Source organism: Ramlibacter sp. (assembly GCF_035655895.1).
Taxonomy (GTDB): domain Bacteria; phylum Pseudomonadota; class Gammaproteobacteria; order Burkholderiales; family Burkholderiaceae_C; genus Ramlibacter.
This window is the reverse complement of record NZ_DASRTN010000006.1, coordinates 1,061,466-1,234,627: the sequence shown is the minus strand read 5'-3', so window position 1 is coordinate 1,234,627 and position 173,162 is coordinate 1,061,466. Positions and strand designations below refer to the sequence as shown.

Sequence of the window (173,162 nt, the reverse complement as noted above, 5' to 3'; positions counted from 1 at the left end):
GAGACCATGAAGGGCATCAACGACTCCAGCCGCAAGATCGCCGACATCATCTCGGTGATCGATGGCATCGCCTTCCAGACCAACATCCTGGCGCTCAACGCCGCGGTGGAGGCGGCCCGTGCCGGCGAACAGGGCCGCGGCTTCGCGGTGGTGGCCGGCGAGGTGCGCACGCTGGCGCAGCGCAGTGCCGACGCGGCCAAGGAGATCAAGGGCCTGATCACCGCCAGCGTCGAGCGCGTCGAGCAGGGCAGCGCCCTGGTGGACCAGGCCGGCGCCACGATGGACGAGGTCGTGGCCTCGATCCGCCGCGTCACCGACCTGATGGGCGAGATCAGTGCGGCCAGCCGCGAGCAGAGCGCCGGCGTGGCGCAGATCGACGATGCGGTCAACCAGATGGACCAGGCCACGCAGCAGAACGCCGCCCTGGTCGAGGAAAGTGCCGCCGCCGCCGACAGCCTGAAAACGCAGGCGCAGCAGCTGGTGGGTGCCGTCGCCGTGTTCAAGGTCGGCGGCCACGAGGCCTCCAACGCGCCCGCCCTGGGCCTGGCGCCGATGGCCGCACGCACCGCCGTGCGCCCCACCCTGCCGCGCAAGCCCCTGGGCGCCACGGGCAAGCCGGCCAGCGCGCCGACCGCCGAGCTGCCCCGCCGCACCGGCACCGACGACGACTGGCAGACCTTCTGAGGCGCGACGCCGGCCAGTGCCGGCTAGTGGTTGCCGAGGCGCCCCGCGGGGCGCCTTGTCGTTGGCGCGGAGCCCTCGTGCCGGTGCCGCCACGCGGCGCTGCCGGGGACATAGAGACGGTCCGACCAGGTGGCCACCCACCCGGGCTGCAGCAGGACCAGCAGCGCGATCGCCATCCCCGTGAACATGCCATCAAGCAGCCCGGCCAGCGCGAACACGGCCGGTGCGGCGTCGCCCAGCGCCTCGTGGCGTCCGGCCAGCGCGTGGGCCAGGCAGGCCACGCCGAAGGTGGCCGCCATCGGCAGCAGGAACGCGCGGCCGACCAGGTACAGGAAGGGTTGCGGACCGGCCGCGCGCCGCAGCGCAGCGCCGGCCACGAGGCCCGCCGTCGCCGGCACGATGCCCTGCCAGAGCGCGGCGCCGAGGGCGCCCGGCCACGAGACGTCGCCCAGCACCGCGCCGGCGACGCCGGCGGCCAGGAACACCAGCACGGCCAGGGGCCAGCCGAGCGCCAGCAGCACGAACTGCGCCCCCAGCAGCCCGAGCGCCAGGGACAGGGGCGCGCGCCACCCCCACCACAGCACGGGCACGAGCACGAGCGAGGCGACCAGGGGCACGAGGAGGCCGCGACCGGTCCCCTGCAGCATGCGCCAGGGCCGCACCGCGCAGGCGGCGGCCAGCGCGGCGATCAGCAGGCAGGATTCGAGAAAGCCGGGCAGCAGGAGCATGGGAGCACCGTGCGCGAGAGGCGCAACGGCTGCTGCATCGTGCCCTGCGGCCGATGCGCGCCCCTGTAGGAGAAGTCGGAAAACGGCGGCCGGACGGCCGCCCTGCTCAGGCCTGTTCGCAGGCGCCGCTGCGCCAGGCCGACGCGGCGAAGCCGCCGCCCGCGCCGTAGGTGCCGCGCTGCTGGTGCTCCTGCAGCCCGCCATGCAGGCGGCCCAGCGCCTCGAGCGAGCGCTGGACGTCCAGGCTGCGGCGGGTGGCCACGGTCCGTGCGGCCCCGGCCTGCGCGGCGAGCGTCGCCAGGCGCGGCCGCAGCGCCGCCGGGAGCTCGCCCTGCCCGGCATGCCGGGCGAGAACGGCCAGCGACGGCCGCATCGCGGCCGCCAGGGAGGCCAGCGTGTCGGCGTCACCGTCACGCACGGCCTGGTACTGCGCCTGCTGCAGCGGCTCCAGGGCCGCCACGGCTGCCGCCAGATCGGCGGGGATCACGCGCTGCGCGGGCCGAGCAGCGCCGTCGCGTCGGCGATCAGCTGGTCGGCGATGCGCTCCGGGTTGACCGTGAAGCGGCCTTCCTGGATGGCGGTGCGGATGGCGTCCACCTTGGCGCTGTCGAAGTCGCCGCCCAGCTGGCCGAGCTGGGCGCCGGCCGCCGACACCTCCACCTGGTCGGTGCTGGCGGCGGCGGGCGCCACGGGCGCGGCGCCAGGGGCGGTGCGCCCGGTGCGCAACGCCGCGTCGGCGGCATGCGTGTCGAGGGTCGATCCGATCTTCATGGGGTTCTCCGGCGGGCCGCCAGAGCAGCCCGTGCAGCATTATTCGGCCCGCCCGGCGGGAACTGAAGGGCGGAAAAGCAAGTTTTTTCGTGCCCTGTTCGCATCGCCGGTCTCAGAGGGCCACGTCCACCAGCCGGCCCTCGCGGGCGATGCCCGTCAGGACCCGGCCCAGTTCGGTGCGCACCCGCAGTGGCTGCCCTTCCGCGGCCGCGGTCAGGGCCTGGCCGCTGGCGGTCACGGAAAAGCCGGTGCCGGCGATGCGCAGCCGGACCGGATCGCCGGCCTGGACGACCGGCACGGCCCGGAGCATGTCCGGGCGCAGCGGCTGCCCGGCGCCCACGGGACGGGTCAGGCCCCGGCCCTGGAGCGCGGCGACCTCGCGCAGCACGGCGGCCGGCTCGCGCGTGAGCTCCACCTCCTGCTCGCGCACGTCCTGGGCCGTCGGCACCGTGCCGGCGGCCAGCGGCGCGGCGGCCACCAGCGCGATGCCCCAGGCGCGCACCGTGACCGGCACCATCAGGGTCCAGGCCGCGCCCTCGACGCAGCGCACGCCGACGGCCAGCCGCCCCCAGGGGCGGGCGCCGGCCGGCAGGAAGGGTTCGGTGCGGGCGCAGGCGGCGAGATCCGCCCGGGGCGTCACGCTGGCGAACTGCACGTCGAACCGGGTGAGCTGCGGCGCGGCGGTCGCGACCTGCTGCGACACGAAGGCACGCAGCACGTTCTCGTCCAGCGGCGGCGCCAGCTGGGCGCGCGCGCCGCCGGCCAGCGCACCGGCCAGCAGGAAGAGGAATGGAACAAGGCGCATGGCGGCGGCTCCCGCGGATGTGGAGGCTGGACTGTAGGAGCGCGCGGGCAGCGGCACGGGTGCCAAAAGGCGCGCAAACCGCCGCCTTATCGTCGCTTCAGTTTTCCGGGCCGGATCCGATACTGCGCCGCACACCGGGACTTCCCCCTGGTGGAGGACCCACCCCGCCATGAGCCTCCTCACCGCCAAGCTCGACGGCCACGCCCGTGCCCTGGACCTGCTGGCCCAGCGCCAGAAGGTGCTGGCCGGCAACATCGCCAACGCCGACACCCCTGGCTTCAAGGCGCGCGACTTCGATTTCGCGCAGGCGCTGGCGCAGGCGCGCGGCGGCAGCGGCGGCACGGCCACCACCAATCCGCGCCACCTGCAGGCATCGGGCGCCCCGGCCGGCGCCGGCGCCTCGCCCGAGACGCTGTTCCGCGCGTCGGACCAGCCGGCGCTGGACGGCAACACGGTGGACCTGGACCGCGAGCGCGCGCACTTCGCCGACAACTCGCTGCGCTACGAGTCCACCCTGCGCTTCATCAACCACGACGTGCGGACGCTGCTGTCCGCCATCACCGGCCAGTAAAGGACGGCGCGATGTCCCTGTTCAACCTGTTCAACATCTCCGGCAGCGCCGTCTCGGCCCAGAGCAAGCGGCTCAACGTCGTGGCCAGCAACCTGGCCAATGCCGACAGCGTGGCCGGCCCGGACGGCCAGCCGTACAAGGCACGGCAGATCAGCTTCCAGGCCGAACTCGCGGCCAACGGCGACACCGCCGGCGTGCGCGTCGGCGGCATCACCGAGACCGCCGCGCCCGGCCGCCGCGTGCACGAGCCCGCGCACCCGATGGCCGATGCCGACGGCTACGTGACCCACTCGAACGTGAACGTGGTCGACGAGATGGTCAACATGATCTCGGCCTCGCGCGCCTACCAGAACAACGTCGAGGTGATGAACACCGCACGCCAGCTGCTGGCCAAGACCCTGCAGATGGGCCAGTGAGGACCGCCGCATGACCACGCCCATCACCAGCACCGGCACCCCCAACGCCGCCGCCAATGCGGCCGCCTCCGCCTCGTCGCTGACCAGCGCCGCCGACCAGCAGGACCGCTTCATGAAGCTGCTGGTCGCGCAGATGAAGAACCAGGATCCGCTCAATCCGATGGACAACGCGCAGATGACCAGCCAGGTCGCGCAGATCAACACGGTGGGCGGCATCGAGAAACTCAACACGACGGTCAACTCGCTGCTGGCCGCCTTCGGCAACCTGCAGGCGCAGACGGCCACCCAGCTGGCCGGCCGGGGCGTGCTGATCGAGGGCAACCAGCTGCAGCTCACGGGGGACTACGCGGTGGGCGGCGTGCAGCTGGGCGCCGCCGCCGACACGGTGACGGTCGAGATCGTGGACGCCGCCGGCGTGGTGGGCCGCCGCATCCCGGTCGGCGCCTCGCCGGCCGGCTCGCGGTCCTTCGTGTGGGACGGCAAGCTCGCCGACGGCAGCCAGGCCGCCGACGGCACCTGGAAGTTCCGCGTCGTCGCCACCTCGGCCGGCAAGGACGTGGCCGCCACGCCGCTGGTGGGCGCCCAGGTCCTGTCCGTCTCCCATGCCGCCGACGGCACCGTCCAGCTCGACCTCGGCGCCAAGGGCGTCAAGCCGATGGACGCCGTCCGCTCCTACTTCTGACCCCCGCAACACCGGAGAACCCTCCATGAGCTTCCAGCAAGGCATCAGCGGCCTGAACGCCGCGGCCCGCAACCTCGAGGTGATCGGCAACAACATCGCCAACGCCAACACCGTGGGCGCCAAGCAGTCCCGCGTGGAGTTCGCCGACGTGTACGCCAACGCGACGCTGCACCAGACCAGCGCCGCCCCCGGCATGGGCGTGCAGGTCGCCGCCGTCACGCAGCAGTTCGGGCAGGGCGCGCTGCGCACCACCGAGAACCCCATGGACCTGGCGATCAACGGCCCCGGCTTCTTCGTCGTGGCGCGCGCCGGATCGGTGGGCGATTCGTCCTTCACCCGCAACGGCCAGTTCCAGCTCGACAACCAGGGCTACATGGTCACCAACACGGGCATGCGCCTGCAGGGCTACAACGTGGATCCGGCCACCGGCCGCTCGGTCGGCGTGCTGGGCGACATCCGCCTGCCGGCCGACGGCATCGCGCCCAAGGTGACGACCAGCGCCAGCCTGGGCCTGAACCTGGACTCGCGCACCGCCGCGCCGCCCGCGTCCATGCCGGCGTTCAACCTGACCGACCCGACCTCCTACACCTCGTCGACCTCGATGACGGTGTACGACCAGCAGGGCAACCAGCACGTGCTCAGCACCTACTACCGCCGCACCGCCACCGACAACCAGTGGGAGGTCTTTGCGGCCATGGACGGCACGGCGGTTCCGCCGGTCGCCGGCGGCGCCCAGCCGCCCGCCGGGCGCCTGACCTTCCTGCCGAACGGCTCGCTCGACGCCGCCAACTCCGGCACCCTGAACGCGGGCGTGCTGACGCCCGGCGACCTGACGCTCGACCTGCCCTACCCCACCTCGACGCTTCCGGTCCCGCCCGGGTCGTCCACCACCTCGGCGCCCGTGCAGCTGTCGTTCTCCGGCGCGACGCAGTACGGCAACGCGTTCGGCGTGATGGCGGTGAGCCAGGACGGCTATGCACCCGGCCAGCTCACCGGCTTCGCCGTCGATGGCAGCGGCATCGTCCAGGCCCGCTACTCCAATGGCCGGACCCAGGCCGCCGCCCAGGTCGGGCTGGCCGACTTCCGCAATGCCCAGGGCCTGGCCTCGGTGGGCAACAACCTGTGGCGCGCGACGCCCACCTCCGGCCAGCCGGCCATCAGCACCCCCGGCACCGCCAACCTCGGCGTGCTGCAGGGCGGCGCGCTGGAGGAGTCGAACATCGACCTGACCGCGCAGCTGGTCGACATGATCGGCGCGCAGCGGGCCTACCAGGCCAACGCCCAGACCATCAAGACGCAGGACCAGATGCTCTCGACGCTGGTCAACCTGCGCTGACCCCACGGGCCGCTGATCCATGGACCGCCTGATCTACACCGCCGCTGCCGGCGCCCGTGCGCTGGTGCAGCGCCAGGACGGCATCGCCAACAACCTGGCCAACGCCAACACCACCGGCTACCGCGCCGACCAGGTGGCGTTCCGCGCCGTGCCGGTGCGCGGCGACGGCGCTCCCACCCGGGTGGTGTCGCTGGAGGCATCGGCCGGCTTCGACGAGCGTTCCGGCCCGATCGAGCAGACCGGGCGCAACCTGGACGTCGCGGTGCTCGGCAAGGGCTACCTGGCGGTGCAGGCGGGCGACGGCGGCGAGGCCTACACCCGCGGCGGCGCGCTGCAGGTCAACGACCAGGGCGTCCTCGTCACCTCCGCCGGCCAGCCGGTGGCCGGCGAAGGCGGCCCCTTGAACATCCCGGTCGGCAGCACGGTGACCATCGGCCACGACGGCACCGTGTCGGCCCAGCCCGCGCGCGGCCCGGCGCAGACCGTCGGCCGCCTGAAGCTGGTGAACCCCGAGCCGGGCGAACTGCGCAAGGGCGACGACGGGCTGCTGCGCATGCGCAGCGGCGAGGACGCGCCGGCCGACGAGACCGTGCGCGTGGCCGCCGGCGCGCTCGAGGGCAGCAACGTGAACGTGGTCGAGGCCATGGTCGGCATGATCGCCGCCTCCCGCCAGTTCGAGACCCAGATGAAGCTCCTGCAGACCGCGGAGCAGAACGACCAGCGGGCCGCCCAGTTGCTGGCGCCCGCCCGCTAACAGGAGACCGCCATGCTGCGTTCGCTCGACATCGCCAAGACCGGACTGGAAGCCCAGCAGACCCAGCTGGATGCCATCACCCACAACCTCGCCAACGTCGGCACCAACGGCTACAAGCGCAGCCGCGCGGTGTTCGAGGACCTGCTGTACCAGAACATCCGCCAGGCCGGCGCGCCCGATGCGGCCGAGACCCAGCTGCCCACCGGCCTGCAGCTGGGCAGCGGCGTGCGCACCGTCGCCACCTCCCGCAACTTCTCGCAGGGCGCGCTGACCCAGACCGGCAACCAGCTGGACATGGCGATCAACGGCCACGGCTTCTTCCAGGTGCAGATGCCCGACGGCACCACCGCCTACACCCGCGACGGCTCGTTCCAGGTCGACGCGCAGGGCCAGATGGTCACCTCCAGCGGCTATCTGCTGAACCCGCAGATCACCGTGCCGCCGAACGCCCAGACCATCACGGTCGGCCGCGACGGCATCGTGTCGGCACAGCTGCCGGGCAATGCCACGCCGCAGCAGATCGGCCAGCTGCAGCTGGCCAGCTTCATGAACCCGGCCGGCCTCGACCCGCGCGGCGGCAACCTCTTCGCCGAGACCGCGGCCTCGGGCACGCCGCAGACCGGCAACCCGGGCAGCAACGGCCTGGGCGTCCTCAACCAGGGTGCCGTCGAAAGCTCGAACGTCAACGTGGTCGAGGAGCTGGTCGCGATGATCCAGACCCAGCGCGCCTACGAGATCAATTCCAAGGCGATCCAGACGTCCGACCAGATGCTCGGCCGCCTGTCGCAGCTGTGAGGCACCGCCGGATCGCGATGACCGCCATGAACACCCTCCTGCGCCTGGGCACCCTCGGCTGCGCCGCCCTCCTGGCTGCCTGCAGCGTCCTCACCACCCCGCCGGTCGACATGCACGCCGCGTCCGCCGCGCCCCTGGTGGCCGCGCCGGTTCCGGCGCCCACCCACGGCGCGATCTTCCAGGCAGCCACGCACCGGCCGCTGTTCGAGGACCGCCGCGCCCGCCTGGCCGGCGACACGCTGACGATCCAGATCGAGGAGACGCTCACCGCCAGCCAGCAGTCCACCACCAAGCTGGACCGCAGCGGCAACGTCTCGTCCAGCATCTCCGCCGCGCCCTTCGGCACGGCCAAGTACCTGGGCAAGCTCGGGGTGGGTGCCGAGTCCAGCGCCTCCGGCAACGGCGACGGCAAGACCAACAGCACCAACACCTTCACCGGCGTGATCACGGTCACCGTGCTGCAGGTGCTCCCCAGCGGCAACCTGCTGGTCGGGGGCGAGAAGCAGATCGGCGTCAACCAGAACGTCGACGTGCTGCGCTTTTCCGGCGTCGTCAACCCGGTGACCATCCGCGCCGGCAACGTCGTCAGCTCCACCCAGGTGGCCGATGCCCGCCTCGAGCAGCGCGGCCGCGGCGATGTCGGCCGCGTGCAGGGCCTGGGCTGGCTCTCCCGCTTCTTCCTCTCCGTGGCGCCGGTCTGACCGTCATGCGGCTTCCTGCGTCCTCCCGCCCCGCCTTCTTCGTCGGCCCTGCCCTCTTCTTCGGCCGGCGGCCGGCGAACTTGAGGGCGATGTTCGCCGCCGGCGTCGCCGCCGCCGCGATGGCGCTCCTGGCCCACGCGCCGGCCCGCGCGGCCTCCGGCGGCTCCGAGCGCATCCGCGACCTGGCCAGCATCTCGGGCGTGCGCGTCAACCAGCTGATCGGCTACGGCGTCGTGGTCGGCCTGGATGGCAGCGGCGACGCCACCAACCAGGTGCAGTTCACCGGCCAGAGCGTGCAGTCGCTGCTGTCGCAGTTCGGCGTGACGCTGCCGCCGGGCGTGACCCCGCAGATGAAGAACGTGGCCGCCGTGATGGTCACGGCGGCCCTGCCCGCCTTCGCCCAGCCCGGCCAGCAGATCGACATCACGGTGTCGTCCCTCGGCAATGCGCGCAGCCTGCGCGGCGGCACGCTGCTGCTCACGCCGCTGCGCGGGGCCGACAGCCAGATCTACGCGATGGCCCAGGGCAACCTGGTGATCGGCGGCGCGGGTGCCGCCGCGGGCGGCAGCAAGGTCGCGATCAACCACCTGCTGGCCGGCCGCGTGCCCGGCGGCGCCACCGTCGAACGCGCGGTGGCCAATCCGGCGCTGGCTGCCGACGTGATCCACCTGGAGCTGAACCAGACCGACTTCAGCACCGCCCGCATGGTGGCGGAGGCGGTGAACCGCCACCTGGGCGCCGAGGCCGCCGAGCCGGTCGACGCCCGCGTGGTGCAGGTGCGGCTGCCGGCGCAAGGCAGCCGCGTGCGCTTCATCGCCGAGATCGAGAACCTGGAGGTCGCGCTGGCCGCGCCCGCCGCCAAGGTGATCGTCAACGCGCGCACCGGCTCGGTGGTGATCAACCAGTCGGTGCGGCTGGGCGCCTGCGCCGTCGCGCACGGCAGCCTGTCCGTCACGGTGTCCACCACCCCGGTGGTGAGCCAGCCCGCACCGCTGTCCGCCGGCCAGACCGTGGTCGCCGAGAAGTCCGACATCCGCATCCAGCAGGGCGCCGGCACGCTGTTCAACGTCCCCGCCAGCGCCGACCTGGCCGAGATCGTCAAGTCGCTCAACGCGCTGGGTGCCACCGCGCAGGACCTGATCGGGATCCTGCAGGCGATCAAGGCCGCCGGCGCGCTCAAGGCGGAACTGGAGATCATCTGATGCGCACCGACCCGAACGCCGTCAGCCTGGATGCCCGCTCGCTGGATGCGCTGCGCAACCAGGCCGCCGCCAATCCGAAGGCCGCCGCCCACCAGGCGGCCGTGCAGTTCGAGTCGCTGTTCATGCAGATGGTGGTCAAGAGCATGCGCGACGCCAGCCCCAAGGCCGATCCGGCCGCCGGCGGCGGCGCCGACACCTTCACCGGCATGCTGGACGCGCAGTTCTCGCGCCAGTTCGCCGGCCGCCCGGGCGGCCTGGCCGACATGCTGGAAAAGCAGCTGACCCGCCACATGCAGAACCTGCCGGCCGCCTCGGCGGACAGCCAGGCGCAGGAGATGCCCCCGGGCGTGCAGCCCGCGGCGGCCGGCGCGCCCTCGCCATCCAACGTGCCGACACAGCATGCCGGACCGCAGCGCGCCGTGCCGGCTGCGTCGGCCGCCGGCGCTCCGGTCACCCCGGCCGCGGCCCGTGCTGCCCAGGCGTCCCAGGCCGCCACGGTCGCACGCGCAGCGGGTGGCACGGCGCCGGCACAGGGCCTGGGCTCGCGCGCAGCCGCGTTCATCCGCGACATGCTGCCGCACGCCAAGGAGGCCGAGCGCCAGACCGGCGTGCCCGCCTCCTTCATCCTCGGCCAGGCCGCGCTCGAATCGGGCTGGGGCAAGGGCGAGATCCGCAACGCGGACGGCACCCCCTCGTTCAACCTCTTCGGGATCAAGGCCACCAGCGGCTGGAAGGGCGCGGCGACCCGCGTCATGACGACCGAGTACGAGGCCGGCCAGGCGACGCGCCAGCGCGCGGCCTTCCGCAGCTACGGCTCGTACGCCGAGGCCTTCACCGACTACGCACGCATGCTGTCCTCCAGCCCGCGCTACGGCAACGTGGTGCGCGGCGCGGGCACGGCCGAGGCCTTCGCCGGCGGCATGCAGCGCGCCGGCTACGCGACCGATCCGCAGTACGCGACCAAGCTGGCGCGCACCATCAACCACACCCTGGCGCTGCAGCGCGCGCTGGGCTGAAAGGCATCGAATGGCCGTCTCGCTCCTGAACATCGGCAGCCGCGCCCTGGTCGCGGCCCAGGGCGCGATCAACACCGTCTCGCACAACATCACCAACGCCAACACCGCCGGCTACTCGCGCCAGGAAGCGGTGCTGGCGACGGCCGGCGGCCTGTACAGCGGCTCCGGCTTCTTCGGCCGCGGCGTCGAGCTGGAGACGGTGCGCCGCCACTACGACCAGTTCCTGACCACCAACGTGCAGTCGGCCACGGCGATCAGCGCCGCCGACAGCGCCCGCGCCACCGGCCTGAAGGCGCTGGACACGGTGTTCTCGGACAACGAGATGGGCATCGGCGCGAGCCTCGACGCGTTCTTCGCGGCCGCCGGCGACCTGGCCAACCGGCCGGCGGACCTGTCGAGCCGCCAGGTGTTCCTGGCCCGGGCCGGCCAGCTGGCCGACCGCATCGACAGCATCGGCAAGCAGCTGCAGACGCTGATCGCAGGAGCCGACAGCCAGCTCGGGCATGACGCCAGCGCCGTCAACACGCGGCTGGACGAGATCAAGCAGCTCAACACGCAGATCGCGCGCCTGAAGGGCACCGGCCAGCCGCCCAACGACCTGCTGGACCAGCGCGATGCCGCCCTGCAGGCGCTCAACGGCCTGCTGGCCGTGACCGCCGTGGCCCAGGACGACGGCACGCTGGCGCTGTTCACCGCCTCCGGCGCGCCGCTGCTGGTGGGCGACCAGCAGGCCCGGCTCGCGGCCGTGAACGATCCGGCCGACGCTTCGCGCCACCGCCTGCAGCTCACCGTGGCGGGCACCAGCCAGTGGCTGGACCGCGACGCGCTCGGCGGCGGCAGCCTGGCGGGCACGCTGCAGCTGCGCGACGTCGACTATCCGGCCACGCTCAACCAGGTGGGACGCATCGCCACCGTCGTCGCCAGCGCCTTCAATGCCCAGCAGGCGCTCGGCGTCGACGCCAACGGCACCAGCGGCGCCGCCCTGTTCACCGTTCCCGCCCCGGCCAGCCTGGCCAACGCCGGCAACACCAGCGCGGCCAAGGTCGGCGTGACCGTCGCCGACCCGGCCGCGCTGCAGCCGAGCGACTACGACGTGCGCTGGGACGGCAGCAACTACACGATCTCGCGCCGGTCCGACGGCGTCACGACCACCTCGGCCGCGTTGCCGGCCACCGTGGACGGCCTGCGCTTCACCGGCAGCGGCGCGCCCGCCGCGGGCGACAGCTGGCGCGTGCAGCCGTTCGCCGGCGCCGCCACCGGGCTGGCGACGCGCCCGCTCACGCCGCGCGACGTCGCCACCGCGTTCGCCTCGACCATCGCGGCGGCCGCCGCCAACCAGGGCGGCGCCAGCGCCGCGGGGTTCACGGTGGTGCGCGCGAGCGCCGACAACCGCCTGCCCGTGACCATCACGTTCAACAACCCGCCCACCACGTTCAACGTGACCGGGCTGGCCGGCGGCGACCTGGCGAACGTGCCCTACGCGCCGGGCCAGCGCGTGCCGGCGGCGCCGGCCGACTACAACGGCTGGACCGTGACGCTGGACGGCGCACCGGCTGCGGGCGACAGCTTCCTCGTGCGGCCGGTGACCGCGCCAGCCAGCGACAACCGCAACGCCCTGGCGCTGGGCCGGCTTGCCAAGCTCGGCCTGGTGGAAGGCAGCACCCTCAACGAGGCCTATGCCTCGCTGCTGGGCGACGTCGGCAACCGCGTGCAGTCCGGCCAGGCTGCCGCCGACGTGTCGGGCCAGCTGCAGGCCGAAGCGGTCGCGCGCCAGCAGAACGTCTCCGGCGTCAACCTCGACGAGGAAGCCGCCAACCTGCTGCGCTACCAGCAGGCCTACCAGGCCTGCGCCAAGATCATCCAGACCAGCCAGTCCCTCTTCGAGTCCCTGCTCGCGGCCACCGGCCGCTGACGCCCCGGAAGCCCACCATGCGCGTTCCCACCCTCCAGACCTCCCGCCAGACGCTCGACGCCATCTCCACCCGGCAAGCCGAGCAGGCGCGCCTGCAGAACCGCATCGCCAGCGGGCTGCGGGTGCAGTCGCCCGGCGACGATCCGGCCGCCGCGGCGCAGGCGGAGCTGGCGCGCTCGCGGCTGGCGCACATCGCGCAGGACCAGCGCGCCACCCAGCTGGCGGCCAGCGTGCTGACCACCGCCGACGGCGCCCTGGCGCAGGGCACCGACCTGCTGCAGGCCGCGCGCGAGACGCTGGTGGCGGCCGGCAACGGCGGCTACAACCTGGTCGACCGGCAGGCGCTCGCGCTCCAGCTGCGCAACACGCGCGAGCAGTTGCTCAAGCTGGCCAACAGCGGCGACGGCGCCGGCGGCTACGTCTTCGGCGGCCAGGGCAGCCCGGTCGCGCCGCTGACCGGCACCATGACCCCGACCTACGACCCGGCCGCGGGCACGCAGCGGGTGGGCGAGAACGCGGACTACGAAGCCACGGTGGACGGCGAGGCCGTCTTCATGAACATCCCCCAGGGGAACGGCGTGTTCGCCACCTCCTCCGCCCCGGCCAACACCGGCACCGGCTGGATCGGCGCCGGCAGCGTCGTGGACGCCGCCCGCCTGACCGGCCACGACTACGCCGTGACCATCGGCGGGACCGCGGCCGCTCCCACCTACACGGTCACCGACACGACGGCCGGCACCGCCGTGGCGAGCAACGTCACCTTCAGCGATGGCGCGGTCATCGAGATCGACGGGCAGCGCGTGCAGATCCACGGCAAGCCGGCCCCGGGCGACAGCTTCGGGCTGGCCCCGGCCGGGCGCCAGAGCGTGTTCGCGACGCTCGACCAGGCCATCGCACTGCTCGAAGGCAACCCGACCAACGCGGCCTACAACCAGGGCCTGGAGCGGGTCCACGCCAGCCTCGACCGGGCGCTGGACGGCGTGGTACTGGCGCGCGCGCACGTCGGCGAGGCGCTGCGCGGCGTCGATGCCGGCAGCGCCTCCAACCAGCAGGAGACGCTGTCCGTGACCACCCGCCGCAGCGGCCTGGAGGACCTGGACCTGGCCGAGGCGATCTCGCAGCTGCAGAACAGCCAGGTCGCCACCGAGGCGGCGCTTCGCACCTACGCCAGCACCGCCCGCAAGTCGCTGTTCGACCTGCTGGGGTGAGCCCGCCGGCCGGTCAGGCCCGTCCGCGCCGCGCGGGGACGGCACGCGCGCCGGCAAGCCGCCTAGAGCACACCCCGCACCAGCGACGCGACGCCATCGGGTCCCAGGTTCAGCAGCCGGCCCGCCTCCCGCAGGTCGTCGGCGATCGCGGGGTGGTGCCAGCCCTTGTCCAGGTGGCGCGCGATGCGCACGGCGTACCGCACGGTCTGCGCCGCAGGGCCGTCCTCGTCCAGGGCCCGGGCGGCCTCGCGCACGACCGCGGCCAGGCCCCAGTGCTCCAGCAGTTCGCGCGAGATCCAGGTCAGGTCGCACCCGAGCAGCGCGCGCTGCGCGTCGGCCGAGCGCAACCGCTCGTCCTCGCGCTGGCGCCGCCGGATGTCCAGCGCCACCCCGGGCGCCTCCCACCAGAGCAGCAGGCCGGCGAAGTCGTGCAGCAGCGCGGCCTGGTGCAGCAGTTCCGCGTCGTCGTCCTGGCGGTAGACCGCGAATGCCGCGGCGATCCGGGCCGCGCAATGCGCGCGCTTGATCGTCTCGAGGGCGCCGGCCAGCGCCTTGGGCTGGTCGGCCAACCGGTCCTCCAGCGCCGTGAGCTGGCTGAAGTTGCGGAAGAACGGCTCGATGCCGGTGAGCACCAGGGCGGCGGTGACGGTCTGCACGGGGTTGGCCAGCCGGCGCCCGATCGAGGCCGACACGTGCTGCAGGGTGCGCAGGCACATCAGCGGATCGCGCAGGACCATGTCGGCCAGGCGGCTGGCATCGACGTCGTCGAGCCGGCCCGCCCAATGCGCCATCGCGTCACGCGTGACCCGCAGCACCGGCAGTTCGTCGGGCTCCAGCCGCAGCAGGCGCTGGGCGATCGGGTGGATGGCGGAGGGTTCCATCCCGGGGATATCGGCCGGCCCCGTTCTTCCTGTAGCCTGCAGCCCCCGGCGCCCCGATGGGCAGTTAGGCAATCCACTTACCGGGGCGGGCTTGAACCGCCCTGGCCCCCGCCGAAAGCATCACCATGAACATCCTCATCGTGGACGACGACGAGATCGCCCGCATGTCCCTCGTGAACATCCTGCGGGGCCTGGGCCGGATGGCCGAGGCCGCCGACGGGGAGGAGGCGTGGCGGCTGCTGCAGGACGGCCTGCGCCCCGCCGTCTGCTGCTGCGACATCATGATGCCGCGCCTGGACGGGCTCGGGCTGCTGCAGCGCACCCGTGCCCACCCCGTGCTCAAGGCCCTGCCCTTCGTGCTGATCTCCTCGGCCGCGGACCGCCAGACGGTGCAGAACGCGATCAACCGCGGCGCGGCCGGCTACATCCTCAAGCCCTTCCTGGGCGTGCAGACCCGGGCGACCGTCGAGCGCGTGCTGCGGGAGCGCCGGGTGGCCCAGGCGGAGCATTTCCTGGCCACGCGCCGCCGCCTCGGCCTGCAGCCGGGCGAGCTGGAGAAGGCACTGCACGAACTGCGCGGCGACAGCGACGACTGCGCCCGGCTGCTGCAACAGCCCGAGGCCAGCCGTGCCGCGCAGGTCGGCTCCCTGCAGCGCCTGCATTCGGTGAGCCTGCACCTGGGGCTCTGGCGCTGCGCGGCCGTCCTCGACGAGACGCTGCAGCCGCGCACGGCGATGGAGCAGCGGGTGCTGCTGGTGCAGGAGGTCGCCCGGCTGGTCGACGAGCAGCTGCTCGAGCTGTCCGAACTCACGCCGCCCGTGCAGCCGGCCTGACATGGACTGCACCGACCTGCCGCTGGCCGAGGCCGCCCGCCTGGACCGCCTGACGCGGCTGCACCTGCTGGACACCCCCGCCGAACCCGTGTTCGACGGGCTCACGCGGCTGGCGGCGTCGGTCACCGGGTGCCCGATCGCCGCGCTGTGCCTGGTCGACCACGAGCGCGTGTGGTGCAAGTCCGGCTTCGGCGTCCCCCATGGCCTGGAGCTGCGGCGGCGCGACTCGCTGTGCTCGCTCGCGATCGAAGCCGACGGCCTGTTCGAGATCGAGGATGCCCGGCTGGACCCGCGGGCCGCGGCCCATCCGGCCTTGCGCGGCGCGCAGCCGCTGCTGCGGTATTCCGCGGTGCCGCTGGTCATGCCCGGAGGCGAGCCGATCGGCACGCTGTGCGTGATGAGCCACGAGCCGGGTCGCCTCGGCCCGCTGCAGCGCAGGCAGCTCGATGACCTGGCTGCGAGCTGCGTCGAGGTCATCCTGCTGCGCGAACGCGAACACGACCGCACCGTCCATCAGCAGCGGCAGCTGTCCGCCTGGGAGCTGCTCGCGGGGTTCTCGCCGGTGGGCCTGTGCTGGGCCAACGGCTCGGGCGATCTGGTGGATTGCAACCGGCAATGGCTGGAGCTGCTGGAGCTGCCGTCGCTCGCCGATCTCGCCGGGCGGGGCTGGGCCGACATCCTGCATCCCGACGACCTGGCCACCGTGCAGGCCGCCTGGCGCGATGCCGCGGCGCGGCGCGAGCCCTGCGGCGGCGTGTTCCGGCTGCGCGCCGTGGCGGGCCGGCCGTTGCGCTGGCTGCGCTTTCGCACCAGCCCGATCGTGCTGCCCGATGGCTCGCCCGGCTACGTGGGTGCGCTGGTCGACGCGACCGAGGCCGAACAGCTGCAGCGCGAGCTCGAACGCAAGAACCAGGTGCTGGAGGCCGTCATCGAACACCTGCCGGCCGGGGTGGCGGTGTTCGGCCCGGACCTGGCGCACGTGCTGAGCAATTCGACGCTGCGCGAGATGCTCGCCCTGCCGGCCCACCTGTTCGACGATCCGGGCGCCAGCTTCCGCACGATCGCCAGCTACCTGGCAGCGCGTGGCGAGTACGGCCCGGGCGACGTCCACGAGCTCGTCGAGCGCCGCATCCAGCTGTGCCTGGCCGGACCGCGCGGCGCCGAGCGCACCCTGCTGGACGGCCGCTGCGTGGAGAACCGTTCGGCGCGCACGCCCGGCGGCCTGATCGTCACCACCCTCAACGACGTGACCGCCGCGCGCGACGCAACGCGCGACCTGCAGGTGAGCCGCCAGCGCCTGCAGCTCGCGCTCGATGCGTCCGGCCTCGGGCTGTGGGAGTACGACGCGGCGCAGGATGCGCTGTTCCTGGCCGGCCAGTGGGAGGAGCTGCTGGGCCTGCAGCTGCCCGAACCGGCGCGGCGCAGCAACATCCTGGACCACCTGCCGCCCGAGGACAGGGCCCGGCTGCAGCAGGCGCGGCGCGCCCTGCTGCGCGGCGAGACGGCCAGGCTGTCGCTGGAGCACCGCATGCGCACGGTGGACGGCCAGGAGATCTGGCTGCTCACCGAAGGCCAGGTCTCCGAGCGTGGCCCCGACGGCCGCGTGCGCAAGGTGGTGGGAACCTGCAAGAACATCACGGCGCGCCGCCTGGCCGATGCCGCGCTGCAGGCCGCGCTGCATGCGGCCGACGAGGCCAGCCGGGCCAAGGGCGAGTTCCTGGCCACCATGAGCCACGAGATCCGCACCCCGATCAATGGCGTGATCGGCCTGACCCAGCTGCTCAGCGACGCCCGCCTGCCCGAGCGCGAGAGCGGCTACGTGACGATGATCGACAGCTGCGCCAAGTCGCTGCTGGGACTGGTCGACAACATCCTCGATTTCTCCAAGATCGAAGCCGGCAAGGTGACGCTGGCGGAGTCGCCAACCGACCTGCACGCGCTCGCGGGCGAGATCGCCGACGTGTTCACGGTGCGGGCGGCCGAAAAGGACATCGCCTTCCGTCTGTCGGTCGATCCGGCGGTGCCGGCATGCGTGCTGCTCGATGCCGGGCGCCTGCGCCAGATCCTGCTGAACCTGCTGGGCAACGCCTGGAAGTTCACCGCCGCCGGCGGCTTCTCCCTGCACCTGCGGGTGGGCGGCGACGGCGAGGACCGCCGGCTGGAGTTTTCCGTGTCGGACACCGGGATCGGCATCGCCCCGGGCGACCAGGCCCGCCTGTTCACGCGCTTCACCCAGGCCGACGCCTCCAGTCGCCGCCGCTTCCAGGGCACCGGGCTGGGCCTGGCGATCTCGCGCGAGCTGGCCCGCCTGATGGGCGGGGACGTGCAGCTGGCCAGCAGGCCCGGGGCGGGGTCCACCTTCACGCTCCAGGTGCCCCTGCGGCCGGTGGAGCCGATCGGCGCGGCCGCCGAGTCGGACCCCGGCCAGCCGGCCGTGCGCACGGAAGCGTCGATCCTGCTGGTCGAGGACAACGAGGTGAACCGGCTGGTGGCCCAGGGTCTGCTGGCGACGCTGGGCTATGCACGGGTCACGACCGCCGTCCACGGGTTGGAGGCGCTGGCCGCCACCGAGCGCGAACGGTTCGACCTGGTGCTGATGGACTGCCAGATGCCCGAGATGGACGGCCTGCAGGCCACGGCCGAGATGCGGCGGCGCGGGCTGCGGATGCCGGTGCTGGCGCTGACCGCCCACGCCATGACGGGCGACCGCGAACGCTGCCTGCAGGCGGGCATGGACGACTACCTCACCAAGCCGATCGAGCCGCGGCTGCTGGCGGAGAAGCTGCACAGATGGCTGGGTGGCGGCCCCGCGCCGGCGGAGCCCGCGCCGCCGGCGCAGCCGCCCGCCCCCGACTTCGATGCCTCGACGCTGGTCGAGCGCTTCCTCGGCGACCGCCAGCTCTTCGCCCGCGCCCGCGGCATCTTCCTGGACCGCACCAGAACCGGGTTGCACGAGCTGGCCGCCGCGGCGGCGGCGGGCGACGAAGCCGGGCTGAAGGTGCTCGCCCACAAGCTGAAGGGATCGAGCGGCACCATCGGCGCCGCCCGGCTGGCGGCGCTGTGCGGCCAGGCCGAGGCCGGCGGGCTCTCGGCACTGCCGGATCCCGGAGGCTGGCTCGCCGCCGCCCAGGCGGCGCTGGACGCGTTCGCCGCCGCCAGCGCGCAGGCCTGAGCCGGACGCCGCTGCGCCGGCGCGGTCCGCCGGACCCGGGTACCCGGGCGATGGGAATGCCGCGGTCGCCCGCGATGCCGGAGAAAACCGGGGTCGCCCCGTTGACGTGCCCGGATGCGGATGGGGCCAACGGCCAGACTGTTGACGGAAGCAGCGAATTGGCTGACACTCGTCTGATGCCGACCGTTCCCGCCGCGCCCCCCGTCGCCGCGCCGACCCCTGCTGCGGCCGTTCCCGCCACCCACGTGCGGGCGGTGCGCGGGTTCAACCGCTTCTACACGCGCCGCATCGGCGTGCTCGCGCCCTACCTGGGAGGCGAGCTGTCGCTGGCCGAGGTGCGGGTGCTCTATGAACTGGCGCACCGCGACCAGCCCACGGCCGGGGAGCTCGCGCGCGAGCTGGGCCTGGACACCGGCTACCTCAGCCGGATCCTGCGGCGCTTCGAAGCGCGCGGCTGGCTGGAGCGGTCCACCTCGCCGGCCGATGCGCGCCAGAGCCTGCTGCGGCTGACCGACACCGGCCACCAGGCCTTCGCGCCGCTGCAGGAGCGGTCGCATCGGGAAGCCGAGGCCCTGCTCGCCCCGCTGGCGCCGCACCACCGCGAGCGCGCGATCGGTGCGATGGACACGCTCCAGCAGCTGCTGGGCGACCGCGGCGCGGCAACGGCCCGCACCGTGATCCTGCGCGACCCGCGGCCGGGCGACCTGGGCTGGGTGGTGCAGCAGCACGGCGAGATCTACGCGCGCGAGCACGGCTACACCGCCGAATTCGAGGCGCTGGTGGCCGAGGTCGCGGCGGGCTTCCTGCGCCGGTTCGACCCGGCCTGGGAAAAGGGCTGGATCGCCGAGCTGGACGGCGAGCGCGTGGGCTCGGTGTTCGTCATGCGCAAGTCCGCCACGGTGGCGCAGCTGCGCCTGCTGATCCTGTCGGCGCATGCCCGCGGCCTCGGGCTGGGCGGGCGGCTGGTCGACGAGTGCATCGCCTTCGCACGGGACAAGGGCTACCGCCGCATGGTGCTGTGGACCAACGGCCAGCTGGACGCGGCCCGGGCGATCTACGCCGCGCGCGGCTTCCTCCTGGTCCAGAGCGAACCGATGCAGGCCTACGGCCGCCAGCTGGTGGGCGAGACCTGGGAACTGCGCCTGCGCTGACCCGGGTGCCCGCAGCCGCGACGGGATAATCCGGGGCCATGACCTCCCCACCCGCGGCGCCCACCGGCGCCGGCACGCGCCGGCCGCAGCCGGAATCGCTGGCCGACCTCTTCTTCTCGTTCACCTGGCTGGCGCTGCAGGGTTTTGGCGGCGTGCTCGCCGTCGTGCAGCGCGAGCTGGTCGAGCGCAAGCGCTGGATGACGCGCGAGGAATTCGTCGAGGAGTGGGCCGTTGCCCAGATCATGCCGGGGCCCAACGTGGTGAACCTCGCGCTGATGATCGGCAGCCGCTATTTCGGCCTGCGCGGTGCCCTGGCGGCCCTGGCGGGCATGCTGACCGCACCCCTGGTGGTGGTGCTGGCCCTGGCGCTGCTGTACGCCCGCTTCGCCGACAACCCGCACCTGGCGAGCGCCCTGCGCGGCATGGGCGCGGTGGCTGCCGGCCTGATCACGGCCACGGGGCTGAAGCTGCTGGGTGCGCTGGGCAGGCATCCGCTGGGCGTGCCGGCGTGCCTTGCGCTGGGCGCGGCCAGCTTCGTCGGCATCGCGGTGCTGCGCTGGCCGCTCGCCTGGATCCTGCTGGGCCTGGGCGGCCTGTCGTGCTGGCTGACCTGGCGCAAGCTGGAGCCGGCGCGATGAACACGGTGATGACCAGTGCCGACTGGCTGTCCCTGCTGGTGCATTACCTGCTGCTGTCGCTGCTGTCGGTGGGCGGGGCGATCACCACCGCGCCCGACATGCACCGCTACCTGGTCGAGGAAAAGCTGTGGCTGACCGATCCGCAGTTCAGCGCCTCCGTCGCCATCGCCCAGGCCGCTCCCGGGCCCAATGTGCTGTTCGTGGCGCTGCTGGGATGGAACGTCGGGCTGAACGCCGGCGGGCTGCCGACGGCCGTGCTCGGCCTGCTGCTGGCGATGCTGGGCATCCTGCTGCCCAGCACCACCCTGACCTACCTCGCCGCGCAATGGGGCCATCGCAACCGCGACCTGCGCGGCGTGCGGGCGTTCAAGCAGGGCATGGCGCCGATCGTGATCGCACTGCTGGTCGCCACCGGCTGGGTGCTCGCCGCCGGCACCCACCCCGACGCGTCGCAATGGCGCCTGTGGCTCGTGACGGCGGTGACCGCGCTCGTGGTCTGGCGCACGCGCATCCACCTGCTCTGGCTGCTGGGCGCGGGCGCGCTGCTGGGGTGGTTCGGGCTGGTGTGACCGGTCCTGCCGGCGATGGCCGATCACAGGCGGCCCGGCGACCGCGGCGCGGTCAGGCCGCCCGCTCGAGCGCCTGGCGCTCGGCCAGCCCCAGGACCTGGGGCGCCCTCACCGGCGTGCCGGTGGCCGGATCGAAGAACGGCGTGTCGCGGTAGCGCCCGCGCAGCCTGGCCGCCAGCACGGCGCGCATGATCCGCACCAGCGCGACACCGGTGGCCAGCCGGGTGGGCGGCACCTGGCCCAGCGCCGACGCCGTGTTCAGCCGGATCCGCAGCGGGCCGAACGAACGGGCCAGGCCGGCCTCGTCGCCCGGCAGGCAGGCCCGGATCACCCCGACATAGGCCATGCGGATGTCGCGCGTCGTGTTGCCGATCGGCGTGCGGCAGCAGGCCGCGTACCAGCGCAGCAAGCCGCGCGGGCCCAGCGACATGCAGGCCAGCTGGTCGGCGCCCGCCGTGATCCGCACGTGTTCCGGCAGCAGCGGGATGATCTCGGTGCCACCGTGCGGATCGAGGACGTCGCCCTGGCGCCCCAGGAACCGGGCGAAGGCCTGGCAGTCCTTGCAGTAGCAGAGCGCGCGGCCCGCCATGCCCGGGGTGGCGACGTGGCCCTGGAGGGTGCCGCAGCGGCAGCGCAGTGCGTGGTTCATGGCGCGAGCGTACCGCCGACCGGCCCCGAGAGCGAGTCCGCCGCCCCAGCCGCCTCGGCAGCGGCAGCGGCGGGCGGCTCGACGTCACGGACGAACACCGGCAGGTCCATGGTGGGCGGCCGGAACCCGGTTTCGTACAGCATGTCGGCCACGTAGCCGCGGTGGTACGTGGCGTGGTTGGCCACGTGCAGCAGCATGGCGTCGCGCCGCATCGCCCCGGCGCCGCCGTCCACGAACCGGAACTCGACAACCTGCGCCAGCTGCGCCGCCGACAGCCGGCCGGCCTCGCCGAGGTACCACTGGTCCTGCTCGGCCTGCCAGGACCGCAGCTGCGCGAGCGACGCCACCTGCTCGGGTGTGCGACTGCGCAGGCCGTGCGGCTGGCCGGACAGATGCCCCTTCCAGATCCGGCCGACCACGTGGATGTGGCCGAGCACGCCGATGACGCCGGCCGGCCGGCCCGGCCGGGGCGCGTGCAGGCCTTCTTCCGGAAGCCGCGCGAGCGCGTCGTACAGCCGGGCGTTCGCCCACGCGGTGTACCGCAGGAGCATGTGGATCGGGTGCGACGCGTCCATCGGGGCCTCCAGGTGATCCTCAGGCCGGCGCTGCCGCACCGGACCGCCAGCGCCTGCTTGCGCCGTCAGCGCGGGCTCTCGAAGAACACGTAGTTTGCATGGTCGCCCACCTCGAAGTACACCTTCTTCTCGCCCGGGTCCACGACGAAGTTCAGGTTCTCGTCGAGAACGCCGTAGCCGAACCGGTAGGCGCGGGCCTGGGCGCGGTCCTCGGTGCCCAGCGCCGTCGACAGCTTGTCGACCCGCAGGAAGCGCCGCACGACCTTGTCGCCGGCATAGACCTCGAGCACGCCGTTGGTGCCGGTCCAGTTCTGGATGTCGCGGCCCAGCTTGTTCTGCTGCTCCTGGGTGCACGCGCCGACGAGCAGCGCCAGCGCGACGGTGACGGCGACCGCCGGCCTCGCGATCTTCCGCATGCCATGTTCCTCATGCGATGTTCTCATGCCATGTCCTCCTGGAGCAGTTCGGGCAGCAGCGTCGCGGCGGTGCCGCGCAGCACCGTGTCGGCCTCGTCGTCGAGATCACTCGGGTCGGGATTGAGCACCACCATCCGCGCGCGCGCCGCCGCCGTGCGGGCCAGGCCCGCTGCCGGATAGACGACGCCACTCGTGCCCACGACCAGCATCAGGTCGCAGGCGCCGGCGGCGGCCTCGGCCGCCGCGAGGACGTCGGCCGGCAGCATCTCGCCGAACCACACCACCGCCGGACGCCGCAGGTTGCCGCAGGTCGCGCAGCGCGGTGGGTGCCCGGGCACCGGGGTCCGTGCCTGGCAGCAGGCCCGGGGGGCGTCCAGCCAACGGTCTTCCTGCAGGGTGCCGTGCACGGCCAGCACGCCGGGACTGCCGGCGCGCTGGTGCAGCCCGTCGACGTTCTGCGTGATGAGCGTGAGCCGGCCGGGATGCCGCTGCTGGAAGCGCGCCAGCGCCAGGTGGCCGGCGTTCGGCGACACCTGGGCCACCATGTTGCGCCGCATCGCGTACCAGTCCCAGACCATGGCCGGGTCGGCCCGGAAGGCCTGCTCGGTGGCGAGGTCCTCGGGGCGGAAGCGTGACCACAGGCCGGTCTGGGCGTCGCGGAAAGTCGGCACGCCCGATTCGGCGCTCATGCCGGCACCGGTCAGGACCGCGATGCGCCCGGCCTCGCGCACCCAGTCGCGGACCACCCCGGGCGTCACCGGTGCGCCTCCGCCGAGGCCACCCGGCCGCGGGCGGCGCCGGGCCCCGGTCGCACGAACCAGGGTCGCAGCACGGTGCGGTGCAGGCGATCGGTCCGGGGCGGGCGGCGCGCGTGCCTCATGACCGTTGCCGCAGGGCCTCGTACAGGCAGATGCCGCTGGCCACCGACACGTTCAGGCTCTCGACCGCCCCGCGCATGGGGATCGAGACCAGCTCGTCGCAGGTCTTGCGGGTGAGCTGGCGCATGCCCGGGCCCTCGGCGCCCAGCACCAGGGCCACCGGCGCCTTCAGGTCGGCCTGGTAGAGCGTGCGCGGCGCGTCGTCGCTCGTGCCGATGCACCAGATGTTGCGTTCCTTGAGCTCGCCCAGCGTGCGCGCCAGGTTGGTGACCATGAAATACGGGACCGTCTCGGCGGCGCCGCTGGCCACCTTGGCCACGGTGGCGTTCAGGCCGACGGCGTGGTCCTTCGGCGCGATCACCGCGTGTGCGCCGGCGCCATCGGCCACCCGCAGGCAGGCGCCCAGGTTGTGCGGATCGGTCACCCCGTCCAGCACCAGCAGCAGCGGCGGGCCCTCGACCGCGTCGAGCAGGTCGTCCAGCGACTTCGCCGACGGCAGCGGCTCCACCCGGGCGGCCACGCCCTGGTGGCCGGCGCTGCCCGCCAGCTTGGCGATCCGCAGCGGATCGGCTTCGATCAGGCGCACACCCGCTTCGCGCGCGCGATCCAGGAACTGGCGCATGCGCGCATCCTTGCGGGTGGGCTCGTAGTAGACCTCGATCACCGATTGCGGTGCGGTCTTCAGGCGCACGCCGACGGCGTGGAACCCGAACAGGACTTTGGCGGACGACATGCCGCCGATTATCCGGCGCGGCTCAGGCGACCAGCCGGCCGGCTTCGATCGTGATGCGCCGCTCGCAGCGCGCCGCGATGCCGCGGTCGTGCGTCACCAGCACCAGCGTCGTGCCGCGCTCGCGATTGAGCTCGAACATCAGGTTCATCACGGTCTCGCCGGTGGCGAAGTCGAGGCTGCCGGTCGGCTCGTCGGCCAGCAGCACGGCCGGCTCGACGACGAAGGCGCGCGCCAGCGCCACCCGCTGCTGCTCGCCGCCCGACAGCACCTTCGGGTAGTGCCCCAGCCGCCCGCCCAGGCCGACCCGCTCGAGCATCGCGGCGGCCGCCTTGCGCGCGTCGCGGCGGCCGGCCAGCTCCAGCGGCAGCATCACGTTCTCCAGCGCGCTCAGGTTGCCCATCAGCTGGAAGCTCTGGAACACGAAGCCGACCTTGCGGGCACGCAACGCCGCGCGGTCGTCCTCGTCGAGCGCGAACAGGTCCTCGCCCGCCAGGCGCACGGTGCCCCGGGTCGGCGTGTCCAGGCCCGCGACGATCGACAGCAGCGTGCTCTTGCCGGAACCCGAGGCACCGACGATGGCGGCGGTCTCCCGCGCTGCCAGGGAGAAATCGATATCACGGAGAATGTCGAGAGTGCCGGTCGAGTCGGTGACCGATTTGTGGACATGCTCGACGGCAATGATGGGATCCGGCATGGGCAGTGGAATGGCAGAGATCGGGCGCAGGCACTTTATCGCGGCGGGCTTGGCCCTGCCTTTCGCAGGCCGGGCCACGGCGGCCGGTCCCGCCAGGCTGCTGGTGGTGGGCGACTCGCTGAGCGCCGAGTATGGCCTGCGCCGCGGCAGCGGGTGGGTGGCGCTGCTCGAACGCCGGCTGGCGGCCGAGAAGCTCGAGGTGAAGGTGGTCAACGCCAGCATCAGCGGCGACACCACGTCCGGCGGGCGATCCCGGCTGCCCGCCCTCCTCTCGCAGCACCAGCCGACGCACGTGGTCATCGAGCTCGGCGGCAACGATGCGCTGCGCGGACTGCCGCTGGCGATGACGCAGGAGAACCTCTCGCAGATGACGCAGACGGCGCAGAAGGCCGGCGCCCGCGTGCTGCTGGTGGGCATCCAGCTGCCGCCGAATTACGGCGCCGACTACGGCGCCCGGTTCGCCGCGCTCTACGAGCAGGTGGCGCAGCGCCACCAGGCCGCGGTGGTGCCGTTCCTGCTCAAGGGCGTGGCCGACGTGCCGGACGCCGAGCGGCTGTTCCAGCCAGACCGCATCCATCCCACGGAACAGGCCCAGTCGCAACTGCTGGCCAACGTGTGGCCCGAGCTGCGCAAGCTGCTGGCCGCCGGCGCGGGGACGCGGCCTTGACGGTGCAGACCCTCGCGGCCACGGAGGCCGCGGCCCGGCTGTCCGAGTACAGCGCCGTCATCGACGCGCGCAGCGAGGCCGAATACGCCGAGGACCACCTGCCCGGCGCGCTGAACTGGCCGTCCCTGAACAACGAGGAACGCGCCCTGGTCGGCACGCTGTACAAGCAGGTCAGCCCGTTCGAGGCGCGCAAGCGCGGCGCGGCGCTGGTCGCCGCCAACGTGGCGCGGCACATCGAGCGCGAGGTGCTCGACAAGCCCAAGGACTGGAAGCCGCTGGTGTACTGCTGGCGCGGCGGCAAGCGCAGCGGCTCGCTCTCGCTGGTGCTCGACCAGATCGGCTTCCGGGTGACGCTGGTGGAAGGCGGCTACAAGGCCTTCCGCTCGGCCGTGCTGGCCGACCTGCCGGCGCTGGCGGGCGGGCTGTCGTACCGGGTCGTGTGCGGCCCCACCGGCTCGGGCAAGACCCGCCTGCTGCACGCGCTCACGGCCGAAGGCGCGCAGGTGCTGGACCTGGAAGGCCTGGCGCACCACCGCAGCTCGGTGCTGGGCCTGATCCCGGGTGAGCCGCAGCCCAGCCAGAAGGCGTTCGACACGGCGGTCTGGCAGGCCTTGCGCGGCTTCGACCCGGCCCGGCCGGTGTTCGTCGAGGCCGAGAGCCGCAAGGTCGGCAATGTCGCGGTGCCCGAGGCGCTGATCACCGCGATGCGCGCCAGCCCCTGCCTGCGGCTGGAGCTGCCCGAGGACGCGCGGGTGGCGCTGCTGATGGAGGACTACGCCTTCTTCGTGCGCGACGCCGAACTGTTCTGCCAGAGGCTGGCCGCGCTGACGCAACTGCGCGGCCGCGCGGTCGTGGAGCGCTGGCAGCAGCTGGCGCGTGAGGGGCAGATGGACACCGTGGTGCGCGAGCTGCTGGTCACGCACTACGACCCGGGCTATGCGGCGTCGATCCAGCGCAACTTCGGGCAGTTCGGGACGGCGCCGGCCTGGTCGCTGCCGGACGGCAGCGCGGCGTCGATGCGCCGGCTGGCCCGCGAGATCCTCGGCGCCGAAGGCCGCGGCGCGGGCCGGTAGACGAAGGACAGCGGGAGCCGCTCAGGGCTGCGCGGGCGGCTCGGAAGGCTCCTGCGGTTCCACGCCGTCGGCCGGCGCCTGCTCGTCGTCGCCGGCCGACCCGACGCCGGCCTTGCGGTCGGCCTTGGCCTTGAGCTTGTCTTCCTTCTTGCGCTTCTTGGCCAGCTCCTTCTGGCGCTTCTCGTATCCGTAATTGGGTGTGGCCACAGCGCGATCCGTTCGTTTGGGTGATGCCCCACTGTAAGCGAAAACGCCGTCAGCCCAGGACCTGCAGAGCCTGGGCCAGGTCGTCCTGCAGCGCCGGCGCCTCCTCCAGGCCGATGGACAGGCGCACCAGCACGCCGGCGTGCGGCCAGGTGCCCGGCCGCCGCATCGACGCGATGTCGTAGGGCACCACCAGGCTCACCGGCCCGCCCCACGAATAGCCCAGCTTGAACAGGCGCAGCGCGTCGCAGAACGCGTCGACCCTGGCCGGCGCGAAGCGCTCGTGGAAGACCACGGAGAACAGGCCGGCGGCCAGACCGTCCGGGCCGCACAGGGCACGCCAGTGCTCGTGGCCCGGCGCGCCCTCCAGGGCCGGATGCAGCACCTGCGCGATCTCCGGCCGCGTCTGCAGCCAGCGTGCCAGCAGCCGGGCGCTCTCGTCGTGCGCCCGGTATCTCAGCGGGGTGCTGGGCAGCGAGCGCAGCACCAGTTCGGCATCGTTGCCGCCCACCCCCCAGCCCAGCCGCATGTGGGTGAGTTTCAGGCGCGTGTGCAGCGCATCGTCGCGCGTTACGATGCTGCCCATCAGCACGTCGCCGCCGCCGCTGGGGTACTTGGTGAGGGCCTGGATGACGATGTCCGCGCCGCTGCCGGGCGTGGAGCGGTCGCCGTGCCCGAGGTCGAAACCGTTGAAGGCCAGGCCGGCCGACCAGGTGTTGTCCAGCGCCGTGGTGACGCCGCGCTGCCGGCAGAGGTGCGCCAGGTGCGCGAGCGGCGGGAATTCCATCGTCACCGAACCAGGCGCCTCCAGCCAGACCAGCCGGGTCTTGGGGCCCAGGCGCCGCTCCAGGTCGGCCGGATCCATGGGGTCGTAGCGCTGGTGCGTGATGCCCCACTGGGCCAGTTCGCCCTCGGCCAGCGCCCGCGACGGCCCGTAGACGTTCTCCGGCAGCAGCACCTCGTCGCCCGCGGCCAGCAGCGACAGGTTGACGTTGGCGATCGCAGCCAGGCCGCTGGGCACCAGCAGGCAGTGCCGCCCGCCTTCCAGGGTCGCGATGCGCTCCTCGAGCTGGAAGGTGGTCGGCGTGCCGTGCAGGCCGTAGGTGTAGCCGTTCTTGTGCTTCCAGTCGCGCGAGCGCAGCGCGGCCACGTCGGGGAAGATGACCGTCGAGGCTCTGTGGACGCCGGGCTGCGGCGCGGCGAAGCCGGCGGGCGGAACGTAGGGATGGTGGATCAGGTCGGTGGCCGGCGTGGTCATGCGGGGATGGTAGCGGCTGCTTCCGTGCACCAGACGGCGCAGCACGCGGCGGCGATCGGCGCCGCGACACCCATTCCCGAGCTCGCTCAGTCGAACAGGCCGGGATCCGGGCCGCCGAGCGCGGCGCCCTCGATCTCCAGCAGCCGCAGCTTGGTGCGGGTGCCGCCCTCGGCCGAGAAGCCGCCCGCCGCGCCACGGGCCGCCAGGATCCGGTGGCACGGCACCAGCGGCGCGAACGGGTTGTGCCCGAGCGCCTGGCCGACGGCCCTGGCCGCGCCCGGTTCGCCCAGCGCGCGCGCGAGCTCGCCGTAGGTCCTCACCTGCCCCGGCGCGATGGCCCGCGCGGCCTCGTACACGCGGCGCGCGAACGGCGCCACGCCGACCCAGTCGATCGGCACGTCGAGCAGCGCATCGTGCCGGCCCGCCAGCGCCGACTGCAGCCGGGCGATGACGTCGCGCACCGGCGGCGGCGGCACCGACACGGCTTGCGCGCCACAGCGCCGCTGCAGCCGCACCAGCGTGCCTGCCTCGTCGGCTTCGGGCAGCTGCACCGCCTGGATGGCTCCCGCGGGGGTCCAGGCGATGCCGCACCGGCCCACGGCCGTGTCGAACAGGCAGCACCCTGCCGCGACGGCCATCACGCCTCGCGCAGCGCCTGGCGCAGGTGGACGCCGACCTCGGGGCGCTCCAGGAAGGGATCGGGCGGGTTGCGCACGTCGACGATGGCCTCCATGCGGCTGCGCACGTTGCCCAGCGCCTTGGGATGGCTGAACACGTAGAACTGGTCGGCGGCCATCGCGTCGAACACCTTCTGCGCGACCTCCGCCGCCGTGACCTTGCCGGAGCTCACCGCCTTGTCGCTCATCGCCTGGCCGATCAGCTGGCTGCGGGTGGGCTTGGCGGCGGCCAGCTCGCCGGGGCGGTTGCGCTGGCTCTGGCTGATGCCGGTGGGCACGAAGTACGGGCACAGCACGCTGGCCCCGATCTGGTCGGTGACCAGGCGCAGGTCCTGGTAGAGCGTCTCGGTCAGGCTCACCACCGCATGCTTGCTGACGTTGTAGATGCCCATGTTGGGCGGCGTCAGCAGGCCGGCCATGCTGGCCGTGTTGACGATGTGGCCCTGCCAGGCGGGATCCTGCCTGGCAGCCGCGAGCATCATCGGCGTGAACAGCCGCACGCCGTGGATCACGCCCCAGAGGTTCACGCCCAGCACCCAGTCCCAGTCGGCGACGGTGTTCTCCCAGAGCAGCCCGCCCGCGCCGACCCCGGCGTTGTTGAAGACGAAGTGCGGCGCGCCGAAGCGCCCGGCCACCGCCTGCGCCAGCGCCTCCATCTCGTCGGCGCGCGACACGTCCACGCGACGCGCGAGCACCTGCGCACCGGCCTGCTGCAGCTCGGCGGCGGCCTTGTCCAGCGCATCCTGCTGCACGTCGACCAGCACCAGGTTCATGCCCAGTCGCGCGCCGATGCGCGCGCACTCGAGGCCGAAGCCGGAGCCGGCGCCGGTCAGGACGGCGGTCTTGCCCTTGAAGTCGGAAATCATGCGGGGTCTGCCTTTCTCAGCACGTAGCCGATGCGTGGGAAATGGACGTGCACCGTGCCGGCCCGGGGGTCGGTGCGGCGCAGGCTGTAGTGGGTGCGGGTGGCGGCGACCAGCTCGCCCACGGTGGCCTCCGGTCCGAAGGATTCCGCGGCGATGGTCACCTCGGACCCGAGCGGGATGCCGTGGTCGTCCTGGAACGCGCTGTCCACCAGCAGGTTCTGGCCCGGCGGCATGGGTTCGGCGTTCTGCGCCACCGTGATCGCGTCCCCGGGCGACAGCTTCTCGGCGCGCCCATGGCCGAGCGCCGCCATGCGGTCCATCCATTCCAGCAGCGACGGCGTGGGCTGCAGGATGCCGGCCATCGACGACGCGCGGTGGCGCGTGTACCAGAGCGGGTGGTAGGCGGCGAAGTCGGCCACGCACGGCTCGGCGCCGAACAGGAAGTCGTGCTCGTCGGCCATGTGCGCGATCCGGCGCAGGTACGAGCGGTAGGCCGAGGTGGCGTCGGCCGGGCGCAGCTGCGTCATGTTGGCGCGCATGGCCTTGCGGTCGTTCATGAACGCCTGGGCCACCGCCGCATCCGGAAACATCGCCGCCGCCGACTTGGGCTGGATGTTGTACGACATGGCCGCCCAGAACAGCGTGGTGTCGGCCCACTGCGCGAAGATCCGGGCCACCCCGCGGATGTGCGGCGGGTACAGCGCGGGCTCCGGCTGCACGTGCTCGAGCACGTCGCAGACCAGCGCGGTGTCGCAGTAGATGTCGGCGCCGACCTGCAGGAACGGCGTGCGGCGATAGCCGCCCGTGAGCGCCACGACGTCGGGCTTGGGCTGGATGGCGGGCACGTGCACCGAGCGCCAGGCCAGCTGCTTGTGGCCGAGGATGAGGCGCACCTTCTCCGAGAAGGGCGACTCCGGGTAGTGGTGGAGGATCAGATCGGTCATGCGGGGGAAGTTGCAGGTTCAGCGCGGCATCGCGCGGGAGAGGATGGCGTCGAAGTCGGTGCCGCCGCCGAGGGTGCCGAGGGCCTGGCCCCAGTGGCCGGCGATGCGCGACGCGCAGAAGGCGCCGGCCACGGCGGGCGGGGCTGTCTGCACCAGGAGCGACGCCTGCACCGCCAGCGCGACGTCCTGCGCCAGCCGGCGTGCCTCGGTCTCGGAGGCCATCTCCTCGACGCGCATCGGCAGCGCGGCCGCCAGGCGGTCCAGTGCGGGGTGCGCGCCCCGCGCGGGTGCCAGCTCCTGCGCGAGCGCGGCAGCGGCGTCGGCCTTGCGCAGGGCGCGCAGCAGGTCCAGCGCCATGATGTTGCCGGCGCCTTCCCAGATGGAGTTGAGCGGCATCTCGCGGTAGATGCGGGCCATCACGCCTTCGCCGCCCTCCTCCACGTAGCCGTTGCCGCCCAGGCATTCCATCGCCTCCTGGGCGAAGTGGCTGCCGCGCTTGCAGATCCAGAACTTGGCCACCGGCGTGAGCAGGCGGGCCATCGCCGCCTCGTGCGCATCGCCGCGGCGGTCGAAGGCACGGGCCAGGCGCAGCGCGAGCGCCGTGGCCGCCTCGCTCTCCAGCGCCAGGTCGGCCAGCACGTTGCGCATCAGCGGCTGGGCCGCCAGCGGCTTGCCGAAGGCCTGCCGCTGGCGGGTGTGGTCCAGCGCGAGCGCCAGGGCCTGCCGCATCAGGCCGCTGGTGCCCAGGGCGCAGTCGAGCCGCGTCATCGTGCCCATCTCGAGGATCTGCGGCACGCCGCGTCCCTCCTCGCCCACCAGCCAGGCGGTGGCGCCATGGAACTCCACCTCGGAGCTGGCGTTGGCCTTGTTGCCGAGCTTGTCCTTCAGGCGCTGGATCCGGATGGCGTTGAGCGAGCCGTCCGGCAGCACGCGCGGCAGGAACAGGCACGACAGGCCCGAGCCGGTCTGCGCGAGCACCAGGAAGGCGTCGCACATCGGGGCGGAGAAGAACCACTTGTGTCCCGTCACCTGCATGCGGCGGCCCCAGGCGTCGTCGCCGGCAGGCTCGGCCCGGGTCGTGTTGGCGCGCACGTCGGAGCCGCCCTGCTTTTCCGTCATGCCCATGCCCATCGTCAGGCCCGCCTTGCGGTGCCAGGGCTTCAGCCCGGGGTCGTAGGCGCGGCTCGTGAGGCCCGGGGCCCAGTCGGCGAACACCGCCGCGTTGCTGCGCAGCGCCGGCGTGACCGCGTAGGTCATCGAGATCGGGCACAGGATCGATGGCTCGAGCTCGGTGAACAGCATGAACCCCGCCGCGCGCAGCACGTGAGGCGACGCGGAGCCGCCGGCCCAAGGCGTGCCGTGCAAGCCCGCGGCGACCGCGGCCGCCATCAGGGCGTGGTAGCTGGGATGGAATTCCACCTGGTCGACCCGCCGGCCGAAGCGGTCGTGCGAGCGCAGCTGCGGCCCGTGCACGTTGGCCAGCCGCGCGTGGGCCTGCATCTCGGCGGTGCCCAGCTGGCGGCCCAGCGCGGCCAGCGGGGCCGTGTCGAGGTCCGGAGCGTTGAAGCGCAACGCGTCGCGCAGGCCCGCGTTGCCGACGAACAGGTCGTAGCCGACCAGCGGCTCGGGCTGGTTGAAGACGTCGTGGGTGGCGAGTTCAGGCACGGGACCTCCGGGGAGCGTGGACCAGGCGCCAGGTGTCCGGGACGTCCCGCACTTCGGCGCCGCCCAGCGCGCCCTTGTCCAGCAGCAGCCGGTGCAGCCGCGGCAGGTGGTAGTGCGGCACGGCCGGATACAGGTGGTGCTCGAGGTGGTAGTTGACGTGGTGCGGGAACAGGACGAGACGGGCCAGCCAGTTGAGCGGACGGCCCCAGGTCCGGTTGGTGCGGGCGGCGGTCAGCGGCGACCCCAGATCGGACACCGCCCCATGCTCGAGGATGGCGCGCAGGCGCAGGATGGGCTGGAGCACCGTCACCAGCGGCAGCATCCAGAGCACCGCGTACATCGCGAGTGCGCGACCGCCGCCCAGCGTGAAAGCGGCAACGGGTGCCGCCAGGTGGAAGCCGGCGACCCAGAGCCGGTCGCGCCGCGCCGCCGCGCGCAGCGCCGGCGAGGTGTCGTCCAGCGGCCGGATGCCCCGCCGGGTGTCGGCGTTGATCGCGGGCGCGCCGAAGAAGTAGGCGAAGGTCTTCCAGGCGTTCAGGCCCAGGATGTCGCGCGCCAGCTTGTCCACCAGATAGCGCCGTCCCCGCGGGTAGCCGCCATGGATGGCGGTGTCGGGGTCCTCGCTCGTGTAGAGGTTGTTGTGGTGCAGGCGGTGCGTGACCCGGTAGGTGCACATCGACACGCCGCCGGCCATGCCGATCAGGCGGCCGAGCAGGTCATTGGCGGTGCGGTTGGGCAGCAGCCGGTAGTGCGCAGCCTCGTGCGCCAGGATGAACAACCCGTGCTGGGCGATGCCGATCACCAGCACCGACAGCGCCACCCACGGCCGGGGCCAGGTGAGCACGGCCAGCGTGACGGCCGCGCCGATCCACGCCAGGGTCAGGCCGACGGCCAGCAAGGCGCGCGACGTGGACAGCTGCGTCAGCGGCGCGAGCTCCTGCGCCGTGAGCAGGCGCCGCGCCTGCGCGGTGCGCGCGCCGGGGCTGCGCAAGTCCTCGCGGAACTCCTCGCCCGGGCGCGCTTGCATGGCGTCAGACCAGCTTGACCAGCTGCTTGCCGAAGTTGCGGCCCTTGAGCATGCCGAGGAACGCCTCGGGCGCCGCCTCCAGGCCTTGCGCCACCGATTCGCGCGGCCGCAGCTTGCCGGTGCCGACCAGGGTGCCCAGCTCCTTGAGCGCGTCCGGCCACACCTCCATGTGCTCGCTGACGATGAATCCCTCGATCCGCATGCGGTTGGTGAGGATCAGCTGGGGATGGGCCATCGGGATCGGCTGGCCGTCGTAGCCGGCGATCATCCCGCACATCGCGATGCGCGAGAACGCGTTGGCGCGCAGCATCACCGCGTCCAGGACCATGCCGCCGACGTTCTCGAAATGGCCGTCGATGCCGTCGGGGCAGGCTTCCTTCAGCGCCTTGGACAGCGACTGCGCGTCCTTGTGCTGCTTGTAGTCGATGCAGGCGTCGAACCCGAGCTCGTCGGTCACGTAGCGGCACTTGTCGGGGCCGCCGGCGATGCCGACCGCGCGCGCGCCGCGCACCTTGGCGAGCACGCCGACCGCGCTGCCGACCGCACCGCTGGCGGCGCTGACCACGACGGTCTGCCCCGCCTTGGGCTCGATCAGCTTGACCAGGCCGTACCAGGCGGTCACGCCCGGCATGCCGACGGCGCCGAGGTAGTGCGACAGCGGCACGTGCGTGGTGTCGACCTTGCGCAGGGCGCCGGGCTGGCCGGCATCCACCACGCTGTACTCCTGCCAGCCGCCCATGCCCGTCACCTGGTCCCCGGCCGCGTACTTGGGATGCCGGCTCTCGACGACCTCGCCCACGGTGGCGCCGATCATCACCTGACCGAGCGGCTGCGGCTGGGCGTAGCTCTTGCCTTCGTTCATGCGCCCGCGCATGTAGGGGTCGAGCGAGAGGTAGTGGTGCCGCACCAGCACCTGGCCGTCCTGCAGCGCGGGCGTGCCGGCGGTCACCAGCTTGAAGTTGGCGGTGCTGGCCTCGGCCGTGGGGCGGCTGTCGAGGACGATCTGGCGGTTCTGGGGCATGGCGGATTCCTCAGTCGGTGGAGATGGGGTTCAGGCCGTTGGTGCTCTTGGGCCCGATCGGCAGGCGCTTGACGTACTTGAAGGTGCCGGTGGCGTGGGCACAGGCGCGCCCCGCCTCGTCGAAGATGGTGGCCTCGGTGAATGCCATCGTGGCGGTGCGGTGCATCAGCCGGCCGACGCCACTCAGCCGGCCGCGCGCCGGCTGCATGAAGCTGGTCTTCATCTCGATGGTCACGACCCCCATCTCGCGGTCGACGCTGCGCGCGGCCACCGCCATGGTCACGTCCATGAGCGTCATCACGGCGCCGCCGTGCGTGACGTTGAAGGAGTTCAGGTGCTCGGGTCGGGCCTCGAAGGCCAGGCGCGACTCGCCATCCTCCATCTTCTCGAGCTGGAACCCGAGGTGCTCGACGAAGGGGATGCGGACGCCGAAGGTGGTTTCATCCATGGTGCGAAAGGCCGGCCCGCACGGGTGCCGGCACAGGAGAAGAAGGGACGCGCAGGCGGGCCATGTCAGCCGGTCACTCGGTCGGCGGTCAGCCGCCCGTGATGACGCTGGTGCCGCCGTCGACCGCCAGCCACTGGCCGGTGATGTGCTTGCCGGCGTCGGAGGCGAACAGGACCGCAGTGCCCTTGAGGTCCTCGTCGTCGCCCAGGCGGCCCAGCGGCGCATGGGCGGCCAGCTTGTCCTCGCCCAGGCGCTCCAGCGTGCCCTTGGTCATCTTGCTCGGGAAGAATCCCGGGCAGATCGCGTTGACGGTGATGTTGTGGCGCCCCCATTCGCAGCCGAGCGCGCGGGTGAAGTTGATGACGGCGCCCTTGGACGTGTTGTACGCCAGGGTCTGCATCTCGGGCGGATTGCCGCCCAGGCCGGCGATCGACGCGATGTTGATGATGCGGCCATTGCGGCGCGGGATCATGCTCTTCTTGGCGATGTGCTGGCTCAGGATGAAATAGCCGCGCACGTTCAGGTTCATCAGCTTGTCCCAGGCCTCGACGGGATGGTCCTCGGCCGGAGCGCCCCAGGCGGCACCCGCGTTGTTCACCAGGATGTGGACGTCGCCCATGCGCTCCAGGGTTTCGTCGGCCATGCGGCGGATCTCCTCCTCGCGCGAAGCATCGGCGGCGATCCAGCGCGCATCGATGCCCGCCGCCTGCAGGTCGGCCGCGGCCTCCTCCAGGTCGGACGCCTTGCGCGACGTCAGCATGATCTTCGCGCCGGCCTCGCCCAGCGCGTGCGCCAGCTGCAGGCCCAGGCCGCGCGAGCCGCCGGTGACCAGGGCCGTCTTGCCCTTGAGGTCGAACAGTTGCTGGATGGTGCGGGTCATGTCGTTCCTCGGTTGGAGTTGTCGGTCGATTGTGCGCCGGGGGGGGTCGTCTCCCGCAGCCGCGAGCGCACCCAGATCAGCACCAGCCCGGCGGCCACGGCGATGCCGCCCAGCACGCCGAGCGACCAGCCGGCCACCAGGTGGGCCCCACCGGTGGCGATGCCCAGGACCACGCCGAACAGGCCCCCGTAGATGAGGATCCAGACCAGGCGTTCGACCCAGGCCAGTGCGCGTGCGGAGGCCATGTCAGAACGCCTCCTCGGGCATGTCGGCGCAGGTCGGGTCGCGCGTCTCCACCACCCGCAGCCAGGCACCGATGCGCGGCAGTTCGTAGTGGAAGAAGTAGCGGGCCGACTGCACCCGCCCGACCTGCGCGAAGCTGCGGGACGCTGCGTCGGCCGGCACGGTGAGCAGCACGTCGAGCCAGATCCAGGCGATCACCGCGTGGCCGAAGGCCTGCATGTACGGCACGGCGTTCGCCAGCGCGGCGGCCGGGTCTGCGCTGGCCCAGGCGGCCTTGGTGGCGGCCCCGACCTGCTGCAGCGCCTGGGCCAGCGCGTTCGCGTGCGCGGCCAGGTCGGGCCGCTGCATCGCGGCCTCGATGGTGCGATTGATACGGCCAGCGACCAGCTGCAGGCCCTTGCCGCCTTCCATCACGACCTTGCGTCCGAGCAGGTCGGCGGCCTGGATGCCGTGGGTGCCCTCGTGGATCATGTTCAGGCGGTTGTCGCGCCAGTACTGCTCCACCGGGAAGTCGCGCGTGTAGCCGTAGCCGCCATGGATCTGGATTGCCAGCGAGTTCGCTTCCAGGCAGAACTCGCTGGGCCAGCTCTTGGCGATGGGCGTGAGCACCTCCAGGAGCAGCCGCGCCTCGTCGGCCGCCTCGGGCGTGCCCGTGTGCTGCTCGTCGACCAGACGGGCGCAATACAGCATGAGCGCGAGCGCGCCCTCCCCGTACGACTTCTGCGCCAGCAGCATGCGCTTGACGTCGGCGTGCTCGATGATGCGGATCTGCGGTTGCGCGGGATCCTTGCCCGCGGGCCCCACGGGCCGGCCCTGCGGCCGGTTCCTGGCGTAGTCGAGCGAGGCGTAGTAGCCGGCCAGGCCGAGTGCGGTGGCGGCCATGCCGATGCCGATGCGGGCCTCGTTCATCATGTGGAACATGCAGCGCAGGCCCTCGTGCGGCTTCCCCACCAGGTAGCCGATGGCGCCGGCGCCGCGGCCGTCGAGCCCGCCGCCCTGGCCGGCACGCACGGGGTACTTGCCTTCGCCGAAATTGAGCAGCGTGTTGGTGGTGCCGCGCCAGCCGAGCTTGTGGTTCAGGCCGGCGAGCGCGACGTCGTTGCGCTCCCCGGTGAGCTGGCCGTCGGGGCCCACCAGCTTCTTCGGCACGATGAACAGCGAGATGCCGCGCGTGCCCGGGATCAGCTTGCCGTCGGGGCCGGGGATCTTGGCCAGTACCAGGTGGATGATGTTCTCGGCCAGCTCGTTCTCGCCGGCGGAGATCCACATCTTGTTGCCCTTGAGCCGGTAGCGGGGGCCGAGGGGGTCGGCCTCGAACCCCTCGCCGTCGGGGACGGCGCGCGTGGTGATGTCCGACAGCGAGGAGCCGGCCTGCGGTTCCGACAGGCACATGGTCCCGGTGAAGCGCCCGGCGAACTCGTTGCGTGCGAACACCTGCTTCTGCATCTCGGTGCCGTGCACCATCAGCAGGTTGGCGTTGCCCTTGGTCAGCAGGCTCGAGCCGATGCTCACCGAGGCCACCGCGAAGAAGCCATTGGCCGCCGCCTCGATCGTGTAGGGCAGCTGCATGCCGCCTTCCTCGTAATCCTGCGCGGCGCTCACCATGCCGGATTCGACGTACGCGCGGTGCGCGTCGTGGGTCGCCTGCGGCAGCACCACGCGCAGGCCGCCCTGCCCGTCGTCGACGGCGCGCGGCTCCTCGGTGTCGACCAGCCGGTTGAACGGCGCGTACTTCTCGCGGGCGATGCGCTCGCAGGTGTCGAGCACCGCGTCGAAGGTCTCGCGCGAGTGGTCGGAAAAGCGGGAACGCTCCTGCAGCGACTCGGCCCGGAGCCAGTCGTAGAGCAGGAAGTCGAGGGTGGCGCGGAGGGAGGACATGCGGGGGCCGGTCAGGTCGGGCCGGGCTGCCCCGGCCCCGGGCCGGACGCCGCCGAGTGCGGGGCCGGCCCGGCGGCGGGCCGCGCCCACCGCGACGGGTTGAGGATCAGAGGACTTCGAACACGCCGGCCGCGCCCATGCCGCCGCCGATGCACATGGTGACCACGACGCGCTTGGCGCCGCGGCGCTTGCCTTCGATCAGCGCGTGGCCGGTCAGGCGCTGCCCCGACACCCCGTACGGGTGGCCCACCGCGATGGCGCCGCCGTTGACGTTCAGGCGGTCGGCCGGGATGCCCAGCTTGTCGCGGCAGTACAGGACCTGGACCGCGAAGGCTTCGTTCAGCTCCCACAGGTCGATGTCGCTGACCTTCAGGCCCAGCTTCTTGAGCACCTTCGGCACGGCGAACACCGGGCCGATGCCCATCTCGTCGGGCTCGCAGCCGGCCACCGCGAAGCCGAGGAAGCGCCCCATCGGCTTGAGGTTGTTCCTGCCCGCGTAGTCCTCGCTCACCAGGACGCAGGCGCCGGCGCCGTCGGAGAACTGGCTGGCATTGCCGGCCGAGATCACGCCGCCGGGCAGCGCGGGACGGATGCCGCTGATGCTTTCCTTGGTCGTGCCTTCGCGCAGGCCTTCGTCGGCGCTGACGGTCACTTCCTTCGTGCGCAGGCCCATCACGGGGTCGGCCACGCCGGCCTTCACGGTGATGGGGGCGATCTCGTCGTTGAACTTGCCGGCGGCCTGGGCCGCGCAGGCCTTCTGCTGGCTGCCGGCGCCGTATTCGTCCATCGCGTCGCGGCTGATGTTGTAGCGCTTGGCCACCTGCTCCGCGGTCTGCAGCATCGACCAGTAGATCTCGGGCTTCTTCTTGTCCAGGTCCAGGTCGCGCAGCATGTGCTGGTTCATCTCCTGCTGCACGCAGGAAATGCTCTCGACGCCCCCGGCCACGTACACGTCGCCCTCGTCGGCGATGATGCGCTGCGCGGCCATCGCGATGGTCTGCAGGCCCGACGAGCAGAAGCGGTTGACGGTGGCGCCCGCCACGGTGATCGGCAGGTCCGCCATCAGGGCGATCTGGCGCGCGATGTTGGCACCGGTCGCACCCTCGGGGTTGGCGCAGCCCATGAGCACGTCCTCGATCGCGGCCGGGTCGACACCGGCGCGCTGGACCGCGTGCCTGACCGCGTGGCCGCCCAGGGTGGCGCCGTGCGTCATGTTGAACGCGCCCTTCCAGCTCTTGGTCAGGGGCGTGCGGGCGGTGGAGACGATGACAGCGTTGGTCATGGTGAGCCTTTCGAAGGGGAAATCAGGTCGCGGGGACGTTGAGGTTGGTCAGGAGCTGGTGGTAGAAGCGCACCAGCTCGGCGAGGTTGGACGTGGCGATGCGCTCGTTGGTGCCGTGGAAGCGGGACAGGTCTTCGGGCTTGGCCCGCACCGGCGAGAAGCGGTAGATGTGGTCGCTGACGGGCGTGAAGTGCCGCGAATCGGTCGCCGCGATCATCAGGCCCGGCGCGACGATGGTGCCGGGGAACACCGAGCGCACCGTGCGGTTGATCAGCTGGTAGGACGACGACTGCGTGGGCGACACCGGCGACGGCTCGGCGGCGCCGGGCAGCGCGATCAGCTCGAAGCGGTCACCCGACTTGGCCTTCACATGGTCCATCACGCCGGCGATGGTGTCGCCCGGCAGCAGCCGGAAGTTGACGGTCGCCTCGGCCTGGCCGGGGATCACGTTCTCGGCATTGCCGGACTTCATGATCGTCAGCGCCGTCGTGGTGCGCATCATGGCGTTGGTGCTGGCGCCCTTTTCCAGCTGCGCCTGCACCATCGGGCCGAACAGCCACAGGTTCGACAGCGCCACGCGCTGGAAGCCGCCCATCTCCGGCGCGATCGTCTCGAACATCTCGCGACCGACCCCGCGCAGGCCCGCCGGCAGCTGCTCGTCGTCTAGGCGCCGCAGCGCGGCACTCATCATGCCGATGGCACTGGAGCCCTTGGGCGGCGGCATCGACGAGTGGCCGGGGGTGCCGGGCACCTTCATCACCACCGACAGGAAGCCCTTCTCGGCGATGCCGATCAGCGCGGCCGGCCGCGACAGGCCGGGCATGATGCCTTCGGTGATCAGCAGGCCTTCGTCGATCACGAAGTCCAGGCGCACGTTGCGCTCCTGCAGGAGCTTGACCATCTGCTGCGCGCCGCGCAGGCCGGCGATCTCCTCGTCATGGCCGAAGCCGAGGTAGACGGTCTGGCGCGGCTGGAACCCCGAGGCCAGCAGCATCTCGACCGCTTCGAGCTGGGCGACCAGGTTGCCCTTGTCGTCCCAGGCGCCGCGGCCCCAGACGTAGTCGCCTTTCACCTCGCCGGCGAACGGCGGCACTTCCCACTTGTCCTCGGTGCCCGGCGAGATCGGCACCACGTCCTGGTGCGCCAGGAACATGACGGGCTTGGCCTGCGGATCGCTCCCGGGCCACGTGTACAGCAGGCTGTAGCCGGCGACCACCTCGCGCTTGAGCGTGGCGTGCACGCGCGGGAAGCGGCGCTGCAGGTCCTCGTGCAGCTTGCGGAACTCGGCGGCGTTCGCATCCGGATCGTCGCGGCTGGCGATGGTGCGGAACCGCACCGCCGACGCCAGCTTCTCGGCGACCGCCTTCTCGTCGACGGCCAGCGCGGGCGCGCGGGGCACCTCGAGCTGGCGCGAGCCCTGGCGCAGGGTGTTGACGGCCACGGCCGCGACGAGCAGCAGCAACAGGGCCAGGAGGACGAGGGCGACGCGCTTGAGCATGGTGGTGGGCCGCCGCGGCGCCCGGGTGGCGGGGCGCCCGCGGTGGGTCCGCTCGCGCGGACCCGGCGGCGATCAGTTGAAGGTCTTGCCTTCGGCGACCAGGCGCTTGATCAGCGGCGCCGGCTCCCAGAACGTCGCATCGTCGCGCGGGTTCTGCTGGAAGCGCTTCATGGCCTGCATCACGTTGAACAGGCCGACCTGGTCGGCGTACAGCATCGGGCCGCCGCGGTGGATCGGGAAGCCGTAGCCGGTGAGGTAGACCATGTCGATGTCGCTGGCGCGCGAGGCGATGCCCTCCTCCAGGATGTGCGCCGCCTCGTTCACCAGGGCGAACACCAGGCGCTGGACGATCTCGTCATCGGAGATCTTGCGCGGCTCGACGCCGAGCGACTTGCGGTGCTCGGCGATCATGTCCTCGACCAGCTTCGACGGGATGGCATCGCGCTTGCCTTCCTTGTAGTCGTACCAGCCGGCGCCGGTCTTCTGGCCGAAGCGGCCGAGCTCGCACAGCTTGTCGGCGGTGCGGCTGTACAGCATGTTCGGGCGCTCGACGGCCCGGCGCTTGCGGATCGCCCAGCCGATGTCGTTGCCGGCCAGGTCACCCATGCGGAACGGGCCCATGGCGAAGCCGAACTTCTCGATCGCCTTGTCGACCTGCTGCGGGGTGGCCCCCTCGTCCAGCAGGAAGCCGGCCTGCCGGCTGTACTGCTCGATCATGCGGTTGCCGATGAAGCCGTCGCACACGCCGGAGACCACGGCCGTCTTCTTGATCTTCTTGCCGAGATCCATGACGGTGGCCAGGACGTCCTTGGCGGTCTTCTCGCCGCGCACCACCTCCAGCAGCTTCATCACGTTGGCCGGGCTGAAGAAGTGCATGCCGACCACGTCCTGCGGGCGCTTGGTGAACGCCGCGATCTTGTTGACGTCGAGGGTCGAGGTGTTGGAGGCCAGGATGGCGCCCTGCTTGACCTTGGCGTCCAGGGTCTCGAACACCTTCTGCTTGACGCCCATCTCCTCGAACACGGCCTCGATCACGAGGTCGCAGTCCTTCAGGTCGTCGTAGCTCAGGGTCGTCCTGAGCAGGGCCATGCGCTGGTCGAGCTTGTCCTGCTTGAGCTTGCCCTTCTTGACCTGCGCTTCGTAGTTCTTGCGGATGGTGGCGATGCCGCGGTCGAGCGCCTCCTGCTTCATCTCGAGGATGGTCACCGGAATGCCGGCGTTCAGGAAGTTCATCGAGATGCCGCCGCCCATGGTGCCGGCACCGATGACGCCGACCGACTTGACCGCGCGCTTGGGCGTGTCTTCCGGGACGTCCGGGACCTTGGAGGCGGCGCGCTCGGCCATGAAGATGTGGCGCAGCGCACGGCTCTCTGGCGTGAGCATGAGATTCATGAAGATCTCGCGCTCGAACAGCATGCCGTCATCGAACTTCTTCTTGGTCGAGGCCTCGACGGCGTCGACGCACTTGACCGGTGCCGGGAAGTTCTTGGCCATGCCCTTGACCATGTTGCGGGCGAACTGGAAGTAGGCGTCGCCCATCGGGTGCTTGCTGGGCAGGTCGCGCACGCGCGGCAGCGGCCGCGCGGCGGCCACCGAGCGGGCGAAGGCCAGGGCCTCTTCCAGCAACGTCTCGGGCGAGGACGCCATCTTGTCGAACAGCTTCTGCCCCGGCTGCTGCGCCAGCAGCTCGCTCTTGACCGGCTCGCCGGAGACGATCATGTTCAGCGCGGTCTCGACGCCCAGCACGCGCGGCAGGCGCATGGTGCCGCCGGCCCCCGGGATCAGGCCCAGCTTGACCTCGGGCAGCGCGATGTTGGCGCCGGGCGCGGCGATGCGGTAGTGGCAGCCCAGCGAGAGCTCCAGGCCGCCGCCCATCGCGACGGAGTGGATGGCCGCGACCACCGGCTTGGGCGAGTTCTCGATCGCCAGGATGACCGACAGCAGGTTCGGCTCGGCGATCGCCTTGGGCGAGCCGAACTCCTTGATGTCGGCGCCACCGGAGAAGGCCTTGCCGGCGCCGGTGATGACGATGGCCTTGACCGCCGGGTCGGCGACCGCCTGCTCCAGGCCCGCCGTGATGCCCTGGCGGGTGGCCAGGCCCAGACCGTTGACGGGCGGGTTGTTCATCGTGATCACGGCAACGTCGCCGTGCACCTTGTAGTCAGCCGACATGGGCGGTCTCCTGAAGATGGGATTCGGGAAGGAAAAAGAACGGTCGTTCGCTTCGGCAGCGATTGTAGGAACCCGATGCTGCGGTGCAATGCGGGCTTGTCTCAGTTGGGACAAGCCCCGGGCCTCACACCTCCAGCCATTCCTTCCGAGTGTAGGCATCGGCGCGCAGGCTGTCAGGCGTCCCCTGAAACACGATGCTGCCGTGGCCCATGACGAGCGCCCGGTCGGAGATCGCCATCGCGATGGTGAGCTTCTGCTCGATCAGCAGCACCGACACCCCCCGCTGCTTGAGCTTGCGCAGGTATTCGCCGACCAGCTCGACGATCTTGGGGGCGAGCCCTTCCGTGGGCTCGTCGATGATGATGAGGTCGGGGTCGCCCATCAGGGTGCGGCAGAGCGTGAGCATCTGCTGCTCACCGCCCGACAGGACGCCCGCCTCGGTGTGCTGGCGCTCCTTCAGGCGCGGGAACATCGTGTACATGTCGTCGAACGACCAGCGCCCCTTGGACCCCTTGCGCTTCTCGCCCAGCAGCAGGTTCTGGTGCACCGTGAGCTTGGGGAAGATGTCGCGGTTCTCGGGCACGTAGCCGATGCCCAGGTGGGCGATCTCGTACGCCTTGCGGCCCAGGATCTGCTGGCCTTTCCAGTGGACCTCGCCAGTGCAGTCGACCATGCCCATGATGGCCTTGGCGGTGGTGGACCGCCCCGAGCCGTTGCGGCCCAGCAGTGCGACGATCTCGCCCGGCTGCACGTCGAAGTGCACCCCATGCAGCACGTGGCTCTTGCCGTAGTAGGCGTGCAGGTTGTCAATCTTCAGCATGCCGTTCTCCGTGCCAGGGCGCACACCGGGCAGCCGCGGCCGGTGCGTGGCGCGGTGGGATGCCAAGTGCGCCGGATCATCGCGCACCTCCCGCCTGCGCGTCGGCGATGTGCGAGCCCAGGTAGGCTTCCTGGACCTTCTGGTTGGCGCGCACCTTCTCCGGGGTGTCGAAGGCGATCACCTCGCCGTAGACCACCACCGCGATCTTGTCGGCCAGGCCGAACACCACGCCCATGTCGTGCTCGACGGTCAGCAGCGTCTTGCCCACGGTCACTTCCTTGATCAGTTCGATGAAGCGGCGCGTCTCGCTCTTGCTCATCCCGGCGGTCGGTTCGTCCAGCAGGATCACGTTGGCCCCGCCGCCGATGGTGATGCCGATCTCCAGGGCACGCTGCTCCGCATAGGTCAGGTTGGTGGCCAGCACGTCGCGCTTGCGCTCCAGGTGGATCATCTCCAGCAGTTCGTCGGCGCGCCGGTTCACGTCGTCCAGTTGCGAGAGAAAGCGCAGGAAGGTGTAGCGGTAGCCCAGGCTCCAGAGCACCGCGCAGCGCAGGTTCTCGTAGGTGCTCAGGCGCGGGAAGATGTTGGTGATCTGGAAGCTGCGCGACAGGCCCAGGCGGTTGACCTCGAACGGCCGCTTGCCGTCGATGCGCTGGCCGTTCAGCAGCACCTCGCCGCTCGAGGGCACGAGCCGGCCGCTGATCAGGTTGAACAGCGTGGACTTGCCCGCGCCGTTCGGCCCGATGATGGCCACGCGCTCGCCCGCAGCGACCTGCAGGTCGACCCCGCGGATGATGTCGGTCTTGCCGAAGCTCTTGCGCAGGCCCTTCAGTTCCAGCGCCCAGGCGCCGGCCGCCGGCGCGCGCTCTGCCGCATTCATAGTGCCTCCCGCCGCTTGATCTCGCGCTCGATCTCTTCCTGCGTGGTGTCCCACTGGCGCTTGAACGCCCGCCGCGCGACCTCGAACAGGCCGATGGCCGTGACCAGCACGAACACCGCGCCGGCCCAGGCGTCCACCGAATGCGTGTCCAGCCGCGCCCCCATGAACGGCACCACCGGACCGAGGGCCGAATTCAGCTGGATGTGGTAGATCATCTCCACGACCGCCGCGATGCCGAAGATGGCGAACAGTGCGGTGCCGCCCAGCGCCAGGTACGACACCCACAGGGTGCGCAGCTTGCCGAACTTGGCCACCCGCAGGTTCATCATGATCAGGCTGGCCACGCCCCCTGGCGCGTACATCACCATGAACAGGAACACCAGGCCCAGGTACAGCAGCCATGCCTTGCTCAGCTCCGACAGCAGGATCGACGCGAACACCAGCAGCACCGCGCCGATCATCGGGCCGAAGAAGAAGATCGCGCCGCCCAGGAAGGTGAACAGCAGGTAGCCGCCCGAGCGGATGCCCGAGAGGCTGTCGGCCGCGTTCACGATCTCGAAGTTGATCGCCGCCAGCCCGCCGCCGATGCCGGCGAAGAAGCCGGCGACCATGAAGGCGAAGTAGCGCACCCGCTGGGTGTTGTAGCCCACGAACTCGACGCGTTCGGGGTTGTCGCGCACCGCGTTCAGGATGCGCCCGAGCGGCGTGCCGGTGAAGGCGTACATCGCGGCGGTGCACAGGAAGCAGTAGACCGCGATCAGGTAGTAGACCTGGATCTGCGGGCCGAACGACACGCCGAACAGCTTGCTGCCGTACACGCGGTTGGTGGTCACGCCGCCCTCGCCGCCGAAGAAGCCGGGGAACATGAGGGCCATCGAGGCCACCAGCTCGCCGATGCCCAGCGTGATCATGGCGAAGGTGGTGCCCGACTTCTTGGTCGTCACGAAGCCGAACAGCGCCGCGAAGAAGAGGCCCGCCAGGCCGCCGACCAGCGGGATGAACACCAGCGGCAGCGGGATCGCCCCCTTGGACGCCAGGTTCATCGCGTGCACGGCGATGAACGATCCCAGCCCGACGTACACGGCGTGGCCGAAGCTGAGCATGCCGCCCTGCCCCAGCAGGATGTTGTACGACAGGCAGATGACGACCAGGTAGCCGATCTGCGAGAGCATGGTCAGCGCCAGGCTGCTCTTGAACGCCAGCGGGGCCACGGCCAGCACCAGCGCGAACAGCGACCAGATCACGTAGCGGCCGATGTTGAGCGGCGTGAAGCTGTAGTGGGTCTTGGTGGTGGCCATGTCAGTCCTCCCGCTTGCCGAGGAGGCCCTTGGGCCGGAAGATCAGGATCAGCACGAGGAACAGGTAAGGCAGGATGGGAGCGATCTGCGAGATGGTCAGCGACAGCAGCGGATAGGCGAAATTCTGTTCGGTGACCTGCACGCCGGCCGCCGCGAGCAGCGACGCGGCCGAATGGTCGAGCGCCACCGCGAAGGTCTGCACGACACCGATCAGCAGCGACGCGAGGAATGCGCCGGCCAGCGAGCCCATCCCGCCGACCACCACCACCACGAAGATGATCGACCCCACCGAGGCCGCCATGGCCGGTTCGGTGACGTAGGTGTTGCCGCCGATCACCCCGGCCAGCCCGGCGAGCGCCGCGCCGCCGCCGAAGACCAGCATGAACACGCGCGGCACGTTGTGGCCGAGCGCCTCGACCATGTCGGGGTGCGTGAGCGCCGCCTGGATCACCAGCCCGATGCGGGTGCGCGTGAGCAGCAGCCAGACCCCGAGCAGCATCAGCAGCGCGACCAGCATGATGAAGGAGCGCGACTTCGGGAATTGCGTGCCGTACAACGTGAACAGCGGCCCCTGCAGCTGGGTCGGCAGGCCGTAGGGCACCGCCGAGCGGCCCCAGATCAGCTGCACCAGCTCCAGGATCAGGTAGGACAGCCCGAACGTCACCAGCAGTTCCGGCACGTGTCCCCACTTGTGCACCCGCCGCAGGCTGTAGCGCTCGAACAGCGCGCCCAGCGCGCCCACCAGCAGCGGCGCCACCAGCAGCGCAGGCCAGAAGCCCACCACGCCGGAGACGGTGTAGGCCAGGTAGGCGCCCAGCATGTAGAAGCTGGTGTGCGCGAAGTTGAGCACGCCCATCATGCTGAAGATGAGGGTCAGGCCCGAGCTGAGCATGAACAGCAGCAGGCCGTAGCTCACCCCGTTCAGCAGCGAGATGGTGACGAACTCCGAATTCATGGTCCTCCGACGTCAAAAAAAAGGCCCGATCGAGGGTCGGGCCGGGCCGCACGCGGGAGCGCGCCCTCGGCGCGCCCCGGCTCAGGACGGACGCTTCATCTGGCAGGACGTCGGCGTGCTCGCGACGTACGGCTCGTAGTACTTGACCGGCACGAAGGTGTAGCCGGTGCTCTCGGCGTCGATCGGGAACTTGCCGCCAGCCTTCTCCCAGCGCGAGACGTACAGCCCCTGCTGCATCTGGTGGTCGGTCTTGCGCATCTCGACGTCGCCGTTGAAGCTCTTGAAGCGCATGCCCTCCAGCGTGGCCGCTACCTTCACCGGCTCGGTGCTCTTGGCCTTCACGAAGGCTTCGGACAGCATGGTGTAGGCGTGGTAGGCCGCCGAGGTGTACAGGTCCTCGTTGAAGCGCTTCTTGAACGCCACGCTCAGGCGCTCGATGTCGCCGCCCATGTTGTAGTGGCCGTAGCCGACCTGGTAGACGCGTCCGGCCGCGTTGGCGCCCATGGCCGTGGGCGTTCCGCTGACCGTGCCGTAGTAGGTGTAGAACTTGACGTTGTTCAGGCCGGCGTCGTTGGCCGCCTTGATCAGCAGCGCCAGGTCGGAGCCCCAGTTGCCGGTGATCACGCTGTCGGCGCCCGACTGCTTGATCTTGGCGATGTAGGGGGAGAAGTCGCGCACCTGCGCCAGCGGGTGGAGATCCTCGCCGACGATCTGGACGTCGGGGCGCTTGCGCTTGAGGTTCTCCTTGGCGTACTTGGCCACCTGCTGGCCGTGCGAGTAGTTCTGGTTGAGCAGGTAGACCTTCTGGATGTCCTTCTGGTCCTTCATGAAGGTGGTCAGGGCCTCCATCTTCATGGAGGTGTCGGCGTCCAGGCGGAAGTGCCAGTAGCTGCACTTGCTGTTGGTCAGGTCGGGATCGACCGCGGCGTAGTTGAGGTACACGACCTCCTTGCCGGGGTTGCGCTCGTTGTGCTTCTCGATGGCGTCGATGATCGCCAGCGCGGGACCCGAGCCGTTGCCCTGGACCACGTAGCGGGCGCCCTGGTCCATCGCCGAGCGCAGCGCCGCGGTGGTCTCCTGGGGGCTGAGCTTGTTGTCGATGCCGATGATCTCGAACTTCACGCCAGCCGGGTTCTTCTTGTTGAACTCCTCGGCGAGGAACTGGTAGGTCTTGAGCTGGTTGGTGCCGACGGCGGCCATCAGGCCGGACAGCGGGTCGAGCCAGGCGAGCTTGACGGTCTCGCCCTTCTGGGCCGCGGCCAGTGTCGACACCGCGCAGAGGGCGGACACTGCAACCAGTCGCATTGCGAATTTCATCGTTGTCTCCTGGGTGGGATGGAACGCCCGGAGGGTACAAGTAATGTTGCAGTGCACCGCTCAGGGAATGCCCGTAAGGCACCCCCTCCCCTATCGCCCAGGCGACACGCATCGCGCCGGGGCAATGGGGCAGCGTCGGTCAGGCGGTCGGCAGCCTGTAGTCGCGCAGCGTCTCGCGCAGCCGCGTCTTGAGCATCTTGCCGGTGGCTCCCAGGGGAATGGCGTCGACGAACACCACGTCGTCGGGCACCTGCCACTTGGCGGTCTTGCCTTCGTAGAACTTCAGGATGTCCTCTCGCGTGACGTCGGCGCCCGGTCGCTTGACCACCACCACGATGGGCCGCTCGTCCCATTTCGGGTGCGGCATGCCGACGCACGCGGCCATCTGCACCGCCGGGTGTGCCATGGCGATGTTCTCGATCTCGATCGAGCTGATCCATTCGCCGCCGGACTTGATCACGTCCTTGCTGCGGTCGGTGATCTGCACGTAGCCGTCGGCATCGATGGTGGCGACGTCCCCGGTGGGGAACCAGCCGTCCACCAGCGGGTCGCCGCCCTCGCCCTTGAAGTACTCGCGCACGATCCAGGGCCCGCGCACGTGGAGGTCGCCGAACGCCTTGCCGTCCCAGGGCAGCTCGGCGCCCTCGGGGCCGACGATCTTGAGGTCGACGCCGAAGATGGCGCGGCCCTGCTTGAGCCGGATCTTCATCTGCTCCTCGGGCGGCATCTCCAGGTGCTTGTTCTTCAGGGTGCACAGGGTGCCGAGCGGGCTCATCTCGGTCATGCCCCAGGCGTGCAGCACCTCGACGCCGTACTCCTCGCGGAAGGCATGGATCATGGCCGGCGGGCAGGCCGAGCCGCCGATCACCGTGCGGCGCAGGGTGGAGAAGCGCAGGTTGTTCGGCTTCAGGTGGCCCAGCAGCATCTGCCACACGGTGGGCACGCCGGCCGCGTAGGTGACCTTCTCGGCTTCGATCAGCTCGTACACCGACCTGCCGTCCAGCGCCGGCCCCGGGAACACCAGCTTGCAGCCGGTGAGCGCCGCGGAATACGGGATGCCCCAGGCGTTGACGTGGAACATCGGCACCACCGGCAGCACGGAGTCCCGCGCCGACAGGCCCATGACGTCGGGCAACGCCGCCGCGTAGGCGTGCAGCAGCGTGGAGCGGTGGCTGTACAGGGCCGCCTTCGGATTGCCCGTGGTGCCGCTCGTGTAGCACATGCTCGAAGCCGAGTTCTCGTCGAAGCTGGGCCAGTCGTACGTCGTCGGGTGGCCGCCGATCCAGTCCTCGTAGGCCACCAGGTTCGGGACGCCCGTGTCGGCCGGCAGCTTGCCGCTGTCGCACAGCATCACGTACTGGCGGATGCTCGGGCACTTCGCATGCACCGCCTGCACCAGGGGCAGGAAACTGGCGTCGAAGCACAGGACCTGGTCCTCCGCATGGCAGGCGATCCAGGCGATCTGGTCCGGATGCAGGCGCGGGTTGATGGTGTGCAGCACGCGGCCCGAGCCCGACACGCCGAAATACAGCTCCAGGTGCCGGTAGCCGTTCCAGGCGAGCGTCGCCACGCGGTCGGAGAACAGCAGGTTCTGCCGGTCCAGCGCATGCGCCACCTGCCGCGAACGCCGGGCGACATCGCGCCAGGTGTACCGGTGGATGTCGCCCTCGACCCGGCGCGACACGATCTCGGCGTCGCCGTGGTGGCGCTCGGCGAAATCGATCAGCGACGAGATCAGCAGGGGTTGGCTTTGCATCAGGCCGAGCATGGTGTCTCCTTGTGGCGTACGGCTGGGAAAGGCGCCCATGCTAAGGCGAACGCGGCGTCTCCGGGAAAGCCCGCAGACGCGCGCCCGCGGCGCCCGGCGGTCAGGCCGGGCGGGCCGGGACCACCGGCAGGACGGGGTCGACCGCCCGCTCGAAACTGAGCACGACCGTGGTGCCCTGCCCCAGGGTGGACTCCACCCGCACCATGCCGCCGGCCGACTGCATCACGCGCTGGCAGAACAGCAGGCCCATGCCGTTGCCCCCGGTGCCGCGCGTGGTGACCGGCTCGCGGGTCAGGCGCGCCAGCACGTCGGGCGCGATGCCCGGGCCGTTGTCGGTGAACCGGATCCAGCCGCGCGCGCCCTGCGCCCCCGGCTCGCAGCCGGCACGCACCGCCAGGCGGGCGTCCGGGCGGCCGCGCAAGGCCTGGAGCGAGTTCTTCGTCAAGGTGCACAGCACCAGGTACAAGAGGTCGCGCCGGCCCGGCAGGCGGAAATCCGATTCCACTTCTGCGCAGACCCAGACACGCTCGTCGCGCTCGAACGGGAACTCCGCCATCAGCGCCTCCAGCAGGGCCGACGCGCTGACCGTCTGGGGCGCAGCCCCCGGGTAAGCGTCGCGGGCGGACTGCAGGAACGTCGCGACCAGCGACTGGCAGTAGAGCGCGCGCCGCTCGGCCCGCTCCAGGGCGGCCAGCAGATCCCCCGGGTGGTCCTCCTCGAACTGCACCAGCCTGGGGCCGGCGCCGTGGTCGGCCGCGCCGGCCGGCCGGTGGCGGGCCGCCACGCTGGCGACGCAGCCCCGGACGGTGGCCAGCGGCGTGTTCAACTCGTGCGCCAGGAAGCCCAGCGTCTCGCGCAGCGCCGACACGCGTCCCTCGTTGAGGGCCCGCTCCAGCGCCTGGCTGCGCGACAGCGCGAGCGCCTCGCGCAGGGCCTCGCGCGTGGGCTCGTCCTCCAGCGGCTTCTCCAGGATGCGCAGCACCCTCCCCTGGTTGACCGCCGCGATCGCCACGTCCTTCTCGGCATAGGCGGTGACCAGCAGGCGCACCAGATGGCGGTGCTCGCGCTGCACGGTGCGCAGCAGCTTCATGCCGTCCTGCTGCGGCATGCGGTAGTCGGTGACCAGCACGGCGAACTCCTGCCCGCGCGCGGCGAGGGTGGCCAGGGCCTCGTCGACGCTGCCGGCCGTGGCCACCTCGAACTCGCCGCCGAAGCAGCGCGCGAACCACTTGCGCGACGGCGCCTCGTCGTCGACGAACAGCACGCCCTGGGCGTGCGCGGGCATGGCGGGGTGGCTCAAGCGATCCTCGCGGGATCCTGCCGCGCGCCGTAGTCGCGCAGCGCCTGCTCGGTGCGGCCGGCCAGCGTCCGCAGCTGCGCGAGCCAGCCGCTGTCCTGCGGCCAGCTGCGCTGCTCGAGCACCGGCACGTAGATGCGCCGCACGTGGTGGTAGAGCGCCTGCGCGCCGGCCTCGCCGCTCATGCCCAGGAGCGAATGCAGCGCGTCGCGGGCCTGGTCGAGCTCCTGCCGCTGGACGGCATCGGCGAGCACCTCCACGAGCCTCGCGATCTCGGGCAGGTAGTCGGCCAGCAGTTCGTCCAGCAGTCCCAGCCGCTGGTAGCTCTCCAGGCGTGCGACGTTCAGCAGCGGCCCTTCCACCGGCGGCGGCGCTGCGGGCGGCTGCGCTTCCGGCAGCGGCAGCGCGCGCGTGCCCGCGAGCACCGATGCGAGGGAGTCGTACAACAGGCCGGCGTCGACCGGCTTGACCAGGAAACCATCCATGCCGGCGCTGCGGGCGGCGTCGATCGCCGGGGCATCGGAATGCGCGGTGAGCGCCACGATCGGGACGCGTGCCCACGGTCGCCCGCTGCCGCGGATCGCACGCGCGGCCTCGACACCATCCAGGCCCGGCATGCTCAGGTCCATCAGCACGGCGTCGAACCGCTGCCCCGACCCGAGCTCGTCCAGCACCGCGATGCCATGTTCGACCTCCACCACCGTGGCGCCGGCTTCCTGCAGGTACGCGCTGACGGCGCGCCGGTTGAAAGGGCTGTCGTCGGCCAGGAGCAGGCGGCGGTCCCGCAGCGGCCGGTCCACGGCTGGGGACGGCCGCCGCGCCAGCGCGCGCTGCAGCGCCAGGGCCAGCGGCAGCTGGGCGCAGGGCTTGCTGATGAAGCCGTCCATGCCGGCGCGCTGCGTCTTCACCCGCGCGACGTGCACCGGTTCGCTGGTGTGGGCCACGATGCGCACGTAGCGGTTGGCAGGGGCCTCGCCCTGCCGCACGCGCTGGACCACCTGGTAGCCATCGAGCACCGGCATCTGCAGGTCCAGCAGCACCAGGTCGTAGGCGTGACGGGCCAGCAGGTCGAGCGCGCGCTGGCCGTCGGGCGCCTCGTCCACCTGCAGGCCGAGCGGGCGCAGCTTGTGCCGGGTGGTCACCCGCTGGGCGGCGTCGTCCTCGACGAGCAGCAGGCGCTTGCCCGAGAGGCTGGCGCGCGCTGCCTCCAGCACCGACAACCGGTGCAGCTCGCGCTCGGCCTCGCCGATGGGCGGCAGGCGCAGGGTGAACTCGGTGAACTCGCCCTGCCGCGACTCGCAGCGGATCTCGCCGGCGAACGCCTTCATCACGCGCTGGCAGTAGGCCAGCCCGAGGCCGGTGCCGCCGGATTTGCCCACCGAGCGGAACGGCTCGAACAGGCCGGCGAGCACGTCCGGCGCGATGCCCGGGCCGTTGTCGCGCACCTTCACCTGGTGCGACCCGACGGTGATCTCCACCCGCGTGCCCGGGTACGGCTCGAGGTAGTACAAGGCGTTCTTCAGCAGGTTGAACAGCACGAACAGGAACGCCGTCTCGTCCCCGCGGAAGTGGAAGTCGCCCAGCACCTGCACGGCGACGCGCCCGCGGGCCTCCTCGCTGTCGTAGGTGTACTCGTCCACCGCCTTCTGCACCACCTCGGCCGCGGAGAGGTACGAGAACCCCGCCTCGTCCAGCGGCTTGGCGCTGACCTCCTCGAGCGTCATCGAGATCACCTGCAGGCCGCGGTCGATGGCCTGTTCGCCCTGCGCCAGGTGCCGGTACAGCGCCTCGACCTCCGCCGGTGCGACCGGCGCGACCTGGCCGCCGACGCCGGGGACCGGCAGCACGCGCTGCATGCTCTCGAGGCTGTAGCGGATGCGCGCCAGCGGATAGCGCAGCTCGTGCGCGATCGAGCCCGCCAGCGCCTGGGTGGCGCGCAGCTTGCGCTCGGTCTCGATCTGCTCGGTGGAGAACTTGAACAGGTTGGCACCGATGGCGATCACCAGGTAGGCGGGCAGTTGCGCCACCATGTCGGCGGCGATCGGCACGCCGGGGTGCGTGAGGCGGAACAGCGCCACCGCCAGCCCGGAGCCCAGGCCGAGCATCACGAAGGTGTTGCGCCAGTCGGTCAGCAAGGTCAGGAAGCACAGCGAGATGAAGCCGTTGGAGATCGCAGGCACGCCGCCGCCGCGTTCCAGGCCCGTGTAGACCGTGAAGAACGGCAGGCTGTAGACCATCGCCGCGTACGAGAACGGGATGTAGTAGGGCTTCAGGCGGGCCGGCCAGAGGTCCTGCAGGCCCAGGGCCAGCATCGCCAGCACGACCCCGGTGCGCAGCTCGAGGTCGTCCAGCACCTGCGGATTGGGCCGGGTGAACCGCAGGAAGTAGAAGGCGCAGAAGGTCAGCATGCCCAGCAGGCCCATGTACTTCAGGCGCGGCGGGCCGTACGCGTGGTAGGCGTGGTAGTGGTCGTACAGGCGCCGGATCGGGTTCATTGCAGCGCCCCCGCGCCCTGGGGCATCCGGTCGCAGACCGCCCGCATCACCACCGGCGTGCAGCCGTGGATGAGCGAATAGGGCTCGCCGCCCGCCCCGCCGCCCACGTCCTTGACCACCACCGAGTAGCCGAACCGGCGGTACAGCCGGGCCAGCGCCGGCTTGCAGGACGCGAAGATGTTTTCCACCGGCACCTGATCCACCATGTGCAGCAGTGTCAAGGCAAGGCAGCGGCGAAGCAACTCCGGCCCTGCGCGGTATCGGGGGGCGAGCACCAGGCGGCCGACCTCCCAGCTGTGGTCGCGCATGCCGGCAGGCAGGTCGGGCTGGCGGTCCAGGAAGGCGTCGCAGGGCGCCAGGCCCTGGTTCAGGGGCAGCATCCGGATCGTGCCGATCAGGGTTCCCATGCACTCGAAGGCGCCGACCACGCCCAGCTCGTCTCTTTTTTTTCGAGCCGCGCGAAGGCCGGCGACTCCCGGAGCTCGGCGGGTAGCACGATGTTCTCGCGCAGGTGGGCGACCTGCCGCAGCTGGGCCGGCGTCGCGACCTGCCGGAAACCGATCTGCTCGAGGGGGACCTCGACGCGCAGGTCGTCGCCGGGCACACCGGCGCGGGGCGGCAGGCCGAGGCCGGCGGCGGGGTAGACGGAACCGGGGCGCGCGACCGCGCCTGCTTCCATGGACAAGCTCATGCAATCAACTCCCTAGGGGCTCGGGCCCCCTTTGTCATCACCCGATGGGCTGATGCGCCATTATCCGCGGCCGTTCTGGAACCCAACCGTCGCGATGGCCGGCGGGAGGCGATCCCGGCAATGCCCCTGCCCGCCGTCCAAGCGCGTCGAACGGGGACAATCGCCCCATGTCTTTCCTGACCGATGCGGCACCCGCGCTGGACCTGGGCGTCCGATGGCACGAGGGGTTCGCCCGCCTCGGCCCCGCGTTCTTCACCGAACTGGCACCGACCCCGCTGCCCGCCCCCTACCTGGTCGGCCTCAACCGCCGCCTGGCCGCCGTGCTGCGGCTGGACCCCGGGCTGCTTTCCAGCGAGGCCGGCGTGCGGGCGATCACCGGCTCGCTGCCGCTGGAGGGCAGCCGTCCGATGGCCACGGTCTACAGCGGCCACCAGTTCGGCGTCTGGGCCGGACAGCTCGGCGATGGCCGCGCCATCCTGCTCGGCGAGATCGACACACCGTCGGGGGGGCAGGAGCTGCAGCTCAAGGGCAGCGGGCGCACGCCGTACTCGCGCATGGGCGACGGGCGCGCCGTGCTGCGCTCGAGCATCCGGGAGTACCTGGGCTCCGAGGCCATGCACGGGCTGGGCATTCCCACCACGCGCGCCCTGAGCGTCACCGGCTCGGACGCGCCGGTGCGCCGCGAGGAGGTGGAGACCGCCGCGGTCGTGCTGCGCGTCGCGCCAAGTTTCATCCGCTTCGGCCATTTCGAGCACTTCGCGGCCCGCGGCGCGCTGGAGGAGCTGCGCCGGCTGGCCGACGAGGTCATCGATCGCCACTACCCGGCCTGTCGCACGGCCGGCTCGCTCTCGGGCAATCCGTACGCCAACTTCCTCCAGCAGGTCAGCGAGCGGACGGCTGCGCTGGTCGCGCAGTGGCAGGCCGTGGGCTTCTGCCACGGGGTGATGAACACGGACAACATGAGCATCCTGGGGCTGACCATCGACTACGGCCCGTTCCAGTTCCTGGACGCCTTCGACCCCAACCACATCTGCAACCACAGCGACGAGCAGGGGCGCTACGCGTACAACCGGCAGCCGAACGTGGCGTACTGGAACGTCTTCTGCCTGGGCCAGGCGCTGTTCCCGCTGATCGGCGACGAGGAGCTCACCCTCGCGGCGCTGGAGTCGTACAAGACCGTGTTCCCGCGCGAGCTGGAGCGCCGCATGCGTGACAAGCTGGGACTGGCCGACGCGCAGGACGCCGACCGCGCCCTGATCGAGGGCGTGCTCCAGCGGCTGGCGAAGGACCGGGTCGACTACACGATCTTCTGGCGCCGGCTGTCCGAGCACGTCGCCGGCGGGCCCGTCGAGCCGGTGCGCGACCTGTTCCTGGACCGCGAGGGCTTCGACGCCTGGTTGCTAGACTACTCGGCCCGGCTGCCTGCCGACCGCGCCGCCGCCGGGCGCGCGATGCTGCGGACCAATCCGAAGTTCGTGCTGCGCAACCACCTGGGCGAGCTGGCCATCCGGCGCGCCAGGCAGAAGGACTTCGGCGGCGTGGACGAACTGCTCGACGTGCTGCATGCGCCGTTCGACGAGCATCCGGGCCACGACGACCTGGCAGGCTTTCCGCCCGACTGGGCCACCCACATCGAGATCAGCTGCTCCTCATGACCTACCCGATCCAGAAAACCGATGCCGAGTGGAAGGCGCTTCTCGCGCAGAAGGGTGCCGAGCGCGGCGCCTTCGAGGTGACGCGCCACGCGGCCACCGAGCGCCCGTTCACCGGCAAGTACGAGGCCGTCTGGGCCGACGGCAGCTACCACTGCGTCTGCTGCGGCAACAAGCTGTTCGACTCGGTCACCAAGTTCGACGCAGGCTGCGGCTGGCCGAGCTTTTCCGAGGCGGTGCCCGGCTCGATCCGGGAGATCCGCGACACCAGCCACGGCATGGTGCGCACCGAGACGGTGTGCGCCCAGTGCGGCGCCCACCTGGGCCACGTGTTCCCGGACGGCCCCACGCCGACCGGCCTTCGCTACTGCATGAACTCCGCCTCCCTGGACTTCCAGAAGACCGAATGAAGCTGCTGCTCGATTTCCTTCCGATCGCCGTCTTCTTCATCGCCTTCAAGGTCTTCGACATCTGGGTCGCCACCGGCGTCGCCATCGCGGCGACCGTGGCCCAGATCGCCTGGCTGCGCTGGTCCACCGGCAAGGTGGAGCCGATGCAATGGCTCAGCCTGGGTGTGATCGTGCTGTTCGGCGGTGCGACGCTGCTCGCGCACAACGACACCTTCATCAAGTGGAAGCCCACGGTGCTGTACTGGCTCATGGGGGGGGCGCTCGCGATCGGGCAGCTGGTGTTCCGTCGCAACCTGCTCAAGTCGCTGATGGGCGCGCAGATGAGCCTGCCGGAGCCGGCGTGGCGCGCACTGGCGTGGAGCTGGACCACGTTCTTCGCCGTGATGGGCGTGGTCAACCTGTGGGTGGCCTACAGCTTCGACACCGACACCTGGGTGAACTTCAAGCTGTTCGGCGGGCTCGGCCTGATGGCGGCCTTCGTCATCGGCCAGGCCGTGTACCTGTCGCGGTACATGAAGACCGAGTAGCCATGGCCACCGGCATCACCGCACAGGCGCTCCAGCAACGCCTGGTCGAACGCCTGGCTCCGACCCGGCTGGAAGTGTTCGACGAGAGCGCCGCCCACGCCGGCCACGCGGGCGCCGACGGCACCGGCTCCGGCACCCATTTCAGGGTGCGGATCGACTCCCCGCTGTTCGCCGGCCAGCCCCGCATTGCGCGCCATCGCCTTGTGTATGATGCGCTGCGCGATTTCATCGACGGCGGCGTGCATGCGCTGGCCATCGAAACCTCCTGATCCCGCTTCCGTTTCGACCCTTGAGAGGGAATCCCCCATGAAAAAGCACCTCCTCGCGGCCGTGGCCGCCGCCGCCGTCTGCGCCACCCTCCCCGCCTTCGCGCAGAACGTCGCCATCGTCAACGGCAAGGCGGTGCCCAAGGCGCGCGTCGACCTGCTGGCCTCGCAGATTGCCAAGTCGGGCCGTCCGGTCACGGCGGAAATGAACGATCAGATCAAGGACGAAGTGATCGCCCGCGAGATCTTCATGCAGGAAGCGCAAAAGCGCGGCCTGGACGCCAGCGACGACTTCCGCTCGCAGATGGAACTGGCGCGCCAGACGCTGCTGATCCGCGAACTGTTCGCCGACTACCAGAAGAAGAACCCGGTCACCGACGCCGACATCCAGGCCGAGTACGACAAGTTCGCGGCGGCCAACGGTGGCAAGGAATACCGCGCCCGCCACATCCTGGTGGAAAACGAGAAGCAGGCGCGCGACATCATTGCCGGCCTGAAGAAGGGCCAGAAGTTCGAGGACGTCGCCAAGAAGCAGTCCAAGGATCCGGGCTCGGGTGCCAACGGGGGTGACCTCGACTGGGCCAATGCCGCCAGCTACGTGCCCGAGTTCTCGCAGGCCCTGATCAAGCTGAACAAGGGCCAGCTGACGCAAGAGCCCGTCAAGACCCAGTTCGGCTGGCACGTGATCCGCCTGGACGACGTGCGCGAGGCGCAACTGCCCAAGCTCGAAGAGGTCAAGCCCCAGATCGCGCAGCAGCTGCAGCAGCAGAAGCTCGCGAAGTTCCAGCAGGACCTGCGCACCACCGCCAAGGTGGAGTAAGCGGTCGGCGGCACGCGCCGCCAGCCCGAATGCGCGACGAGGCGGCCTGCGGGCCGCCTTTGCTTTTGCGCGGGGCGCGCGAGGGCGTCCGGCCCCCTCGCGCCACCCCTCATCGCCGCGCGAGCTGCGCCAGCGTCAGCAGGCCGATCAGCACCGGCTGGTGCAGCATGTACCAGCTGAGGCTCCAGCGCCCCAGCCAGGCCAGCGGATTCGCGCCGGCGGCGAGCGCACCGGTCATCACCGCGCGCCGGCGCGCCAGCAGCGACTGCCCCGCTGCCATGCCCCACCACACCACCCCCAGCCAGGGAAACAGGGGCACGTAGTCCTCGGTCACCGGCTTGCGGCTCACCAGCCCCAGCCAGTGCAGCGGCGCGTGGTTGAGGGAGTCCAGCGCGGGCCAGGCCGCATGCAACTGCTGGAACGCCAAGGGCAGCAGCAGGGCGACCGCGCCCGCCAGCCACAGCCAGCGGCCCCAGCCGGCCGTGAGGCGCACCACCAGCAGCATCACCGCGATGCCGTGCAGCACGCCGAAGAAGATGTAGCTGCGCGGGAACATGAACCAGGATCCGGCGGTGACCAGCAGCGCGCAGCCGGCGATCTGCGCCCACCGCCGCCAGAAGCGGGGCCAGCCCTGTCCCTGGGCGTGGGCAACGGCCTGCGACAGGCCCGCGCAGAACAGGAACAGGCTGACGATGGCGGTGCGCTGCGTGGTCCAGAACGGGTCGGCGAGGAAGTTCTGGCGGAGCCAGCCGAAATGGTTGAGGTCGAAGCAGAAATGGAAGACCGTCATCCAGACGATGGCGACGCCGCGCAGGGCATCCAGGCGGTCGAAACGTGTGCTCGGCATGGCGGGCAAGTGTAGGGCCCGGGTTTCCCCGTGGGTGGCGGGCACGCCGGGAGCGCTCCAATCCGCTGGCATGCCAACAACAAGGAGCTCCCCATGCTGAAACCCGCCTCCCTCCCGGCGCTCGTGTCCGCCCTGGCGCTGGCCGGCTGCGCCGCGAACGCACCGACGTCTTCGTCCTCCACCATGGGCCCCGGCGCCGCGGCGGCGGCCACGCCCGCCACCGGGCGTGCCGCGCCGGCCGCGAGCGGCAGGACCGAGATCGCCTGGCTGGGCCAGGCGACGACGCGCATCACCACGCCTGGTGGCAAGGTGATCGTGATCGACCCCTGGCTCAAGACCAATCCCAAGACGCCGGCGAATTTCAAGGACCTGGGCGCGCTCGGCAAGGTCGACCTGATCCTGGTCACCCATGCCCACTTCGACCACTTCGCCGACGCGCCCGAACTGGCCAAGATGCACAACGCCCCGATGTACGGCCCGGCCGGCATGGGCCAGACGGTCGCGGCGCTGGGCATCCTGCCGGCCGAACTGGCACCGCGCTTCGGCAAGGGCGGCACCATCGCGCCGTTCGGCCCCACCGGCCCCAAGATCACCGCAGTGCACGCGGAGCATTCGTCCGAGCTGGGCTGGAAGGACGCCGCCGGCAAGGACGCCGTCTATCCCGGCGGCGAGCCGGTGGGCTACATCATCGAGATGGAAAACGGCTTCAAGGTCTGGCACATGGGCGATACCGGCGTGTTCGGCGACATGCGGCTGATCGGCGACATGTACCGGCCCGACGTCGTGATGATCCCGATCGGCGGCCACTTCGTGATGAACCCGCAGGATGCCGCCCTGGCGGTGCGCGAGATGATCCGGCCGCGCTACGCCATCCCGATCCACTACGGCACCCTGCCCGTGCTGCGCGGCACTCCGGCCGAGTTCAGCCAGGCACTGGGCACCGGCGGCCCGCGCATGCTGGCGCTGGAACCCGGCCAGAAGCTCGATTTCTGATGCCGAGCCGCCGGATGCTGTGCCTCGGGGCGGCGGGCGCAGGCCTGCTCGCCGGATGCGCGGGCGCGCCCGGTGCGGCCCCGGCCGAGGCAGCGCGCGCGGAGCTCGCCCCCGCGGGCGCCCTGCGCGCTGCCATCAACTATGGCAATCCCATCCTCGCCTCGCGCGGGCCGGACGGCCAGCCGCGCGGCGTCTCGGTCGACCTCGCGCGCGAGGCCGGCCGACGGCTCGGAGTCCCGGTGGAGCTCGTCACCTTCACCTCGGCCGGCCAGGTGGTGGAGGCGGTCCGGGCCCGGAAGGTCGACCTGGCGTTCGTGGCCATCGATCCGGTCCGCGCCGCCGACACCGAGTACACCGCGCCCTACGTGATCATCGAAGGCGCCTACCTGGTGAAGGCCGGCTCGCCGCTGCAGCGCAACGAGGAGGTCGATCGCGCCGGCATCCGCATCGCGGTGGGGCGCGGCAGTGCCTACGACCTGTACCTCACGCGCGAGATCCGCCAGGCCACGCTCGTGCGCGCCCCCACTTCGCCGGCCGTGACCGACCTGTTCCTGGCGCAGAACCTGGAGGTCGCCGCCGGGGTCAAGCAGCAGCTCGAGGCCGACGCCAGGCGCGTGGGCGGCGTGCGGCTGCTGCCGGGGCGCTTCATGGTGATCGAGCAGGCGATGGGCGTGCCCAAGGGCCGCACGGCCGCGCAGGCCTGGCTGTCGTCGTTCATCGAGGACATGAAGGCGTCGGGCTTCGTGGCGGCCGCGCTGCAGCGGCACGGCATCGAAGGCGCCGCCGTCGCGCCAGCGGCGCGGCGCTGAACGTTCCCCGGGCGGCGCCTGCAGTCGAGCCGCTCGAGCTGAACTGGACTTGCGCCCGGGCATCGGCAGTCGTGGCGCGGGCCCCGGGCAAGCTGATAATCGGTCAGCTTCGCCAGGTGCCCGCATGACCACCAGCCCTCCCGGTTTCTGGGACTTCCCCTACACCTCGCAGCGCATGCCGCTGCTGGCCCGCAACGTCGTGAGCACCTCGCAGCCGCTGGCTTCCGCGGCCGGCGCCCTGATGCTGGCGCGCGGCGGCAACGCGGTCGACGCCGCCCTGGCCACCGCCATCACGCTCACCGTCGTCGAGCCGTGCATGAACGGCATCGGCGGCGACGCCTTCGCGATCCTGTGGGACGGCGAGCGGCTGCACGGCCTGAACGCCTCCGGCCGGGCCCCGCGGCGCTGGACGGCCGACCACTTCGCGCGCTACGGCGCGATGCCGCTGCGCGGCTGGGACTCGGTGACGGTGCCCGGCGCCGTGTCGGCCTGGCGTGCGCTGTCGGACCGGTTCGGCACCGTCCCCTTCGCCGAGCTGTTCGAGCCGGCCCTGCGCCACGCGCGCGAGGGCTTCCTGGTGTCGCCCACCGTGCGCCGCCAGTGGCAGGCACAGGTGCCCGAACTGCTGGCGCAGCCGGGCTTCCGGGACGCCTTCGCACCGACCGGGGCGGCACCCGCGACGGGTGAACTGTTCGTCTGCCCGGGTCAGGCGACGACCCTGGAGCGCATCGCGCAGACCAAGGGGGACGACTTCTACCGAGGCGGCCTGGCGCGCGCGATCGCCGACCACGCCCGCGCCACCGGCGGGCTGATCGACGAGCAGGACCTGGCCGACCACCAGGCCGACTGGGTGCAGCCGTTGTCGGTGCGCTTCCGCGGCGTGGAACTGCACGAGATCGGCCCCAGCGGCCAGGGCATCGGCGCGCTGATGGCGCTGGGCATGCTCGAGCAGCTGGACCTCCGGTCCGCCGGCCTCGACACCGCCTTGTCGCACCACCTGCAGATCGAGGCGATGAAGCTCGCGTTCGCCGACCTGCAGGCCTACGTGGCCGATCCCGATGCGATGAAGCCCGTGGTGGCCGAACACCTGCTCGCGCCCGCCTACCTGGCTTCGCGCGCCCGCCTGATCGATCCGGACCGGGCGGCGCCCGCGCGGCCGGGCTCGCCCCACAGCGGCGGCACCGTCTACCTCACCGCCGCCGACCAGCGCGGGATGATGGTGTCGTTCATCCAGTCCAACTTCAAGGGATTCGGCTCGGGCGTGGTCGTGCCGGGCACCGGCATCGCGCTGCACAACCGCGGCTGGGGCTTCAACCTGCAGGCCGGGCACCCCAACCAGGTCGCGCCGCGCAAGCGCCCGTTCCACACCATCATCCCCGGCTTCCTCACGCAGGATGGCCGGCCGCTCCTGTCCTTCGGCGTGATGGGCGGCTCCATGCAGGCCCAGGGCCACGTGCAGGTGGCGGTGCGCATCGCCGAGCATGGCCTGAACCCGCAGGCAGCCAGCGATGCGCCGCGCTGGCGCGTCAAGGACGACAACCACACCGTGGCGGTCGAGTGGAACTTCCCGCCCGAGGCGATCGCGGGCCTGAAGGCCCGCGGCCACGAGGTCACCGTGGCCCGGCGGTTCGACACCGAGTTCGGATCGGCGCAGCTGGCGCTGCGCACCGCCAACGGCTACATCGCCGCCTCGGACCACCGCAAGGACGGCTACCCGGTCGGCTTCTGAGGATCACTCGACCACCAGCTTGCGCTCGGTGATCAGCCGCTTCCAGCGCGCGGTGTCGGCCGCGACCATGGCCCCCATCTGCTGCGGCGTCCCGCCGGTGGCCGTGGCGCCCAGGGCACCCAGGCGCTTCTGCAGTTCCGGATCGCGCAGCGCCTGGTTGAAGGCGGCATTGACCTTGGCCACGATGTCGGCCGGCGTGCCGCGCGGCGCGTAGATCCCGAACCAGTTGCTCACCTCGAAGCCCTTGAGGCCCTGCTCGTGCAGCGTGGGCAGGTCGGGCGCGAACGGCAGCCGCTGCAGGCTGGTCACGCCGATGGCGCGCAGCTTGCCATCGCGGATGTGGCCCTGCGAGGTCACGTAGTTGTCCATCAGCATGTGGACCTGGCCGGACACCATGTCGTTGAACACCAGCCCGGTGCCGCGGTACGGGATGTGGGTCATGAACACGCCGGCCTGGGCCTTGAACAGCTCGCCGGCCAGGTGGCTGTTGGTGCCGTTGCCGCTGGAGCCGAAGTTCAACCGGCCGGGCTGCGCCTTGGCCAGGGCGATGAACTCGGCCAGGTTCCTGGCCGGCAGCGACACCGGCACCACCATCACCGCGCTGGTGCGGGCGACGTCCACCACCGGCACGAAGTCCTGCTCGACCTTGTAGGGCAGCCGCGGGTTGGTGATCGGACCCACCGAATGGGTGCTGCCGGTCGCGATCAGCAGCGTGTACCCGTCGGGATCGGCCTTGGCCACCATGTCGGAGCCGATCGTGCCGCCCGCGCCGGGCTTGTTGTCGATGACGATCTGCTGGCCCAGCTTGCCGGCCGCGTGCAGCGTGATGGCACGCGCCAGCACGTCGGTGGCTCCGCCGGCGGGGAACGGCACGACCAGCCGCACGGGGCGGGCGGGGTAGGCCTGGGCGGCGACGGTGCCGGCGGCGAGGGCCAGGCCGAGGGCGGCGAGCCAGTGCGAAACGAATCGAATCATGGGTGTCCGAGGTTGGGAACGGGGATCCTCGCACGGCACGCAAGAGCCGTGCCCCCGGTAAAATCCGGGCTTCCCTCCACCGCCCGGCCGCCCTGCTGCCCGCCGGTCCGCCCGCTTCCCATGTCCCTCCTGAACCATCAGCTGGAGCTGCTCGCCCCGGCCCGCGATGCCGACATCGGCATCGAAGCGATCAACCATGGCGCCGACGCCGTGTACATCGGCGGCCCCGGGTTCGGCGCGCGCGCCTCCGCGGGCAACGACCTGCGCGACATCGAGCGCCTGTGCCGCCATGCGCACCGCTACGGCAGCCGCATCTTCATCACGCTCAACACCATCCTGCGCGACGACGAGCTCGAGCCGGCGCGCCGGATGGCGTGGGACGTCTGGAACGCGGGCGCCGACGTGCTGATCGTGCAGGACATGGGCCTTCTCGAGATCGACCTGCCGCCCATCCAGTTGCACGCCAGCACCCAGACCGACATCCGCACGGTCGAGAAGGCCCGGTTCCTGCAGGACGCCGGCTTCTCGCAGATGGTGTTGGCGCGCGAGCTCACGCTGGCGCAGATCCGCGAGATCCACGGCGCCCTGGACGCCGAGCGCTGCAAGCTCGAGTTCTTCATCCATGGCGCGCTGTGCGTCGCCTACAGCGGCCAGTGCTTCATCAGCCACGCCCACACCGGCCGCAGCGCCAACCGCGGCGACTGCAGCCAGGCCTGCCGCCTGCCCTACCACGTGGTGGACGGCCAGGGGCGCTTCATCGCGCACGACAAGCACGTGCTCTCGATGAAGGACAACAACCAGAGCGCCAACCTGGCCGCGCTGGTGGATGCCGGCGTGCGCAGCTTCAAGATCGAGGGCCGCTACAAGGACATGGGCTACGTGAAGAACATCACCGCCCACTACCGCAGGCTGTTCGACCAGCTGATCGAGGACCGCGAAGGCTCCGACGACCCGCTGGCGCGCGCCTCCAGCGGCCGCACCACCTTCACCTTCACGCCCGACCCCGACCAGAACTTCAACCGCGAGTTCACCGACTACTTCGTCAATGGCCGGCAGGACGACATCGGCGCCTTCGACACGCCGAAGAACCCGGGGCAGGCGATCGGCTGGGTGACCCGCGTCGGCGCCGACTGGATCGAACTGGAGTGCAGCAATGCGGCGGCCGTGCTGCACAACGGCGACGGCCTGTGCTACTACGACCTGCACAAGGAACTGGTGGGCGTGGCCATCAACCGCGCGGAACCGCTCGCCACGCTGGGCCAGTGGCGCGTGTTCCCCAAGGACCCGGTGGCTGGCATGCGCGACCTGCGCAAGGGCACCGAGATCAACCGCAACCGCGACATGAGCTGGGTGCGCATGCTGGAGAAGAAGTCGAGCGATCGCCGCATCGGCGTCTGGGCCGTGCTGGGGGAGACCGCCGACGGTTTCTCGCTCACGCTCACGCTCACGGACGAGGACGGCCACGTGGGCGCGGCCGCCGCGGCCCACCCCCGGCAGCCGGCCCGGGAGCCCGCCCGCAACGAAGCCGGCCTGCGCGAGCAGCTCGGCCGCTTCGGCGCGACGATCTTCGAGCCGCTCGACATCCAGGTGCGCCTGGCGCAGCCCTGGTTCGTGCCGGCCTCGGTGCTCAACCACCTGCGTCGCGAGGCAGTGGACCGCCTGGAGGCGGCACGGCTGGCGGCGTACCGCAGGCCGGCACGGGGCACCCCGGTCGAGCCCCCCGTGCCCTATCCCGACGACACCCTCACCTACCTGGCCAACGTGTTCAACCAGAAGGCGCACGACTTCTACCGGCGCCACGGCGTGCAGGTCATCGACGCGGCCTACGAGAGCCACGAGGAGGAAGGCGACGTCAGCCTGATGATCACCAAGCACTGCGTGCGCTGGTCGATGAGCCTGTGCCCCAAGCAGGCCAAGGGCGTGATCGGGGTCAAGGGCACCGTCAAGGCCGAGCCGCTGCAGCTGGTCAACGGCAAGGAGAAGCTCACGCTGCGCTTCGACTGCAAGCCCTGCGAGATGCACGTGGTCGGCCGGATGAAGACGTCGGTGAAGAACCAGCGCGCACGCGAGCTGGCCGAGGTGCCGATGACCTTCTACCGGACCCGGCCGCAGCCCACCCGCGCCTAGCGTTCGCCGCCACAATGGGGCCGAGTCGCCCCGAGGCCCGGCTGCGGGGCGCCACGCGCCCATGCCCTACCGCACCACCTTCGGCCAGCAGGTCTTCGCCTTCCCGGGCTTGCGGGAGGTGATGGCGGCCGCGAGCCCGCCGCGCTCCGGTGACGAGCTGGCCGGCATTGCGGCGCGCACGGCCGAGGAGCGCTGGGCCGCCCGCCACGTGCTGGCCGACGTCCCGTTGCGCCGGTTCCTGGAGGAGGCGCTGGTGCCCTACGAGGCCGACGACGTCACCCGGCTGATCCTGGATGGCCACGACGCGCAGGCGTTCGCGCCGGTGGCGCACCTGACGGTGGGCGCCTTTCGCGACTGGCTGCTGGACGATGCAGCGACGCCGCAGGTGCTGGCCGCGCTCGCCCCCGGCCTCACTCCCGAGATGGTGGCCGCGGTCTCCAAGCTGATGCGCCAGCAGGATCTGATCGCGGTCGCGCGCAAATGCCACGTCGTCACGCGATTTCGCAACACGCTGGGCCTGCGAGGCCGGCTGGCCGTGCGGCTGCAGCCCAACCACCCGACGGACGACCTGCGCGGCATCGCCGCCTCGACGCTCGACGGTCTGCTGTACGGTGCGGGCGATGCCGTGATCGGCATCAACCCGGTGTCGGACAGCCCGGCGGTGCTGGCCGGCGTGTGGCGCCTGCTCGACGGGCTGATCCGCCGTTTCGCGATCCCGACCCAGGCCTGCGTGCTGACGCACGTGACGAACACGCTGCGGCTGATGAACGAGGGCGTGCCGGTCGACCTGGTGTTCCAGTCGATCGGTGGCACGCAGAAGACCAATGAATCGTTCGGCGTGTCGCTCGCGATGCTCGACGAGGCCTGCGACGCGGCCCGGGCGCTGGGCCGCGGCACCCTGGGCGACAACGTCATGTACTTCGAGACCGGCCAGGGCAGCGCCCTCTCGGCCGACGCCCACCACGGCGTCGACCAGCAGACCTGCGAGGCCCGGGCGTATGCGGTCGCACGCCGCTACCGGCCGCTGCTGGTGAACACGGTGGTGGGCTTCATCGGGCCCGAGTACCTGTACGACGGCAAGCAGATCATCCGCGCCGGGCTGGAGGACCACTTCTGCGGCAAGCTGCTCGGGCTGCCGCTGGGCTGCGACATCTGCTACACCAACCACGCCGAGGCCGACCAGGACGACATGGACGCGCTGCTCGTGCTGCTGGGCACGGCCGGCCTGACCTACCTGATGGGCGTGCCCGGCGCGGACGACGTCATGCTGAACTACCAGAGCACCTCGTTCCACGACGCGGCGTTCCTGCGCCGCACGCTCGGCCTGCAGCCCGCACCGGAGTTCGCCGGCTGGCTCGAGCGGATGCAGATCACCGATGCCGCCGGCCGGCTGCTGCCCGCCGGCGGCGCCACCCTGCGGCTGGCCCACGACCTCGGCCACCTCGCCACCGGCCCCGGCTGATCGCCATGCAGCACGACGAACGCGCCGACGCGATCCGCTGGGACGAGCTGCGGCGGTTCACGCCGGCGCGCATCGGGCTGGGCCGCAGCGGCGTGGCGCTGCCCACCCGCGAGGTCCTGGACTTCGGGCTGGCCCATGCGCGCGCCCGGGACGCCGTGCACGCGCCGCTGGACACGGCGGCACTGGCGGCCGACCTGCGGGCAGCCGGCTTCGACGTGGTGCAGGCGCGCAGCCGGGCGCCCGACCGCGCGACCTACCTGCGCCGGCCGGACCTGGGCCGCCAGCTGGATCCGGACGCACAGGCCGCCTTGCGCGCCCGTGGCACGGATGCGACCGACCTCGCGCTGGTCATCGGCGACGGCCTGTCGTCGCTCGCGGTGCAGCGGCACGCGGCGCCCCTGCTGCTGGCGTTGAAGGCGTGCCTGCCGCAGCACGTGGCCTGCTCGCCGGTGGTGGTGGTGCAGCAGGCGCGCGTGGCGGTGGGTGACGACGTCGGCGAGGCGCTGCAGGCGCGCCTGGTGGCGGTGCTGGTCGGCGAGCGGCCGGGCCTGGGATCGCCCGACAGCCTGGGGATCTATCTCACGCACGCCCCCCGCCGCGGCCGGCACGACGCCGAGCGCAACTGCATCTCCAACGTCCGGCCGGAAGGACTGCCTTCCGCGCCGGCCGCCTGCAAGCTGGCCTGGCTGGTCGTGCAGGCCCTGCAGCGCGGGCTCACCGGGGTGGGCCTGAAGGACGAGAGCGACGGCGGTCTGCTGCCGGCGGACCCGGGTGGCGGCGCGCTTCCTGGATCGGCCTGAGCGGCCGCCCGGCCGGCGCCGCCGTCGCGGCCGTCGCGGCGGCCGCGCGCGGGCTCCGGCTTTGCAGGCCTCCTTCCGCACGGGTCCGCCACGCGGCGTCCCGGGTGGCCGTCGCCGGCGTCCCGGGCGACCGTGGGGGCCGCGATCCGCGCCGACGAACAGGCTTGGCGCATCGGCCACTCTGGCTCTACAGTCGCGGCTTCCACTTCGGAGGGCACACGACATGCGACTTCTCGTCACCTTGCTGGCAGGCGCGACCTGGATGCTGGCCGCCTGCGGCGGCGGCTCCGGACCCCTCCTCTCCGCGGGCGGGAGCCCCGTCGAAACGGGTGGCACCACCGTGACCGCCAGCAGCCTGTCGGCCGCCATCACGCCCGCGGGTCCCGCGCTGGACCCCTCCGCCGCCGTGGTCGTGCAGTTCGACGCGCGCGTCGATCCCGGCAGCCTCCAGCTGACAGGCACGCTGGCGCCGCTTGCGGGCGCGCAGGGCTGGTCCACCGGTGGCAACGTGCTCACGCTGGCGCCGCCCGCCGGCGGATGGCCGCGCGGCCTGAACGCCACGCTCGACGTGCAGGCCAGCGGTGCCAATGGCACGGCGATGGGCAGCCCTGCCTCGGCACGCTTCGTGGTGCCGCTGCAGCTGTCGACCGGTTCCGCCGCCCTCGCCGCGGTCGGTCAACCCACCCTCGGCACGGCCAACGACCTGCCGTTCGGCGCGCCGACCGCGCAATCCCTGAAGGGCGTCTACGGCAGCCCCGCCATCACCCCGGACGGCCGGCTGTTCATCGCGGACTACGGGAACTCGCGCGTGCTGGGCTATCCGTCGCTGCCGGGCGCCAGCGGCGCCACGGCCGACCTGGTGCTCGGGCAGGCCGACTTCACCAGCGTCACCGGAGGCACTCCCACCCAGAACCGCCTGAGTCAGCCGACACAGATCTCGATCGGCGGCGGCCGCCTGTCCGTGGCCGATTTCGGCAACAGCCGCGTGCTGCTGTGGAACAGCGTGCCGTCCGCGAGCGGCGCCCTTCCGGACGTGGTGCTCGGCCAGTCAGGGTTCACCAGCAACTCCGGCGGCTGTGGCGCCAACCGGCTGAACTTCCCGGAATCGGCCCTCCTCGCACCGGGCGGCAAGCTGATCGTGGCCGACACGGAGAACCACCGCGTGCTGGTCTGGAACTCCGTGCCCACCGCGAGCGGCGCGGCGCCCGACCTGGTGATCGGGCAAGGGTCCCTGACCCGCTGCCGTCGCAACGACGACAACCAGGACAACGTGGCCGACCCGGCCCCCAGTGCCCGCACCCTGTACCGCCCCGGCGGGGTGTGGAGCGATGGTCGCCGGCTGGTGGTCAACGACCGTGACAACAACCGCGTCCTGGTCTGGAACACATTCCCGACCGCCAACTTCCAGCCAGCCGACCTGGTGCTGGGTCAGGGGAGCTTCACGACCGGCGCCGCCAATGACGACGACCAGAACGGCGTGCTCGACAGCAATCCCAGTGCCCGCACCCTGCGCCAGCCGTACGGCGGGGTGCATTCCAATGGCGTGCAGCTGGCCATCGGGGACAGCGGCAACAACCGCGTGCTGGTCTGGAACAGCTTTCCCACGGCCAGCTTCCAGCCCGCGGACGCGGTGCTGGGCCAGTCGGGCTTCGGCACCGCAGCCCCGGGAACGTCCGCGACCACGATGAACATGCCCACGGGCGTGCTGTTTCACCAGGACAAGCTGCTGGTCAGCGACCGCAACAACCATCGCCTGCTGGTGCTGCAGTCCCCCTGAAGGCCGGCGGCCCCGGCCGCCCATCCTCGCCGACGGCCGTGCGCTTCGACGGCTCGGCTCGGCATGGCCGAGGCGCGCTGCATCACCGCGTCACGGCGGGGCTGGACGGCCCGTTCTGAAACGCGCGCCCACGGTTACGGCCATGGCCACGGCCACGCCACCGCAGCGCCAGGGCGCCGATGCCGGTGACCACCAGCTACGCGGCGTAGACGCTCTCCCGGGAGATCAGGCCAGCATGTTCGGGTAGAGCGCGATGAACTCCGCGTCGTGCGAGAAGTGGAGCAGGCTGGCGACGACGTCCAGCGCCAGCAGGACGCGCAGATGCTTCCGCAGCGGGACGCGCGCGGAATCACCCCACCCACTTGCGCGCATTGCGCCAGATGCGCAGCCACGGGCTGGTGGCGCTCTTGTCGCCGCCGCTCCAGCTCATCTGCGCATTGCGGAACACGCGTTCGGCGTGCGGCATCATGGCGGTGAAGCGGCCGTCGGCGGTCGTCACCGCGGTCAACCCGCCCGGGCTGCCGTTCGGGTTCAGCGGATAGGTCTCGGTCGGCAGTCCGTGGTGGTCGACGAAACGCATGGCCGCGATCGCGCGGGCGGGGTCACCGCGGTGCGCGAAGTTGGCATAGCCCTCGCCGTGCGCCACCACGATCGGCAGGCGGCTGCCCGCCATGCCGTCGAAGAAGATGCTGGGAGACGGCAGCACCTCCACCTGCGACAGGCGGGCCTCGTAGCGCTCGCTGCGGTTGGTCGTGAAGCGCGGCCAGGCCTGCGCGCCCGGGATGATGTCGGCCAGTTCGGCCAGCATCTGGCAGCCGTTGCACACCCCCAGCACGAAGGTGTCCTGGCGGCCGAAGAACGCCTGGAACTGGCCCGACAGCGCCGGGTGGAAGGTGATGCTGCGCGCCCAGCCGATGCCGGCGCCAAGCGTGTCGCCGTAGCTGAAGCCGCCGCACGCGACGACCCCCTTGAAGTCGTCCAGCTTCGCGCGGCCGCCGAGCAGGTCGGTCATGTGGACGTCGACCGCCTCGAAGCCGGCGCTGTCGAAGCAGTACGCCATCTCCACGTGCGAGTTGACGCCCTGCTCCCGCAGGATCGCGACCCGGGGCCGGGCCAGGTTCAGGAACGGCGCCGCCACGTCCTCCTGCGGATCGAAGGTCGGCAGGAACTGCAGGCCGGGGTCCTGCGGGTCGCCGGCGGCGGCATGCTCCGCATCGGCGCACTCGGGGTTGTCGCGCTGCTGGCAGATCTTCCAGCTGACGCTGTCCCAGACCTGGTGCAGGTCGGCCAGCTTCGCGCTGAACACCGCCTTGGTGTCGCGCCACACCTGTACCTCGCCCTTGCCGACCTCGATGGTCGAGGCCTGCGGGCGGGTCTTGCCGACGAAGTGGCTGAACTTCGACAGCCCGTGCTCGCGCAGCACCTGCATGACCTCGTTGCGCTCGGCCGTGCGCACCTGTAGCAGCACGCCCAGCTCCTCGTTGAACAGCGCCTTGAGCGTCAGCTCCTCGCGCCGGGCGCCGACCTGGGCGGCCCAGTTCTTGGCATCGCCGTACTCGGCCCGGCTGTCGCTGATGCCGTCGCCCTCGGTCACCAGCAGATCGACGTTGAGGCTCACGCCGACATGGCCGGCGAACGCCATCTCGCAGGCCGCGGCGAACAGGCCGCCGTCGCTGCGGTCGTGGTAGGCCAGCAGCCTGCCCTGCGCGCGCAGCGCGTTGACCGCCGCGACCAGGTTCACCAGGTCCCTGGGATCGTCGAGGTCGGGGACGGCGCCGCCCGGCTGCTCCAGCACCTGCGCCAGGATGCTGCCGCCCATGCGGTGGCGACCCTTGCCCAGGTCGACCAGCACCAGGGTCGTGTCGTCGGTCGCCTCCAGTTGCGGCGTGAGGGTCGGACGCACGTCGGCCAGCGTGGCGAATGCGCTGACCACCAGGCTGACCGGCGAGGTCACCTTGCGGGGGGCGTCGCCCTCCTTCCACTGCGTGCGCATCGAGAGGCTGTCCTTGCCCACGGGAATGGACACGCCCAGCGCCGGGCACAGCTCCATGCCCACGGCCTTCACGGTCTCGTACAGCGCGGCGTCCTCGCCCGGCTCGCCGCAGGCCGCCATCCAGTTCGCCGACAGCTTCACGCGGGGCAGCTCGATCGGCGCGGCCAGCAGGTTGGTGATGGCCTCGGCCACCGCCATGCGGCCGGACGCCGCCGCATCGATCGCCGCCAACGGGGTGCGCTCGCCCATGCTCATGGCCTCGCCCGCGAAGCCGCGGAAATCGGCCAGCGTCACGGCGCAGTCGGCCACCGGCACCTGCCAGGGGCCGACCATCTGGTCGCGGTGCGACAGGCCGCCCACGGTGCGGTCGCCGATGGTGATCAGGAAACGCTTGGAGGCCACGGTGGGGTGCGACAGCACCTGGATCACGGCCTGCTGCAGCTCGACGCCGGTCAGGTCCAGCGGCGGCACCTCGCGCCGCACCGTCTGCACGTCGCGGTGCATCTTGGGCGTCTTGCCCAGCAGCACCTCCATGGGCATGTCGACGGCGGCGCGTCCCGCGCGTGCGGCGGCACTGCCTTCAGCGGCCTGCGGGTCGGCGGCCAGCGGCAGGTCGACATCGCCCACCACCAGCTGCCGCTCGCCGGTGGCCACGCCCACCACCGAGAACGGGCAGCGCTCGCGCTCGCAGAAGGCGCGAAACTGCGCCAGCGACTGCGGCGCGATCGCCAGGACGTAGCGCTCCTGGCTCTCGTTGCACCAGATCTCCTTGGGGGCCAGCCCCGATTCCTCCAGCGGGATGCGCCGCAGGTCGAACCGCGCGCCGCGGCCGGCGTCGTTGGTGAGTTCGGGAAAGGCGTTGGACAGGCCGCCGGCCCCCACGTCGTGGATGGCCAGGATCGGGTTGCGCTCGCCCAGCGTCCAGCAGTGGTTGATGACCTCCTGGGCCCGACGCTCGATCTCGGGATTGCCGCGCTGCACCGAGTCGAAGTCGAGCTCGGCGGCGTTCGCGCCGGTGGCCATGGAGCTGGCCGCGCCGCCGCCCATGCCGATGCGCATGCCCGGCCCGCCCAGTTGCACCAGCAGGGTGCCGGCCGGGAACTGGATCTTGTGGGTGAGCCCCGCGTCGATGCGGCCAAGGCCGCCCGCGATCATGATGGGCTTGTGGTAGCCACGCACCACGCCCGCCACCGTCTGCTCGTACTCACGGAAGTAACCGCCCAGATTGGGGCGGCCGAACTCGTTGTTGAAGGCCGCGCCGCCCAGCGGTCCCTCGGTCATGATCTGCAAGGGGCTGGCGATGTGGGCCGGTCGGCCGTTCGGGCTGTCCCACAGGCGCGAGACCGAGAAGCCGGTCAGGCCGGCTTTCGGGGTGGCGCCGCGGCCGGTCGCGCCCTCGTCGCGGATCTCGCCGCCTGCGCCCGTGGAGGCACCGGGAAAGGGCGAGATCGCGGTCGGGTGGTTGTGCGTCTCCACCTTCATCAGCACGTGATGCAGCGCCTCGCGGCGCTCGTAGGCGGCCGGCTGGTCCCCGCGCTGCGGCTGGAAGGACTCGACCGGGCTGCCCTCCATCACGGCGGCGTTGTCCGAGTACGCGACCACCGTGTGCTGCGGATGCGTCTGGTGGGTGTGGCGGATCATGCCGAACAGGCTCTTGTCCTGCGGCACGCCGTCGATGGTGAAGCGGGCGTTGAAGATCTTGTGACGGCAGTGTTCGCTGTTGGCCTGGGCGAACATCATCAGCTCGACGTCCGTGGGGTTGCGGCCCAGCTGCCGGAACGCGTCGACCAGGTAGTCGATCTCGTCGTCGGCCAGCGCCAGGCCGAACTGCGTGTTCGCCCGCTCCAGCGCCGCGCGGCCGCCCGCCAGCACATCGACCTCTTCCATCGGTGGCGGGGCCAGTTCGCCGAACAGGCGGTGCGCGTCGGCGCGGTTGGCCAGCACGCTCTCGGTCATCCGGTCGTGCAGCGCCGCCGCGATGGCATCGCGCCGGGCCGGGGTCAGGTCGGTGCTGCGCAGCAGGCCGCCCTTGAGCTGCACCCGGTATTCCACCGCGCGTTCCACGCGCCGCACGCCCAGCCCGCAGTTGTGGGCGATGTCGGTCGCCTTGGACGCCCAGGGAGACAAGGTGCCCAGCCGGGGCGTGACCACGAACAGGGTGCCGTCGGCGGCGCCCTCGAAGGGCTCGCCATAGGTCAGCAGTGCGGCCAGCCGCTCGCGCTCGGCGGCGGACGGCGGGTGGTCCCAGGCCGCCAGGTGCACGAAGCGGGCGCTCAGGCCGGTGACCTTGTCGTCGATGCCCTGCAGGGCGGGGAGCAGTTGCCGGACGCGGAACTCGCTGAGGGCGCGACCGCCCTCGAACTCGGTGATGTGCAGGGTCACTGTGAAGCCTGTGGTGGGAGCCGGAGCGCGGGCCGCTGACTGGGGCCGCGCGCGAAACCTCGATTTTACCGGGGCTGGTCAGGGCGGCTCTGCGCCGGCCGGAGCCCTCAGGGATAATTGCCTTCCATGAGCATCACGTACAAGGACGCCGAAGGCATCCAGGGCATGCGCATCGCGGGCAGGCTGGCTGCCGAGGTGCTGGACGCCATCACGCCCCACATCAAGCCCGGCATCACCACGCGTGAGATCGACCGGCTGGCGGCCGAGTGCATGAAGAAGCAGGGCTCGATCTCGGCCACCCTGGGCTACCAGCCGCCGGGCTATCCGCCCTACCCCGCCTCGCTGTGCACCTCGGTGAACCACGTGGTCTGCCACGGCATCCCGAACGACAAGCCGCTCAAGAAGGGCGACATTGTCAACGTCGACGTCACCGTCATCAAGGACGGCTGGTACGGCGACACCAGCCGGATGTTCATCGTCGGCGAGAGCTCGATCGCCGCCAAGCGGCTGGTCGGCATCACCTACGAGGCCATGTGGCACGGCATCGTGCGCGTCAAGCCGGGCGTGCGTCTGGGCGACATCGGCTTTGCCATCCAGCAGTTCGCCGAGAAGCAGGGCTTCTCGGTGGTGCGCGAGTTCTGCGGGCACGGCATCGGGCGCAACTTCCACGAGGAGCCGCAGGTGCTGCACTACGGCAAGCCCGGCACGCTCGAGGAACTCAAGCCCGGCATGACCTTCACCATCGAGCCGATGATCAACGCCGGCCGCAAGGAGGTGAAGGAATTCGGCAACGACGGCTGGACCATCGTCACCAAGGACCACTCCCTGTCGGCGCAATGGGAGCACACGGTGCTGGTCACCGAGACCGGCTACGAGGTCCTCACCCTGTCGGCGGGCAGCCCGCCGCCGCCGCCCTTCGTCAACGCCGCCTGACGCTGCGATGACGGCTGCCGCGCTCCCCTCCGCTGCCGAGGCGGCGCCACCCGGCAGTTCGGCCCGGCTGCGAGAGCAGCTGCGGCTGCAGAAGGAGGCCCTCACGGCCATCCTGCTGCGCCCGGGCAATCCCACCCGCTCGATCGGCCCGCTGCTGCGGCGGCTGGCCCGGCACGTCGACGCCGTGCTGCAGTCGCTCTGGCGCGAGCTGGGCTTCCCGGACGGCTTCGTGCTCGCGGCCGTCGGCGGCTACGGCCGGGGGGAGCTGTTTCCGCATTCCGACGTCGACGTGCTGCTGCTGCTGCCCGACGGCGTCCAGGCCGACGCCGACGAGGGCCTGCGGCAGCGGCTCGAAACCTTCATCGGGCGGTGCTGGGACACCGGCCTGGAGATCGGCTCGAGCGTGCGCACCGTCGAGGAGTGCGTCGCGCAGGCGCGCGCCGACGTGACCATCCAGACCTCGCTGCTCGAGTCGCGGCTCCTCGCCGGCGACGCGGTCCTGTTCGCGCATTTCCAGCAGCGTTTCCGCGACACCCTCGATCCCCAGGCGTTCTTCATCGCCAAGACCCTGGAGATGCGCCAGCGGCACACCAAGTTCGAGAACACGCCCTATTCGCTCGAGCCGAACTGCAAGGAGTCGCCCGGCGGGCTGCGCGACCTGCAGGTGATCCTCTGGGTGGCCAAGGCGGCCGGCTTCGGCAGCAGCTGGGACGAGCTGGCCCGGCGCGGGCTGGCGACGCCGCTGGAGGCCCAGCAGATCCAGCGCAAGGAGGCCCTGCTGAGCCTGATCCGCGCGCGGCTGCACGCGATCGCCCGGCGCCGCGAGGACCGGCTGGTGTTCGACCTGCAGACCGCGGTGGCCGAGTCGTTCGGCTGCACCACCGTCGTGAGCCCGGAGGGCCGCATCGTCCAGCGCGCCAGCGAGGCGCTGATGAAGCGCTTCTACTGGGCGGCCAAGGCCGTGGCCCAGCTGAACCAGATCCTGCTGCTGAACATCGAGGAGCGCCTCATCCCCGGCGGTGCGGCGCCCGAGCCGATCAATCCGCGGTTCGCCAACAAGGCGGGCCTGCTGGAGGTGGCGAGCGACGACCTGTACGAGCGCGAGCCGCACGCGGTGCTCGAGACCTTCCTGCTGTACCAGACCACGGCCGGCCTGCGCGGACTGTCGGCGCGCACGCTGCGGGCCCTGTACAACGCCCGCGGCGTGATGGACGGCCCGTTCCGCAAGGACCCGGTGAACCACGCGACGTTCAAGGCGATGCTGCTGCAGCCGGCTGGCATCACGCACGTGCTGCGCCTGATGAACCAGACCTCCGTGCTGGGACGCTACCTGTGGGCGTTCCGCCGGATCGTGGGGCAGATGCAGCACGACCTGTTCCACGTCTACACCGTGGACCAGCACATCCTGATGGTGCTGCGCAACGTGCGGCGGTTCTTCATCGCCGAGCACGCGCACGAGTACCCGTTCTGCTCGCAGCTGGCCGCCGGCTTCGACAAGCCCTACGTGCTGTACGTCGCGGCCCTCTTCCACGACATCGCCAAGGGCCGCGGCGGCGACCACTCCGAGCTGGGCGCCGCCGAGGTGCGCCAGTTCTGCCGCCAGCACGAGATCGACACGCAGGACTGCCGGCTGGTCGAGTTCCTCGTGCGCGAGCACCTGACCATGAGCCGGATCGCCCAGAAGGAGGACCTGAGCGATCCCGAGGTGATTGCGGCCTTCGCGCGCCGGGTCGGCAACGAGCACACGCTCACCGCGCTGTACCTGCTGACCGTCGCCGACATCCGCGGCACCAGCCCCAAGGTCTGGAACGCCTGGAAGGGCAAGCTCCTCGAGGACCTGTACCGGGCCACGCTGCGGGCCCTGGGCGGCCACACGCCCGATCGTGCCACCCTGATCGAGACGCGCAAGCGCGAAGCGCTGGTGCAGCTGCAGCTGCATGCGCTGCCGTTCGAGGCGCACCGCAAGCTCTGGGACACGCTGGACGTCGGCTACTTCATGCGGCACGACGCCGGCGAGATCGCCTGGCACACCCGGCATCTCTCGCGCCACGTCGGCACGACCAGGGCCCTGGTGCGGGCGCGGCGTTCGCCGGCCGGCGAAGGCCTGCAGGTGCTCGTCTACACGCCCGACCAGCCCGACCTGTTCGCCCGCATCTGCGGCTACTTCGACCAGGCCGGGTTCTCCATCCTGGACGCGCGCATCCACACCGCCCGCAACGGCTACGCGCTGGACACGTTCCAGGTCGTCACCTCGATGATCCCCGAGCACTACCGGGAGCTGACCAGCATGGTGGAGTCGGGCCTGGAACAGACGCTGCAGCTGGCCGGCCCGCTGCCTGCGCCCAGCCGCGGCCGCGTGTCACGGCGGGTCAGGAGCTTCCCGATCGCGCCGCGGGTCCAGCTCACGCCCGACGATCGGGCCCAGCGCTGGCTGCTGTCGATCTCCGCCAGCGACCGCGTCGGACTGCTCTATTCCATCGCCCGGGTGCTGGCCCGCCACAAGATCAACCTGCAGCTGGCCAAGGTCAGCACGCTGGGCGAGCGGGTCGAGGACACCTTCCTGGTGGACGGGCCCGAGCTGCAGCAGAACCGCCGCCAGATCGACATCGAGACCGAGCTGCTCGAGGCGATCTCAGCGTAGGCTCGACAGGGCCTGGCCCGACAGCCCGTGTGCGCGGCGCGCGAATTCGCGCAGCGTCGTCTCGTGCGTGACCAGCTCCTGCAGGTCGGCGGCCGACACCTTCAGCCGCGAGGCCACCATGAACAGGATGGGCAGCAGGTCCAGCGAATCCAGGTCCAGCATCTCGATGGTGCCGTGGTCGGGCACGTCGACCACGGGCACCTCCTTCTGCTCGGCGACCAGCTGGCGCACGTAGGCCAGCAGATCGGCCGCGCCTGGGTCGAGATCGACCGTCGCCAGAACCTCGGCCGCCAGCGCGGCGCGCGCATCGACCACCTCGGGCGGCGCGTTCAGCCCGAGCGCGCCGGCCACCAGGACGCGGGCGCGCGACGCCATCGCCACCCGGTCGTGCCCCTCGACCAGGCCGAGGTCGAGCACCTCCGCCTGGAGGCGCCGGCGCTGCAGCGTGCGCCAGACCGCGGACGCGAGCGACCCGGCGAGCCAGCCAGCCGCCCGCAGGCCGCGCTGCGGGTCGCCGTCGACCGTGTAGCGCAGCGCGAACACCCGCACCGGGACGCCGGCAGCAATGGCGGCGTCGAATGCGGCGTTGTGGAACGGCAGCACCCGGCGTCCGTCGGAGGTGGTGCCTTCCGGGAACACGCAGACACTGGCCCCTGCCTGCAGGCGGGAGCTGATGCTCTGACGCAGTGCATCGGCGCCGACCACCCCCTTGACGACGAAGGCGCCGCCGTGCCGCCGCACCAGCCGGCCGATCACCGGCCAGCGCCGTGCTTCGGCCTTGGCCAGGAAGCTGCACGGGTGGGCGGCACCGATGCACAGGGCATCCAGCCAGGACACGTGGTTGGCCACCACCAGCGTGGGACCGCCGGTCGCCGCTGCCGCTGCCGGCGCTTGCTTGACCACCAGCCGCACGCCGAAGGCCCGCAGCGCGGTGCGGCACCACTTCTGCATGTTCGCCGGGCTCACCCGGCGTGCGCCCGGCTGCAATCCCCAAGCGGCCCAGCAGAGCAGCACGGTGCCGGCCGCGGCGCGCCACGACGCCCTAGCCCAGGACCAGCTCACTCGTCTTCTCCCAGGTGGCGAGTTCGCCGGCATCGGGCACCAGCCAGGGCGAGCTGGCCTGCAGCGCGGCCGCGCCTTCGGCCAGCCGCCCGGTGACCAGGTGGTAGGTCTCGCCCGTGATGCGGCCGTGCTTGCCGTGGACCGACGCGGTCATGCGCAGCTGCCGCTGGTAGAACCGCAGGTGCGGTTGCGTGATCTCGGCGACGCACAGGTCCATCTTCTCGCTGATCACCACGGCCAACGCCGCCTTCAGCAGCGCGGCCTGCACCACCACCGGCACGCCGGCCGCGCCCTCGTCGTGGACTGCGAACCGGTTGAACTCGAGCACCGTGGCCTGCGCGTCGGGGACCGCGGCGCGCAGCTCCTCCTCCCAGGTCTCGAAGCACTCGAGCCGGTCCAGCGTCGCGCCGGTGGACGCGATGAGCCGCAGGGTGCCGGCCGGACGCCCGTGGTGCAGCGCGAGCAGCGAACGCACCCAGGGGGCATCGTCCAGCGACTGGTAGGCCATCTTGCGCCCCTGTTCGGACCAGGGATGGCGGGCATAGGCGATGCGGCGCAGCTCGAACACGGCGTCCCGGTCCTGCGCGCTGCGGGCCGTGCGCACGGTCACGTCGTGCGTCATGCGGCGGCCTTTCCGTCGCGGTGGCGCATCCAGCGGGTGGCCAGCGCGACGCCGGCATGCCGGAAGGCATGCAGCAGGTAGGGGTCGAACCGCGACACCGGGACCTCGGCCTCGGACGCCGGGCGGCCCAGGACGTGCTGCGCGATCGTCAGCCCCATCCCGGTGGCGACGGCGATCCCGCGCCCGTTGCAGCCGACACCCGCCAGCAGGCCCGGCTCGGGTTCGTACAGGTGGGGCAAGGCGTCCTTGGTCATGGCCATGCAGCCGCTCCAGACGTACTCCCACTCGGGCGGGTCGATGTCGGGAAACAGCTGCTGCGCCGCTTCGCGCACGTAGCGCGCCTGACGCGGATGCTCCGCCCCGGCGGTGGCGTCGCGGCCGCCGACGATCAGCCGGCCGTCGGGCGAGAGGCGCACCGAGGCCGGCAGCCGCCGGGTGTCGGACAGCACTTCGCGGCCAGGCAGGATGCGCGCCAGCAGTGCCGCCGGCAGGGGGCGGCTGGCGGCCAGCGTGGTGCGCACCGGAACGACCGAGCGGCGCAGCGCCGGCAGCAGCGGGCCGCTGTAGGCGTTGGTGGCCACGACCACCGTGCGGGCGGACACGGTGCCGCCGTCGGTCTGCAGCCGCCAGCCACCGCCCCAGCGCTGCAGACCGACGGCCCGGGTGGGCGCGTGCAGGCGGGCGCCGGCACGCAGCGCCGCCCGCGCCAACCCGCGCGCGTAGCTCAGCGGCTGGACCGAACCGCCGCGCGGATCGAGCCAGCCGCCAGAAAACAGGCCGGAACCGGTGCGGGCGCGCAGTTCCTCCCGACCCAGCACCTGCACCGGCACCCCGCGGGCGCGCCACTGTGCCGCGCGACGCTCGATCGCCTCCAGGGCCTGCGGGCTGTGCGCTGCCTGGATCCGGCCCGCGCGCACCGGCTCGCAGGCGATGCCGTGGCGCGCGATCAGCTCGAGCACGCGCGCGGGCGCATCGCCCGCCCATTGCACCAGGCGGCCTCCGGCCTCCGGGCCCAGTTGCCGCTCGACCTCGTCCGGATCGTTCTTCAGGCCGGGCATCAACTGCCCCGTGCTGCGGCCCGAGGCGCCCCAGCCGATGTGGGCGCCCTCGACGAGCAGGACCCGGACGGAGCGCTCGGCCAGGTGCAGCGCCGTGCTCAGCCCCAGGATGCCGCCGCCGACGATCGCCACGTCGACCTGGCTGTCCGCGCGCAGCGGCTCGACCGCCGGGGCGTCGACGGCCGTCGCGGCCCACAGCGAGCGGGGCAGGACCGCGGGCTCCCCTGTCGGCCGGGCGGACCTCAGCAAGAAGCCTCCCGGACGGGCAAGGGAAAACGCTGGGAGTCGGACATGCACTTCGGTGTGGGAGGGCCGCCCTGGCCTGGGCCGGCCGGCGGAGCTGTTCTGCCCGCGATTATCGGTTGAGTTAGGCGCCACGGCCCGGGGACCGCGCGTGCTGTTGCGCCGAAGAGCTGTCGCGCGGCCCGGGCGCCGGCGCCGGTACGCTGGCGGCTCAGTCGTCCTCGCTGGCGTCCAGGCCCGGGAACAGCACCTCGGTGAAGCCGAACCGGGTGAAGTCGCGCACCCGCATCGGGTACAGCTTGCCGACCAGGTGGTCGCATTCGTGCTGCACCACCCGCGCGTGGAAGCCCTCCACCGTGCGGTCGATCGGATCGCCGAACGGATCGACGCCGGTGTAGCGGATGCGCTTCCAGCGCGGCACCACCCCACGCAGCCCCGGCACCGACAGGCAGCCCTCCCAGCCCTCCTCCTCTTCCTGGCCGATCGGCGTGATCACCGGGTTCAGCAGGACCGTGCGCGGCACGACGGGCGCGTCGGGATAGCGGGGATTCGGTGCGTCGGTGCCGAAGATCACCAGTTGCAGGTCGACGCCGATCTGCGGCGCCGCCAGACCGGCTCCGTTGACGGCGCGCATGGTCTCGAACATGTCGGCCACCAGCAGGTGGATCGCATCGGTGTCGAATTCGGTCACGGGCTGGGCCACGCGCAGCAGGCGCGGGTCGCCCATCTTCAGGATCTCTCGAACGGCCATCGCGCGAGCATACGGTCCGCGCTCCGCCTCCGGACGATGAACGGATCAGGCTGCCTGTTGGTCGCACGAGTCGAACTTGCAAGCCGCCGCTGCGAAGTTGGTGGTTTTCGTGTCCTCTGTGACAAGCCGTGACCGAACTGTTGCGCCAGCGTCATCGCCCGGCCACGCGCGGCTGGCCTGCCCTGGCGCGGCTGCCTACAGTGGGCCATGGGCCGTCGAGCCCGAGGGAGACGAGGAATGCGCAACCGATCGATCGGCGCCCGCGGCGCCTGCAAACGACATCGCCCACTGGGGGCCGGGCGGTCCCGCTGGGCCGCCGTGCTGCTCGCGGCCGTGCTGCTGGCCGCCGGACCGGCGCCAGCGCAGGACGTCGCGGTGCCCCCGACCGTGCGGGAGCTGGCGCGCGACATCGCCGCCGAGCTGGCCGTCCGCTGCCCCCTGGCCGATGCGAACGACGCCGCCGCCTTTGACCACTGCCGTGCGGCGCTGCAGGGCGGCCGGTTGCGCGGCGCGCTGCCGCAGGTCGTGCTCTGGGGTCGCACCGACGCCGCGCCGGGCGCGACGCTCCAGGCCACCGCCCTGACGCAACTGGCGCCCGACACCTGGGCCAGCCTGTACGCGCCGCTGTTCATGTTCAACGGCCGGCATGCCGTGCGGTGGGTCGCCCAGGAGGGTCGTTTCCTGATCCGGCTGGAAGCGGCGTTCCGCAACCGGCTCGCGCCGGGGCAGTTCCCCTATCCGTTCTGGCACGAGGAGAGCAAGTGGGCGGCCTACGAGAACACCAGCGCCGTCCTGTTGTGGCTGGAGCCGGCCTCCTCGCGCATCGACGTGGCCCAGTTCGCCCACCAGGGACCGCTGCTGCAGACCGTGCGGCCGGTGCGGCACCCGAAGCACGACGGCCAGTGGCTCTGGACCGACCGCGGCGGCCGCACGCAGCCGGCCGTGACCCTGTTCGAGGGCCTGTACCGGCCGGAGAACCCCTACCTGCGCGCACTCGACCGCCAGTACCGGGACCTGGCGCTCCAGCTGCGGGAATCGCAATGCCAGCAATGCCACGTGCCCAGCAACCCGGGGCGCAGCCAGCGGCTGGTGCTGCTGTCCTCGCCGGCGCACGCGGCCGGCGAGATCGACCGGCTGATCCGGGCGGTGCGCGAGGACCGGATGCCCGTGGACCGGAACCGCCGCAGCTTCGCCCTTTCCGCGCCGGACAAGGCCTGGCTCCTGGGCAGCGCCGAAGCCTTCCGCGCGACGGTGCAGGCAGCCCGCCGCTGGGAGCAGCAGGCGAGCGAAGCGGCGCAGCCGACCGTGTGGCGGCCGACGGCGCCGCAGGCGGCGGCGGCGGCGGCCGCGGCCGGTAGCGACTGACACGGCGTCAGGCGGCGTCGCGGCCCTCGACGGCCTCGCCCGCCAGCAGCCGCCGCAGCCCGTCCCCGTCGAGGATGGGCACGCCCAGCGCCTGCGCCTTCTCCAGCTTGCTGCCGGCCTCGGCGCCCGCCACCACGTAGCTGGTCTTCTTGCTGACCGAGGCGGCGACCTTGGCGCCGGCCGCCTCGAGCAGATCCTTGGCTTCGTCGCGGCTGAGCGTGGGCAGCGTGCCGGTCAGCACCACGGTCTTGCCCGCGAGCGGCTGCGGCGCCTGCGCGGCCGGCGCGGTCTCCTCCCAGTGCACGCCGCAGGCACGCAGCTGTTCCACGACCTCCCGGTTGTGCGGCTGGGCGAAGAAGGTGTGGATGCTCTCCGCGACGACGGGGCCGACGTCCGGGACCTGCAGCAGCTGCTCGACACCTGCCTCGAGGATGGCGTCGAGGCCGCCGAAATGCCGCGCGAGGTCGCGTGCAGTGGCCTCGCCCACGTGCCGGATGCCCAGGGCGTAGAGGAAGCGGGGCAAGGTCGTGGCGCGCGACTGCTGCAGCCCGGCCAGCAGGTTCTGCGCGGACTTCTCGCCCATCCGCTCCAGGGCCAGCAGATTGGCCACGCCCAGGCGGTACAGGTCCGGCAGGGTGCGCACCACGCCGGCATCGACCAGCTGATCGACCAGCTTTTCGCCCAGTCCCTCGATGTCCATGGCCCGCCGCTGCGCGAAGTGCAGGATCGCCTGCTTGCGCTGGGCGCCGCAGAACAGCCCGCCGGTGCAGCGGTGGTCGACCTCGCCCTCCTCGCGCACGGCTTCGCTGCCGCACACCGGGCAGGTGCGCGGCATGGTGAACAGCTGCGCCTCGTGCAGGCGCTTCTCGGGCACGACCGCGACCACTTCCGGGATCACGTCGCCGGCCCGGCGGACGATGACGGTGTCGCCGACCCGCACGTCCTTGCGCCGGGCCTCGTCCTCGTTGTGCAGGGTGGCGTTGGTCACCGTCACGCCACCGACGAACACGGGCGCCAGCTTGGCCACCGGCGTGAGCTTGCCGGTGCGGCCGACCTGGACCTCGATGCCCTGGACCGTGGTCATCTGCTCCTGGGCCGGGAACTTGTGGGCCACGGCCCAGCGCGGCTCGCGGGTGACGAATCCCAGCCGCTTCTGCAGCGCCAGGCTGTCGACCTTGTAGACCACGCCGTCGATGTCGAACGGCAGCTGGTCGCGCCGCGCGCCGATGTCCTGGTGGAAGGCCACGAGCTGGTCGGCGCCCTGCGCCACCCGGGTCTCGGCCGACACCGGCAGCCCCCAGCCACGCAGCGCCTGCAGCAGGTCGTGGTGGGTGGCGAACGCCGGCCCGCCCTGTTCCGGTGGCGTGATCTCGCCCCAGCCGTAGGCATAGAAGCTCAGCGGACGCTGGCGCGCGATGCCGGGATCCAGCTGGCGGACGGCGCCCGCCGCCGCATTGCGCGGGTTGACGAAGGTCTTCTCGCCCTTGGCGCCCTGGGCGATCTTCTCGCGCTGCAGCTCGTTGAGCCGTTCGAAATCGTCGCGGCGCATGTAGATCTCGCCGCGGACTTCCAGCACCGGCGGCGCACCCGTGCGAAGGCGCAGCGGGATCTGGCCCACGGTGCGGATGTTCTGGGTGACATCCTCGCCGACCTCGCCGTCGCCCCGCGTGGCCGCCTGCACCAGCACCCCGTGCTCGTAGCGCAGGTTGATCGCCAGGCCGTCGAACTTGAGCTCCGCCACGTATTCCACCGGCGGGTCGGACTCGGCCAGGCCCAGCTCGCGCCGGACACGGGCGTCGAAGTTGCGCGCGCCCGTCGCCTCGATGTCGGTCTCGGTGCGGATGGACAGCATCGGCACCTGATGGCGCACCTTGGCGAAGCCTTCGAGCACCGCGCCGCCCACCCGCTGGGTCGGCGAGTCGGGCGTCAGCAGCTCGGGATGGGCGGCCTCCAGTTCCTGGAGTTCTCGGAACAGCTTGTCGTAGTCGGCGTCCGGGATCTCGGGTGCATCGAGGACGTAGTACTGGTGGGCGTGGTGGTGGAGCAGCTCGCGCAGCGCGTCCACGCGCTCCTGCACCCGGGGTGTGGCGGCCATGGCGGGAAGTTAGCGGAAAAGAAAGGCAGTCGGCTGCAAGGCCCCGGATGTCAGCTGAACAGCCGACGGGCCAGCGGCGAGCCGGCGGCCAGGTCGCGCGCCTCGAGCGTGTCGTACAGCTGCTCGAGGTCGGCGCCGATCACGTCCAGCCCTTCCGGCCGGATGACCTGCCCGTTGTCGTCGGTGATGACGCCGTCCATGGCGGCGGCCAGCTCGAGGGCCGCGTCGCGCATGCGAACGAACGGCTGTTCGCCGCGGTGCACCTGGGGCACGTCGAGGCTGAGGGTCACGTCGCGGATGGCGGCCTGGGTCGGGTCTTCCGCCAGCGCTGCCTGCGTGTCGAACGACAGCGCCAGGATGGGCGGGTGCCCGGGCTGCGCCGCCGGCAGCACCATGCGCCCGGGAATGGCACCAACCGTGAAGCCGAGCCGGGCTGCATTCTGGTGGACATAGCCGGGGCTCCAGGCGGCGTTGCGGGCGCGCAGGGTGAACCCCAGCTGGGCGTCGTGCCCGCTGGCGAACTGGTCCAGCTCGCGCGCGCGTGCCACCTCGTGGAGCATCTCCGGGAACTCGGGGGCGCCGTTGATGGCGTCGGCGAACGCCTGCGTCTTGACGACGAACTCGGAGAACTCGATCTCGTTCAGGGCGCCCAGCCGGTTGGCCAGCTGCACGCCGGCCTGGAAGGCACCGTACCGCTGGCCGGCCTGCGGCATCTCCCAGTGCTGCGTCGCCTCGTTCCAGCCCTCGATGGCGAACGGCTTGCTGCCCGCCCGCCGGGTGGCCGGCATGGCGGCCAGAGCGGCTTCGCCCGACACCGCGGCTTCGACCGCAATCGGCGCCAGCACGTCGATCAGCGCGTCCAGGCCGGGCTTGCGCTCGGGAACCGGCAGCGAGGTCACCCCGGGTTCGAACACCGGATCGAAGGACGGCTCCACGGGCTGCTGGCCGGCCGCCGGCTCCGCGCGCTCGGCCATCATCGGCTGGCGCGGTTGCAGCCGCCGCTGCGTCCAGGCGTTCCAGGCCACCACCAGCGCCAGGACGATGCCGCCCAGGATCGCCAGCCCGATCGTGAAGCCGGACATCAGCGAACCCTCCGCGCGGTGGCCTTGGGGCGCCGCGGGCTCATGCCGCTTCCGCCATCGACACCGCGGATTCCATGTCCACGGCCACGATGCGCGAGACGCCCTGCTCCTGCATGGTCACGCCGATCAGCTGCTCGGCCATCTCCATCGCGATCTTGTTGTGGCTGATGAACAGGAACTGGGTGCCCTTGCTCATGCTCGAGACGAGCTTGGCATAGCGCTCGGTGTTGGCGTCGTCCAGGGGCGCGTCGACCTCGTCCAGCAGGCAGAACGGCGCCGGGTTCAGCTGGAAGATGGCGAACACCAGCGCGATCGCGGTCAGAGCCTTCTCGCCGCCCGACAGCAGGTGGATGGTCTGGTTCTTCTTGCCCGGCGGCTGCGCCATCACCTGCACGCCGGAGTCGAGGATCTCCTCGCCGGTCATGACCAGGCGCGCGTTGCCGCCGCCGAACAGCTCGGGGAACATGCGGCCGAAATGCTCGTTCACCGTCTTGAAGGTGCCGGCCAGCAGCTCGCGCGTCTCGCCGTCGATCTTGCGGATGGCGTCTTCCAGGGTCGTGATCGCCTCGGTGAGGTCGGCCGTCTGGGCGTCGAGGAACTGCTTGCGCTCGCGCGCCGTCGACAGCTCCTCCAGCGCGGCGAGGTTGACGGCACCCAGCGCCGCGATCTCGCGGTGCAGCCGGTCGATGTCGCCCTGCATGCCGGACAGCCGCACGTTGCCGTCCTGCACGGACCGGGCCACGGCCTCGAGGTCGGCCTGGGCATCGGCCAGCAGCTGGGTGTACTGCTCCAGCCCCAGCCGCGCGGCCTGCTCCTTGAGCTGCAGGTCGGTGATGCGCTGGCGCAGCGGGTCGAGTTCGCGCTCCAGCTGCAGCCGGCGCTCGTCGCTGGCGCGCAGCTTGGCGGTCAGGTCGTCGTACTCGCTGCGCTTGGCCCCGAGCGCGGTCTCGCGTTCGGACTTGAGCTGCAGCGCGTTCTGCAGCCCGGCCTGGGCGGCCGCATCGGTCAGGCGCGCCAGCTCGCTGCGCGCGCGCTCCTCTTCGGCGGCGATGCTCTGCGCCTGCTGGCTGGCCGTCTCGATGGCGCGCTGCAGCTCGCCCCGGCGGGCCTCCAGCGAACGCTGGGAAAACTGCGCTTCCTGGGCCTGGCGCTCCAGGCTGCGCTGCTGCTCGCGCGCCTGCGCGAGCTTGCGCTCGGCCTCGATCACGCGTTCATCGAGCTGGGCATGCCGCTCCTGGCTGTCCGCCAGCTGCATGTCGAGTTCCTCGAACCGTGCCTCGGCGGTCACGCGGCGCTCCTGCAGCTCCTCCAGCAGCGCATCGACCTCGGCCAGGTCGCCGGCGATCTGCTCGCTGCGGGCCCGGGTCTGCTCGGCCAGCTGCGTCAGCCGCAGCGTCTCGACCTGCAGCTCGTGGAAACGGCTCTGCGTCTCGCCCGCCTCGCGGCGGGCCGACACCAGGCGCTGCGAGGCATCGGTGTAGGCGGCCTCGGCGCGCACCAGCGCGGAGCGGGCCTCCTCGGTGATCAGCGCCTGGGCGCGCAGCTGCTTGTCGAGGTTCTCGATCTCCTGCTGGCGCGCCAACAGGCCGGCCTGCTCGGAATCCTGGGCATAGAAGCTGACGCTGTGCGCGGTGACGCAGTGGCCACCGCGCACGTAGATCGCCTCGCCGGGCTTGAGCTGGTCGCGCGCGGCCAGGGCTTCCTCGAAGGTGGCGGCGGTGTAGCAGCCGTGCAGCCAGTCGGCCAGCAGCGCTTTCTGCCCGGCATCGTTCAGGCGCAGCAGGTCAGCCAGGCGCGGCAGCGTGCCGGCCGGCTCGGGCGCCCCGGCCTGCGGCGGGCTGTAGAACGCCAGCTTGGCCGGCGGCGCATCGGCGGCGAACGCGCGGACCATGTCGAGCCGCGAGATCTCGAGCGAGCCCATGCGCTCGCGCAACGCAGCCTCCAGGGCGTTCTCCCAGCCCTGCTCGACGTGGATCCGGCTCCACAGGCCCTGCAGGCCGTCCAGGCCATGCCGCGCCAGCCAGGGCTTGAGCTTGCCGTCGGTGCGCACCTTCTCCTGCAGCGCCTTGAGCGCCTCCATGCGCGCGGAGAGGTCGCTCTGCCGGTGGGTCTCGCTGTTGACGGCCTGCTGGCGGGCCCGGCGGTCCTCGTCGAGTTGCGGCACCTGCTCCTGCAACTCGTGCAGCCGCGCGTCGGCAGTCTCGGCTGCCTCCTGCGCCGCGGCGAGCTGCGACTGCAGGTTGGCCAGCCGCGCCTCGTCGGGGGCGGCCAGTGCGTTGCGGTCGGCCACCAGGCGCTCGCGGCGCTGGTTCAGCTGCCGGCTCTGCTCCTCGATGTTGCGCTGGTCGGCCGCCAGCACCTGGATCTGCTGCTGCACCTGGGCCACGCCGGTGCGCTGCTCGGCCGAGCGCGTCTGCGCCTGCCGCAGCGCGTCCTCCAGGTCGGGCAGCGCGGTCGCCTGCTCCTCGACCTGGGCTGCCAGCAGCGTGGCCTGCTCCTCGGCGTCGACCGACTGGCCGGCGAGCGTCTCGAGCTCGGCCGCGGCGTCATTCTTGCGGCCGGCCCACTGCGCGGTCTGCTCCTTCAGCTGCTGCAGGCGCTGCTCGACCCGCTGGCGGCCCTCGACCACGAAGCGGATCTCGGCTTCCAGTCGACCGACCTCGGCGCTGGCCTCGTACAGCTGGCCCTGGGCCTGGTTGACCTGGTCGCCGGCGGCGTAGTGCGCCTGGCGGATGGTCTCCAGCTCGTTCTCGACGTGGCGCAGGTCGGCCACCCGCGACTCCAGGTCGTTGACGGCCTTGTCGCCGTCGGCCTTGATGCGCGCCTGGTCGACCTCGGCTTCGGCCCGCTTGAGGAACCACTGCTGGTGCTGCTTGAGCGTGACCTCGGACTGCAGCGCGTTGTAGCGCGCCGCGACCTCGGCCTGCTTTTCCAGCTTGTCGAGGTTGGCGTTGAGCTCGCGCAGGATGTCCTCGACGCGGGTCAGGTTCTCGCGGGTGTCGGACAGCCGGTTCTCGGTCTCGCGGCGGCGCTCCTTGTACTTGGAGACACCCGCGGCCTCCTCGAGGAACAGCCGCAGCTCCTCGGGCTTGGACTCGATGATCCGGCTGATCGTGCCCTGGCCGATGATGGCGTAGGCGCGCGGGCCCAGGCCGGTGCCCAGGAAGACGTCCTGCACGTCGCGGCGGCGCACCGGCTGGTTGTTGATGTAGTAGCTGCTGGTGCCGTCGCGCGTGAGCACGCGCTTGACCGCGATCTCGGCGAACTGGCTCCACTGGCCGCCGGCGCGGTGGTCCGAGTTGTCGAACACCAGTTCGACCGACGACCGCGAGGCCGGCTTGCGCTGGGTCGTCCCGTTGAAGATCACGTCCTGCATCGACTCGCCGCGCAGCTCCGACGCCTTGGACTCGCCCAGCACCCAGCGCACGGCGTCCATGATGTTGGACTTGCCGCACCCGTTGGGGCCGACCACGCCCACCAGCTGCCCCGGCAGCATGAAGTTGGTGGGTTCGGCGAAGGACTTGAATCCGGAAAGCTTGATGGAGTTGAGACGCACGGCAAGCCCAATGGACGGTCGGAACGGGAGCGCCGGCAGGAGCCGGCGCAAGTGGCCCGCATGATAACTTGCCCAACAGCAGCCGAACCCCAGCTCTGCAGGGGCGAACCGCTTGAAACCAAGGGTAAGAATGACGCCCATTCCTGAGCCACGTCGGGTAGACAGCTGGCATGGCGGGCAAGGTCTACATCGGTGTCTCGGGATGGCGCTACGAACCCTGGCGCGGCAACTTCTATCCCCGCGGACTGGCACAGGCGCGGGAACTGCACCACGCGTCCCGCCAGTTCAACAGCATCGAGCTGAACGGCTCGTTCTACTCGCTCCAGCGCCCCGCCAGCTACGCCGCCTGGGCGGAGCAGACGCCGCCCGGCTTCGTCTTCGCCGTCAAGGGCGGGCGCTACATCACACACATGCTCAAGCTGCGCCATGCGCAGGCGGCGCTCGGCAACTTCTTCGCATCCGGGCTGTTCGCGCTCGGCCCCAAGCTCGGCCCGATCCTCTGGCAGTTCCCGCCCAACCTGGGCTTCCACCCTGCGGTGTTCGAGGAGTTCCTCTCGGCCCTGCCCCGCACCACCGCTGCCGCGGCCAAGGTGGCGCTCGGCCGCGACCACCGCCTCAAGGGACACGAACTGCTCGAGCCACAGCATCGGCAGCGGCTGCGACATGCGGTCGAGGTCCGGCATCCCAGCTTCGTGGACCCGGCCTTCATCGCCCTGCTGCGCCGCTACCAGGTGGCCTGGGTGGTGGCAGACACCCCGCAGCCCTGGCCCCTGTACGAGGACGTCACGGCGGACTTCGTGTACATGCGGCTGCACGGCGCGACCGAGCTGTACAAGAGCAGGTACACCGGCGAGCAGCTGGACCGCTGGGCCGCGTGCATCGACGCCTGGCGGCGTGGCGGCCAGCCCCAGGACGCACGCCTGGTGTCGTTCGAGCCCCCGCCGGCGGCTGGCCAGCGGGATGTCTACTGCTACTTCGACAACACCGACAAGCTGCACGCCCCCGACAACGCGCGGGAGCTGATGGAGCGGCTCGGGCTGCCGCTCACGCCATCGGCGGCTGGCCGTTGGACGCCGTGACGCCGCCGTCCACTGGCAGGCAGACCCCGGTGACCATGGCAGCGTCCTCGCTGGCCAGGAACGCCACGACGCCGGCCACGTCCGCCGGCGTCGCCGGCCGGCCCAGCGGCATGCGCTCCATGAACTTCGCCATCAGGGCCGGGTCGGCTTGCATGTCCTCGGTCATCGGCGTGCGTGTGAAGCTGGGCGCGACGGCGTTCACCCGCACCCCGTCGCGGCCGTGGTCGAGGGCCAGCGCCCGGGTGAAGTTGATGATGGCGCCCTTGGACGCGTTGTAGAACGACAGGCCCCAGTCGGCGCCCAGGCCCGACACGGACGCCATGTTCACGATGCAGCCGCGCACCTTGACCAGGTGCGGCAGGGCGGCGCGGCAGCCATGGAAGACACCGCCGGCATTGGTGGCCATGGTGCGCTCCCAGTCCTCGAGCGACGCTTCGGTCACCTTGCCCTCCGGCGCGACGCCCGCGTTGTTGACCATCACGTGCAGCGCACCGAAACGGGCGACGGCGGCATCGACCAGCGCCTGCACCTCCTCGAAGCGCGAGACGTCGGTCACCTGGACCAGGGTGCGCTCGGCCGACAGGCTGGCCGCCACCCGGTCGAGCTTGTCGCGGGTGCGGCCCGCCAGGACGACCTGGGCCCCTTCGGCCGCGAAACGCCGCGCGATGCCCTCGCCAATGCCGGACCCTGCACCGGTCACCACCACGACCTTCCCCTGAAAACGCTGCATTCCTTGTTGCATGGCTCGAAGCTTCGGCTCCCCGGCGGCGGCCGGCCGTAGGTCGGCACCGGCGCGCTCCGTCGGACCGCTCAGGAACGCCTAGACCGAGGAGACCTTTTTTATACCGATGAGTTTGCATTTATACCCAATAGTTGTCACAATTCGTAAAACACCGGAGACGCCATGAACACACCCCTGACCGCCAACCACGACCTGCCCTTCGTGGTCCTCTCGTACGTGATCTCCGCCGTCGGCGCGTTCGTCGCCCTGACGGCCATTGCCCAGATGCGCAGCACCGCGGGTCGGCAAGCCCGGCTGCTCAACCTGCTGGCTGCGGCGGTGTCGCTGGGCGGCATCGGGATCTGGGCGATGCACTTCATCGGCATGCTCTCGCTGCGGCTCGGCATGGGCGTGAGCTATTCGCTGCCGGAAACCCTGGTCTCGCTGCTGGCCGCGATCGCCGCCTCCGGGGTGGCGCTTGGCTGGGTCTCGCGCAAGCGCAGCCTGGTGCGCCTGCTCGGCGGCGGCCTGATGCTGGGCACGGCCGTGCTGCTGATGCATTACCTCGGCATGTACGGCATGCGCTTCAACGGCTTCTTCCAGTGGTCGGCCGGACTGGTCGGTGCTTCCGTGGCGATCGCCTACGGCGCCGCCATCGCCGGTCTGTGGCTGGCGTTCTCGGCGCCGTCGCTGCCGCTGCGCACGGCCGCTTCGCTCGTGATCGGCGTCGCGGTCTGCGCGATGCACTACACCGGCATGGCCGCGGCAGGCTTCGTGTGCACCAGCCCGAATCCGGCGGCCTTCCCGACGGGCACCGGCCTGGTCACCTCGATGGAACTGCCGGTGCTCGTGACGACCCTGTCGCTCGGCATGACGGTGGTGATCGCGATCGACCAGTTCTTCCAGCGCTTCGGCTCGAAATCGCAGGCCTCCCTGCAACGCGCCCACCTGGCGCGGCAGGCCCGCTGACCCGCCTTCGGGAGCGCGGCCGGCACCGCGCCGGCGGCCCCCGGGGAGCCAGTCGGCCGCGGCTCCAGCCGCCTCGTCGCACCGGGCCGGCGGCACGCGTCCTCGCTCGGCGCCCCCCAGGGGAAAGTGCCCCCGGCGGCAACGCCGATAATCGCGGGCCATGAACCCTCTCCTGGCCCGGCTGCAGCCGTATCCCTTCGAGCGGCTGCGGCAACTGTTCGCCGGCGTGACACCGAATCCGGCGCTGCGGCCGATCAGCCTGGGCATCGGCGAGCCCAAGCACCCCACCCCGCCCTTCATCAAGCAGGCCCTGTCGCAAGCGCTGGAGACGCCCGGCAGCGACCTCACCGCGTATCCGCCCACGACGGGGACGCCCGCGCTGCGCGAAGCGTTCGCGGGCTGGTTGCGACGCCGCTACGGGCTGGCCGTCGATGCGGACAGCCAGGTGCTGCCGGTGAACGGCTCGCGCGAGGCCCTGTTCGCCTTCGCGCAGACGGTGATCGACCCCACGCGGCAGCCGGTCGTCGTGTGCCCGAATCCGTTCTATCAGATCTACGAAGGCGCGGCCCTGCTCGCCGGAGCGCAACCCTGGTACGCCCCGTCGGACCCGGCGCGCAACTTCGCCGTCGACTGGGCCAGCGTGCCCGATGCGGTCTGGGCCCGCACCCAGCTGCTGTACGTCTGCTCGCCGGGCAACCCCACCGGTGCCGTCATGCCGCTGGACGAGTGGCGCAAGCTGTTCGAGCTGTCGGACCGCCACGGCTTCGTGATCGCCTCGGACGAGTGCTACAGCGAGATCTATTTCCGCGACGAGGCGCCGCTTGGCGGCATGGAGGCGGCGGCACGGCTCGGACGCAGCGATTTCCGCCGGCTGGTGTCGTTCACCAGCCTGTCCAAGCGCAGCAACGTGCCCGGCCTGCGCAGCGGATTCGTCGCCGGCGACGCGCAGCTGCTCAAGGCCTTCGCCCTGTACCGCACCTACCACGGCAGCGCGATGGCCCCGCCCGTGCAGGCGGCCAGCGTCCTGGCCTGGGGCGACGAGGCGCACGTGGTGGACAACCGCGCGCAGTACCGCCGCAAGTTCGCCGAGGTCACGCCGGTGCTGTCGGACGTCCTGGACGTGCGGCTTCCCGACGCCGGGTTCTATTTGTGGGCAGGCGTGCCGCGTGGCGACGACACCGGGTTCGCCCGCGAGCTGCTGGCTCAATACAATGTGACCGTCTTGCCGGGCAGTTTCCTCGCCCGCGAGAGCGGCGGCCGCAACCCCGGCGCCGGCCGCGTGCGCATGGCCCTGGTGGCGGAGACCGCCGAGTGCCTGGAAGCCGCGCAACGCATCGTCCAATTCGTCCAGAAGAACTTCGCCTGAACCCTCCATGAGCCAACAGCTGCAACAGATCATCGACACCGCCTGGGAGAACCGCGCCAACCTGTCGGCCAAGGCCGCGCCCAAGGAGGTGACCGAGGCGGTCGAGCACGTGATCGCCGAGTTGAACAACGGCTCGCTGCGCGTTGCGACCCGCCAGGCCGTGGGCCAGTGGACGGTGCACCAGTGGATCAAGAAGGCGGTGCTGCTGTCGTTCCGCCTGAAGGACAACGCGATCATGAAGTCCGGCGACCTGGCGTTCTTCGACAAGGTGCCGACCAAGTTCGCCCACCTGTCGCCCGAGGAGATGGCGGCCACCGGCGTGCGGGTCGTGCCGCCGGCCGTGGCCCGCCGCGGCAGCTTCGTCGCCAAGGGTGCCGTCCTGATGCCCAGCTATGTGAACATCGGCGCCTACGTCGACGAGGGCACGATGGTCGACACCTGGGCCACCGTGGGCTCCTGCGCGCAGGTCGGCAAGCACGTGCACCTGTCCGGCGGCGTCGGCCTGGGCGGCGTGCTCGAGCCGCTGCAGGCCAACCCGACCATCATCGAGGACAACTGCTTCATCGGCGCCCGCTCCGAGATCGTCGAGGGCGTGATCGTCGAGGAGAACTCGGTGATCTCGATGGGCGTGTACATCGGCCAGAGCACCCCGATCTACGACCGCGCCACCGGCGAGACCAGCTACGGCCGCGTGCCCGCCGGCTCGGTGGTGATCTCCGGCAGCCTGCCCAAGGATGGCGGCCGCTACAGCCTGTACGCGGCCATCATCGTCAAGCGCGTGGACGCGCAGACGCGCGCCAAGACCAGCCTGAACGACCTGCTGCGCCCCTGATCCACGGGCCCAGGCGGGCCCGGGCGACACGAACAACCGAGGAGGAGTGTGCGATGAGCACGATGGAGCGGATCCTGCGCCTGATGGGCGAGAAGAAGGCGTCGGACGTCTACCTGTCGGCGCACGCACCGGCGCTCATCAAGATCAACGGGCAGTGCCTGCCGATCAACAACCAGCTGCTGCCGCCGGACGCGCCGAAGGCGCTGCTGGCCGAGGTGCTGCCGGCGCGGCGGATCACCGAGCTGGAGGAGACCGGCGAGCTGAACATGGCCCAGGCGATCGAGGGCGTGGGCAACTTCCGCTTCTCCGCGATGCGCCAGCGCGGCACCTACGCGGCCGTCATCCGCTTCATCGCGACGGACATCCCGGCGCTGTCGACGCTGAACGTTCCCATGATCCTGGGCGACCTGATCATGGAAAAGCGCGGCCTGCTGCTGATGGTGGGCTCCACCGGCGCCGGCAAGAGCACCACGCTGGCCTCCATGATGGACTTCCGCAACGAGCGCACGCCCGGCCACATCCTGACCATCGAGGATCCGGTCGAGTTCCTGTTCAAGAACAAGAAGTCGGTCGTCAACCAGCGCGAGGTCGGCAGCGACACGCAGTCGATGCAGGTGGCGCTGAAGAACGCGTTGCGCCAGGCGCCCGACGTGATCCTGGTGGGCGAGATCCGCGACCGGGAGACCATGTCGGCCGCGATCGCCTACGCGCAGTCGGGCCACCTGTGCCTGGCGACCATGCACGCCAACAACAGCTACCAGGCTCTCAACCGCATCCTCTCGTTCTACCCCGTCGAGGTGCGCCCGACGATGCTGGGCGACCTGGCCGCCGCGCTCAAGGCCATCGTGTCCCAGCGCCTGCTGCGCACCGTCCACGGCGGCCGCACGCCCGCGGTCGAGGTGATGCTCAACACCAAGCTGGTGTCCGAGCTGATCGAGAAGGGCGACTTCTCGGGGGTCAAGGAGGCGATGGAAAAGTCCATGGCCGAAGGCTCGCAGACCTTCGAGCAGGCCATCGCGCGCCTGATCGTCGACGGCATGGTCGACAAGAAGGAAGGCATCGCCAATGCCGACTCGCCGACCAACCTGCAATGGCGCCTGCAGAACGACTTCTCCCACGGCGCGGCCGACCGCGCCGAGGAAGGCGCGAGCGAGGACGACCTGGCGGACGAGCCGTCCTTCACCGAGATCACGCTGGACGTCAAGCATTGAAGACGAGCTGCGCCCGCTGCCGGGACCACGCGCGATGAAGGCCCTGTACCTCACCGAACAGCTGATCGCGCGCCGCTCGGTCACACCCGAGGACGCCGGTTGCCAGCAGTTGCTGCGCGAGCGGCTGGCCCCGCTGGGGTTCGACTGCGAAACGATCGCCAGCGGCCCGGAGACGTTCCGTGTCACCAACCTCTGGGCCAAGCGCACCGCGAGCCGGGCGGATGCGCCCACCGTGGTGTTCGCCGGCCACACCGACGTCGTGCCCACCGGGCCGCTCGACCAGTGGACCAGCGATCCCTTCGTGCCCCAGCACCGGGACGGCCGGCTCTATGGCCGTGGCGCAGCCGACATGAAGACCTCGATCGCCGCCTTCACGGTGGCCGTCGAGGAATTCCTGCTGGCCCGCCCGGATCCCGCCCTGTCCATCGCCCTGCTGATCACCAGCGACGAGGAAGGCCCCTCGGTGGACGGCACCGTGGTCGTCTGCGATCGGCTGCAGGCACGTGGCGAGCGGCTGGACTACTGCATCGTGGGCGAGCCGAGCTCGGTCGAGCGGCTGGGCGACATGATCAAGAACGGCCGGCGCGGCAGCCTCTCGGGCAAGCTCACCGTGCGGGGCGTGCAGGGCCACATCGCGTACCCGCAGCTGGCGAGGAACCCGATCCACCTGGCCATGCCCGCCCTGGCCGAGCTCGCCGCGATCGAGTGGGACCGCGGCAACGACTTCTTCCCGCCCACCAGCTTCCAGGTCAGCAACATCCACGCCGGCACCGGCGCCACCAACGTGATCCCGGGCACGCTGGTCGTCGATTTCAATTTCCGGTACTCGACCGACTCCACGCCGGACGGCCTGAAGGCCCGGGTGCACGAGGTGCTGGCGCGGCACGGCCTGGACGTGCATCTGGACTGGACCCTGGGCGGCCTGCCCTTCCTCACCCGCCCCGGCGAACTGGTGGGCGCGGTGCAGGAGGCCATCCTCGCCGAAACCGGCGTCCGCACGGCGCTGTCGACCACCGGCGGCACCAGCGACGGGCGCTTCATCTCGCGCATCTGTCCCCAGGTGGTCGAGTTCGGGCCGGTGAACGCCACCATCCACAAGATCGACGAACACGTGCGCGTGGCGGACATCGAGCCGCTGAAGAACATCTACCGCCGCACCCTGGAGCTGCTGGAGGCCGCGCCCTCTCCGCGCGCCTGACCGCGAGACCACGCTGCTGCTGCCCACCGACGTCGCCGACGCCGGCACGGCCGGCCCCCACCAAGCGATGACATTGATCGAACTGATTCAACAGGGCGCCGACCGGCTCACGGCGGCCGGCGTCGCCTTCGGCCACGGCACCACCAATGCCTTCGACGAGGCCGCCTGGCTCACGCTGTGGAAGCTCGGCGTGCCGCTGGACGCCCTGGAGGACCACCGCGACGACCCGATCGACGCCCGGTCGCAGCAACTGGTGCGCGCGCTGCTCGACGAGCGCATCGCCACCCGCCAGCCGGCCGCCTACCTGACGCGCGAAGCCTGGCTCCAGGGCGTGCCGTTCTACGTGGACGAGCGCACCATCGTGCCGCGCAGCTTCATCGCCGAACTGCTGGCCGACGGCAGCATCGACCCGTGGCTGAGCGAGCGCACCCAGCGCGTGCTGGACCTGTGCACGGGCAACGGCAGCCTGGCGGTGCTCGCGGCGCTGGCGTACCCGGACGTGCGGGTGGATGGCGGCGACCTGTCGCGGGACGCGCTGGCCGTGGCCGCCATCAACGTCGAGCGGCACGGGCTGCAGCAGCGCATCCGCCTGGTCGAGTCGGACGGGCTGGCCGCCCTGCCCGGCCCCTACGACCTGATCCTGTGCAATCCGCCCTACGTCAACAGCGGCAGCATGGCCAGGCTGCCGGCCGAGTATCGGGCCGAGCCGCCGCTGGCACTGGCCGGCGGGCCGGACGGCATGGACTTCATCCGCCGCCTGCTGGCCGATGCGCCCTCGCGCATGACGTCGGACGCCGTGCTCGTGCTGGAGATCGGCAACGAGCGACCCCATTTCGAAGCGGCCTTCCCCGCGATCGAAGCCGTGTGGCTGGACACCAGCGCCGGCGACGACCAGGTGCTGCTGCTCACGCGCGAGGCCCTGGAGCGCCCATGATCATCCTTCGCAATCTCACCTTGCGCCGCGCCGCCAAGGTGCTGCTCGACAACGTCTCGGTCACCCTGAATCCCGGCGAGAAGGTCGGCCTGGTGGGCCGCAACGGCGCCGGCAAGTCCAGCCTGTTCGCGTTGCTCAACGGCAGCCTGCACGAGGACGCCGGCGAGTTCTCGGTGCCGGCGCAATGGCGGCTGGCGCAGGTCGCCCAGCACATGCCCGAGACCGACGAAAGCGCGACAGACTTCGTGCTGGGCGGCGACACGGGCCTGATGGCGTTGCGCACCGCCTTGGCGCAGGCGGAGCTGGCCGACGACGGGATGCAGATCGCGCAGGCGCACGCCGACCTGGCCGACGCGGGCGAGCACGACGCCGTTCCGCGCGCGCAGGCGCTGATCCTCGGCCTGGGCTTCCGCGTGCACGAGCTGCACCAGCCGGTGAACAGTTTTTCGGGTGGCTGGCGCATGCGGCTGCAGCTGGCCCGTGCGCTGATGTGCCCGTCCGACCTGCTGCTGCTGGACGAACCCACCAACCACCTGGACCTGGACGCACTGGTCTGGCTGGAGGCCTGGCTGCAGCGGTATGCCGGCACCCTGCTGGTGATCAGCCATGACCGCGAGTTCCTGGACGCGGTGACCACCGTCACCCTGCACATCGAGAACCAGAAACTCACGCGCTACGGCGGCAACTACAGCGCTTTCGAGCTGCTGCGCTCGCAGCAGCTGGAGCTGCAGCAGTCGGCCTTCGCGCGCCAGCAGGAGAAGATTGCCCACCTGCAGAAGTTCATCGACCGTTTCAAGGCCAAGGCCAGCAAGGCCAAGCAGGCGCAGAGCCGCGTCAAGGCCCTGGAGCGGATGGAACGCGTGGCGCCGATCCTGGCCGAGGCCGAGTTCACCTTCGAGTTCAAGGAACCGGCGAACCTGCCGAACCCGATGCTGGCCATCACCGACGCCGCCTTCGGCTACCAGGCCGCGGACGGCGGCGCCGACAAGGTGATCCTGCGCGGGGTCAACCGTTCCGTGCTGGCGGGCCAGCGCATCGGCATCCTGGGCGCGAACGGCCAGGGCAAGTCGACGCTGGTCAAGACCATCGCGCGCGAGATCCCGTCGCTCGGGGGTGACCTGACGGAGGGCAAGGGCCTGCACATCGGCTACTTCGCGCAGCAGGAGCTGGACGTGCTCTCGCCGGACAGCAATCCGCTGGAACACATGATCCGGCTCGCGCGCGACGTCGGTCCGGCGGCGCGCGAACAGGAGCTGCGCAACTTCCTGGGCAGCTTCAACTTCACGGGCGACATGGTCGGCCAGGCGGTCGGCACCATGAGCGGCGGCGAGAAGGCCCGGCTGGTGCTCGCCATGATCGTCTGGCAGCGCCCCAACCTGCTGCTGCTGGACGAGCCGACCAACCACCTGGACCTGGCCACGCGCGAGGCGCTCTCGGTGGCGCTGAACGAGTTCGAAGGCACCGTGCTGCTGGTCAGCCACGACCGCGCCCTGCTGCGCGCGGTCTGCGACGAGTTCTGGCTGGTGGGTGGCGGGCGCGTGGGACCGTTCGACGGCGACCTCGACGACTACCAGCGCTACCTGCTGGACGAAGCCAAGCGTCTGCGCGAAGCGGCGCGGGCCGAGCACGCACCGGCGCCGGCAGTTGCGGCGCCGGCGGCGCCTGCCGCGGCCCCGCAGCAGCAGCGCAAGGCCGACGCGGCCGCCCGCCAGCAGGTGGCGGCACGGACCAAGCCGCTCAAGCGCGAGCTCGGGGACACGGAGGCGCGCATGGGCCGGCTGCAGGCCGAGAAGGACGCGCTGGAGCAACGCCTGGCGACGCCCCTGTCACCCGCCGAGATCGCCGATGCCGGCAAGCGGCTCAAGCAGGTGCTGGCCGACCTGGAGGCTGCCGAGGAGCGCTGGCTGGCGCTGTCGGGCGAGATCGAGGCGATGGAGACCGCCGGCTGACGACAGGAGCGCACCTGTCGCCGCAGGCGGCAGGCGGCAACGCTCAGTGGTTCAGGCGCGCGAGCTCGCGCAGCACTTTCTCGTTGTCCAGGAGGCGCGCGGCCAACCGCGCGCCATGCTGCAGCAGCCGGACGTGACGCTCGGCCTGGGACACCTCGCCCTCCGGGCAGAACGCGCACAGGGTGCCATGCAGCTGGCCGTCACGCAGCAGCACGTTCACCTCCAGCAGCCGTCCCGTGCCGCCGGCCCCGGCGGGCTGGCCGGTCGCGAGCGCCGCCGCCGGGCCGTGGCCGAGCGCGTCGACGACACGGAAGCGACGGGCGCCCTCGGTGAACTGGCGCACGAACACCACGTCCATCCCCATGTGCTCGCTTAGCATCGTCAGCACCACGTGGATGGCGTGCTCCGCTTCGGCCGGTCCCCTGTGGGCCGCTCCGGTGCGGGTCGGCGGGAGGGTCGGCGGCTCGGGGAAGATGGCGGCGGCTTGCATGGTCGGGTTCGAAGTGATGGGAATCCTACCCATGCACCTTCCGCCGGGTGTGCCGCCGCGTAACCGGACCGTGCGGCACCGAAACACGCGGACCGGTGCGTTCCTGCCCGCGCCTGGCCACGTGCCCAATGGCGGTGCGGCTCCGCAGGCCTTTGGCAGCTTCCGAGGCCGTCGCACGCAGCTGAGCCTTGGTTACGTTTGGAACGTCGGCAGCACAACAGCCGTGTCGGCGACACGACGCCCGCCAGACGGTGCGCTCGCCACGCGAGGCCGGCCGCCCGCACATCGATGCGGCGGACCAACGAAAAAGGGCAGGCCTGGAGGCCTGCCCTTCGAAGGGGTGGTAGGACGTACAAGATTCGAACTTGTGACCAACGGATTAAAAGTCCGCTGCTCTACCAACTGAGCTAACGTCCCACGCTCTTTCTGCTGGATGCCCGCGAGTTGCATGCAGCAAAGCCCGCGATTATAGCCTGAGTTTTCGAGCTCTTCGTTGGACGATCTGCTCGAGCACCCAACCGGCGGCGCACTGCCCGAAGGTCGCGGTGACGGTGACCACCGAACCATAGCCATGGCAGTTGAGCGAGCCGTCCGGCGTCACCGCGCAGGACGCATCCGGCGGGGCGACCGCTTCGCGGCTGAACACGCACGGCACGCCGATGCGCTTGCCCTCGCGCGGCGCGCCATGGAACTTGCGCAGCCGGTAGCGCAGTTGCGCCAGCAGCGGGTCGTGCGTGGTGTTGGCCAGGTCGTCGATATCGACCCGGTGGGCCAGCCGCTTGCCGCCGGCCGCCCCCACGCTCAGGAAGGGCATGCCGGCGCGCAGTGCCCAGGCGGCCATGGCCGTCTTGGCCCGCACCTGGTCGCACGCGTCGATCACCGCGTCGACCGGGCGCGGCAGCAGCCCGGGCCAGTTCTCGGGCTCGGCGAAATCCTCGACCCCGTGCACCTCGCAGCCGGGATGGATCAGGGCGATGCGCTCCCGCATGGCCTGGACCTTCGCCTGGCCCAGGGTGCTGTCGAGCGCGTGCACCTGGCGGTTGATGTTGGATTCGGCCACGTGGTCGAGGTCGACCAGCACGAGCGCGCCGACGCCGCTGCGCGCCAGCGCCTCGGCCGCCCAGGAGCCGACGCCGCCGACGCCCACCACGGCGACGCTGGCCTGGCGGATGGCCAGGGCGCCGTCGACGCCGTACAGGCGCTCGAGCCCGCCGAAGCGCCGCGCGAGGTCGGCCCCGGCCGCGGCTTCCATCAGCGCAGGCGTGCGAGGCGCTCGCGCGCGGCGCCGGCCGCCTCGGACTGCGGGTAGGCCTTGACCAGGTCGTCCAGCGTCTTGCGGGCGCCGGCGTTGTCCTTCAGCTCGATCTGGCAGTTGGCGACGGACAACACGGCCTCGGGGGCCCGGGCATGGTCGGGCGCCTGCGCCAGCAAGGCGCGGAAGTTGGCCAGCGCGCCTCGGTAGTCGCGGTTGGCGTACTGCGCATTGCCCTGCCAGAACAGAGCCGAGGGACGGTAGCCGCTCTGCGGGTACTTGCGCACGAACTCCGCGAAGGCGTTCTGGGCGCCGGGGAAATCGCCCTTGCGGAAGACGGCCAGTGCAGCATCGAACTCGCGCTGCTCGGCCGGATCGGCCAGGAACTCGCGGCCGTCGACCGACACCTTGGCTGGCTCGAACTTGCGCAGCCGGTCCTCGACGCCTTGCGCCATGTCCTTCTGGCGGCGCTGCAGGTCGGCGATGTCGCGGGCGAGCTGCTCGTCCTGGCCGCGCATGCGCGCGATCTCGCCGCGCAGGGACTCGATCTGCTGCTGCAGCTCGAGCATGCTGCGGCGCAGCTGCTCGTTCTCCGCTCGCAGGTCGGCCCGCTGCTTGTCGTCGGCGGCACGCTGGCCGTCGACGCGCTGGCGCAGCTCGAGGATCGCGCGGCGCGCCTCGTCGTCCTCGAACAGGGCCGCCTGCCCGGCCAGCGGAGCCACCAGGGCGGCCGCCGTCAGCCAGGGCGCCAGGGTCCGCGCGCGCATCATCGGTAAGAGATCTCGACGCGGCGGTTCTGCGCCCACGAGGACTCGTCACCGCCCGGCACCGCCGGCTTTTCCTTGCCAAAGCTCACCGCTTCCATCTGGCTGTCGTTCACGCCCAGCAACCCGAATGCGCGGCGCACGGCCTCGGCGCGGCGCTGGCCGAGTGCCAGGTTGTACTCGCGGCCGCCACGCTCGTCGGTGTGGCCTTCCAGCGAGACGCGACGCTGCGTGTTGGCCCGCAGGTAGCGGGCGTGGGCGTCGATGATCGACTGGAACTCGGGCTTGATCTCGTAGCTGTCGTAGTCGAAGTAGACCAGGCGTGCCACGTTGGCAGGCCCGCCGGGCTGGCCGCCCGCCGGATCGGCCGCCACGGACTCCACCCGGCTCTGGGTGGCCGGGCCGGTGGCGCCGCCGGGGCCGCCGGGCTGGACGGCGCTGCCGCTCTTGTCCTCGACCGGCACGTCATTGAGCTTGACGCCGGAACTGCAGCCGGCCAGGGTGGCCGCCACCAGCAGGCCCGTGAGGGTGCGTCGCATCATCGGTTGGTTCTCCTTCGATCAGTCGTCGTTGATTGTTTCAGCGCTGGAACGGGCCCCAGTCCGGCTCGCGGATGTCGCCGCCCTGCCCGGCCAGCCTGGCCTTGATCTTGCCATCGAGCGTGGTGGTCATGAGGGCCTCGCGTCCATTCTGGCGGGTGGCGTACACGATCAGGCGGCCGTTCGGCGCGAAGCTGGGGCTCTCGTCGGCGGTGGTGTCGGTGATCGCGGTCGCCGTGCCCGAGGGCAGTTCCATCACGTGCAGCTTGAAGTTGCCCTGCACCCGCGAGATATAGGCGAGCCAGCGACCGTCGCCGCTGATGGTCGGCGAGATGTTGTAACTGCCGGTAAAGGTGACCCGCTCGGGTTGGCCGCCGCCAACAGACACACGGTAGATCTGCGGCGCCCCGCCCCGGTCGCTCACGAAATAGATGCTGCGGCCATCCGGCGCGTACACCGGTTCGGTGTCGATTGCGCCGGACTGCAGCAGGCGGCGCGGCTCGCCGCCGGCCGAATCGATCGTGTACAGCTGCGAGCCGCCCTCGCGCGAGAGAGTGACGGCGAGCGTGCGGCCGTCGGGTGCCCAGGCCGGGGCGCTGTTGGAGCCGCGGAAGTTGGCCAGCAGCCGACGGCGCCCGGTGGCGACCTCGTGCACGTAGACCACCGGCTTGCGCGATTCGAACGACACGTAGGCCAGCTGCGTGCCGTTGGCCGACCAGGCCGGCGAGATGATCGGCTCGGGGCTGGCCAGGGCGGACTGCGCGTTCTCGCCGTCGGCGTCGGCCACCCAGAGGTTGTAGCGGTTGGCGTTCTTGGTGACGTAGGCGATGCGGGTCGAGAAGATGCCGCGCTCGCCGGTGAGCTTCTGGTAGATGAAGTCGGCGATGCGGTGCGCCGCCAGGCGCAGGTCGCCCGCGGTCACCGCGTAGCTCTGGCCGCCCAGGTCCTGCGCGCGCACCACGTCCCAGAGCCGGAAACGCACGTCCCAGCGGCCGTCCGCCAGGCGCGCCAGGCTGCCGACGACCAGCGAATCGGCGCCGGCCTGCCGCCACGGACCGACGTCGAGCCGGCTGGTTTCGTCCAGCGCGCCGCCGGCGCGGGGGTCGATCGCGCGGAACTGGCCGCTTCGCTCCAGGTCGGCCTGGACGATCGCCGCGATCTTCTGCGGGGCATCGCCCTCCCCCCGGAACGGGCTCACGGCGATGGGCAACTGGGTCAGGCCCACGCCGGTGACCTCGACGCGGAACTGGGCCCAGGCCGGAACGGCGGCGGCGCCGAGCAGGCCGATCAGGTGGCGGCGGCGCCAGGGTGCTGCAGTCATCATGGGCGTTAGTGTCTCCATTCAGCGATTGAGTTCAGTGATCTGCGCGGCCGGACCGCGCGCAATCTCCGCCAGGCCGACCGCGGCGCGCGTCACGCGCCCGGCCATCCGTTCTTCCACGCGACGGCGGTTGTCCGATTCGCGGGCCCGGCTGTTCTCGGGGTGCCAGAGGTGGAACACCTCGGTGGCCAGATAGCCATTCTTGCGCATCAGGCCGGCATGGTGCAGCCGCAGCACCAGGTCGGCATCCTCGTGGCCCCAGCCGTGGAAGCTCTCGTCGAAGCCGTTGACGGCCTCGAAGTCGCGCATCCACGTGCCGAAGTTGGCGCTGCGGATGCCTTTCCATCGGAAGGCACGCTGCAGCCGGCCGGGCGCGCCCGGCCACTGCAGCAGGTGCGCCAGCTTGTTGATGTGCCCGGTGGCCCGCAGGCGCAGCCAGCCGGCGGGCCCGAGGGCCAGCAGGTCCAGTTCGCCCGCCGCCACCCGGCGCGTGAGCGCCTCGTCCAGCAGCACGCGGCTGCCGTTGACGAAGCAGCCGGCCTGGGCCAGCTGCCGGTGGCGCTGCACGAACCGGGCATTCGGCACGCAGTCGCCGTCGAGGAAGACCACGTAGTCGCCACCGGCGTGCAGCGCGCCGAGGTTGCGCGAGCGCGCCGCGGTGAATCCGACGTCCGGGTGCCAGACATGGCGCACCGGGCAGGCGAACCGCGGCAGCCCGTCGCGCAGCGCCTGGATGTGCTCCGGCCGCGAGCCGTCGTCGGCCACCACCACCACGTCGTCGCCACCGCACTGCGGCGCGAGCGCGCGCAGCACCGCCAGCAGGGCGTCGGAGCGGTTGTAGGTGAGGACGACGAAGGCCGTCCTCATGGGCGGGGGATCTCCTGCGCGTCCCCGCGCTGCATCAGCCACAGCTTCACGTAGCGGTAGTACGTGCCTTCGGCGTTGGACACCGCCAGCATGAACCCCCAGCGGCCGTCCAGGAAACCCAGGCGCAGCACGTAGGTGCGGAAGAACGCCCACAGGCCATGCACCACGGCCTTGCCGAGCGAACCCTTGCGGCCGGCGGTGGTCATGTCGCGCGCGCTCGCGCTGGAGTAGCGATTGAGTTTCTCGAGCACGCCGTCCATGGTGCGGAAGCTGTAGTGCACGATCGATTCGCGCAGCGTGCCCACCGGTCCCTGCACCTGCAGGTTGGCGTGCAGGAAGTGCTCGGTGAAGCGCCCCTGCCCGCGGCGCGCCAGGCGGCGCGTGTAGTCGGGACGCCAGCCGCCGTGCCGCATGAAGCGCCCGCAGTACATCGACAGGCGCGGCACCCGGAAGCCGTTCACGTCGGTGCGCTCGATCGCCTGCCGGATCTCGGCGGCCAGCGCCGGGGTGATGCGCTCGTCGGCATCGAGCGAGAAGAACCAGTCGCCGGTGGAAGCGTCGATGCCGCGGTTGTTCTGCGGCCCGTAGCCCGGCCAGTCGGCGGTGACGATGACGCGGGCGCCTTCTGCGCGTGCCAGGTCGGCCGTGCCGTCGGTGCTGCCCGAGTCGAGCACGACGACCTCGTCGGCGAAGCGCGCCGAGCGCACGCAGTCGGCGATGTTCTGGGCTTCGTTCTTGGCGACGATGACGATGGACAGGCTGGGCATGGGCACAAGGAAGGCAGGCCCCACGGCATAATCTCTCCCTTCCTGCAACGGGCATTATCACACCCTCATCCATGAACCAGATTCCCACTGTCGTGGTCGCGGGCGGCGCGGGCTACATCGGCTCGCACATGGTGCGGATGCTGCGCGAGAGCGGCTTCCGCCCGATCGTCGTGGACAACCTGGCCACGGGCCACCGCGAGGCCGCCACGCAGGACATCCTGAAGGTCGGAGACATCGGCGACCGCGAGTTCATGGGCGCCGTGTTCCGCGAGTTCCAGCCCCAGTGCGTCATGCACTTCGCGGCCTCCAGCCTGGTCGGCGAGTCCATGACCAAGCCGGGCAAGTACTGGCGCAACAACCTCGTCCAGACGCTGAACCTGCTGGACACCATGCTCGAGCATGGCATCACGCAGTTCATCTTCTCCTCGACAGCGGCGACCTACGGCAATCCCGTGAAGGTGCCGATCCCGGAAGACCACCCGACCCGCCCCATCAATCCCTACGGGCACAGCAAGCTGGCGGTCGAGTACGCGCTGCAGGACTACGACGTCGCCCATGGCCTGCGCTCGATCTCGCTGCGCTACTTCAACGCGGCCGGTGCGCATCCGGACGGCAGCATCGGCGAGCGGCACGAGCCCGAAACCCACCTGATCCCGCTGGTGCTGCAGGTCGCTTCCGGCCGGCGCGAGTTCATCTCGCGCTTCGGCAGCCAGCACGCCACCCCCGACGGCTCGTGCCTGCGCGACTACATCCACGTGCAGGACCTGTGCGCGGCGCACCTGGCCGCGCTGCGCAAGCTGCAGGCCGGCGCCGCCACCACGGTCTACAACCTGGGCAACGGCCGCGGCCACTCGGTCAACGAAGTGATCGACGCGGCGCGCCGCGTCACGGGCCATCCGATCCCGGTGCGCGACGATCCGCCGCGCGCGGGCGACCCGCCGGCCCTGGTGGCGGACGCCGCCAGGGCGAGGGCCGAGCTGGGCTGGACGCCGCAGTACGAAGACCTGGACACCATCATCGCCCACGCCTGGCAGTGGGAGCGCAAGCTCCACCAGGTGCTGCAGGCGGCGTGAAGGGCATCGACTTCCGGGCAGTCCGCTGGCTCGCACCCTATTTCGGTGGCGCGAGCCGCCGCTACTGGGCCGTGGCCGCCCTGGCAACGGTGGTCTCGTCGGCACTCGAGCCGCTCGTGCCCGCCCTGATGAAGCCGCTGCTGGACCGCGGCTTCAAGCCCGGCGGCATCGAGCTGTGGATGGTGCCGGCCAGCCTGCTGCTGCTGTTCGCGGTGCGCGGCGCAGCCGGCTTCATCGCCGACCTGGCACTGGCGCGCATCACGCAGGACGGCCTGCTGGCGCTGCGGCAGGCCATGTTCTCGCGCCTGCTGGACGCGCGGCTGTCGCTGTTCGCCCAGCAGAACGCCACGGCACTGTCGAACACGGTGGTGTTCGAAGTGCAGAACGGCGCCCAGTTGCTGGTCAATTCCGTGATGGCGCTGGTCAAGGACAGCATCGCGCTGCTGGCGCTGCTGGTGTACCTGGTGTACCTCAACTGGCAGCTGACGCTGATCGTGTTCGCCATCGTGCCGGGCGTCGCCTGGATCATGCGCACGCTCTCGCGCCGCCTCTACCGGATCGCCCGCAGCACCCAGGCCGCCACCAACGACCTGGCCTATGTCGTCGAGGAGAACGTGCTGGCCGCCCGCGTGGTGCGCCTGCACGGCTCGCAGCCGGCCCAGGCCGCACGCTTCGCCGGGCTGTCGGGCGGGCTGCGCCGCCTCGCGATGAAATCGGCGGTGGCCTCCGCGGCGATCACGCCGCTGACCCACATGCTCGCCGCGGCCGCGCTGTCGGCCGTCATCGTCATTGCGCTCTGGCAGAGCCGCAGCGGCATCACGGTCGGCACCTTCGCCGCCTTCATCACCGCCATGCTGATGCTGATCGCGCCGATCAAGCGGCTGTCCGAAGCCGCCAGCCCGATCGCCCGCGGCCTGGCGGCGGTGCAGCGCGCGATCGATCTGATCGAGCACACGCCAGCCGAGTCCGGCGGGCAGTACGCGCCGGGCCGGGCCCGGGGCCTGATCGAGCTGCGCAACGTCAGCGTGCGCTACCGCGGCGACGCCGCCCCGGCGCTCGACCGGGTGAGCCTGCGGCTGGAGCCCGGCCACACGGTGGCCCTGGTCGGCCCCTCCGGCTCTGGCAAGACCACCCTGGCGAACCTCCTCCCACGCTTCGTCGCCCCGGACGGCGGCCAGGTGCTGCTGGACGGCCACGACGTGGCCGACTGGCAACTGCAGGCGTTGCGCGACCAGTTCGCGCTGGTCAGCCAGGACGTGGTGATGTTCAACGTGAGCCTGGCTGCCAACATCACGATGGACGCACCGGTCAACCGCGAACGGCTCGAGCGCGTGGTGGCCGCCGCCAACCTCGCCGACCTCGTGGCGACGCTGCCGCAGGGGCTGGACACGGTCACCGGACACAACGCCACCGAACTGTCCGGCGGGCAGCGGCAGCGGCTCGCGATCGCCCGTGCGCTCTACAAGGACGCCCCGGTCCTGATCCTCGACGAGGCCACCTCGGCGCTGGACGCGGCGTCCGAGCGCCTGGTCCAGGAGGCGCTGCAGCGGCTGATGGCCAACCGCACCACCCTGGTCATCGCGCACCGGCTGTCGACCATCGAGCATGCGCACCAGGTCGTCGTGCTGGAGGCCGGCCGTGTCGCCGAGACCGGCAGCCACGGCGAACTGCTGGCGCGTGGGGGGCTGTACGCCCACCTGCATGCCCTGCAGCAGGGCAAGGCATGAGCGCCGCGCCCCGTGCGATCGCCGCCGGCCGCCCGGTGTGGCGCCCGCCCCTGCGTCGCACCGCGGGCGGGCGTCCGTGCCGGCACGGCCGGTGCGCGGCACCGAGGGCACTCCCGTGACGCCGATGCACGCCTTGCGGCGGCCTCTCCTGCCGTCGCCGTCGGCCCTCCCCGCGCGGCACCAGCAGGTCCTGGCCCTCGCGCTCGGCGTGTTCGGCCTGGTGCTGCCCTTCACGGTCGCGGGCACGTCGGTCCTGCTCGCCGTGCTGCTGCTGCTGGGCCTCGCCGCAGCGCCGGCCGTCTGGCGCAGCCGTCCCTGGCGGGAACCCGCGATGGCCTTCGGCCTGCTGCTGCTGGCCTACGTGCTGCTGCACACGCTGCTGCTGACCGGGTCGGCGTCGGCGCTGCGCACGGTCCTCATGCGGTACAAGGAGCTCGCGCTGGCCCCGGTGCTGTTCGCCCTGTACCGCCTCGCACCGCAGCGCGACTGGTTCTTCCGCGGGCTGGTGCTGGGGACCCTGGGCTACGCCCTCGTGACCTGGGCCGGCCTGCTGCACGAGCGGCTGGGGCAGGTTCTCCTGTCGCGGCGGATCGCCGCCGGTTTCGAGTTCTCGGTGATGGCGTTCCTCCTGCTGGAACGGGCCCGCTCGGCCACACGCCGCTGGCCCTGGCTGCTCGGCGCGGCGTTCCTCGCGCTCACGGTGCTGGTCGCCGTCGACGGCCGCACCGGGCAGGTCGTGCTCCTGCTCCTGCTCGCCCACGCTGCGTGGACGCAGAGCCCGCGGCGCTGGCGACTGGCCGCGGCGGTGCTGCTGCCCGTGGCGGCGGCCACCGTGGCGCTGATGTCCGGCTCGGTGCAGAAGCGGATGGGCGAGACGCTGAACGCCTTCCGGCATCCACCCGCCGAGACGTTCACCTCCAGCGCCATCCGGGCCGAGCTGATCAAGCACGGCCTCACCCTCGCCAAGGAGCACTGGCTGCTGGGTGGCGGCTACACGCGCTACGCCGAGATGCACCAGGACGCGGTGCGCCGCGCCTACCGCGACGACCCGGCGCGGCAGGGCCTGGCCGACCAGTTCTGGGCCCGAGCCGAGAACCCGCACGACGAGTACCTGATGCACCTGGTCGGCGGCGGACTGCCCGCGCTGCTGCTGTTCCTGGCCTGGCTCGGCGCGCCCCTGTTGCGGGAAGGGCCGGACGGCGCGCCGTCGCCGGCGCTCACCGGCCTGGTGATCGCCTTCGCGGCCGGCTGCCTGTTCAACTCGCTGCTGATGGACTTCGTGGAGGGCCACTTCTACATGGGCCTCATGGCCTGGCTGCTGGCCCGCCAGTCGGTGCCGCCGGCATGAAGCGCATCCTGGTCATTGCCACGCGCCAGATCGGCGACGTGCTGCTGACCACGCCGCTGGTGCACGCGGCGCGGTTGCAATGGCCGCAGGCGCACATCGACGTGCTGGGCTTCGCCGGGACGCTCGGCATGCTGCGCGGCAACCGCGACATCGACGAGTTGATCGAGACACCGCCGCGGCTGGGCTGGCGCGGCTTGCGGGGGCTGGTGCGCCGGCTCTGGCGGCGCTACGACCTGGCGCTCGTCACCCAGCCCGGCGATCGCGCCCACCTGCTCGGCTGGATTGCCGCGCGCCAGCGCAGCGGCCTGCTGCCCGTCAGCCACGGCAGCAACTGGTGGAAGCGCGCGCTGCTGCACCACGTGGTGCTGAGCGGCGGAGACGACGGCCAGGAGCACGTGGTCGCTGAGAAGCTGGCCCTGCTGTCGCCCTGGCGCGGTGCGACAGCCGGGAGCATGCCGGTGGTCCCGCCGGAGGACGTGCCGCTGCCCGCGGACATCGCGCACCAGCTGCAGCCGGGGGCGGTGGTGATCCATGCACCGTCGATGTGGCCGTACAAGCAGTGGGCTCCGGAGAACTACCGCGTGGTCGCGGCCGACCTGCTGTCGTGGGGCCGTCAGGTGGTGCTGACCGGCAGCGGTGCACCGCGCGACCAGGAGTGCATCGCGCCGCTGCGCGACCTGGGCGCCGCCCCGCAACTGCTGGACGTGTCCGGCCGGCTCGATTTCGGCCAGCTCGCCACGGTGCTGCGGCGCGCGGCCCTCTACATCGGGCCGGACACCTCGGTGTCGCACCTGGCGGCCGCCTGCGGGGTGCCCACGCTCGCGATCTTCGGGCCCACCAATCCGCAGCGCTGGGCGCCGTGGCCCGCCGGCGGCGCCGAACCGCTGCGCTTCCAGCGGCGCGAGACGATCCAGTCGGTGGGCAACGTCACGCTGTTGCAGGCCGGCCTGCCCTGCGTGCCATGCAGCCGCGCCGGCTGCGAGGACCATCTGCAAAGCCGCAGCGACTGCCTGGTGGCGATTTCGCCGGAACGGGTGCTGGAGGCGGCGCTGGAGAAGCTGCAGGGGCGCTGAGCTTCAGAGCAGCACGATGTCGTACTGCTCCTGCCCCATCGCGCTTTCGCTCTGCAGCGAGATCGGCTTGCCGATGAAGTCGGACAGGCCGGCCAGGTGCTGGCTTTCCTCGTCCAGGAACAACTCGACCACCCGCGGCGAGGCCACCACCCGGTACTCGCGCGGGTTGAACTGGCGGGCCTCGCGCAGGATCTCGCGAAGGATGTCGTAGGCCACCGACCGCGCGGTCTTCACCTGCCCCGCGCCCTGGCAGGCGGCGCAGGGCTCGCACAGCATGTGCGCCAGCGATTCCCGGGTGCGCTTGCGCGTCATCTCGACCAGCCCCAGCTGCGAGAAGCCGCCAGCCGTGGTCTTGACGCGGTCGCGCCCGAGCTGCTTGCGGAACTCGGCCAGCACCGCGTCGCGGTGGTCTTCGCGCTGCATGTCGATGAAGTCGACGATGATGATGCCGCCCAGGTTGCGCAACCGCAACTGGCGCGCGATCGCGTGCGCCGCTTCCAGGTTGGTCTTGAAGATGGTCTCGTCGAAGTTGCGCGCCCCGACGTAGCCGCCCGTGTTCACGTCGATGGTGGTCAGCGCCTCGGTCTGGTCGACGATGAGGTAGCCGCCCGACTTGAGCTCGACCCGGCGGCCCAGCGCTTTGGCGATCTCCTCGTCGATGTTGAACAGGTCGAAGATCGGGCGCTCGCCCTTGTACAGCTGCAGCCGCTCCACCGCCTGCGGCATGAACTCCCGGCCGAAGGCATGCAGCACGGCGAACTGCTCCTTCGAGTCGATCCGGATGGTCTGCGTGTCTTCGGTCACCAGGTCGCGCAGCACCCGCTGCAGCAGACTCAGGTCCTGGTGCAGCAGCGAACCGGCCGGCAGCCGCACGGCGGCGTCGCGGATGCGCGCCCAGGTCTTGCGCAGGTAGGCGATGTCGTCGGCGAGTTCCGCGTCGGACGCGTCCTCGCCGTTGGTGCGCAGGATGAAGCCGCCGCCGCCACCGGTGTCGGCCGTGCCCACCAGCTTCTGCAGCCGCGACCGCAGCGCGTCGCGCTGCTCGCCGGGAATCTTCTGCGAGACGCCGACGTGGTCGTCCTGCGGCAGGAAGACCAGCAGCCGCCCCGCGATGCTGATCTGCGTGGAGAGCCGGGCGCCCTTGGTGCCGATCGGGTCCTTGATCACCTGCACCAGCAGCGGCTGCCCTTCGAACACCTGCTTCTCGATCGGCTTGACGGGCTGGGCCTGGCGGGTGGCGGGGTCCGGATGCGCGCCGTGCAGGTCGGCCACGTGCAGGAAGGCGGCCCTCTCCAGCCCGATGTCGATGAAGGCCGATTGCATGCCGGGCAGCACCCGCGCCACCTTGCCGAGGTAGACGTTGCCGACCAGCCCACGCTCGAGCGTGCGTTCCACGTGCAGTTCCTGCACCGCGCCGTGTTCGACGATGGCGACGCGCGTTTCCTGGGGCGACCAGTTGATCAGGATGTCCTGCTGCATGTTCCATGGCCGCGTTGCGGCCGGCACAGGATACCTCAGGCCCGACGCTCGACGGCGCCTCGCGCCTCCCCGTGCCAACGAACGCCGTCCCCGCGCTCGAATTCTGCAAGCGGCGGCGTTACAGCGCCGCCGAGCGGCACCTGCGCATGCTGCGCATGCTGGGCATGGCCGCATCGTCGTGCTGGTCACGGACGTCACCGCTCTGGGAGACGCCTCGGTTCACCGGGACCGCCGGGCGAACCCGTGTCGCCGTCGCCGTCGGCGCGGCCGCGTGGTGGGCATCGTGCCGGAGGCGGCCGACGTGACGGACCGTCCCTAGCCCGGCTGCATGCCGACCGCGGCCAGCAGTGTGGCCGTCTCGTGCAGCGGCAGCCCCATGATGCCGGTGTACGAGCCGGCGATGCGCGTGATGAACGCGGCGGCGCGCCCCTGGACGGCATACGCACCGGCCTTGCCCATCGGCTCGCCCGAGGCGACATAGCCGGCGATCTGCTGGCGGGTCATCGGCGCGAAGCTCACCCGCGAATCGCTCAGCGCCTGCAGGCGACGCCGTCCGTGCTGGACGGCCACGGCCGTCACCACGCGGTGCGTGGTTCCGGCCAGCGCGCGCAGCATGCGCGCCGCGTCCGGTGCATCCGCCGGCTTGCCATAGATCGCACGCCCCTTCGCCACGGTGGTGTCCGAACACAGGATGGGCGCGGGCGGCAGACCGCGACGGCGCAGGCGCGCCACCGCGTGGTCCAGCTTGAGGTCGGTCACGCGCCGCACGTACGCCGCAGGCGCCTCGCCGGGCAGCACGGCCTCGATGGCTTCGGCATCCTCGCCGTCGTCCGGCAGCAGGAGCTCGTGGCGCACGCCCAGCTGCTCCAGCAGCTGGCGCCGGCGCGGACTCTGCGAGGCCAGATAGATGAAGTCGGCTTGCCTGCCGGCGCGTTCACTCACGGTGGTACGGATGGTTGGCGTTGATCGACCAGGCGCGGTACAGCTGCTCGGCGAGCAGCACCCGCACCATCGCGTGCGGCAGCGTGAGGTCCGACAGCCGGATGCGCTCGTGGGCGGCCGCGCGCAGGGCCGGATCGAGCCCGTCGGGGCCGCCGATGAGCAGCGCCACGTCGCTGCTGTCCAGTTGCCAGGCCTTCAGCTTGGCCGCGAGGCCGACGGTGCTCACGGCGGTGCCGCGCTCGTCGAGTGCGACGACGCGCGCGCCCCGGGGGATCGCGCCCTCGATGCGCTCCCGCTCCGCGACCATCAGCTGCTCGACGGTGCGCGAGCCGCGCGGTTCGGTCTTGACGGCGCGCAGCTCGAGGCGCAGCTCGGGCGGGAACCGCTTGGCGTAGTCGTCCCAGGCCGTGGTCGCCCAGTCGGGGAGGCGCTGCCCCACCGCGACGACCAGCAGCTTCACGACTTGCGGGCGGCGGACTTGCCCGGGGCCTTGCGGGCGGGTGCCTTGGCGGCCGTCTTGGCCGCGCTCTTCGCGGTCGACTTGGCGGCCGATGTCGCCGGGGTCTTGGCCGCGGTCCGGGTGGCGGTCGGCGCAGCCGCCTTCTTGGCCGGCGCCTTCGCGGGTGCCTTGGCCGGCGCCTTGGCCGGAGTTTTGGCCGGGGTCTTCGCCGAGGCCTTGGCCGCGGTCTTCCTGGCAGGTGCCTTCGGCTTGGCCGCGCGGTCGGCCTCGAGGGCGGCGGTCCGGGCCGCGCTGCTGCGCTTGAGGGTGGTCTTGGCGGCGGCCTTCTTCGCAGGCGCGGGCTCCGGCGCGGCCGTCGCGGGCCTGGGCGCACCGAACTTCAGGCGGATCGGCTTGTCGCCCCAGATCTCTTCGAGGTGGTAGTAGTTGCGGATCGCCGGCTGCATGATGTGCGCGACCGCAGCCCCGCAGTCGACGATGATCCACTCGCCGTTGTCCTCGCCTTCGATGCGCGGCTTGGGGAACCCTGCCTCGCGCACGGCATCGCGCACGCTGGAAGCCAGTGCCTTGGTCTGCCGGTTGGAGGTGCCGGAGGCCACGATCACCCGCTCGAACAGCGGCGACAGATGCTCGGTGTTGAAGACCTGGATGTCCTGCGCCTTCACGTCCTCCAGGCCATCGACGATGGCTCGCTGCAGTCGTTGGGTGTCTTTCTTGGCGCTCGTTTCTTGGGTCATCAGGACGGGACGTAAAGGTTGTGGCGGGCAATATAACGTGCGACGCCTTCGGGGACCAGATGGCCGATCTCCTGCCGCGCCGCCACGCGGGCGCGGATCTGCGTCGCGCTGACGGGCATGGAGGGAAGCTCGACCGCCACCCAGCGGCCGGCAGGCAGGCTGCTGGCATCGAAGGGAGGCGCATCGGGATCGGGACGTGCACGGGCCGCCACCGCGACGGTGGCCAGCTGCAGGATGGTCGCGCTCTCGCGCCAGCTGCCCAGGGCTTCGGCCTGGTCGGCGCCGATCACCAGCAGCAGCTGGGCGCCGGGATGTTCGGCGCACAGCTCGCGCAGCGTGTCGACGGTGTAGGTGGGGCCGGTGCGGCGCAGTTCGCGGTCGTCGACCACCGCGCCCGGCACCCCGGCGAAGGCTTCGCGGGCCATCGCCAGGCGGTGCGCCGCGTCGGTCAGCGTGCGGGCCTTGTGCCAGGCCTGGCCGGTCGGAAACACCCGCAGTTCGTCCAGCCGCAACTGGCCGACCGCCGCGCGGGCGAGCGCCACATGGGCCAGGTGCGGCGGGTCGAAGGCTCCGCCGAACACGCCCAGCCGCATGGCCGTGGTCAAACCCACTCCCGCGGTCGCAGGAACACGGCGTCGAGCTCGGCTTCGGGCGTGCCGGGCGCGGGACGGTGCTGGTAGCTCCAGCTGCACAAGGGCGGCATGGACAGCAGGATCGATTCGGTGCGGCCGCCCGACTGCAGGCCGAAGTGCGTGCCGCGGTCCCAGACCAGGTTGAATTCGACGTAGCGGCCCCGCCGGTACAGCTGGAAGGCCCGCTCGCGCTCGCCGTGCGGCATGTCCTTGCGGCGCTGCAGGATCGGCAGGTAGGCGTCGAGGAAGGCATCGCCCACCGAACGGATCAGGGCGAAGCCGCCGTCGAAGCCGAGTTCGGCCACGTCGTCGAAGAAGATGCCGCCGATGCCGCGCTGCTCGCCGCGGTGCTTCAGGCAGAAGTACTCGTCGCACCACCGCTTGAAGCGCGGATGCTTGTCGGGGCCGAACGGCTCGAGCGACTGCTTGCAGACGCGGTGGAAGTGCACCGCATCCTCCTCGAAGCCGTAGCAGGGCGTCAGGTCCATCCCGCCGCCGAACCAGAATGCCGGCGCGCCGGAGGCCGGCGTGGCGGAGATCATGCGCACGTTCATGTGCACGGTCGGGGCGTACGGATTGCGCGGATGGAACACCAGCGACACGCCCATGGCTTCGAACGGCGCCCCGGACAGCTCCGGCCGGTGCTGGGTGGCCGACGCCGGCAGCCGCGGCCCCGTCACGTGCGAGAAGCCGCAGCCGGCCCTCTCGAGCACCGGTCCCTGCTCCAGGATCATGGTGATCCCCTCGCCCTGCAGCGGCTCGCCCGGCGCCTTGCGCCACGGATCGGCGAGGAAGGCGGAGCCATCGATCGCCGTGCAGGCCGACGTGATGCGCGCCTGCAGGTCGAGCAGGTAGCTGCGGACGGCGTCGGTGGCCTGCATCGCCATCTCAGCCGCGCACGGCCCGATGGCCGATGTCGCGGCGGTACTGCGCGCCAGCGAACTGGATGCCCTTGGCCAGCTCGTATGCACGCAGCTGGGCGGCCTTGACCGTGTCGGCCAGCGCGGTGACGCACAGCACCCGGCCACCGGAGGTGACCAGGCGGCCGTCCTGCAGCGTGGTGCCCGCATGGAACACCACCGCGTCGTCGGTGGCGCGCGGCAGGCCGGTGATCTCGTCGCCCTTGCGCGGGTTCAGCGGATAGCCGCCCGCCGCCATCACGACCCCCAGCGCCGTGCGGCGGTCCCATTGCAGCTCGACCTGGTCCAGAGTGCCCGACGTTGCCGCCATCAGCACGTCGAACAGGTCGGACTTGAGCCGCATCATGATCGGCTGCGTCTCCGGGTCGCCCATCCGGCAGTTGAATTCCAGCGTCTTGACCGCACCGCGCGGATCGACCATGAGGCCGGCATAGAGGAAGCCCGTGTACGGGATGCCGTCCTTTTCCATCCCGCGCACCGTCGGCAGGATGATCTCGCGCATCGCACGGGCGTGGACGGCAGGCGTGACCACCGGGGCCGGCGAATAGGCCCCCATGCCACCAGTGTTCGGGCCCTGGTCGTTGTCGAGCAGCCGCTTGTGGTCCTGGCTGGTGGCCAGCGGGGTGACGTTGCGGCCGTCGCACAGCACGATGAAGCTGGCTTCCTCGCCCTGCAGGAACTCCTCGATCACGACCCGCGCGCCGCCCTCGTTGTGGCTCACGCCCAGCCGGTTGTCCAGCAGCATGAAGTCGATCGCCTCGTGCGCCTCGTCGGTGGTCATGGCCACCACCACGCCCTTGCCGGCGGCCAGGCCGTCGGCCTTGACCACGATGGGGGCGCCCTTGCGGTCGACATAGGCATGCGCCTGCGCCGGGTCGGAGAAGGTCTGGTACTCGGCGGTGGGGATGCCGTGCCGCTGCATGAAGTCCTTGGAGAACGCCTTTGAGCTTTCCAGCTGCGCCGCCGCGCGCGTCGGGCCGAACACGCGCAGCCCGTGGGCGCGGAACTCGTCGACCACCCCGGCGGCCAGCGGCGCCTCGGGCCCCACCACCGTGAGCACGATCTTCTCGGCCTGCGCCCACTCGCGCAGCTTCACCACGTCGGTGATGGGCACGTTCTCCAGGCGCCCGTCCTGCGCGGTGCCGCCGTTGCCGGGCGCCACGTAGACGGCCTGCAGCTTGGGCGACTGCGCCAGCTTCCAGGCCAGCGCATGTTCGCGGCCGCCGCCGCCAATCACCAGTACTTTCATCGATAGGGCCTGAAGAACAGCAGCCAGCTCACGTAGCCGACCAGCAAGACAAGGATGGGGATGATGGCGACGACGATGCCACGCGCGCGGCGCTGCAGCGCCAGCGCCTGCTCGTTCACGCGGCCGGCCTGCGCGAGATTGGCGCGCTGCTCCTCGACCAGCGACTGCTGCGTGCGCAGGGCTTCCTGCTGCAACGCCACGGCCTGGGCGCGCAGGGCGTTGCCTTCGCGCAGGAGCTGCTCGATGCGGTCCAGCCGGTCGGCGTCGCTCATCGCGCTCAGAGCGACGCGTTGTGGAAGACGTCCTGGACGTCGTCCAGGTCCTCCAGCATGTCCAGCAGCTTCTGCATGCGGGCGGCGTCGTCGCCGGCCAGCTCGATCGTGTTTTCGGGCCGCATGGTGACCTCGGCGACCTCCGGCTTCAGGCCGGCGGCCTCGAGCGCCTCCCGGACCTTCCCGACATCGGCCGGCGCGGTCAGCACCTCGATCGCGCCGTCGTCGTCGCTCACCACGTCCTCGGCGCCGGCCTCCAGCGCCACTTCCATCACCTTGTCCTCGCTGGTGCCGGGAGCCAGGATGAGCTGACCGCAGTGCTTGAACTGGAACGCGACCGAGCCTTCGGTGCCCAGGTTGCCGCCGTACTTGCTGAACACGTGGCGCACCTCGGCCACCGTGCGCACCTTGTTGTCGGTCATGGTGTCGACGATCACCGCGGCGCCGCCGATGCCGTAGCCCTCGTAGCGGATCTCCTCGTAGTTCACGCCCTCGAGGTTGCCGGTGGCCTTGTCGATGTTGCGCTTGATGGTGTCGGCGGGCATGTTGGCTGCCTTGGCCTTGTCCACCGCCAGGCGCAGCCGCGGATTGGCGTTCAGGTCACCGCCGCCCTGGCGCGCCGCGACCATGATCTCGCGGATCACCCGCGTCCAGATCTTGCCGCGCTTCTCATCCTGCCGCCCCTTGCGGTGCTGGATGTTCGCCCATTTGCTGTGTCCGGCCACTTGGATTCCTTCTGTCTCACCGAGCAATGCGCCTGCATTGCTATATTGATGCGGACCTGCATTCTACTTTTGACCTATGGCCGACCCCATGCTGCTTGCCAAGAATGGCGCGACCGAGTGCTTCCTGCTGCCCGGGCTCGCCAACCGGCACGGGCTGATCACCGGGGCCACCGGCACCGGCAAGACCGTCACCTTGCAGACGCTGGCGGAAGGCTTTTCGCGCCTGGGCGTGCCGGTCTTCATGGCCGACGTCAAGGGCGACCTCACGGGCATCAGCCAGGCCGGCCAGCTCTCGGGCAAGCTGGCCGAGGCGGTGCGCGAGCGCGGGCTGCCCGCGCCGCAGCCGCTCGCCTGCCCCGCCACGCTCTGGGACGTGTTCGGCGAGCAGGGACACCCGGTGCGGGCCACCGTCTCCGACATGGGCCCGCTGCTGCTGGCCCGCATGCTGGACCTGAACGAGACCCAGGCCGGCGTGCTCAACCTGGTGTTCAAGATTGCGGATGACCAGGGCCTGCTGGTGCTGGACCTGAAGGACCTGCGGGCGATGCTGCAGCACATCGGCGAGAACGCCGCGCAGTTCCGCACCGAGTACGGCAACATCAGCGCGGCCAGTGTCGGGGCGATCCAGCGCGGCCTGCTGCAGATCGAATCGCAGGGCGGCGACCGCTTCTTCGGCGAGCCCATGCTCGACATCAGCGACCTGATGCAGACCGTCGACGGGCGCGGAGTCGTCAACATCCTGGCCGCCGACAAGCTGATGGCGTCGCCGCGCCTGTACGCCACGTTCCTGCTGTGGATGCTGTCCGAGCTGTTCGAGCGGCTGCCCGAGATCGGCGATCCCGACAAGCCCAAGCTGGTCTTCTTCTTCGACGAGGCGCACCTGCTGTTCAATGAGGCACCCAAGGTGCTGGTCGAACGCATCGAGCTGGTCGTGCGGCTGGTGCGCTCCAAGGGCGTGGGCGTGTATTTCGTGACGCAGAACCCGCTGGACATCCCGGACTCGGTGCTGGCCCAGCTGGGCAACCGGGTGCAGCATGCGCTGCGCGCCTTCACCCCGCGCGACCAGAAGGCGGTCAAGGCCACGGCCCAGACCATGCGCCAGAAGCCCGGGCTGGACATCGAGACGGCCATCACCGAGCTGGCGGTCGGCGAGGCACTGGTCAGCCTGCTCGATGCCAAGGGCCGGCCCAGCGTCACCGAGCGGGTGTACGTGGTGCCGCCCGGCAGCCAGATCGGCCCGATCACCCCCGCCCAGCGCCAGGCGCTGCTGGCCGGCTCGCTGGTGGCGGGTGCCTACGAGAAGCCCGTCGACCGCGAGTCGGCCTACGAGAAGCTCAAGGGCCGCGCCGACCAGGCGCCCGCCGGCACCTCCTCGGCCGGTGGCGGGGCCACCGACAAGGCCACGGGCCCGTCGATGGGCGGCCTCGGCGACATCCTGTTCGGGTCCACCGGTCCGCGCGGCGGCCGGCGCGAAGGCATGGTGGAGACGCTGGCGAAGTCCGCCGTGCGCACCATGGGCAGCACGGTCGGTCGCGAGATCATCCGGGGCGTGCTCGGCAGCCTGCTCGGCGGCAAGCGCTGAGTGCGCCCCGCTGCGTGCGGCGCCGGCGCCACACGCGCGTGCAGCGGCGCTTCACTGTCCCGCTCACGGCGCCCCGCTGAGGCGCGTGCCGCGCTACAGTGACCTCACCACTTGGGGAGCGACATGTCCGCCGACACCACAGCGCCACGCCACATCCGCCTCACTTCGCACAGCGGCGGCACCGGCGCACCGACCATCCACTGGGGCGCCGCGACGCCCGATGAGCGCGGCCCCATCGTGGGCACCACGAGCTCCCGGGCGCACCGCAACGTCATCGGCACGCACAGTGGCTCGTACAGCGTCTACCGCGCGCTGGCGGTGGCGGCCGGCGCCCTCTCCCGCGGCCACCGCGCCGACCTCACGAACACCTCGCCGACCGATACCATCGGCCCCTATCCCCAGTGGAGCGACCCGGGCCGCATCGTCAGCCTGGACCCCTGGGGCGCGACCGTCGCCGACGTCTTCCGCGACGACATCGCCGCGGGCATGGACATCCGCCCGACCATTGCGGTCACCAAGGCGCACGTCATCCTGCCGGAGGTGATCGAGGCGGTGCAGAAGGGCCGGCTGCAGCCCGATGGCAAGCTGCTGCTGGCCAACGGCGCCGCCATGGTCACCAAGGCCGCGATCGAGCCGGTCTGGTACCTGCCCGGCGTGGCCAGGCGCTTCGGCTGCAGCGAGACCGACCTGCGCCGCGTGCTGTTCGAGGAGACCGGCGGCATGTACCCCGAGTTGGTCACGCGGGGCGACCTGGAGGTGTTCCTGCCTCCGATCGGAGGCCAGACCATCTACATCTTCGGCGACCCGCGCGACCTGGCCGACCCCTCGGTGGAGCTCACCGCCCGCGTGCACGACGAGTGCAACGGCTCCGACGTGTTCGGCTCCGACATCTGCACCTGCCGCCCCTACCTGACCCACGCCATCGAGGAATGCATCCGCGGCGCGCAGCCCACGGAGGCTGGCGGCCGCGGCGGCGTGGGCCTGATCGCCTATTCGCGCAAGGAAGGCCGCGCGCTGGGCGAAGTCACCAAGTTCCTGGTCTACAACGCGCGCAAGCGCCAGGTCGGCGGCGACACCGCCGACCAGTACTTCGCCCGCACGGAGTGCGTGGCCGGGGTGCAGGACATGCGCTTCCAGGAACTGATGCCCGACGTGCTGCACTGGCTGGGCATCCGCAAGATCCACCGGCTCGTCTCGATGAGCAACATGAAGTACGACGCGATCACCGGCTCCGGCATCGAGGTCGGCGTGCGCGTGAACATCCCTGACGAGCTGATTCCTGCCGACGCCCGCGTCGAGATGGACGCGAAGATGGCGGCCGGCTATTTCACCCCGGGCGAAGTGCCCGATTCCCAGCGCCTGAAGAAGACCAAGGGCCGAGGACTGGAATGACCCTATCGAACGATTTCGTGCGCGAGCGCTCCCAGGGCCAGCTCGCGGCATCGGCACTGCGCACCACCATCGCGGTGCGTGAGCGCTGCGCGCAGCTGCTGGACCGCGCCCGCATCGGCCACTCGGCCTGGTTCACCGTCGACGACGCGCAGCTGCGCCCGGCCGCCGCCGAGGTGGCGGCCGCCACCCGCCGCCGCTATCCGAAGCTGCACATCCCCTTCCACAGCCGCTGGCGGCACTTCGAAGCCGGCGGCATCGACCGCAAGCAGCAGCTCGAGCAGCTGCTGGGCGACGTGCACCCGGCCGTGCGCGCGCGGGCGATGGTCGATCTGACGGTGGTCAGCGTCCTGCTCGACGCGGGCGCCGGCGCCGACTGGAAGTACGTCGAGCCCGCCAGCGGACAGACCTTCACCCGCTCCGAGGGCCTGGCGGTGGCGAGCTTCCACGCCTTCACCGCCGGCATGTTCTCCAGCGACAAGCTGCGCCCGCTACAGGTCGACGCGCAGGGCCTGCGTGGCCTGGTCACCGACCGCCTCGCCGAGGCCTTGCAGGTCGGCCCCGCCAACCCGATGGTGGGCCTGGCCGGCCGCACCGTCCTGCTGCGCCGGCTGGGCGAGGTGATGGCCGAGCAACCCGAGCTGTTCGGCGACCCGGGCCGGCCCGCCGGCCTCTACGACCTGATGATCGCGCCCGAGGGCGGGATCGCGCACTCGGCCGACGTCGACGCGCACGACATCCTGTCGCAAGTGCTCGTGTCCATGTCGGCCATCTGGCCAATGGGGCACAGCATCGGCGGCGTGGCCCTGGGCGACGTGTGGCGCCACAACGCGGTGCATGCGGACGGCCCGTCGGACGGCTGGGTCCCGTTCCACAAGCTGTCCCAGTGGCTCACCTATTCGCTGCTGGAGCCGTTCCACTGGTCGGGCGTCAAGCTGCGCGGCATCGACAAGCTCACGGCGCTGCCCGAGTACCGCAACGGCGGCCTGCTGCTGGACACCGGGGTGCTGCGCCTGCGCGAGCCGGATGCCGCGCACCAGGTCTGGCATCCGGGCGACGAGATCATCGTGGAATGGCGCGCGCTGACCGTGTCGCTGATGGACGAACTGGCGCATGCCGTCCGCCGCGAACTGTCGATGACCGAAGAGCAGCTGCCGCTGGCCTGCGTGCTCGAAGGCGGCACCTGGGCGGCCGGCCGCGAGCTCGCCCAGCGCCACCGCAACGGCATGCCGCCGCTGCAGGTGCACAGCGACGGCACGGTGTTCTGACTGCATCGCGCATGCCTGCATGCGCGACGCCCGCACCGTGACGCCCGCCATCGGCCGCGGTCCCGGCCGGACCGTCGGGAACGACAAGGAGACAGGCCCATGATCCCCACCCAGGCCCCCTGGTTCGCGGGCGCCGCTGCCGCTGCCACCGCCGCCGCACTGCTCGCCGGCTGCGCCAGCCAGCCAGCCACACCGACCGTGCCGGCGCCGATCGCCTTGCGCCAATGCGAGGCGCTGGCCGGCATGACCGTGCCAGCCGGCGCCATCGGCCTGCCCACGCGCGGCGCCGTGATCGCCACCGCGGAACGTGCGGCGCAGGTCAGTCCCTACCGCGATGCCGAGGGCGAACACCTGCTGCCGACGCCCGCGCGCTGCCTGGTGCAGGGTCGCGTGCTGCCGGTCGATCCGGCCGCGCCGCCGATCCAGTTCGCCATCAACCTGCCGCTGTCCAACTGGAACGGCCGCGCCCTGCAGTCGGGCGGCGGCGGACTGGGCGGCCAGGTGATCACGGCACCGGGCAGCAAGGCCTCGGGCCGCTTCGACCCGAACCCGGTGAACGTGCCCTACCCGATCACCCTGGGCTACGCGACGTTCGGCAGCGACGGCGGCCACCCGCGGGGCGACTTCCGCTTCACCCGCAGCGACGAGGCGATGCGCAACTGGGCCCACGAGGAGCTCAAGAAGACGCGCGACACCGCGCTCGCCGTGATCGAGGCCGCCTACGGCCGCCGCCCCAGCCACGTGTTCTTCAGCGGCGAGTCCGCCGGCGGCCGCGAGGCGCTGCGCGCCGCCCAGGTCTACCCGCAGGACTACGACGGGGTGATCGCCACCTCGCCCGTCATCAGCTGGTATCCGGTGCACCTGTTCGACAACCAGGTACGCGACCGCCTGGCCGACGGCGGCTTCCTCGACGCCCGCGCCATCCGGCTGGTGGCCGAGCGCACCCGCGCCAGCTGCGACCTGCAGGACGGGCTGCAGGACGGCGTGGTCGCGCGCTACCTGGAATGCCCGAACGACGCCGCGCAACTGCAGTGCGCGCCCGGCCAGCCGGGCGGCAGCTGCCTGTCGGGCGCGCAGGTGGCGGCCGTGAACGCCCTGCGCGAGCCGCGCCAGCTGCCGGTGCCGTTCGCCCACGGCGTGACCCGCTTCCCGGGCTTTGCGGTGACCGGCGACGAGGACGGCAGCGGCTGGCAATGGCCGTTCTACCCGATCGGGCTCGAAGCACCGTCGCGGCCGCTGCCGCCCGGCATGGGGTTCGAGCCGCGCCGGGGCGCCATCCTCAACTTCGGTGCCTTCCTGATCCGCCACACCATCGTGCAGCGGGACGACTTCGATCCATTCGGCTTCGATGCCCGGCCGCACGCCGAGCGGATCCTGCAGTTGTCGCGCCTGTTCGATGCGACCGATCCCGATTTGTCGCGCTTTGCCGCGCGCGGCGGCAAGCTGATCCTGGTGCATCCGTCGGCCGACAACGCCGCCCCGCTGACCATGGCCGCCGAGTGGTACGGCAGCGTGGTCGGCCGGCTCGGGCAGGCGGCCACCGACGGCATGCTGCGGTTCTACGTGCCCGCCGGCGGCAGCCACAACGTCGGCGGCACCAGCCAGGTCGACGCGCTCGCGATGCTGGAGGACTGGGTCCTGCGCGGCCGCCTGCCGCCGGACGCCCCGGTCGCGTTCAACCTGGGCCTGGAGGACATGCGCTTCATCCGGTCGATGCCGGCCTGCCGTTTCCCCGCCTATCCGCGCTACGACGGCAGCGGCGACCCGAACCAGGCGTCCAGCTTCACCTGCGTGCCGCGGCCCCAACTGCTGCAGGCGCGCCAGCGCTAGTGCCGGCGGCCGCAGCCCTCGCTATAGTCGGTGCGTTCCTTGCTTCCGTTCCCACCATGTCCCAAGTCCACCTGATCGACCATCCTCTCGTCCAGCACAAGCTGACCCTGATGCGCAAGAAGGAAGCCAGCACCAACAGCTTCCGCCGGCTGCTGGGCGAGCTGGCGTCGCTGATGGCCTACGAGGTCACGCGCGACATGGCGACGCAGGACGTGGAGATCGAGACGCCGATGGAGAAGATGACCGGGCGCGTCATCGACGGCAAGAAGCTGGTGTTCGTCTCCATCCTGCGCGCGGGCACGGGCATCCTGGACGGCATGCTCAACGTGGTGCCCGGTGCCCGGGTCGGCCACATCGGCCTGTACCGCGACCCGAAGACGCTGGTGGCCGTCGAGTACTACTTCAAGATGCCCGAGCACATCGACGAGCGCGACGTGATCGTGGTCGACCCGATGCTGGCCACGGGCAACTCCGCCATCGCCGCGGTCGAGCGCCTCAAGGAGCTGCGGCCCAAGTCGATCAAGTTCGTGTGCCTGCTCACCTGCCCGGAAGGCATCGCGGCGATGCAGAAGGCGCATCCGGACGTGCCGATCTACACCGCCGCCATCGACCGGCAGCTGAACGAGCACGGCTACATCCTGCCCGGCCTGGGCGACGCGGGTGACCGCATCTTCGGCACCAAGTGAGCCCTCCGGGGCTGCGGCTCCGGGATGACGAGGGCTTGACGGCCGGCGCCCGCTGGCACGACCCTTGCACCGCCTCCCCACTTCAATCCGCAGGAGTGTTCATGTCCCGACAAGCCCTTTCCCGCCGCGCCGCGGTCGCCGTCGTCCTGGCTGCGGCCGCCCTGGTGCCCGCCCTGTCCCACGCGCAGGCCAGGCTGAAAGTCGCCGCCATCTACACCGTGCCGTTCGAGCAGCAGTGGGTCAGCCGCGTGCACAAGGCGCTGAAGGCCGCCGAGGCGCGCGGCGAGATCGAGTACAAGGCCAGCGAGAACGTCGGCAACGCCGACTACGAACGCGTGATGCGCGAGTACGCCACCGGCGGCAACCAGCTGATCGTGGGCGAGTCGTTCGCGGTCGAGGCCGCCGCCCGCAAGGTGGCGAAGGATTTCCCCAAGGTCTCCTTCCTGATGGGATCGTCGGGCAAGCCGCAGGCACCCAACTTCAGCGTCTTCGACAACTACATCCAGGAACCGGCCTATCTCACCGGCATGATCGCCGGCGGCATGACCAAGACCAACCGGATCGGCATGGTCGGTGGTTTTCCGATCCCCGAGGTGAACCGGCTCATGCAGGCCTTCATGGCCGGCGCCAGGGAAGTGAACCCGAAGGTGGAGTTCACCGTCACCTTCATCAACAGCTGGTTCGACCCGCCCAAGGCCAAGGAGGCCGCCTTCGCCATGGTCGACAAGGGCGCCGACATCCTCTACGCCGAGCGCTTCGGCGTGTCCGATGCCGCCAAGGAAAAGGGCAAGCTGGCGATCGGCAACGTGATCAACACGCAGGACAAGTACCCCGACACGGTGGTGGCGTCGGCCCTCTGGAACATGGAGCCCACCATCGACCTCGCGATCAGGACCGTCCGGGACGGCAAGTTCAAGGCCGAGGACTACGGCCCGTACTCGATGATGCAGCACAAGGGATCGGAACTCGCGCCGCTGGGCACCTTCGAGAAGAAGGTGCCGGCCGACCTCGTGGCCAGGGTTCAGGCCCGGCAGAAGGACATCCTGGCCGGCAAGTTCACGGTGAAGGTCGACGACAGCCAGCCGAAGTCGACCGCGAAGTGACGCATCCCTCGGCCGCGGGGCCGGCGCCGGTCCTGCGGCTGTCCGGGATCACCAAGCGCTTCGGCGCCCTCCTCGCCAATGACGCCATCTCGCTCGACCTCGCGCCGGGCGAGGTGCTGGCGCTGCTCGGCGAGAACGGCGCCGGCAAGTCCACCCTGGTGTCGATCCTGTTCGGCCACTACACGGCCGACGCCGGCAGCATCGAGGTGGGCGGCCGGGCGTTGCCGCCGGGCCAGCCGCGCGCCGCCTTGGCGGCCGGGATCGGCATGGTGCACCAGCACTTCACGCTGGCCGACAACCTCACCGTCCTGGACAACGTCCTGATGGGGACCGAGCCGCTGTGGCGCCCGTTCAGCCGGCGCACGGCGGCGCGGGCGCGACTGCAGGAGGTGGCGCAGCGGTTCGGCCTCGCCGTGCAGCCGGACGCAACGGTCGGTTCGCTCTCGGTGGGCGAGCGCCAGCGCGTCGAGATCCTCAAGGCGCTGTACCGCGGCGCGCGCATCCTGATCCTGGACGAGCCGACCGCGGTGCTGACCCCGCAGGAGAGCGAGGCGCTGTTCGCCACGCTGGGGCGGATGGTGGCGCAAGGGCTCTCCATCGTCTTCATCAGCCACAAGCTGGCCGAGGTGCTGCAGGTGGCGCACCGCGTGGCCGTGCTGCGGTCCGGCCGGCTGGTGGCGCAGGCAGCGGCCCGGGACGTGACGCAGGCGCAGCTGGCCAGCTGGATGGTCGGGCAGGCCGTGACGCTTCCGCAGCGCTCGCCGGCCGGCGCGCCCGGCGCGGTCGCCTGCCGGCTGGAGCAGGTCGACGTGGCGGGTGGGCGCGAGCGGCTGCTGCAGGCCTCGCTCGACCTGCGTGCCGGCGAGATCACCGCCATCGCGGGCGTCTCGGGCAACGGCCAGCTCGCGCTGGCCGAGCTGCTGTGCGGGCTGCGGCGGCCGGCCGCCGGCCAGGTCTGGCTGGGGCCGGACCGGCTGCGTGCCGAGCCGGCCTGGCTGGTGCGCCAGGGCGTGGCGCGCATCCCGGAAGACCGGCACGGCACCGGCGTGGTGGGCGACCTGCCGGTCTGGGAGAACGCGGTGGCTGAGCGCCTGCGCAGCCGCGCCTTCGCGCATGGCCCGCTGGTGCGGCGTGGCGCCGCGCGTGCGCACGCACGGCACATCGTGCAGGCATACGACGTGCGGGGCGCGGGTCTTGACGCGCCGGCCCGCGCGCTCTCGGGCGGCAACATGCAGAAGCTGATCCTGGGGCGGGCGCTGCTGGCACCCGGTGGCGGCACGCCGCGGCTGATCGTGGCGCACCAGCCCACCTGGGGACTCGACATCGGTGCCGTGGCCGCGGTGCAGCGCCAGCTGCTCGCGGCCCGGGATGCCGGCGCGGCCGTGCTGCTGCTGTCCGACGACCTGGACGAGGTGCTCGCCCTGGGCGACCGCATCGCGGTCCTCCATGCCGGCCGGCTCACCGACGCGCGGCCGGCGGACGGCTGGACGCGCGAAGCCATCGGCCTGGCCATGGCGGGCGCCGCCACGCCGGCTGCATCGCCGCCGCAGCGGGCCCGGGAAGAAGGCCCCGCCGGCCCGGTCGACGCCGGCACCGGGTCGGGAGCGCCCTTGCCATGAGGCTGGACAAGCGCGCCGCCCCCTCGGCCCTGGCCCTCTCCCTGGCCCCGGTCGGCGCGGTCGTCTTCACCCTGGCCGTGAGCTCGCTGCTGGTGCTCTGGGCCGGCGCCCCGGTCGGGCCGACCTGGGGCCATCTGGTGCGCGGCGGCTTCGGCTCGGTGTTCGCCTGGACCGAGACGCTCACCCGGGCCACGCCCCTCATCCTCACCGGCCTGGCCGCGACGGCGGCCTTCAAGGCGCGCCTGTTCAACATCGGCGCGGAAGGCCAGCTCTATGCCGGGGCGCTGGCGGCCGCCGCCGTCGGCGGACTGCATGGCGGCGAGGGATTCGGCCTGCCGGTGGCGGTGCTGTTCCCGCTGATGGTGCTGGCGGCGGCCGCCGCCGGCGCGCTGCTGCTGCTCGGACCGGCGCTCCTGAAGGCGCGGCTGGGCGTGGACGAGGTCGTCACCACGCTGCTGCTCAACTTCATCGTGCTGCTCGGCGTGTCTGCGCTGCTCGACGGGCCGATGAAGGACCCGGCCGCGCTCGGCTGGCCGCAGAGCGTCGCGCTCAAGGACGAACTCTCGCTGGGCCGGCTGGTCGAAGGAGCGCGGGCGCACACGGGCCTGCTCGCGGCCGCGGCGCTGTCGATCGGCCTGTGGGCACTGCTCAAGTTCACGACCTTCGGCTTCGACGTGCGCGCGCTGGGTGCCAATGCGCGCGCCGCGGCCTTCGCCGGCGTGCGGGTCACGCGCACGCTGGTCGGCGTGGCCCTGCTGTCCGGCGCTCTGGCCGGCCTGGCCGGGGCGGTCGAGGTGGCCGGCCGCACGGGCTATGTCACCCTCGACATGTCGCCGGGCTATGGCTATAGCGGCATCGTGATCGCCATGCTGGCCGGCCTGCATCCGCTGGGCGTGCTGGCGGCGTCGGTGTTCGTCGCCGGCGTGCTGGTGGGCGCCGACAGCATGAGCCGCGCGATCGGCGTGCCGACCTACATCGCCGACGTGATCGTCGCGGCGTCCCTGCTGTCGGTGCTGGTGGCCGCGCTGCTGGCGCAATACCGCGTGCGGTGGCGCTGATGGACGTGCTGGACCTCCTGGCCAACCCGGCCTTCTGGATCGCCGTGCTGCGCATCGCCACGCCGCTGATCCTGGGCACCCTGGGCGTGCTGCTGTGCGAACGCGCCGGCGTGCTCCACCTGGGCATCGAGGGCATCATGGTGGCCGGCGCCTTCACCGGCTGGTTCGCCGTGCACGCCGGTGCCTCGCTGTGGACGGGGGTGCTGGTGGCTGCGGCCTGCGGCGCCGCATTCGGGCTGCTGCATGCCTGGCTCACCGTGGGTCTGGCACTGTCGCAGCACGTGGCCGGGCTGGGCATCACGCTGCTGGCCACCTCGCTCAGCTCCTATGGCTACCGCGTGAGCTTCCCGAAGGTGAACACGCCGCCGACCATCCAGCCGTTCCAGCCGATGGAGTGGCTGGGCGTGCCCGTGCTGTCGGCGCAGACGCCGCTCACGCTGCTGGCGCTGCTGCTGGTGCCGGCGATCGCGTGGGTCCTGTACCGCACGCCGGTCGGCCTGGCGCTGCGCATGGTCGGCGAGAACCCGCAGGCCGCCGAAAGCCAGGGAGGCTCGGTGCTGGCCCTGCGCACCGGCGCCATCGTCGCCGGCTCGGCGCTGATGGGCGTGGCCGGGGCCTTCCTCACGCTGTCGGCCTTCAACTCGTTCTACTTCAACATGGTGAACGGCCGCGGCTGGATCTGCGTGGCGCTGGTCGTGTTCGCCTCCTGGCGCCCCGGCAAGGCGCTGCTCGGCGCCCTGCTGTTCGCCTTCTTCGATGCCCTGCAGCTGCGGCTGCAGCAGGCCGGCGAGGCCGCGCTGCCGTACCAGCTGTACCTGATGCTGCCCTACGTGCTGTCGATCCTCGCCCTGGTGCTGGTGGCGCGGCGCGCGGCCTATCCTCAGGCCCTGATGAAACCGTACCGGAAAGGAGAGCGGTGATGCTCGACCTCCTCGTCACCAACGCCACGCTGCCCGACGGCCGCACCGGCCTGTCGGTCGCCGTGCAGGACGGCAGGATCGCCGAGGTCGCGGCGGGCCTGCAGGCGCCCGCCCTTGAAACCGTCGACGCGGGCGGCCACCTGCTCACGCCGCCCTTCTGCGATCCGCACTTCCACATGGACGCCACGCTCAGCTACGGCCTGCCGCGCGTCAACGAGAGCGGCACGCTGCTGGAGGGCATCGCCCTGTGGGGCGAGCTCAAGCCGCAGCTCAAGGCGCAGGACATGATCGACCGGGCCCTGGCCTACTGCGACTGGGCCGTGGCCCGCGGGCTGCTGGCGGTCCGCAGCCATGTCGACACGAGCGATCCGAGCCTGCTGCCGGTCGAGGCCATGCTGGAGGTCAGGCGCCGCGTCGCGGGCTACCTCGACCTGCAGCTGGTGGCGTTCCCGCAGGATGGCGTGCTGCGCACCCGCACCGGCGTGCAGAGCCTGCAGAAGGCGCTCGACCTGGGTGTCGACATCGTGGGCGGCATCCCGCATTTCGAGCGCACCATGGCCGAGGGCGCTGCCAGCGTCAAGCTGCTGTGCGAGCTGGCCGCCGAGCGCGGCAAGCTGGTGGACATGCACTGCGACGAGACCGACGACCCGCTGTCCCGCCACATCGAGACGCTGGCCTTCGAGACGCAGCGACTGGGCCTCCAGGGCCGCGTCAACGGCAGCCACTGCACCTCCATGCACAGCATGGACAACTACTACGTGAGCAAGCTGCTGCCGCTGATCGCCGAGAGCGGCGTGAGCGTGGTGGCCAACCCGCTGATCAACATCACCCTGCAGGGCCGGCACGACAGCTACCCCAAGCGGCGCGGCATGACGCGCGTGCCCGAGCTGATGGCCGCGGGCGTGAACGTGGCCTTCGGACACGACTGCGTGATGGACCCCTGGTATGGCATGGGCTCCGGCGACATGCTGGAGGTGGCGCACATGGGCCTGCACGTGGCCCAGATGACCAGCCAGAAGGGCATCCGCGCGTGCTTCGACGCGGTGACCACGAACGCGGCGAAGGTGATGCACCTGGCCGGCTACGGCCTGGCGCCGGGGTGCGATGCCAGTTTCGTGCTGCTGCAGGCCCGCGACCCGGTCGAGGCGATCCGGCTGCGGGCCGCGCGCCTGAAGGTGTGGCGCAAGGGCCGCCTGCTCGCCGAGACGCCCGAGCCGGCCACGCGGCTGCACCTGCCGCAGCGTCCGCCGGCGGTCTCGTTCATGCGGCCGCGCTGACGCTGGCCTTGTTCCCGCCGGCGCGGCCCGCGACCAGCGCGGCACCCGCGCTCGCAGACAATCGGGGAATGAACCCCTCCAAGCAATCCGACCTGGGCATCGTCGGCCTGGGCGTCATGGGCGAGAACCTCGCGCTGAACTTCGATCGCAACGGCTTTGCCGTCAGCGGCTACGACCTCGACGAGCACAAGCGGGAGAGCTTCGCCCGCCGCACCGGCGCTGTCGCGCCGCGTTCGCTGGCCGAGCTCGTGGCCGGCCTGGGCGCCCCCCGGGTGCTGCTGCTGATGGTGCCGGCGGGCGCGGCCGTGGACGCCCTGCTCGCCGAGCTGCGCCCGTTGCTGGCCGCCGGCGACATCGTCATCGACGGCGGCAACACGCGCTACACGGACACCCATCGCCGGATCCTGGAACTGACGGGCACCGGCATCCTCTACGTCGGCGCCGGCGTGAGCGGCGGCGAGGAAGGCGCCCTGCGCGGGCCAGCCATCATGCCGGGCGGGGACGCCCAGGCCTGGCCCCGCATCCGCCCGATCCTGCAGGCGATCGCCGCCCGCGCCGAGGACGGCCAGCCCTGCTGCGAGTGGATGGGCCCGGGTGCCGCCGGCCACTACGTGAAGATGGTCCACAACGGCATCGAGTACGCCGACATGCAGACCATCTGCGAGGCCTACTTCCTGATGCGCGAGCTGCCCGGCATGCAGCCGCGGGAGATGAGCGAGGTCTTCGCCACCTGGAACCGGGGCGAGCTGTCCAGCTATCTCGTGGGCATCACGGCGGACATCCTGGCCCGCACCGACCCGGAGACCGGCCGGCCGCTGGTCGACCTGATCGTGGACACGGCGGAGCAGAAGGGCACCGGCAAATGGGCCAGCCAGGCGGCGCTGGACCTGGGCGTCACGGCGCCGACCATCGCCGACGCCGTGTTCGCTCGGACAGTGAGCGCGACCCGGTCGGAACGGGCGGCGGCGGCGGAGGTGCTGAGCGGTCCCGACGCGCGCTTTTCGGGGGAGCGGGACGCCTTCGTCGAGAAGATCCGCCGCGCGCTGCTGGCAGCCAAGGTGTGCGCCTATGCCCAGGGCTTCCAGCTGCTCGCGGCGGCGGACCGCGAGCACGGCTGGGACCTGCCCTTCGGCAGCGTCGCGGGCGTGTGGCGCGCGGGCTGCATCATCCGCGCCCGTCTGCTCGAGGACATCCGCCGCGCCTACGTGCGCGAGCCGCAGCTGGTCAACCTGCTGCTGGACCCGCACTTCGCAGCCGTGATGGCCGATTGCCATGTGGCGCTGCGCGACGTCGTCGCCACGGCCGCCCAGCACGGCGTCGCAGTTCCCGCGTTCATGAGCGCCCTCGCCTACTACGACAGCTACCGGTCGCGGCGGCTGCCCGCCAACCTGCTGCAGGCCCAGCGCGACTACTTCGGCGCGCACACCTACCAGCGGCTGGACCGGCCCGGCAAGTTCCACACGAAGTGGACCGACGCCTGACGCGGGGCCCTGCCGCGAGAGAGCGGTGGGCCGCCCCCGTCAGTGGTCGTGCCGCAGGTAGCTCGGATGCCGTGGCAGCCGCAGGCTGACCAGGAACGCGACCACCATCATCGCGGTGACGTACCAGTAGAACAGGGACTCGTGCCCCAGGCTCTTGAGGCCCAGGGCGACGTATTCGGCGGTGCCGCCGAACACGGCATTGGCGACGGCATAGGCCAGACCGACGCCCAGCGCACGCACTTCGGGAGGGAAGAGCTCGGCCTTCACGATGCCGCTGACCGAGGTGTAGAAGCTGACGATCGCGAGCGCCACCATGATCAGGGCGCCAGCCGCCACGGGGCTCGCGACGTGCTGCAAGGAGGTGAGGATGGGCACCGTGGCAATCGCCCCGAGGCCGCCGAACAGCAGCATGTTGCTGCGCCGGCCGATCCGGTCGGACAGCGCCCCGAACAGCGGCTGCAGGCACATGTAGAGGAACAGGCAGACCGTCATCACGTTGCTGGCGGTCCGGATGGACATCCCGGCCGAGTTGACCAGGTACTTCTGCATGTAGGTGGTGAAGGTGTAGAAGATCAGCGAGCCGCCCGCGGTGTAGCCCAGCACCGTGAGGAAGGCCGCCCGGTGGTCGCGCAGCACCCCCATCACGCTGCCGGCGTTCTTGTTCGCGCGCGTCGCCTCGGTCGAGGTCTCGTGCAGGCTGCGGCGCAGCAGCAGCGCGATCAGCGCCGCGATGGCGCCCACCACGAACGGGATGCGCCAGCCCCAGGCGCGCAGCTCCGCCTCGTCCAGCAGCTGCTGCAGCACGACGATGACGAGCACGGCGAGCAGCTGGCCGCCGATGAGGGTGACGTACTGGAAGGACGACAGGAAGCCGCGCTGGCCGCGCAGCGCGACCTCGCTCATGTACGTGGCAGCGGCGCCGTACTCGCCGCCGACCGACAGCCCCTGGAGCAGGCGGGCCAGCAGCAGGAGCACAGGCGCCCAGGCGCCGATCGTGGCATACGTCGGCAGGCAGGCGATCAGCAGGGACCCGGCGCACATCATCACGACAGAGATGAGCATGGCGGTCTTGCGGCCCCGCCGGTCGCCGATGCGGCCGAACATCCAGCCGCCGATCGGCCGCATCAGGAATCCGGCGGCGAACACCCCGGCCGTGTTCAGGAGCTGGACGGTGGGATCGGACTTCGGGAAGAAGGCGGGGGCGAAGTAGATGGCGCCGAACGCATAGATGTAGAAGTCGAACCACTCGACCAGATTGCCCGACGATGCGGCGACGATCGCGAAGATGCGCTTGCGCTTCTCCTCGGCGGTGTAGTGCGGAACATCCGGGGCGTCCCGGGCCTCGATCTCGGTCGGTTGGGCGGTGCGCATGGTGCGGTCACGTCGGGTTCTTGTCGCGACAGCCTAGTCGGCCGCGCCGGCCCGCTGCGTCGGTCCAGACGCCCACGCGGTGTGCTCGCACGCCGGCAAGCGGCCGCGGCCTGCGATGACAGCCGATGCCACGGCCGGGCCAGCCGGGCAGGTCCCGCCCCACTGGCCCCGCGCCGCGACCGCCGGCTTACCGCAACAGTGCCGACATCGCCGACAGGCAGTTCACGATCCGCACGGCTGCCTCGACGGTGGGCGCCTCGAAGCCGATCTCGTCGGAGGCCAGCCGCTCCAGGGTCGGCCACTGGCAGAACAGGTCGGCTAGCGCGGGCGACTGCGTCTGGATGCGCACCGCCAGCGGCAATCGCAGCACGTAGGGGGTCGGACGCGCGGGCCTGGCCAGCGCTGTCGCGACGCCGGCGCGGATCGCCTCGCGTGCGGCCTGCGGCGACAGGCTGATGCCGCTGGTCTGGCCGGTGGCCTGCTTGGTCTGCACGAACACCGCGTCGGGGAAGAGCGACCGGTGCTCGGCGATGAACACGTCGTCGCCGCTGGCCATCGCCACCGGCACGCCGTACTCGCCGGCCAGCGCCCCGTACATGGCACCCTCCCCCACTTCCTCGCCGTGGAAGCGCACGCGCGTGAACGCGAAGCTGTTGCTGGTGTGGGCCAGGATGCCGCGGCCCTGCGCGCGCGAGTGGTAGCCGACCATGCAGACGGCCTGCACGCCCTGTTCGACGCCGGCCATCATGCCGAGGTAGCGCGGCTTGCCCAGCACGAACCGGGCGCGCGCATCGAGCAGTTCCGCGGGCATGTTGCGGAAGTCGCCGTGCGAGTCGTTGACCAGCACCTCGGTGGCCCCGGCATCGAACGCGCCGGCGATGGCGGCGTTCGCCTCCTGCGCCATGAGCACGCGCGCCCGTTCGTATTCCGGGTTGCCGGCGCGCACCTGCTGGTGGTGCACGACGCCGGCGACGCCCTCGATGTCGGTGGAAATGAGGATCTTCATGCGCGGCGGGTCGAGAGGGAGGGCCAGCCGGCAACGAGGTCGGCCAGGGATTCGCGGCGGTGGCCGTCGCGGCCGGTCACCGCCTCGGCCCGCCACAGCGCGTGCAGGATCGCCTGCTCACAAGCGTCGGCGGCCGCCTCGAACAGGTCGTCCAGCCGGGTCTCGTGCAGCATCGCCACCGCGGGCATGGCGCGCTGCGGCAGGTGCGGCACGGTGTAGGCCGTCGAGAACGCCAGGGCGATGTCGCCGCTGCCGTGGCCGTACACCGAGCCCGTGCGTGCCAGCCCGGCCGCGGCGCGCATCGCGAGCCGGCGCAGCTGGCGGGCGTCGAGCGCCGCGTCGGTGGCGAGCAGCAGGATGATCGAGCCCTTCTCCGGACCGTCGGCAGGGGCGGCCGGCGGTGGGGACGCCTGTGCCGCCAGCCGCTCGCCCACGCGGTGGCCGGCCACCACCAGTTGCGGCAGCTTGCCGAAATTGGCGAGCACCAGGGCGCCGACGGTGCACTCCGCGCCGGCCGCCCGGCGCGAGGCACTGCCGATCCCGCCCTTGAGGGCGAAGCAGGACATGCCCCGCCCGGCCCCGACGGCGCCCTGCGCGAAATCCGGGGCCGCGCCGGCGTGCGCCTGCAGGTAATGCGCCTCGTCCACCGCCATGCGCTGGATGTCGTTGAGGAAGCCGTCGTTGCATTCGAACACCAGCGGGTTCACGGTCGGCAGGCTGCGGCCGCTTTCGGGGTTGGCGGCGACGCACTGGCGGATCTGGGCTTGCGCGACCGCCGGAACGGAGTAGGTGTTGGTCAGCGCGATGGGCGTCTCCAGCACGCCCAGCTCGCGCAGTTGCACCAGGCCCACGCTCTTGCCGAACCCGTTGAGCACGGCAGCGGCGGCCGGCACCTTGTCGCGGTACGGATCGCCCGCATGCGGGCGCACCACGGTCACCCCGGTCTGCACGCCACCGTCGGCCAGCGTGTGGTGGCCAACCGTCACGCCGGGCACGTCCGTGATCGCGTCGCGGGCGCCGGATGCGAGCGAGCCGATGCGGGGCAGCAGGCCGGCCATCTGTCAGGTGCGGTCGATCTTCGGATCCAGCGCGTCGCGCATGCCGTCGCCGAGCAGGTTGAACGCCAGGACCGTGAGGAAGATGGCCAGGCTGGGAAACAGGGCCACGTGCGGCGCGTTGACCATGTCGGCACGCGCTTCGTTGAGCATCGCGCCCCACTCGGGCGTGGGCGGCTGCGCGCCCAGGCCCAGGAACGAGAGGCTGGCGGCGGTGATGATCGACGTGCCCAGCCGCATGGTGAAGTACACGACGATGGCCGAGATGCTGCCGGGCAGGATGTGGCGCATGACGATGGTCCAGTCGGAGGCGCCGACGCTGCGCACCGCCTCGACGTAGGTCATCTGCTTGAGCACCAGGGTGTTGCCCCGCACCAGCCGCGCGAAGGCCGGGACGCTGAACACCGAGACCGCGACCACCACGTTGACCATGCTGCTGCCCAGGATGGCCACCACCCCCAGCGCGAGCAGGATGCCGGGAAAGGCGAGCAGCACGTCAGAGATGCGCATCACGATGCGCTCCCACCAGCCGCCGTAGTAGCCGGCCAGCAGGCCGAGCGAGGCGCCCACCACGCCGCCGATGGCGACCGAGAAGAAGCCGGCCGCGAGCGACAGCCGCGCGCCCATCAGGATGCGGCTGAAGATGTCGCGGCCGAGCGGGTCGACGCCCATCCAGTGCGCCCAGGATGGCCCCTGGTTGATGCGGTCGTAATCGAAGAAGTTCTCGGCGTCGTACGGCGCGATCCAGGGCGCCAGCAGGGCCACCCCGACCAGCAGCAGCACGAACGCGAGTGCCACCAGGGCGACGTGCTGCTGGCGGAACTTGCGCCAGAACTCGGTCCAGGGGGTGCGCACGCGGGCGCCGGCGGCCAGGGCCGGCGCGGCGTCGGCCTCGGGTGCGGCGGCTTCCACCACGACGGCCGGGGGCGAGGAGTCGTTCATCGGTAGCGGATCGTGGGGTTGATGAAGCCGTAGAGCAGGTCCACGGTCAGGTTGATGACGATGAACTCGAGCGAGAACAGCAGGACCAGTGCCTGGATCACCGGATAGTCGCGCATCGACACCGCGTCGACCAGCAGGCGGCCCAGGCCCGGCCAGTTGAAGACCGTCTCCACCACGATCGAGCCGCCCAGCAGGAATCCGAACTGCAGGCCCATCATGGTGACCACGGGAATCAGCGCGTTGCGCAGGCAATGCTTGAGGATGACCATGCGCTCGCCCAGGCCCTTGGCCCGCGCCGTGCGCACGAAGTCCTCCTGGATGACCTCGACGAACGACGCGCGGGTGAAGCGCGCCATCACGGCCGCGACACCGGCGCCCAGCGTGATCGACGGCAGGATGTAGTGGCGCCAGCTGTCGGCGCCGACGGTCGGCAGCCAGCCCAGCTGCACGGAGAAGACCTCCATCAGCAGCATGCCGAGCGCGAATGCGGGGAACGAGATGCCCGACACCGCCAGCGTCATCCCGATCCGGTCGGGCCAGCGGTTGCGGAACACGGCCGAGCCGATGCCGATGGCCATGCCGATCAGCACCGACCAGGCCATGCTGGCGAGCGTGAGCAGCAGGGTCGGCATGAAGCGGTCGCCGATCTCCACGGAGACGGGCCGCTTGCTGCGCAGCGAGGTGCCCAGGTCGCCGTGCAGCATGCGCCCGAAGAAGTCGACGAACTGCGCGGGCAGCGGCTTGTCCAGACCGAGGTCCTGGCGCACCAGGGCCACCGTCTGCGGGTCGGCATCGGGTCCGGCGGCCAGCCGGGCCGGGTCGCCCGGCAGCATGTGCACGAACAGGAACACCAGCACCGCGACGATCAGCAGCGTCGGCAGCAGGCCGAGCAGGCGCTTGAGGAGATAACTGGCCATCGCGGGCAGGTCCGGCTCGGGTGGTTACTTCAGGTCGACGTCGTCGAAGTGGAACGACGCGTCGGGCATCACGTAGAAACCGCTCAGGCCCTTGGCGTGCGCCGACAGCAGCTTCTCGGTGACCAGGAAGGCCCAGGGCGCGTCGGCCCAGATGCGCTTTTGCGCATCGGTGTACAGCCTGGTCTTCTCGGCGGCATCGGTGGTCTTCAAGGCCTTGGCGATGTCCTCGTCCACCGCCGGGTTCTTGTAGTAGGCGGTGTTGAACATGCGCGGCGGGAACGATTCCGAGGCCAGCAGCGGCCGGGTGGCCCAGTCGGCCTCGCCGGTCGACGACGACCAGCCGACGTAGTACAGCCGCACCGGCGCGGTCGCCGCATCCTGCGCGCTCTCGACCTTCTCGACCCGCTGGCCGGCTTCCAGGGCCTGCACGGAGGCCTTGATGCCGACCTGGGCCAGCTGCTGCTGCAGGAACTGGATCACCTTCTGGCCGGTGGTGTGGTTGTAGGCCGACCAGAGCTGGGTCTCGAAGCCGTTGGGGTAGCCGGCTTCCTTGAGCAGCGCCCGCGCCTTGGCCGGGTCGTACGGCCAGGGGCCGAGCTTGACCGCGTATTCCACGCCCTGCGGCAGCACGCCTTCGGCCGGGATGGCGTAGCCGGAGAACGCCACCTTGGCCAGCGCCTCCTTGTTGATCGCGAAGTTGATCGCCTGGCGGACCTTGGGATTGTCGAATGGCTTTTGCTGCGTGTTCATCGACATGTAGCGGTGCACGATCGACGGCGCGGCCACCAGCTCGAGGTTCGGCTTGCCCTTGAGCACCTCGGCCTGCTCGTACGGCACCGGGAACGTGAAGTGCGCCTCGCCCGTCTGCATCATGGCGCTGCGCGAGTTGTTGTCGGTGACCGGGCGGAAGGTGATGCTGTCGACCTTGGGGAAGCCCTTGCGCCAGTAGCCGTCGAACTTCGCGACCTTCAGGTAGTCGGTCTGCTTCCACTCGACGAACTTGAACGGCCCGGTGCCCACGGGGTTCTGCGCGATGCCCTTGCTGCCGAACTTCTGCAGGGCCGCCGGCGAGATGATCACGCCCGACGGATGCGCCAGCGAGTTGATGAAGGGCGAGAACGCCTCGTGCAGCGTGAACCTCACCGTCGCCGCGTCGACCACCTCGGTCTTGGCGATGTTCTTGTACAGGTTGTGGCGCTTGAGCTTGTTCTCGGGATTGGTGACCCGGTCGAAGTTGGCCTTGACCGCGGCGGCGTCGAAGTCGGTGCCGTCATGGAACTTGACGCCCTTCTTCAGCTTGACCGTGTAGGTCAGGCCGTCCTTGCTGGCCTGGTAGCCCTCGGCGAGCACCGGGACCATCTTCATGTCCTTGTCGAAGCCGAACAGGCCCTGGTAGAGCGACTTCACGACGGCCTGCGACAGCGTGTCGTTGGCGTCGTACGGATCCATCGTGGTGAAGGTCGAGGCGACCGCCGCGACGACGTCCTTCGCCGCGAACGCGGGCGTGGCCAGCGTGGCGGTCAGGGCCAGTGCCGCTGCCAGGGGTGGGAGGAAAGATCTCATCGGTACGCTCCAGAGTGAAGAAGGGTTGCTCAATCGATGCCGCCGACGCGGTGGCGCGCCACGTAGTGCCCGGGCCCGACCGGCTGCAGCGGCTCGACCACCGGCTCGTCGCCCACCGCCCGGATCGGGCTGGGCACCTCGCCCTCGAGCAGCTCGCGCCGCAGGTGGCGCCGCGTCGGGTCGGCGATCGGCACCGCGGCCATCAGCCGACGGGTGTAGGCGTGCTGCGGATTCTCGAAGATCGCGCGACGCGGGCCGATCTCGACAATCTGGCCGAGGTACATGACCGCCACCCGGTGGGCGACGCGCTCGACCACGGCCATGTCGTGCGAGATGAAGAGGAACGCGATGCCCAGCTCGCGCTGGAGATCAAGCATCAGGTTGACGATCTGCGCCTGGATCGACACGTCCAGGGCCGACACCGACTCGTCCGCGACCACCACCTTCGGGTTCAGTGCTAGGGCCCGGGCGATCGCGATGCGCTGCCGCTGGCCGCCAGAGAACTCGTGCGGATAGCGGTGTGCCACCTCCACCGGCAGGCCGACCTTGCGCAGCAGCCAGTCGACGCGTGCCTGCGCCTCGCGGCCCTTGGCGATGCCGTGCACCAGCAGCGGCTCCATGATCGAGTAGCCCACCGTCACCCGCGGATCGAGCGAGGCGAACGGGTCCTGGAAGATGAACTGGATGTTGCGGCGCAAGTGGCGCAGGTCGCTCGCCGGCAGCTCGCGCACGTTCTGGCCGCCGAATTCGATCGCGCCGCCCTGGCTGTCGACCAGCCGCAGCAGCGAACGCCCGGTGGTCGACTTGCCGCAGCCCGATTCGCCCACCAGGGCCAGCGTCTCGCCGGGGTACAAGTCCAGGCTGACCTTCTCGACCGCATGGACGCGCCGCTTCACGCGGCCGAGGATGCCGCTGGGGACATCGAAGCGGGTGACCAGGTCCCGCACGCGCAGGAGCGGCTCGCTGTCTGCCGGCACCGTGTCCTGCGGCCTGGCGTCCACCGCGACCGCCGTACCGGTGCCGCGGTCCAGCAGCTCGAACTTGCGGGGCAGATCGGTGCCCTGCATCGAGCCGAGCCGCGGCACGGCCGACAGCAGCGCGCGCGTGTAGGGTGCCTGCGGCGCGGCGAACAGCGCCTCGGCGGCGCCCTCCTCGATCTTGCGGCCCCCGTTCATCACCAGGACGCGATCGGCCACCTCGGCCACCACGCCCATGTCGTGGGTGATGAACACCACGCCCATCTGCATCTCGTCCTGCAGGCCGCGAATGAGCTGCAGGATCTGCGCCTGGATGGTGACGTCGAGTGCCGTCGTGGGCTCGTCGGCGATCAGCAGCGAGGGCCGGCAGGACAGCGCCATCGCGATCATCACCCGCTGCCGCATGCCGCCCGAGAGCTGGTGCGGGTAGCGGCCCAGCACGCTGCGCGCCTCGGGAATGCGCACCAGCTCCAGCATGCGCAGCGCCTCGGCCCGCGCTCCGGCGGCATCCTTGCCCTGGTGGATGCGGATCGATTCGGCAATCTGGTCACCGGCCGTGAACACCGGGTTCAGCGACGTCATCGGCTCCTGGAAGATCATCGCGATGTCGGCGCCCCGGATGCCGCGCATGGTGGCCTCGCCGGCCTGCGCCAGGTCCAGCACGTCGCCGTTGCGGCGCCGCACCACCATCCGGCCGCCCACGATGTGACCGCCGCCGTGTTCGACCAGCCGCATCAGCGCCAGCGAGGTCACCGACTTGCCCGATCCCGACTCGCCGACGATCGCCAGGGTTTCGCGGCGGTCGACGTGGAAGGACAGGTCCTGCACCGCGTCCACCGTGCGCTCCGACGTGCTGAAGCGAACCGACAGGTTCGACACCTCCACCACGCGTTGCGCGGGCAAGCCCGACCGGGCCGGCGCCGGGCGCTCGGGTTCGGTGGTCGTCATGGCCTGGCCACCGGGTCGTCGCGGAAGATCGCCGTCTGCAGGGCCTCGCCCACGCGCGCGACGCCGCGGTACATGCCTTCGGTGTTGAACGGCAGCGCGACGTTGCCCAGCCGGTCCACCGCCACCAGGCCGCCGCGCCCGCCGATGGCAGGCAGCGCCTGCATCACGACGGCTTCAGCGGCCTGCTCGAGCGTGGCACCGGCGTAGGCCATGCGCGCGCAGATGTCGTAGGCCGCCAGAACCCGGATGAACATCTCGCCCGTCCCGGTGCAGGAGATCGCGGCCGTGGCGTTGTCGGCGTAAGTGCCGGCGCCGATGAGCGGCGAGTCGCCCACGCGGCCGGGCCGCTTGTTGGTCATGCCACCGGTGGAGGTGGCGGCCGCCAGGTTGCCGTGGACATCGAGGGCGACAGCGCCGACGGTGCCGAACTTGCGTTGCTCGTCCAGTGGCGGCGTGGCGCCGGAAGGCTGCCGGAACACCAGCGCCGCCCCGTCGTGGTCGAGCACTGCCTTGTCGGCCGCGAGCGCCCGCCGCAGCTGCTCGCGCCGGTGGTCGGTCGAGAAGTAATCGGGCGAGACGAGCTCCAGCCCCAGGCGTTCGGCCAGGGCTTCGGCGCCCGCGCCCACCAGCAGGACGTGGTCGGTGTGCTCCATCACCGCCCTGGCGGCGCGCACCGGCCGCTTGATGCGCGCGACGCAGCCGACGGCCCCGGCCTTGCGCGTCGCGCCGTCCATCACGGCGGCATCGAGTTCATGCGTCTCGTCGTGGGTGAACACCGCCCCGTGGCCGGCGTTGAACAACGGGCAGTCCTCCAGCAGGTCGACTGCCAGCGACACCGCGTCGAGCGCCGTGCCGCCCCGGGCGAGCAGGTCCCGGGCGGGCCCGAGCACCGCGCGCAGGGCGTCGTGGTAGGCCGCCTGCTGCTCGGCAGCCGCGCCTTCGCGGCTCATGGTGCCCGCACCGCCGTGGACGGCGATGACGGGACGGACGTTGGACGGAGTCACGGGATGCATCCTTCAGTGGGACCGGCGGGCCTTGCGCGGCGCCGGCAAGGCAGCCTCGCTGCGCAGCTGGGTGCCGGCGCCGGTGTGCAGCCAGGGCAGCACCGACTCGGCCAGCTGCGTGGCGGCCTGCACCGGGCCGTCGGCACGGTGCGCTACGGCGCTGGCAAGGGCTTCGATCAGGGCCAGCACGCTGGCTTCGGAATTGGCGAAGTACTGGCTGTCGGTCTGGGCATACAGGGCCACGTCGGCCAGCGGCGCCAGCGGCGATGCGACGCGGTCGGTGAGCGCGAGCACGGTGGCGCCCGCGTTGCGGGCCAGCCGCGCGAGCAGCACGGTGTCGGTGAGGTACCGCGGAAAGGCGATCGCGACCAGCAGGTCGCCGGGACGCACGCGGCTGAGCACCTTGGCGGCATACGAGGCGCCCTCGCGCGTCGCCAGCAGGTGGACCTCGTCGCGGTAGGCATCCAGGCTGTGCTGCAGCAGGCCGCCCAGCCAGCTGCTGCTGCCGAAGCCGACGATGTAGACGCGCTGGGCCTTCAGAACCGCCTCGACGGCGCGCTCGCAGGTGAGCGGGTCCAGCGACTGGCGGGTGCGCGCGAGGTTGCGCTCGACGTCGGCCAGCGCGCCGGCGAAGACGTCGGCCACCTGCGCCGAACGCTCCAGCTTGCTGCGCAGCTTCTCCACCGGCGCGAGCGTGGTCTCGAAGCCCAGCACCAGCGCGGCGCGGAACTGCGCATAGCCCTCGAAATCGAGCGCGCGCGCAAACCGGTTGGCGGTGGCGACGGAGACGCCAACGGCGGCGGCCAGCTCATCGATGGGCATGGTGGCGGCATGCAGCGGATGCGCCAGCACCCAATCGGCGATCTGCCGGTGCGACGGCGAGAGCGTTGGCAGCCGTTGCGCGATGCGCTGCGCCATCGAGGGATTGCCCGCAGTCTTGGCGATCATCGGCCGCGCCCGTTGGATGAAGCTGAGCTGAACATTTATTTACACGCGGCAGGATGATAGCGAAATTTTTCATCACACTGCCGCCGGCCTCCCCTGCGCTGCTGCATCCGCGCGAAGCGCCCGCCAGGCTCGCGAGGCAGGCATCGGGGCAGCGTGCCGGTCTCCCGGTCTCCCGGTCGGCCGACAGGCAGGACCCGGTCTGTCCGAACGCGTTGCGCACGTTGGGCCCACGTTGGCCTCGCACTGCAGAGCCCGACGGCCTACCCTGCCGCAAGCCGCCACCCACCGGGCCTCGTCAGTTCGGCTTTTCCTGATCGTCTTGCAGCAAATGTCTGCTTTTTTCTAGCGGGTTGCAGGAGTATGGTCGCGGGTCACACCCGATCTAGAAGGAGACTCTCATGAAAAAATCTTTGGCTTTGATGGTTCTGGTCCTCAGCCTGGGCCTGGCGGCAGTCGACGCGGAAGCCGCGCGGCGCCTGGGCGGTGGCAAGTCCAGCGGCATGCAGCGGCAGAACACCACCCAGCCGGCGCAGCAGCCTGCCGCCGCTGGCCAGCAGGCCGGCGCGCCGGCCCAGGCGGCTCCTGCTGCCGCAGCAGCACCCGGCGCGGCCGCTGCAGCCGCGCCCCGGCGCAGCTGGATGGGACCGATCGCCGGCCTGGCGGCGGGCCTGGGCCTGGCGGCACTGGCGTCGCACTTCGGCTTCGGCGAAGCCCTGGCCAACATGCTGATGATCGGCCTGCTCGTGATGGCCGCCCTGGCGCTGGTGGGCTTCTTCCTGCGCAAGCGCGCCATGGGCCAGCAGCCGGCGGCGCTGGGTGCCGCCGGCGGGCTGGGCGGCATGATGCGCCAGCCGCCGCAGGCCGCGTACCGCCACGACGCCCCGGCCCAGCCGCAAGGCGGCTCGCTGATCGGTTCGCGCATCGGCAGCGGTCTGGCCGGCGGCCTCGGCGGCACGCTGGCCGCGGGCACGCAAGCCTCCGCCATCCCGGCCGATTTCGACAAGGCGGGCTTCGAGCGCAATGCCAAGGCGCAGTTCGTCGCGCTGCAGGATGCCAACGATGCGCGCGACCTGGAACGCCTGCGCGGCTTCCTCACGCCCGAGATGTTCGAGCTGGTGCGCGCCGATCTCGCGACGCGCGGCGATGCTCCGCAGAAGACCGAGGTCTTCGGCCTGCAGGCACAAGTGCTCGAGGTCGCACAGGAGGACGATCGCTACGTGGTGAGCGTGCGGTTCACCGGCAGCGTGCGCGATGAACAGGGTGCCGCTCCGGAGGACCTGGACGAGATCTGGCACCTGACGAAGTCGCGCAACGGCTTCGACGGCTGGGTGATCGCGGGCATCCAGCAGGCCGGCGCGGCCGGCTGACGCGCAGGACGGCTGCTGCCTGGGGGCACACTCGCCGGATGGCAGCGCCGTTCAACTACCGTCACCTGTATTACTTCTGGGTCGTCGCCAAGGAAGGCGGCATGGCCCGGGCCGCCGCCCGCCTCGGGATGGCGGTGCAGACGGTTAGCGCCCAGGTGCGCACGCTCGAACAATCGCTCGGGCATGCCCTGTTCAAGCCTGCCGGGCGCGGCATGGCGCTGACCGACGCCGGCGTGGCCGCGATGGCGCAGGCCGACCAGATCTTCCAGTTGGGCGAGCAGCTTCCCGCCGTGGTGCGGGAAGCTGCCACCGGACAGGGCCTGCGGCTGGCGGTCGGCATCTCGGACGGGCTGCCCAAGCTGGTCGTGCGGCACCTGCTGCAGCCCTCGCTGGAAGCTCCCAACGTGCGCCTGCTGTGCCACGAAGACGAATTCGATCGCCTGCTGGGTGATCTGGCGCTGCACCGGCTCGACGTGGTGCTGTCCGACCGGGCAGCGCCGCCCAATCCCAATCTCCGGCTGTACAGCCACGCGCTCGGGCAGGCGTCGCTGGCGTGGTTCGCGCCCGTCGCCCTGGCGGCGCGCTGCAGGGCGCCCTTCCCGGATTGCCTGGCCGAGATGCCCGTGCTGCTGCCCACCGGCCATGCGGCCGTCCGCCTGCGCATCGACCAGTGGTTCGAGCGCCACGGGCTGCATCCGCAGGTGGCCGGCGAATTCGAGGACAGCGCGCTGCTGGCGGCCTTCGGCCGCAGCGGGATGGGCGCCTTCCCGGCGTCGTCCCGCTCGCGCGGCGAACTGCTGGACGATCCGGGTCTGCAACTGGTGGGCGAGGCGCCCGAACTGGTCGAGCACTTCTACCTGATCTCGGCTGAACGCCGCATCCAGCATCCCCTGGTGCAGCGGCTGCTGCAGCAACGCCCGGACTAGCTGCGTCGCGGCTGCGGCTGCGGCTGCGGCCGCGGCGCCGCTGACCTTGCTGCGACGCCTGGATCCGTGGCATCCGCGACACAGCGGGCGCCGTCAGACAGATTTCGCAGGCCTGTGCCCAACAAAGTGGCATCGGCCGGCAGCCCAGTCCTGGCGCGGCTCCGGACAGAGGTCCACACCCTTGTCCACAAGCTTCTCCACGGTTCCCGTGCAAAAGCAGCCCTGCGGGGCGTGGTAGGGGCGAATGCCGGCGGGGGGCGCGGATGCGCCGGTGTCGAGACGCCGGGCAGCGGCCGGCATCGCCCCGGTCCTTCGCTTGCGTTCAGCCCGGCGCAGCGCGCTCCCGCGCCATTTCCACCAGGGCGCGGAACCCTGCGGTGTACGACCGCCAGCCCAAGCCCTGGATGGTGGCCTTGACGGCCGGCGAAATGATCGAGTGCTGCCGCCAGCTCTCGCGCGCCGCGATGTTGGACATGTGGATCTCGAGCACCGGGAACGGCATCGCCTTGATCGCATCGTGCAGCGACACGCCGTGCTGTGTCAGGCCCGCCGGATTGAGCAACGCGCCGTCGCAGCTGTCGATGTTCTCGTGGAACTTGTCGACCAGGCTGCCTTCGTGGTTGGACTGGAAGATCTCGATCGCCACGTCGAGCTCGGCCGCCAGGGCGCGCAGCCGCTCGTCGATCTGCGCCAGCGTCGTGGTGCCGTAGATGTGCGGTTCGCGGCGCCCGAACAGGTTCAGGTTCGGGCCGTGCAGCACCAGGAACTTCAGCGGCCGGCTCACTTGCGCACCTTGGCCAGTTCCTGCGCGTACAGCTTGACCAGCGCCGGGTCGTAGCTCGCCGCGAAGCGGTCGGTCACCGGCTTGGCGATCTCCCGCATCTTCGCCTGCGCGGCGGGCGAGACCTCGTTGTACTGCATGCCCTTGGCCTGCAGTTCGCCGACCGCCTTCTGCGCGGCGGCACGGCTCACCTGGCGCTGGTAGTCGCGCGACTCGGCGGCGGCGTCCCGCAGGATCTTCTGCTCGGTGGCCGACAGCCGGTCCCAGAACCGCTTGCTCACCAGGATGATGTTGGCGGCGTACACGTGGTTGGTGGCGCTGACGAACTTGTTCACCTCATAGAACTTGTTCGACAGGATCACCGCGTACGGGTTCTCCTGGCCGTCGACCGCGCGCGTCTCCAGCGCGACGAAGAGCTCGGCGAACGGCATCGGCACCGGGTTGGCCTTGAACGCCTTGAAGGTGTCGAGGAACACCGGGTTGGGGATCACGCGGATCTTCAGGCCGTCGAGGTCTTCCGCGCGCGTGATCGGGCGCTTGCTGTTGGTCACGTTGCGAAAGCCCAGGTCCCAGTAGCCCAGCGCCACCAGGCCCTTCTCCGGCAGCTTGGCCAGCAGCGCCTGGCCGAACGGGCCGTCGAGCAGCGCGTCTGCTTCGGCGTAGCTCCCCACGGCGAACGGGAAGTCGACCAGGCCGAATTCCTTGACCGTGCCGGCCAGCGATGTCGTCGCCGGCGCCGACATCTCCTGCACCCCGCTCTGCAGTGACGACTGCTGCTGCAGCTCGTTGCCCAGCTGGGACGCCGGGAACTCCTGGACCTTGAGCTTGCCGCCGCTCTTGGCCGCCACCAGCTCCGAGAAGCGCTTGACGCCGAAGCTCACCGGGTGGTCGGCGTTGTTCAGGTGACCGAACTTGATGGTCCTCTCCTGGATGTCCTGGGCCGCGGCGGTGCACGCGGCCGTGGCGAAGGCCGCGGCGAGAGCGGCCCGGCGTGTGATCGTCTTCATGTGTTGTCTCCTGTGGTGGGCGATGGCTGGTGCATCATAGGAACGGCGTCAGAACACCATTCCAGGCCGGAATCTCCTTTCACATGGCAAACGACCCATCGCTTCCCGCACCTGCGACCGCCCCCGTGGGCACCGTCGCGCGCGTGCTGCGGCTGCTGGAGACCCTGGCGCAGGACCCGCAGGGACTGCCGCTTGCGGCGATCGCAGACGAGATCGGCCTGCCGCGCAGCGGCTGCCACCGGCTGCTGGCCGAGCTCGTGCAAGCGGGCTACGTGCGCCAGCTGCGCGAACAGGGTGACTACGCGCTGACGACACGGCTGCCGGCGCTCGGCCTCAGCTTCCTGGGCGGCTGCGGCGTGGTCGACGTGGCGCAGCCCATCATCGACCGGCTGGCGGAGGTCTCCGGCGAACTGGTGCGGCTGGCCATCGTCGATGGCGACCGGCTCACGTTCGTGGCCAAGGCGCAGGGCGCCCGCTCCGGCCTGCGGTACGACGCCGACATGGGCATCGACGTGCGCCTGTCGTGCAGTGCCGGAGGCCACGCCTGGCTGATGACGCTGACCGAGGAGCGCGCGACCGAGCTGGTGGCCAAGCAGGGCTTCGGCGACCCGAAGGCCTATGGGCCGAAGGCGCCGACCACGTTCCGGGCCCTCATGAAGATCCTCGAGGAGGACCGGCGCCGCGGCTTCAGCGTGATTCACGAGATGTACGCGCCGGGCATGACCGCGATGGCGGCGCCCGTGCTGCGCCGCGGGGGCGAGGCGATCGGCGTGATCACCATCGCCGGGCCGCTGCAGCGGCTCACGCCCCAGCGCATCGAAGCGCTCGGCCGCCCAGTGATGGAGGCGGCGGCGGAGCTGGCGCTGGCCGGCAGCACGTCCCCGTTCTTCGCCCGGCGCGGCCGGATGGCCTGAGCCGCAGGTCCGCCACCCGGCCCGCGGGCCAGCAGGTAGCATCCGCGTACGGAGGAGTTCCATGCGCCTGCACCCCATCACGCCGATCCTGCGGATCTTCGACGAGGCCAAGGCCCGCGAGTTCTACGTCGAGTTCCTGGGCTTCCAGGTCGACTGGGAGCACCGGTTCGAGCCGCAGCTGCCCCTGTACCTGCAGGTGTCCCGCGCCGGCTGCGTGCTGCACCTGTCGGAGCACCATGGCGACTGCAGCCCCGGCGCGGCGCTGCGCATCGGCACCGACACGCTCGACGAACTGCACGCCGAACTCACCGGCAAGGCCTACCGCTACGCCCGGCCGTCGATCGAGGCGCAGCCCTGGGGCCGCGAGCTGTCGGTGCGGGATCCGTTCGGCAACCGGCTGGTCTTCACCAGCGTGGACGAGCCGGCGTCCGCTGCCTGACCCGGGCCGGGGCCGATCGGCCAGACCGGCACGCCTGGAGCGAACGGGCCATCGCGTCCTTCATGAGTTGCCGGCGGCGTTAACGTCCGGCCATGGCGCTGCACCTTGCCCGCATCCGGGCCCTCTGCTTCGACATCGACGGCACCCTGGCCGACACCGATGACCACATCGTGGCGCGGCTCGCGGCCGCCCTCGATGCGGTCCCCGGCGTCAGCGGCCGGCGCGCCGAGCGGCTGGCACGGCAGACGGTCATGGCGGCCGAAACCCCCGTGCACGCGGCCTATGCCCTGCTCGACCAGCTCGGACTCGACGTGCCCCTGGCGCGCCTGCGCGAACGCCTGAAGGCGATCCGCCAGCGCGGCATCGACCCGGCGCACACCCGCAACCCGGCCGCCGCCGACGAGGTTCCGCACGAGATGGTGGCCGGCGTCCAGGAGATGCTGGGCATCCTGGCGCGCCGCTTCCCGATGTGCACCATCTCCACCGGCAGCGCGCCGCGGGTGGAGCGCTTCCTGGCCCACTACGGCGTGCGGGAGCACTTCACCGAGGTGATCGGCGCGCAGACCACCCGCCGCATGAAGCCGCACCCGGAGCCCCTGCTGTTCGCCGCCGCCGCGATGGGCGTGGCGCCGCAGGAGTGCCTCATGATCGGAGACACCACCATCGACGTGCGCACCGGCGTTGCCGCGGGTGCCCAGACCGTGGGCGTGCTGTGCGGGTTCGGCACGCAAGGCGAGCTGCAGCGGGCGGGCGCCGGGCTGATCCTGCGCACCACGTCGGACCTGCTGGCCGTGCTGCAGCCCGCCGACGACCCGCTGGGACGCAGCGCCAGCCCTTGATTCCCGCGATCGAGGCCGGCTAGCCCCGATCCTTGCGTGGTGCGGCGGTGCGGCCGCCCCGACGATGGGATCGGGCGGGCGCCGTCGCCGGCGGGTCCTGCAACGCCTCGCCGCCGGCCGCCGCCGCGGCTCCCGTGGGCACCTGGCGCAGCATCGTGCGCATCGCCTGCGCCTGTGCGGCGCCGAAGTGCTGCTCGAAGGCATGCTGGGCGCGCCGCCACTGCGGCCGGGCGGCTGCGAGCCGCTCGCGCCCGGCGGCGGTGATCGTCACCTCGCGCCGGCGCCGGTCGACCTCGCCGGCCGTGATGGCCAGCAGGCCGTCGCGCTCGAGCGGCGTCACGCTGCGCGTCATGGTGGTGCGGTCCATCACCATGGCCTCGGCCAGCGCGGCGATGCTCGACGGGCCGGAACGCTGCAGCTGCGACAGCACCGCGTACTGCGTCGAGCTCAGGCCGCACGCCGCGAGGTGCTGGTCATACAGCTGGCTGATCCAGCGCGCCGCCTGCCGCACGGCCAGGCAATGGCAGACGTCGACCGGGCTCAGCGCCGCTGCGTCAGCCATGGACCGGTCCGCCGGGCGGCACCGTCGCAAGCAGGAATGTGCACATGCACGTAGTATCGCGCATCGCCGGTCCGTGCACAAGCACATGTCGACCTGCCCCGACCGAAAGGAGCCGCCATGTCCGCCATGTCCGCCACGACCGCCGCCCGCACGCCGCCCGCGGGCAGCCCTGCCCTGAATCCCCGGACCCGGCAGCTGCTGGAAGGCCCGGTGACCTCCACCCTGCTGCGCCTGGGTGCCCCGAACGTGCTGGTGATGGTGGCGCAGGCCGGCGTCGGCCTGATCGAGACCTACTTCATCGGCCGGCTCGGCGTCGATGCGCTCAGCGGCGTCGCGCTCGTGTTCCCGGTGGTGATGCTGATGCAGATGATGTCGGCCGGTGCCATCGGCGGTGGCATCTCCTCCTCGATCGCGCGGGCGCTGGGCGCGCGCCGGCTCGAGGACGCCAACGCCCTGGTGCTGCACGCCTGCGTCATCTCGGTCGGCTTCGGCCTGCTGTTCACCGCGGCCGCCTGGCTCGGCGGGCGCGCACTGTACACCGCGATGGGCGGCGTCGGCGGGTCGCTGCAGGTGGCGCTCACGTACTCGGGCTGGGTGTTCGCGGGGGCGGTGCTGGTGTGGCTGTTCAACGCGCTGGCGTCGGTGATCCGCGGCACCGGCAACATGGCCATGCCGGCGCTGGTCACCTGCGTCGGCACCGTGGTGCTGGTGCCGCTGTCGCCGGCGCTGATCTTCGGCGTCGGCCCGATCCCTCCCCTGGGGGTGGCCGGCGGCGCGATCGCCCTCCTGCTGTATTACGCCGTCGGCACGCTCTGGCTGGCGGCCTACGTGGCCAGCGGCCGCAGCGTGGTCGCGCCGGTGCTGCACGGCTTTCGCCTGCGCCCTGCGCTCGCGGCCGACATCCTGCGCGTGGGCGCTGCGGGCGCGGTCTCGACCCTTGCGACCAACGTCGCCATCGCCATCGCGACCGCGTTCGCGGGGGCCTACGGTCCGGCCGCCATCGCGGGCTACGGCATCGGCTCGCGCATCGAGTACCTGCTGGTGCCCCTGGTCTTCGGTCTCGGCGGACCGCTGGTCGCGATGGTCGGCACCTGCATCGGCGCGGGCCGGCGCCATCGCGCCCTGTCCGCCACGTGGACGGGCGCGGCACTGGCCTTCGCGGTGACCGAGGCGATCGGCCTGGCCGCCGCTGCCTGGCCGGCCGCCTGGATCCGGCTGTTCAGCACCGATCCCGCCGTGATCGCCGCGGGCAGCCTGTACCTGCGGCAGGTCGGCCCCTTCTACGGCTTCTTCGCGGCCGGCCTGCTGCTGTACTTCGCGTCCCAGGGTGCCGGCCGGCTCGGATGGCCGGTGCTGGGCAACCTGGCCCGGCTGGCCGTTGCGGCGCTCGGTGGCTGGCTCGCGGTGCGCCTGGGGTGGGGACTGCCCGGCGTGTTTGCGGCCCAGGCGGCTGCGCTGCTGGTCTACGCGGCGGTGAACACGTGGGCGGTGGCCGGCGGTGCGTGGTTCGGCCCAGTCGGCTGGCCCAGGACGCCGGCTGCGCTGCTCCAGCGCAGCGGCGCGTCCTGAGGACCTGACGACGGCACGCAGGACCCCCGCACGCGTCACACCGCACGTGCGCAGGCGAGGCTGCGACGCTCCCGAAACGCGCGCAGCGCCGACTCGTCAGCGCGGCCTTGCGCTAACATGGATGCGCATCAGCCGCTTCCGTGCACCAGCGCACGAGGGTTTGCGCCGGAGCAGAAGAAGGACCTCCATGCAGGATGCGGCGCAACCGGATCTTCTGTCCACCGGCATCCCCGGCCTGGACACGATCCTCGGCGGCGGGCTCACTCCGCATCGCGTGTACCTGATCGAAGGCGAGCCTGGCGCGGGCAAGACGACCACGGGCCTGCAGTTCCTGCAGGAGGGCGTTCGCCGCGGCGAATCCGTCGTCTACATCACGCTTGCGGAGAACCGGGATGAACTGGCCGCGGTCGCCGCCTCCCATGGCTGGGATCTCGACGGCATGCACGTGCATGAAGTGCTGCCGAACGAGGACCTGCTGGCCGGCACCGGCCAGTATTCGATGTTCCATCCGTCCGAGGTGGAACTGGCCGACACGCTCAAGACCATCCTGGCCGTGGTCGAGGAACGCCAGCCCTCCCGGGTGGTGCTCGACTCGCTGTCCGAGCTGCAGCTGCTGGCCGAATCGCCGCTTCGCTACCGGCGCCAGGTGCTGGCGCTCAAGCAGTACTTCTCCAGCCGCCGCTGCACCGTCCTGCTGCTGGACGACCGCACCGCCTCGGCCAATGGCGACCTGCAGGTGCGCAGCATCGCGCACGGCGTGATCCAGCTCGATCACTCGGTGAAGGACTACGGCGTGGAGCGCCGCCGCCTGCGGGTGGTGAAGCTGCGCGGGCGGCCGTTCATAGGCGGCCTGCACGACTACAACCTGGTGCGCGGCGGACTGGACGTCCACCCGCGGCTGATCGCGGCGGAGTCACGCGCGATCAGCGGCCGCCAGCAGATGAGCAGCGGGGTGAAGGAACTCGACACGCTGATGGGCGGCGGCGTCGAGGAAGGCACGAGCACGCTGATCATCGGCCCGCCAGGCACCGGCAAGTCGTCGCTGGCGGCGCAGTTCGTCGCCGCCGCCAATGCACGGGGCGAGGCGGCAGCCATGTTCCTGTTCGAGGAGTCCGCCAGCAACATGCTGCACCGGGCAGACGGCCTGAACCTGCCGCTGCGCGCGGCCATCGACTCGGGCCTGCTCACGGTGCAGCAGGTCGACCCGGCCGAACTGTCGCCGGGCCAGTTCGCGGCCGCCGTCCGGGCCGCGGTGGCCCGCGGGACCAAGGTGCTCGTGATCGACAGCCTCAACGGCTACCTCAACGCGGTGCCGGACGAGCGCTTCCTCACCACCTATCTGCACGAGCTGCTGACCTTCCTGGGGCAGCACCAGGTGATGACGCTGCTGGTCGGTGTCCAGCAGGGCATGCTGGGCGGCAACATGAGCAGCGCGATGGATGCCAGCTACGTGGCGGACAACGTGCTGATGCTGCGCTACTACGAGCTGGACGGCGAGATCCGCCAGGCCGTCTCGGTCTTCAAGAAGCGCGGCAGCACCCACGAGCGGACGATCCGCGCCTTCTCGCTCGGCCACGACGGCATCCGCGTGGGGCAGATCCTGCGCGGCTACCGCGGGCTGCTCAGCGGGGTGCCGGTGCAGGTCGCGCCCGGGGGCGACGCCGACTGATGGAGCACCGGATCCTCATCCACGTGGCCGCGGCGGGCGATGCCCAACTGGCCGAACGCGTGCTGCGCTCGGCCGACATCGAGGCGCGGGCCTGCACCTCGGAGGACGAACTGGCGGCCGAACTGCAGCTCGGCGCGGGCGCCCTGCTGATCGCCGAAGAAGCCCTGACGCCGCCGGTCCTGGCCGCGCTGTCGCAGCTCCTGGCCGGACAGGCCGCGTGGTCCGACCTGCCGCTGCTGGTCATGGCCAAGCGCGGCGCCGACACGCTGGAGGCACAGCGCGCCGTCGAGCGCCTGGGCAACGTCACGATGCTCGAGCGGCCGGTGCGCACCATCACGCTGGTGAGTGCCGCGCGTTCTGCGCTGCGGGCCCGCGCCCGCCAGTACGAGATGCGCGCCCTCAGCCGCCGCAAGGACGAGTTCCTCGCCACGCTCGCGCACGAGCTGCGCAATCCGCTGGCTCCCATCCGCAACGCGATGGCGATCCTGCAGCGGCTCCACCCGTCGCCGCAGGTGGGCTCGCTGGTGGGCATCGTCGACCGGCAGGTCAGCCACCTCACCCGGCTGGTCGACGACCTGCTCGACGTCGCGCGCATCACCAGCGGCAAGCTCGAGCTGCAGCTGTCCCGCACCTCGGCGCGCCGGGTGGCCGCGCATGCGCTGGAGATCGCGCAGGCGGGCTTCGCGGCGCGCGACCACGAGGTGGTGCTGCAGCAGCCCGAAGGCGAGGTCGTGCTGCAGGCCGACCATGTCCGGCTGGTCCAGGCGGTGGCCAACCTGCTGGTGAACGCGGGCAAGTTCACGCCGCCCGGCGGACGCATCCGGCTGGAGATCCGCCACGACGGCCCGGCGGTCGAATTCGTGGTGCAGGACAACGGCGTCGGGCTCGCGCCCACCGAGCTGCACCGCATCTTCGACATGTTCGAGCAGACCCGCACGATCGGCGAGCCGACCGGCGGGCTCGGCCTCGGCCTGCACCTGACCCGCGCCTTCGCGCAGTTGCATGGCGGCAGCGTCGAGGCCCGCAGCGCCGGCGCCGGCGCCGGCAGCGAGTTCGTCCTGCGCCTGCCGGTGGTGGTGGAACCCGAGACCACGGCCCTGCCGCCGCCGGCGAGCCCGTCCGCGCCGGGCTGCACCGCCCGCCGCATCCTCGTGGTCGACGACAACGTGGACGCGGCCAACACGCTCGAGGCCTTGCTGACGCTGCACGGCATGTCCGTCAGCGTGGCGCACGACGGCGCGGCGGCGGTCAACCGGGTGGTGGTCGACAACCCCGACGCGGTGGTCATGGACATCGGCATGCCGGTGATGAACGGCTACGAGGCCGCCCGGCGCATCCGCAGCCGCTCGGGCAGCCCCAAGCCGCTGCTCATCGCCCTGACGGGCTGGGGCCAGTACGCCGACAAGGCACGGGCCAGCGAGGCCGGGTTCGACTACCACCTGGTCAAGCCGCTCGACTTCGACAAGCTGCTCGGCTGCCTGTCGCGGCTCTAGCGCTTCGCACCGCTCCAGCGCTTCGCGCCGTCCCGCCCGTGCCTTCACGCGTCGCCCGCGGCGCCGGGCCGGGCGGGCCTCGGGAGGATGTCCTACGGACGCGGGGGATGGCGCGCGCCATAGTCATCCAGACGCCTGCACACGGCGCCACCTCAACCAGCCACATGACCGAATCCAACGAGCGCCGCGAATGGAGCCGCATCCTGGGCGACGAGAGCGCCGCGCTGCAGGCACAGCAGGCAACGGCCGGCAGCTCGCACGCGCCCGTGCTCGGGCCACCGCCCTACGGCGACCACGGCATCAACATGCTGGTCGAGGCCGCGGTGCGCGCCGAGCGCGACCGCTGCGCGGCACTGGCCGACACGCATGCGGCCGCCCAGGCCGCCGATCCGCAGGCGCAGGCGCTGCTGCTGGAACTGGGGGCCGCCATCCGGGCCGGTGCCGCCCCCGGATGAGCCAGACCGCCCCGCTGGCGGTCGAGCCGCTGCTGCTCACGACGGTGCAGGTCACCACGCTGCTGGCCCAGCGCGTGCTGACGCGCGCCTCGGCCTTCTTCTTCCGGCGCGGCACCCGGTTGTTCCTGGTCACCAGCCGGCACGTGCTGTTCGACCAGCCGACCGGGCATTTTCCGGACGAGATCGAGATCGGCCTGCACACGGCCGCAGGCAACCTGGCGGCGAGCACGCCGCTGCGCATCCCGCTGTACGCGCGTCGTCGCGCCGCCTGGCGCCAGGGCAGCGACACGGCGGGCGACATCGACGTCGCCGTGCTCGAGGTCGAAGCCTCGCGGCTGCCGGCCACCGCCCTCATCCACGCCTTCACACCCGACCACCTGCTGTCCTCGCTGGTGGCCACCGAGGTCGGCACCCCGCTGCTGCTGATCGGGTTCCCGCTCGGCTTCCACGACACGCTGCACCACCTGCCGGTGGCTCGCCATGCGATCGTTGCGTCCTCGTTCGGCCTGCGCTTCCAGGGCCAGGGGTGCTTCCTGACCGATGCCAGGGCCCACCGCGGCTCGAGCGGCGCGCCGGTCGTGATGCGGATGGCCGGCGGCGACGCCCCGCTGCCATGGAAGCTGCTGGGCGTGCACTCCTCGCGCTTCGACATGGGCGGCCGCGACCTGTCGCAGGACGAATCGCTGGGACTCAACTGCGCGTGGTACGCCGACATCCTGCTGACCCTCACCAGCCCGCCTGCGGCCGTCGCGCGCGCCGCCGCCACGGCCCCCTGAAGGCGGCCGCGGCGGCTGGTGCGGCCGTTCAGAGGCCGGCCAGCACCTTGTCCAGCGTCATCGGGTAGTCGCGGATGCGCACGCCGGTGGCGTTGAAGATGGCGTTGGCCACCGCCGCGCCCGCGCCGCTGATCCCCAGCTCGCCCACCCCCTTGATCTTCAGCGGATTGGCCTTGTCGTCCAGCTCGGGCAGGAACACCGCCTCGATGGCCGGGATGTCCGCATGCACCGGGATGTGGTATTCGGCCAGGTCGTGGTTGGCGAAGTAGCCGTAGCGCGCATCGAGTGCGCCTTCCTCGTGCAGCGCGCTGCCGACGCCCCAGATCATCCCCCCGACCGCCTGCGACGTGGCCGTCTTCAGGTTCAGGATGCGCCCGGCGGCGAACACGCCGAGCATGCGCCGCAGCCGGACCTCGCCGGACTGCGCGTCGACCGCCACCTCGGCGAACTGCGCGCCGTACGACTGCTGCGAGTAGCGGCTGTCCATGTCGCCCGGCTGGATCTCGCCGTCGGCCGAGAGGCCGTCGTGCGCCAGCGCCGCCAGGTGGGCCGACTTGCCCCCGCCGGTCACCTTGCCGTCGCCGAACTGAGCCTGGGCCGCGTCGATGCCGGCGCTCTGGGCCAGCTTGGTGCGCAGCTTCTCGCAGGCGTCGTACAGCGCGGAGCCGGAGGACGCCGCCCCGAACGAGCCGCCCGAGCCCGCGGTGGGCGGAAAGTCGCTGTCGCCCAGCAGGATGCGCACCCGCTCGGGCGGCAGGCCCAGCATCTCGGCGCCGATCTGCGTCAGGATCGTGTAGGTGCCGGTGCCGATGTCCGTCATCGCCATCCGGGCGGTCAGCACGCCTTCCCGGTCGAGGGTCACCCGGCATTTCGCGGCCTGCAGGTGGTTGCTGCGCGTGGTGGCGCACATGCCCATCCCGATCAGCCACCGTCCTTCGCGCACCTGCCCCGGCTGCGGATTGCGGCGCTCCCAGCCGAAGCGCCGGGCACCTTCCTGCAGGCAGGGCACCAGCTGGCGCGTGGAATACGGCACGCCCTTCTCGGGATCCAGCGTCGGCTCGTTGCGCAGCCGCAGTTCCACCGGATCGATCCGCAGCTGGTGCGCCAGTTCGTCCATCGCGCACTCCAGCACCAGCAGGCCGACGGCTTCGCCCGGTGCCCGGCAGGAATCGGCCCGCGGCAGGTCGAGCTTGCGCACCCGGTGCTGCGTCATCCGGTGGGCCGCGGCATACAGCGAGCGCGTCTGGACGGCGGCGGTCTCGTAGAAGTCGTCCACCCGCGCGCTGTGCGACCAGGCCTGGTGGCCGATGGCCAGCAGCACGCCGTCGCGCGTGGCGCCCAGCCGCACCCGCTGGACCGTCTCGCTGCGGTGGGTGGTGATGTGGAACATCTGCTGGCGGGTCAGGGCGGTCTTGACCGGCCGCCCCAGCAGGCGCGCCGCCTGGGCCGACAGGATCACGTCGGCGAACACCGGCAGCTTGCCGCCGAACCCGCCGCCGATGTAGCGGCTGACGATGCGCACCTTGTCCGGCGGCATCTGCAGCGTGTTCGCCACGCGCTTCTGCGCGTGCTCGACCATCTGGGTGGAGCAGTGGATCACCACCCGGTCGCCCTCCCACCAGGCCAGCGTGGCATGCGGCTCCATCTGCGCATGGATGTGGAACGGCGTCGTGTAGGTCGCGTCGACCGTCACGGGCGCCTGCGCGAAGGCGCCGTCGAAGTCGCCCACCGCGGTGTCGGGTTCGCCCATGTTCCCGCCCGGGACCTCGGCCCGTTCGAGGTGGCGGCGCAGCTCGTACTCGCCGTGCGCGCCGGCATAGTCCAGCCGCACCAGCGCCGCCGCCGCGCGGGCCTGCTCCAGGCTCTCGGCCACCACGAAGGCGACCGGCTCGCCGTAGGCGGCGATCTCGGCATCGTTCAGGTAGGGCAGCGGCCGCTCGAAACGCTGCTGGACCTCCATCGAGTACGGCGCCTGCGGCGGCATGTTGCGGTGGGTCAGCACCAGCAGCACGCCGGGCGCCTGCTCGGCCGCGCGGGTGTCGACGTCGGCCAGCCGTCCCTTGGGGATGGAGCTCTCGACGATCCAGCCGTAGGCCGGCCGGGCGCCTTCCTGGACCTCGTACGCATAGAGTGCCTGCCCGGTCACCTTGAGACGCCCCTCCACCCGGTCCAGCGGACGGCCGATCTGGCCGTGCCGGTTCTCGTCGATCGCGTTGGGCGCTGCCGCCTGAGTCATCTGCATCGTGGTGTCCCCTTCAGACGCCTGCCGCTTCGGCGAGCACGCCCGCCAGCACCCGGCGGGTGAGCGGGATCTTGAAATCGTTGTGGCCCTGCCCGCGCGCGCCCTGCAGCACCGCGTCGGCAGCCGCGTCGAACGCGGCGGCATCCGCGCGACGGCCGGCCAGCGCATCCTCCGCGGCGGCCACCCGCCAGGGCTGGTGGGCCAGCCCGCCGAACGCCATCCGGGCCTGGCGGATCGTCCCGGCCTGCGCGTCGACGATCGCCGCCACCGAGACCAGCGCGAAGGCATACGAGGCGCGGTCGCGCACCTTGCGGTACAGCTGCACGCCCGGTGGCGGTGGCGGCAAGGTCACCGCGGTGATCAGCTCGCCAGGCTGCAGGTTGGCATCCTGCTGGGGCGTGTCGCCGGGCAGCCGGTGGAAGTCGGCGATCGGGATGACCCGCCGGCCCCCTTGCGGCTGCAGGGTCTCGACCTGGGCGTCCAGCGCGCGCATCGCCACCGCCATGTCGGACGGGTGGACGGCGATGCACTGCTCGTTCGCACCGACCACGGCGTGGATGCGGTTGAAGCCGCCGATCGCGGCGCAGCCCGAGCCCGGACGGCGCTTGTTGCACGGCTTGCTGGGGTCGTAGAAGTAATAGCAGCGGGTGCGCTGCAGCAGGTTGCCGCCGGTGGTGGCCTTGTTGCGCAACTGCCCGGTGGCGCCGGCGAGCAGTGAGCGCGCCAGCACCGGATAGCGGCTGCGCACCTGCGGATCGGCCGCGAGATCGCCGTTGCGCACCAGCGTGCCGATGCGCAGGCCGCCCTCGGGCGTGGGCTCGATGCGGTCCAGGCCGGGAATGCGGTTGATGTCGACCAGGTGCTCGGGGGCCTCCACCTGGATCTTCATCAGGTCCAGCAGGTTGGTGCCGCCGGCGATGTAGCGGGCCCCGGCGCGGCCGGCCGCCATGGCCGCCGCGGCCTCCGCAGTCGCAGCCCGCTCGTAGGTGAACGCCTTCATGCCTTGGCTCCCGCCGCGTCCTGGACCGCCGCCACGATGTTCGGGTAGCAGCTGCAGCGGCACAGGTTGCCGCTCATGCGCTCGCGGATCTCGTCCGCGCTGAGCACCGGCTTCTCGTCCAGCCGCTCGGTGACATGGCTCGGCATGCCAGCGCGCACCTCCTCCAGCATCCCGACCGCGGAGCAGATCTGCCCCGGCGTGCAGTACCCGCACTGGAACCCGTCGTGCCGGATGAAGGCGGCCTGCAGCGGATGGAGCTCCTCGCCCCGCGCCAGCCCTTCGATGGTGGTGACCGACTGGCCGTCGTGCATCACGGCCAGGCTGAGGCATGCGTTGATCCGGCGGCCGTCCAGCAGCACCGTGCAGGCGCCGCACTGGCCGTGGTCGCAGCCCTTCTTGGTGCCGCCCAGCCCGAGGTGCTCGCGCAGCGCGTCGAGCAGCGTGGTGCGGGGATCGAGCGACAGCTGGTGCTGCCGCCCGTTGACGTCGAGTGTGATGGGGACGGTCTGCATGGAAGGGCGTTGGAAGGCGGAAGTGGTGGGGACGGCCGCGTGCCGCGTGCCGGCAGCGTCCAGGCGCACAAGGCACCCGGCCCGTGCGGGCCCCGGGCAGCGGACAGGTGCGACGGCGGGGAAGTGGCACGCGGCGGAGGACCGCCGACGCACTCTAAGGAGAGCGTCCGGCCGACAACGCGGGCCGACGCCGGCGCCCGGGGTGAGACACGGACTACGGACGGCGGACGCGGACGTGTCGCCTCGGCAACAGATCACTGACGAGTCACTGACGTGTGCCGCCGTGGGGGACCGAACCTGTCAGTCCTGTCAGGGTAATCACCAGGGTCTGCTTCCACAATTTCATGCATGAGCCTGAATCGTCGAACCTTCGCCCGTGCCGCCGCCGGCGCCGCCGCGCTCGCGGCCTTCCCCGCCCTGCGCGCACAGACCGACCGCATCGTCCTGGCCCAGTCGGCGCCGTTCACCGGCCCGGCCTCCCAGCTGGGCATCCAGTTCCACCAGGGCGCCCGCCTGTGCCTCGAGCAGGTGAATGCCCAGGGTGGCCTGAACAAGAAGCCGATCGAGCTGGTGAAGCTGGACGACGGCTACGAGCCGGACCGCTGCGCCGAGAACACCCGCAAGCTACTGAGCGAGGATCCGCTGGCGCTCTTCGGCTACATCGGCACGCCCACCAGCGTCGCCGCGCTGCCCCTGGCCACCGCGGCGAAGACGCCCTTCATCGCGCCCTTCACCGGTGCGATGGCCCTGCGCCAGCCGTTCAATCGCTACGCATTCCACGTGCGCGCCTCGTACAACGACGAGACCGCTGCCATCGTGCGCCAGCTCACCAACCTCGGCCTGAACAAGGTGGCGGTCTTCTACCAGAACGATGCGTACGGCAAGGCCGGCCTCGACGGGGTGCAACTGGCCCTGGCCGCGCAGAACGCCAAGCCGGTCGCGGTGGCAACCGTGGAGCGCAACTCGGTCGACGTGGCCGCCGCCGTCAGGACGCTGACCGCCGCCCGGCCCGACGCGATCGTGCAGGTCGGCGCGTACAAGGCCTGCGCGGCGTTCATCAAGGGCGCCAAGGCCGCGGGCTACGGCGGCACCTTCTACAACGTGTCCTTCGTGGGCACGCAGGCGCTGGCCGACGAACTGGGCAAGGACGGGGCCGGCGTCGTGGTGTCGCAGGTGATGCCCTCGCCCTACTCGCTCGTGCGCCCGATCTCGCGCGAGTTCGTCGATGCGGTCCGCAAGGCCGGCGGCGACTACCAGGCCAACTTCTCCAGCATGGAAGGCTACCTGGCGGCCAAGGTGATGGTCGAGGCGCTGCGCCGCGGTCCCGCCAAGCCGACCAGCGAAACCCTGGTCGCGTCGCTCGAGGGCCTGGGCACCGTCAACCTGGGCGGTTTCAACATCACGATGTCGACCACCGACCACGTCGCCTCGAGCTTCGTCGAACTGTCGATGCTCACCGGCGACGGCCGCATCCGCACCTGAGCGGGCCCTCTCCGCCCGGCGCTGCGACGACGGTGCGCGCCGGGCAGCCGCATGCCGGCCGACCCCGCTCGGCCAGGGCGCCGACGCGCGCTGACAGAGGCCGCTGACACGGCGCCGCCTCCTGGCATCGCAGACTCTCCTGGAGACCTACAGGACCTGCAACCATGGATCGACGCGCCGCAACGGCTCTTCTGTTTTCGACGCTCCTGGCCGGCTGCGGCGGCGGGGGCGGCGGTGGATCGGTGGGCGCCAGCGCCGTTTCCGGCTCCGCCGTCAACCTGTCCTCCAACGTCGCCGCCTGGGGCGACTCGCTCACCGAACCCTACGCACGCGAGCTGCAGTTCGTGCTGCCGCAGCGGCAGGTCTTCAACGGCGGCATCGCGGGCCAGACCTCGACCGAGATCGCCGACCGGCAGGTGGCCGACACCGGCCACCGCGACTGGATCAACGTCTTCTGGTACGGAATGAACAACCAGGACGACCCCGAGCGGATCAAGGCGGACATCGCCCGCTCGGTCGCCACGCTGGCGCCCGGCAACACCCGTTTCCTGGTGCTGTCGGTGGTGAACCAGGACACGCCGGCCGAGCGGCGCGGCGGCCCGGGCTACGACGTGATCCAGCAGCTCAACCGCGAGCTGGCGGCGCTCTACCCGCAGAACTACTACGACATGCGCTCGTACATGGTGGGCAGGGCCGACCCCGGCAATGCGCAGGACGCGACCGACCAGGCCAACGACGTGCCGCCCTCGTCGATGCGGATGGACCACATCCACCTGAACTACAACGGCCAGGTGGCCGTGGCCCGGCGCGTCGCCGAGCTGCTCGCCGAACGCGGCTGGTGACCGGCCCGGCGGGCCGGATCAGGTCCGCCGCGCCGGATGCCGCAGCAGCGCCTGCGCTGCCAGGCCCAGCGCCGTCCATCCCAGCATCATGGCGGCCAGTGCCACCTGGCCGTCGTGGCTGACCATGCCGACACCCAGTGCCGCCAGCCCGCCGACCAGCTGCTGCACCAGGCCACCAACCGCGGCCGCCGATCCGGCCAGCGCCGGCACCACGCCGACCGTGCCCGCCAGCGTCGGCGGCGCGAGCAGGCCGTGGCCGATGCCCAGCAGCAGCAGCGGCAAGGCCAGGGTCAGCGGCGAACCCCAGCCGCCCAGGCCGAGCAGCAGGACCAGGGAGATGCCGCCGATCGTCGACGCCTGGCCCAGCCGCATCAGCGTGCGGTCGCGCACCCATCGCACCAGCCGCGTCGTCAGCAGGTTGCCGCCGATGTAGGCCAGCGGCACGCACATGATGTACCAGCCCACCCGCTCCGGCGTGACCCCGTAGGACTTGAGCACGATCGGCGCGCCACCCAGGAAGGCATAGAAGGTGGCGGTCATCGAGGCCAGGATGGCGACGTACAGCAGGAACGCCGGCTCGCGCACCAGGCGGCCATACCCGGCCACCAGCGCGCGCCAGGCACCATCGTGCGGCCGCGCCGGCTGCGTCGTGGACGGCACGCCGAGCCAGGCCGCGGCCAGCAGCACGGCAGCCACGACGGCCATCAGCACGAAGTTCGCCTGCCAGCCCAGCCGCACGTGCAGCTGCCCGCCCAGCAGGGTCGCCACCGGGGGGCACACGCCCATGCTCATGCCGATGAAGGCCATCATCCGGGTGCGCTCGGCGCCGGTGAACAGGTCCTGGACCATCGCGCGCACCGTCACCATCCCGGCCGCGGCACCGGCGCCCTGCACCACGCGACCGGCAACCAGCAGCGGCAGGTCGCTGGCCACCGCCGCGAGCAGCGAACCCGCGACGGCCAGCACCAGGCCGAACAACAGCACGGGCCGGCGGCCGATGCGGTCGGAGACGGCGCCGTAGACCAGCTGCAGGCCGCCGTAGGCGGCCACGTAGCCGCTGAAGGTGAGCTGGACCGCGGCCTGGCTGGCCGAGAAGGTGGCGGGCCAGTCCTGCATGGACGGCAGGCAGATGGTCATGGCGAGCAGGCCGAAGGCAAGCTGCGCGACCAGGTTCACCATCAGCCGCCCATGCCCGGCCGGCCGGGCCGCGGCCGCCGGCGTCAGCTGGTCAACTGGGCCCATACCTTGTCCAGTCGCTTGGTGCTCACCGGCTGCGGCGTGCGCAGTTCCTGCGCGAACAGGCTGACGCGCAGCTCCTCGAGCAGCCAGCGGAACTCCTGCATGCGGTCGTCGACCTGGCCCTTGCGCTCGGCCACCAGACGCCAGTAGCGCTGTTCCTGGGGCCGCACCTCGACCATCCGGGCGGCATCGCGCGCGGGGTCGGCCCGCAGCTTGTCCAGCCGCAGCGTGATCGCCTTCAGATAGCGCGGCAGGTGCTGCAGCGACGCCCAGGGCGTGTCCACCAGGAAGCGCCGGGACACCAGCCGCTGCAGTTGCTGCGACGCGTCGGCCGTGGCATCGGGCTGGATCTTCGTGTCCTTGATCTTGCGCGCGGCGCCCGCGTACTCGGCCAGCACGGTGGCGGCCAGGCGCGCGACCTCGTTGGCGATCAGCGTGAGCCGCCCGCGGCCCTCCTCCACCCGCCGCCGGAACGCGGCCTCGTCGGCCGGCAGCGGATCGAGCAGGAAGGCCCGGTCGAGCGCCACGTCGATGATCTGCTGGCGCAGGTCCTCCTGCGTGCCCAGCGGCATGTACGCCACGGCCATCTTCTGCAGGTCGGGAATGTTCTTCTCAAGGTACTTCAGCGCGTCCTTCAACTGCAGCGCGAACAGGCGCCGCAGGCCCACCCGGTGCCGGGCGGCCGCCACCTCGGGCTCGTCGAACACCTCGATGGTGACGGCATCGCCCTGGTCCACCAGCGCCGGGAAGCCGATCAGGCTGGTCGAGCCCTTGCGCACCTCCATCAGTTCGGGCAGCTCGCCGAACGTCCAGGCCGTGTGGCGCTGGGCCGAGTCCACGCGCGGCCCCGCCGGTGCGGCAGACCGCTGGGCCGACGGCCCGGGCTGTGCGCGTGCGGCGGCCCCGGCGTCCGGCGCCGGACCGGACGCGGCAGCTGCAGGCGCCGCGGCCTTCAGGCCCGCCAGGGCCTGGAACGCGCCCCGCGCCTGCGCACCCAGCTCGGCCTTGAGCGCCCCCAGGTTGCGCCCCATGCCGAGCTGCCGCCCATGCTCGTCGACCACCCGGACATTCATGAACAGGTGCGGCGGCACCATGTCCAGCTTGAAGTCGGTGCGCTTGACGTCCAGCGAGGTCTGCTCGCGCACCAGCTTCAGCAGGACGTCGGTCAGGGCGCCGACGGCCCACCGCTCGGTCGTGGTGAGCTCGGCGGCCAGCCGCGCGGCCGATTCGGGCAGCGGCACGAAGCGCGCGCGCGGCTTCTGCGGCAGGCTCTTGAGCAGCGCCTGGATCTTGTCCTTGAGCATGCCGGGCACCAGCCATTCGGCGCGTTCGTCGCTCACCTGGTTCAGCACGAACAGCGGCACCGTGACGGTCAGGCCGTCGCGCGCATCGCCGGGCTCGTGCAGGTAGGTGGCGGCGCAGTCGACGCCGCCCAGCCGCAATGTCTTGGGAAAGGCATCGGTGGTGATGCCGGCGGCCTCGTGCCGCATCAGCTCCTCGCGCGTCAGGCGAAGCAGGTCCGGGTTCCGGCGGCTTTCGGTGCGGTACCAACCCTCGAAGGTGTGGCCGTTGTACACGTCGGGCGGCAGCTGCTGGTCGTAGAAGGCATAGATCAGCTCCTCGTCCACCAGCACATCCTGCCGGCGCGACTTGTGTTCGAGCTCCTCGACCTGGCGCACCAGCTTGAGGTTGGCGGCCAGGAACGGCAGCCGGGTGTCCCACTGGCCGGCGACCAGGCCTTCGCGGATGAAGATCTCGCGTGCGCCCTGCTGGTCGACCTTGGCGAACGGCACCCGCCGCCCGGAATAGATCACCAACCCGTACAGGGTGGCGCGCTCCAGCGACATCACCTCCGCGGCCTTCTTCTCCCAGTGCGGGTCGAGCAGCTGCTTGCGCAGCAGGTGGCCCGCGACCTCCTCGATCCATTGCGGCTCGATGTTGGCGATGCCGCGGCCGTACAGGCGCGTGGTCTCCACCAGCTCCGCGCAGACGATCCAGCGGCCCGGCCGCTTCTTCAGGTGCGCGCCGGGATGGCGGTGGAACTTGATGCCGCGCGCGCCCAGGTACTCGGAGGAGCCGCCACCCTGCGGCCGGGCGCCGGTGGACGGGTTCGGGCCGCCATCCTCCATCTTCCAGCCGATGTTGCCCAGCAGGCCGGCCAGCATCGACTTGTGCAGCTGCTCGTAGCCCGCGGGCTGCGCGTTCAGGCGCCACTTGTGCTCGGACACCACGGTGTGCAGCTGGCTGTGGATGTCGCGCCACTCGCGCACACGGCGCACGTTGATGAAGTTCTGCCGCAGCAGGGCCTCGTACTGCCGGTTGGACAGCTTGTGGTGCGGCGCGCCCTCGCCACCGCCGCCGCGCGCGGCGTGGATCCAGTCCCACAGGCGCAGGTACCCCGAGAACTCGCTCTTCTCGTCATCGAACTTGGCGTGCTGCTGGTCGGCCTGGGCCTGCAGCTCCAGGGGGCGGTCGCGCACGTCCTGCACCGACAGCGCCGCGGCGATCACCAGCACCTCGGCCAGCGCGCCGCGCTCGCGGCCCTCCAGGATCATGCGGGCCACGCGCGGGTCCAGCGGCAGCCGGGCCAGCTCGCGCCCGACCTCGGTCAGCTCGTTGTCGTCGTCGACGGCGCCGAGCTCGTTGAGCAGCTGGTAGCCGTCGGCAATGGCGCGCCGCTGCGGCGCCTCGATGAAGGGGAATTCCTCGACGTTGCCCAGGTGCAGCGCCTTCATGCGCAGGATCACGCCCGCCAGCGACGAGCGCAGGATCTCCGGGTCGGTGAAGCGCGGGCGGCCCAGGAAATCCTTCTCGTCGTACAGCCGGATGCAGATGCCGTTGGCCACCCGGCCGCAGCGGCCGGCGCGCTGGTTGGCAGCGGCCTGGCTGACCGGCTCGACCAGCAGCTGCTCGACCTTGCTGCGGAAGCTGTAGCGCTTGACGCGCGCGGTGCCGGCATCGACCACGTAGCGGATGCCCGGCACGGTGAGCGAGGTCTCGGCCACGTTGGTGGCCAGCACGATGCGCCGGCCGCTGTGCGATTCGAAGATGCGGTCCTGCTCGGCCTGCGACAGGCGCGAGAACAGCGGCAGCACCTCGGCGGTGCGGGTCAGCGGGCTGTGCGACAGGTGCTTGCGCAGGTGGTCGGCGGCGTCGCGGATCTCGCGCTCGCCGGGCAGGAACACCAGGATGTCGCCACCGGCGTGGCCCTGCCAGAGCTCATCGACCGCGTCGGCGATGGCCTCGTCCAGCCCGTAGTCGCGCGATTCCTCGAACGGCCGGTAGCGCTGCTCGACCGGGTACATGCGGCCCGACACGTAGATCACGGGCGCCTTGCCGCGGGCGGACGCGAAGTGCTCGGCGAACCGCTCGGCGTCGATCGTGGCCGAGGTCACGACGATCTTCAGGTCCGGCCGGCGCGGCAGGATCTGCCGCAGGTAGCCGAGCAGGAAGTCGATGTTGAGGCTGCGCTCGTGCGCCTCGTCGATGATCAGCGTGTCGTAGGCCTGCAGCAGCGGGTCGGTCTGGGTCTCGGCCAGCAGGATGCCGTCGGTCATCAGCTTGACCGAGGCGTCGCGCGAGAGGCGGTCCTGGAAGCGGACCTTGTAGCCGACCACCTCGCCCAGCGGCGTCTCCAGCTCCTCGGCGATCCGCTTGGCCACGCTGGAGGCGGCGATGCGCCGCGGCTGGGTGTGGCCGATCAGCCGCCCTTTCTCCCCCGGCGCGGCGTTGAGCTTGCCGCGCCCCATGGCCAGGGCGATCTTGGGCAGCTGGGTGGTCTTGCCGGAGCCGGTCTCGCCGCAGACGATGACGACCTGGTGCTCGGCCATGGCCTGCGCGATCTCGTCGCGCCGGGCGGAGACGGGAAGCGACTCGGGGAAGGTGATGCGGGGAGCGGGCAAGGGGCGGAACTCGGGGCGGCGCAGCGGCCGCGCTGGCCAAAGCCCCCGATTATCGGACGACGGCGTGAGTGGCGCCGGAAGGCAGCTCGGCGATCTGCCGGGCCTTCTCGTCGTACCAGGCCACCCGGCTGGCGTAGCTCCAGGCCGTGCGCGACATCGCGCGGGCGGCGTTCACCGCGAGCGCCGGCCGCATGTCGGGCCGCGCGACCATGACCCCCACGCCGATGTCGGCCACCCATTCGGTGTGGCTCGCCTCCAGGGCGGCCAGGTCCCGGCTGGTGCCCAGGGCCACCGGCTTGGCCAGCCGGCGGGCGACCTGGTGCGCCAGGTCGATCAGCAGCCGCGGATTGCTCGGGCGCCGCACCAGCAGCAGGAAGGCGTCCTCGCCCAGCCGGCCCATCTCGACGCCGGGCGGCACCGTGCGGCGCAACCGGCCGGCGCAGATGAACAGCCCGTGGTTGTAGGCCGAGCGGCCGTGCAGCTGCTCCAGTGCCTGCAGGTTGCCCAGCGACACCACCAGCACGCCCAGCGGCAGGCCGTCGACGCCGCCGCGCGCGAACGCCTCGCCCACCATCACGCCGGTCTCGGCGTGCGAGCGCATGCGGGTGACCGGGTCGAAGCTGGGCCCCAGGCGCATCACCTCGCGCAGGCCGATCAGGTAGGAGTAGCGCTCCCACATCGCCGCGGCCATCATCGTGACGTAGCCCATGCCGCTGAGGGCCGCCAGCGCGTGCAGCTGCCAGGCCGTGCGGCCCGGCTGCAAGGCATGGCGTGTCAGCACCGCGATGGTGACGGACATGAGGCCGACGCCGGCCACCGCCAGCCAGCCCAGACGCTCGCCTCGGACCGCATGGCCGACCGCCCCTACCAGCGCGATGACGACCATCAGTGCCTCCATCGCGGCGCCCAGCGCGAGCGCCGATTCGGGCGACAGCAGCCAGCTGGCGACCAGCAGCGCCAGGGCCAGCCCGCTGGTGGCGGCGACCGCCAGTGCCGCCCGGCGCCGGCCGCGCAGCTGGCCGAGCATCCAGAACAGCAGCATCCCGAGCACCGCAGCGGACACCGTGGCCGTGCCGGCCTGCAGCCGCATCCGCAGCACCGGGTCGGCCAGCGGCAGCCAGCCCAGGAAGACGAGGACGTAGAAGCCCGAGATCAGCGCCGACAGCGCCCCGGTCAGGGCCACCCGGCGGGCCGCGCGCAGGAACAGCAGGAGGCCGGCCAGCAGCACCAGGCCGACCGCGCCGAAAAAGGCACCCCAGAAACCGATCGAAAGGCTGTCCATCCGGACGCAGCACCCGTGAGAAGCACCCCGACAGCGAGGTCGCTTACCTTACACTGTTCTGTTGAAGCTGCCATCCCCCGCGGGCCCTGCCCCGCTCCCGTCGATGTCCACCGTTTTCAATTTCACCTTCGTGCCCTGGTTCCGGTCGGTGGCGCCCTACATCCACATGCACCGGGGCAAGACCTTCGTGGTCGGCATCGCCGGCGAGGCGGTCGCGGCCGGCAAGCTGCAGGCCATCGCCCAGGACCTGGCCCTGATCCAGAGCATGGGCGTCAAGGTGGTGCTGGTGCACGGCTTCCGTCCGCAGGTCAACGAGCAGCTGCGTGCCAAGGGCCACGAGGCCCGCTACTCGCACGGCATGCGCATCACCGACGAAGTGGCGCTCGACTGCGCCCAGGAGGCCGCCGGCCAGCTGCGCTACGAGATCGAGGCGGCCTTCAGCATGGGGCTGCCCAACACCCCGATGGCCGGCTCCACGGTGCGCGTGATCTCCGGCAACTTCATCACCGCCCGTCCGGTGGGCATCGTCGACGGCGTCGACTTCAAGCATTCCGGCCTGGTGCGCAAGGTCGACGTCGCCGGCATCCGTCGCACCCTCGACCACGGCGCGATGGTGCTGCTGTCGCCGTTCGGGTTCTCGCCGACCGGCGAGGCGTTCAACCTGACGATGGAGGAGGTCGCCACCAGCGTGGCCATCGCCCTGCAGGCCGACAAGCTGGTGTTCCTGACCGAGATTCCCGGCATCCGCATCCACCCGGGCCAGCCCGAGTCCGAGGACAACCCGATCGACACCGAGCTGCCGCTGGCGGCTGCCGAGCAGCTGCTGGCGGCGCTGCCCAATCCGCAGCAGCCCACCGACACCGCGTTCTACCTGCAGCACTGCGTGAAGGCCTGCAAGGCCGGCGTCGAGCGCAGCCACATCCTGCCGTTCGCGGTCGACGGCTCGCTGCTGCTGGAGATCTACGTGCACGACGGCATCGGCACCATGGTCATCGACGAGAAGCTGGAGAGCCTGCGCGAGGCCACGGCCGAGGACATCGGCGGCATCCTGCAGCTGATCGAGCCGTTCGAGCGCGACGGCACGCTGGTGCGGCGCGAGCGCACCGAGATCGAGCGCGACATCGCCAACTACAGCATCATCGAGCACGACGGCGTGATCTTCGCGTGCGCGGCGCTCTACCCCTACCCGGAGGCGCGCACCGGCGAGATGGCGGCGCTGACCGTCTCGCCGCAGAGCCAGGGCCAGGGCGACGGCGAGAAGATCCTCAAGCGGGTCGAGCAGCGGGCCAAGGCGATGGGCCTGGACAGCATCTTCGTGCTCACCACCCGCACCATGCACTGGTTCCTCAAGCGCGGCTTCGTGCAGGTCGAGCCCGACTGGCTGCCCGAAGCCCGCAAGCGCAAGTACAACTGGAACCGCAAGAGCCTGGTGTTCGTGAAGAAGCTGGCCTGAGCGCGCGGCGGTGCCGGCCGGTGGGGCGCCGCGGCCGAGCTGGACTTTGCGGTGCGGTCGCCTAACCTGTCGTCCTGGCAAGCCCCGCCCCAGCACCACCGCGCTGCGGCGGGCGAACGCCGAGGAGCACCGCCATGGCCCTTCCTTCGACGCACGCGGCAACCGAGATCCGGCTGCCCACGGGCACGGTCCACCTGACCGGCGACCTGGTCCTGCCGCCGGAGTCGCGTGCGCTCGTGCTGTTCTCGCACGGCAGCGGCAGCGGCCGGCACAGCAGCCGCAACCGGCGCGTGGCCGCGCACCTGCAGGCCGCCGGCATCGGCACCCTGCTGCTGGACCTGCTCACGCCGGCCGAGGAGGCGGTCGATGCGCGCACCGGCCATCTGCGGTTCGACATTCCCCTGCTCAGCCACCGGCTGCTGGACGCAGCCACTTGGATCGGGAAGGAGCCGCAGCTCGCCGGCTCGGCTCTGGGCCTGTTCGGCGCCAGCACCGGCAGCGCCGCGGCCCTGATCGCGGCGGCCAAGCTGGGGCCGCGGGTGGCGGCCGTGGTGTCGCGCGGCGGCCGGCCCGACCTGGCTGGCGCCGCGGTGCTGGACGCGGTGACGGCCCCCACCCTGCTCATCGCCGGCGGCAACGATGCCGAGGTGCTGGCACTGAACCGGGTCGCGCTCGAGCGGCTGCACTGCCCCCGTGCGCTGGAGGTGGTGCCCGGCGCCGGCCACCTGTTCGAGGAACCGGGCACGCTCGACCGGGTCGGCGCGCTGGCCACGGCCTGGTTCGCCCGGCACCTTTTGCCCCAGCCGGTGGCCGCATGACCGGGCCTGGCGTGCCGTATGCGGGCCGGCAACAGGCCGGGCGCGTGCTCGCGGCCGCGCTGGACCACCTGCGGGGCCGCGACGACCTGCTCGTGCTGGCGCTGCCGCGCGGCGGTGTCCCGGTCGCCTGCGAAGTGGCGACGGCGCTGCGGGCGCCGCTCGACGTGCTGGTCGTGCGCAAGCTGGGCCTGCCGGGCCAGCCGGAATATGCAATGGGGGCGATCGCCAGCGGCGGCATCCGGGTGATGAACCGGCTGCCCTTCCCGGTGCCGCCGGAAGCGGTGGAAGCGGTGGCGGCGCAGGAAGGCGCCGAGCTGCAGCGGCGCGAGCGCCTGTACCGGGGCGAGCAGCCCCCGCCGCCCATTGCCGGGCGGACCGTCATCGTGGTCGACGACGGGCTCGCCACCGGCGCCACCATGGAAGCGGCGGCGCGGGCCTTGCGCGAACGGCAGCCCCGCTGGCTGTGCCTGGCGGCGCCGGTGGGCGCGCCCCAGACCTGCCGGCGCCTGCGGGCGGCCTGCGACGAGCTGGTATGCCCCGCCCAGCCCGAGCCGTTCCAGGCCGTGGGGCTCTGGTACGAGCGCTTCGTGCAGTGCGAGGACCACGAGGTGCGCGCCCTGCTGGAAGCGGCGCGCACGCGCCGGCCGGCGCCGGCGGAAGGCTGAGGCCGCTCAGGCCACCGCGTGGCGGGCCGGCGCGCCGCGCAACTGGCGTGCCAGCAGCAGCAGGAAGGCCAGAGCGAAGGCGGCGAACGCCACGAACGACCAGTTCGCGATGGAGCCGCCCAGGAAGGTCCAGTCCACCTTGGTGCAGTCGCCGCTGCCGCGGAAGATCATCGGGACGGCCCGCTTGAGCGGGAAGGTCTCGATCATCCCGTAGAAGTCGCGGCCGCACGAGGCGATCTCGGGCGGATACCACTGCAGCCAGCTCTGGCGCGCGGCGACGAATGCACCGAAGCCGGCGGCCAGCAGGCCGAGCAGGCCGGTGGCGATCCAGCCGCCGCGGCTGCGCAGGACGGCGCCGAGGCCGGCGAACACGGCCACCAGGATCAGCGCGTAGCGCTGCACGATGCACATCGGGCACGGCTCCAGGCCGAGGACGTGCTGCAGGTAGAGCGCGAAGGCCAGCATGCCCAGGCAGGCGGCGCACACCAGCGCCAGGGAACGGCGCGGGGCCGCGGACAACCAATCGAACAAGAAGCTTCTCCTACCGTGGCGGGTGCGCCACCGGTCAGGCCGCGCCCTCGACGAACACCCGGGCGCGGCGCGGCGTCACCACCAGCGTCTCGCCCTCCCTGAACCCCAGGTCCCTGAATTGTTGCGCAGGAATCTGCGCCTCGATGACGGGATCCTTGCTGCCGGGGTTGACCGATTGGTTGTCTTCGGCAGGCAGAAGTTCCAGCCGGGCGATCGGCCCCACCACGATGGCCCGCGACAGCTGCACCACGATGCCCTGCGCGCCGGGCGCGTACCGCTGCACGTCCAGGTCGTGCGGCCGCACGTAGGCGAACGCCTTCTGGTTCTGGGCGTCCGCATGCTCCGGCGAGTCGATCTGCAGGCCGTCCAGGTGCACCTCGCCCTGGTGGGCACGGCCGTGGAACATGTTCACGTCGCCCAGGAAGCCGTAGACGAACGGGCTGGCCGGGTGGTCCCAGACATCCTGCGGCGAGCCGACCTGCTCGACCCGGCCGGCGTTCATCAGCACCACCCGGTCGGCGACCTCGAGCGCCTCCTCCTGGTCGTGCGTGACGAAGATGCTGGTCACGTGCAGTTCGTCGTGCAGGCGGCGCAGCCAGCGGCGCAGCTCCTTGCGCACCTTCGCATCGAGCGCGCCGAACGGCTCGTCCAGCAGCAGCACCCTGGGCTCGACCGCCAGCGCCCGGGCCAGGGCGATGCGCTGGCGCTGGCCGCCCGACAGCTGCGAGGGGAAGCGGTCGGCCAGCCAGTCCAGCTGCACCAGGCCGAGCAGGTCGTGCACCTTCTTCCTGATTTGCGCCTCGCTCGGACGCTGGCCGCGCGGCTTGACGCGCAGGCCGAAGGCGACGTTCTCGAACACCGTCATGTGCCGGAACAGCGCGTAGTGCTGGAACACGAAGCCCACCTGGCGCTCGCGCACGTGCACGTCGGTCGTGTCCTCGCCGGCGAACAGGATGCTGCCGGCGTCGGCCGTCTCCAGGCCGGCGATGATGCGCAGCAGCGTGGTCTTGCCGCAGCCCGAGGGGCCCAGCAGCGCCATCAGCTCGCCGGACTGGATGTCCAGGGAGACGTCGCGCAGCGCGTGGAACTCGCCGAACTGCTTGCTGACATTGCGGATTTCGATGCTCATGTGCTTGTCCTTCACGCGGCCTGCGGCCGCTCCGGCGGCAGCTCGGCCACCGCGGCCATGGCGCGCTCCTGCCGCCACTCGGCCACGCTCTTGATCGCCAGGGTCACCAGCGCGAGCAGCGCCAGCAGCGAGGCCACCGAGAAGGCCGCCACCGACTGGTATTCGTTGTAGAGGATCTCCACGTGCAGCGGCATGGTGTTGGTCTGGCCGCGGATGTGGCCCGACACCACCGAGACCGCGCCGAACTCGCCCATGGCGCGCGCATTGCACAGGATCACGCCGTAGATCAGGCCCCACTTGATGTTGGGCAGCGTCACGTGCCAGAAGGTCTGCCAGCCGCTCGCGCCAAGCACGATG

Annotated in this window: 157 protein-coding genes and 1 tRNA gene (1 of these 158 only partly in view); 72 read left to right on the top strand and 86 right to left on the bottom strand. The window is 71.4% G+C overall.

Annotation, left to right across the window (positions count from 1 at the left end; translation table 11 throughout):
• Positions 1 to 684: methyl-accepting chemotaxis protein (locus tag VFE82_RS08850; RefSeq protein ID WP_324999890.1), on the top strand; the 684-nt coding region annotated here is incomplete at its 5' end.
• Between the two features lie 23 nt (positions 685 to 707).
• Here the strand turns inward: VFE82_RS08850 and VFE82_RS08845 are convergent.
• The 4 genes from VFE82_RS08845 to flgA all read right to left on the bottom strand — a co-directional run bounded on the left by VFE82_RS08845 (position 708) and on the right by flgA (position 2,988).
• Positions 708 to 1,412: a hypothetical protein gene (locus VFE82_RS08845; protein ID WP_324999889.1), complete on the bottom strand. Its 705-nt coding sequence runs from the start codon at positions 1,410 to 1,412 to the stop codon at positions 708 to 710.
• Positions 1,413 to 1,518: 106 nt separating this feature from the next.
• Positions 1,519 to 1,899: a hypothetical protein gene (locus VFE82_RS08840; RefSeq protein WP_324999888.1), complete on the bottom strand. Its 381-nt coding sequence runs from the start codon at positions 1,897 to 1,899 to the stop codon at positions 1,519 to 1,521.
• Positions 1,896 to 2,183 carry a flagellar biosynthesis anti-sigma factor FlgM gene (gene flgM / locus VFE82_RS08835; protein WP_324999887.1) on the bottom strand — a complete coding sequence of 96 codons (288 nt, stop codon included), beginning with the start codon at positions 2,181 to 2,183 and terminating at the stop codon, positions 1,896 to 1,898. The genes VFE82_RS08840 and flgM overlap by 4 nt, the downstream gene beginning before the upstream one ends.
• Before the next feature lie 112 nt (positions 2,184 to 2,295).
• Positions 2,296 to 2,988: a flagellar basal body P-ring formation chaperone FlgA gene (gene flgA, locus VFE82_RS08830; RefSeq protein ID WP_324999886.1), complete on the bottom strand. Its 693-nt coding sequence runs from the start codon at positions 2,986 to 2,988 to the stop codon at positions 2,296 to 2,298.
• 169 nt (positions 2,989 to 3,157) lie between these two features.
• Here flgA and flgB point away from each other — a divergent pair, with 169 nt between their 5' ends.
• The 11 genes from flgB (at position 3,158) to flgL (ending at position 13,581) form a co-directional block, all read left to right on the top strand.
• Complete coding sequence (flgB, locus tag VFE82_RS08825) at positions 3,158 to 3,559, top strand: flagellar basal body rod protein FlgB (protein WP_324999885.1); 402 nt, start codon at positions 3,158 to 3,160, stop codon at positions 3,557 to 3,559.
• A gap of 11 nt (positions 3,560 to 3,570) precedes the next feature.
• A complete protein-coding gene (gene flgC / locus VFE82_RS08820; RefSeq protein WP_324999884.1) occupies positions 3,571 to 3,975 on the top strand; it encodes a flagellar basal body rod protein FlgC in 405 nt (134 codons plus the stop codon).
• Positions 3,976 to 3,985: 10 nt separating this feature from the next.
• Complete coding sequence (locus VFE82_RS08815; RefSeq protein ID WP_324999883.1) at positions 3,986 to 4,657, top strand: flagellar hook assembly protein FlgD; 672 nt, start codon at positions 3,986 to 3,988, stop codon at positions 4,655 to 4,657.
• A 25-nt stretch (positions 4,658 to 4,682) separates the two neighbouring features.
• A complete protein-coding gene (gene flgE, locus VFE82_RS08810; protein WP_324999882.1) occupies positions 4,683 to 5,993 on the top strand; it encodes a flagellar hook protein FlgE in 1,311 nt (436 codons plus the stop codon).
• A gap of 19 nt (positions 5,994 to 6,012) precedes the next feature.
• Positions 6,013 to 6,747 carry a flagellar basal-body rod protein FlgF gene (flgF, locus tag VFE82_RS08805; protein WP_324999881.1) on the top strand — a complete coding sequence of 245 codons (735 nt, stop codon included), beginning with the start codon at positions 6,013 to 6,015 and terminating at the stop codon, positions 6,745 to 6,747.
• 12 nt (positions 6,748 to 6,759) lie between these two features.
• A complete protein-coding gene (gene flgG, locus VFE82_RS08800) occupies positions 6,760 to 7,542 on the top strand; it encodes a flagellar basal-body rod protein FlgG (protein WP_324999880.1) in 783 nt (260 codons plus the stop codon).
• Between the two features lie 26 nt (positions 7,543 to 7,568).
• The gene (locus tag VFE82_RS08795; RefSeq protein WP_324999879.1) at positions 7,569 to 8,243 is read left to right on the top strand and encodes a flagellar basal body L-ring protein FlgH; all 675 of its coding nucleotides are present in this window, start codon (positions 7,569 to 7,571) and stop codon (positions 8,241 to 8,243) included.
• Positions 8,244 to 8,332: 89 nt separating this feature from the next.
• Complete coding sequence (locus VFE82_RS08790; RefSeq protein ID WP_414708740.1) at positions 8,333 to 9,445, top strand: flagellar basal body P-ring protein FlgI; 1,113 nt, start codon at positions 8,333 to 8,335, stop codon at positions 9,443 to 9,445.
• A complete protein-coding gene (gene flgJ / locus VFE82_RS08785) occupies positions 9,445 to 10,461 on the top strand; it encodes a flagellar assembly peptidoglycan hydrolase FlgJ (protein WP_324999878.1) in 1,017 nt (338 codons plus the stop codon). The genes VFE82_RS08790 and flgJ overlap by 1 nt, the downstream gene beginning before the upstream one ends.
• A gap of 10 nt (positions 10,462 to 10,471) precedes the next feature.
• Positions 10,472 to 12,373 (top strand): flagellar hook-associated protein FlgK, encoded by a 1,902-nt coding sequence (gene flgK / locus VFE82_RS08780; protein WP_324999877.1) that lies wholly within the window; start codon positions 10,472 to 10,474, stop codon positions 12,371 to 12,373.
• Between the two features lie 17 nt (positions 12,374 to 12,390).
• Complete coding sequence (gene flgL / locus VFE82_RS08775) at positions 12,391 to 13,581, top strand: flagellar hook-associated protein FlgL (protein WP_324999876.1); 1,191 nt, start codon at positions 12,391 to 12,393, stop codon at positions 13,579 to 13,581.
• A gap of 62 nt (positions 13,582 to 13,643) precedes the next feature.
• On the opposite strand, the gene VFE82_RS08770 is transcribed toward flgL, so the two are convergent.
• Positions 13,644 to 14,462 (bottom strand): HDOD domain-containing protein, encoded by an 819-nt coding sequence (locus VFE82_RS08770; RefSeq protein WP_324999875.1) that lies wholly within the window; start codon positions 14,460 to 14,462, stop codon positions 13,644 to 13,646.
• Between the two features lie 125 nt (positions 14,463 to 14,587).
• On the opposite strand from VFE82_RS08770, the gene VFE82_RS08765 reads away from it, so the two are divergent.
• The 5 genes from VFE82_RS08765 to VFE82_RS08745 all read left to right on the top strand — a co-directional run bounded on the left by VFE82_RS08765 (position 14,588) and on the right by VFE82_RS08745 (position 20,825).
• The gene (locus VFE82_RS08765) at positions 14,588 to 15,295 is read left to right on the top strand and encodes a response regulator transcription factor (RefSeq protein ID WP_324999874.1); all 708 of its coding nucleotides are present in this window, start codon (positions 14,588 to 14,590) and stop codon (positions 15,293 to 15,295) included.
• Between the two features lies 1 nt (position 15,296).
• Complete coding sequence (locus tag VFE82_RS08760; protein ID WP_324999873.1) at positions 15,297 to 18,467, top strand: response regulator; 3,171 nt, start codon at positions 15,297 to 15,299, stop codon at positions 18,465 to 18,467.
• 176 nt (positions 18,468 to 18,643) lie between these two features.
• Positions 18,644 to 19,618, top strand: coding sequence for a bifunctional helix-turn-helix transcriptional regulator/GNAT family N-acetyltransferase (locus tag VFE82_RS08755; RefSeq protein ID WP_324999872.1), 975 nt, complete (start codon positions 18,644 to 18,646; stop codon positions 19,616 to 19,618).
• 38 nt (positions 19,619 to 19,656) lie between these two features.
• Complete coding sequence (locus VFE82_RS08750; RefSeq protein WP_324999871.1) at positions 19,657 to 20,256, top strand: chromate transporter; 600 nt, start codon at positions 19,657 to 19,659, stop codon at positions 20,254 to 20,256.
• Positions 20,253 to 20,825 carry a chromate transporter gene (locus VFE82_RS08745; RefSeq protein WP_324999870.1) on the top strand — a complete coding sequence of 191 codons (573 nt, stop codon included), beginning with the start codon at positions 20,253 to 20,255 and terminating at the stop codon, positions 20,823 to 20,825. Before VFE82_RS08750 ends, VFE82_RS08745 begins: the two co-directional genes overlap by 4 nt.
• Positions 20,826 to 20,877: 52 nt before the next feature.
• Here the strand turns inward: VFE82_RS08745 and VFE82_RS08740 are convergent, their stop codons facing one another.
• The 6 genes from VFE82_RS08740 to VFE82_RS08715 form a co-directional block, all read right to left on the bottom strand.
• Entirely contained in the window at positions 20,878 to 21,474 is a 597-nt protein-coding gene (locus VFE82_RS08740; protein WP_324999869.1) for a DUF6151 family protein, read from the bottom strand.
• Positions 21,471 to 22,049: a DinB family protein gene (locus VFE82_RS08735; RefSeq protein ID WP_324999868.1), complete on the bottom strand. Its 579-nt coding sequence runs from the start codon at positions 22,047 to 22,049 to the stop codon at positions 21,471 to 21,473. Before VFE82_RS08735 ends, VFE82_RS08740 begins: the two co-directional genes overlap by 4 nt.
• 65 nt (positions 22,050 to 22,114) lie before the next feature.
• Positions 22,115 to 22,465, bottom strand: coding sequence for a hypothetical protein (locus VFE82_RS08730; protein WP_324999867.1), 351 nt, complete (start codon positions 22,463 to 22,465; stop codon positions 22,115 to 22,117).
• Between the two features lie 23 nt (positions 22,466 to 22,488).
• The gene (locus VFE82_RS08725) at positions 22,489 to 23,223 is read right to left on the bottom strand and encodes an NAD-dependent protein deacylase (RefSeq protein WP_324999866.1); all 735 of its coding nucleotides are present in this window, start codon (positions 23,221 to 23,223) and stop codon (positions 22,489 to 22,491) included.
• Positions 23,224 to 23,341: 118 nt separating this feature from the next.
• Positions 23,342 to 24,076 carry a 23S rRNA (guanosine(2251)-2'-O)-methyltransferase RlmB gene (gene rlmB / locus VFE82_RS08720; protein WP_324999865.1) on the bottom strand — a complete coding sequence of 245 codons (735 nt, stop codon included), beginning with the start codon at positions 24,074 to 24,076 and terminating at the stop codon, positions 23,342 to 23,344.
• A 22-nt stretch (positions 24,077 to 24,098) separates the two neighbouring features.
• A complete protein-coding gene (locus VFE82_RS08715) occupies positions 24,099 to 24,770 on the bottom strand; it encodes an ABC transporter ATP-binding protein (RefSeq protein WP_324999864.1) in 672 nt (223 codons plus the stop codon).
• Positions 24,771 to 24,780: 10 nt separating this feature from the next.
• Between VFE82_RS08715 and VFE82_RS08710 the strand changes: the two genes are divergently transcribed.
• Positions 24,781 to 25,437, top strand: coding sequence for an arylesterase (locus VFE82_RS08710; RefSeq protein ID WP_414708739.1), 657 nt, complete (start codon positions 24,781 to 24,783; stop codon positions 25,435 to 25,437).
• Positions 25,434 to 26,510, top strand: coding sequence for a tRNA 2-selenouridine(34) synthase MnmH (gene mnmH, locus VFE82_RS08705; protein ID WP_324999862.1), 1,077 nt, complete (start codon positions 25,434 to 25,436; stop codon positions 26,508 to 26,510). The genes VFE82_RS08710 and mnmH overlap by 4 nt, the downstream gene beginning before the upstream one ends.
• Positions 26,511 to 26,531: 21 nt before the next feature.
• Here the strand turns inward: mnmH and VFE82_RS08700 are convergent, their stop codons facing one another.
• From VFE82_RS08700 to VFE82_RS08580, 25 genes are all read right to left on the bottom strand, one after another.
• Positions 26,532 to 26,717: a hypothetical protein gene (locus VFE82_RS08700; protein WP_324999861.1), complete on the bottom strand. Its 186-nt coding sequence runs from the start codon at positions 26,715 to 26,717 to the stop codon at positions 26,532 to 26,534.
• A gap of 49 nt (positions 26,718 to 26,766) precedes the next feature.
• Positions 26,767 to 27,972 carry a PLP-dependent transferase gene (locus VFE82_RS08695; RefSeq protein ID WP_324999860.1) on the bottom strand — a complete coding sequence of 402 codons (1,206 nt, stop codon included), beginning with the start codon at positions 27,970 to 27,972 and terminating at the stop codon, positions 26,767 to 26,769.
• 86 nt (positions 27,973 to 28,058) lie between these two features.
• Positions 28,059 to 28,610, bottom strand: a complete 552-nt coding sequence (locus VFE82_RS08690) for a methylated-DNA--[protein]-cysteine S-methyltransferase (protein ID WP_324999859.1) — start codon at positions 28,608 to 28,610, stop codon at positions 28,059 to 28,061.
• The gene (locus VFE82_RS08685) at positions 28,610 to 29,515 is read right to left on the bottom strand and encodes an SDR family oxidoreductase (RefSeq protein ID WP_324999858.1); all 906 of its coding nucleotides are present in this window, start codon (positions 29,513 to 29,515) and stop codon (positions 28,610 to 28,612) included. Before VFE82_RS08685 ends, VFE82_RS08690 begins: the two co-directional genes overlap by 1 nt.
• Complete coding sequence (locus tag VFE82_RS08680; RefSeq protein ID WP_324999857.1) at positions 29,512 to 30,459, bottom strand: glutathione S-transferase family protein; 948 nt, start codon at positions 30,457 to 30,459, stop codon at positions 29,512 to 29,514. The genes VFE82_RS08685 and VFE82_RS08680 overlap by 4 nt, the downstream gene beginning before the upstream one ends.
• 18 nt (positions 30,460 to 30,477) lie before the next feature.
• Positions 30,478 to 32,124 (bottom strand): isovaleryl-CoA dehydrogenase, encoded by a 1,647-nt coding sequence (locus tag VFE82_RS08675; protein WP_324999856.1) that lies wholly within the window; start codon positions 32,122 to 32,124, stop codon positions 30,478 to 30,480.
• Positions 32,117 to 33,151, bottom strand: a complete 1,035-nt coding sequence (locus VFE82_RS08670) for a fatty acid desaturase family protein (RefSeq protein WP_324999855.1) — start codon at positions 33,149 to 33,151, stop codon at positions 32,117 to 32,119. Before VFE82_RS08670 ends, VFE82_RS08675 begins: the two co-directional genes overlap by 8 nt.
• A gap of 4 nt (positions 33,152 to 33,155) precedes the next feature.
• Positions 33,156 to 34,172 carry an NADP-dependent oxidoreductase gene (locus VFE82_RS08665; protein ID WP_324999854.1) on the bottom strand — a complete coding sequence of 339 codons (1,017 nt, stop codon included), beginning with the start codon at positions 34,170 to 34,172 and terminating at the stop codon, positions 33,156 to 33,158.
• A 10-nt stretch (positions 34,173 to 34,182) separates the two neighbouring features.
• On the bottom strand, positions 34,183 to 34,620 hold the full coding sequence (locus tag VFE82_RS08660) for a PaaI family thioesterase (RefSeq protein WP_324999853.1): 438 nt from the start codon (positions 34,618 to 34,620) through the stop codon (positions 34,183 to 34,185).
• Positions 34,621 to 34,708: 88 nt separating this feature from the next.
• The gene (locus VFE82_RS08655; protein WP_324999852.1) at positions 34,709 to 35,500 is read right to left on the bottom strand and encodes an SDR family oxidoreductase; all 792 of its coding nucleotides are present in this window, start codon (positions 35,498 to 35,500) and stop codon (positions 34,709 to 34,711) included.
• Positions 35,497 to 35,745, bottom strand: a complete 249-nt coding sequence (locus tag VFE82_RS08650) for a hypothetical protein (RefSeq protein ID WP_324999851.1) — start codon at positions 35,743 to 35,745, stop codon at positions 35,497 to 35,499. Before VFE82_RS08650 ends, VFE82_RS08655 begins: the two co-directional genes overlap by 4 nt.
• A gap of 1 nt (position 35,746) precedes the next feature.
• On the bottom strand, positions 35,747 to 37,621 hold the full coding sequence (locus VFE82_RS08645; protein ID WP_324999850.1) for an acyl-CoA dehydrogenase: 1,875 nt from the start codon (positions 37,619 to 37,621) through the stop codon (positions 35,747 to 35,749).
• Positions 37,622 to 37,727: 106 nt separating this feature from the next.
• Positions 37,728 to 38,903 (bottom strand): acetyl-CoA C-acyltransferase, encoded by a 1,176-nt coding sequence (locus VFE82_RS08640; RefSeq protein WP_324999849.1) that lies wholly within the window; start codon positions 38,901 to 38,903, stop codon positions 37,728 to 37,730.
• Between the two features lie 22 nt (positions 38,904 to 38,925).
• The gene (locus VFE82_RS08635; RefSeq protein ID WP_324999848.1) at positions 38,926 to 40,401 is read right to left on the bottom strand and encodes a M20 family peptidase; all 1,476 of its coding nucleotides are present in this window, start codon (positions 40,399 to 40,401) and stop codon (positions 38,926 to 38,928) included.
• A 72-nt stretch (positions 40,402 to 40,473) separates the two neighbouring features.
• Positions 40,474 to 42,573, bottom strand: coding sequence for a 3-hydroxyacyl-CoA dehydrogenase NAD-binding domain-containing protein (locus tag VFE82_RS08630; RefSeq protein WP_324999847.1), 2,100 nt, complete (start codon positions 42,571 to 42,573; stop codon positions 40,474 to 40,476).
• 124 nt (positions 42,574 to 42,697) lie between these two features.
• Entirely contained in the window at positions 42,698 to 43,393 is a 696-nt protein-coding gene (locus VFE82_RS08625; RefSeq protein WP_324999846.1) for an ABC transporter ATP-binding protein, read from the bottom strand.
• A gap of 76 nt (positions 43,394 to 43,469) precedes the next feature.
• Positions 43,470 to 44,273, bottom strand: coding sequence for an ABC transporter ATP-binding protein (locus tag VFE82_RS08620; protein ID WP_324999845.1), 804 nt, complete (start codon positions 44,271 to 44,273; stop codon positions 43,470 to 43,472).
• Positions 44,270 to 45,571, bottom strand: a complete 1,302-nt coding sequence (locus tag VFE82_RS08615) for a branched-chain amino acid ABC transporter permease (protein WP_324999844.1) — start codon at positions 45,569 to 45,571, stop codon at positions 44,270 to 44,272. The genes VFE82_RS08620 and VFE82_RS08615 overlap by 4 nt, the downstream gene beginning before the upstream one ends.
• Before the next feature lies 1 nt (position 45,572).
• A complete protein-coding gene (locus VFE82_RS08610; RefSeq protein WP_324999843.1) occupies positions 45,573 to 46,526 on the bottom strand; it encodes a branched-chain amino acid ABC transporter permease in 954 nt (317 codons plus the stop codon).
• 81 nt (positions 46,527 to 46,607) lie between these two features.
• Positions 46,608 to 47,843, bottom strand: a complete 1,236-nt coding sequence (locus VFE82_RS08605) for a branched-chain amino acid ABC transporter substrate-binding protein (protein ID WP_324999842.1) — start codon at positions 47,841 to 47,843, stop codon at positions 46,608 to 46,610.
• A gap of 139 nt (positions 47,844 to 47,982) precedes the next feature.
• Positions 47,983 to 49,611 carry a 3-(methylthio)propionyl-CoA ligase gene (locus tag VFE82_RS08600; protein WP_324999841.1) on the bottom strand — a complete coding sequence of 543 codons (1,629 nt, stop codon included), beginning with the start codon at positions 49,609 to 49,611 and terminating at the stop codon, positions 47,983 to 47,985.
• 100 nt (positions 49,612 to 49,711) lie between these two features.
• Complete coding sequence (locus tag VFE82_RS08595; protein WP_324999840.1) at positions 49,712 to 50,911, bottom strand: hybrid sensor histidine kinase/response regulator; 1,200 nt, start codon at positions 50,909 to 50,911, stop codon at positions 49,712 to 49,714.
• On the bottom strand, positions 50,908 to 53,403 hold the full coding sequence (locus tag VFE82_RS08590; RefSeq protein WP_324999839.1) for a hybrid sensor histidine kinase/response regulator: 2,496 nt from the start codon (positions 53,401 to 53,403) through the stop codon (positions 50,908 to 50,910). Before VFE82_RS08590 ends, VFE82_RS08595 begins: the two co-directional genes overlap by 4 nt.
• Positions 53,400 to 53,810 carry an N-acetyltransferase gene (locus VFE82_RS08585; protein WP_324999838.1) on the bottom strand — a complete coding sequence of 137 codons (411 nt, stop codon included), beginning with the start codon at positions 53,808 to 53,810 and terminating at the stop codon, positions 53,400 to 53,402. The genes VFE82_RS08590 and VFE82_RS08585 overlap by 4 nt, the downstream gene beginning before the upstream one ends.
• A complete protein-coding gene (locus VFE82_RS08580) occupies positions 53,798 to 54,082 on the bottom strand; it encodes a hypothetical protein (protein WP_324999837.1) in 285 nt (94 codons plus the stop codon). The genes VFE82_RS08585 and VFE82_RS08580 overlap by 13 nt, the downstream gene beginning before the upstream one ends.
• 179 nt (positions 54,083 to 54,261) lie before the next feature.
• On the opposite strand from VFE82_RS08580, the gene VFE82_RS08575 reads away from it, so the two are divergent.
• From VFE82_RS08575 to VFE82_RS08555, 5 genes are read left to right on the top strand one after another with little or no spacing between them, the layout of a single operon-like run.
• Positions 54,262 to 55,749 carry a protein adenylyltransferase SelO gene (locus VFE82_RS08575; protein WP_324999836.1) on the top strand — a complete coding sequence of 496 codons (1,488 nt, stop codon included), beginning with the start codon at positions 54,262 to 54,264 and terminating at the stop codon, positions 55,747 to 55,749.
• On the top strand, positions 55,746 to 56,156 hold the full coding sequence (gene msrB, locus VFE82_RS08570) for a peptide-methionine (R)-S-oxide reductase MsrB (protein WP_324999835.1): 411 nt from the start codon (positions 55,746 to 55,748) through the stop codon (positions 56,154 to 56,156). Before VFE82_RS08575 ends, msrB begins: the two co-directional genes overlap by 4 nt.
• Positions 56,153 to 56,683, top strand: coding sequence for a septation protein A (locus VFE82_RS08565; RefSeq protein ID WP_324999834.1), 531 nt, complete (start codon positions 56,153 to 56,155; stop codon positions 56,681 to 56,683). The genes msrB and VFE82_RS08565 overlap by 4 nt, the downstream gene beginning before the upstream one ends.
• Positions 56,684 to 56,685: 2 nt before the next feature.
• The gene (locus VFE82_RS08560) at positions 56,686 to 56,952 is read left to right on the top strand and encodes a BolA family protein (protein ID WP_324999833.1); all 267 of its coding nucleotides are present in this window, start codon (positions 56,686 to 56,688) and stop codon (positions 56,950 to 56,952) included.
• Between the two features lie 37 nt (positions 56,953 to 56,989).
• Positions 56,990 to 57,769: a foldase protein PrsA gene (locus tag VFE82_RS08555; protein ID WP_324999832.1), complete on the top strand. Its 780-nt coding sequence runs from the start codon at positions 56,990 to 56,992 to the stop codon at positions 57,767 to 57,769.
• Between the two features lie 109 nt (positions 57,770 to 57,878).
• Here the strand turns inward: VFE82_RS08555 and VFE82_RS08550 are convergent, their stop codons facing one another.
• Positions 57,879 to 58,616, bottom strand: a complete 738-nt coding sequence (locus tag VFE82_RS08550) for a heparan-alpha-glucosaminide N-acetyltransferase (protein ID WP_324999831.1) — start codon at positions 58,614 to 58,616, stop codon at positions 57,879 to 57,881.
• 93 nt (positions 58,617 to 58,709) lie between these two features.
• On the opposite strand from VFE82_RS08550, the gene VFE82_RS08545 reads away from it, so the two are divergent.
• From VFE82_RS08545 to VFE82_RS08535, 3 genes are all read left to right on the top strand, one after another.
• Positions 58,710 to 59,609: a metal-dependent hydrolase gene (locus VFE82_RS08545; protein ID WP_324999830.1), complete on the top strand. Its 900-nt coding sequence runs from the start codon at positions 58,710 to 58,712 to the stop codon at positions 59,607 to 59,609.
• A complete protein-coding gene (locus tag VFE82_RS08540; RefSeq protein WP_324999829.1) occupies positions 59,609 to 60,418 on the top strand; it encodes an ABC transporter substrate-binding protein in 810 nt (269 codons plus the stop codon). Before VFE82_RS08545 ends, VFE82_RS08540 begins: the two co-directional genes overlap by 1 nt.
• Positions 60,419 to 60,542: 124 nt before the next feature.
• Complete coding sequence (locus VFE82_RS08535; RefSeq protein WP_324999828.1) at positions 60,543 to 62,147, top strand: gamma-glutamyltransferase family protein; 1,605 nt, start codon at positions 60,543 to 60,545, stop codon at positions 62,145 to 62,147.
• A 3-nt stretch (positions 62,148 to 62,150) separates the two neighbouring features.
• On the opposite strand, the gene VFE82_RS08530 is transcribed toward VFE82_RS08535, so the two are convergent.
• Positions 62,151 to 63,122: a tripartite tricarboxylate transporter substrate binding protein gene (locus VFE82_RS08530; RefSeq protein WP_324999827.1), complete on the bottom strand. Its 972-nt coding sequence runs from the start codon at positions 63,120 to 63,122 to the stop codon at positions 62,151 to 62,153.
• Positions 63,123 to 63,242: 120 nt separating this feature from the next.
• On the opposite strand from VFE82_RS08530, the gene VFE82_RS08525 reads away from it, so the two are divergent.
• The 4 genes from VFE82_RS08525 (at position 63,243) to VFE82_RS08510 (ending at position 69,288) form a co-directional block, all read left to right on the top strand.
• Positions 63,243 to 65,249: a U32 family peptidase gene (locus tag VFE82_RS08525; protein WP_324999826.1), complete on the top strand. Its 2,007-nt coding sequence runs from the start codon at positions 63,243 to 63,245 to the stop codon at positions 65,247 to 65,249.
• A 61-nt stretch (positions 65,250 to 65,310) separates the two neighbouring features.
• On the top strand, positions 65,311 to 66,711 hold the full coding sequence (locus VFE82_RS08520; protein WP_324999825.1) for an ethanolamine ammonia-lyase subunit EutB: 1,401 nt from the start codon (positions 65,311 to 65,313) through the stop codon (positions 66,709 to 66,711).
• A 5-nt stretch (positions 66,712 to 66,716) separates the two neighbouring features.
• Complete coding sequence (gene eutC / locus VFE82_RS08515; protein WP_324999824.1) at positions 66,717 to 67,511, top strand: ethanolamine ammonia-lyase subunit EutC; 795 nt, start codon at positions 66,717 to 66,719, stop codon at positions 67,509 to 67,511.
• 223 nt (positions 67,512 to 67,734) lie between these two features.
• Entirely contained in the window at positions 67,735 to 69,288 is a 1,554-nt protein-coding gene (locus tag VFE82_RS08510) for a hypothetical protein (RefSeq protein ID WP_324999823.1), read from the top strand.
• Positions 69,289 to 69,513: 225 nt separating this feature from the next.
• Here VFE82_RS08510 and VFE82_RS08505 read toward each other — a convergent pair whose 3' ends face one another.
• Positions 69,514 to 69,660, bottom strand: a complete 147-nt coding sequence (locus tag VFE82_RS08505) for a hypothetical protein (RefSeq protein ID WP_324999822.1) — start codon at positions 69,658 to 69,660, stop codon at positions 69,514 to 69,516.
• On the bottom strand, positions 69,638 to 73,663 hold the full coding sequence (gene purL / locus VFE82_RS08500) for a phosphoribosylformylglycinamidine synthase (protein WP_324999821.1): 4,026 nt from the start codon (positions 73,661 to 73,663) through the stop codon (positions 69,638 to 69,640). Before purL ends, VFE82_RS08505 begins: the two co-directional genes overlap by 23 nt.
• A 126-nt stretch (positions 73,664 to 73,789) precedes the next feature.
• Between purL and map the strand changes: the two genes are divergently transcribed.
• Positions 73,790 to 74,596 carry a type I methionyl aminopeptidase gene (gene map / locus VFE82_RS08495; protein WP_324999820.1) on the top strand — a complete coding sequence of 269 codons (807 nt, stop codon included), beginning with the start codon at positions 73,790 to 73,792 and terminating at the stop codon, positions 74,594 to 74,596.
• A gap of 7 nt (positions 74,597 to 74,603) precedes the next feature.
• The gene (locus tag VFE82_RS08490; protein ID WP_324999819.1) at positions 74,604 to 77,237 is read left to right on the top strand and encodes a [protein-PII] uridylyltransferase; all 2,634 of its coding nucleotides are present in this window, start codon (positions 74,604 to 74,606) and stop codon (positions 77,235 to 77,237) included.
• On the opposite strand, the gene VFE82_RS08485 is transcribed toward VFE82_RS08490, so the two are convergent.
• The 4 genes from VFE82_RS08485 to def all read right to left on the bottom strand — a co-directional run bounded on the left by VFE82_RS08485 (position 77,229) and on the right by def (position 80,973).
• The gene (locus VFE82_RS08485) at positions 77,229 to 78,188 is read right to left on the bottom strand and encodes a lysophospholipid acyltransferase family protein (protein ID WP_324999818.1); all 960 of its coding nucleotides are present in this window, start codon (positions 78,186 to 78,188) and stop codon (positions 77,229 to 77,231) included. The two genes, VFE82_RS08490 and VFE82_RS08485, sit on opposite strands and share 9 nt — an antisense overlap.
• A gap of 91 nt (positions 78,189 to 78,279) precedes the next feature.
• Positions 78,280 to 78,921, bottom strand: coding sequence for an N-acyl amino acid synthase FeeM domain-containing protein (locus VFE82_RS08480; RefSeq protein ID WP_324999817.1), 642 nt, complete (start codon positions 78,919 to 78,921; stop codon positions 78,280 to 78,282).
• On the bottom strand, positions 78,918 to 80,228 hold the full coding sequence (locus VFE82_RS08475) for an FAD-dependent oxidoreductase (RefSeq protein WP_324999816.1): 1,311 nt from the start codon (positions 80,226 to 80,228) through the stop codon (positions 78,918 to 78,920). Before VFE82_RS08475 ends, VFE82_RS08480 begins: the two co-directional genes overlap by 4 nt.
• Before the next feature lie 205 nt (positions 80,229 to 80,433).
• Positions 80,434 to 80,973, bottom strand: coding sequence for a peptide deformylase (gene def, locus VFE82_RS08470; RefSeq protein ID WP_324999815.1), 540 nt, complete (start codon positions 80,971 to 80,973; stop codon positions 80,434 to 80,436).
• 237 nt (positions 80,974 to 81,210) lie between these two features.
• On the opposite strand from def, the gene VFE82_RS08465 reads away from it, so the two are divergent.
• Positions 81,211 to 82,338 (top strand): hypothetical protein, encoded by a 1,128-nt coding sequence (locus VFE82_RS08465; RefSeq protein WP_324999814.1) that lies wholly within the window; start codon positions 81,211 to 81,213, stop codon positions 82,336 to 82,338.
• 7 nt (positions 82,339 to 82,345) lie between these two features.
• On the opposite strand, the gene ligA is transcribed toward VFE82_RS08465, so the two are convergent.
• Genes ligA through smc form a run of 3 tightly spaced genes read right to left on the bottom strand, consistent with a single transcriptional unit; the run spans position 82,346 to position 89,071 of the window.
• Positions 82,346 to 84,433 (bottom strand): NAD-dependent DNA ligase LigA, encoded by a 2,088-nt coding sequence (ligA, locus tag VFE82_RS08460; protein WP_324999813.1) that lies wholly within the window; start codon positions 84,431 to 84,433, stop codon positions 82,346 to 82,348.
• Positions 84,434 to 84,483: 50 nt separating this feature from the next.
• Positions 84,484 to 85,515 (bottom strand): cell division protein ZipA C-terminal FtsZ-binding domain-containing protein, encoded by a 1,032-nt coding sequence (locus tag VFE82_RS08455; RefSeq protein ID WP_324999812.1) that lies wholly within the window; start codon positions 85,513 to 85,515, stop codon positions 84,484 to 84,486.
• Positions 85,516 to 85,555: 40 nt separating this feature from the next.
• Positions 85,556 to 89,071 carry a chromosome segregation protein SMC gene (gene smc, locus VFE82_RS08450; RefSeq protein WP_324999811.1) on the bottom strand — a complete coding sequence of 1,172 codons (3,516 nt, stop codon included), beginning with the start codon at positions 89,069 to 89,071 and terminating at the stop codon, positions 85,556 to 85,558.
• A gap of 170 nt (positions 89,072 to 89,241) precedes the next feature.
• Between smc and VFE82_RS08445 the strand changes: the two genes are divergently transcribed.
• A complete protein-coding gene (locus tag VFE82_RS08445; RefSeq protein ID WP_324999810.1) occupies positions 89,242 to 90,150 on the top strand; it encodes a DUF72 domain-containing protein in 909 nt (302 codons plus the stop codon).
• On the opposite strand, the gene VFE82_RS08440 is transcribed toward VFE82_RS08445, so the two are convergent.
• Positions 90,116 to 90,892: an SDR family oxidoreductase gene (locus VFE82_RS08440; protein WP_324999809.1), complete on the bottom strand. Its 777-nt coding sequence runs from the start codon at positions 90,890 to 90,892 to the stop codon at positions 90,116 to 90,118. The genes VFE82_RS08445 and VFE82_RS08440 overlap by 35 nt on opposite strands.
• Before the next feature lie 162 nt (positions 90,893 to 91,054).
• Between VFE82_RS08440 and VFE82_RS08435 the strand changes: the two genes are divergently transcribed.
• The 7 genes from VFE82_RS08435 (at position 91,055) to VFE82_RS08405 (ending at position 99,330) form a co-directional block, all read left to right on the top strand.
• On the top strand, positions 91,055 to 91,840 hold the full coding sequence (locus VFE82_RS08435; RefSeq protein ID WP_324999808.1) for an MHYT domain-containing protein: 786 nt from the start codon (positions 91,055 to 91,057) through the stop codon (positions 91,838 to 91,840).
• Positions 91,841 to 92,000: 160 nt separating this feature from the next.
• Positions 92,001 to 93,206, top strand: coding sequence for a succinyldiaminopimelate transaminase (gene dapC, locus VFE82_RS08430; RefSeq protein WP_324999807.1), 1,206 nt, complete (start codon positions 92,001 to 92,003; stop codon positions 93,204 to 93,206).
• 7 nt (positions 93,207 to 93,213) lie between these two features.
• Positions 93,214 to 94,038, top strand: a complete 825-nt coding sequence (gene dapD / locus VFE82_RS08425) for a 2,3,4,5-tetrahydropyridine-2,6-dicarboxylate N-succinyltransferase (protein ID WP_324999806.1) — start codon at positions 93,214 to 93,216, stop codon at positions 94,036 to 94,038.
• Positions 94,039 to 94,091: 53 nt separating this feature from the next.
• Positions 94,092 to 95,249 carry a PilT/PilU family type 4a pilus ATPase gene (locus VFE82_RS08420; RefSeq protein WP_324999805.1) on the top strand — a complete coding sequence of 386 codons (1,158 nt, stop codon included), beginning with the start codon at positions 94,092 to 94,094 and terminating at the stop codon, positions 95,247 to 95,249.
• Positions 95,250 to 95,283: 34 nt separating this feature from the next.
• The gene (dapE, locus tag VFE82_RS08415) at positions 95,284 to 96,447 is read left to right on the top strand and encodes a succinyl-diaminopimelate desuccinylase (protein WP_324999804.1); all 1,164 of its coding nucleotides are present in this window, start codon (positions 95,284 to 95,286) and stop codon (positions 96,445 to 96,447) included.
• Between the two features lie 67 nt (positions 96,448 to 96,514).
• Entirely contained in the window at positions 96,515 to 97,381 is an 867-nt protein-coding gene (prmB, locus tag VFE82_RS08410; RefSeq protein WP_324999803.1) for a 50S ribosomal protein L3 N(5)-glutamine methyltransferase, read from the top strand.
• On the top strand, positions 97,378 to 99,330 hold the full coding sequence (locus VFE82_RS08405; protein WP_324999802.1) for an ABC-F family ATP-binding cassette domain-containing protein: 1,953 nt from the start codon (positions 97,378 to 97,380) through the stop codon (positions 99,328 to 99,330). The genes prmB and VFE82_RS08405 overlap by 4 nt, the downstream gene beginning before the upstream one ends.
• 43 nt (positions 99,331 to 99,373) lie before the next feature.
• Here the strand turns inward: VFE82_RS08405 and VFE82_RS08400 are convergent, their stop codons facing one another.
• The 8 genes from VFE82_RS08400 to VFE82_RS08365 all read right to left on the bottom strand — a co-directional run bounded on the left by VFE82_RS08400 (position 99,374) and on the right by VFE82_RS08365 (position 105,330).
• Complete coding sequence (locus VFE82_RS08400; RefSeq protein ID WP_324999801.1) at positions 99,374 to 99,820, bottom strand: hypothetical protein; 447 nt, start codon at positions 99,818 to 99,820, stop codon at positions 99,374 to 99,376.
• Positions 99,821 to 100,161: 341 nt separating this feature from the next.
• Positions 100,162 to 100,237: transfer RNA gene (locus VFE82_RS08395), tRNA-Lys, on the bottom strand.
• Between the two features lie 49 nt (positions 100,238 to 100,286).
• Positions 100,287 to 101,072 (bottom strand): tRNA threonylcarbamoyladenosine dehydratase, encoded by a 786-nt coding sequence (locus tag VFE82_RS08390; RefSeq protein WP_324999800.1) that lies wholly within the window; start codon positions 101,070 to 101,072, stop codon positions 100,287 to 100,289.
• Positions 101,072 to 101,842 (bottom strand): tol-pal system protein YbgF, encoded by a 771-nt coding sequence (ybgF, locus tag VFE82_RS08385; protein WP_414708738.1) that lies wholly within the window; start codon positions 101,840 to 101,842, stop codon positions 101,072 to 101,074. Before ybgF ends, VFE82_RS08390 begins: the two co-directional genes overlap by 1 nt.
• Complete coding sequence (gene pal, locus VFE82_RS08380) at positions 101,839 to 102,378, bottom strand: peptidoglycan-associated lipoprotein Pal (RefSeq protein WP_324999798.1); 540 nt, start codon at positions 102,376 to 102,378, stop codon at positions 101,839 to 101,841. Before pal ends, ybgF begins: the two co-directional genes overlap by 4 nt.
• Positions 102,379 to 102,415: 37 nt before the next feature.
• Positions 102,416 to 103,696 (bottom strand): Tol-Pal system beta propeller repeat protein TolB, encoded by a 1,281-nt coding sequence (tolB, locus tag VFE82_RS08375; protein ID WP_414708746.1) that lies wholly within the window; start codon positions 103,694 to 103,696, stop codon positions 102,416 to 102,418.
• A gap of 21 nt (positions 103,697 to 103,717) precedes the next feature.
• Entirely contained in the window at positions 103,718 to 104,563 is an 846-nt protein-coding gene (locus VFE82_RS08370; protein WP_324999796.1) for a glycosyltransferase, read from the bottom strand.
• Positions 104,560 to 105,330 (bottom strand): glycosyltransferase family 2 protein, encoded by a 771-nt coding sequence (locus tag VFE82_RS08365; RefSeq protein WP_324999795.1) that lies wholly within the window; start codon positions 105,328 to 105,330, stop codon positions 104,560 to 104,562. Before VFE82_RS08365 ends, VFE82_RS08370 begins: the two co-directional genes overlap by 4 nt.
• A gap of 71 nt (positions 105,331 to 105,401) precedes the next feature.
• On the opposite strand from VFE82_RS08365, the gene galE reads away from it, so the two are divergent.
• The 4 genes from galE to VFE82_RS08345 all read left to right on the top strand — a co-directional run bounded on the left by galE (position 105,402) and on the right by VFE82_RS08345 (position 110,551).
• Positions 105,402 to 106,403: a UDP-glucose 4-epimerase GalE gene (gene galE, locus VFE82_RS08360; protein ID WP_324999794.1), complete on the top strand. Its 1,002-nt coding sequence runs from the start codon at positions 105,402 to 105,404 to the stop codon at positions 106,401 to 106,403.
• Positions 106,400 to 108,130, top strand: coding sequence for a lipid A export permease/ATP-binding protein MsbA (msbA, locus tag VFE82_RS08355; RefSeq protein ID WP_414708737.1), 1,731 nt, complete (start codon positions 106,400 to 106,402; stop codon positions 108,128 to 108,130). The genes galE and msbA overlap by 4 nt, the downstream gene beginning before the upstream one ends.
• A gap of 124 nt (positions 108,131 to 108,254) precedes the next feature.
• A complete protein-coding gene (locus tag VFE82_RS08350; RefSeq protein WP_324999934.1) occupies positions 108,255 to 109,478 on the top strand; it encodes an O-antigen ligase family protein in 1,224 nt (407 codons plus the stop codon).
• Complete coding sequence (locus VFE82_RS08345) at positions 109,475 to 110,551, top strand: glycosyltransferase family 9 protein (RefSeq protein WP_324999793.1); 1,077 nt, start codon at positions 109,475 to 109,477, stop codon at positions 110,549 to 110,551. Before VFE82_RS08350 ends, VFE82_RS08345 begins: the two co-directional genes overlap by 4 nt.
• 3 nt (positions 110,552 to 110,554) lie before the next feature.
• On the opposite strand, the gene rng is transcribed toward VFE82_RS08345, so the two are convergent.
• From rng to VFE82_RS08300, 9 genes are all read right to left on the bottom strand, one after another.
• On the bottom strand, positions 110,555 to 112,030 hold the full coding sequence (gene rng / locus VFE82_RS08340; protein ID WP_324999792.1) for a ribonuclease G: 1,476 nt from the start codon (positions 112,028 to 112,030) through the stop codon (positions 110,555 to 110,557).
• Between the two features lie 315 nt (positions 112,031 to 112,345).
• Positions 112,346 to 112,972, bottom strand: a complete 627-nt coding sequence (locus VFE82_RS08335; protein ID WP_324999791.1) for a Maf family protein — start codon at positions 112,970 to 112,972, stop codon at positions 112,346 to 112,348.
• Entirely contained in the window at positions 112,965 to 113,432 is a 468-nt protein-coding gene (gene rlmH / locus VFE82_RS08330) for a 23S rRNA (pseudouridine(1915)-N(3))-methyltransferase RlmH (protein WP_324999790.1), read from the bottom strand. Before rlmH ends, VFE82_RS08335 begins: the two co-directional genes overlap by 8 nt.
• Positions 113,429 to 114,169, bottom strand: a complete 741-nt coding sequence (gene rsfS / locus VFE82_RS08325) for a ribosome silencing factor (RefSeq protein WP_324999789.1) — start codon at positions 114,167 to 114,169, stop codon at positions 113,429 to 113,431. Before rsfS ends, rlmH begins: the two co-directional genes overlap by 4 nt.
• On the bottom strand, positions 114,169 to 114,762 hold the full coding sequence (gene nadD, locus VFE82_RS08320; RefSeq protein ID WP_324999933.1) for a nicotinate-nucleotide adenylyltransferase: 594 nt from the start codon (positions 114,760 to 114,762) through the stop codon (positions 114,169 to 114,171). The genes rsfS and nadD overlap by 1 nt, the downstream gene beginning before the upstream one ends.
• Before the next feature lie 8 nt (positions 114,763 to 114,770).
• Positions 114,771 to 115,688 carry an oxygen-dependent coproporphyrinogen oxidase gene (gene hemF, locus VFE82_RS08315; RefSeq protein ID WP_324999788.1) on the bottom strand — a complete coding sequence of 306 codons (918 nt, stop codon included), beginning with the start codon at positions 115,686 to 115,688 and terminating at the stop codon, positions 114,771 to 114,773.
• A gap of 1 nt (position 115,689) precedes the next feature.
• Positions 115,690 to 116,970: a phosphoribosylamine--glycine ligase gene (gene purD, locus VFE82_RS08310; protein WP_324999787.1), complete on the bottom strand. Its 1,281-nt coding sequence runs from the start codon at positions 116,968 to 116,970 to the stop codon at positions 115,690 to 115,692.
• Entirely contained in the window at positions 116,967 to 117,242 is a 276-nt protein-coding gene (locus VFE82_RS08305) for a hypothetical protein (protein ID WP_324999786.1), read from the bottom strand. Before VFE82_RS08305 ends, purD begins: the two co-directional genes overlap by 4 nt.
• Positions 117,243 to 117,247: 5 nt before the next feature.
• Complete coding sequence (locus tag VFE82_RS08300; RefSeq protein ID WP_324999785.1) at positions 117,248 to 117,967, bottom strand: YebC/PmpR family DNA-binding transcriptional regulator; 720 nt, start codon at positions 117,965 to 117,967, stop codon at positions 117,248 to 117,250.
• Positions 117,968 to 118,043: 76 nt separating this feature from the next.
• On the opposite strand from VFE82_RS08300, the gene VFE82_RS08295 reads away from it, so the two are divergent.
• From VFE82_RS08295 to gndA, 11 genes are all read left to right on the top strand, one after another.
• Positions 118,044 to 119,549: a DUF853 domain-containing protein gene (locus VFE82_RS08295; protein WP_324999784.1), complete on the top strand. Its 1,506-nt coding sequence runs from the start codon at positions 118,044 to 118,046 to the stop codon at positions 119,547 to 119,549.
• A gap of 123 nt (positions 119,550 to 119,672) precedes the next feature.
• Complete coding sequence (locus VFE82_RS08290; RefSeq protein ID WP_324999783.1) at positions 119,673 to 120,941, top strand: GTP cyclohydrolase II; 1,269 nt, start codon at positions 119,673 to 119,675, stop codon at positions 120,939 to 120,941.
• The gene (locus VFE82_RS08285) at positions 120,938 to 122,206 is read left to right on the top strand and encodes a URC4/urg3 family protein (protein ID WP_324999782.1); all 1,269 of its coding nucleotides are present in this window, start codon (positions 120,938 to 120,940) and stop codon (positions 122,204 to 122,206) included. Before VFE82_RS08290 ends, VFE82_RS08285 begins: the two co-directional genes overlap by 4 nt.
• Before the next feature lie 99 nt (positions 122,207 to 122,305).
• Entirely contained in the window at positions 122,306 to 124,036 is a 1,731-nt protein-coding gene (locus VFE82_RS08280; protein ID WP_324999781.1) for a tannase/feruloyl esterase family alpha/beta hydrolase, read from the top strand.
• A 56-nt stretch (positions 124,037 to 124,092) separates the two neighbouring features.
• A complete protein-coding gene (gene upp, locus VFE82_RS08275) occupies positions 124,093 to 124,722 on the top strand; it encodes a uracil phosphoribosyltransferase (protein WP_324999780.1) in 630 nt (209 codons plus the stop codon).
• A 101-nt stretch (positions 124,723 to 124,823) separates the two neighbouring features.
• Positions 124,824 to 125,825: a BMP family protein gene (locus tag VFE82_RS08270; protein ID WP_324999779.1), complete on the top strand. Its 1,002-nt coding sequence runs from the start codon at positions 124,824 to 124,826 to the stop codon at positions 125,823 to 125,825.
• The gene (locus VFE82_RS08265; protein ID WP_324999778.1) at positions 125,822 to 127,444 is read left to right on the top strand and encodes an ABC transporter ATP-binding protein; all 1,623 of its coding nucleotides are present in this window, start codon (positions 125,822 to 125,824) and stop codon (positions 127,442 to 127,444) included. Before VFE82_RS08270 ends, VFE82_RS08265 begins: the two co-directional genes overlap by 4 nt.
• Positions 127,441 to 128,502, top strand: a complete 1,062-nt coding sequence (locus VFE82_RS08260) for an ABC transporter permease (protein WP_324999777.1) — start codon at positions 127,441 to 127,443, stop codon at positions 128,500 to 128,502. The genes VFE82_RS08265 and VFE82_RS08260 overlap by 4 nt, the downstream gene beginning before the upstream one ends.
• A complete protein-coding gene (locus VFE82_RS08255; protein WP_414708736.1) occupies positions 128,502 to 129,422 on the top strand; it encodes an ABC transporter permease in 921 nt (306 codons plus the stop codon). Before VFE82_RS08260 ends, VFE82_RS08255 begins: the two co-directional genes overlap by 1 nt.
• Entirely contained in the window at positions 129,422 to 130,699 is a 1,278-nt protein-coding gene (locus VFE82_RS08250) for an amidohydrolase family protein (RefSeq protein WP_324999776.1), read from the top strand. Before VFE82_RS08255 ends, VFE82_RS08250 begins: the two co-directional genes overlap by 1 nt.
• Before the next feature lie 68 nt (positions 130,700 to 130,767).
• On the top strand, positions 130,768 to 132,180 hold the full coding sequence (gndA, locus tag VFE82_RS08245; RefSeq protein WP_324999775.1) for an NADP-dependent phosphogluconate dehydrogenase: 1,413 nt from the start codon (positions 130,768 to 130,770) through the stop codon (positions 132,178 to 132,180).
• 39 nt (positions 132,181 to 132,219) lie between these two features.
• Here gndA and VFE82_RS08240 read toward each other — a convergent pair whose 3' ends face one another.
• The 9 genes from VFE82_RS08240 to VFE82_RS08200 form a co-directional block, all read right to left on the bottom strand.
• Entirely contained in the window at positions 132,220 to 133,551 is a 1,332-nt protein-coding gene (locus VFE82_RS08240; RefSeq protein ID WP_324999774.1) for an MFS family transporter, read from the bottom strand.
• 187 nt (positions 133,552 to 133,738) lie between these two features.
• A complete protein-coding gene (locus VFE82_RS08235; protein WP_324999773.1) occupies positions 133,739 to 134,557 on the bottom strand; it encodes a M55 family metallopeptidase in 819 nt (272 codons plus the stop codon).
• Positions 134,554 to 135,615, bottom strand: a complete 1,062-nt coding sequence (locus VFE82_RS08230; RefSeq protein ID WP_324999772.1) for a P1 family peptidase — start codon at positions 135,613 to 135,615, stop codon at positions 134,554 to 134,556. The genes VFE82_RS08235 and VFE82_RS08230 overlap by 4 nt, the downstream gene beginning before the upstream one ends.
• 3 nt (positions 135,616 to 135,618) lie before the next feature.
• Positions 135,619 to 136,554 (bottom strand): glutathione ABC transporter permease GsiD, encoded by a 936-nt coding sequence (gene gsiD / locus VFE82_RS08225; RefSeq protein WP_324999771.1) that lies wholly within the window; start codon positions 136,552 to 136,554, stop codon positions 135,619 to 135,621.
• Complete coding sequence (gsiC, locus tag VFE82_RS08220) at positions 136,551 to 137,471, bottom strand: glutathione ABC transporter permease GsiC (RefSeq protein WP_324999770.1); 921 nt, start codon at positions 137,469 to 137,471, stop codon at positions 136,551 to 136,553. Before gsiC ends, gsiD begins: the two co-directional genes overlap by 4 nt.
• Before the next feature lie 24 nt (positions 137,472 to 137,495).
• On the bottom strand, positions 137,496 to 139,034 hold the full coding sequence (gene gsiB, locus VFE82_RS08215; RefSeq protein ID WP_324999769.1) for a glutathione ABC transporter substrate-binding protein GsiB: 1,539 nt from the start codon (positions 139,032 to 139,034) through the stop codon (positions 137,496 to 137,498).
• A gap of 29 nt (positions 139,035 to 139,063) precedes the next feature.
• A complete protein-coding gene (locus tag VFE82_RS08210; RefSeq protein ID WP_324999768.1) occupies positions 139,064 to 140,959 on the bottom strand; it encodes a dipeptide ABC transporter ATP-binding protein in 1,896 nt (631 codons plus the stop codon).
• Complete coding sequence (locus tag VFE82_RS08205) at positions 140,956 to 141,972, bottom strand: isoaspartyl peptidase/L-asparaginase (protein WP_324999767.1); 1,017 nt, start codon at positions 141,970 to 141,972, stop codon at positions 140,956 to 140,958. The genes VFE82_RS08210 and VFE82_RS08205 overlap by 4 nt, the downstream gene beginning before the upstream one ends.
• Before the next feature lie 3 nt (positions 141,973 to 141,975).
• Positions 141,976 to 142,911 carry a MurR/RpiR family transcriptional regulator gene (locus tag VFE82_RS08200; RefSeq protein ID WP_324999766.1) on the bottom strand — a complete coding sequence of 312 codons (936 nt, stop codon included), beginning with the start codon at positions 142,909 to 142,911 and terminating at the stop codon, positions 141,976 to 141,978.
• A 419-nt stretch (positions 142,912 to 143,330) separates the two neighbouring features.
• Between VFE82_RS08200 and VFE82_RS08195 the strand changes: the two genes are divergently transcribed.
• Positions 143,331 to 144,278, top strand: coding sequence for a Tim44-like domain-containing protein (locus VFE82_RS08195; RefSeq protein ID WP_324999765.1), 948 nt, complete (start codon positions 143,331 to 143,333; stop codon positions 144,276 to 144,278).
• Between the two features lie 38 nt (positions 144,279 to 144,316).
• Positions 144,317 to 145,204, top strand: coding sequence for a LysR family transcriptional regulator (locus tag VFE82_RS08190; RefSeq protein ID WP_324999764.1), 888 nt, complete (start codon positions 144,317 to 144,319; stop codon positions 145,202 to 145,204).
• A 322-nt stretch (positions 145,205 to 145,526) separates the two neighbouring features.
• Here the strand turns inward: VFE82_RS08190 and VFE82_RS08185 are convergent, their stop codons facing one another.
• Both VFE82_RS08185 and VFE82_RS08180 read right to left on the bottom strand, forming a co-directional pair.
• Entirely contained in the window at positions 145,527 to 145,976 is a 450-nt protein-coding gene (locus VFE82_RS08185; RefSeq protein ID WP_324999931.1) for a type II 3-dehydroquinate dehydratase, read from the bottom strand.
• Between the two features lie 8 nt (positions 145,977 to 145,984).
• Positions 145,985 to 146,992 carry a TRAP transporter substrate-binding protein gene (locus tag VFE82_RS08180; RefSeq protein WP_324999763.1) on the bottom strand — a complete coding sequence of 336 codons (1,008 nt, stop codon included), beginning with the start codon at positions 146,990 to 146,992 and terminating at the stop codon, positions 145,985 to 145,987.
• A gap of 83 nt (positions 146,993 to 147,075) precedes the next feature.
• Between VFE82_RS08180 and VFE82_RS08175 the strand changes: the two genes are divergently transcribed.
• From VFE82_RS08175 to VFE82_RS08165, 3 genes are all read left to right on the top strand, one after another.
• Entirely contained in the window at positions 147,076 to 147,906 is an 831-nt protein-coding gene (locus tag VFE82_RS08175) for an IclR family transcriptional regulator (protein ID WP_324999762.1), read from the top strand.
• A gap of 61 nt (positions 147,907 to 147,967) precedes the next feature.
• On the top strand, positions 147,968 to 148,345 hold the full coding sequence (locus tag VFE82_RS08170; RefSeq protein WP_324999761.1) for a glyoxalase superfamily protein: 378 nt from the start codon (positions 147,968 to 147,970) through the stop codon (positions 148,343 to 148,345).
• A 92-nt stretch (positions 148,346 to 148,437) separates the two neighbouring features.
• On the top strand, positions 148,438 to 149,184 hold the full coding sequence (locus tag VFE82_RS08165; protein WP_324999760.1) for an HAD family hydrolase: 747 nt from the start codon (positions 148,438 to 148,440) through the stop codon (positions 149,182 to 149,184).
• 19 nt (positions 149,185 to 149,203) lie between these two features.
• Here VFE82_RS08165 and VFE82_RS08160 read toward each other — a convergent pair whose 3' ends face one another.
• Positions 149,204 to 149,746, bottom strand: a complete 543-nt coding sequence (locus tag VFE82_RS08160) for a MarR family winged helix-turn-helix transcriptional regulator (RefSeq protein WP_324999759.1) — start codon at positions 149,744 to 149,746, stop codon at positions 149,204 to 149,206.
• Between the two features lie 126 nt (positions 149,747 to 149,872).
• Between VFE82_RS08160 and VFE82_RS08155 the strand changes: the two genes are divergently transcribed.
• From VFE82_RS08155 to VFE82_RS08135, 5 genes are all read left to right on the top strand, one after another.
• A complete protein-coding gene (locus VFE82_RS08155) occupies positions 149,873 to 151,315 on the top strand; it encodes an MATE family efflux transporter (RefSeq protein ID WP_324999930.1) in 1,443 nt (480 codons plus the stop codon).
• A 187-nt stretch (positions 151,316 to 151,502) separates the two neighbouring features.
• A complete protein-coding gene (locus VFE82_RS08150) occupies positions 151,503 to 152,984 on the top strand; it encodes an ATPase domain-containing protein (RefSeq protein WP_324999758.1) in 1,482 nt (493 codons plus the stop codon).
• On the top strand, positions 152,984 to 154,477 hold the full coding sequence (locus VFE82_RS08145) for a hybrid sensor histidine kinase/response regulator (RefSeq protein ID WP_324999757.1): 1,494 nt from the start codon (positions 152,984 to 152,986) through the stop codon (positions 154,475 to 154,477). The genes VFE82_RS08150 and VFE82_RS08145 overlap by 1 nt, the downstream gene beginning before the upstream one ends.
• A gap of 164 nt (positions 154,478 to 154,641) precedes the next feature.
• The gene (locus VFE82_RS08140; RefSeq protein WP_324999756.1) at positions 154,642 to 154,932 is read left to right on the top strand and encodes a hypothetical protein; all 291 of its coding nucleotides are present in this window, start codon (positions 154,642 to 154,644) and stop codon (positions 154,930 to 154,932) included.
• Positions 154,929 to 155,708, top strand: coding sequence for a trypsin-like peptidase domain-containing protein (locus VFE82_RS08135; protein WP_324999755.1), 780 nt, complete (start codon positions 154,929 to 154,931; stop codon positions 155,706 to 155,708). The genes VFE82_RS08140 and VFE82_RS08135 overlap by 4 nt, the downstream gene beginning before the upstream one ends.
• Before the next feature lie 28 nt (positions 155,709 to 155,736).
• On the opposite strand, the gene VFE82_RS08130 is transcribed toward VFE82_RS08135, so the two are convergent.
• From VFE82_RS08130 to VFE82_RS08120, 3 genes are read right to left on the bottom strand one after another with little or no spacing between them, the layout of a single operon-like run.
• Positions 155,737 to 157,950: a xanthine dehydrogenase family protein molybdopterin-binding subunit gene (locus tag VFE82_RS08130; RefSeq protein WP_324999754.1), complete on the bottom strand. Its 2,214-nt coding sequence runs from the start codon at positions 157,948 to 157,950 to the stop codon at positions 155,737 to 155,739.
• A 13-nt stretch (positions 157,951 to 157,963) separates the two neighbouring features.
• Positions 157,964 to 158,950, bottom strand: coding sequence for a xanthine dehydrogenase family protein subunit M (locus VFE82_RS08125; RefSeq protein ID WP_324999753.1), 987 nt, complete (start codon positions 158,948 to 158,950; stop codon positions 157,964 to 157,966).
• Positions 158,947 to 159,531 carry a 2Fe-2S iron-sulfur cluster-binding protein gene (locus VFE82_RS08120; RefSeq protein WP_414708735.1) on the bottom strand — a complete coding sequence of 195 codons (585 nt, stop codon included), beginning with the start codon at positions 159,529 to 159,531 and terminating at the stop codon, positions 158,947 to 158,949. The genes VFE82_RS08125 and VFE82_RS08120 overlap by 4 nt, the downstream gene beginning before the upstream one ends.
• Positions 159,532 to 159,810: 279 nt before the next feature.
• Between VFE82_RS08120 and VFE82_RS08115 the strand changes: the two genes are divergently transcribed.
• Positions 159,811 to 160,944 carry an ABC transporter substrate-binding protein gene (locus tag VFE82_RS08115; protein WP_324999751.1) on the top strand — a complete coding sequence of 378 codons (1,134 nt, stop codon included), beginning with the start codon at positions 159,811 to 159,813 and terminating at the stop codon, positions 160,942 to 160,944.
• Between the two features lie 164 nt (positions 160,945 to 161,108).
• The gene (locus VFE82_RS08110) at positions 161,109 to 161,786 is read left to right on the top strand and encodes an SGNH/GDSL hydrolase family protein (RefSeq protein WP_324999750.1); all 678 of its coding nucleotides are present in this window, start codon (positions 161,109 to 161,111) and stop codon (positions 161,784 to 161,786) included.
• A gap of 18 nt (positions 161,787 to 161,804) precedes the next feature.
• Here the strand turns inward: VFE82_RS08110 and VFE82_RS08105 are convergent, their stop codons facing one another.
• The 3 genes from VFE82_RS08105 to VFE82_RS08095 are packed head-to-tail and all read right to left on the bottom strand — an operon-like array spanning position 161,805 to position 168,209.
• Positions 161,805 to 163,028 (bottom strand): MFS transporter, encoded by a 1,224-nt coding sequence (locus tag VFE82_RS08105; RefSeq protein ID WP_324999749.1) that lies wholly within the window; start codon positions 163,026 to 163,028, stop codon positions 161,805 to 161,807.
• The gene (gene hrpA, locus VFE82_RS08100; protein ID WP_324999748.1) at positions 163,007 to 166,927 is read right to left on the bottom strand and encodes an ATP-dependent RNA helicase HrpA; all 3,921 of its coding nucleotides are present in this window, start codon (positions 166,925 to 166,927) and stop codon (positions 163,007 to 163,009) included. The genes VFE82_RS08105 and hrpA overlap by 22 nt, the downstream gene beginning before the upstream one ends.
• A gap of 49 nt (positions 166,928 to 166,976) precedes the next feature.
• The gene (locus VFE82_RS08095; protein ID WP_324999747.1) at positions 166,977 to 168,209 is read right to left on the bottom strand and encodes a GGDEF domain-containing protein; all 1,233 of its coding nucleotides are present in this window, start codon (positions 168,207 to 168,209) and stop codon (positions 166,977 to 166,979) included.
• A gap of 103 nt (positions 168,210 to 168,312) precedes the next feature.
• Here VFE82_RS08095 and argA point away from each other — a divergent pair, with 103 nt between their 5' ends.
• From argA to VFE82_RS08080, 3 genes are all read left to right on the top strand, one after another.
• Entirely contained in the window at positions 168,313 to 169,662 is a 1,350-nt protein-coding gene (gene argA, locus VFE82_RS08090; protein WP_324999746.1) for an amino-acid N-acetyltransferase, read from the top strand.
• 134 nt (positions 169,663 to 169,796) lie between these two features.
• A complete protein-coding gene (locus VFE82_RS08085; RefSeq protein ID WP_324999745.1) occupies positions 169,797 to 170,480 on the top strand; it encodes an alpha/beta hydrolase in 684 nt (227 codons plus the stop codon).
• Entirely contained in the window at positions 170,477 to 171,145 is a 669-nt protein-coding gene (locus tag VFE82_RS08080) for a phosphoribosyltransferase (protein ID WP_324999744.1), read from the top strand. Before VFE82_RS08085 ends, VFE82_RS08080 begins: the two co-directional genes overlap by 4 nt.
• A 6-nt stretch (positions 171,146 to 171,151) precedes the next feature.
• On the opposite strand, the gene VFE82_RS08075 is transcribed toward VFE82_RS08080, so the two are convergent.
• The 3 genes in view from VFE82_RS08075 to cysW are tightly spaced (at most 34 nt apart) and all read right to left on the bottom strand, a layout consistent with a single transcriptional unit that may run on beyond the window.
• Positions 171,152 to 171,676, bottom strand: coding sequence for a disulfide bond formation protein B (locus VFE82_RS08075; protein ID WP_324999743.1), 525 nt, complete (start codon positions 171,674 to 171,676; stop codon positions 171,152 to 171,154).
• A 34-nt stretch (positions 171,677 to 171,710) separates the two neighbouring features.
• Positions 171,711 to 172,805 carry a sulfate ABC transporter ATP-binding protein gene (locus VFE82_RS08070; protein ID WP_324999742.1) on the bottom strand — a complete coding sequence of 365 codons (1,095 nt, stop codon included), beginning with the start codon at positions 172,803 to 172,805 and terminating at the stop codon, positions 171,711 to 171,713.
• A gap of 11 nt (positions 172,806 to 172,816) precedes the next feature.
• Positions 172,817 to 173,162 carry the final stretch of a sulfate ABC transporter permease subunit CysW gene (gene cysW, locus VFE82_RS08065; RefSeq protein WP_324999741.1) on the bottom strand. It continues 536 nt past the right edge of the window, so 346 of the gene's 882 nt are visible here — the last part of the coding sequence; its start codon lies beyond the right edge, outside the window; it ends in the stop codon at positions 172,817 to 172,819.

Excerpts from the sequence above, each read along its gene's own strand:
- VFE82_RS08845 (WP_324999889.1), bottom strand. The coding sequence starts at position 1,412 with ATGCTCCTGCTGCCCGGCTTTCTCGAATCCTGCCTGCTGATCGCCGCG.
- flgM (WP_324999887.1), bottom strand. The coding sequence starts at position 2,183 with ATGAAGATCGGATCGACCCTCGACACGCATGCCGCCGACGCGGCGTTG.
- flgA (WP_324999886.1), bottom strand. The coding sequence starts at position 2,988 with ATGCGCCTTGTTCCATTCCTCTTCCTGCTGGCCGGTGCGCTGGCCGGC.
- flgB (WP_324999885.1), top strand. The coding sequence starts at position 3,158 with ATGAGCCTCCTCACCGCCAAGCTCGACGGCCACGCCCGTGCCCTGGAC.
- flgC (WP_324999884.1), top strand. The coding sequence starts at position 3,571 with ATGTCCCTGTTCAACCTGTTCAACATCTCCGGCAGCGCCGTCTCGGCC.
- VFE82_RS08815 (WP_324999883.1), top strand. The coding sequence starts at position 3,986 with ATGACCACGCCCATCACCAGCACCGGCACCCCCAACGCCGCCGCCAAT.
- flgE (WP_324999882.1), top strand. The coding sequence starts at position 4,683 with ATGAGCTTCCAGCAAGGCATCAGCGGCCTGAACGCCGCGGCCCGCAAC.
- flgF (WP_324999881.1), top strand. The coding sequence starts at position 6,013 with ATGGACCGCCTGATCTACACCGCCGCTGCCGGCGCCCGTGCGCTGGTG.
- flgG (WP_324999880.1), top strand. The coding sequence starts at position 6,760 with ATGCTGCGTTCGCTCGACATCGCCAAGACCGGACTGGAAGCCCAGCAG.
- VFE82_RS08795 (WP_324999879.1), top strand. The coding sequence starts at position 7,569 with ATGAACACCCTCCTGCGCCTGGGCACCCTCGGCTGCGCCGCCCTCCTG.
- VFE82_RS08790 (WP_414708740.1), top strand. The coding sequence starts at position 8,333 with ATGTTCGCCGCCGGCGTCGCCGCCGCCGCGATGGCGCTCCTGGCCCAC.
- flgJ (WP_324999878.1), top strand. The coding sequence starts at position 9,445 with ATGCGCACCGACCCGAACGCCGTCAGCCTGGATGCCCGCTCGCTGGAT.
- flgK (WP_324999877.1), top strand. The coding sequence starts at position 10,472 with ATGGCCGTCTCGCTCCTGAACATCGGCAGCCGCGCCCTGGTCGCGGCC.
- flgL (WP_324999876.1), top strand. The coding sequence starts at position 12,391 with ATGCGCGTTCCCACCCTCCAGACCTCCCGCCAGACGCTCGACGCCATC.
- VFE82_RS08770 (WP_324999875.1), bottom strand. The coding sequence starts at position 14,462 with ATGGAACCCTCCGCCATCCACCCGATCGCCCAGCGCCTGCTGCGGCTG.
- VFE82_RS08765 (WP_324999874.1), top strand. The coding sequence starts at position 14,588 with ATGAACATCCTCATCGTGGACGACGACGAGATCGCCCGCATGTCCCTC.
- VFE82_RS08760 (WP_324999873.1), top strand. The coding sequence starts at position 15,297 with ATGGACTGCACCGACCTGCCGCTGGCCGAGGCCGCCCGCCTGGACCGC.
- VFE82_RS08755 (WP_324999872.1), top strand. The coding sequence starts at position 18,644 with ATGCCGACCGTTCCCGCCGCGCCCCCCGTCGCCGCGCCGACCCCTGCT.
- VFE82_RS08750 (WP_324999871.1), top strand. The coding sequence starts at position 19,657 with ATGACCTCCCCACCCGCGGCGCCCACCGGCGCCGGCACGCGCCGGCCG.
- VFE82_RS08745 (WP_324999870.1), top strand. The coding sequence starts at position 20,253 with ATGAACACGGTGATGACCAGTGCCGACTGGCTGTCCCTGCTGGTGCAT.
- VFE82_RS08740 (WP_324999869.1), bottom strand. The coding sequence starts at position 21,474 with ATGAACCACGCACTGCGCTGCCGCTGCGGCACCCTCCAGGGCCACGTC.
- VFE82_RS08735 (WP_324999868.1), bottom strand. The coding sequence starts at position 22,049 with ATGGACGCGTCGCACCCGATCCACATGCTCCTGCGGTACACCGCGTGG.
- VFE82_RS08730 (WP_324999867.1), bottom strand. The coding sequence starts at position 22,465 with ATGCGGAAGATCGCGAGGCCGGCGGTCGCCGTCACCGTCGCGCTGGCG.
- rlmB (WP_324999865.1), bottom strand. The coding sequence starts at position 24,076 with ATGTCGTCCGCCAAAGTCCTGTTCGGGTTCCACGCCGTCGGCGTGCGC.
- VFE82_RS08715 (WP_324999864.1), bottom strand. The coding sequence starts at position 24,770 with ATGCCGGATCCCATCATTGCCGTCGAGCATGTCCACAAATCGGTCACC.
- VFE82_RS08710 (WP_414708739.1), top strand. The coding sequence starts at position 24,781 with ATGGCAGAGATCGGGCGCAGGCACTTTATCGCGGCGGGCTTGGCCCTG.
- VFE82_RS08695 (WP_324999860.1), bottom strand. The coding sequence starts at position 27,972 with ATGACCACGCCGGCCACCGACCTGATCCACCATCCCTACGTTCCGCCC.
- VFE82_RS08690 (WP_324999859.1), bottom strand. The coding sequence starts at position 28,610 with ATGGCCGTCGCGGCAGGGTGCTGCCTGTTCGACACGGCCGTGGGCCGG.
- VFE82_RS08685 (WP_324999858.1), bottom strand. The coding sequence starts at position 29,515 with ATGATTTCCGACTTCAAGGGCAAGACCGCCGTCCTGACCGGCGCCGGC.
- VFE82_RS08680 (WP_324999857.1), bottom strand. The coding sequence starts at position 30,459 with ATGACCGATCTGATCCTCCACCACTACCCGGAGTCGCCCTTCTCGGAG.
- VFE82_RS08670 (WP_324999855.1), bottom strand. The coding sequence starts at position 33,151 with ATGCAAGCGCGCCCGGGCGAGGAGTTCCGCGAGGACTTGCGCAGCCCC.
- VFE82_RS08665 (WP_324999854.1), bottom strand. The coding sequence starts at position 34,172 with ATGCCCCAGAACCGCCAGATCGTCCTCGACAGCCGCCCCACGGCCGAG.
- VFE82_RS08660 (WP_324999853.1), bottom strand. The coding sequence starts at position 34,620 with ATGGATGAAACCACCTTCGGCGTCCGCATCCCCTTCGTCGAGCACCTC.
- VFE82_RS08655 (WP_324999852.1), bottom strand. The coding sequence starts at position 35,500 with ATGACCCGCACCATCCAGCAACTGTTCGACCTCAAGGGCAAGACGGCC.
- VFE82_RS08650 (WP_324999851.1), bottom strand. The coding sequence starts at position 35,745 with ATGGCCTCCGCACGCGCACTGGCCTGGGTCGAACGCCTGGTCTGGATC.
- VFE82_RS08645 (WP_324999850.1), bottom strand. The coding sequence starts at position 37,621 with ATGTCCTCCCTCCGCGCCACCCTCGACTTCCTGCTCTACGACTGGCTC.
- VFE82_RS08640 (WP_324999849.1), bottom strand. The coding sequence starts at position 38,903 with ATGACCAACGCTGTCATCGTCTCCACCGCCCGCACGCCCCTGACCAAG.
- VFE82_RS08635 (WP_324999848.1), bottom strand. The coding sequence starts at position 40,401 with ATGCTCAAGCGCGTCGCCCTCGTCCTCCTGGCCCTGTTGCTGCTGCTC.
- VFE82_RS08630 (WP_324999847.1), bottom strand. The coding sequence starts at position 42,573 with ATGTCGGCTGACTACAAGGTGCACGGCGACGTTGCCGTGATCACGATG.
- VFE82_RS08625 (WP_324999846.1), bottom strand. The coding sequence starts at position 43,393 with ATGCTGAAGATTGACAACCTGCACGCCTACTACGGCAAGAGCCACGTG.
- VFE82_RS08620 (WP_324999845.1), bottom strand. The coding sequence starts at position 44,273 with ATGAATGCGGCAGAGCGCGCGCCGGCGGCCGGCGCCTGGGCGCTGGAA.
- VFE82_RS08615 (WP_324999844.1), bottom strand. The coding sequence starts at position 45,571 with ATGGCCACCACCAAGACCCACTACAGCTTCACGCCGCTCAACATCGGC.
- VFE82_RS08610 (WP_324999843.1), bottom strand. The coding sequence starts at position 46,526 with ATGAATTCGGAGTTCGTCACCATCTCGCTGCTGAACGGGGTGAGCTAC.
- VFE82_RS08605 (WP_324999842.1), bottom strand. The coding sequence starts at position 47,843 with ATGAAATTCGCAATGCGACTGGTTGCAGTGTCCGCCCTCTGCGCGGTG.
- VFE82_RS08600 (WP_324999841.1), bottom strand. The coding sequence starts at position 49,611 with ATGCTCGGCCTGATGCAAAGCCAACCCCTGCTGATCTCGTCGCTGATC.
- VFE82_RS08590 (WP_324999839.1), bottom strand. The coding sequence starts at position 53,403 with ATGAACCCGATCCGGCGCCTGTACGACCACTACCACGCCTACCACGCG.
- VFE82_RS08585 (WP_324999838.1), bottom strand. The coding sequence starts at position 53,810 with ATGGGAACCCTGATCGGCACGATCCGGATGCTGCCCCTGAACCAGGGC.
- VFE82_RS08580 (WP_324999837.1), bottom strand. The coding sequence starts at position 54,082 with ATGGAAGCAGGCGCGGTCGCGCGCCCCGGTTCCGTCTACCCCGCCGCC.
- VFE82_RS08575 (WP_324999836.1), top strand. The coding sequence starts at position 54,262 with ATGTCTTTCCTGACCGATGCGGCACCCGCGCTGGACCTGGGCGTCCGA.
- msrB (WP_324999835.1), top strand. The coding sequence starts at position 55,746 with ATGACCTACCCGATCCAGAAAACCGATGCCGAGTGGAAGGCGCTTCTC.
- VFE82_RS08565 (WP_324999834.1), top strand. The coding sequence starts at position 56,153 with ATGAAGCTGCTGCTCGATTTCCTTCCGATCGCCGTCTTCTTCATCGCC.
- VFE82_RS08560 (WP_324999833.1), top strand. The coding sequence starts at position 56,686 with ATGGCCACCGGCATCACCGCACAGGCGCTCCAGCAACGCCTGGTCGAA.
- VFE82_RS08555 (WP_324999832.1), top strand. The coding sequence starts at position 56,990 with ATGAAAAAGCACCTCCTCGCGGCCGTGGCCGCCGCCGCCGTCTGCGCC.
- VFE82_RS08550 (WP_324999831.1), bottom strand. The coding sequence starts at position 58,616 with ATGCCGAGCACACGTTTCGACCGCCTGGATGCCCTGCGCGGCGTCGCC.
- VFE82_RS08545 (WP_324999830.1), top strand. The coding sequence starts at position 58,710 with ATGCTGAAACCCGCCTCCCTCCCGGCGCTCGTGTCCGCCCTGGCGCTG.
- VFE82_RS08540 (WP_324999829.1), top strand. The coding sequence starts at position 59,609 with ATGCCGAGCCGCCGGATGCTGTGCCTCGGGGCGGCGGGCGCAGGCCTG.
- VFE82_RS08535 (WP_324999828.1), top strand. The coding sequence starts at position 60,543 with ATGACCACCAGCCCTCCCGGTTTCTGGGACTTCCCCTACACCTCGCAG.
- VFE82_RS08530 (WP_324999827.1), bottom strand. The coding sequence starts at position 63,122 with ATGATTCGATTCGTTTCGCACTGGCTCGCCGCCCTCGGCCTGGCCCTC.
- VFE82_RS08525 (WP_324999826.1), top strand. The coding sequence starts at position 63,243 with ATGTCCCTCCTGAACCATCAGCTGGAGCTGCTCGCCCCGGCCCGCGAT.
- VFE82_RS08520 (WP_324999825.1), top strand. The coding sequence starts at position 65,311 with ATGCCCTACCGCACCACCTTCGGCCAGCAGGTCTTCGCCTTCCCGGGC.
- eutC (WP_324999824.1), top strand. The coding sequence starts at position 66,717 with ATGCAGCACGACGAACGCGCCGACGCGATCCGCTGGGACGAGCTGCGG.
- VFE82_RS08510 (WP_324999823.1), top strand. The coding sequence starts at position 67,735 with ATGCGACTTCTCGTCACCTTGCTGGCAGGCGCGACCTGGATGCTGGCC.
- VFE82_RS08505 (WP_324999822.1), bottom strand. The coding sequence starts at position 69,660 with ATGCGCGCAAGTGGGTGGGGTGATTCCGCGCGCGTCCCGCTGCGGAAG.
- map (WP_324999820.1), top strand. The coding sequence starts at position 73,790 with ATGAGCATCACGTACAAGGACGCCGAAGGCATCCAGGGCATGCGCATC.
- VFE82_RS08490 (WP_324999819.1), top strand. The coding sequence starts at position 74,604 with ATGACGGCTGCCGCGCTCCCCTCCGCTGCCGAGGCGGCGCCACCCGGC.
- VFE82_RS08485 (WP_324999818.1), bottom strand. The coding sequence starts at position 78,188 with ATGCAGAAGTGGTGCCGCACCGCGCTGCGGGCCTTCGGCGTGCGGCTG.
- VFE82_RS08480 (WP_324999817.1), bottom strand. The coding sequence starts at position 78,921 with ATGACGCACGACGTGACCGTGCGCACGGCCCGCAGCGCGCAGGACCGG.
- def (WP_324999815.1), bottom strand. The coding sequence starts at position 80,973 with ATGGCCGTTCGAGAGATCCTGAAGATGGGCGACCCGCGCCTGCTGCGC.
- VFE82_RS08465 (WP_324999814.1), top strand. The coding sequence starts at position 81,211 with ATGCGCAACCGATCGATCGGCGCCCGCGGCGCCTGCAAACGACATCGC.
- ligA (WP_324999813.1), bottom strand. The coding sequence starts at position 84,433 with ATGGCCGCCACACCCCGGGTGCAGGAGCGCGTGGACGCGCTGCGCGAG.
- VFE82_RS08455 (WP_324999812.1), bottom strand. The coding sequence starts at position 85,515 with ATGTCCGGCTTCACGATCGGGCTGGCGATCCTGGGCGGCATCGTCCTG.
- VFE82_RS08445 (WP_324999810.1), top strand. The coding sequence starts at position 89,242 with ATGGCGGGCAAGGTCTACATCGGTGTCTCGGGATGGCGCTACGAACCC.
- VFE82_RS08440 (WP_324999809.1), bottom strand. The coding sequence starts at position 90,892 with ATGCAACAAGGAATGCAGCGTTTTCAGGGGAAGGTCGTGGTGGTGACC.
- VFE82_RS08435 (WP_324999808.1), top strand. The coding sequence starts at position 91,055 with ATGAACACACCCCTGACCGCCAACCACGACCTGCCCTTCGTGGTCCTC.
- dapC (WP_324999807.1), top strand. The coding sequence starts at position 92,001 with ATGAACCCTCTCCTGGCCCGGCTGCAGCCGTATCCCTTCGAGCGGCTG.
- dapD (WP_324999806.1), top strand. The coding sequence starts at position 93,214 with ATGAGCCAACAGCTGCAACAGATCATCGACACCGCCTGGGAGAACCGC.
- VFE82_RS08420 (WP_324999805.1), top strand. The coding sequence starts at position 94,092 with ATGAGCACGATGGAGCGGATCCTGCGCCTGATGGGCGAGAAGAAGGCG.
- dapE (WP_324999804.1), top strand. The coding sequence starts at position 95,284 with ATGAAGGCCCTGTACCTCACCGAACAGCTGATCGCGCGCCGCTCGGTC.
- prmB (WP_324999803.1), top strand. The coding sequence starts at position 96,515 with ATGACATTGATCGAACTGATTCAACAGGGCGCCGACCGGCTCACGGCG.
- VFE82_RS08405 (WP_324999802.1), top strand. The coding sequence starts at position 97,378 with ATGATCATCCTTCGCAATCTCACCTTGCGCCGCGCCGCCAAGGTGCTG.
- VFE82_RS08400 (WP_324999801.1), bottom strand. The coding sequence starts at position 99,820 with ATGCAAGCCGCCGCCATCTTCCCCGAGCCGCCGACCCTCCCGCCGACC.
- VFE82_RS08390 (WP_324999800.1), bottom strand. The coding sequence starts at position 101,072 with ATGGAAGCCGCGGCCGGGGCCGACCTCGCGCGGCGCTTCGGCGGGCTC.
- ybgF (WP_414708738.1), bottom strand. The coding sequence starts at position 101,842 with ATGATGCGCGCGCGGACCCTGGCGCCCTGGCTGACGGCGGCCGCCCTG.
- pal (WP_324999798.1), bottom strand. The coding sequence starts at position 102,378 with ATGATGCGACGCACCCTCACGGGCCTGCTGGTGGCGGCCACCCTGGCC.
- tolB (WP_414708746.1), bottom strand. The coding sequence starts at position 103,696 with ATGACTGCAGCACCCTGGCGCCGCCGCCACCTGATCGGCCTGCTCGGC.
- VFE82_RS08370 (WP_324999796.1), bottom strand. The coding sequence starts at position 104,563 with ATGAGGACGGCCTTCGTCGTCCTCACCTACAACCGCTCCGACGCCCTG.
- VFE82_RS08365 (WP_324999795.1), bottom strand. The coding sequence starts at position 105,330 with ATGCCCAGCCTGTCCATCGTCATCGTCGCCAAGAACGAAGCCCAGAAC.
- galE (WP_324999794.1), top strand. The coding sequence starts at position 105,402 with ATGAACCAGATTCCCACTGTCGTGGTCGCGGGCGGCGCGGGCTACATC.
- VFE82_RS08350 (WP_324999934.1), top strand. The coding sequence starts at position 108,255 with ATGCACGCCTTGCGGCGGCCTCTCCTGCCGTCGCCGTCGGCCCTCCCC.
- VFE82_RS08345 (WP_324999793.1), top strand. The coding sequence starts at position 109,475 with ATGAAGCGCATCCTGGTCATTGCCACGCGCCAGATCGGCGACGTGCTG.
- rng (WP_324999792.1), bottom strand. The coding sequence starts at position 112,030 with ATGCAGCAGGACATCCTGATCAACTGGTCGCCCCAGGAAACGCGCGTC.
- rsfS (WP_324999789.1), bottom strand. The coding sequence starts at position 114,169 with ATGACCCAAGAAACGAGCGCCAAGAAAGACACCCAACGACTGCAGCGA.
- nadD (WP_324999933.1), bottom strand. The coding sequence starts at position 114,762 with ATGCGGCTGGGCGTGTTCGGCGGAGCCTTCGACCCGCCGCACCTGGCC.
- hemF (WP_324999788.1), bottom strand. The coding sequence starts at position 115,688 with ATGGCGATGCAGGCCACCGACGCCGTCCGCAGCTACCTGCTCGACCTG.
- purD (WP_324999787.1), bottom strand. The coding sequence starts at position 116,970 with ATGAAAGTACTGGTGATTGGCGGCGGCGGCCGCGAACATGCGCTGGCC.
- VFE82_RS08305 (WP_324999786.1), bottom strand. The coding sequence starts at position 117,242 with ATGAGCGACGCCGACCGGCTGGACCGCATCGAGCAGCTCCTGCGCGAA.
- VFE82_RS08295 (WP_324999784.1), top strand. The coding sequence starts at position 118,044 with ATGGCCGACCCCATGCTGCTTGCCAAGAATGGCGCGACCGAGTGCTTC.
- VFE82_RS08290 (WP_324999783.1), top strand. The coding sequence starts at position 119,673 with ATGTCCGCCGACACCACAGCGCCACGCCACATCCGCCTCACTTCGCAC.
- VFE82_RS08285 (WP_324999782.1), top strand. The coding sequence starts at position 120,938 with ATGACCCTATCGAACGATTTCGTGCGCGAGCGCTCCCAGGGCCAGCTC.
- VFE82_RS08280 (WP_324999781.1), top strand. The coding sequence starts at position 122,306 with ATGATCCCCACCCAGGCCCCCTGGTTCGCGGGCGCCGCTGCCGCTGCC.
- upp (WP_324999780.1), top strand. The coding sequence starts at position 124,093 with ATGTCCCAAGTCCACCTGATCGACCATCCTCTCGTCCAGCACAAGCTG.
- VFE82_RS08270 (WP_324999779.1), top strand. The coding sequence starts at position 124,824 with ATGTCCCGACAAGCCCTTTCCCGCCGCGCCGCGGTCGCCGTCGTCCTG.
- VFE82_RS08260 (WP_324999777.1), top strand. The coding sequence starts at position 127,441 with ATGAGGCTGGACAAGCGCGCCGCCCCCTCGGCCCTGGCCCTCTCCCTG.
- VFE82_RS08255 (WP_414708736.1), top strand. The coding sequence starts at position 128,502 with ATGGACGTGCTGGACCTCCTGGCCAACCCGGCCTTCTGGATCGCCGTG.
- VFE82_RS08250 (WP_324999776.1), top strand. The coding sequence starts at position 129,422 with ATGCTCGACCTCCTCGTCACCAACGCCACGCTGCCCGACGGCCGCACC.
- gndA (WP_324999775.1), top strand. The coding sequence starts at position 130,768 with ATGAACCCCTCCAAGCAATCCGACCTGGGCATCGTCGGCCTGGGCGTC.
- VFE82_RS08240 (WP_324999774.1), bottom strand. The coding sequence starts at position 133,551 with ATGCGCACCGCCCAACCGACCGAGATCGAGGCCCGGGACGCCCCGGAT.
- VFE82_RS08235 (WP_324999773.1), bottom strand. The coding sequence starts at position 134,557 with ATGAAGATCCTCATTTCCACCGACATCGAGGGCGTCGCCGGCGTCGTG.
- VFE82_RS08230 (WP_324999772.1), bottom strand. The coding sequence starts at position 135,615 with ATGGCCGGCCTGCTGCCCCGCATCGGCTCGCTCGCATCCGGCGCCCGC.
- gsiD (WP_324999771.1), bottom strand. The coding sequence starts at position 136,554 with ATGAACGACTCCTCGCCCCCGGCCGTCGTGGTGGAAGCCGCCGCACCC.
- gsiC (WP_324999770.1), bottom strand. The coding sequence starts at position 137,471 with ATGGCCAGTTATCTCCTCAAGCGCCTGCTCGGCCTGCTGCCGACGCTG.
- gsiB (WP_324999769.1), bottom strand. The coding sequence starts at position 139,034 with ATGAGATCTTTCCTCCCACCCCTGGCAGCGGCACTGGCCCTGACCGCC.
- VFE82_RS08210 (WP_324999768.1), bottom strand. The coding sequence starts at position 140,959 with ATGACGACCACCGAACCCGAGCGCCCGGCGCCGGCCCGGTCGGGCTTG.
- VFE82_RS08205 (WP_324999767.1), bottom strand. The coding sequence starts at position 141,972 with ATGCATCCCGTGACTCCGTCCAACGTCCGTCCCGTCATCGCCGTCCAC.
- VFE82_RS08200 (WP_324999766.1), bottom strand. The coding sequence starts at position 142,911 with ATGATCGCCAAGACTGCGGGCAATCCCTCGATGGCGCAGCGCATCGCG.
- VFE82_RS08195 (WP_324999765.1), top strand. The coding sequence starts at position 143,331 with ATGGTTCTGGTCCTCAGCCTGGGCCTGGCGGCAGTCGACGCGGAAGCC.
- VFE82_RS08190 (WP_324999764.1), top strand. The coding sequence starts at position 144,317 with ATGGCAGCGCCGTTCAACTACCGTCACCTGTATTACTTCTGGGTCGTC.
- VFE82_RS08180 (WP_324999763.1), bottom strand. The coding sequence starts at position 146,992 with ATGAAGACGATCACACGCCGGGCCGCTCTCGCCGCGGCCTTCGCCACG.
- VFE82_RS08175 (WP_324999762.1), top strand. The coding sequence starts at position 147,076 with ATGGCAAACGACCCATCGCTTCCCGCACCTGCGACCGCCCCCGTGGGC.
- VFE82_RS08170 (WP_324999761.1), top strand. The coding sequence starts at position 147,968 with ATGCGCCTGCACCCCATCACGCCGATCCTGCGGATCTTCGACGAGGCC.
- VFE82_RS08165 (WP_324999760.1), top strand. The coding sequence starts at position 148,438 with ATGGCGCTGCACCTTGCCCGCATCCGGGCCCTCTGCTTCGACATCGAC.
- VFE82_RS08160 (WP_324999759.1), bottom strand. The coding sequence starts at position 149,746 with ATGGCTGACGCAGCGGCGCTGAGCCCGGTCGACGTCTGCCATTGCCTG.
- VFE82_RS08155 (WP_324999930.1), top strand. The coding sequence starts at position 149,873 with ATGTCCGCCACGACCGCCGCCCGCACGCCGCCCGCGGGCAGCCCTGCC.
- VFE82_RS08150 (WP_324999758.1), top strand. The coding sequence starts at position 151,503 with ATGCAGGATGCGGCGCAACCGGATCTTCTGTCCACCGGCATCCCCGGC.
- VFE82_RS08145 (WP_324999757.1), top strand. The coding sequence starts at position 152,984 with ATGGAGCACCGGATCCTCATCCACGTGGCCGCGGCGGGCGATGCCCAA.
- VFE82_RS08140 (WP_324999756.1), top strand. The coding sequence starts at position 154,642 with ATGACCGAATCCAACGAGCGCCGCGAATGGAGCCGCATCCTGGGCGAC.
- VFE82_RS08135 (WP_324999755.1), top strand. The coding sequence starts at position 154,929 with ATGAGCCAGACCGCCCCGCTGGCGGTCGAGCCGCTGCTGCTCACGACG.
- VFE82_RS08130 (WP_324999754.1), bottom strand. The coding sequence starts at position 157,950 with ATGCAGATGACTCAGGCGGCAGCGCCCAACGCGATCGACGAGAACCGG.
- VFE82_RS08125 (WP_324999753.1), bottom strand. The coding sequence starts at position 158,950 with ATGAAGGCGTTCACCTACGAGCGGGCTGCGACTGCGGAGGCCGCGGCG.
- VFE82_RS08115 (WP_324999751.1), top strand. The coding sequence starts at position 159,811 with ATGAGCCTGAATCGTCGAACCTTCGCCCGTGCCGCCGCCGGCGCCGCC.
- VFE82_RS08110 (WP_324999750.1), top strand. The coding sequence starts at position 161,109 with ATGGATCGACGCGCCGCAACGGCTCTTCTGTTTTCGACGCTCCTGGCC.
- VFE82_RS08105 (WP_324999749.1), bottom strand. The coding sequence starts at position 163,028 with ATGGGCCCAGTTGACCAGCTGACGCCGGCGGCCGCGGCCCGGCCGGCC.
- VFE82_RS08095 (WP_324999747.1), bottom strand. The coding sequence starts at position 168,209 with ATGGACAGCCTTTCGATCGGTTTCTGGGGTGCCTTTTTCGGCGCGGTC.
- argA (WP_324999746.1), top strand. The coding sequence starts at position 168,313 with ATGTCCACCGTTTTCAATTTCACCTTCGTGCCCTGGTTCCGGTCGGTG.
- VFE82_RS08085 (WP_324999745.1), top strand. The coding sequence starts at position 169,797 with ATGGCCCTTCCTTCGACGCACGCGGCAACCGAGATCCGGCTGCCCACG.
- VFE82_RS08080 (WP_324999744.1), top strand. The coding sequence starts at position 170,477 with ATGACCGGGCCTGGCGTGCCGTATGCGGGCCGGCAACAGGCCGGGCGC.
- VFE82_RS08070 (WP_324999742.1), bottom strand. The coding sequence starts at position 172,805 with ATGAGCATCGAAATCCGCAATGTCAGCAAGCAGTTCGGCGAGTTCCAC.